Raw genomic sequence first — 230,686 nt, 5'->3', positions numbered from 1 at the left:
TGCTGCTAAAAACGCTGGCATAAAGCACGTGATAAATTTGGTCGAAGGCCTTGGTAGCTTTTATATCGATGATGATATTAAGACAAAGGCCGTGCGTTTTGTCATGGAGAGCCTTTATAAGCTCTCTTTTGCAAAAGTTGATGCTTGCATCTTCGTAAATGACGCAGACCCAGACTATCTGATCTCTAAAAATTTGATAGATAAAAGCAAGGTGTATCGCATAAAAAGTGTCGGCGTCGATACTGCTAAATTTGACCCAGCTATCACGCAGGCAGCTGACTTTGGTGAAAAAAAGGTGGTTCTCATGATCGCCAGAGCCATGTGGCACAAGGGCGTTCGTGAATTTTACGAGGCAGCAGAAATTTTAAATGGCTATAAAAACTGCGAATTTGTCTTTGTGGGCGAGGGCTTTGCTGGTAATAAATCAACCGCCGACGAGAGCTTTTTAAAAGGTGGCAAGGTGCGATATCTTGGCGCTAGAAACGACATACCACAGCTTTTAAAAGCTTCTTACTTACTGGCTTTGCCAAGCTATAAAGAGGGCTTTCCAAGAACGGTTTTAGAGGCGATGAGCATGGCTAAAGCAGTCGTTGCAAGTGACGTGACAGGCTGCAATGAGGCTGTAAGAGAGGGCTACAACGGACTTTTATGTAAGGTAAAAGACGCAAGTGATCTTGCTAGTAAGATAAAAATTTTGCTTGATGATGAAGCACTTTGCACTAAGCTTGGGCAAAATGGCAGGGACTGGGCAGTTAGTGAGTTTGACGAGAAGCAAATCGCGAAAAGATATATAGAAATTTATAGGAAATTTATAGATGTATAGAAATTTTTTAAAGAGGGTGATTGATATTTTGGGAGCTTTGTTTTTGCTCATTTTAACATCACCTATCATCATAGCAACGGCTATTTTTATCTATTTTAAGGTAAGCCGTGACGTCATTTTTACGCAGGCAAGACCAGGGCTTAATGAGAAAATTTTTAAAATTTATAAATTTAAGACGATGAGTGACGAGCGTGACGCAAATGGCGAGCTCTTGCCAGATGACCAGCGTCTTGGTAAATTTGGCAAACTGATCCGCTCACTTAGTCTTGATGAGCTGCCACAGCTATTTAACGTGCTAAAGGGCGATATGAGCTTCATTGGACCAAGGCCGCTTCTAGTCGAGTATCTACCCATCTATAACGAAACGCAAAAGCACCGCCACGACGTGCGCCCTGGTATCACGGGTCTAGCGCAGGTAAATGGCAGAAACGCCATAAGCTGGGAGAAAAAATTTGAATACGACGTCTATTACGCTAAAAATTTAAGCTTTATGCTTGATGTAAAGATCGCCTTGCAGACCATCGAAAAGGTGCTAAAACGAAGTGGTGTCAGCAAAGAGGGACAGGCGACGACGGAGAAATTTAATGGCAAAAACTAAGAAAATTTACATCTACGGAGCGAGTGGGCATGGGCTTGTGATCGCTGACATCGCTAGAGATAATGGCTATGATGAGATAGTTTTTTTAGATGATGCTAGTGAGCATAAATTTAGCCCAGAGCTTGAAAAAGCTGACATCATAATAGCCATAGGTGATAATAAAACAAGGCAAAAGATCAGCCAAAAGGTCGAGGATGTTGGCTTTGAGATAGTAAATTTGATCCATAAAAGTGCGGTTGTGAGCGAAAGTGCTGTGATAGAAAAAGGTGTGGTCGTCATGCCAAATGCCGTGATAAACGCAAAAGCTTGCATAAAAGAGGGCGCTATCATAAACTCTGGCGCAGTGATAGAGCATGAGTGCGTGATAGGTAAATTTGCTCACATCAGCCCAAATGCAGCCCTTGCTGGAAATGTGAGTGTGGGCGAATTTACGCACATTGGCATTGGCTCAAGCGTCATTCAAGGCATAAGCATCGGTAAAAACTGCATCATCGGCGCTGGAAGCGTGGTCGTTAGAGATATAAAGGACGGCATAAAGGCGTATGGCGTGCCTGCATGCGAGCGCGCTAAGATATAAATTTAAAAATAAGTGCTAAAATCGCTAAAAAATCACGAAAGGTATGAAAATGGATAGGGTTTTTTTATCTCCACCAAATATGAGTGGAAAAGAGCAAGAATATATAAAAAAAGTTTTTGAAAGCAACTACATAGCGCCACTTGGCGAATATGTCAATAAATTTGAAGATAGCATAAAAAGCTACACTGGCGCCAAAGATGCGCTTGCACTATGCGCTGGAACTGCGGCACTTCACCTAGCACTTCGCGTCCTTGGCGTAAAAGAGGGCGATCTTGTGCTAGCTTCTAGCTTTACTTTCATGGCTTCAGTCTCGCCGATACTTTATGAAAAGGCAACTCCAGTCTTTATAGATAGCGACGAGAGCTGGAATTTAAGCCCAGAGCTACTTAAAAAAGCGATCTCAAATTTACCTAAAAAGCCAAAAGCGCTAGTCGTCACTCATCTTTACGGACAAGCTTCAAAGATGAAAGAAATTTGCGAAATTTGCCAAAATGAAGGCATCGCTTTGGTTGAAGATGCAGCTGAAGCACTTGGTGGATTTTACGGTGGCAAGGCACTTGGCACATTTGGCGTGATGGGCGGATATAGCTTTAATGGCAACAAGATCATCACTACTTCAGGTGGCGGCATGCTAGTTGGAGATAGCGAATTTGTAGAAAAAGCTAGATTTTACAGCACGCAAGCAAGAGAACCGCTACTTCATTACGAGCATAAAGATTATGGCTACAACTACCGCTTAAGTAACGTCCTAGGTGCTATTGGCGTGGCTCAGATGGAAGTTTTAGAAAAGAGAGTCGAGCAAAAGAGAAAAGTCTTTGATATCTATGAAAAAGAGCTTGGAGATATTTTAGAATTTATGCCAGAGCTACCAAATTCTCGTGGAAACAGATGGCTCACGACTGGCGTTTTTGCTAAAAAAGATGCACATTTAAAGGTTATAAAAGCACTAGCTGATGAAAACATCGAGAGCCGCCCACTTTGGAAGCCTATGCACTTGCAGCCTGTCTTTAAAGGTGCGTTAAGCTTTGTCGATGGATATAGCGAAGATCTATTTTCAAGAGGAATTTGCTTGCCAAGCGGCAGCGATATGAGCGAGCAGACACAAGAAAGAGTGATAAAAATAGTCAAGGATAATGCGTAAATGTTTCATGCAACGAAGTTAAAAAGGCTCGTATTTTTCCTTCTTGGCGATGTTTTTATATTTGTTTTTTCGATATATGCGGCTTATCTTTTAAGATTTAACGCCGACATCCCAGACATCTACGTGCAAGGGCTTTTTGTAACGGCTGGATTTTTGATCGTATTTAAGCTCTTTTTTATGTGGATGTTTAAAATTTACAAGGTGCCGTGGAGATTTTTTGGCTTAAATGAGGCTCGTAAAATTTTCCTAGCTCACGTTTGCGCGGCGATCTTATTTACGATCGTATTTTTCATCATACAAGATTTTTTAAATCCTTACCCAAGAAGCGTCATTTTTATCGACCTTCTCATCTCGTGCCTACTCATCGGGCTTTTGAGAATTTCAAAGCGTATGGTGCTTGACTTTTCAAACAGACCTCACAAAGGCGAGCCTTGTATCGTTATAGGTGCAACCTCAAAGGCGCTTCACGTCTTGCGCGGCTTAAAACAGGGCTATCTTGACTACTATGCAGTTGGTGTGGTAGATGGCAGAAGCGATCTTGTTGGCACATATTGTGATGGATTTTTAGTTCAAGATAAAAAAGATATACCAAGCCTTATAAAAGACTACGACGCAAAGACTGCTATCATCGCACTAGCACTTGATCAAGACGAGCTTCAGGCCTTAGTTGATGAGCTAACTGGATATGGCATAAGAGATATGAAGCTCTTTTCGCTTATCGAAAATGAGCCGATCAAAGATATCTCGATCGAAGATTTGCTCGCTAGAAAGCCAAAAGACCTTAATCCAGAAGCTATTTCAAATTTCTTAAAAGATAAAAAAGTGCTTGTCACTGGAGCTGGCGGAAGTATAGGAAGCGAAATTTGTAAGCAGTGCTTGAAATATGGCGTAAGCGAGCTTATAATGGTCGAGCACAGCGAGTTTAACCTTTATAAAATAGGCGAAGATACAAGAGATAAAAGAACTGTTAGCAAGCTTGTAAATATCACAAATTTAAAAGACTTTGAAGAGGTTTTTGAAGAATTTAGACCAGAGATCGTCATCCACGCTGCAGCCTACAAACACGTGCCACTTTGCGAGCTAAATCCTCGCTCAGCAGTTGAAAACAACATCCTTGGCACAAAAAATGCAGTCGATCTTTCTAAAAAATATGGTGCTAAGAAATTTGTCATGATCTCTTCAGACAAGGCAGTGCGTCCAACAAACATAATGGGTACAACTAAGCGTGTTTGCGAGCTTTACGCACTAAATTCAAACGAAGCAGGTGTCTGCGAGATAGTTTGCGTGCGCTTTGGTAATGTCCTTGGCTCAAGTGGCTCAGTCATACCTAAATTTAAAGCGCAGATCGCTGCAAATAAGCCACTAAGCGTCACTCACCCAGAGATCACAAGATACTTTATGCTTACGTCTGAAGCGTGCCAGCTAGTCCTTCAAGCAGCCTCTATCGCAAAAGGTGGAGAGCTTTTCGTGCTTGATATGGGCGAGCCTGTTAAGATCGTCGATCTTGCTAAAAAGATGCTTCTGCTTTCAAATAAAGAGCATCTGGGCATCGAATTTGTAGGGCTTAGACCTGGCGAGAAGCTTTATGAGGAGCTGCTTATCAACAAAGATGACGTTCAAACTAAGTATGAGTCGATCTTTGTGACACACTCGCAGCCTTATGATCTGACCCTTTTAAATTCACAGATAAATGGGCTTTTGCAGCTTGAAGATGACGAGGTAGCACCTGCTCTTAAGGTGATCGTGCCAGAGTTTAACCATGCATTAAATTTAAAAGGCTAGTTTTGGTTATAAAAGATATTAAGAGATTTAGTGACACGAGATACAAGGCAAGGGCGTATATCTGCTATTTATTTAGTAGAAATTTGCCAAACAGACTGCCTGGAGTGTGCTTAGAAAACATAAAAGCTGGCTTTGATAAGATCAGCCACGAGATAGAAAATTTTGATGCACTATACATTTTGGATGAAAATGGCATACAGATCGAAGACTCGATCAGTCTAAATGAAAAGTATAAAATTCCAAAAGGTGAAAACCGCGCAAACAAGGCATACTACTACACCGCTGTGCGCGAGAAAAGGTGCGTTTTAAGCGATCCATATCCATCAAGTCTAAATGGAGGTTTGTGCGTCACAGCAAGCGTGCCTATCTATAATGAAAAAAATGAGCTTAAATTTATCGCTTGCATCGACATAAGCCTAGAAAATATCCTAAATATGGTCGATAGCGGCTTTGTCGAGGAGCATTTTGGTAGATTTCTAAAGACAGTCTATGCGCTCTTTTGTGCATCGCTTTTTATGATCTGCGCATTTTTATTTTGGCACGGCGTAAAGAGCTTTATCTCAAAGAGTATCGAGCATATAAATGTCGAAGAAATTTTTGAATCAACCATCATTTTAACGCTGGCTCTTGCCATTTTTGACCTTGTTAAGACGATATTTGAAGAAGAGGTTTTAGGCAAAAATCACGAAGAAAATAGCGTGATATATAAGACTATGGTTAGATTTATCGGCTCTATCATCATCGCACTTGCAATCGAGGCTCTCATGTTAGTCTTTAAATTTGCTATCACTGCACCTGAAAATATCATAAACGCTATCTATCTAATAGGCGGTGTGGCGATGCTGATGGCGGCACTTAGCTTTTATCTCTTTAGCGTAAAAAGGCAAGAGAACAGATGATTGCTATTATTGATTATGGCGCTGGAAACATCAAAAGCGTGATAAATGCTTTTAAATTTCTTGGACATGAGTGCGTTTTACTAAGTGAGCCCAAGAGTTTAAAAGAGCACTCTCACATCGTTTTACCAGGTGTTGGGGCATTTGGCGAGGCGATGAAGAAACTTAAATTTAACGGCATGGATGAAGCGATAAAAGAGGCTGTAAAAAATGGCAAAGCCTTTATAGGAATTTGCCTTGGTATGCAGCTTTTGTTTGAAAAAAGCTTTGAATTTGGCGAGCATGAGGGGCTTTCTCTTTTGCCAGGAGAGGTTGTTAAATTTGATGAAACTAAATTTGATAAGCCACTAAAGATCCCACATGTTGGCTGGAACACACTCGAGTTTAAACAAAATAGCCCTTTAAGATTAGGATTAAAAGAGCTTGAGTATTTATACTTTGTGCATAGCTACCACGTGGTTTGTGATGATAAATTTGCACTTGCAAAGACAACTTATGGATATGAATTTACAAGTGTGGTGCAGCATGAAAATCTCTTTGGTTTTCAGCCTCATCCAGAAAAAAGTCATGAGGTTGGGCTTAAAATTTTAGAAAATTTTGCGAGGTTATGATGGAAATTTTCCCAGCGATAGATCTAAAAGAGGGGCAGGCAGTTAGGCTTAGTAAAGGGCTCATGCAAAGCGCTAAAATTTATAGCAGTGAGCCAAGTGAGCTTGCTAAGAGGTTTGAAGATTACGGCGCAAAATGGCTGCATGTGGTTGATCTTGACGGAGCATTTGCAGGAGAAGCTATAAATTTTAACACGATCGAAAAGATAGTAAAAGCTACAAATTTAAAGGTGCAAGTGGGTGGCGGCATAAGAGATGAAGAGCGAATAAAGCGCTATTTAGACCTTGGAGTTAGCAGGGTGATCCTTGGCTCAGTTGCTCTTCGTGATCCAGAATTTACAGCAAAAATGGCTGGAATTTACAGGGTCGTAGTTGGCATAGATGCCAAAGATGGCTATGTGGCAGTGCAAGGCTGGGGCGAGGTTTCAAACATAAAAGCAGTCGATCTTGCAAAAAAATTTGCAGATGTGGGTGTAGAAGCTGTGATTTGCACCGATATTAACAAAGACGGAATGCTTGGCGGAGTTAATGTTGATTTTAGCTTGCAAATAGCTAGAAGCAGCAAGCTTGAAACCATAGCAAGTGGCGGTGTGAGCGATATAAACGACATTTTGGCACTTAAAGAGACAAAAGAGATAGCTGGCGTGATCGTTGGTAAAGCTTACTATGAGGGACGACTTGATTTGAAAGATGCTTTCAAACAAGTTGGCTAGCGTTAAAGCTTTTATAAATTTTAATTAGCTAGAATAGGGCAATTTTTACTAAAAGGATATTATGTGAAGATTTTGGTTGTAGATGACAGCTCAACAATGAGAAGGATCATAAAAAATACTTTGCAAAGGTTAGGACATCAAGAAATTCTCGAGGCTGAGCATGGGCTTGAAGCTTGGAATATCTTGACACAAAACGAGGGTATTGAGGTTCTTATTACTGACTGGAACATGCCTGAGATGAATGGTCTTGAGCTTGTTAAAAAGGTAAGGGCTGAGCAAAAATATGTTGATATGCCTATCATAATGGTAACAACAGAGGGCGGAAAAGCCGAGGTTATAACAGCTTTAAAAGCAGGTGTTAATAACTACATCGTTAAACCTTTTACGCCACAAGTTTTAAAAGAGAAGCTTGAAGACGTTCTTGGTTAATGAAAGATAAATTTTACGAATTAAGCATCAAAACATCAAATTTTTATGATGAAATTTTAGAGTTAGTTTTTTCTTTTGGGGTCACCTGTGTAGAAGAGCTAGACCATGAGATCATCATCAGGGAAGAGTATGATCTAAAAGATATAGCTTGGGGTGTCGAAGAGTATGCAAAAGGGCTCTCTAGCGTTCGTAAAATTTCAAATGATTTAAAAATTTCTCTTAATTTAAAAGAAAATAAAGACTGGCTAGGCGAATATAAAAAGGCAGTTAAGCCTATTTTGGTTGATAAAATTTATATTAGACCTAGCTGGGAAGAGCCACTTAATGGCGTAACAAATATAATAATCGACCCAGCTCTAGCCTTTGGCTCAGGGCACCATGAAAGCACAAATTCTTGCTTGCAACTTTTGCAAAAATATGCAAAAAGTGGCGATACCGCTTTAGATGTGGGATGCGGAAGTGGGATATTAAGTATTGCATTAGCAAAGCTTGGCTGCAAGGTCGATGCCTGCGATACGGACGAGCAGGCCACGCAAAGCTCGCTAAGTAACGCTCAGCTAAATGAGGTTAAATTTAATAAAATTTGGACAGGATCTATTGCAAATTTAGAGCAAAAATATGATATCGTCGTAGCAAATATCATTGCTGATGTCATTTTTATGCTCTCAAATGACTTGAAAAAATCGCTTAAAAAGGGCGGCTATTTAGTATTGTCTGGAATTTTGAACAAATACGAAGATAGGATTAAAGATACGTTTAAGGATTTGGAGCTAGTTGAGATAAAACAGGCTAATGATTGGGTTAGCTTTGTTTATAAGGAAATGGATGAATAATCAAAATAATAACCAAAATAATGGCGATAATAACGGGTTTTTCAACAAAAATCCCATCTTTATCTTTGCTATTTTTGCGATAGTTATAGTTCTAGCTTTTAGAAGCTTTAGTGGCGACGGACTAGGCGGTACTTTTGGGCTTGGTAGCAACGCTCAAAGCAAGATGATAGCTTATTCTGAATTTAAGGATATGCTAAAAAATAAGCAGCTAAATGAAGTTGCGATATCTGAAACTACGATAAAAGGCGTTGGTAATGACAAAACCATCTACCTCGCAAAGCGGATAAATGATCCAACGCTCATTGGCATACTTGAGCAAAACGGCATAACTTACAGCGTTTATAGCGAAAATAACTGGTTTGGAGATCTTATATTTTCATGGATCATACCGGTGTTTATATTTTTTGCTATTTGGATGTTTATCGCTAGTCGTATGCAAAAGAATATCGGCGGTGGCATACTAGGCATAGGAAGTGCAAAAAAGCTTATAAATTCTGAAAAACCAAAAGTTAAATTTGACGATGTTGCAGGCGTAGAAGAGGCAAAAGAAGAGGTTCAAGAGATAGTTGATTATCTAAAGAGCCCAGATAAATACCTAAGACTTGGAGCTAAAATTCCAAAAGGCATTTTACTAGTTGGTCCTCCAGGTACTGGTAAAACGCTTCTTGCAAGAGCAGTTGCGGGCGAGGCTAGCGTGCCATTTTTCTCTATGTCGGCATCAAGCTTTATAGAGATGTTTGTTGGCGTTGGCGCAAGTAGGGTTAGAGACCTTTTTGAAAATGCAAAAAAAGAGGCCCCAGCGATTGTATTTATAGATGAGATCGATGCGATCGGTAAGAGCAGAAATTCTGGTCCGATGGGTGGCAATGATGAGAGAGAGCAAACGCTAAATCAGCTTCTTTCTGAGATGGACGGCTTTGATGCAGATAAGTCGCCAGTCATCGTTATAGCTGCTACAAATAGACCTGAAGTTTTAGATGCTGCACTTTTAAGACCGGGTAGATTTGACAGGCAAGTGCTTGTTGATAAGCCTGATTTTAAAGGACGTTGCGACATCTTAAAAGTCCATATGAAAGATGTGAAAATCGGCAAAGATGTAAATATCGAGGATATCGCAAGGCTTACTACTGGTTTAGCAGGTGCTGATCTTGAAAATATCATAAATGAGGCCGCACTTCTTGCAGGACGTAAGTCAAAGACTTTTGTCCAGCAGGCTGATCTGGTAGAGGCTGTCGAGAGATCGATAGCTGGTTTAGAGAAAAAATCACGCCGTGTAAATCCAAAAGAGAAAAAGATAGTCACTTACCATGAAAGCGGCCATGCCTTGATAGCTGAGCTAACAAAAGGTGCAAAAAGAGTGACAAAGGTCTCAGTCGTGCCACGTGGTCTTGCAGCGCTTGGCTATACGCTAAATACACCTGAAGAGAATAAATTTATGATGCAAAAGCATGAACTGCTTGCAGAAGTCGATGTACTTTTGGCTGGTAGGGCTGCTGAAGAGGTCTTTATAAAAGAGATATCAACTGGAGCTAGCAACGACCTAGAGCGTGCAACTGATATCATAAAAGCTATGGTTAGCATGTATGGTATGAGTGATGTTGCCGGTCTTATGGTGCTTGAAAAGCAACGCGCAACATTTTTAAACGGCGGACAAAGCATAAAAGACTATAGCGACAAGATGGCTGAAAAGGTCGATGAGTTTGTAAAAACGCTTCTTCATGAGAGATATACAGCTGTGCTTGGTCTTCTTGAAATTTATAAAGGCGCCATTGAAAACATGGTTTCAGCACTTTATGAAGAGGAGACCATTGAGGGAAAAAGAGTTAGAGAGATCATCAAAAACTACGAAGAAGAAAATGGTCTTGTAAGCAGGCTTGTAGAGCTTGAAGAAGAGGAAAAAGGCAAAAAAGAGGAATAAAAATGAGTGGCTACATCGCAAAAGCAGGGTATAAATTTATATTATTCTTTTTGATTTTATTTGCTATATCTGCATTGTTTGGTATTGTGCCACTATTTTTTCTAGCACTGTTTCTTTTAACTCTATATTTTTTTAGAGACCCTGAAAGAGAGCCTTTTACTGATGATAAACTAGCCTTACTTTCGCCCATAGATGGTAAGATAAAAGAGATTAGCGTTTCAAATTTTGATGATAAAGAGGTGGCTAAGATAGTTATCTCAAAGCCATTTTTTGGAGTAGGCACGCTAAGGGCTATAAGCGATGCTAACGTCACTGAAGTTAAAAGAAGGCATGGACTCTTTTTGTGCCAGGCGATGAAAATTTCAGAGATGCTAAATGAAAGAGCGATAATTCGTTTTGAAAAAGGAAATATCAAATTTGCTATGAAGATCATAGCTGGAGCTTTTAGTAGAAGTTTAGAAATTTATAACATTACCAGTCTAAAAGCCTCTAGAAAATTTGGCTTTTTAGGAAGCGGCGAAGTGATTTTATACTTGCCAAGAGATACTAAAATTTGCGTAAGCGTTGGCGAGAGCGTTAAAGCTGCTTCGCTTCTTGGATACTTTGAAGAGGAAAAATAAAATGAATAGCATACAAAAAATGCAGTTAATGTATATCTTGCCAAATTTATTTACCGCAGCAAGCGCTTTTTTGGGCGTTATAAGCATTATTTCATCTATTCAGGGAAATTATTTTAAAGCTATTATTTACATCATTCTTTCACTGATTTTAGACGGACTTGATGGGCGCGTGGCAAGACTTACAAAGACTACAAGTAAATTTGGTGTGGAGTTTGATAGCCTTGCAGACCTTGTAGCATTTGGTGTGGCTCCAGCGATTTTATTTTATCTAACAGTTGGTGCAAAATTTGGCAGATTTGGTGCGCTAATAGCAGCTATGTTTGTAGTCTTTGGAGCTATTAGATTAGCTCGTTTTAATGTCACTACCGGCACATATGAGCCAAATGTTTTCATCGGACTTCCTATACCATCAGCAGCCATCATCGGAGTGCTTTGGGTTGGTGTTTATCTAAAGCATGAATTTTTATATGGTTTTGAGTGGTGCTTGATATTGCTTGAAGCAGTTTTGGCTATCTTGATGGTTAGCAACATCCGCTATCCAAGCTTTAAAAAGATGAATTTAAAACAAACTCATGTTATGCGAATTTTAGTAGCACTTGTAGTTATATTTTCTATGCTTTATCTATATCCTTACGAGAGTGCGACCTTTTTTATGAGCGTTTATATGCTTTATGGTATTATTAGAGCGGCGATAATGTTTAGTAAAAATCACAAAAAAAAGGAGAGCGAATGAGCGAAAATGGCATAATAAAATCGCGTAAATTTTTACCAAAAATCGAAATCAAAAACTCTCTACTGCTGCTACTTAGGTAGCAAATTCTTCTTTACTTAACTCATTAAATTTAAATATAAAAAATTATAAAAGGACAAAAAATGGATAAAAATAAAATTATAATCTTTGATACGACTTTAAGAGATGGCGAGCAAAGCCCAGGAGCTTCTATGAATACAGCTGAAAAGCTTCAGATCGCACTTCAGCTTGAAAGGCTTGGTGTGGATGTGATGGAGGCTGGATTTGCAGCGGCTAGCCCAGGGGACTTTGACGCGGTAAATCAGATCGCAAAGCAAGCTTCAAACATCACTGTCTGCTCGCTTGCACGTGCGGTTGAGCGTGATATCAAGGCAGCTGGCGAGGCACTAGCTCCAGCAAAAAACAAAAGAATTCACACCTTCATAGCAACAAGCCCGATCCACATGCAGTACAAGCTAAAAATGAGCCCAGACGAGGTGATCAGGCGTGCAGTTGAGGCGGTGCAATACTCAAAAACGTTTTGCGATGACGTAGAGTTTAGCTGCGAGGATGCATGCAGAAGTGAGATGAGCTTTTTAAAAGAAATTTGCGACGCAGCGATAAACGCAGGGGCAAAAACTATAAACATCCCTGATACGGTTGGCTACTTGTATCCAGAGGAGATCACAGCTCGCATTAGCGAAATAGTAAAATTTATAGGTGGTAGAGCGGTAGTTTCGGTGCATAACCACAACGATCTAGGCATGGCTACGGCAAATTCGCTAGCTGCTATAAAGGCTGGAGCAAGGCAGGTTGAAGGCACGATAAATGGCATCGGCGAGCGCGCTGGAAACGCTGCACTTGAAGAGATCGTGATGGCTATCAAAACTCGCCAGGACGTCTTTGCGCCGCTTTACACAGGCATCATCTCAAAAGAAATTTATCCGACTTCAAGACTGATCGCTAGTATCACAGGCATTGAGCCGCAGCCAAACAAAGCTATCGTTGGCAAAAACGCCTTCGCGCACGAGAGTGGCATCCACCAAGACGGCGTACTAAAGCACAAAGAGACTTACGAGATCATCAGTGCTGAGAGCATCGGCTTAGAGAAAAACTCGCTCGTTCTTGGCAAGCACAGCGGTCGCCATGCGTTTAAAGATAAGCTTGCTAGCCTTGGATTTGACCTTGATAGCGATGCGCTTAATAAGGCGTTTGAGAAATTTAAAGACTTGGCAGATAAGAAAAAAGAGATATTTGACGATGATATAAGAGCGCTTGTTGCAGAGGAGATCACCAAGATCCCGCAAGCTTACGAGATCACGGACTTGCTTCAAAGTAGCGGTGGCAGCTTAGCAAGTGCCTCTATGAGTATCAAGCACAACGACGAGGTTATCAGCGACTCAGCCCTTGGCAATGGCACAGCAGATGCGATATTTAAGGTAGTTGATCGCATCAGCGGCATTAATGGCACGCTAAAAGACTACAAGGTCACAGCTGTTTCTCAGGGCAAAGACGCTCTTGCAAAGGTCGATGTAAAAGTCGAGTTTGAGGGCAAGACAGCCGTAATGGGTCACGGACTTGATATCGATACGATGATGGCAAGCGCTAAAGCCTATGTCGGCGCACTAAATAGCTACCTTCGCATCCATAAAAACTAAAATTTTAGCTGGCTGCTAAATTTGCAGCTGGCTAATTTAAATTTAGCTACTCTTTAAATTTGCTGCGTTTTTTTAAAATTTAAACTCTCACTCACCCACAAGAGTTGACTACTAAAATTTGGCTTTGCTTATCGCTTAGCTCAAATTTTAGAGCCGAAATTACTCGTTCATAAAATTTTAAAATTTGCCTGACTTCTTTTAGCGCACTTGTCTATACACTTTACAAGCTTATGCAAATTTCTGTCATTGCGCTAAATTTAAACAAATTTTAATAGATAAATGCCGATAATTAGGGCTTTAAATCACTTTAAAGGATAGACATGAAAAAGATCTTTGCTCTTTTACTGACAGCTTTTGTTGCTCTTTGTGCAAACGAGCTAAAATTTGGTACTGCGGCAAACTACCCGCCATTTGAATACATCGATGAAAACAACAAAATAACAGGCTTTGACATCGATCTGATAGATGAAATTTCAAAGCGTGCCGGCTTTTCATACAAGATCATAAATATGAGCTTTGATGGCCTCATCCCAGCGCTTAAAGCTGGCAAGATAAATGGCATCATAAGTGCGATGAGCGCGACTCCTGATAGACTAAAGTCGATTGACTTTACAAAGCCATACTACCTAACTGAAAACATCTACCTAAAGAAAAAAGGCAACGACGCTTTAAAAGCCAAAGAGGAGCTAGCTGGCAAAAAGGTAGGCGTGCAACAAGGCACCATCCAAGAGCTAGCTGCAAATGCGATAAATGGCGCAAAAGTAGTGCCTTCAGAAGATACTGTGCCGCTTATAATGGGGCTAAAAGTTGGCAAATTTGACGCAGTCATCCTTGATAGCTCGATCGGCTATGGCTTTATCAAGAAAAACCCTGAAATAGAGGCATTTTTCAAAGAGGTTGATGGTAGCGAAGGCTTTTCAATCGCTTTTGACAAAAACAAAGAGAGCGAGCTTATCGCTAAGATAAATCAAATTTTAGATGAGATGAAAAAAGACGGCAGCTACGACGCACTGCTTAAAAAATACGAACTAAAATAACACCTCCCAACTAGCCTGCAAATTTAGCAGGCTAGCTTTATCTTGCGTTTTAAAATTTATACTAAAATCCGCTTTTACATAGAAATTTAAAGGACGGATTATGAGAAAAATTCTGCTACTTTTGTGCCTAGCGCTTAGCCTCTTTGCCTTGCAAAATGACAAAGATATGCTAAGTGGCGAGCTAAAAAACGGGCTTAAATACTACATAAAAGAGAATAAACTCCCGCAAAATACAGCCATCTTTTACCTAGTCGTAAACTCAGGCTCGACCGATGAGAGAGAGGGCGAGCAGGGGCTTGCGCACTTTTTGGAGCACATGGCGTTTAATGGCAGCCGCGACTTTAGCAAAAATGAGCTCATTAAACAGCTTGAGAGCCTTGGGGTTAAATTTGGCGCTGATCTAAACGCGCAAACAAGCTACGATCAGACGAGCTACACGCTAAGCATAAATGTAAATGAGAAAAATTTAAAGGACGTTTTTAAGGTCTTTTCAAACTGGATCGATGGCGTGAAGATCGACGCAGGCGAGCTTGATAAGGAGCGTGGCGTCATAATGGAGGAGGAGCGCCAGCGAAACACGCCAGCATATAGGCTCTATCTTGCCCAAAGTAAGGACATCTTTGCAGGTAGCATCTATCAAAAAAGAGTGCCTATAGGCGATATGAACGTGATAAAAAGCGTGGATGTTAAGCACATGCAAGAGTTTTACGAGAGGCTTTACCAGCCAAGATTTATGAGTTTTGTGGCTGTTGGCGACTTTGATAAAAACGAGATAAAAGCTCTGGTAGAGAAAAACTTTAGCGCAGCAAAAAACAGCAACTCATACGTCCATCCAGACAAAAGCATCGCTTTTAAAGATGGGCTAAACGTCTTTAACTACGACGCAAACGAGACGGCGGCTCAGTTTGTAAGACTTAGCTTTTTTGATAAATTTAAGCCGGTCTCAAACGAGGCTGATGTGAAGCGAAATTTAAAAGATGCGCTAATAGCAAGCCTTATAAATATGCTTTATGAGCAAAAAAATGCAAATAATTCATCAAATTTAAGTGTTGATTTTATGGTGCAAACGCTTCAAGCAAAGCAAAAAATTTATAGCTTTGAGGCAAATGTGATCGGAGATGATTTTAACGCTAGCCTTAAAGATATGTTAAGCGTTTTAAAGGGCATTGAGAAATTTGGCTTTAATAAAGGCGATTTTGCCGATGTGAAAAAGGCGTTTGTGGCAAACGTAGAGGCTAAATTTAAACGCTCAAAAACTAAAAAATCAAGCGTTTATGCAGGTGAAATTTTAAATATGATCGAAAATGGCGGCTTTGTGCTAAGCGATGAAGATAGCAAAAACCTTAGTCTAAAGCTCTTAAACGAGATCACGCTAGAGGATGTTAATGCTAGATTTAAGCAAATTTTAGCCATACCTGATGAGCGCGTGAGGGTCTTTAGCAAAGATGGCTTTAAACTTAGCAAAGATGCCTTTTTGAAGCTAAAAGATGAGGCTAGCCCTTACGATACAAATTTAGTTAGCCAGAGCCTAAATAAGAGCCTTGGCAATGAAAATTTAGAGCCAAAAGATATAGTCTCTAGCGAATTTGACCAAAAGCATGGCATCTATACTTATAAGCTGCCAAATGGCTCGCAAGTCATCTTTAAGCCACTAGCCACCAAAAAAGATAGCATCTTGTTCGCAGCCATTAGCAAGGGTGGCACTTCAGATCTAGCTGATCCTAAGCTTGGTGGCTTTGCAGTTGCGCTCACAAATGAAAGTGGCGTTGGTAAATTTAACAACTACGAGCTTTCAAAGGTGCTAAACGACAAGATAGTAAGCTACGAAAAGAGCATAGAGGCGCTTACACAGGGCATTTACGGCTCTTCAAGCAGTGGCGATCTTAGCTCGCTGCTAGCTGTTATAAATTTAGAGTTTAGCTCGCCAAGAGCCGATGCAAACGTGCTTGAGAGGATAAAGCAAAGAGCAAAAGATGAGCTAGCTAAAGAGCAAAATTTACCTGAATATAAATTTAGCACCGAATTTAGCAAGTTTTTTTACGAAAATAATAAGCGTGTAGCGCCCATCGAGATGGCGCAGATCGACGCGCTAAAGCTAAATGAGCTAAAAGAGATCATCAAAGATAAATTTACAAACGCAGCCTCATACACCTTCGTAATCATCGGCGACACCGACGAGAAGAGGCTTTTGCCACTTGTTAAAAAGTATATCGCTACCTTGCCAAAGCTTGGCGAGGCTGAAAATTTTAAAGATGACGGCGTGCGAAGCATCAAGGGAGAGCACACCTTTAAAAGGGAGTATCAAAGCACAAAAAGAAGCGATGTGAGCGTGGATATAATAAATTTAGATACAAAATACAGCTTCAAAGAGGTGATCAAGCTAAGAGCGCTAAGCTCGGTCTTAAAAACAGCGCTTCGTGAAAAGATCAGAGAAGACAAAGGCCAAACATACGGCTTTAGCCTAAACGCCAAGCTCTCACGCTATCCGTATGAGCACTCAAAGGCGGTGATCGGCTTTACTTGCGACCCTGCAAACACGGATAAGATCATCGCCGAGATAAAGGAGATAATAGCTAACATCAAGCGTGATGGCGCACTCTTGCCAAAACATTTGGAGGATTTTAAGGCGCAGAGTGAAATTTCTATAAAGAAAGACTATGAAAAGCCTGAGTTTTGGCAAAATCTCATCATCTCAAATAAAATTTTTAACACGCCACTTTACACGGCTGATGAGTATATAGATGCGGTCAAAGCGGTCACAAATGACGATATCAAAGAGGCTGCTAGGCTATATCTTGATGAGAAAAATATGGTGATAAGCATAAATAATCCGAAGTAGAAATTTTTTTGGAGGGCTAGGCTGGCTGGCTTTTTAAATTTAATCCTGAATATAAATTTATGGAGCCAAGCTGGCTTCAAGAAATTTAAATATAAATAGAATTTTAAAGAGCAAAGCTGGCTCTTTAAATTTAAGCCCGAGTTGAAATTTAGCGCGCTAAGCCAGTCCCAAAATTTAAACTTAAAGCTAAGCCAGTATATCCTTTGGCTTTAGCTCGTTTAGCTTTTGCACCAGATCATCAAAGCTCGCGCCATTTTCGACCTCACGCCTGATAAATTCCTCAAAAAACTCGCGTTTTATATCCTTATCCGTGTAGGTCACGCTCTTTTTGGTAACTTGCATAGGCTTAAATTTCTCTTCTTCTATATCTTCATCGCCATCTTCCCTAACTGGTACAAGAGCGATATTTTGCAGCACATCAGCGATATTTTCGCCCTTTTCATAACTTGTTTTTAGAAATTTCAAAAACTCATCTTTGCTGTTTTTATCAGCGTAGCTTACACGCTGTAGCATCGCTTGACCTAAGATCTCTATGCGCTTCTTAGCCGATGTTTGCTCATAAGAGAGAGCGCCATCTTTAAAAGAAATTTTTACATTTGCATGCTCGCCAAGTATCCTTTCGGCGGTAAATTCCAGCCATTTGTCTTTAAAATCGTCGATACTTAGATCAGAATCTAGCAAATTTGTAGCTTCACGGCTTAGATGAAGCGCGCCATTATTGTGATTGATCATGATGCCAATAGTGTCGGTGGCACTAGCGGATATATTGTAAGTTTTGTTAAATTCATCTACGCTAAAGCCGTTTTTCTCGCTAGTTAGGATGGAATTTAACCTCCAAAGCTTCGTGCTATCAACGAAATTTTTAAGGCTAGCAACTTCATCTTTACCCATCTTGCTATCAAGGCCATTTATCTTGCCCCAGATAGAAATTTTATCATTTGACGAGTAGCCAGAGAGCGATAGATGCTTGATGTCTAGGGCATTGGGAGAAATTTTTACTTTGCCTAAATTTGCGATAGTCGTTGGCTGCTTATTAAAAGCGTCTTGATAGTTAAAGCTTTGATTAAGTCCATTTAGTGCGTTTATCATGTCAAATCCTTTAACACAATATCGGCAAATGGATTTAAATTTTAAGTTGGATTATTTTTTATTGCGGTATTTTTCGAAAATGGCGATCATCTGGTGCGAGTCTTGCGCGACTTTGAGCTTGTTTGGGTTTTTGCTAAGTAGCTCTTCTCTTAGAGCGTCGATGAACTCCTTATCCTTTTTACAGGCTTCAAGGCTCACACGCCCTCTAAGTATAGCCATAAACATAATATCGGCAGTCGCGTTTATCATCTCAAGCATTTTTTCTTCGCTCATTTTTCTAAATTTTGCCCCTTTTTAAGCAAATATTATTCCTTTGTGCTTACAAAATTTATTATTTTTACCTCTTGGCTCTCTTTGCAAGCCTCAAGTGTAGCTGCGTTTTTCACCATGTGAGCGCTCTTCATGTGCTCTTTTTGGCTCTCTAAATTTTCCCAGCTCTCCATAAAGCAGTATTCGCTTTTAGTGCCCGCAACTACGCCGCACTCATAGCTTATGCAGCCTTTGTCTTTTCTTGAAGCTGGCACGATCTCTTTTAAAATTTCTTCAAATTTCGCCTCACATCCAGCTTTTAACTTTACATTTACATAAAATCCTACCATTTGTCTATCCTTTAATATTTTTTGGCTAAAATAACGCAATTTAGACGCAAGTTTGCGTATTACATTACAAGGCCTTTTCATGACAAGATGATACAAAATAGTAAATTTATAACTCATAAAACCAAACAAATTTAACCAAATATCGGAGAAAAAATGAAAAGACGAGACTTTTTAAAGCTTGGTGCCTTAAGCGCAGCAAGCCTTCAAGCAAAAGAACTTGACGGAGCAGCTCAGGCGCTTTTTGACAAGCAAAGCGGGCTAAGTGCAAACAAATTTGGCCCATTTTATGTAAGAACTATCGCAGGCCGCGTTGTAGAGACTGAGCCATTTGAGGGTGATGCGTGCCCAAATGAGCTAAACAACGCACTTCTTGATCATATCCAAAATGAAAGCCGTGTAAAATATCCATTTGTTAGAAAGAGCTTTCTGGCTGACCCAAACAACCCAAAGCCAGAGCTTCGTGGCAAAGAGGAGTTTGTGCGCGTGAGCTGGGATGAGGCGATAAAACTAAGTGCGAAAATTTTAAAAGAAAATTTTGATAAATACGGCGCTGAGGCGATATACGGACAGGTTTATCAGTGGGGTAGCCTTGGTAAAGTCGGCCACAGCCAAAAGACCGCAAAGAGGCTACTTAACGTGCTTGGCGGCTATGTAAATGAGCTTGGTGGCTACTCATACGGCGCAGCAACTGTCATTTTGCCTCACGTCACTGGCTCGATCGATCCAACACTCGCGCCAACAAAGTGGGAGGCTATCTTAAAAAATGCCAAAACGATCGTATTTTGGGGCACAAACCCAGTCGTTTCAAACAAGATCGCCATTGGCGTGCCGCTTCACAACTCATACAAATACTACGATGAGATCAGAAAAAAGGGCGAGAGCGGCGAGATGAAAATTTATAGCGTCGATGTTTATCACAACGAAAGCGCAAGATATTTTGGCGCAAAGTACCTTGAAGTCGTGCCTTGCACCGATACGGCGATGATGATAGGCATGTGCAACTACCTTTTTGAAAAGGGGCTTTATAGCAAAGAATTTATAGAAAAATACACCGTTGGCTTTGATAAATTTAAAGAGTACATGCTTGGCACAAAAGACGGGGTCAATAAAAACCTAGCTTGGGCAAGCAAAATTTGTGGCGTGAGTGAGCAAGAGCTGGCGAAATTTAGCGAGGACCTAGCTAAAAACGACTCGGTCATAGTTAGTGGCTACGCCATCCAAAGGCAAGATCACGGCGAGATGGCCTACTGGGCACTTGTGACGCTAAATGCGATGCTTAGACACATCGGCAAAGAGGGTTGTGGCTTTGTCACAAATGACGGCATGCACAAAAATGCTGACGAGAGCTTCATAGCGCCTAAACTAGCGGCTTTTGAGACGAAGGTGCCACAAAAATTCATTGATAGTGGCCTTGTGCCAAAGACTAAGGGCTATGAGCTACCAAACTCAAGGCTCATAGACGCGCTTTTAAGCCCTGGCAAAGAGATAACTAGAAATGGCAAGAGCTACAAGCTACCAAAGATCAGAGTGATGTTTAATGCCAACGGCTCGACATTTACAAGGCATCCAGAGACCAACAGAGTGATAAAAGCTATGCAAAAAGTGCAAGCGATCATCACTTGCGAGCCATTTTGGACGAGCACGGCAAAACTAAGCGACATCGTCCTGCCAGCTGCGCTTGAGTGCGAGCGAACGGACATCGAGATGGCAAACTCGACTAACGAGTATCTCTTTGCCATTAAGCCACTCGTCGCACCATTTGGCGAGAGCAAGAGCGACTTCGAGATCGCAAGGCTCATCGCAAAAGAGTGGGGCAGAGAAGAGGCATTTAGCGAGGGCAAAAGCGAGCTAGAGTGGGTCAAAGAAATTTACGAAGATGCCGTTAAAAAGGCTGCTGGGCTTGGGTATGAGAGCATGCCAAGCTTTGATGAGTTTTGGCAGAAGGGATACTTTAGATTTGACAAGGTCGATGAGAAAAAACGCTACTTTACAAACTATAAGAAATTCCGCGACGACCCAGTGGCAAATCCGCTAAAAACGCCATCTGGCAAGATAGAAATTTACTCTGAAACGGTCGCTGGCTTTGGCTACGATGACTGCCCACCGCATGCGACGTGGCTTGAGCCCTTTGAGTGGCTGGGCGCAAAAAATAAAAAATACCCTATCGCCATCAGCGGCGCGCACTCTAAATTTAGACTTCACTCGCAGCTAAATAACTCTGTTCTTCGCCATTTTAACGAGATCGCAGAGCGCGAGCCAGTGCTCATAAACCCAAAAACAGCCGAGGCTAGAGGGATAAAAATGGGCGACGTGGTGAAAATTTACAACGACAGGGGCGAAATTTTGTGCGGTGCATTTGTGACCGAGGACGTGCCGCAAAACGTCGTCATCGTGAGCGAGGGCGCTTGGTACGACCCAGATGTGCCAGGCGAGAAGAGCCTTTGCTTGCATGGAAATTTAAACGTGCTCACAAAAGACGTGCCATCAAGCAAGATGAGCCAGAGCAACACCGCTCACACGAGCCTTGTCGAGATCGAGAAATTTAAGGGCACGCCAAAACGTGTCAGGGCGTTTGACGCACCAAAGATCGCCGCAAGAAAGGCCTAAAAGTAACACTTTAAAAATTTAAAGTGCTAAAAGCTATCCTTTTTTAAATAATTAGAGTTAAAATCTAAGAAAAAAGAAAGGATAGCTCATGAAAATAGCCGAAATAGACACCCCAGCACTGCTCATAGACAGGGAAATAGTGCTAAAAAACTTATACAAAATGCAAAAATATGCTGATAAATTTAACGTAAGCTTAAGACCACATACCAAAACGCACAAGATGCCATACTTTGCAAAACTGCAAGTAGAGCGCGGCGCAAAGGGCATCACGGTGGCAAAGGTGGGCGAGGCTGAAGTGATGGCAAAAGAGGGGCTAAATGACATCTTCATCGCAAATGAGATCGTCACAAGGCAGAAATTTGCTCGCATCATAGCTCTTTTAATATCTGGCATTAAAGTGAGCTTTGGCGTCGATAACGTGGGCGTTTTAAGGCTTATTGATGAGGTCTTTGGCGAGGCTGGCGAGATAGCTAGGCTGCTTGTCGAGATAGAAGTTGGCGAAAACCGCTCAGGCGTCATAGAAGAGGGCGATTTTAGAGCTTTGATGAGCGCTTTTAAAGAGTGTAAAAACGTGGAATTTTGTGGTGTTTTCTCGCATGATGGCCACTCATACAAGGCAAAAGATAAGCGTGGGTGCGAGCAAATTTTTAGGGTGGCAACCAAGAGGACGCTAAAATTTGCTGAAATCGCGCGTGAGTTTGGGTATGAAAATTTTACTGTTAGCATTGGCTCGACGCCCTCACTGATAAATGATTTTGAGATACCAAAAGGCGTTACGGAGCTTCGCCCTGGCACATATATATTTATGGATGCGTCGCAGGCAAATGCTTATGGTAGCTTTGATATGAACGCTGCTAGTGTGCTTGCCACGGTGATCTCAAGACCGACTGCGACCCGCACGATCCTTGATGCTGGGGCAAAGGCGCTAACCAAAGAGAGGCGCAGCGAGGGCTTTTGCACGACGCCTGGCATGGGACTCATCGCGGAGCATGAAGTGTGGATAGATAGCCTATTTGACGAGCATGCGATCATCTTAAACGAGAAATTTGCAAAAAGCGTGCGCGTGGGCGATCTCGTGCGCATCTATCCAAATCACATCTGTCCGGTGGTAAATTTGTATGACTACGCCTATCTCGTAAGCGGCGATGAGGTCTGCGAAAAGGTGCCAGTTTTGGCAAGAGGCAGGATAGAGTAGGGATTTGCTTGGGCTTTATGTAAAAATTTAAATTTTAAAATTCAATAAAGCTTTTTTGTAAATTTTAAAATTCCATTCACTCACAAGAATTGACTACTAAAATTTGGCTTCGCTTATCGCTTAGTTCAAATTTTAGAGCCGAAATTACTCGCTCATGAAATTTTAAAATTTACTTAACACCTTACTTGATTTAATAAAGCAAATTTGCAAATTGTAAAACCTTACTCACTCGCCTTAGCAGACTACTAAATTTAGGCTGCACTTCATTTATCACTAAATTTAGAGCCGTGATATGCCAACTCTAATTTTAAAATTTGCTCAAATTTGACAAAACCGCATGCAGTGCGCCAGCACCATTGCATGCCACTTCTAACGTGCGAGGGGATTGGGGGATTTAAAAAGGGGGATAAGGGGACGGCTTCGTGCCTGCCTTGCAGTTGCGAGCCTGCAAAGCAAAATTCAAGTCATCTTGCCTCCATATTGAATAAAAAGATTTTTATAAATTTAATAAAGCTATTTTCAAATTTTAAAATTCCATTCACTCTAAAGAGTTGGCTACTAAAATTTGGCTTCACTTACAGCTTAGCTCAAATTTTAGAGCCGAAATTACTCGCTCATAAAATTTAAAATTTAATAAACCACATGAAAATATAAAGCTCTATCAAACATCTTTCTGCACTCGTATCAAATTTTCAAACACATTTTAAACCAAATTTCACTCTTATAAACGCCGTCTAACTTTTAAGTGTTATAATTACGGCAAAATAACGATTTTAAGGAGAAAGTATGCGATCACGCATAATCACTGGCGTTTTGTTGTTTGCCTTATTTTTAATTATTGTATATACAAACAATCCTTATTTAAATTACACATTACTTGGCGTCGTTTATTGTTTCGCATTTAAAGAATCATTAGATCTTTATGGCATAAAAAATAAAAAATTAACCTATGCAGCGCTTATTATTTATGGATTTTTACCTTTTACTGATCCGATCTTTTTATCAATAGTAGCAGTTATGTTTGTTGCTTCTGTTTTAGCTTATCAAAAAAATGAAAACTTAAAGATAGTGGCACCGTTCATCTATCCTACTATACCTATTCTTATGATGTGGATGCTTTTATTACAATATGGGATTGAGTACCTTGTATGGCTTATCTTAAGCGTAGTTGCGAGCGATAGTGGCGCATTTTTTATTGGCAAAGCCTTTGGTAAGCACCCATTTAGCCCAAGCTCACCAAACAAGACCATCGAAGGTGCAGTTGGCGGCGTGATACTAGGCACGGTAGTTGGCTGCATAGGCTGCATAGTTGGAGATTTCGTATCAAAAGGCTTTTTTCAAATTTTATTTTCAAGCTTCTTAGTCTGCGTCTTTGCGGTCTGGGGAGATCTCTTTGAGAGCTATCTAAAAAGACTTTGCGGCGTCAAAGACAGCGGTTCGCTTTTTCCAGGTCACGGCGGCATGCTTGATAGGATAGATGGCTATTTATTTGGCGTTGTTGCGCTACTTTGGTCGCTATCGTGGTAATACTTGGCTCAACTGGCTCGATCGGTAAAAATGCTCTTAATCTTTGCGAAAAATTTAATGTAGAGGTTGAGGCGCTAAGCTGCGCTAAAAACGTAGCTTTGCTAAATGAGCAAATTTTAAAATTTAAGCCAAAATTTGTTTGTGTGGGCGACGAAAAGCTAGCTAAAAATGTAAAAAACATTGAAGCTAAAAACATCTTTTTTGGCGAGGCTGGACTGCTAGAAATGCTTGAAATTTCAAGCTCAAAAAAGGTGATAAACGCCCTTGTGGGCTTTGCTGGCCTTGCTCCTAGCCTAAAGATACAAGCACTTGGTAAAAAGCTAGCACTTGCAAACAAAGAGAGCCTTGTAGTTGGTGGCAAGTTTTTAAAAACAAGAGAAATTTTACCCATTGATAGCGAGCATTTTGGGCTTAAATTTCTATTAGAAAATAAAACAACTCCAAGCAAGCTCATCATCACAGCAAGCGGTGGGGCATTTTATAAAAAACCGATCAAATTTCTAAAAGATGCTACGCCAAGCGACGCTCTAAAACATCCAAACTGGGATATGGGCGCAAAGATAACGATTGATAGCGCGACGATGACAAACAAGCTTTTTGAGGTGATGGAGGCCTACTGGCTTTATGGCATAAAAGATATCGAGGCCGTGATAGAGCCAACCTCAGCCATCCACGCCATAGTCGAATTTATCGATGGCTCAAGCACGATGCATCTCTCGCGAGCAGATATGAAGCTAGCTATCGCGCACGCTATGCTTGAAAAAGTTGAGCAAAATATCGTCTCGCACGCAAATTTACTCGATCTAAAAAGTATCAAATTTCATAAAATAAGCCCTAAAAAATATCCAGTCTTTTCGCTAAAAGATGAAGTCTTAGCTAGTCCTGATCTAGGTGTCGTCATAAACGCTGCAAACGAGGTTGGAGTATTTAGCTTTTTAGAGAAAAAGTGCTCATTTTTAGATATATCAAGGCTTATTTTAGGCTCAGCAAAAAAATTTAAGAGTCTTAAAATTTCAAGCGTAGATGAAATTTATGAAGTTGATAAAGAGGTTCGAGAATACGCAAAAAGGATGCTAAATGCAAAGATATGAGGGGTATAAATTTGATCTTAAGCAAAGCTTGATCGGTGTGCAGTTTTTATTTGTCGCCTTTGGCGCGCTCGTGCTCGTGCCTATCCTTACGGGGCTTGATGCAAATGTAGCGCTTTTTACCGCTGGCCTTGGCACGCTACTTTTTCAGCTAATAACTAGAAAAAACGTCCCGCCGATCTTTCTAGCAAGCTCGTTTGCCTTCATCGCTCCGCTTCAGTACGGCATCGAAAAATGGGGCATACCAGTGACTATGGGTGGCGTTATATTTGCTGGATTTTTCTACGTCGCGCTAAGTCTTGTGGTTCGCTTTGGCGGCGAGAAAATTTTGCATAAAATTTTGCCTCCAGTTGTCGTTGGTCCTGTCATCATGACCATAGGTCTGATACTAGCTCCAAATGCCGTTAAGATGGCTACTTCAGCTACCCAGACCTACACCCAAAACGTAGCTATGATGGTAGCAGCCACCTCGCTTATCGCCACTATCGTTGTCATGATGCTAGGACGGGGGATGTTTAGGCTCATACCGATCCTGCTTGGCATCATCGCTGGCTACATCGTGGCTTACTGCTTTGGCATGGTTGATTTTAGCGCCATCGCAAACGCCCCTTGGTTTAGAGTGCCAAGCTTTAGCGCACCAAAATTTGAACTTGAAGCGATCATCTACATGATACCTATCGCCATCGCCCCAGCGATCGAGCACATCGGCGATATGCTCGCTATCTCAAACGTCACAAAAGAGGATTTTTTGAAAAATCCAGGGCTTAAAAACACCCTTTTAGGCGACGGCCTAGCCACCTCGCTAGCTGCTGCCTTTGGTGGTCCGCCAAACACCACCTACTCAGAGGTCACAGGCGCAGTTAGCCTTACAAAAGCGTATAATCCAGCGATCATGACCTTTGCAGCGATCACTGCTATCGTGCTAGCCTTTGTTGGCAAGCTTGGCGCAGTGCTCTCAACCATCCCAGCTCCAGTCATTGGCGGCATCATGCTGCTACTTTTTGGTATCATCGCAAGCGTTGGCATGGAGACACTTATAAAAAACAGAGTCGATCTTGCCGATCCTAGAAATATGATAATCGTAGCCCTCATCTTCATCTTTGCCATCGGCGGCATGGTGCTTGACCTTGGAGCGGTTAAATTTTCAGGTATCGGACTTGGCGCGGTTACTGGTATAGTTTTAAATTTGCTTTTGCCAAAAACAAAGCATTACGAAGGATATTAATGCGTAAATTTAGACTTTTTTTAGCAGCTCTTGCGGCTGCAAGCCTTGCAAATGCAAGCGCACTGGACTATGCACTTATCAAAAAAGGTGAGCCAAGTAGTAATACTATGCTCTTAATCGGTGGCATACAAGGCGACGAGCCAGGCGGTTTTTTGGCGGCCTCTATCGTGGCGACTGACTACAACATCACAAAAGGCTCGCTTTGGGTCGTGCCAAATTTAAATTTCCCAAGTATCATCGAGCGAAGTCGCGGCACAAAGGGTGATATGAATAGAAAATTCGCCCATGTCGAAAAGGACGATCCAGACTACAACTCAGTGATGAAGATAAAAGACGTCATCACCGACAAAAACGTCACTCTCATCTTAAATTTACACGATGGCAGCGGATATTATAGAGATAAATTTATAAGCAAGGACGAAAATCCAGACAAATGGGGCAATACCTGCATCATAGACCAAAGCACACTGCCAGGCTCAAAGTACCCAGAGCTTGAAAGTATCGCATCAAGCGTAAAAGATGTGCTAAATAAGCACCTCATAGACCCAAAACATCAGTATCACGTCAAAAACACGCACACAGCGTTGGGCGACAAAGAGATGCTAAAAAGCCTTACCTACTACGCTATCACGCAAAACAAGTCCGCCTTTGCAAACGAAGCTAGTAAAAATTTAAACGCCGAGCAAAGGACATATTATCACCTAGTAGCGATTGAGGAGTATATGAAAAAGACTGGCATTAGCTTTACTAGGCCCTTTGAGCTCGATGTCAAAAGCGTGAAAAAGGCGATCGAAAAAGAGATCAGACTTGAGCTGTTTGACAGCTACGCTCTTAGCCTTAAAAATTTAAAGCCTGTGATAAGCTTCGTGCCATTTAAAAAGGGCGAGCTAAGCTACCATTCGCCAAATCCACTAATCGCCGTTATAAAAGATAAAGATAGCTTCAAAGTGCAGTATGGCAACCGCTCTGTCACAAGGCTAAAGCCGCAATACTTCGAGTTTGCAAAGCCGCTTGATAAAATTTCTCTCTTGGGCGATGGCAACGAGCTTGTGCTAAAAAGTGGCGATAAATTTAGCGTTAAAAAGAACTTTAAGGTAAAATCGCTCAAAAACGTGCGCGTAAATGTCATAGGGTACGGCACAAAAAGTGTTGATGAAAGCGAGCAAGATATCGATAAAAACAGCCTAAACAAAAGCTATAGCATAGATAAAGATGGCAAAATTTACCGAGTTGAGTTTTATAAAAGCGAAAATGGCAAAGAGAAATTTGCCGGCATGATACTAGCGGAGTTTAGATGATACTTGGCATAGAAAGCAGCTGCGATGACAGCTCTGTTGCGCTCATAGATGAAAGCACGCTAGAGCAAATTTATTATAAAAAGATCTCGCAAGAAGAGGAGCACGCTATCTTTGGTGGCGTGGTCCCAGAGCTTGCAGCGAGGCTTCACACAAAGGCGCTACCAGCACTTTTAAACGATATCTTGCCAAATTTAAAAGATATAAACGCGATCGCCGTGACAAACGAGCCAGGGCTAAGCGTGAGCCTGATAGGAGGTGTGAGCATGGCAAAATCGCTAAGCATCGCCCTAAATATCCCACTAATCGCCGTAAATCACCTAGTTGGCCACATCTACTCGCTATTTTTAGACCATGAAGCCACCTTTCCGCTTGGCGTTTTGCTAGTTAGTGGCGGACATACGATGATACTTGAGATTAACGAAAATGGCGAGATTACAGAGCTTGCAAGCACAAGCGATGATAGCTTTGGTGAGAGCTTTGACAAGGTGGCAAAGATGCTCGATCTTGGCTATCCAGGAGGTGCTGTGGTGCAGCAAAACGCACTTTTGTGTGAGGATAAAGAGAGATTTAAATTTACCGTCCCACTTCTTCACGACAAACGCCTTGAATACAGCTTTTCAGGGCTTAAAAACCAAGTAAGAGTTGAAATTTCAAAGCTTGAAACTATCACACAAAAAGATATCTCAGATATTTGCTACGCCTTTGAAAATACGGCTTGTGAGCACATCTTAAATAAGCTTGAAAGGGTTTTTACGCTAAGAAATTTCAAGCGCTTTGGCGTTGTTGGTGGAGCGAGCGCAAATTTAAATTTACGCAAAAGGCTTGAAACTCTTTGTCAAAAAAATGAGTGCGAGCTTTTGCTAGCACCAATTGCGTTTTGCTCTGATAATGCGCTGATGATAGCAAGAGCTGGTCGCGAAAAATACCTAAAAAAAGAGTTTATCTCACATGATAAGCTAACTATAAATCCAAGGGTTAGTTTTAAGAAATTTGAGCTAGATCTATAATTTTCTTCAAAACCTTTTATTTAAAATTTCCTATTTTTAAATTTTTAAAACAATACAAATTTGCGCTATTTCAAGCTTAAATTTTCAATAATTATTTTAATAAATTATATTTATGTAATTTATTTTAATAAAATCATAATAATTTAAACTTTAGTTTGGTACTATTTTGTCAAATTTACAAAAAGGTAAAATGATGAAAAAGGCTCTATTTCTAGGATTTAGCGCACTTTTATTATTAGTGGGCTGCAAGGAAAGCAACATAGGCATTGTAAAAAACTACATTTTAAAAGGTAACAAATCAATAACAATAGGCTCAGCGATAGATAGCTTTAAAGGCTGTACAAGCACCCAGTGGCAAGACATCAGTAGCGACGATAAAAAAGTGGTTAAAGTAAGCTGCGTGGTAGGAAAAAATGTACTTGAAGATGAGTTTGAAAGAAAAAATAGCGGCTACATAAAAGCTCTAAATAATGCAAAAGCTGCTCAGCAAAAAAGAGTTGATAACAGCCTGGAGCTAGCACTTGATAGCGCAAATAGCATATTAAAAAGTGGTAAAAGCATAGACAAAGAGACTATTTTATCAATCGTAAACAAGCACTGTAAATTTGATCCGACAAAAGAAAATGCTGGCTACCTAGCCTCTGTTAGCTGCGACCTTGAGTTTAAAAATGAGCTTGCTCAAAATTTAGATATCAAACAAAAATGGGTCTTTGACAACGTCGTAGCCCAAAGCAAATATGCCGCCTACTACTCGCAAAAAGAGCCAGAAGTGATCTATTTTGGTGGAAATGCTAGAAAGGTAAATGAGAGAGTTATTGAACTCACTTTCACGATAAATAGCGATAAAAGTGTGGGCATCTCAAAGGTTACAAAGATAGATGATGGTGATACTAAAGATATAAACCGCGGTTTGGTTGCGATGTTTTACGCAAGATAAATTTTGCTACTAAAATAAATATCTTTAAGTTTAAAAGTATTACATTTTAAAAGCATGCTATAGCTCATTCGAATAAGAGCAAATTCGATATTTTGGAAGCTAAAGCTGTATTTTACTTGTAACAAAAACTCAGTGCTTTTTTGATACTATTTTTTGTAACTGTGCGAAGTTCTCTTATATCTTTTTGCTTGAGCGCCATCCTCATTTTTTGATAGCTTCATAAGTAAAAATTTAATAAAATCCCAAAATATTAACAAAAAGAGTCTTTATGGATGAGTTTTTAAAACAGGCTTGGCGTGCAAATAAAATTTATACAAATGCTGCTGCTAGCGTGCCATTTTACCCAGATCTGCTAGCTCTTCTTTTGGTTTGCGACGAGAGAAATTTAGATCAGTTTATGGCGCTTGATGAGTTTAGAGCGGTGCTAAAAAGGCTTAAGGTTGAGCTTGATATATTTAGCATACAAAGTGCACAGCTTGCAACTCTTAAAGCGTTAAATAAGGCTAAAATTTCAATCGATGAGATAGTAAAATACCTAGAAATATTGCGTGATGAAAAGATCATAGATGATGAGAAATTTGCCTTTTTAGAAAAGATCATAAGCAAAAACAAAGGCGCCAATGAGGCTAAAATTTCTCATACCAAGCCAAAAGATCACTTCCATAAAAACCTAGACTTTTTAAATGAGATAAACGAAAAAGCAAGCTTGCTTGATAATGAAAAAACTTTTTTAGAGGCACTTGCGGCAGCCAAAAAAAGATCAAACGAAACACTTTTTAACATAGCAGCAAGCGGCGTCATAAACTCTGGCAAATCAACCCTTTTAAACGCCCTTTTAAACAAACCCGTCCTTGGCGCTTCAAACGTGCCAGAAACGATAAATTTAACCATTTTAAAATACTCCAAAGATAGCTTTGCAAGGGTAAATTTTTACACCTTAGATGAGCTTTTAGCACTTGGCATACCAAGTGAAAATTTACCAAGCAAAAGCGTAGATATCGGCATAGATGAGATAAAAAACTACACATCATCAAGCTCAAAAACAGCAAATCTCGTAAAAAGCGTAGAGCTTTATGACGACTTGGAGCTTTTAAAAGACAACGTCTGCATCATAGACACGCCAGGCATCGATGATGCGGTGGTTTTAAGAGAGCAGATCACTACAAATTTTATGAGGGAGTGCGACCTTTTGGCTCACCTCATGAACGCCTCACAAAGTGCCACGCAAAAAGACGCTCTATTTTTAAAAAAATGCCTCGAAAACTCGCATATCGTAAGGCTTGCTGTGGTGCTAACTCACGCTGATGAGCTAAGCGCTAAAGAGCTAAACGAGACGCTAAACTACACAAAAAAAGCGATCGGTGAGCAGATAAATGGCGTTGAGATTGATTATTTTGCGCTTAGTGCAAAAAGCTACTTAGAAGGCGCTGCAAATAGCGGTGTAGAGGAGTTTAAGGACTACCTTTACGAGGTGCTCTTTGGCAAAAACTCTAAAAAATCAGCCCTTATCTTAAGCTCGTATCAAAAGGAGCTAAAAAATATCCTAAATAGCAAGCTTGAGGCCACTAAGGCTGAAATTTTGTCGCTCAAAGCTTATGAAGTGGAGCTTAAAAAGCTTCAAAATGAGCAGGCAAGCGTCAAAAACGCACTTAGTGAAAATTTCTCTAAACTTGAAAGCCTAACCAAAAACGAGCTTGCAAAGCTTGAAAGTAGCAATACCAAAAACATCTATAAAATGGGGCTTGAGACGCTTTTACAAAACCTAAACGATAAGGTAAAAAGCGAGATAGCCTACTGCAAAAGCAAAAAGCAAAGCTTAAATTTTGAGCGCCTAGAACAAATCGCAAAAACAACGCTTCGCGACGGTGTGATGGCACTTATGAGAGAGGCTAGAAACGAAACTTTAGTGCAAACAAGATCATGCGAGCAAAATATCGCTTTAAATTTTGATGATTATGTGATGAGCAAAGATGAGATTTTTAGCATCAATGACTTTTTAGAGCAAATGGGCGTAAAGCTTGAATTTAAGGAGCTTTTAGCTGCATTTAGAGCGAAAATTTCAAATGACGCAAGTGAAGCACTTTTAAGCTTAAAAGAGGGCTTGCTAAAATATAAAAACATCTCTCAATTTTGTGAAATTTTAACTGATCATGAAAAAAATCGCCTTTTAAATCTCATAAAAACCTATGAAAGCGCTCAAAAAGCCACGCTTGATAAGAGGCTAAAAGAGCTAGATCGTGAGCTAGAAAAGCTTAGCTCGCAAAATCAAAACTCACTTTTAAAACTAAAAGAGCAAAACGCCTTGCAAGATGAAATTTGCTCGCTTTTAGGGGAGCTAGAAAATTTTTAACGAGTTTATAAATGCCTATAAGGCGAGATATTTTAAGGTTTTTACAAGCGACTTTAAGGGCGAGCTAGCAAGGCTAGTAAATGAGCTAAATGATCCAAGCCTGCACGCAAGCGATGAGATAAAAGAGAGCCTAAATTTACTAATCGACACTCTAAATGAGCCGCCTCTAATCGCTGTTATAGGGCAGTTTTCAAGTGGCAAATCAACATTTTTAAACGCTCTGCTTGGACAAAACATCTTGCCATCAGGTCTAACGCCTGTCACGGCAAAGGCTGTGCGGCTAAAATTTGCAAAGATGCCGCTTCTTAGCGTGAAATTTACAAATGGTAGCGAGAGCTTGCTAGCTAGCAGCGAGCTTACAGAGCTAAACGCCATGAGCGAGCAGATAAAAAGCATGACACTTTATGCGCCAAGCGAAATTTTAAAAGAGGTAAATTTCATCGACACGCCCGGGCTAAACTCGCTACGAGATGCCGACACGAAAGAGACCAAAAACACGCTAAAAAAGGTTTGCGGCGCGATCTGGCTAAGCCTCGCAAACAACGCAGCAAAGGCTAGCGAGCTTGAAAGCGTAGAAGAAATTTTAAAGACAAACGATCTAAAGGCACTTTGCTTCATCAACCAAAAGGATAAGCTAAGTAAGTACGAGCTTGAAAGCTTGCTAAAGCACGCTAGACAAACTTACGGCGAGCTGTTTGAAGATATCATCGCTATCTCGTCAAAGCAGGCGCTCAATGGCATCACAAATGAAAACAAGAGCGAGCTAGAAAGCTCAAATTTCGCTAAAGCACTAAGTGCGATAAAAGAGACGTTTTTAAACGCGAGCTTTAAAGAAAATTTCATAAAAGCAAGGGCGAAAAAGATAGTAAATTTTTTGATTAGCGAGCAAGAAAACCGCCTAAAAGTTTATAGCGCAGCTGATGAAATTTTGGATAAATTTAATGCCACGCTTGAAGAAAAACTAGAAGCTATAAAAGAGGAGTTTAAGCCTAAAATAGCCCTGCGATACAGCGATATGAGCGAGGCTATCAAGCTTGCAAGCGATGAAGTTTTTAAGCTGCTTAAGCCATTTTCTAGGACAAAATTTAACCCATCAAAGACGCTTTTAAACAAAGAAATTTATAAGCGAGAAAATTTTGAGATGATAAGCCTTGACACGGACGAGGTCTTTTCAAAGCTCATCTATGAAGACGTCGTATTTTCTAAATTTTTTAAACGCTACAAAAGAGATCTAAAAGGGCTTGAAAATGAGATCATATCGGCTTTTGATGAGCTTTATAAAAGCTTAGAAGATGAGCTTTTCGTTTACAAATCTCGCTATGAGAGCTTTAATCCATTTGATGAGTTTGCCTCAAACTACGAGACAAAATCGATAAATACCTACGCTGGCAGGACCTATGAGAATTTCTTAAGAGAGTATGAAAATGCCAAATTTAAGGCGACGCAAAAGATATCGCTCTTTTTTGAAAAGCTTGACGTAAAGGTTGCGTCAAACTACGAAAATGCACTTAAACTTGCGGTTTATTTTTTAAAGCAAAAGATCGAAAACTCGCTAAATTCGCACCTGCAAATGGGCACGCCACTCTACATCCCAAGCGCAAAAGAGGTTTATGAGCGCATGCTAAATGCCTTTAGCCTTTATGAATTTGACGATCTTATGTGCTCAAATAACTCTTTTTTAAATAAAACTTTGCTTGATATAAAGACCGAATTTAATGAAATTTACGCCCAAAAAATAGCGATGCTTGAGCGCCTAAAGGCAAAGCCAAATGAGCAAATTTTAAAGCTAGAAAAACTGCAAGAGAGTTCGGTGATATTAAAGTAAAATTTGACTTCAAACTGCGCGTGCAAGTGTCTTGCAAATTTTAAATTCGCTAGCATCTTTAAAAATTATTTTCCTCAAAAAAGTCGGTGTCGATCTTGTAAATTTCATATATCTGGCTTGTTTGAACGCCTACTTTATACTTTATCATTAGCTCAGTTAGTTTGTCGCCATCTATCAAGACTACGCTAAAGTTTTGACTATCTTTGGCAAACGTTTGGGCCTCTTTTGTAAATTTTGCCGTTGTAATAAAGACGCCTTTTTTGGTATTTTTATTTGAGATAGCACCGATGAATTGCTAAATTTCTTGGCTACCTATGCTGCTGCTATCCTTATATCTTTTGTAAATTTTGGGAAGTCTAGGCTCATCCATGATGTCGTCTAATCCTTTGTTTGTAAGACTTCCAGTTTCATAGTTCATTTTTTCTAAAATGCTAGATAAATTTTCATCAATTTTGTAATCTTAAAAGCTATAATCACCGCATGAAATATATAAGCCTAACAGAGTTTTTCTCTGATAATATCAATTTATTTATGAACGTGATTGCTTCATTGTTCGCGCTATTTTTTTGCTTTAGCACCGGATTTGATCTTTTATTTTTTATTACCTTGCCACTTGGCTATATAATGGGCATAGTCTTATCGTTTCCGATTTTAATATTTGTATTTTTCTTATTTGCAGCGCTAGATATTTGTATCTGTATCTTGGTCTCTGTTTGCAGAGTTTTTAAATAAATTTGGGGCTTTTTACAGCCCCTTTGCTACTTTATAGCAGCCATTTTTCTACGCATATAAGCTATGCGGCTTTGAAGTGGTAGGTGTTTTGGGCAGTTGTCTTCACAACCAAGCAAAGTCATACAACCAAATACACCATCATCATCGCCGATTAGCTCGTAAAAGTCCTCGTCAGTTCTCTTATCAAGCGCGTCTATCTTAAATCTAGCAACCCTGTTTAGACCAACAGCGCCGATGAAATCAGGTCTCATGATAGCTGTTCCGCAAGATGCGACGCAAATTCCGCACTCTATACAGCGATCAAGCTCGAAAACTTCTTGAGCGACTTCTGGTTCAACTTTCTCTTCAAGCTTAGAGATATCTGTCTCGTGATCTGTGTGTATCCAGCTCTCGACACGCTTGCTCATAGCGTTCATCCAGTTGCCAGTATCTACGCTTAGATCTTTTAGTAGTTTAAAGACTGGCAAAGGCATAAGCTCGATGACACCGCTTTCAAAGTCTTTTGTTAGAGTTCTGCAAGCTAGGCTTGGTTTGCCATTTACTAGCATGCCACAACTTCCGCAAATTCCCGCACGACAAACAAAGTCAAAGCTAAGATCTGGATCAAATTTCTCACGAATTTGATTTAACGCGATAAATAGCGTCATACCATCGGTCTCTTCAAGCTCATAAGTCGCAAAATGAGGCTTTGAAACTTTGCTTAAAGGATTGTATTTAAAAGCTTTTATGGTTATTTTTCTACTCATTTCCTATACCTGCTCTTTCATTTGGTGCTTTATATTTTGGTTGAAGGTCATAGTGCATCAAAGCCTCTTGAATTTCTTGTCTGCTCTTGCCTTCTGCTTGCATTTTCTCGCGAATTTCATCGACCTCTTTTTGGCGGATAGCGCTGTTTGGATGCTCGATGATATTTCCTTTTGCACCATAACCTCTAAATGCTGGCGGCATTTCCATCTTCATGATATCAAGTGGCTCATAAGTGATAGTTGGCATAGTGTCGCCTTCTTTCCAGCTTGTAAGCGTTCTGTTTAGCCAGTTAAGGTCATCTCTCTTTGGATAGTCTTCACGGCAGTGAGCACCACGGCTCTCTGTTCTATCAAGCGCACCTTTTGCGATACAAAGTGCTAGTTTTAGCATCTTTGGCACGCGGTAAGCCTCTTCAAGCTCTGGGTTGCCAAATAGTGCTTTGTTGCTTACTTTTACATCAAGTGACTCTTTGTAGAGTGCTTCAAGCTCTTTAACAGCAAGCTCTAGACCTTTGCCTGTTCTAAATATCGCAACGTGCTCCCACATTACCTCTTTCATCTTGTTTTTGATATCAAAGACGTTAAATTTACCCTCTTTTGTGACGAGGCTATTTAGATAGTCTTCTTGTTTTTTAACAAATTTCTCGATATCAGCTGTGTTTATCTCGATCTCGTGGCTAGCGCAATAATCTGCAAAATAATCACCAACGATCATACCAGCGACGACTGTCTCAGAAACTGAGTTACCACCAAGGCGGTTAAAGCCGTGCATATCCCAGCAAGCAGCCTCACCAGCGCTAAATAGACCAGCTAAAGTTGGGCTCTCGCCAGTTGGTTTTGTCTTGATGCCGCCCATTGAGTAGTGCTGCATAGGTAGGATCGGCGCCCAGCCTTTGCCACGCTGATGTCCTGTCTCATCAGTATATACTTCAGTGTCAGCAGGATCGATGCCGTTAAAAATTTCGCAAATTTCTTGAACGTCACGTAAATTTTTCTCGATGTGCTCGCGTCCAAGGATAGAGATATCAAGCCAAACGTGATAGCCATAAGGGCTAGGCACACCTTTGCCTGCACGGATGTGCTCCATGATACGGCGGCTAACGACGTCACGGCTAGCTAGCTCTTTTTTCTCTGGTTCATAATCAGGCATAAAGCGGTATCCATCAACGTCACGTAAAATTCCGCCATCGCCGCGGCAACCTTCTGTTAAAAGAATGCCAGATGGGACGATCGGAGTTGGGTGAAACTGAACAGCTTCCATATTGCCAAGCTGAGCTACGCCAGTCTCAAGTGCGATCGCAGCGCCGATACCTTCGCAAACAACAGCGTTTGTAGTGTGTTTATAAACTCTACCATAACCGCCAGTTGCTATAAGTGTGCCTTTTGAAACATAAGCTGTGATCTCGCCATTTACTAGGTCACGAACGATCGCGCCGTAACAGCGGTTATTTTGGTGTATCAAAGCGATCGCCTCTTTGCGGTCATGAATTTCTACATTGTGCTTAAGCGCTTCGTTTGCAACAGCAAAAAGCATGGTGTGACCAGTTGCGTCAGCTGTGTAGCATGTTCTCCACTTTTTTGTACCACCAAAGTCACGTGAGTGGATAAGGCCATGAACCTCTTCTTTTTCAACGATAGTTGTCTTTTGAGCGTTGATGATAGCGCTTCTTTCGCCTTTTGTGATCCTAGTCCAAGGCACACCCCAAGCTGCAAGCTCTCTAATAGCTTTTGGTGCAGTTTGACAAAACATACGTGCAACTTGTTGATCGCAGCCCCAGTCGCTACCTTTTACTGTGTCAGCAAAGTGTACATCTTCGTTATCGCCTTCACTCATTTTAGAGTTACCAAGGCTTGCTTGCATGCCGCCTTGTGCAGCAGCAGAGTGAGAGCGTTTTACAGGGATGAGGCTCAAAACTACGGTGCTTAAACCCTTTTCTCCAGCAGCCACAGCAGCTCTAAGACCAGCTAGACCGCCACCAATTACCAATGCGTCATAATATTTTACATTCATCTTCTAGCTCCTTTTTAATGGCTGATCCACACGAAGTCAGCGATCAAAGCGATCACAGCAAGTATGCCATAAATGACAAATACAACTGTCTTTGCCTTATTTCTTTTGGCAAACATTTCGTGTTTATTTACGCCATCAATGCTTACCCATTTGACATATAAGCGGTACATGCCAACGCTAGCGTGAACGACCATGAAAACAAGTAGTGCGAAGTAGAAAATTTCTAGTTTGTGAAAAGCAGCAGCTGATTTGTCAGCAGTGATGTGTCCGCCAAAGATGATGTCGATGAGGTGGGCGCTTGCTGCAAAAAATAGAGCAAAGCCTGTTAAAAACTGGAACCACCAAAGTGTGGTATCAAGGTGCTTCATGCGGTCTTTGTGGCCTCTAAACATTAAATATTGTCTGTAATTCGCAGGAAATTTTCTCATTGCCAAGAAGGCGTGAGTTACAAAAACTACAAAGATAACAGCAGCTATAACATTTGTGATCCACCAAGTAGCCTCGCCAAATAAAAATTTAGCCTCTGCAAATCCTACAACAGCGTTAAATGCGTCTTTGCCAAGTAGTATAGTAGAAGTAAAAACCATATGGCACAATATGAAACAGGCTAGAATAAATCCTGTAATACTTTGCCATCTATCCCAAGCGGCTGGAGTGCGGCTTTTTTTGCCGTCCGACCGTTTCCCCAAAAAACCTTCTATAAGCCCGGTCATGAGCCCTCCTAAGAAATTTGAAATAAGTTATCATTTCTTAATACTAATTTAAACATTAGCATTAATTGATAAAGCTAATGTTATCAGAACTTTACTTTAATAAATTTTAAATATTGACATTAAATTTTCGTAAATCTCTTATAGAGTTTAATATAGACAAAAATTCCAAACCCGCACATAATAAGTGACAAAATTTGCCCCATTGATAGACCATAAATAATAAATCCAAGTCCAGAATCAGGCTCTCTGTAAAATTCACAAACAAATCTTGCAAATGTGTATAAAATGGCGTAAAGTGCTATGAGCTCGCCATTAAATTTCTTATATTTTCTATATAAAAATAAAATGACAAAAATAACTAAACCTTCTAAGAATGCCTCATAAAGCTGACTTGGATGTCTTGGCTGACCAAAGACATTTATCGCCCAAGGCACGTCTGTAACCCTGCCAAAAAGCTCTTGATTTAAGAAATTTCCTATCCTGCCAAAGGTGTAGCCAAAAGGTATGCAAATGGCGCAAAGATCAAGCAACTGCCATGCGTTTTGCTTATATCTTTTACAAAATAAAATTGTCACTAGCAAAAAGCCAACCACAGCGCCGTGGTAACTCATACCGCGAATTCCTATAAACTCGCCGTTGTGGATTGGATTAAAAATTTGCCAAGGCTGCGTTAGATAATATCCCGTTTCGCCAGAATAAACTAAAACCCAGCCAAGTCTAGCGCCTAAAATAACGCCTATTTCTACCCAAAAAAAGTAGTTATCTAAAAGTTGGTTTGAGATAGGGATATCATCTTTTTTAACGAGATACTTTGCCATGGCGAGCGCCAAAACAAGGGCCAAAATATACATAAGCCCATACCAGTGCACGCTAAAGCCAAAGAGGCTAAAGGCGACTGGGTTGAAGTGGTTATAAATGTCGTTCCAAATTTCCATTTTTTACTTTCTTTTTAAATTTATGCGATTTTACAATTAATAAATAAACAGCGCTTTGCTACCAAGTGGCAAGGCTAAAAATTTAAACTCGCTTGCTTCAAATTCTTTACAAAATTTAAATAGCTCAGCAAACTCGGCCTCGTTTAAATTTACGCTCCAGATCGCTCCGGAGTCATTAAATTCTCTTTCAAACTCGCTTAAATTTTTAGTAGCAAAATAGTGCTCAAAGCGGCTCATCAGCGAAAATGGCGTAAAAAATTTAACCTCATCTTTTAACTCAAATTTCATCACGCCACCATCTTTTATGGCTTCATTTATCGCTTCATTCACAGCCCCAGAGTAGGCTCTAACTAGCCCTCCAGTGCCAAGCTTTATCCCGCCAAAGTAGCGAACTATCAAGACCCCAACGTTTATAAGCTGTGCTCCTCTTAGCGCGTTTAGACTTGGCTGGCCGCTAGTGCCCTTTGGCTCGCCATCATCACTTTGATTTTCAACGATTTGTCCATATTTGTTTAGCTCCCTTGTCGCCCAAACTACGTGAACGGCCTTAAAATGCTCCTCTTTTAGGTGTTCGTGCAAGCTTTTAAACGAGCTTATAGGGCACAAAAATGCTAAGAAATTTGACTTTTTTATATCAAGCTGGGCTTTGAAAATCCTATCAATCGTCTGCAAATTTGCTCTTTTTTAAAAATTTTAAAAATCTTATCAATTTGCTAATTAAAGCCTTGTAAATTCAGACAAATTTATATTATTAAGGAAAAGATAGTAGAATTTTGCAATTTTTCACGAAGGACTAAAATGATACAAACTTGCCTATTTCCAGCGGCTGGATATGGAACGAGGTTTTTACCAGCTACAAAATCGCTCCCAAAAGAGATGTTGCCGATCCTTACAAAACCGCTCATTCACTACGGCGTTGATGAGGCGCTTGAGGCTGGCATGGACAATATGGCCTTTGTCACAGGACGCGGAAAAAGGGCGCTTGAGGACTATTTTGACATCAGCTACGAGTTAGAAAAAGAGATCGCAGGCAGCTCAAAAGAGTCACTACTAAGCGAAGTTAGAAATTTAATGAGCTCATGCACATTTTCATTTACTAGGCAAAATGCCATGAAAGGGCTTGGACACGCCATTTATACGGGCAAAACTCTAGTTCGAGATGAGGCTTTCGGGGTCATTTTGGCAGATGATCTATGTATAAATGAAAATGGCGAGGGCGTGCTTTCGCAAATGGTTAAAATTTATGAGAAATACCGCTGCAGCGTCGTTGCAGTGATGGAGGTGCCAAAAGAGCAGACTAAGTCTTATGGCGTCGTAAGCGGTAGGTTTATAGAAGATGATCTCATAATGGTCGATGATATGGTTGAAAAACCTGATCCTGCTGAGGCTCCGACAAATTTAGCGATAATCGGACGCTACATTTTAACGCCAGATATTTTTAACATTTTAGAGCGAACAAAGCCAGGCAAAAACGGCGAAATCCAGATCACAGACGCACTAAAAACACAGGCAAAAGATGGCATGGTGCTAGCTTATAAATTTAAGGGCAAGAGGTTTGATTGTGGTAGCATAGATGGCTTTGTTGAGGCTACAAATTTCTTTTACGAGCGAAATAAATGATAGAGACTTGCTTTAAATTTAACTTTGCAAGCAGCGAGGTCATCGACTCCTACGCCAAACGCATAAACGACGAGTACGAAAGCGGCGAGATAGGCTACTACCATCTGCCAGTGCTTGGGCAAAATTTACTTGGCGAGATCGAGGAGTATGAAAAGGGGCTGGCTCATATCAAAAATGTAGTACTTGTTGGCATAGGCGGCAGCAGTCTTGGCGTAAAGGCGCTAAAATCAATGCTTGATGGCACACAGGGGATAAAAAGAGAGCTTTTATTTTTAGATAACGTCGATCCTTGCAGCTACAAAAGCACGCTTAGTGGGCTAAATTTTGACGAGACGCTTTTTATAATAAGCTCAAAATCAGGCAACACGATCGAGACGATTACTATTTTTAAATGTTTGCTTGATGACTTTAAACCTCAAAATTTAGGCAAAAATTTTCTCATCATAACTGATCCTGGGACAAATTTAGAAAATTTCGCCAAAGAAAATGGCATCAAATTTTTTAACATCCCAAAAAACGTGGGCGGGAGATTTAGCGTGCTAAGTGCGATCGGCCTTGTGCCTCTTGGTATCTGCGGCTACGATATAAAGGCACTTTTAGAGGGCGCGCTTGCTTGCAAGAAGCAATACATCGAGCAAAAAGATAGCTCCATAGTCGCAAAAGCCTACCACTACGCTACTAGCAGAAATGCCAGCATAAATGTCATATTTAGCTATTGCGATAGATTTTTTGAATTTAACGACTGGTACGTGCAGCTTTGGGCGGAGAGCCTTGGCAAAAAACGAGGCTATAAAAGGGTCGGCCTTACGCCAGTTGGACTTGTTGGCAGCCGTGATCAGCACAGCTTTTTACAGCTTATCATGGATGGCGTAAAAGATAAGAGCGTGACTTTTATAAAGATAAAAGATCACGCTAGCGACAAGACTATCTCAAATCTAAGCCTAAAAGGGCTTGAAGAGTGCGATTTTGTGGCGGGTCTAAGCCTAAATGAGCTTATAAATTTACAGTGCGATGCGACGGCTATGGCGCTAGTGCAAGAGGGTATAAGTGTCGATGCGATCACGCTTGAGAGGCTTGATGAGTTTCATGCTGGCTGGCTTATTTTTTACTACGAGCTACTAACCTCGGCTACTGGTATCATGCTAGGCATCAACACCTACGATCAGCCAGGCGTTGAGATAGGAAAACGTATCTTAAAAACCATGCTTTTAAAGTAGAAAATGAAGAAATTTCTACTTTTGGCTCTTTTTGCCACGCAAATTTTTGCCTTTTTGGCGAGTAAATTTGTAAATGACGCTAGGTCGCAGATCGGCGTAACGCTAAATTACGATCCAAGCTACGAAAGACTCGCCTATCCTATGGGCGACGTGGATATCAAAAAGGGCGTTTGCACCGACGTTATTGGAAGGGCGCTTCGGTATCAGGATATGGATCTACAAAGGCTCATTTTAAAAGATTTGAGTAGAAATTTCGCAAGCTATCCTAAAAATGGGGCTTAAAAACATCTATCGCAGGTGCGTTTAATACCGCTTGCATAAGATCACGGGGCATTTTAGGCTAAAGTAGCAAAATGGCTTTTTAATCAAATTTAAGGCAAAATCGCAAAAAAATAAATTCAAGGAAAAATAATGTTAGAAGTTAGGGGACTTACTCAAAGATTTGCAAGCAGTTTGCTATTTGAGGATGTAAATTTAAAGCTAAATCGCCACAACAGATACGGACTAATCGGTGCAAATGGCGCTGGTAAATCGACATTTTTAAAAATTTTAAGCGGAGCCATCGAGCCAACTAGCGGAGAGATCATCATAGAAAATGGACTAAAGGTTGGCGTGCTTGGGCAAGATCAGTTTGCGTTTGAAAATTTCACTCTAAAAGATGCGGTGCTTTATGGCAACAAGCGCCTATATGACGCTGTCAAAGAGAAAGAGAAGCTCTATATGAGCGAGGAATTTACAGATGAGATAAATGAGCGCTTAAGCGAGCTTGAGATGATAAGTGCTGAGGAAGACCCAAGCTACGAGTATGAGACTAGGATAGAGAAAATCCTAAGCTCGCTTGGACTAAATGAATTTGACAAGTTCATGAGCGAGGTTGAAAACTCAGATAAAGTTAAAGTTTTGCTGGCTCAAGTGCTTTTTCCAAAGCCAGACATCTTGTTTTTAGACGAGCCAACAAACAACCTTGACATAGACGCGATCGCATGGCTAGAAAACGAGCTAAACCGCCACGAGGGCACGCTTGTCGTTATTAGCCACGATAGGCACTTTTTAAATAGAGTTTGCACAAACATTTTGGATGTGGATTTTAAGAAAATTCGCGAGTTTTCAGGCAACTACGACGACTGGTATATGGCTGCAAATTTGATCGCAAAACAGCATGAGATGGAGCGCGATAAGAAGCTAAAAGAAAAAGAGGAGCTGGAGAAATTTATCGCGAGATTTTCAGCAAATGCGAGCAAGGCAAAGCAGGCGACCTCACGTGCAAAACAGCTTGAAAAATTAGATATCGCAGAGATCGCAGTCTCAAGCAGGCGTGATCCTAGCATTTTATTTCGTGCAAACCGCGAGATAGGCAATGAGCTAATTGAGCTAAAGAACATAAGTAAGAAATTTGATGATAAAGTGATATTTGAAAACTTTAACTTTAAGCTCGAAAAGGGTGACAAGCTAGCCGTCATCGGTCACAACGGCGTTGGTAAAAGCACACTTTGTAAGATCATAATGGGCGAGCTAAAGCCTGACGCGGGCGAGGTGCATATAGGCGCGACCATCGAGCTTGGATATTTTGCGCAAGATACGGTAAATAAGATAGATGGCGAGCTAAAGCTTTATGAATACTTGCAAGATGCCAAAAACAAGGACATCGACGAGATCAGAAAGTGCCTTGGCAGGATGCTCTTTAGCGGTGCCGAGCAAGAAAAGGCAGTCGGAGCGCTAAGCGGTGGCGAAAAACACCGAGTAAGACTAGCTCAGCTCATGCTTCATAGACCAAATTTACTTGTCATGGACGAGCCAAACAACCACCTCGACCTTGAGGCTATCATCGCGCTTGGCGAGGCGTTTTATAACTTTAATGGCTCAGTCATCTGCGTAAGCCACGACAGGGAGCTGATAGATGCCTTTGCAAATAGAATTTTGCACCTAAAAGGTAGTGGCGAAGTCGTTGATTTTAAAGGCACATACGAAGAGTATAGGGCAAATTTAGGCCTTGAAGCTTAAATGCTCACTTTGCCTCTAGGAAATTTCTAGAGGCAGTTTAAATTTATCCCCTTAAATTTACCATTCATAGCGAGTTTGTAAATTTAGATAGAACCGTAAATTTTAAATTTTCATCATATAAATGTGTCACGAAGTAATATTATAAAGAAAATTTAACTTAGAATTTTTATTTTACTATTTTGATAACTTTGAATTTATATTAATATTTTGTTAAATTTTCTCAAAAATGGCTTTTAAACTTAAAGTGTAGGACAAATCTGAGTTAATTTGACCCTTTTTATATAATAAAAAAGTGATATTATTAGTAATATAACAATTTAGACAAGCAAATTCCTAAAAATTAGCTTAAATATGAAATATAATTTTCTTTCAAAGAGCGCCATATCAAGTCAAAAGCTTAAAACTTAAAAAAAATAAGTAGTCATTAATATTTAAAATCTCAAATACCTATATAATTTCACTCGGTAACAAATTTTTACTAAGGAGAAGCTGTTATGGCAACCAGAAGAGAACATGATTTTATTGGCGAGTTGGAAATTTCTGACAATTTTTACTATGGCATCCAAACATTTAGGGCTACTGAAAACTTCCACATGAGTGGTAGAACATTAAAAGAGTATCCATACTTTGTAAAGGCATTTGCGCAGATCAAAAAAGCTGCTGCGCTTGCAAATAAAGAGGTTGGCGTTTTAGATCCAAAGATAGCTGATGCTTTGGCAAAAGCTGCTGATAGAGTAATAGCTGGCGAGTTTTTAGATCAATTTGTTGTTGATATGGTTCAAGGTGGCGCAGGAACAAGTACAAATATGAACTCAAACGAGGTTATCACAAATATCGCGCTTGAGAGCCTTGGTCACAAAAAAGGTGAGTATCAATACATCCATCCAAATGATCACACAAACCTTGGACAAAGCACAAATGACACTTATCCAAGCTCTATTAAAGTAGCAACTTATGCAAAACTTACTGACTTGCTTGCTGCTATGAATTTACTAAAAGATGAGCTTGAGAAAAAAGCAAAAGAATTTAAAGATATCATCAAAATGGGTAGAACAGAGCTTGAAGATGCCGTCCCTACAACACTTGGCAACACTTTTAACGCATTTGCAAGCTACATCAAAAGTGACATCGAAAAGATCACAGCAGCTCGTGAGTCAATGACACATCTAAACATGGGCGCAACTGCGATAGGCACAGGCATCAACTGCCACCCAGAGTATAAAAATGTAGTTGTTAAAAAGCTAAAAGAGATCACTGGAGTTGATTTTAAAAAGGCTGATGATTTTATCGCTGCTACGCAAGATACTGCAGACTTCGTCCACGTAAGTGGTGCGCTTAAAACCGCAGCTGTTAGACTTTCAAAAATCGCAAATGACTTAAGACTAATGAACTCAGGCCCAAGATGCGGTCTTGGTGAGATAAATTTACCTCAAATGCAACCAGGCAGCTCAATCATGCCAGGTAAGGTAAATCCAGTTATCGCCGAGGTTGTTGGAGAAGCTTGCTATGAGGTTATCGGCAACGACGTAACTATCATGCTTTGCTCTGAAAGAGGCGAATTTGAGCTAAATGCATTTGAGCCAGGTATCGCTTATGCGCTATTTAACTCTATATTCATCCTTGAAAATGCTATGAAAACACTAGCTGAAAAAGCTATCAAAAAACTTACTGCAAACCCTGAGGCTTGCTTAAAATCAGTTCTTGGCTCAGTTGGTATCGTAACAGCATTTAACCCATATATCGGCTATGAAAAATCAGCAAGCATCGCTAAAGAAGCTCTTCAAACAGGTAAAGCAGTTGGCGATATCTGCCTAGAGAGAGGCTATCTAAGCAAAGATGAGATCGATAAGATTTTAGAGCCTAAAAATATGCTAAATCCGAGCATGGTTAAGTAAAAATTTAAGCAAAGTATTATTAAAAGCGTGCCAGAATTCTGACACGCTTAAGTGGTGATTTTAGTAATAAAATTTAATAAAGGAGTTTTCGATGGATATAATGCTGATCTTACAGATTATAGTCCTATTTGGCGGCATCTATCTTGGTGTCAAACTAGGTGGTATGGGCGTTGGCTACGCAGGTGGTCTTGGCGTTGTGATACTCGCTTTACTTGGTATGAAAGTCGATATGAAAGATATCCCTATGGATGTTATCTTGATCATCGCTTCAGTTATCTCAGCGATCACAGCTTTGCAAGTTGCGGGCGGACTTGATTATTTAGTTCAAGTAGCAACAAAAATTTTACGCAAGAATCCAAAACAGATCAACTTTCTTGCTCCGATAGTTACTTACTTTTTAACTATCCTTGCAGGTACTGGACACACTGCGTTCTCTATGATCCCTGTTATCGTTGAGGTTGCAAAAACTCAAAACATCAAACCTTCAGCTCCACTTGCGCTTTCAGTTGTCTCTTCTCAAGTAGCGATCACTGCAAGCCCGATCTCAGCTGCGTTTGTTGCTATGAGTGGTCTATGCGAGAAGCTGGGTGTTAGCTATCCAGTGTTGCTATTTATTTGTATATCAACTACATTTGTAGCGATGGTTATCACTGCATTTATCATCAATAAATTTTACGATCTTGACCTTTCAAAAGATCCTATCTATCAAGAAAGACTTGCAAAAGGTTTGGTTGCAGAGGTTAAGGATGTCGAGTATCACGAGCCAAAACCATACGCAAAAAGATCAGTTGCGATCTTTGCAGTTGGCGTTTTGATCGTAGTTTGCTATGCGCTATGTATCTCAAAGAGCTTAAATTTAGTAGAAAAACCTATCCTTTCAAGAGATGCAGCTATCATTAGCTTTATGCTAACTATCGGCTTTACAATAGCAGTAGCTTGCAAAGTTGAGACAGGCAAACTTCTATCAACTAGCACTTTCCAAAGCGGTATGAATGCGTGCATCTGCGTTGTTGGTATCGCATGGCTTGGTACAACATTTGTTAATGGACACCTTGACGCTATCAAAGAGGTTGCAAAAGACTTCGTTACTCAGTATCCATTTATCCTAGCTGTTGCGCTTTATTTCTTAAGCTGCTTGCTATACTCACAAGCTGCTACAACAAAGGTTATGATGCCTGCTGTTGCTGCTGCTCTTGGTATGACTAGCCCTGAAAATTCAGGTCAAATTTGGATCCTTGTAGCTTCATTTGCTGCAGTTTCTGGTCTATTTGTATTGCCAACATATCCTACAACACTAGGTGCGATAGCGATGGACGATACAGGAACTACAAGAGTTGGTAAATTTGTATTTAACCACTCATTCTTCATCCCAGGAACTATAATGGTTGCATTATCAGTTATCCTTGGATTTATAGTAGCTCCAGTTCTTATATAAAACTTAAGCCGAGATTTCTCTCGGCTTTTTATTCTTCTCTAAATTTTCAATTTTTTATATCAAATTCTTAAATAACATCTCTTTTTAAATTTAATTTTTTCATTTTTATAAATCACGCAAAAATCGCGCTAAAATTTAATCCATCTTAATTTATCATTTTTAAAATTTGCTCTATTTTGATAGTTAATCTCACATATCATAAAAAATAAAAACTAAAAAAAATTATTAAATAAAATTTAATTTTACTTTCAACTTTAAATAATAAAATAACAAAAAGTAAAATTTCTTTTAAAGGGAGAAAGATGAGCTTAAATAGACGAGAATTTTTAAAATTCAGTGCAGGAGTTAGTGCAGCTGCATCATCTCTGTCAGGTGGTGCTTTGCAAGGTGCTGCAAATGGAGGCGAAAAGCACGTTCATAGCTTTTGTGAGATGTGCTCTTCAAGGTGTCCTATCGAAGCAAAAGTCGTTGATGGCAAAGTTCGCTTTTTAAGTGGCAATCCAAAAGCTGGCGGCACAGCAACCTCTCTTTGTGCAAGGGGTGGCTCAGGATTAAGTCAGCTCTATGATGAAAATAGGATCAAAAAGCCATTAATCAGAGCTGGCGAGAGAGGCGAAAATAAATGGCGCGAGGTTAGCTGGGACGAGGCGCTTGACTATGTTGCTTCAAAGATGCTTGAGATCAAGCAAAAGTATGGCCCTGAAAGCTTTGTATTTACCTGTAAAAGCTCGCAAACGCATAAGCTGATGGTAAATTTTGCCTCAGCTTATGGCTCGCCAAACTGCTTTTCACACTTTTCATGCTGTCCGATCACCTACCAAATGGTCTGCGAGCAGATGTATGGCATCGCTAAGCTAAAAAGAGACTTTGCAAATGCAAAATACGTTGTAAATTTTGGTCACAACCTCTTTGAGGGCATCGTCATAGCTGATGCTAAAAAGCTTGCTAAATTTGCAGCTAGCAAGGATACAAAGCTACTTGTGCTTGAGCCAAGATTTAGCGTTGTAGCTTCAAAGGCTGATGAGTGGCTACCAGTTAAACCAGGCACTGACCTTGCCTTTGTGCTAGCACTTATCAACACTTGGATACAAAATGGCACTTACGATAAAGAATTTATAGAAAAATTTACAACTGGCTTTGATGAGATCGTTAAAAGCGTAGAGGGCAAAACGCCTGAATGGCAAGAGACAATCACTGGCATAAAAGCAAGTGATGTTAGACGCATCGCTGATGAAATTTATAAAGCTGCTCCAAGAGTTATTTTTGATTTTGGGCATAAGACAACCACCACAAGAGCTGAGTATATGAGAACAAAAGCTATAATGGTGGCAAATGCGATGATGGGCAACTGGGAGGTTAAGGGCGGTCTTTTTGGTGGCAAAAATGCAAAGACCTTTAACAAACTAGTTGGTGAGGATAAATTTCCAGTTCTTAAAAACCCAGATGAGAAATTTAAAGTGCCAAAAGTCACTAGACTAGACTTCGCTGGCGAGGCTGGAGCGCATAAATTTGTAAGCAGAAAACATGGCGTTTTGATGGATATAGATAACGCTATCTTAAACGAGAAGCCTTACGCCATAAAAGGGTGGTTTAACATCCGCTTTAACCACCTCATAAACGTGGCTGAGACGATGAAGAGCATAGAGGCGATGAAGAAGCTTGAGCTCATCGTAGTGAGCGATGTCTATCTAAACGATATGGCGACCTTTGCTGATGTCATCTTGCCTGAGAGCAGCTACCTAGAGCGCGACGAGGGCATAGAGGATAAGTCGGGTCTAAAACCAGCTTATATGATAAGAAATAAAGTCGTTGATCCAGTTGGCGATACGAAAGATGGGGCGTTTATCTTTAGAGAGCTAGCACGCCGCATGAAGATAGATGAGCTTTACACTTGGAACGACATACGCGAGTTTAGGATGCAACAAGCTGGTGGAGATGTAAATTTACTTGCCGCACTAGAAAAAGATGGCTTTATCACGTGGGACGAGCCGGGAATTTTGTTTAGAGAAAAAGGCATGATCGATAAATTTATCGCTAAATATCCAGTCGCATCTAAATTTGTAGGTGAAAATGGTTTGATGGACGATATGGCTAAGCTTAAAACAAAAAGTGGCAAGATAGAGCTATTTTTGCCTGATGTCGAGGCGCAGTTTGCAGGATATGGCGCGCTAAATGACAAAGATATGGACACATTTGACGGACACGAGCTTTGCTTAACTTGCGGTAAAACGCCTATTCATACCAACGGCCACACTCAGGCAGTGCCATTTTTAAATGACCTTATGAGCGATAGCCCTATCTGGATCAATCCAAACACAGCTAAAAAGCAAAATTTACGTGACGGCGACACGGTCTTAGTCAAAAATAAATTTGGCGAGCAAAAGGGCAAGCTTATGGTGACTGAGGGCATTAGAGAAGATACGCTCTTTATCTATCACGGCTTTGGACACATCACGCCAGGCCTTAAGAGCATAGATCACGTAGGGCTTAACACAAGCGTGCTTCTTGATCCAGCTGAGGGTCCGGTGGCTGCGACTATGGTTACAAATGTTGGCGTTAGCATAAGTAAAGCGTAAGGATAAAAAATGAAAAAATATATGATGATACATGATGAAAATTTATGCATCGGCTGTCAAGGCTGCTCGGTAGCTTGCAGAAGTGCAAACAACGTGCCAAGGGGACTTTACCGCTTTCAGGTGCATGCAAAGATGAGTGGGACATTTCCAAATTTAAAGACTGACTTTTTACGTCAAAGCTGCGTTATGTGCGAAGATGCACCTTGCGTTGAGGTTTGCCCAACTGGCGCTAGCTTTAAAACGGCTGATGGCGTGACACTGCTTGATCATAGAATTTGCGTTAGCTGCAAGTACTGCATCCTAGCCTGTCCATACGATGCTCGCTACGTCTTGCCAGATGGTGAGATAGGCAAATGCACATTTTGCTATGAGAGTAGGCTAGAAGAGGGCAAAGAGCCAGCTTGTGTTAGCGTCTGCCCTACCAATGCCCTAACTTTTGGCGACGTAAATGATGAAAACTCTAAAATTTCAAAGAAACTAAAAGAGAGCAAATACTACTTGCCAAAAGCGGAGTTAAACACAAAACCTTCACTTGCAATGATCGCAAATACAAAAGGAGCACACCATGAATAACATGTCAGGAAGCCTAGCTCAATACACAGAAATTTACTGGGGCTGGCCGATAGCTTTTTATCTATTTTTAGCAGGACTTAGTGCAGGTGCTAGCATCGTTGCTGTGCTCATCTCAAATAAATTTGGCAAAGGCAACTACTACTTTAAAGCAGCCGCTCTTATCGCTCCAGTGGCGATCATCCTTGGACTTGCTCTTTTGGTGCTTGATCTTGGCAAACCGCTTAGCTTTTACTGGATACTCTTGCTCTACAACTTTGACTCAGTTATGTCAATAGGCGTTGCGCTGCTTCTAGTTTATACGCCTCTTAGCGTTATATACGCGGTTGGTGCGTTTAAAAATGAGATAGCAATGCTTAAAATTTCACTTTTTGACGCGCTTACAAATTTAGCTAGCAAGCTTTCAGGTTTGCTTGGAATTTTACTTTTCATCCTTGGCATCGGCGTTGGCGCATATACAGGCTTTTTGCTAAGCGCAGCTCACAAGATCGCACTTTGGAACACGCCAGTTTTGCCACTATTATTCTTAGTTTCTGGCTTAAGCTGTGCTGGTGCTTTTACGCTGCTTCTTGGCGTGCTAAAAGATGAAAAGAGAGCGCAAAACCAAACTGCACACTTTTTATTAAAATTTGACTTTTTAGCGATCGTAGCCGAGTTTTTGCTAATAGTTGCTCTTTTTATGGTTGTAAAAGGTGCAAGTGCAAGTGGTGCGCAGAGCGTAGCAAACGCACTTAGTGCAAATTCTCTTGGGCTGATGTTTTATATCGGCGTCATAGGTCTTGGTATGGCTGTGCCTATCATTTTAGACTTAAGCGTCTTAAAGGTGCATGATTTCAAACGCGAATTTGCCGTGCTAAACGCTATTTTAGTCATTTGTGGCGTCTTTTTGCTAAGATATTACATAGTCTATGCAGGACAAATTTTTATTTAATACTTAAAAAAGAATTTTAATTTGAAATTTACCTATTAAGTATTACAATAGATAAAAATCTTATTAAAGTTTGTTTTTTAGGAGAGCATTTTGAAGATTTTGCTTTTAGAAGATGATTTGGGGTTTCAAGAGAGTGTCTGTGAGTTTTTGCAGACGCTTGGTTATGAAGTTACAGCGGTGAGCGACGGTCAAGAGGCTTGCGACTTGATAGAGAAAAATTTCTATCACCTTTTTATACTTGACATAAAAGTGCCTGGAGTAAATGGTCACGAGGTCATCAAGTATATAAGAAGTCTAAATCCAAACGCTCCTATCATGATAACGACATCTTTAGTTGATATAGATGATATGGCGATTGGCTACGAGCTTGGCTGTAACGAGTATCTAAAAAAGCCATTTGAGCTAGCTGAGCTTAAATTTAGAGTTGCTGAGCTTATGAGAAAGTACTATGGCACTGACGATAAAAACATAGTAAAGATAAATGACGAGTTTAGCTTTAATCTAAATAAACGTGTGCTACTTAAAGATGGCAAGATGGTTGATCTTAGCGCAAAAGAGGTCGCTTTGGTCGAGTGTTTGGTCTCGCATCTAAATTCTTACGTCAGCATGGAGGAGCTTAGAGATCTTGTCTGGAACGACAAAGATATAGAGGGCGCTGATATAAGGATGCACGTTTTAAAGATAAGAAACAAGACAAACAATAACTTTATCATCTCAAAGAGGCGCATAGGCTACAAGATAGATGCACAAGAGCTTTAAGATCCAGATCATAGCGACATTTGTCATAATGTCGCTCTTTTGCTTTCAAAGCTTTGTGATCTTAAATTTAAGTCAGAAAAATAGCAGCTCAAAGGCTCTCTTTGGCGCTATGAAGCATGAAACCATCATCAAAAATTCATTTCTCAAAAACGAAAATATAGCTAGCTCACTAAAATATAAATTTGCGATTTATGACGTAAATTTTAAACCAGTCATCTCAACGCTTAGCAAAGAGCCAAGCAGCTTTAAATTTGTAACCCTAGAAGAGGGCGGGTATCTTTTTTACAAGAGCTTTTTTATAAAAGATAAGACCCCTTACTACATAGTCGTAGAAAAGGAGCTTGATAATAAAAAGAACATCTTTTTAACGGCCATCATGCTGCTTGTCATCCTTGTGGCAGTGCTTTTTATCGTCTATTTTTTATATCTAAGTAGCGTAAAGCCTTACAAAGAGTTTCAAAAGTATATGAATAACTTCTTTAACGACGCCATGCACGAGCTAAAGACTCCACTTGGCGTAGCTGGCATGAACCTTGAGATGCTAGGGCTTGAAAACAAGTATATAACCCGCATCAAAAACGCCCTAAAACAGATGCAAATAACCTACGAAGATGTCGAATACTTCATAAAACGAGGCTACATCAAATTCCCACTTGAGAGGCTAAATTTAGGCGAATACGTTAAAGAGCGAGTGAAATTTCTCTCAAGCGTGGCTGATGTCAAGCATATCGTGGTAAAGACAAATTTAGCAAGCGAGGCATTTACTATGCTAAGCAAGGTCGAAGCTCAGCGCATCATCGATAACACCATCACAAATGCCATAAAATACAGCCCAAAAGAGAGCGAGATAATAGTAAATTTAGAGCTTGAAGCAGATCGCATCAATCTTAGTGTGCAGGACTTTGGCAAGGGGATAAAGGACGTAAAAAGGATCTGGAAGCGCTACGTCAGAGAGGATGAAATCCAAGGCGGCTTTGGACTTGGGCTAAATATCGTCAGTGAAATTTGCCAAAAACATGACATTTTATATGGCGTCGATAGCGTTTATAATGAAGGCAGCACCTTTTACTATAAATTTAAACGAGCTTAGATTAAGCATAAAAGCGTAAAATGAAGCCTTAAATTTAGAAGGAAAAACTTTGGATAGAATCGTTGAAATCGAAAAAGTAAGCTTTGAAAATGACTTTGAAGTCTCGCTTAGACCGACAAAATTTGAAGACTACATCGGCCAAGAAAAGATCAAGCAAAATTTAGACGTCTTTATAAAAGCAGCCAAAAAGCGAAACGAGTGCCTAGATCATGTGCTATTTTACGGACCTCCAGGACTTGGTAAAACCACACTTGCTCACATCATCGCAAACGAAATGGGCGTAAGTATCAAAATGACCGCGGCTCCCATGATAGAAAAGAGTGGCGATCTTGCAGCGATCCTTACAAATTTACAAGAGGGCGACGTGCTTTTTATCGACGAGATCCATCGCCTAAGCCCAGCTATCGAGGAGGTGCTTTACCCTGCGATGGAGGATTTTAGGCTTGATATCATCATAGGCTCAGGGCCAGCTGCCCAAACTATCAAGATAGACCTACCAAAATTTACGCTAATCGGAGCAACGACGCGTGCTGGTATGATCTCAGCGCCTTTAAGGGACCGCTTTGGGATGGACTTTAGGCTGCAGTTTTACACAAGCAGCGAGCTAAGCCGTATCGTGCAGATAGCCTCAGCTAAGCTTGGCAAAGAGTGCGATAAAAATGCCTCACTTGAGATCGCCAAACGCTCACGTGCCACGCCTAGGATCGCGCTTAGACTGCTAAAGCGAATTCGCGACTTTGCCGAGGTAAATGACGAGCAAATCATCAGCCACGAGCGTGCAAAAGAGGGGCTTAACGCACTTGGTGTAAATTCGCTTGGGTTTGACGAGATGGATATTAGGTATTTAGAAATTTTGATGCAAGCAAGGCGCCGTCCTATGGGGCTTAGCACGATCGCTGCGGCACTTAGCGAGGACGAGGGCACGGTGGAGGACGTCATCGAGCCATATCTACTTGCAAATGGCTTTATCGAGCGCACGGCAAAGGGCAGGATCGCTAGCGCGAAGTGCTTTGAGACCTTTAATGTCAAGATCGACATCGAAAAAGGGCTTTTTGAGTAGCGAAATTTAAATTTGGAGCAAAAATGAGCGAGCCACATCTTTGTCCTAAGTGCAAGCAAAGGACGATTTACTTTGACGGGATATGTTATGAGTGTAGGCAAAAAGAGAAGCTGGAGTTTTATGAAAATTTAAGCAAAGATGAGATCAAACAAAGGCTAAAAAATGTCCTAGCGCACATAGATGAGATAGGCAAATATGATGAAATTTACAGCGATCTTGTCTATATTTTCTACCTACACGGCATTTGCGACGAGCAGATCATTAATGAGCTTACAAAAAAAGGCGAGTACTATCCACCTGAAATTTACAAAAAGGCTTCAATAAAGATCAGAGATGAGCTTATAAAGAGGCTTTCAAGCGAAGAAAATATAGTCAAGCTAAATCACATCCTTTGCGCGCTTGCGTGGCAGGGCGATGAGGTGGTAAGAGAGCTATTTTTTAAGCTTTATAATGCGCCAAAGCCTTGGAGGGAAAAGCTTCACGTTGATATGGATGGATACGCGCAGGTTGCAGGCTGGAGCTTTGATAGCAGTGGCAAGAGAAGAAGCCTAGTTTTTGAGAGGTGCTTTACCTGCCAGCCAAGTAAAAACGAGGACGCTAGCGTTAAATTTAAAGCAGCAAATGATGAAAAATGTAAATTTTGTAACGGCGAGATGATAGAACTCACCATTAAAAAAGAGAGCCTAAAGCGACTTGGGCTAGAGCTTAAAAACGATGCTGTGCTTAAATTTTGCCCAACATGCGTGGGTTTGGTGCAGTACTTTTGCCAAAATGACGGCAAAAGCATTCAAACAGAAGTGGTAGGCGAGGGCGAGAGTGAGGACTATGTAAGAGAGGCTGTGGCGGTGCTTGATGGGCAAAATTTCGAGCTCGCCAGCGAGGTTTGCGCTCACTACTCATATATGATAGATAGTGAAATTTTACTTGGCGGATATCCGCAGTGGCAGCAAGACAGCGAGTATCTAGCATGCCCAAAATGTGGTAAAACGATGAAATATCTAGCGCAAATTCCTTTTGGTGCTTTGGCGGATGCCGAGGGCACTATCTATATGCAAATTTGTGACGCGTGTGAGATTGTCGGAGCAAATTTTCAGTGCACGTAAAAGGCTAAATTTATAGGAGCTTTTGAAGAAAATTTACGTAAGGCATAAATTTATCTAAATTTATTAAGCTGTGGCAGGCTAAAAATGCCAAAAGCCTGCTCTTTGCAAATTTGGAGCCAAAGCGTTTTCGCAAATTTATCAAGCAAATGAGTAGCTTTTATAAATTTGCTATAATTACCCCATTTTAAGGGAGCGAGATGAATAATAGGCTATTTTTTGGAATTTTTGCGTTTTGTGCTTTGGCTTTGGTGGTCTATCTTTTTAAACCATTTTTACTTGACATTTTTATCGCAGCGCTGCTCGCAGTGGCTGTTGCAAACGTGCAGATCGCATTTTTAACGCTTACTAAAAACCGCAAAACGCTCTCGTCAGGTCTTACGACATTTGCGCTTCTTTGTTTATTTATCGCGCCGCTTCTTTACGCAGTCGTGGAGATCGCGAAATACGCAGCTGGCTTTGACATAAACAACGTCACAAAGACCATTGAATTTATCAAAAACTACGACTTTAGCCTGCCAGAGTCGATAAATTTCTTAGAGCCAAAGATAAAGGAATTTATAGGCGGGCTTGATATCAAGATGCTATTTTCGCAAGTCGCTGCTAATCTTGCAAATTTAGGCAAACTAAGCCTTAAATTTGGCGTTGATATGATCATCATCCTAGTCTTTTTCTTCTTTTGCAACCTTTACGGCAACGAGCTTATAAACTACCTAAAAGAGGCGCTTCCGCTTAAAAAAGAGGACACTGAGTCGATACTAAGCGAGGTTGGCAACGTGATGGGCGTCGTTTTTTACTCAACCATCGCAAATATGATCATTCAGGGCTTTTTGTTTGCCATTATCACCAGTTTTTACGGCTATGACGGAGTGCTAACTGGCATCTTTTTTAGCTTCGCTTCACTCATTCCAGTCGTTGGCGGCTTTTTGGCGTGGGCGCCTATTAGTATTTATGAGTTTGCAAATGGCAACACAGCAGCCGCTATCACGATCGCACTTTACACTATTATCGTGATCTCATTTGGCGCTGATACGCTGCTAAAGCCGCTTGTCATTAAATTTATAAACTCAAAATTAGTCAAGATACCAACAAAGATAAACGAGCTACTCATCTTTTTTGCGATGATCGCTGGTATCACGACGTTTGGCTTCTGGGGCGTGATCCTCGGACCTGCGATCGTGACATTTTTTATCTCAACGATCAAGCTTTACACGCTTTTGCGAGAGAGAAATTTCGTATAAAATAGGGGCAAAATATGATATATGAAGATAAATTTATAAGAGTTGAGCGCGAAAAGAACGAGCTTCCGTGGGTGAAAATTTTTAGCGCAAAGCCATATAGGGAGCTAAGTGACTGCGACGAAGCGAGTAGGGCTAGGCTTTTTGAGGCTATGTTGGTGGCTGAAAAGGCTATGCTTGAGTTTTATAAACCAACTAAGATAAACATCGCAAGCTTTGGAAACTACGTGCCACACGTGCATATTCATGTTATTGCGAGATTTGAAAACGATGCATTTTTCCCAGATAGCGTTTGGGCTAACCCCAAAAGAAAAAGCGAGCTTGAGCTGCCTAAATTTGACGAATTTGCCAAATTTTTAGAAGAAAAACTAAGGCTTAGTTTTGAGTAAATACAAAAAATATTTTAATATCTATATCGTTTTAGTCGTTTTTGCGCTGCTTGGTAGCCTTTTTTACTTTCTTTATAGCTCATACATGGCTGAAAAAAAGCAAAACAATATGCGTGTCTTTTTTGACTACCATGTAAAGCAGCTAAACAAAAGTATCGATGATGAGAAATTTTCATCAATGGCGATCTCGATCTTGCTTGCTCAAAATGAGTCTATACAGATGTGCTTGCTAGGTCAAAACCGCGACGAATGCGTAAAAAATATCGAAAATTTGACCAAAACTCTTGGCGCAGCATCGATGTATAACAACATCAAGCTTCATCTTTACGACAAAGATATAAAAAGCTACGTAAGAAGCTGGGATTTAAACAGATATGGCGATATGATCGCTAGTGGCAGGTTTTTAGTCCAAGAGTCAAGGCGGCAAAATAAGCCCATGGTTGGCATCGAGGCGTGGTATGCTGGAGTGCATATAAGGGCTGTTTCAAATGTGATGCATGAGGGCAAAAACATCGGTAGCATCGAGGTTTTGCTAAACTACGACTCACTTGGAAATTTTTATAAAACGCAAGGCATAGACCTTTTTGTGCTACTATCAAAAGATAAGATGCCAGCACATAAAAGCGCGCCAAGTGATCAAATTTTAAGTGATTATTACATCGAAAATTTAAGCAGTGCAAATTTAAATATAGTTGGAATTTTGCGTGATATCGACCTTAAAAAGTATGAATTTTACGTATATAAGACGCACTATTTTTGCGTTGTGCCGCTACTTGATGCTAGCAACACGCAGATAGGCTACTACGTCCTTCACGTAAATACCGACGAAAAAGAACGAAACATCTCGCAAAATTATCTTGAATCAGAAGAGCTTTTTTAAATTTAAAAAGTATGCTCTAGAGCTTTGGTGTTGCTAGAGTTTTTTGCAGAATTTTTATAAATTTGGAGTATAAATTTAACCCTTATATGAAAACTCTTCGCTTGGGAAAATTTTGTTTTTTACTTCGTTAGCATAGCTTTGCACGCCTTTTCGCACAAGGGTGGCTCCGTCAAGATAGCGCTTGACAAATTTAGGTTTAAAGTCCTCGAAAAATCCCAACATATCAGACCAGACAAGCACCTGTCCATCGACATCTGCCCCAGAGCCTATGCCCACAACTGGCACACGAACCTGCCTTGTTATCTCGCTTGCTACCTTGCTAAGCGTGCCCTCAAGCAGTATGCTAAACGCGCCAGCTTGCTCAAACGCCAAAGCCTCTTCAACTAGCCTTTTTGCCTCAAGTTCGCTTCTACCTTTTATCTTGTATCCACCCTCAAATTTAAAAAACTGCGGCTTTAGTCCGATGTGAGCCATTACGTTTATGCCCTCTTCACAGAGGCGTTTTACTAAATTTACCTGATGCATGCCAACTTCAAGCTTCACCGCATCGGCATTTGTCTGCTTGAAAAATTTCATCGCATTTTTGATCGCTTGTTTTTCGTTTGTGTAGCTGCCAAATGGCATATCAGCTAGGATAAAAGTCTTTTTAGCCCCGGCGCAAACGGCCTTTGTGTGATAGAGCATGGTTCTCATATCAGCACTTAGCGTGCTCTCTTTCATATTAAAGCTCATGTTTAAGCTATCGCCAACAAGGATAATATCAGCATAATCATCAAAAATCTTCGCAAATAGCGCATCATAGGCAGTTATCATCACGATAGGCTCAACGCCTTTTTTGTTTTTTATATCATTTATAGTGAGTTTTTTCTTTGCGATTGTTTCATCTTTCATGGCTAAGTCCGGTAAATTTTGTGATAATGCTAACAATTTTATCAAAATTTTGCTACAATTACGCCAATTTCTTAAGGATATGAAAATGGGTATATTAAAAAGGCTTGAAGTAGATTATTCTTACGATATAGTTGAGGAGTTTCTCTCTCACTACACTTTGATGTGCGATTTACTAGAGCCTTTGATAATAAATTTAGGAAGAGCTGATAAGTATAAGGAGAGCATTTTAGAGCTTTCTAGGATCTTTCACAATATCAAATCAGCAGCAGGTTTTATGCATCTTGACCCGATCTTAAAGCTGACAACCTTGGCTGAAGAGGTCACTCAAGAGGCTAGAGGCTTAAAAGGTCCAGCAAATGATAAATTTATAGATTGGTTACTGCTTATCAGCGATCAGTTTCATAAATACAAAGGCGACGTCGAGAGAGACCTAGAGTATTTTAGCGTCCTTGAGCCAAAGATCATTGACGTACCTGCAAAGCTTGACTAAACAATCCAACTAAACCATTTCATTTTTATGGGAGCGACTTGGCTTCGACAGGAGCAGAGTGTGTACGGTGGCACGTCGCTTTGAGCAAAGCGTAAAAAGCTCAAATTAAATTTAAACGCAAACAACGTTAATTTCGCTCCTGCTTACGCTAAAGCTGCGTAAGTTCAGTTGAGCCTCGCTTTGTCTCATTCTAGCTAGGATGTAAGCGAGTAATTTAGCTAGAGTAGGCCAGCAAAGTGACTGCTTGCTAGCTGAAATTTAAGTCTTAGTCTAAATTTTGGTTTTGGAAAGTGAGCCTTTTTAGATGAAATTTTCACTTTTGCTAAGCGTGTAGAGGCTGTACGGATTTTGCTTTTGGACAGGGGTTCGATCCCCCTCGCTTCCACCATTTCACTTTAAATTTCTCTCAAATTTACTTACTTTTTAAAATAATATAAACTAAAATAACACAACTCATATAAACAAAGGAGAGGGATATGTTTTGGGAATTTGATGATGTTAATTATTTTGACGAAGGCATTGTTGCTGTTTTTAAAGATGGCAAATGGGGATATATAAACACCAAAGGTGAGCAGATCGTAGAGTGTAAATTTGATTATGCTGGCGATTTTAAAGAAGGCTTTGCTATTGTTGGAAAAGATTACAAATATGGATACATAAACACCAAAGGCGAACAGATCATAGAGCGTAAATTTGATGATGCTGGTTGTTTTCACGAAGGCGTTGCTCTTGTTCTAATAAATGGCAAGTACGGATATATAAACACCAAAGGTGAGCAGATCATAGAGCGTAAATTTGATGATGCTTGTCGATTTAACGAAGGCTTTGCTCCTGTTAAAAAAGATGACAAATGGGGATATATAAACACCAAAGGTGAGCAGATCATAGAGCGTAAATTTGATGATGCTTGTCGATTTAACGAAGGCTTTGCTCCTGTTAAAAAAGATGGCAAATGGGGATATATAAACACCAAAGGTGAGCAGATTGTAGAGTGTAAATTTGATTATGCTGGTTATTTTCACGAAGGCTTTGCTAATGTTAAAAAAGATGGCAAATGGGGATATATAAACACCAAAGGTGAGCAGATTGTAGAGTGTAAATTTGATGATGTTCGTGACTTTAACGAAGGCTTTGCTGCTGTTGAAAAATATGGCAAATGGGGATATATAAACACCAAAGGTGAGCAGATCATAGAGTGTAAATTTGATGATGTTTATGGCTTTTACGAAGGCTTTGGTGCTGTTAAAAAAGATGGCAAGTACGGATATATAAACACCAAATTTGAGCAGATCGTAGAGTGTAAATTTGATGGTGTTTATTATTTTCACGAAGGCTTTGCTGCTGTTTTAAAAGATGGTAAATGGGGATATATAAACACCAAATGTGAGCAGATCGTAGAGTTTAAATTTGATGATGCTCGTACCTTTAGCGAAGGCTTTGCTCCTGTTAAAAAAGATGGTAAATGGGGATATATAAACACCAAAGGTGAGCAGATTGTAGAGTGTAAATTTGATTATGCTCGTACCTTTAGCGAAGGCTTTGCTCCTGTTAAAAAAGATGGTAAATGGGGATATATAAACACCAAAGGTGAGCAGATCATAGAGTGTAAATTTGATGATGTTTATGGCTTTTACGAAGGCTTTGCTGCTGTTCAAAAAGATGGCAAATGGGGATATATAAACACCAAAGGATACCCTGTCATTTTTGACAAAAGCAAAAATGAGATAATGGAGGTGTTTGATAAGGTTATAGACAGGTCAAATAACACTTTCTACTTATCACGGCTAGGTGATAAATTTGGACTTTTGGATGAAAACTTTAATGTCGTTATCAAAAATAGCATTTATGGTAAATTTGAGGTGCTTCAAAGGATAAATGAAACTACTTTTTTGATAAAAATAGCAGAGCGAGATATCTTTGTGGATAGCGAAGGGAATTTCAGATAGGCTAGCTATAAAAAGCTTTGCCAGCCAGTTAAATTTAGCCCTGGCTGGATGCTTTTCTATCTAAGCTTTGTCTCAAAAAATGCGCCAAAAAGCGAGTTTATGCCTTGCTTTGTAAATTTCTCCATTATCTTTTCTAGCTGCGGTTTTTCTTGCCAGATGGGCTCATCTACGAGGCTTATTTTTGCTAGCTCATCTTGAGCGTCTATGTAGCTACCAAGGCTATCAATTAGCCCCATTTTTAGGGCATTGTGTGCCAAAAAGACCCTTGCGTTTGCCCACTCGTCTTTTTTCTTGATATCTAAATTTCTAGCTTCCGCCACGTCGCTTACAAAGAGCATGTAAGCGTCATTTACGAGCCCTTGCAAGCTCTCACGCTCCTGCTTGCTCCAGCTCCTCATAAAGGTGCCAGCCTCTTTAAACTCGCCAGCCTTCACCACCTGCTCGCTCACGCCTAAATTTTTGGCTAAATTTTCGATGTTTGCCCCTTGCATGATGACGCCAATGGAGCCGATGAAAGCGCCCGGGTTTGCTACGATAGTATCAGCATTTACGCCAGCGTAGTAGCTGCCGCTCGCCATGTTGCCAGCTGCGTATGCGAGCACTTTTTTGCTCTCTTTTAGCCTCTTGACCGCCATGGCTAGCTCCACGCTAGGACTTAGCGCGCCGCCTGGGCTGTCGATGTAGAGCAGCACGCCTTTGATGTTGTTATCAAGCCTTGCTTTTTCGAGCGCATCTAAAATTTCGCTTGTGTCCATTATCGTGCCGGTGATGTCTATGCGGGCTAAATTTGACTCTTTCATCTTGCCATCTGGCGCGAATATAAAAAATAAGATGAGTAAAAATATGAGCGCCTTAAAGTAGTTATTTATAAATTTAAAAATTCCCAAAAATCCTCTAAAAATAAGCCTTAAAATTTGCAAATTTTGCCTCCGATATATAGTTTTTTAGCCTCGTTTGTATGAAGTATGAGCTGAAGTATTAGCTCGCTATCATCGCACTCTAGGTCGTTATAGACTGCAAGATCAGCCGCGCGTCCTGCTTTTATCTCGCCGTTATTTGTCCTAAGTGCCTTTGCGCCCCCGTGCGTTGCAGCGACAAAAAGCCTAGTGGCAAGCTCGTTTAGATCAAGGCTAGCATGGGTAAAAAGGGCGGCTCGTAGCTCATGCCAAAAATTTAGGCTGATATTTGAGCTAAGGCCGTCTGTGCCGATGTTTAGACTGACGTTGTTTTTGAAAATTTCTTTTAAATTTAGCGCCTTTTTGCCAAGTAGCCTATTTGAAACGGCGCAGTGTGTCACGCTGTGATGAGGCATAAATTTAGCAAAATCGCTCACATAAATGCAGTGGGTAAATAGCGTATTTATCTCACGAAACATCGCAAAGTAGCCCTGCGCGTCATACATCGGCTTTGGATCTTGGCTAAATCTTAAAAGATGCTTTTTAAAGTCACCGCTGCCGTGCTCTAGCCACTGCTTTTCAGCCTTGCTCTCTAAAAAGTGCGTGCTTACAAGAAGACCATCCTTTTTAGCTATCTCAAGGGCGGCTTTGGCGAGCTTTGGATGCACAGAGTATGGCGAGTGCAGTGAGATGGCTGGGGTGAAATTTTGGCTTTTATAGCCCTTTGTTTTTTCAAATTTAGCTAAGAAATTTTGCAAATTTTGCTGAAGCATCTGCTCATTTGAGCCTAAAATTTCACTAAAAAGCACGACTTTTAGTGGGCTAGCGGCTAAAATTTCAAGCTCCGAGCCAAAGCTAGATATCTCGCCGATGGCACAAACTCCGCTTTTTAACAGCGAATTTATGGCTTCATTCATCGCTTTTTTAGCGTCCATTTTAGCTAGCTCGCCACCTTTATCGACGATAGAGCCAAGCCATTTTATAAAGTCGCCATATTTTAGTGTGCTAACGTTTGAGCTAAATTCCAAATGAACGTGCGTATTTATGAAGGCTGGAGCGATCACGCTGTCACCAAAGTCGCAAATTTTCGCATCTTTAAATTTTTTTTGCGTCTCTTTTTCGCTTGTAATTTCTAAAATTTTACCCTCATCAATGACAAGACAAGAATTTCTTAAAATTTTTGGATTTTCTCCGCCAGTGATGATCTTTTTTGCTTTTAAAATTTCCATTTCTAGCCTTAAATTTTTGTTATTGTAGCGAAAATTTAGGAACGAAAATGTATAATTTGGGCTATTTAATTAAAAAGGAGTGACATGGATAAGAAGCTAAAAATAATGGTTATCCAAGGCCCAAATATCAACATGCTTGGCGCTAGAGAGCCAGGAATTTACGGCGTTATGAAGATGGAGGATATCCACTCTCAAATGAAGATCGTTGCCGATCAAAATGACGTTGAGATCGAGTTTTTTCAAAGCAACCTTGAGGGCGAGCTAGTCGATAAGATCCAAGAGTGCTTGGGTGAGGCTGATGGCATCATCATAAATCCAGCCGCTTACACTCACACATCTATCGCTATCCGTGACGCGCTAAGTGCGGTTTCGCTGCCAGTTATAGAGGTGCATATCAGTAACGTTTATAGAAGAGAAGAGTTCCGCCACAAAAGCCTCATCGCACCAGTTGCAGCAGGCCAGATCGTGGGCTTTGGACCAGTTGGCTACCATTTGGCGATGATAGGCATGCTTCAAATTTTTGAGCAAATCAAAGCAGTAAGAGCAAATCAAAAAGCACAATGAATTTCATCTTAAAGGACGAAAACGCCGTATTTTACGAGTGCGGCTACAGCTGCGACAATGAGTTTTTGCTATGTCTTGATGGCGTGAAATATTTTTTCACGGACGCGAGATATTATTTCGAGGCAAAAAGCTGCGTAAATGCTGGCGTGGTCGTTCTTTTAGCGCAGAGAAATTTAATAAGCGAGGTTAGGGCATTTTTAAGAAAGATGAAGCCAAGCAGCCTCGTTTTTAACCCTGATGAGCTAAGTTTAAGCGAGTATAACGCGCTTAGCAAGGGTTTTAAGATAAATTTCAAGCCAAAGGCAAATTTCTCTAGGCTAAAGAGAATTTGCAAGAGCGAAGATGAGATAAAAATTTTAAAAAAAGCTAGCGAATTTGGAGCAAAATGCTTTGATGAATTTGCTAAATTTGTGCGTGAAAATGGCGAGGGGATGAGCGAAAAAGAGCTTCATTTTAACGCCTCGCTCATCTTTAGGCAAAAAAACGAGCTAGGTCTTAGCTTTGATCCGATCGTAGCGATAAACGAAAATGCCGCAAAGGCGCATGCGTTGCCTGGAGATAAAATTTTAAAAAAGGGCGATTTGCTGCTACTTGACGCCGGGGTGAAATTTAAGCGTTACTGCTCTGATCGCACTAGAACTGCTTGCTTTGATGAAAATTTTAACTTCTCAAAGGAGCAAAAATTTAAAAACGCCAAGATGCAAGAAATTTACGAGATCGTAAAAGAGGCTCAGGCTGCTGCGATAAAGGTCGCTAGAGCTGGCGTTAGGGCGTGCGAGATAGACCTTGCAGCAAGAAGCGTGATAGCAAAGGCTGGATATGAAAAGGCCTTTTTTCACTCGACAGGACACGGCGTGGGTGTCGATATACACGAGCTTCCAGTCATCTCAGCAAGAAGCGAAACGCTCATAAAAGAGGGCATGGTCTTTAGTGTGGAGCCTGGAATTTATCTAGAAAATGAATTTGGCGTGCGTATCGAAGACGTGGTGGTCGCAAGAGAAGGTGGGTGCGAGATTTTATGAGGCTAGCTGGAGCAAGAAAGATCGTAAAAAGCCGTTTTTGCCCTAGTTTTTTTCATAAAAGAGATGAGTTTAAGTATGAGGCGCTAGTTGGCATGGGTGGCAACATCGGCGATAGCGCAAAGAGGTTTGATAAATTTATAAGAGCGATTAGTGAAGATAGGCGTTTTCACGTGGTTGAAGTCTCGCCGATCCTTATAAATGCGGCGTTTGGCTACGAAGCGCAGGATGATTTTAGTAACGCTGTTATAAATTTACAAACATCTGTGAGCCCTAGAAATTTGCTAAAAATTTTGGGGCACTATGAGAGTAAATTTAAGCGCGTGAGGATGTTTAAAAATGCGCCACGCACGCTTGATCTGGATATTTTGTATTTTAGTAAAAAAGTCTATAAGACGCCGCGCCTTATCGTCCCGCACCCAGGGGCTGGTAAGAGGCTTAGCGTGATCGTGCCACTAGGGCTTATGAGAGGTTAAAGGATATAAATGGCTACAAAATTTCATACTTTTACAGGCGAGAGCACCATCGAGGCTTTGAAAAAGGCTCAAGAGGCGTGCGGCGAGAAGGCCATACTCGTCACCACAAAGCAAATTCAAGCCAAAACGATAAACAAAAAGCCGCTTTATGAAATTTTAGTAAGCGTCGAAGAGGACGAGGTAAAACAGCCACCAAAGCCAAATGTAAAAGCAATAAACTATGAAAATGCCTACTCTAAATTTAGTAAAAACTACGAGCCGCCAAAGCCAAAATTTGAGATAAAAGAGGAGCCTGCTAAATTTGAGGCAAAAACGACGTCGCCTGAGCCTTACGACCCAAATGAGAGCGTGCTTTTAAATATCTCAGACGTCGCAAAAGAGATAAGCGCGATCGCAAATGTCGATATGAACGAGATAAAAGAGCCAAGCACAAATGGTATGAATAAAAAAATAGACGACGTGGCAAAGCAAGTAAGCGTGCTAAGCGAGAAAATAGGGCTGATAACTGACATGATCTGGGACGAAAAAGCCCCAAATCGCAACAATCTCTCGATCCCGCCGGAGTTTGCTAGTATCTACAAGCTCGCAAAACAAAGCGGCATGAAAGAGGAGCATTTAGAGGCGATCATGCAAACGACGCTTGAAAATTTGCCAGTCTCTATGAAAAGCAACCCAACCGCGGTAAAAAGATACTTTTACTCACTTTTGCGAAACATGCTGCCTTGCAGAAAAGAGATAAGTGATAAAAAACAGCGCATAATGATGCTAGTTGGCCCAACTGGAGTTGGCAAGACGACGACTCTTGCAAAGCTTGCGGCTCGTTTTGCTTACGGCAACGAAAAGCGTTATAAAACGGGCATCATCACGCTTGATACGTATCGTATCGGAGCGGTCGAACAGCTATTTCAATACGCTAAGATGATGAAGCTGCCGATCCTTGACGTCATAGAGGTCGAGGACTTTCAAAACGCCATAAAGCAGCTTAGTTACTGCGACGTGATACTAATCGACACCACCGGAAATTCGCAGTATGACAAAGAAAAACTTGAAAGACTTGATAAATTTTTAAAGCATAGTGGCGCAAAGATCGATGTAAATTTAGTCCTCTCAGCTGGCTCAAAGGTTGAGGATCTAATAGAAATTTATAATGGATTTTCATTTTTACAGATCGACACTTTAATAATCACAAAATTTGACGAGACCAAAATTTTTGGCAACGTCTTTTCGCTGATATATGAGACAAACACGCCAGTTAGCTACTTTAGCGTGGGTCAAGAGGTGCCTGATGATCTTGTGGAGGCGAAGAGCGAATTTTTAGTAGAGTGCGTGTTTGACGGCTTTACAAAGCAAAAGGCTAGCGATGAATAACCAAGCGCAAAAACTACAAAATTTAGTCCAGTCTCAAAATAAGGCTAAAAATACGCATTTCATAGCGATCACAAGCGGCAAAGGCGGCGTTGGCAAGAGTACGATAAGTGCAAATTTAGCAAATGTCTTGTCGCAAAATGGCTATAAAGTAGGGCTTTTTGACGCTGATATCGGCCTTGCAAACCTTGATGTTATATTAAACGTTAAAATGGGCAAAAACCTGCTTCACGTGCTAAAGGGCGAGTGCAGCTTAAAAGATATCTTGATACCTATAAATAAAAATCTCATCCTTATCCCTGGCGAGAGCGGTGATGAAATTTTAAAATTTAACAATCAATTTTTATTTGAGAGATTTTTAGATGAGGCGAGCGAGCTTGATCAGCTTGACTTTTTGATCATCGACACCGGTGCTGGCATAGGCGGCAGTACGCAGCTCTTTTTAGAGGCGGCTGATGAGGTTGTCGTGGTAACCGTGCCTGACCCTGCGGCGATAACCGATGCGTATGCGGTCATAAAGATCGTTTCAAGATTTAAAAATAATGAGCTTTTACTTTTAAATATGGTAAAAAACGAGGCTGAGGCCACTAGAATTTATGAAAATGTAAAGCGAGTGGCAAATGCAAATATCGGACCAAATTTAAATTTAGAGCTAATTGGCTACGTGACTTCTGATAAGAGCGTGGCAAGGAGCATAAAGCAAAGGACACTCTTTACAGATGACGAAGCTTACGGCTCTGCTAGCGTGCAGATCAAGCAGATAGCTTCGAATTTGCTTTATAGGTTGGAACGAAAAGTGCTTAAGGATGAGCAAAGCAGGAGTTTTGGGGGCTTCTTTAAGCGTTTGATAGAACAATTTTAATGGAGATTGAGCTTTGCGTGCAGAAAATTTTATAGCATTTTTTACGGTTTGTGGATTTTTCATAGGCATAGTTTTTACCTTGCTAAAGGTGAGCGAGCCTATCGAAATGCTCGTTTATACGCTAGTTATTACTTTATTTTTTTACCTTATAATTCACATCGTGATAATGAACTACGTCGATGTAAAAAGGACTTTGAAGAAATTTTTTGACAAGCAAAGACATGAGGAGATCGCGGACTATCTCATCTCTGAGCTAAACGTTAGGGAAAAACGGATGGAAAATATCATGCTAAAAGTAACCACCGAAAATTTAGACTCTGGTAAGCAAAATGTACGAACTAAAGCAAAAGCAGCTTAACGCTTATAAAAGCACCATTAAAAAAGAGCAAGACGAGATCGTCTTAAAATACATGCCAGCTCTGCGCGCGATGGCGTTTAGGCTAAAGGAGCGCTTGCCTTCAAGTATCGACGTAAACGACCTTATAAGCGTTGGCGTTGAAGAGATGATAAAGCTTAGCAGGAAGTATGACAAAGAGCAAAACGACTCATTTTGGGGATATGGCAAAAAGAGAATTTATGGCTCAATGCTTGACTACCTAAGAGCGCTTGATGTCGTTAGTAGAAGCGACAGAAAGCTAGTAAAGAGCATAAATACCGAGATAGATAACTACTTTAACACGCACGAAGAAGAGCCAAGCGACGAGTATCTGGCTGAAAAACTAAATGAAGATATCGAAAAGATAAGAGAGGCAAGGGGGGTTAGTGGCATCATCACCATCTTGCCAATAGACGAGCAAATGGAGCTAATCGGTCAAAGCGATGTTGAAAAAAGCGTAGAAAAAGAGGATCTTATCTTAAAGATCGAAAGTGCGTTAAAGGACTTTGACGAGCGTGATCAGATGATAGTTCAGCTTTACTACTACGAAGAGCTAAATTTAAAAGAGATCAGCGAGATAATGAACATCAGCGAGAGTAGAATTTCACAAATTCATAAACGTTTGCTTGATCGCATCAGACGCAGCTTGGGGGTTTAATGGCTGATATTTTAAGTCAAGAAGAGATAGATGCGCTACTTGAAGTCGTCGATGAAGACGGCGATACGAGCAATATCGAGATAGAAGAGAGCCCACAAGGCGAGCAAAAACAGATCATTATCTATGACTTCAAGCGTCCAAACCGCGTCAGTAAAGAGCAGCTCCGCGCGATAAAAGGTATCCACGACAAGCTTGCTAGAAACCTAGCTAGTCAAATTTCAAGCGTTATGAGAAGTATCGTTGAGCTTAGACTTCACAGCGTCGATCAGATGACATACGGCGAGTTTTTGATGAGTTTGCCAAGCCCAACTAGCTTTAACGTCTTTTCTATCAAGCCACTTGATGGAAACTGCATATTAGAGATAAATCCAAGCATAGCATTTCCTATGATAGACCGCTTGCTTGGCGGAACTGGTGAAAATTTTGAGGCAAACAGGGAGCTAACTGACATCGAGGTAAATTTACTTGATGCGGTGCTTAGGATGATCATGCAGCGCCTAAAAGAGAGCTGGTCGATGATAACTGATATGTATCCAAACGTCGAGGCAAAAGAGAGCAGTCCAAACGTCGTTCAGATCGTATCTCAAAACGAGATCGTCATCATGGTCGTCATGGAGATCATCGTTGGTGGCTCAAGCGGCATGATAAATTTATGCTATCCAGTCATCTACCTAGAGCCGATCCTTTCGCGCCTTGCAAACAGGGACATCATGCTTGGCGAAACTAGCGCTAAAAAGAGTAGAAACAAAGAGCTAAAAACTCTAATAGGTCGTGCCGAGGTGCTTTATGAGGCGATCCTTGGTAAATCAATCGTTAGCGTAAATGAGTTTTTAAATTTAAAAGAGGGCGATATCTTAAGGCTTGATAGAGGCGCTGATGATAAGGCGATCGTTTGCATCGATAAAAAAGAGGTATTTTTGGCTGAAGTTGGGCTTCATAGATTTAGAAAGTCTATCAAGATCGAGCAGCTAATCCGCTCTGACAAAGACGAGATCAAACACATCCTAGAAAAATACGAAGAAGAGCGAAAAGCAAAACTAATGGCATACGACGAGGCCAACGAACACAACAACGAAGAAGAGAGCGAAGATAATGACGAATGAATTTTTTAACATCTTTTCAAATGAACTAAAAGCGACCATCGAAGGGCTAACTGGCAGAGCGCCAGAGATCGGCGAGAGAAACGAATTTGACGCGCCAGCGCAAAATGGCATAAAACCGCCAGTTGTCATGGCTAGCGTGACATTAAGTGGCGACATCAATGCAAAAGCTGAGATCGCTTGCACGCCGGTGCTTATAAGCGCGGTTAGCGAGTGGATGATGGGCGAGGAGGAAATTTCAAAGAATGAAAATCTCGGTAGCGACGAGCTTGACGCTGCAAAAGAGATATTTTCAAACCTTTTTAGCGCCTTTAGCACCTCTCTTGGAGCGCAAAAAGGCATGCCAAAGATCAGCTTTGAGGTGATAAATGTAAATTTCTTAGATGAAAACTCATCGCTTGATTTTAGCGTTTTTGAAAAGCTTTTTTTGTTTAACATAAAGATCGAGGATATAAATGAGCATGTGGCTTTTGTCTGCGATCACACGCTTATGAGATTTTTTGAGCCTGCTAAAAGCGAGCCAGTAGATGCTGCAAAAGCTGCAGCTGCTCCCCATGCACTAAAGGGCGAATTTAGCGCAGAGGAGATGAGAAATATCGGCCTTATCATGGACGTTAGACTACCAATGCGTGTTCGTATCGGCTCAAAAAGGATGCTCTTAAAAGATGTGCTCACTATGGATATAGGCTCAGTCATCGAGCTAAATCAACTCGCAAACGACCCGCTTGAAATTTTGATAGGAGATAAGGTGATAGCCCTTGGCGAAGTGGTCATAATAGACGGCAACTTTGGCATCCAGATCACTCAGATAGGCTCGAAACGCGAGAGGCTTCAGCAGTTAAAATAATGAATGAATTAGTAAATGATCTCTTAAAATTTCCAAGCGTTTTAAAGTATAAAAACAAAAATGTAACCTTCTTTGGCTCGGCTAGATTTGATGAAGAAAATTTCTACTGCAAAAAGGCATACGAGCTAGCTTACAAGCTAAATGAGCTAGGTTTTGCCATTTTAACTGGCGGTGGGGATGGCATAATGAGAGCGGCAAACAAGGGTGCGTTTGATAGCGCAAAGTCCCCTAGCGTCGCACTAAACGTGAGGCTGCCGTTTGAACAACAAACAAATCCATACGTCACCGCAAAATATCTCTTTTCAAATTTAAGCCCAAGAAAATTTGCCCTAACTGACAGCTCTATCGCATTTGTCGTCTTCCCTGGCGGCTTTGGGACGCTTGATGAGCTATTTGAAATTTTAGTGCTAGCTCATGTTGGCAGCAAAAAAGTGAAAATTTTTCTTTATGGATGTGAGTTTTGGCAAGGGCTTGATGAGTTTATACGAAAGACGCTGATCCCTCAAAAAACGATAAACGAAGAAGATCTAAATTTATATAAAATCACCGATGATATAGAGCTTATCGTAAGCGAAATTTTGGCTATTTAAAAATAAGATATAAAATATCGCCTTTAAATTTAAAAAAGGTAAAAATATGAAAATAATGGTTGCAATGAGCGGCGGCGTAGATAGCACGATGACGGCTAAATTTCTGCAAGAGGCTGGACATGAGGTGCAAGGCTGCTACATGATGCTTCATCAAAAGCCAGGATATCACGAAGAAAATATCAGAAAAGTCAAAAAAGTGGGCGAATATCTTGGCATCAAGGTGCATATACTCGATCTGCAGGATAAATTTAACGAATATGTCTATGACCCATTTGTCAGGCTCTACAAAGAGGGTAAAACGCCCAATCCTTGCGCCTTGTGTAATAAATTTATAAAGCTTGGAGCGCTACTTGACTTTGCAAAGGCAAATGGCTGCGAGAAGCTTGCTACCGGGCATTATGTGCAGGTGGTTGATGGTTTTATAACCTGCGCCAAAGATCCTAGCAAGGATCAGAGCTACTTTTTAGCTCAGGTGCCAAAAGAGGTGCTAAAAGATGTCATTTTCCCGCTTGGGGATAAATTTAAAAAAGATATAAAAGAGCTAGCAAGAGGCGTAAAAGTGCTTGAAGAGTTCGCTACTCAGGCAGAAAGTAGTGAAATTTGCTTTGTCGAAAATACCTACATCGAGGTTTTAAACAAGCACTACAACACAAATTTACCAGGCAATGTGGTGGGTAAAGACGGCAATATCATCGGCCGCCACCAAGGCTACATGCACTACACTATCGGCAAACGCCGTGGTTTTGAGGTTTTTGGCGCTCATGAGCCACACTTTGTCATCAAGATAAATGCCGAAAAAAACGAGATCGTTGTCGGCACGAAGGATGACCTTGCTCAAAAGGTGGTCGAGCTTGAAAATGTAAATTTATTTATCGATGAAGATAAATTTGAGTGCGAAACAAAGATAAGATATAGAAGCCCTAAACTTGAGGCTTTTGCTGAGGTTGATAAAGCTAGCAAAACAGCAAAGCTAAGGCTAAATCAAAACGCACTTGGCGTAGCGCAAGGTCAGCTTTGCGTGATGTATGATGGTGATCGCGTCATCGCAAGTGGCTTTATAAAGAACTAAGCGCCTCTTTTATCACCTTGACGTGGCTAAATTCTGGCTCTTTGACAGCAGTTAGAAGCGCCACGTTTTTATACTCTTTTTCTAGCTTTTTAAGCTCTTTTAGCCCCTCTTGCCCCTCTTTACCATTTAGCTCTTGCCTAAATTTTTTGCAAAATTCATCAAACCTAGCCTCTTTATCTTCATGAAACCACGATCTTAGCTCATTTGAGGGAGTGACCGATTTTAGCCAGATAAAGGCTGAAAATATCTCTTTTTTCACCCCTCTTGGATAGAGCCTATCAATAAAGACACCTTTAAAACTATCGTCGTCACTTTTTATAAAGTCGTAAATTCTATAAATTTTAAACATGAGCGTGATTTTAGTCCTGATAAATTTACAAATATAAAATAGTTTAAAAATTTAGTTCAAATTTTGGCTCGCAAGCTAGAAAATTTGACTAAAATTATTGAGGCAAATAAATTTAGATTTAAAGCTCATTTTGATAAAATCGCAATATAAATATTACTAAAAAAGGTTACTATTATGAGAGGCTATAAAATTTTCTCAGGCACCGCAAATATCGAGCTTTCGAAGAAAATTTCGCAATATTTGTCGCTTCCACTCAGTGAAGCTAGCATTAAAAGATTTAGCGATGGTGAGATCAGCGTGCAGATAGGCGAAAGCGTGCGTGGGAAAGATGTTTTTGTCATCCAGCCAACATGTGCCCCAGCAAATATAAATTTAATGGAGCTTCTTATCTTAACTGACGCTTTAAAACGCAGCAGTACAAGCTCTATAACAGCGATCGTGCCGTATTTTGGCTACGCTAGACAAGACAGAAAAGCAGCTCCTAGAGTGCCTATCACTGCAAAACTTGTGGCAAATATGATGCAAACAGCAGGCATCGACAGGGTCGTTACTATGGACCTTCACGCAGGGCAAATTCAAGGATTTTTCGACATTCCAGTAGATAACCTTTATGGTAGCATCATCTTTAACGACTACGTAAAAGCTAAAAATTTACCAAATCCAGTCGTCGCAAGCCCAGATGTAGGCGGCGTGGCTCGTGCTAGAGCCTTGGCAAAAAATCTAAATTTATTAGATATGGTCATCGTTGATAAACGCCGCGAGAAAGCAAACGAGAGCGAAGTGATGAACGTGATCGGCGATGTGAAAGGCAAAGATGTGATCTTGGTCGATGATATGATTGACACTGCTGGCACCATCGTAAAAGCGGCTGAGATTTTCAAAGAGCGTGGCGCAACTAGCGTAATGGCATTTTGCACGCACCCGGTGCTTAGCGGACCAGCCTATGATAGGCTAAAACTTGGCTTTTTAGACGAGTTAGTAGTGACTGATACGATCCCATTAAAAGAAGAACTTCCTTGTATAAAAGTGCTAAGCACAGCTTCACTATTTGGCGAAGTGATACGCCGTGTTTATCACAACGAAAGCGTAAATAGCTTGTTTTAGTAACCATTGCAGGCTAAAGCGTTAGCCTGCTAAATTTATCCGTTTTGGGTGATTGATATTTATCTTTTGGGTTAAATTTCTAACCCAAAAGACCTAAAATCCTGCTTGTAACAAGCCTAAATTTGAAGTCAAATAAATAAAAATCACAATGAAATCTCGCCACTAAATTTCTACATGCTAGCTACTAAAATTTAAATAAGCCGTAATTAAGGTGCAGTGCCGATCAGATCCGTGTGGGAGCTGCGACAAATGCCGTCAGGATCGCACAAAAATGGATCACGATGCAAGAGTAGTTTGTAAATTTATTTTAGGCTAGAAAGGATCAAGCTTCTAGCCTAAATTTATCTTGCAAGCTCGTCTAATAAATCTTGCAAAGTGACGTTTTTTAGCTCGTTTTCTAGAGCAGTTTGCGCTCTTAAAAAGTGCCCGCTTAAAAGCTCTTCTATCCTGCCGCCGACTGGGCAGGCTTTTGGTGAGTCAGAGTGAATTTTAAAGAGTTTTTCTTTCTCATTTACTGCGTTAAAAATTTCAAGTAAATTTATATCTTTTGGCTCTTTTGCAAGGCTCACTCCACCAACTCCAGCTGCGACATTTACGAGCCCTGCAGCCTTTAGAGTACCAAGTAGGCGCCTAACGATAACTGGGTTTGTGTTTATGCTGCCAGCTATAAATTCGCTTGTAACCTTCTCGTTTTCAAAAAATTTAGCACACAAAAGCGCGTGTATCGCAGTTGAAAATTTAATGCCAATTTGCATGATCGTCCTTAAATTTTTCGTGATTATACTTAAATTTTCTGCCAAAGACAGCCAGCTAAATTTGACTTACGAGCCTTTGCTAGCTGTCAAATTTATAAACTCACGCTCTCTCGCCAACCGCCGTGAAGCGCTTTTGGATAAATTTCTTGTTTTTTAGCTCGTCAATGATCGCAAGCGCAAGGTCTGCGTAGCTTATGTAGCTCTCATTTTTTGAGTTTAGTATGAGATCATCCCTGCCAAGCACGTATTTGCCCGTGCGAGCGCCGTTTGCGTCGTAGTCGCCTACTGGACTTACATACGTCCAAAGCACATTTGCGCTACCTTTTAGCTCAAAATATGACTCCGCCGTAGCCTTTGCCACGCCCATATATGCTGCTGGAAAGTCTGGGGTGTCCATGACCATAGTGCCGTTGCCATCAACAAATAACGTGCCAGCGCCAAGAGCTACGACGAGCCTTGTGCTAGTGCCTTTTAGTAAATTTACTAGGTGAGCGGCCACTTTTTTATGAAGTGGGAAATTCTCTTCGCTCCATGCTGCAAATGCGCTTATAACCGCGTCAAAACCTGCTAGATCGTCCTTTGTAAGCTCGAAAATATCTTTGTAAACGACCTTTACGCTTTCGTTTTTTACTCTTTGTTTCTAACGATCGCTGTGACGTCATAACCTTGTTTTAGGGCCTCATTTGCTAAATTTGCACCGCTTTTGCCGTTTGCACCTATGATTGCTATTTAAAATTTTCTTTTTAAATTTAGAGCCAGCTTGGCTTTACGTCATCAACTATCACGCCGTCACTCATTGTGTATTGCTCTAGGCTACCGCGTTTTGTCTGGATGCAGATCATTTTGATGCCATTTTTGCCAGCTTTAAAGCACCTTTTACCATCTGGATCTATGCGCACCGCGTCGCCTTTGCCTACTTTTATCACTTCGCCATCGATGAAGAGCTCGCCATCGCCATCAGTGATGATGTAAAGCTCCTCGTTTTGTTTGTGCGAATGGACAAATGGCACGCTCACATTTGCTGGGAGCTCGTTTATAGATACTTCACAGCCAGTTAAATTTAAAGCCTCTTTTAGCTCGACTCTTGGCTCGTTTGCGATCTTTGCAACTTGATAATTTTTCATTTTGTTCTCCTTGTTTTTTTGTTGTAATCTTTTTATTTACAACCGATGAGCGAAGTATAGTGATTTTTTGTTGTAATGTCAAGAGTTACAACTAAAAATTATCAAAATTTGCAAATTTAGGCTAGAATTTACGAAAAATTTATGATAACTTGGAGTCAAAATTTGCAAAATAACGCCTTTAAAACGCTAAAGAGCATAGCTACCGAGCACAACAAAAAGCTCATTTTGACCTTTGCTTTGGTGCTAGCAGAGAACGGACTTTTTCTTGCTTATCCGATATTTGCGGGCTTTGCGATCAACGCAATCATGCAAGGAAACACGTTAAATGCCCTCATTTATGCACTTTTTGTGCTCATAGCGTGGCTTGTAGGAGCCATTAGGCGCCGCGTGGATACGCAAGTTTTTGCAAATATCTACGCAAAGCTTGCTGTAAATGTCATCATGAATGAAAAACAAAATGCCAAAGACGACTCCGCTATCATCGCCAGAGTAGCGCTCTCGCGAGAGTTTGTAAATTTCTTTGAGACGCATTTTCCTATGTTTTTTACATCGGTCGTTTCGATCATCGGCTCAGCGTTTATGCTCATCTTTGTCGAGCCAAAGGTCGCTGTGGCGTGCTTTGTAGTGATGACCTTTTTTCTTATATTTTTACCAAGATATATCAAGAAAAATGACGACCTTTATCTTCGCTTAAATGACCGCCTAGAAAAAGAGGCAAAGGTGATAGGTGCTTTTAACAAAAGCACGCTAAATAGGCACTACGACGTCGTTTCTAAATTTCGTATAGCGATCTCAAATAGGGAGGCGATGAGCTATTTTATCATCGGTATTAGCGCTTCGTTGCTCTTTTTGGTGGCGATAATAGTGCTAAGCTCGCAGCAGACAAATGCCGGCCACATCTACTCTGTGATGACTTATATATGGAATTTTGTCATCAGCCTTGACGACTCACCAAAACTCATCGAGGAATTTTCAAATTTAAAAGATATCGGCAAGAGGATCGACGCCCAAAAGAAGGACAATGATGCACAATAAGAGCGTTCTTAGAAATTCATTTTTTCTAATTTTCACGTTTATGATAGTTGAGGCCGTTTTTGGCTTCGTTTCAAACTCGCTTGCGCTCATTAGCGACGCATTTCACATGCTCTCAGATTCTGCGGCTCTCTTTTTGTCGCTGGTCGCTTTTAAGATCGCAGAAAAAAGGGCAAATTTACAAAAGACCTTTGGCTACAAAAGGGTCGAGATCATCGCTGCTTTCATAAATGCCATCGCTCTTATCGCGCTGGCTATCTTTGTCGTAGTTGAAGCTATCATCAGGCTTTTTAACGAGCCGCAGATCGAGGCTAAAACGATGCTTTTTGTTAGTATTTTGGGGCTTGTGGTAAATTTAGTCGTAGCCATTTATATGCATAAAAGCGCTGATACAAAAGAAAATTTAAACATGAAAGGTGCTTATTTGCACGTGCTTGGCGACACGCTTGGCTCGGTTGGTGCCATCGTCGCGGCACTTCTTGTGATGAAATTTAACTTCACGCAGGCCGATAGCATCGCAAGTATCTTTGTCTCGCTACTCATCATAAAAAGTGGCGCTAACTTGCTAAAAGATAGCTTTAATATCCTGATCGAAGCAGTGCCGCTTAAGCTTGATACGGATGAAATTTTAGGCGTTATAAAGGGCGTAGATGGCGTTAAAATCGTGCATGACCTGCATATCTGGGCGATAAATGCTGGCACAAATGCGCTCATAGCCCATGTGGTGGTGGATGATGCGCTAAGCGTGGCTGAAATTTCAAAGATGATAAAGCAGATCGAGCACGAGCTTTCTCACGCAGGCATCGGCCATGTCACGCTTCAGTTTGAGAGTGAGAGCCTTGGACATAAAGACGATCTCATCTGCGAGCTAAAAAGCGCGCATAAGGACGAACATTTTGGGCATCATCACTAAAATTTGACGCAAAAGGTTTAAATTTAATGTTTCGCATAAAAAATGAATATCTAATGGTCGTGGCTATGGGTTTGTTTTGCACTTTTATGGGCAGTGTCATAGTTCCTCTTATCGCAGTAAATTTTGTAGTAGCCTTGATCTGCGCTCTATTTTGTATGAAAAAGGGCTATATATTTATTTTGTTGTTAGGGTTAAATTTTGCTCTATATTTTAATGCCATAGATGCTCCGTTTGAACAACCAGAGCTTTGGACTTATCACGTGCCAGCGCTTGCAAATGCGACATACATGCTTAGTGCTTTAGTTTATGCTTCAGGTTTTCTTATTTTTTTGCCGCTTGTGGCTTACGCCTATTTTTTATATTCGCTTTGCGTTGTGCTCTGTGATCTGCGTAAAATTTTAAGAGCTAAATTTGAGCTTTAAATTTAAGCCTTGCTAGCCTAGCAAACTCATTTTTACTCAACTTTAACGATTTTTTTTATAAAATCGCCTAAAATTTAACTAGGGATTTCATGAAAAACATTAGAAACTTTAGCATCATCGCTCACATCGACCACGGCAAAAGCACGCTTGCTGACCGTCTCATTCAGGAGTGCGGCGCCGTAAGTGACCGTGAGATGAGCTCGCAAATCATGGACACGATGGACATCGAAAAAGAGCGTGGCATCACGATCAAAGCCCAGTCTGTCCGCCTAAACTACGCACTAAATGGCGAAAATTTTGTTCTAAATTTGATAGACACCCCAGGACACGTTGATTTTAGCTACGAGGTGAGCCGTAGTCTAGCTAGCTGCGAGGGCGCACTGCTTGTCGTGGATGCTAGCCAGGGCGTAGAGGCGCAAACCATCGCAAACGTCTATATCGCACTTGAAAACAACCTAGAGATCATCCCAGTCATCAACAAGATCGACCTACCAGCGGCTGACCCCGCTAGGGTAAAAGACGAGATCGAGCACATCATCGGACTTGACTGCTCAGGAGCGATCGAAGTGAGCGCAAAAACAGGCGTTGGCATAAAGGAGCTGCTTGAAGCGATCATCATGAGGATCCCTGCGCCAAATGGCGACGTAAGCAAGCCTACAAAGGCGCTAATCTACGATAGTTGGTTTGACAACTACCTTGGCGCGCTTGCTCTTGTGCGTGTTTATGATGGTGAAATTTCAAAAAATGATGAAATTTTGGTCATGGGCACGGGCAAAAAACACATCGTGCTAGACCTCATGTATCCAAATCCTATAGCTCCGATCAAGACCAAAACGCTTAGCGCTGGCGAGGTTGGCATCGTGGTTTTGGGGCTTAAAAACGTTAGCGACGTGCAAGTTGGAGATACGATAACGCAGTCAAGAAATCCTCTAAAAGAGCCAGTTGGCGGCTTTGAGAGGGCTAAGCCGTTTGTTTTTGCGGGACTTTATCCAATAGAAACTGATAAATTTGAAGATCTGCGTGACGCGCTAGATAAGCTAAAGCTAAATGACAGCTCTATTAGCTACGAGCCAGAGACCTCGGTCGCACTTGGATTTGGCTTTAGGGTTGGCTTTTTAGGTCTTCTTCACATGGAGGTCGTCAAAGAGAGGCTGGAGCGCGAATTTGACCTTGATCTCATCGCCACAGCGCCGACTGTGACTTATGAAGTCATCCAAACTGATGGGCTAAATTTAAAGATCCAAAACCCAAGCCAGCTGCCACCAGTCAATAAAATAGACTCAATCCTTGAGCCATACGTGAAAGCGACTATCATCACGCCAAGCGAGTTTTTGGGCAACATCATCACGCTTTTAAACAACCGCCGCGGCATACAAACGAAGATGGACTACATCACGACTGACCGCGTTTTACTCGAGTATGACATACCGATGAACGAGATCGTGATGGACTTTTACGACAAGCTAAAGTCAAGCACCAAAGGCTACGCGAGCTTTGACTACGAGCCAAGCGACTACCGCGTGGGCGATCTAGTGAAGCTTGATGTCAAAGTGGCCGGCGAGACGGTCGATGCGCTCTCTATCATCGTGCCTGAGAGCAAGGCGCAAACAAAGGGCAGGGACTTCGTAAAGGCGATGAAAGAGATCGTCCCGCGTCAGCTCTTTGAGGTGGCGATACAAGCGAGTATCGGCAACAAAATAATCGCCCGAGAAACCGTAAAATCAATGGGCAAAAACGTCACAGCCAAGTGTTACGGCGGCGATATCACGCGTAAGAGGAAGTTGCTAGAAAAGCAAAAAGAGGGTAAAAAACGTATGAAGGCGATAGGAAAGGTGAATTTGCCGCAGGAGGCGTTTTTATCCGTCCTAAAAATAGACTAGCGGCGTGCCGTGAGCGCTTTTGAATGAGCTTTAAATTTTCTCTCTTCGATGGACTATTTGTCCTATCTTGATCGAAAATTTATGCGCAACATCCAAAATCATCTCACGACATTATGACTTGTCTTATGCTGTTTTTATAGGTTTAAATACTAAATTTACAAAAAGGAGTGCTATGCCGTTTGTGAAAATTTGCGTGACAAAAGAGGGTGATAGCCCAAGTGTGGAGCAAAAAGAGAAGATGATAAGCGGAGTTACAAATTTGATCAGCGAAATTTTAGGCAGAAGCGCTAAAAATACCGTTGTCATTATCGATGAGATCGATACGAACAACTACGGCATCGCAGGCGAGAGCGTGAAAAATCTCCGCAAAAAACAAAAAGAGCAAAAGGAAGTGAAATGCTAAGAGCGACATTATTAGCAATTTTTGCAGCCGTCTTTCTAACTGGCTGCGTGGCAAAAGCTAGCCTTTGTCTATCGTGCGAGGGCATAGACGGCGTGCAAAGTGCAAGCATAAGTAGCGAAGATAAGACCTATTTTGAAGAGGTCATGAGGATCCCAGCTGACTGTAGCGCTTGCAGGGGCAGGGGCGATGGCGTCTTTATAAATGGCGTCAAGTATAGAAGCGACGTGGCGATAAACTGCTGCCTAGAAAAAAATATGATCGATATAAATGTCGGGCTAAAGAAGGTATATTTTCATAGGATCGTGGATGCTAGAAGCAGCGCAAGGTCGATTTACTACACAAGAGAAGATGGTAGCGGCGTAGTCTTTAACTCAAATCCACGCCTTGAAGTGCTCTTTTATATGTTTTTAAAACGTGAGCTAAATTCGCGCGGCATCGTTGTCGTGGATACGCAAACATCACCTTATACATATAGGCTTGATTTTAGATTTGACGAGCTTAGAGGCACTTACTCTAGAAGCTCTGAAATTTTAAACGGACATCTATATGGCGAGCTTGTGCTTTCAGATATAAATTTCAAAAAACGAATTCCTGTCTCGACTAGACACCACGTGGAGGAGCTTGAGGCGTCAAGAAGCGGTCAGTTTGACTTCTTTATCGCGCTTTTAGTCAAACAAGCTGCCATAAAAGTGGCTGATGAGATCACTAAACTTTGAAAGGAAAAATTATGAGTAAATTTAAATTTCTAGCTATCTTTGGACTTTTTGTCCTATTCTTGAGCGGTTGTGCGCCTACTCAGACAGTAGTTGCCTTCGATCCTTACAAAACTGCTGCAAGTCAGCAAGCTAACGGCCTTGAAGTCTATATAAGTGCGGTGCATGATAGTCGCAAAAACAAAAGCACTATTGCAACTATAACCGATGGTAGAGGCACTGTAAAAGAGTATGTCGTGCTTCAAAATGATCTTGCGACTTACTTTAGCGACTCCCTTAAAAGAGAGCTTGCGGCACGTGGCGCAAATGTAAATGGCATGGGTGGCGTCGTGGTTGAAGTTTTCATAAACGAATTTGAAGCAAATATGAGCGGATATGGCAGCGACAACACAAAGGGCAAGATAAAGATCACTTTGAAAATCCAAAAAGGCGATCAAAGCATCATCAAAAATATCTCAAACAACCAAACCAAATTTGAGCTAGTTCGCACTGGCGGAGCGTTTAAGCCATTCTTAACAGACATCATCAACGACGCCGTTAAACGCTCTGCGATCGCTATCTTAAATAGCTGATGTTTTGTGCGTTTTGCAAGAGCTTTACGCTAAAGACATTTTGTAAAACCTGCTCGCAAATTTTAAGCGAGCCAAGCCCTTTGGTAAGAGAGCTAGAGGGCTTTAAAATTTATAGCTTCTACGGCTACTCTGAGATCAAAGAGCTCATCCACTCAAAGCACCAAATGCACGGACTTTTTATCTATAAAAATTTAGCCAAATTTGCATTTAAGAAATTTGCTAAAAGCTTTAGCTTCCCAGAGCAAATTTACGCCCTGCCGATAGATGATAGAGTGCATCACGGCTACTCGCACACGGCTATTTTGGCAAATGAACTTCGTGCTAAAAACCTTAAACCTATCTTTCACGCTTTGCATGCGACAAGCAGTGTTAGCTACAGCGGCAAGGATCTTAAATTTAGACAAAACAATCCAAGAAATTTTAAAATTTTAAAAAAGATCACCGCGCCAGTTATCTTAGTCGATGACATCGTAACCACTGGCACAACGATACTAGAAGCTAGAGATACACTTCAAAAAGCAGGCATTGATGTGCTTTTTGCGCTTGTTTTAGCAGATGCTAAAAACTAAGTTTTATATGAAATTTAGCTTGAAATTTCACACCTAAATAATTGTAAATAGCTATTAACCATAAAAAATTTTTGCCGATATAAACATAAAATTTACACAAAGGGATTTTGTTTATGAAAAAAGCAGCAAACAAGATAGCACTCATTATCGTAGTGCTTTTAGTTGTCTCACTTGGCGTGTTTTCAACGGTGAATTACACAAATACCAAGGAGAGGATTTATGATCTAGCAAAGGAGTCTAAGACTTCAGCTTCAAAAATTTTGCAGTTTTATATGAATGCATTTTTTGAAGATAAGCTTGCAGCCGTTCAAAATTTTGCTAGTTACATCGAGGCGCATCCGCAAATTTTAGATGACAAAGAGGCTTTAGAAAAAGTGCTGATGAACGCAGCGCAAGTTACTGATTTTTCTGAGTTTTACTTTGGCTATGCAGCTGATGGTGCTGTTTATAACGCTGTGCTTGATGGTAAAGAGCGTAAATTTATGGTTTTTGATCAGAGAAAAAACTATGATGCGAGGGTTAAAGGCTGGTACAAGGACGCTATTGCAAAAGAGGGCATCATCTTTTCAGCTCCATACACAAGCTCAGCTGGTGGCTTAAATTTAACTATCGCTAAAAAGATAGTTGTTGATGGCAAGGTTGTTGGTGTATTTGGCGTGGATATGGGCATAGATAAGCTTGATAATGAGCTTAATAAGATAAAACCAACTCCAAGTAGCGCAATAGCACTATTTGATCTAGAGCATAAAAAGATAATTCATTTTGTTCATAAGGATCTTGTTTTATCTGATGCTAGCGAAGCTATGAAGATCATTGATGACTACTCAAATGAGTATAAGAAAAATGGCGATAAAACATTTACTTATAATCTTAGAGGCACAGAGAGACTTCTTGCTTGCGAGCTTTACGATCAAGCAAACTGGCTTGTATGCTCTGCAAACTCTTGGAGCGATTATGACGGAAGCCTTAGTAAAACGCTTGTCTCACAAGTCATCTCATCAGTTATATTTATAATAGTTATCGTAGCGCTTCTTATATTTATCGTTAGTAGATCACTTAAGCCACTCTCAAAGATATCTGATTCGCTTATTTCGTTCTTTAAATTCCTAAACTACGAGATCAAAGAGCCAGTTAAGTCAAATATCGTTTCAAAAGATGAATTTGGCGTTATGTCTTCTCTTATAAACGACAACATCCAAAAGATCCAAACATCTAAAGAAAAAGAAAACACCTTCATCCAAAAAGCCAACACCTTTGTAAATGAGATAAAAGATGGCAACTATGAAGCAAGTCTAGAAGCTGATACTAATAACCCAGCACTAAATCAACTAAAAAGCACATTTAAAGATTTGCAGCTTGCTCTTAAAAATGCAATCTCAAGTAATGGTAAAGATGTATTAAATTTACTTAGCACTTATAAAAACCAAGACTTTACAAAAAGACTTGATGATGATGGTAAGATAGCAAGTGGTATAAACTCTCTTGGCATAGAAATATCTAAAATGCTAAATGACAATCTAAACCAAGCTCAAGTACTAGAAGAAAAAGCTAAACTTCTAGCAAGCTCAGTATCTAAAGTAGCAAGCTCAGCAAACACTCAAGCAAATAGCTTACAAGAATCAGCAGCTGCAGTTGAGCAAATGTCTAGCTCAATGAATGCCATCTCTCAAAAGACAGCTGATGTTATAAGACAAAGTGATGAAATTAAAAAAACATCATAACTATTATTAGAGATATAGCAGATCAAACAAATCTACTTGCTCTTAATGCTGCAATTGAAGCTGCACGTGCAGGAGAGCACGGCAGAGGATTTGCCGTCGTTGCTGATGAAGTAAGAAAACTAGCTGAAAGAACTCAAAAATCTCTAGGTGAGATAGAAGCAAATACAAATGTATTAGCTCAATCAATAAATGAGATGAGTGAATCAATCAAAGAGCAAAGCGAAGGTATAAATATGATAAATCAATCAGTTGCTCAAATAGATAATCTAACAAAAGAAAAACGTTGTAATTGCAAACCAAGCAAACGAAGTAACATCAGAAGTAGATGAGATGGCTAAAGCTATAGTTGAAGAGGTTAGGAAGAAGAGGTTTTAAACTACTCTTTCTCTAGAGTTTTAAACAAACTCAAATTTGTTTAAACAAAACTACCAAAATAAAACGATCTTGTTTTGGTAAAACTCTAAACCGCTCAGGCAATTTGCTTGAGTGGTTTTTAAATATATAATTTATTAGAAAAAAATGGCTAAAATTTCTTTAGTTATTTAAGCTATTTTTTTAAATGATTGCTAACTATAATACGACTTCTTTTAAGTGTTCCGGATTAGCTCAGCGGTAGAGTAGGTGACTGTTAATCACTTGGTCGCTGGTTCGAACCCAGCATCCGGAGCCATTTATCTTCAAAAATCCTTTTAAAATCACGATTTTAACTATATTTCAAGAACTTTAAGTTTTCTTATTTTTTTGTATTTTTTTCACTTTTTTTCCCTCAGTTTTATTTAATATTTTTTTAAAAATATCTATGATATTAAGGAAATGCAATATAGAAGTATAATCATAATTCTGGTATAAAAGAAGCTCGGAGTAGGCACACTACTCCTCTTTTCTATTCTCTGGTAAAACTAAATGACCATTTTTTTGTCTATTAGTGAGTATTGGACTAAGACTATATAAATTAGATCATGGATTTTATAATTATCATAATCACCAGTATAGTCATCATATTTTCTTAAAAAAACTCAGCATATGGTTTATCATCTGTATTTTTTTAATACCATTTAGCTCTACTTCTGAATAAAGTATAGGCACATACTTTAAAAGTATCTTCAAATACCTCTTTAAATTTTCTCGTAATCTTCGCCGTAAATTCTTTTTAAATAGCTCTTTATCGCTCTCATAAAGCATGAGTGCAAGCTTTGCCGTATAGCTTCTATAATATGACCTAGAGCAATGAATAGCACCAGATATACTAAATGTTAGTTTGCAATTTTGTTTAAACTCTTTTTGAAAAACTTCTTTATACACTCTTTTTGAGTTTTAGTTATCCTCTCTAGCTATCTTTTTGAGCTTTTTTTCTTTTTAAATTTGGAGCTTCTTTCACGATTAGATTATAAAGATCAGCAAAATAATTATCTCTAAAGGCAGTACTTCTTGACTGACATATAAAAATCTTCTAAAGAGTACTCTTTAAATTTTATACTTATCCTTATCATCATAGCATTTAAAGCTAGGAGTAATTGTGTCAACACCATAATCTGCACTGCACCATACTATGGTATCAACCTGCCCATAGTCGTCGCTAGCTTTCTCATAAGCTCTACCTGGCATCATAGGCTCAAATCCATATAAATTAAGGCTTATTAGAAAGCTTATTAATAGTATGGTTTTAAATTTCATCTTTTATCCTTTATAAATTTATCTTACACGTGATCGATAATGAAAATTCAGCTACAGCAGAAGATTTTTATTGTCTAGTATTAAAATCAAAATCATAGCAGAAATTCTGATTACTCCTTCTTTGTATGTTTGCTTAGTTTGGTGTAACAAGTTGATAAATGCCAAGCTGTAATCTTAGACCAACTTTTTGCTGCCTTATAGTTTCTTTGATTGTTTTTAGGTAAAAACATTTGTTTTGTATAGCTATAAATTTTGTCAGTAGAGTGGTCTTAAAATAAATTTTCCTTCATTCATCCTAGCTTCATTTAAGACTTTTATAATGCGCTCATCCAAACGAAAGTTGGAAATCAAAAATAAAAGGATCAAAAATGAAAAAGGTATTAGGTGCAGCAGTTTTAGCAGTAGTTTTAGGAGCTACAAGTTTGCAAGCAGCCATCACGTCAAAAGAGGCTTTAAACATAGCTGAGAAAAACTTCCCAGGCTCAAGCGTCAAAGATATCGAGATGAACGTCGAAAAGGGCGTGACTTTTTACAAGATAGAGTCATTTAAAGATGGCGTCAAACAAGATATCAAGATCGATGCTAACAGCGGTCAGATCGTTAAAGTAGAGAATAAAAATAAAAAGCATATCTTGCCGATCGAAGCGGTAGATTTTTCAAAATTTGCCCTAAGCATCGATGAGGCTGTGGCCAAAGCTCAAGCGCTTGAAGCTGGCTGGAGCCTTGACGGGGCTGACCTTGAGAACAAAAACGGCCTTTGGGTTTACGAGGTCGAGCTTGATCGCGGCATGAGCGAGAAAAAGGTGATCATAAACGCTCAAACAGGCGAGATAATCGGCAACTATACAAAGTGATCTAGCGCCCTTTTTGGGCGTTAAATTTTATAAAGGTGAAAAAGATGAGTGAAAATTTAGATCAAAATTTAAACGAGAAAGTTAGCAAGCAAGTCTTAGAGAGAAATTTGAATAAAAATTTAAGCGAAAACGAGATAGAAAATATAAGTGAAAATGTTACTAATAAAAATAGTTACGAAAATTTAGGCAAGAGCGAGCAAAGCCCTGAAAATTTGGATAAAAATCCTAGTGAAGAAAGTAGTAGCGCAGAAATTTTAAGTCAAGCTACCTCAAAATGCAAAGTTCAGAATTTATTTAAAAAAACGCTTGAGCTTTCGCTTCAAGGTGCAGCGGATTTGCTCATCTACGCTGGCAAGGCTGGAGTGTGGCTATCAAACGCTTCAAACCACCTAAAAGACGAGGCGCAAAAGGTGGAGCTATCAAAGATAAATGAAGAGCAGGCTAAATTTGAAAGAGTGGCTTGCATCTTGCCAGAAAAAGTTAAAGAGATCGTCACAGAGCGCCTAAAAACCAAGCCAGAAGAGGTGGAATTTGCACCGATCTATCTAGTGAAAAAACAAAGCTTTGGCACATTTTGCACGGAGTATTTTTATGATGCAAGGGCTAAATTTAACGACTTTTTATATGATTTTAAGATAGGCGCAGCAAATGGCGAAATTTTAAATCTAAAAATAAAAAGTCAAATTTGATAAAATAGCTGGCAAAACCAAGTGAGGCAGGTAAGGCAGGGATGAAAATTTTAGTCGTAGAGGACGAAATAGACCTAAATAGCGTCATTACAAGGCACCTAAAGAAAAACGGATATAGCGTCGATAGCGCGTTTAACGGCGAGGAAGCGATGGACTCTACCGCCGTGGCGCACTACGATCTCATCGTGCTTGATCTTATGATGCCGGTGATGGACGGACTTACATTTTTGCAAAGATCGCGCGCCGCAAAGCTAGCGACCCCTGTGTTGATACTGACAGCCAAAGACGATGTGGATGACGTTGTAAAGGGGCTTGACGCGGGTGCGGATGACTACTTGGTCAAGCCATTTGACTTTAAGGAGCTGTTAGCCAGGGTGCGCACGCTCATTCGCCGAAATAGCGGCAACGTGGCTAGTGAAATTTGCGCAGGCGAGCTAAAGATCGACCTTTCTAAAAAGTCAGTCGAATTTAGCGGCGAGCGGGTAGAGCTCACTGGCAAAGAGTATGAAATTTTAGAGTTTTTGATGCTAAATAAGGGCAGAATTTTAACTCGCGACCAGATCAAAGAGCACGTCTGGGACTTTGACTACACGGGCGGCTCAAACGTCATCGACGTGCTTATAAAAAACATAAGAAAAAAGCTTGGCGAGTGCGAGGTGATCCAGACTAAAAGAGGGCTTGGCTATGTTGTTAAGGATTAAACAAGCGCTTGCAAACATCCCAATAACCGCGCGCGTAACGCTTTGGTACTCGTTTTTTATCATCGTTATCGTGGCGGCTCTAGTTGCTATCTCGGCGGTCGTGGCGGATGAGGTTTTTGAGGACGTGAGCCAAAAAAAGCTAGCCAAATCAGTCACCAAAATAGCCAACGATATGGATGAGTTTGAGCCATATGATGATGGGGTATTTTTTGTAAAATATAACGCAAAAGGCGATGTGATCGGTGGTCTAGCGCCAAAACACTTTCAAATTTCACTTAAAATGAATAGCGGTGCAGTGCGCCTTTTTGAAAACGGCGAAAACCGCTTTTACTACTACGATATCGCAGCTAAAGGCAAAGGGGTCTGGGTCAGAGGCGTGATAAATGCGGAGAAATTTTTCAAAAAAGAGGGGCTATTTTTACTAGCGCTTGGCGTTTTTGTGCCGGTTTTGTTTATTTTTGTGCTTTACGGTGGCTATAAAACGATAAAAAACGCGATGAAGCCAGTCGCTATGATGTCTAAAACTGCGCTTGAGATAGGCAGCAGCCGGGACTTTTCAAAGCGCATAGACCTGCCTGCTGGCAAAGACGAGCTGCACGCGCTTGCAAGCGTTTTTAACCAGATGCTAGGCTCCCTCGAAAAGGTCTATCAAAGCGAGAAACAGCTCACTTCAGACGTCTCGCACGAGCTACGAACACCACTTTCTGTCATCATGGCTGAGAGCGACTACGCTGCGAGCTATGCGCAAAATTTGGACGAGGCCAAGGAGTCGCTGGAGGTCATCTCTAGGCAGTCAAGAAAGATCACCTCGCTGATAGATCAAATTTTAGAGCTTTCAAGGCTAGAAGCTGGCAGAAATTTGGAGCTAAAAGATATAAATTTAAGCTCTATCTTGCAAAATTTAGCTAGCGACTATGAGAAGCTAGCAAGCGCAAAGGGGTTAAAATTTAGTTGCGATATAGCGCCAGATGTCCAAATTTTAGGCAATGAGCTGATGATATCAAGGCTGGTGGATAACTTTTTAAGCAATGCACTAAAATTTGCAGAAGCTAAGATCGAGCTAAATTTAAGTGTGTCAAAAACGCACGCACTTTTGTCTGTAAAAGACGATGGCTTAGGCATCTCTAAAAAAGATGTCGAGCTAATCTGGAATAAATTTTATCAAGTTGAAAGCTCAAGAAACAAAAGCCAAAACAGAGGTAGCGGTCTTGGTCTTGCCATCGCTGCAAATATAGCTAAAATTCACGGCGCAAAGCTAGGTGTAAAAAGTGAAGTAGGAGCTGGAAGCGAATTTTGGGCAGAATTTGAACTTATAAATTTAAAACAAGCATAAATTAGACAAAACCAGTTTTTTAGTAAAGCTCTATTTAATGGAAGTAAAAATGATATTTGAGAAAGTTAAAATGGTGGTTAGAGGCAGAATCGAACTGCCGACACGCAGATTTTCAGTCTGCTGCTCTACCGACTGAGCTATCCAACCACCTTGATAAAAGAAATTGGATTATACATTTTAAATATTTAAACTAAGTTTAAAAATCTAGAAGAAGCTTTTGTTTTTAAGAAATTTAAATATAAAACTATAATTTTTAGCCCGACAAAGTTAAATTTAATGCACCAAATTTACTACACTTACATCTTTATCTATCTCGATAAAAAATGTTTGTGCGCTTGCTCCACTGCCATAAGTGCCTTTATAGACTTGATTTACAGCGTGACCACTTGCATCAACTGCTACTTGGTTGTGTGTATCGCCTAAAGCGCTATGTTTTAAATTTAGTGCTGCTACTTCGCCATCTGTAGCTTGCGTGAAGATAGTGCCTTTGCCATCTAGTGCCACTTTGTCATTATTATCGCCTTTGATCTTTAGCACGGTATTTACGCTTTTTAGACCACCATCTGTTACTTGTCGGTCTATGATATCAAGCACGCTTTTGGCGTCTAGTCCTATCGAGACCGCCTGAGTGCTCTTACTACCAAGCTGTAAAGTTTCAAAGCTCTTTAGTTTATCGTTTAGATCAGCCACCCTGCTAAGATCGATATTTTCAGTAAAGATGAGCGTATCAACGCCACCTTTTGCATCTATCTTGTTGCCTTCGTAGGTAAATGTATTGTCTTGATCATCTCCCTCGTGAGTGATCTTGATATTTTTATCTATCTCAACGAAAAATGTCTTTGTGTTAGCTCCATCAGTGTATGTGCCCTTATAGACTTGATTTACTGCATGGTCTATTTTAAGTATCGTAGTATTTCCGCTGGCATCATTTATTACGTTTTTATGATCATGATATGTTTTACTGCCGCTATCAGCTGTGACTTCTACTTTGTTAAATTCATCTCCAATGGCTTGACTATGTTTCCAGTTAAGCATAGTCACTTCTTTATCAGTAGCTAGTTCAAATTTATTATTTCCATCACTTATTAGCTTCACGCCATCTTCATCATCGCCTGAGATTTTTAAGACAGTATTCATACTTTGTGTATCTTGTATCTTTTTTCTGCCACTTCCTGAACCAATGGTTATGGTGGTCTCTTTTGAGTCTATGATATCAAGAACGTTTTTAGTATTGAGTGATATTGAGACAGCTTGGGTTTCAGTACCTAGTTGCAAACGTTCAAAACTTTTTAAAGTATCATTTAAATTACTTACTTTTTCTAGTTTTGTATCTTCAACAAATATCAGCTTATCTACACCACCTTTTGCATCTATGCTCTTGCCATTATAGATAAAGACATCGTTTAGATTACTTCCTTCAAGAGTATTTGTATTGTGCTTTAAGTGCATTACTCTATTAAAATCATCTGGGTCATTTCCATAACCATTTAGTGCTTTTCTATAGCCATTTGCGTCAGCACTACTAACGTATCCTTTATCTTCCAAAGCTTTTATATAGCTATTACTAAAAAGATGCGTGCCACTTCCTTGCGAGCCAATATTTTTAAAGTCAGCATCTGTATATATTGGATTTTTATGTTTTCTTATCTGTATATCAAGATCCACGTCCGTTCTTTGATCTATATAGTCGATATTTAACTTGTAAAAGCCCTTTTTTAAAGTTATTACATTAGGGTACCCCAAACTTGTATTACCGACTTGATTAACTGGCGTTGTAGACCAAGGGTTTGGATTTTGTGGAGGATGTGGTTGTTGGTCGCCATTCCAGTATGACGCAACTATTTTATAATCACCAAGCTCCATATATACATGATCTTGGAAGTGGTCTGCTCGTACGTGATACTCGCCATCTTCTTCTATGTATATCCATCCGCTCATATGCATGATAAGGTCTGTTCCTACCGTCTCAGCTTCTAGCAAGGTGTAGTTACCCGAGTGATTTACATTGTAGTGGGTGCCAGTGTGGTCTGTGTCACTTGCCATAGGGGAGTGTCCTACTCTTGCCATATCATTTGTGTTTAGCTCGCCTGCTGATGGTCTAGTCCAGCTTAATTTATAGTCTTTTCCTCCTCTAAAGGAGACTTCATCAAACGTAGTAGTTGCACTAACACCAGCCCACTCCATCCACTCTTTATAGTGATGTTTTACATAAAATAAATTTGCACTATCTGTTGGCAAAAATGGTCCAGGATACATAAATTTATTTATAAATTCTTTATTTGTACAATCATAAAACCACATATCAACATCAAGCCCTTTGTTTGCCACCATAGTCACGGTTTGAACGGCTAAATTTCCCGCATCATCTAGTCTTTCTACTATGTAGTTTTTGCTACCGGTGTTTTGTGCTACGTTAAAGCTTCCAGAGTAGCTTAAATTTCTATCAAGTGTCAGTGTCGTCTTCTCAGATGTCTCAGCGTCTATGACCTCTACATCTTTTGATTTTTCATCGTGTGGATTGTTTGCAGCTTCGCCTTTACCGCTAAAATTTATAGCGTAGTTGCCAGAGCCGTTTTTTATATTATCAAAGTCAGATTCTATTAGCTTGTCAGGCTTTGAGTCAAGATCGACTGTGATAGTTAGGTTATCATCTCTTTGAGGCACGCCGTCAGTTCCCACGTAGGTGGCGTCTATGATGTGGTGAGTTCTATCTAGCTTTTTGCCAACCTTTTCAAAGTCTGCTATAACGGTGTTGTTTTCGATCTTAGCTATAAAGCTATCACTTACATTTGCGTTTTCATCTTTTATCTCTATTAGCACGTAGCCTTTGCCGTCGCTTGTGGTATCGGGCTTGTTTATGCCAAATTTAATGTATGGCTGTTCGTCATTTGTAAGAGCGATGTTGTAGTTTATCTTTTGGGTCGAATTTGACTCATACTGGCTTGTTGAGATGATATGCTCGTAGTCCTCTTCGTTTAGGTATTTTGCGGAGTGGATGTCGGCATTATCTATCTTTGTAACAAGCTTTACGTCGTCTATGTAGTCCAGCACACCAAAGGCAAATAGCCTGCCACTTGAAGTGCCTGATATTGCACTCCCGTCATCTTTTATAAGGGTCGCATCGACTAAGGTCGGGCGCTTGCTGCTTACCGTCACGTCTGGTATGGTGATAGCGCCGTCACTTATCACTTTTATATCGCTTTGGTCTTTTTTGTTTATCATATGCACGCCATCATCGTCTAGGATGTAGCTCACGGTTGATTGTTTGTTAGTAAGTGGGTTTAGGATGCTTATCTTTAGCTCATCTTTTGGCACCGCGCTACTTGGGAGATAGACCTTTACATCAGAGGTCGTTATGGCTCCAGTGGTGTCATCTATGAGCCCGTCTCCGTCAGCGTCTTTTACAAATTTCGCTACTGGGCTGTCGCTAAATTTTATCTCATTTGTGTCGCTCTCGCCTTTGTTGCCAGCCTTATCCATCATGGTCGTCGTTATGCTTGTGGTTTTGCCATGCTCTATTGGCACTGTGATCTTAAATTTACCATCATTTAGTGGCACTTCATTGTGATCAGGGGCGATTATCTTGCCATTAGTGTATGTATAGACCTTGTGCGTTTTACTGCCGTCTGGGTTAGTGACATCTATGGCTATCTTATCGCCTTCTTTTATCACGCTTGGGATTTTTATAGAGGCCTCGGTCTTTGTTGGGTCGCCGTCATTGTATCTATTTTCTGAGGTATCTATCTTGCCATCTGGTGTTCTATTGCTAGAGCCCAAGTCACTATCAAAGCTTATTTTGGCTGATTTTACAGGTGGAGCTACTACTACGCTTGGAGTGGTTTGGCTGCTTGTGCCATTTGGTTTTGGCGTGCCATGCTCGTCATTAACCGTTGTATTTATAGATACACTTGAGCCAGGTGCTACTGGCACGCTTACGCCTGGCACTTCAAATTTAGCATTAACTATTGGCACTACTACGCTTGGGTTATTTTTATCATAGACGCTTGTGCCATCGTCGCTTACTACAAATTCTTTTGGCGAGCCACCTATGTTTATAGTGACGCTCTCTTTTGGCTTTATAGTGCGAGGTAAATTTATCTCAATCTTTGAAGTGCCGTCACCTATCTCGTCGCTACTTATCAGTCCATCGCCATTTTTATCAGCTGTTAGCGTCACTTTGACTGTGTCGCTTACGCTGCTGCTTGGCGTAGTGCTTGTGGCTGAGACGTTGCCAAATTTATCAACTACGCCAGTTTCTATGCTGCTTCCTGCCGTGATGTTTGCGATATTTGGCACGCTAAAGCTAACTGCGCCATTTTCATCGGTCGTAAATGTATATGTGTTGCCGTCCTCGTCAGTTGCTGTGCCATTTTCTTTATCTAGCGTAAATTTCTTCTCAACTGGTGGTTTGCCCGGTTCATTTAGCTTAAACGTGATCTTATCTCCGGTGCTAAGCTCATCAGGCACTACAAATTTCATACCGCTAGTTTGCGTGCCACTGCCATATCCTAGCTCGGTCGCATCTATCACGCCGTCGCCATTTTTATCAAGATCAAGCGTGGCTGTCACTTTTGAGATGGCTGGCGTGTCATTTAACTCATAAGTAGTTGGTGGCGCGGTAAATGTCTTGCCACCAGTGGTGTATGAGCTTGTCACGGTTGTTTTGCCATGGTTTAAAATTTCAACCCCAGTGATCTCTGCTTTGCCATTTACGATAGGTATAGGAGCCGCTCCAGTGGGCGTGCCGGTGCTATCAACTGGGATTAGCTCGTTTGTGATAGTATTTACTTTGTAGTTGCTAGTTTTGCCACCACCTTTCATATTTGTTTTTATCGTGATGATGTCGCCATTTTTAGCAACGTCTGGGATATGGGCGTCTATGCTTGTGATGATCTTTTTGCCATCAGGAGTTTTTGGTAGCGAGTTTAGCTGTGCTCCTCCTAGAAAGCCCTTTTTATCGCCAGTGTCGCTTGTGAGGTTGAAATTTAGCACGATGTTTGGCTCTGGTTGCGTAAAATTTAGGTTTTGAGTGCCAAATCCATCGTATGAGACCCCACCGATCTTAGCCTCGCCAACTGGCCATTTGATCTCGTCATGCCTAGCTTCAAGAGCGCGCAAACCAGTATAGAAGTCGTAGATATTTGAGTAGTGGCCGCCTAGTTCAAATTTGATGCCACCACTGCTGCCCATAGAGGCAGAGTATTGCGATGATGAGCCGTGAGGAGATAGCTCTTGATGGGAGATTTGATCATCGTCATTTGCGTGTTCTTTGTGGTTTTCAAGGATGTTTGCATTTTTTGGGATGACTAGCTCGCCTTTATGCTCGGCAAAGACATTTATAGTGTGAAATACCGAGCTAAAGCCGACATAAGCCTTTTCGCCGTCATCAAAAACAATGGTAAGGTTCGAGTTTTCGCTCGTTTTTATATCATCACCAAGGTAAATTTCATCGCCTTTGTGCAGCACCCTCATAGTGCCGTCCCTGCTTATGGCGATGGCTTCACCCTTGATCTTTTTGATAACGCCGATCCTTATGGCGTCAAAATTTGGCATTTTTTCATCCCTGCAAAATGTGTGTATTGTAGTATCGGAAAATCTCTTAAAATTTATATAGTTTGTACTACATCACCTCGACATGTACGTTTTTATCTATCTCGACAAAAAATGTCTGCCCAGCGTCGTTTTTGCCTCTATAGACTTGATTGACCGCGTCGCCACTTGGCTCTATTGTGAGCTTGTTATAATCAGCTCCGATGACGCTATGCTTTGTATTTAGGGCGGCTACTTCGCCATTTGTGGCCTTTACGAAATTTCCAACTAGCTGCACCACGTCGTCACTATCTCCTGAAATTTTAAGGATGGTATTTAGGCTTACTTTACCATCAGGCCCTTTGGTAGGGTTGGAGTCTATCATGTCGCTTATGTTTTGCCCATTTAGCTTTAGTTTCACGGCCTTTGTGCTGTCAAGCTCGATGCGCTCAAAGCTCTCAAGGCGCTTATCTAGCTCCTCTATCTTTGTTAGATCCACGTTTTGGGTAAAAAGTAGCGTGTCTATACCGCCTTTTGCGTCGATATCGTGTGAGTTAAAGATAAATTCGTCATCATCGTTACTACCAACGTCTTTTGTACCTTTAAATTCTAGGCTATAAGGCTCATTAAAGTCGCTTGCATTGCTACCAAATATAGTGCCATCAGGCTTTTTGGCTGCTTTATAAAATGTATCGCTCTCTTTTGTCACAAGATGATTGTGTTCAAGAGCCTCCATGTAGGCATTGCTGACTAGTTTTATATTAGGGTCTTCTGAAATAATTTTATTATTAGGGCTGATGCCAGAGAATGTTATAAAACTATAACTATATCTATCATCAGATACTTCTATATGTACTTTATAAAAGCCGTAGTCTTCTGTTAAATTTAGGCTACTTGTGCTTACGTTTTGTGAGATATTGCCTTCGTCTAAGCCACCATTTCCGCTTGCCGATCCAAATGGCTGCCATGAAATTTCTCTACCATCAAATTCAAACTTCATACTTTGCCTTTCATTCTTTTCATTATAATAAAAATTATTAATATCACTACGATTTTTTATAAATATCCAGCCATCCATGCTGACCATTACTCCATCTGCTGTGATCTTGGACTCATATAGTTTATAGTATCCGTTTAGATTTTTTGGCTTGAAGGGGCTAGTCATATTTTCGCTTAGTCTATCATTGGCATAGTCTGCATTTGGAGCTCTGCCTATCTTAGCAAGCTCCATAGCTGTCGGAGTACGGTCGCGTAGTCTGCTAGCTTTAGCTGGATCTGATGTGTCGAAAGATCCAGGATCAATCTGTTGTCCGCTATAGTAATATAGGTCATTAAATGTACTTGTCGCACTTACGTGATGGCTTGCACTCCACTCTTTTAGTATGCTTTTGTTATTATGCTCTATATCATAATAATCAAGCCCTCGCCCATGGTTTCTAGCTGAGTCATAAAGCCATATATCTGCGTCTAGTCCTCTGTTTGTGACCTTTAACACATTTATGGTATCTATAAATGGCTCTTCTTTCGGCTCTGCAGCGCCGCCGCTTTTTTCTATAAGCGTGCTTGAAGCGCCTGAGACGCTTTTTAGCTGGGCTAACTGGGTGCTACTTACGTTTGGCTCTAAAGATCTGTGTTGGTTGTAAATTTGATGGATATTTGCGCTATGTCCGCTTGTGACAAAGCTCGCCGCGCTTAAAGATATGCCCTCGCTCGCCGATGATCCGTATCCGCGCTCGCTCTCGCCTTTTTCTTCTGCTGGTTTTGTTGAAATTTTTAAAATTTCATCTAAATTTATGCTTTGATGAGCACTTAAATTTATCTCCTCGCCACCTTCTAAAGTGATCTTAGCGTCTAAATTTTTAGTAAAAATTTTCTCACCAGCGTAAATTTCATCGCCATCTTTTAGCATTTTTATACTTCCATCTTGGCTTATGACGTAAATTTCACCCTGAATGTCTTTTATGATTAGTTTTTTATCTTTCATCTTTTCCTCGTTGTATTCTAAGCCATATCGGACAAATTTATAAAACATATATAGCTAAAGTATTATTTTTTTGGGATTTTAGTGAAAGATACTAGGTGATATCGTTGCTTCAGATCAAAAAAGCCTATAAATTTATGAAAGAAACAGAGCGCTAAATATTTATAAATTTAAATTTCTCTCAAAACGGCGTTATGGCTTTAAAACAAAGTTAAATTTAGCTACAAACTACAAACCAAAAAAGACACCAAATTTAGTGTCTTTTATCGCTATCTTTCGCCAAGCTTCCCGCATGCATCAGCGCGGCACCTACTGCAATGCGTCATTTGATTTATATCACTGTCTATTGATCTGCGGATGCGGTGAATTTCATCACTTGAAGGGGACTTTAAATTTTCAAAAGGTGTGTCATGCACCGGTATCATCGCCATGCAGTTCATTATGTCAGCTCCCCACTGCTTTGCCTTTGCCGAGATGCGTTGGACGTGGTCTATATTGACCCCGGGGATGACTACGGTGTTTATCTTTACTAGCATGCCAGCCTCTTTTAGCTTGCGGATGCCCTCGTCTTGGCGCACTAGCAGTATCCTAGCAGCCTCCTCGCCGTAGTAGTTTTTATCCTCATACCTCACCCACGAATAGACCTTCGAGCCAACATCTGGTGTCACGGCATTAACAGTCACTGTCACGTGGCTCACGCCAAGACGTACGATCTCATCAACGTGCTCAGGCAGCGCTAAGCCATTAGTTGAGAGGCAGAGCAGGGCGTTTGGGAAGTGGGACTTGCACTTTTCAAAGGTCGCTAGTGTCTTGTCAGCGTCGCACATCGGATCACCAGGTCCAGCGATGCCGATGACTGAGATGTCTTGTCTAAATTTAAAGAGCTTTTCTAAAAATTTCACCGATTCATCTGGCGTTTGCACCTTTGCTGTTACGCCAGGGCGATTTTCATTAGCGCAGTCATATATGCGGTTGCAGAAGTTGCACTGGATGTTGCAGTGAGGGGCAACTGGTAGATGCACGCGTCCGTAGCTAGCGGAGGCCTTTTTGTTAAAGCATGGGTGGTTATCTAGATCAGCTTTAGTGCGAAAGATCATTAGCTCTTTTTCCTTCCAAATTTAATGGCATTTGCATGGCAGACATTTAGGCAGTCTCCGCAGTTTGTGCAGTTTATCTCATCAGGTCTTGTCCCCATTTCGCACTTGCGCAAGCATGCGTCGCAGTCGTCACAGGCACTTGTTTTATAGACGCGAAATATCGAAAATTTACGCAAAATTTCAAGCACACCACCTGATGGGCAGACGAAACGGCACCAAAGGTTGGCTATGATTAGCGAGGCTAGCATGACTGAGATGATGATCACCGTGCGAGTGACCCACTCCCATTCGCCAAAGCGAAGTGATAAAGTAACGGCAGTTAGGTACTCGTCGCTCGTTCTTATAGGTATCATCATGCGAGGATTGCCCCAGACGAAATAGACCCAAAGACTGATTGCTATGGCAACTAGCATGCCTATTTGAGCGAATATTAGCTTTTTGCTGCGGATTTTTAGCTTGAAAAAGGCAAATTTACCAAGCATTTGATTGACAAAGCCAGCTGGACAGACCCAGCCACAAAATGCCCTGCCAAAGAGGATGACAAGCGCTGGGATAAATAGCCAAAATCCAAAAAATAGCGATGTGATCCGCCCCCAACAGGTGATGATAGGGCAGTTTTGGCAATTTACAAATGGCACTACAAAAGGGCATCTAAAAATGCCATAATACGCCCATTGTCCGATGCCAGCTATAAAGATGAGCTGCACTAGGCGTCTTATCTTTGTTGTGGGAGAGTTTTTGCTTTTCTTTTTTAAATTTACATTGCCACATGCACTGCTATTAGAGCATGCGCTATTACAGCTACTACACATCTTTTACACCAAACCTTTCTATAAGCTCTAGCCCACGCGCTGAATAAATGGAGGTAAAGCCATGTTTTTCAAAAATTTCTTGCCCCTCAGTGCCGCAAACAAAGTCTGCAAAGTCATTTGCTAGCCTTTCATCTTTTACATATTTCATTATGTTTAGCGTAAAAGTGAGCGGTCCAGGTGGGATGAGCTTTTCGTCGATGGACATATACTCGATCTTGTCTTTAAATCTATCGTGCGTTGTTAGGCGCTTTTCGATGATCGAAGCATCGCCCTTGCCATCAACTAGCTCGCACATCATATTTATGACGCATGATCCGTTTGCGACCATGTTTTTCATCACCGCATCAGTTAGGTTTGAGTTTTTTAAGATCCCTTTGACTGGGCCACTTCCAGGGGGCGATGATCTAAGAGGCAGCATCACTCTAACTCCTGGCTCAGCAAGGTCTTTTAAGTCGCGAATGCCAGCAGGGTTTCCTTTTGGCACGACTAGGACGTAGTCAGTAAAGCATAGCGGTCTAAAATGAAGGCTAAGACCAGCTTTGCGAAGCTTTTTAGAAAGCTCTAAAACCCTTGCTCCAAAGAGCTCGGTCGTGCTTTGAAGTGCTAAAAGCGACTTGCCAAGAGCGCCAGCAAAGGCGCCAGTGTATTGGATGTTGTGCCCTGTTCTTGACTCGTAAATGGCATTTAGCTCGTTAAAAGCTTCAGATAGGCCTCCACACGACCAAACTTGAAGCGAGTCAGACTTAAATGGCGTAAAGCCAGCCAGCATCGTTTGTGGCGTGGCAATAGCCGCTGTGGCTAAAGCACCTTTTAAAAAGCCACGGCGTGATATACCGGTTTGTTTTAATTCCACGAAATCTCCTTTTGGGATTTAAGAAATGTAAATTTGATATTTTCGGCACGCGAAACTTGTGAAATTTGACTTTTGAAATTTGCAAAAATGGTAGTTGAAGGTAAATTTATGCAAATGTAAATTGCGACCGCAATCTAAATTTGAGTGATTATAGCCAAATGCTAGCTTAAAAATCGAGATAAATTTAAAAGATGCAGGGGTAAATTTTCTAAAGTAAATTTATCGTTTAAAAAATAATTAAGATTTTAATCATCAAAAGACTTAAAAAGGTATATAATGCCTTTTTGCGATTTAAATGGAATTTATCTTAAAAATGGAGGTTTATCTTGAAAAATAATCTTAGCATTTCTCTTGTTTTATCTAGCATTTTATGTAGCTGCTTAGACGCTCAGGTTATGGATATAGGGACAAATTTTTATAGAGATTACCTTGATCTTGCGCAAAATAAAGGCATCTTTAAAGCTGCAGATGCACCGCTGGAATTTACGCAAAGAAACGGCACTAAATTTACGTTTAATAAGATCCCAAACAACAACGCAAGAAACAATAAAGGCAACTTTACCTCACTTGGGCGAAATTTTGTAGTGACGGCAAATCACACACTTCTTGCTTCAGCTGCTACAAATTTTAATGAAAACAGAGGCTGGTTTGGCAACACACTTTATGAGTACGCGACAAATTCTACGCAAAAGCTTTATGGTGCAGACACAACATATCTGCGAACTTCAAAATACATAGTCGAAGGGCAGATCGATCCTTTGGATGTGCCAAATTTGGAGATCTCTAGCCAAGATCAAACAAAAGATGAGGCTAATGCAAACAAGATAGAAGATCGTTTTAGAGATATAAAAAATAGCGGCGGAGCTAGTGGCGAGAACATCCTTGCATACGAGGCTGGCACAGGCTCACTTGCTCTTGAAAAGCCAAAGAGCGATTCAGATGGCTTTGCTGAGGTGATGAGCGCTACTGAGTTTGAGCACCAAAATATAGTAAATAACGCACTTGGTGCAAGCGTAAATGAGATAGGAGTGGCGTACTCGGCAGTTTATAAGAGCCATTACTCAAGTGTAAGCAAACCTGGGGTCTATCTATTTATGACTTCAAACAGAGGCTTTAGAAATAGACTTTTGCCAGGAGATAGTGGCTCTGGGTTTTTTGTCTATGACACGGTAGCTCAAAAATGGGTCTTAGTAGGCGTTTTAACCGGAGTTGAAGACAATAAAAACTACGCATCTATCGTCACTGCAAGAGATTTTAACGACTATAAAAAAGAGTATGAAAATTTAGTAAGTGGCGTAAATGTCCTAGGTAGCGCGCTAGTGCAAAATAAAGATAATATATTTAGCAGCGCAAATGGCTCAAACATCACGCTAAACTCTAATCTAGACTTAGGACATGGCGGTATCGTCGTAAATAGCGGAGATCTTACACTAAATAGCACAAATGGTAGCAAGATAGCAAAATTTGCAGGTTTTGACATAGCTGGGGGTGCAAGTTTAAATTTAAACGTCGTTTCAGACACAAGCGTGCATAAGCTAGGCAAAGGCAGCTTGATAGTAAGCTCAAGTGGCAACAAGCCACTAAGGCTAGGTGAGGGCGTGGTTGAGCTAAGGGCTTTAAATGCCTTTGATAAAATTTATCTAACAAGTGGCAGGGGGCTCTTAAGGCTTGGCGTGAATGAAAATTTAAATGATAAAATTTTCTTTGGTAATGGCGGTGGAGCGCTTGATCTAAATGGCTTTGATCAGACTTTTGACAACATATCAGCCAACTCAAGCGACGCGAAGATAACAAATGAAAACTCACAAAGAGCGACGCTTGCTATAAACGGCGAGAGTGGCAAAGATACGATATTTCACGCAAGCATCGATAAAAATATAGAGCTAAAACATAGCGGGCAGGGCAAGGAGCTTGTTTTTGACGGAGGATTTGACATTGATGGTGCTTTGAGCCTAGAAAACGCCAAGGTTACGCTCCAAGGACATCCAAAGACGCACGCCATTGGCGATGCTAGCGTTTTAACTCCCCTAGCAAAAAGCAAGATAGCCGCAGCTGGTCTAAGCGAGCCAGCCTATATGGATCTAACTCGCCCATCCACACTCTTTCAGCCTGACTGGGATGAGAGAAAATTTAGTGCAAAAGATGGCATAAATCTTAAATCATCAGAGCTTACCATAGGCAAAGATGCTAAGCTAAATGGCGACATCACGGCCAAAAACTCGGTCATAAATTTAAGTGGCGAGCTAACTCACTATATCGATAAATTTGATGGCTCAAATACCTATGATAACGGTTTAAAGTATCGCCAGGATATTGAGAGTAAAAATTTACTTGTTAAAGACGTTAAATTTGACAATAAAATCGTTATGGATAGCGATAGTCTGCTAAGAGTAGGAGGCGGCACAACTAAGCTAAAAGAGCTAGTTATAAACGGTAAAGATACGCCTTTAGCTAAAGATGTGCTCTTAGGAGATGGTAAATTTGAGGTAGAAAATTTAGAGGTTAGTGGTGCGCAAAAGCTTGGCTTTGAGCCTGATAGCCTCATAAAAAAGAGCCTAAAGATCAAGAGCTTTGGCAGTGAAAATGAGCCAGTGCTTGACTTTAAAAAGGTCTTAACCCTTGGTGCTGGGATGAAATTTGATGTTGATTTTACAGCAGCACTTAAAGGTGGCATGGCGCTTGATAAAACATATACTTTAGTAAGCGCGCAAAATATCATAAATGAGGGCGCTATCTTTAACAACGAGCAAAAACTTGGGGATTTGTTTATGGCCTACACCATAAGTAACGGAAAGATCGTGATGAAGCTAAGTGACAAAAAGGGAGAAAATCCAGCCGTTTCGTCCAATGTAGTGCAAGAGAGGGTTTCTAAATTTAGCCAAAGAGAAAATAAAATCCTAAGCATGCTAGAAGGCACGCCTGAATTTGTGCAAGCAATCTCAAGCGGTGACGATGAGGCGCTAAGAAAACTAGCGCAAAAAGCAGATAAAGATATGAAAGAAATTTCTACTTCTTCGCTCAAAATGAGCATAAAAGCCTTGCAAAACAGCAATGAGCTGATGAACTCTAGGATATTTCAGGTCACGCAGCTAAGGGTAAAGGCTGATATCTCGCAGTTTAAGCTAGCTGGACTTGAAAGTGACATCATGCCAAGCGCAAAGATGGCTTACGAAGCAGCAGAAGCTAACAGGGAGAGAAACAACTTTTGGGCAAATGTAAATGGTGCTTATTTTAAGGATAGACAAAGCGATGGCGACCTTAAATTTTATGGTACAAATATCGGCTATGACAGAGGTTATGACGAATTTATCTTAGGCGTGAGCGCTGGAGTAAGCAAGGCTAAATTTAGCTCAAATGTATTAAAAGACGATGCTAAAATTTATAGTTTTGGTGCGTATGGGCTTTTTGAAAGAGGAGCTCACGAGATACAAAGCAACTTAAATTTTGCCTTTATAAACTCAAAACGCAGCCTAGATGAGGCGCAAAAAGCTAGCGCAAAAGGCAGAGGCATCCTCTCGAGCAACTACTATAAATATAAAATTTCACTCTCTAAAAGTGGCGAGTATGAGCAAAGCATAAAGCCACTACTAGCACTAGAGCTTGGCGCTAATGGCATTGATGGATTTAAAAATGACCGATATGATCAAAAGAGTATAAATGACTTTAATGTGGCTGTAGCAGCGGGAGTAGAATACGCTTTAAACAGCGAGAAAAACGCATTTAGTGTGCAATTTTTAGTAAAACAAAGTGTATATAACTCAGAAGATAAGTCTTATGTTTCGCTTAATAATTCAAGTGAGTATGTTGATTACAAGCTTGATAACAATAAGCTAAGCTACAAGCTTACTTTAAACTCAGACACCAAGCTTAGCGAAAATTTAGTTCTCTCTTCTCAGCTAAGCGGGATGCTTGATAATGATAAAAACTACGGCATAAGTGGTGGTTTGAAGATCGAGTATAAATTTTAAATTTATGTCAAAGTGGATTTAAATTTCACTTTGACGTTGGTAAAAACAGTTAAATTTAACTAAGTTTGAAATATAGTAAAAATGATGAAATTTAAAGTTTGAAAGTAGGTGGTGGGTTCACCAGGACTCGAACCTGGGACCATCCGGTTATGAGCCGGATGCTCTAACCAACTGAGCTATGAACCCACAGTTGAAAGAAAATTGTATTATACAAGAAAAAGCTTATCTAAATATAAAAATAGCCTTTTTAATATGGCGTATAAAAACGAACAAATTTAAAAAGAATAAGCCCTAAAATAGGGCTTATAAATTATTTATAATTTTTTATCGCAGCGTCTAAAATCTCTTTTGCAGCGTTTGCGTCTTTAAATTCTTTAACCTTTACCCATTTGTTTGGTTCGAGAATTTTATAAGTTTCAAAGAAATTTTTGATCTTATTTAGTGTCGCAGTTGGCAGGTCTTCGTAGCTTTTTATCGCCTCATATCTTGGATCGATCTTTGTAACTGGCACAGCCAAAAGCTTCTCATCCATGCCTGCTTCATCCTCCATCACCAAAACGCCTATCAAACGGCAAGGGATGACGCTACCAGCTTGGAGTGGATACTCGTTTAGCACCAAAATATCAGCCGGATCGCCGTCAGCTGCAAGAGTGTTTGGCACAAAGCCGTAGTTTGCTGGGTAGAACATCGCTGAGTAAAGCACGCGATCAACTACGACTGCACCGCTATCTTTGTCGATCTCGTATTTGATATTTGAGCCATAAGGTATTTCGATTACGGCATTGATTTTGTCTGGGTTTGAGCCAAATTTGATCTTTGAAACGTCCATATATTCGTCCTTTGTTTTAGAAATTTTCGTGATTTTAGTATTTTTTGCATTAAATACTCGTAAATTTAACTACTTTACAACCTCTATGCTATCAACATCGATCTTCGTTTTTGTGAAGTCTTTATCCACCTCGCCTCTTATCCTTAAAGGCGTATCTTCGTTAGCTGTTACATTGCCCCATTTTTTGTTGTCGATCTCAACAACGATAGTGTCGCCATTTTTATCAACAAATTCATATTTGTCTGATTTGATGTGTGACTTTATCTTGCCCTCAAGCACGACTTTGGCATCGTCATTTAGTTTTAAAGCTTCTTTTACGCTTATAACATTTTCGCTTTTATGCTTTGAGACAAAGCCTCCAGCCATTGCGATGCTAGCAGCCAGTGAAGCGATGATGATTTTTTTCATTTTTATCCTTTTTTGGTTGGTTGTTAAATTTAAAGGATATTATATTTTTGGTGTTAATAAATGGTAAGTTTTAAAACCTTGCACCTTTTGATGCAAGGTCTGTAAATTTATATAAGTTTAGCTAGTAAATTTTTGATATCAGCTACGATCTCGTCGATGCCACGCTCGCCATTTACCACGTGAAGTAGCTCTTTTTCGCTGTAAAATTTGCGGATAGGCTTGATCGGATCAAGATATACTTTCATACGGTTGTTAAAGACTTCGTTATTGTCGTCAGCGCCTCTTGCACGGCCAAGCACTCTAGCCCTTGCCACATCTTCGCTAACATCTACTTCGATGACGCCTTTTAGAGAAATTTCATCTTGCTCGCTTAAGACTTTGTCAAGCTCTGTCATTTGCTCAACGCTTCTTGGATAGCCGTCGATTATGATGTTTGATTTATTTGAGCTTTTGATAGCTGAGACGATCGCATTTACGACAACATCAAGTGGGACCAAATTTCCTTTTGAGATAAAGCCGTCTATTAGTTTGCCAAGCTCGCTACCGCTAGCTACTTCAGCTCTTAAAAGATCGCCAGTTGAAAAGTGTGCAAATTTCTCATCATGCTGTGCGATGATTGATGCGTCTGTTGTTTTGCCGCTGCCTGGAGCGCCGATGATTAAAAATAAATTCTTCATTTTTTCCCTTTTATTGCCTTTGTCTTTTGAGTGCTTTTTGCGGAGCTAGCAAAATTTAGCTTGATGAACTAAGTGTTCTATCTGCGCAAAATTTTACGTCGCAACCACAAAAATCATCTCAAAATACTTAGACAAGTTTTAATTTAATTAGCCGCCAAGTTGGAGACATCTTTTTATAAATTTAAATTTAGGATGGAATTTTGCCTAAGAACAATATTTAAAGAAAATCCCATCTCTTTTAAAGGCAAATTTTAAGCCTTTTGCTCTTTTTCTCTTATCCTTAGTCCTAGCTCCCTAAGCTGTTCGTTGCTAGCGTAGCTTGGCGCCTTTGTGAGTGGGCACTGAGCGCGCTGTGTTTTAGGGAAGGCTATGACATCGCGGATCGAGCTTGCTTTATTTACAAGCATATTTAGCCTGTCAAAGCCGATCGCGATACCACCATGTGGAGGCGCACCAAATGTCAAGGCATCAAGCAAGAAGCCAAATTTCTCACGCTGCTCGGCTTCATCTATGCCAAGAAGCTTAAAGACTTTTTGTTGGATGTCGTTTTTGTGAATTCTTATACTTCCGCCGCCAAGCTCAAAGCCGTTTAGCACGACATCGTGAGCGATAGAGAGGATATCTTCAAGATCAGGCTCGTCTATATTTTTTGGCATTGTAAATGGATGGTGCATCGCAGAGTAGCTGCCGTCGTCATTTTGCTCAAACATCGGGAAGTCAAGCACCCATAAAAACTCAAGCTTCTCTTGATCGATTATGCCCATTTGCTCAGCCAAGAAAATTCTAAATCGTCCCATATAATCAAGCACGATTTTTTTCTTGCCAGCACCAAAAAATACTACGTCGCCAACTTTTAGCTCACATCTTGAGACGATCTCATCAAGATCGCTTTGCTCGAAAAATTTACAAAGCGGACCTTTTAAACCATCTTCTTTCATCTGGAAGTAGCCAAGGCCTTGTGCGCCAAATTTACGTACAAATTCCTCAAATCTATTCATCTCGCGCTTACTAAAGATATTGTCGCCATTTGGCACTTTTAGCGCTTTTATGCGGTTTTTCTTCTTATCTTTTGCGATAGAGCTAAAAATTTCATTGCTTGAGCGCTCGAAAATATCGATAACATCAATCATTTTTAAATCATATCTAAGATCAGGCTTGTCTGAGCCGTAAGTCTCAGTCGCCTCTTTGTAGCTCATACGCCTAAATGGCGTTTTGATGTCGTGCCCGCAGGCTTTAAAGATATCTTTTAGCATCGTCTCAGCCATATTTATGATATCTTCTTGCTCGACAAAGCTCATTTCGATATCTATTTGAGTAAATTCTGGTTGGCGATCAGCCCTTAAGTCCTCGTCGCGGAAGCATTTTGCTATCTGAAAATACTTATCAAAGCCAGAACACATTAAAAGTTGTTTAAATAGCTGCGGGCTTTGTGGGAGTGCGTAAAATTGGCCTGGATACACGCGGCTTGGCACTAGGTAGTCTCTCGCACCTTCTGGAGTTGCGCGTGTTAAAACTGGAGTTTCAAACTCGATAAAGCCCATTTTATCTAGGCTATTTCTAGCTGCGATCGCCGCACGAGAACGCATTTTAAAGATATTTTGCAAACGCTCGCTTCTAAGGTCTAAAAAGCGGTATTTTAGCCTGATGTCCTCATTTACGCTCTCATCACCTATCATAAATGGTAGTGGCTCGCTTGGATTTTCGATGATGAGCTCACTTACTATCACCTCTATCTCGCCAGTTTTTAGCTTTGGATTGGTTAGTCCTTCGCCCCTAGCCCTTACTTTTCCTTTTGCTTTTAAGACATATTCATCTCTTACTTTTGCAGCCACGTCGTGTGCTTCTTTGCTGTCGGCAGGGTCGCAAACTAATTGTATAAGCCCGCTAACGTCTCTTAAGTCGATGAAAACAACGCCACCGTGGTCTCTATATGTGTTTGCCCAGCCACAAAGTATTACTTCTTTGCCGATATCAGCTTTGCTAAGATCGGTGCAATAATGACTTCGCATAAAATGCTCCTTTGCAATGTTTTTTAGGCAATTATAATCGCTTTTTTCTTTTGAAAAGCTTTGTTAAAATAAAATATGTTACAATCATTTCTATGAAAAATGAACAAAAATTTAATACCACAAACGCCAAAAAAGTGGGACTTATCGCGAAAGATTATCCATTATTTAAGCAGGATTTAGCAAAGCTAGAAAAAATTTTAAAAAAGTATAACGCAGAAATTTTGCTTGAAAAAAGCTGTGCAAAGCAGGTAGAAAAAAATGGCTTTGAGCTGATAAAACTAGCCAAAGAGTGCGAATTTCTTATCACGCTTGGCGGTGATGGCACGATCATCTCAACTTGTAGAAAGCTAGCTCACATCTCGCCACTAATCCTTGGCATACACGCTGGCAGGCTCGGCTTTTTGACAGATATCACGATAAATGAGAGTGAGAAGTTTTTTAAAGACTTTTTTGATGATAAATTTGAGGTAGAAACGCCTTTTATGCTTGATGTTACGCTTCACAAAAATGATGGTAAAACTGAGAAAAAGATAGCATTTAACGACGCAGTCATCGTTAGTAAAAATGGCGGTTCGATGACGCATATCGAGGCACTTTTAAATGAAAAGTATTTTAACTCATATTTTGGAGACGGCGTCATAGTGGCGACACCTGCTGGCACAACGGCATATAATATGAGTGCAAATGGCCCTATCATCTATCCACTAAGCGAGGTCTTTGCGCTAACTCCCATCTGCTCGCACTCACTTACACAGCGTCCAGTCGTGCTTACGAAAAATCACACAGTCAAATTTAGAACAAATAGCGACGCCATTTTAGTCATAGACGGACAAGACCGCTTTGATATGAGTAAAATTTCAGCTGTTAGCATGAGTCTAAGTGACAAAAAAGCGAGGCTGATACGCCATATCGGCAGGGATTATTTTCAAATTTTAAAAGAGAAACTTCACTGGGGTTATAATGATTGATCGAATTTTGATTAAGGATTATCTAAATTTTAAAAATGTCGAGCTAAATTTCAAAGAGGGTCTTAGCGTATTTACGGGCGTTAGCGGTGCTGGTAAGTCGGTGCTGATGAGTGCCATAATGGCTGTTTTTGGGCTAAAAGATAGCGAAGCAAGGCTGATAGAAGCTGATGTGGAGCATAAATTTGAGCTTGATGAGTTTGGCATAGAAAACGAAGAGGTCAATATTTTTAAGCTTTTAAAAGATAAGAGCACGAGGTATTTTATAAACCAACAAGCCATCTCAAAGAAAAATTTAGCCCAAGTGGCGCGCGAGCACATCAAATATCTCTCGGCAAAAGAGGCAAATGAATTTGAAAATGAGAAATTTCTAAATTTGCTTGACAGGCTTGAAATTTCAAAAAATGAGAAATTTAAAGAGATAAAACAAGAATTTGAAGAGGCGTTTTTGGAATTTTCTAAAATTTCAAAAGAGCTAGCCACTATAAAAGAGGAAGAGAAAAAGGTCGAGGAGCTAAAGGAGCTTGCTAGCTTTGAGATCGAGAAGATAAGAAGTGTCGGGCCTAAAAAAGGCGAGTTTGAAGAGCTTATGGAGACTAAAAAGAGGCTTAGTAAAAAGGATAAGATAAATGAGGCGTGGGCTAGAGCTGAGCGGATATTTGAGCTAGAGCACAGCGTAAATGAGGCGTTAAGTATCAGTGACCTTGATAGTGGCTTTTTTGAAGATGCGATGAATGAGCTAAGGGTGGCAAGAGATAGCCTAAATATGGAGGAGCTTGACGATATCGACGTGGAGAGCGTGCTTGATAGGATAGAAGCTCTTAATGCTATCATCAGGCGCTATGGCAGCGAAGAAGAGGCGTTAGAAGCGCTTGATAAAAAAGAAAAAGAGCTTGCTAGATATGAAAATTTAAGCTTTGAAAAGAGCGAGCTTGAGAAGAAATTTGAAATTTTAAGCAAAAAGGCAAATGAGCTAGCCAGCACTTTAAGCAAAGCAAGGTGCGTAAATTTAAAAGAGCTTGAGGCGATGATAAATTTATACCTAAAAGAGCTTTATATGCCAGATATCACGCTAAGGATCGAGGGCAAAAAGCTTGATATTTTAGGCGCTGATGAAATTTGTCTAAATTTAAATGAGACCTCACTTAAAAATTTAAGCTCAGGCGAGCTAAACCGCTTAAGGCTGGCCTTCATAGCTGCCTCTAGCGAGATAACAAAAACGGGCGGTGATGTCATCATTTTAGACGAAATAGATGCAAATTTAAGTGGAAAAGAGGCGATGAGTATCGCAAATGTCTTGCTTAAGCTTGCAAATTTCTATCAAATTTTTGCTATTTCGCACCAGCCACAGCTTAGCTCAAAGGCAAATTCGCATTTTTTAGTAGAGCGTCACGGCGAGAGCTCAGTCGTAAGAGAGCTTGACAAAGAGGAGCGTGTAAATGAGCTTGCGCGTATGATAAGCGGTGAGCATATCAGCGAAGAGGCGATAAATTTCGCAAAAGGACTTTTAAAATAGCTTGAAATTTAAGTTTTAAATTTAAGCTTTGTGATTAGGTTTATTTGTTAAAATCCGAGCTAATTTAATAAAAAATCGCAGGAATAATATGGAAAGAATTCTAGTAGTTGATGATAATAAGGCACTTGCGAAGCTAATCGTCATGCAGATGGAAAAGAGCATTGAGGATATGGCGATCGACGTTGCTTATGATTTTGCCGAAGCCCAGATGCTAATTAGCGAGCACGGCAAAGATTATTTTATGACTATCTTGGATCTAAATTTACCTGACGCACCAAATGGCGAGATCGTTGATTATGTCCTTGCTCAAGGGCTCTGTGCTATCGTTTTAACTGGTAGTATCGATGATAAGACGAAAGAATTTTTTATAAACAAAGATATAGTTGATTACGTCTATAAGGGCAACATGGATGATATCAACTACATCTTTCAAATGATAAACAGACTAAGCAAAAATAGACAATACAAAGTTCTAGTCGTTGAGGATTCACTGCCTTTTAGAAATATGATAAAAAAAATCTTAACTAGCCTTCAGTTTAAGGTTTTAGCAGCAGCTCACGGGGAAGAGGCGATGAGCTATTTTGCTGATAATCCTGATATAAATTTAATCATAACTGACTATAGAATGCCTGTCAAAGATGGTTTAGAAGTCTTAAAAGAGGTGAGAAAAGAGAAAGATAAAAACCACCTTGGCGTGATCGTGATGACATCTCCTAGCGAAAAGACTGATGCTTCGATATTTTTAAAAAATGGAGCTAGCGACTTTATAGCAAAGCCATTTTCAAAAGAAGAGCTCATTTGCCGTGTAAATAACACCATTGAGGCGATGGAAAATATAAATAAGATAGCAAATTTTGCTAACCGCGACTTTTTGACTGGCGCTTACAATAGAAGATTCTTTTACCAAGATATAGAAGAGTATGTCCAAGCAGCTGAAGAGCTTGATGAGCCTTATGCATTTGCTATGCTTGATATAGATCACTTTAAAAAGATAAATGATACATACGGACATGATGGTGGCGACAAGATACTAAAATCACTCGCAAAGATACTAACTGACAACACAAAAGGAAGAGATGTGGTCGCTAGGTTTGGTGGCGAGGAGTTTTGTGTCGTTCTTAAAAAGATAGCAAAAGAAGAGGCGATTAAATTTTTTGTAAATTTAAGAGCAAAAGTGGCTGAAAATGAGGTAATCATAAAAGATAAGATCGTAAGAGTGACCGTCTCTATCGGCATATCTTTTGGAAAAGGTCACTGTGAGATAGATGATATGCTTGAAGCTTGCGACTCAGCGCTTTATGTCGCAAAAGAAAATGGTAGAAATAGGGTAGAAATAGCTTTATGATTATAGATACGCATTGTCATTTGGATAGCAAAGTTTATGATTTTGACCTAGAGCAAATTTTATCTGAAGCCAGAAATTTGGGGCTAAAAGGCTTTGTTATCCCTGGAGCTGATATTAATGATTTACCAAAAGCGGCTAAAATAGCGCACGAAAAAAATGATATTTTCTTTGCCGTTGGGGTTCATCCATATGATAAAGAGAATTTTAATGTTGAAACTTTAAGAGAATTTGCCAAAGACAAAAAGTGCGTGGCTATCGGCGAATGTGGGCTTGACTACTACCGCTTGCCAAAAGATGAAGAAGAAAAGCTAAGAGAAAAAGAAGATCAAAAACGTGTTTTTCTAGCTCAACTAGATTTGGCAGTTGAGTTAAAAAAACCCGTTATCCTCCACATCAGAGAGGCTAATGAGGACTCTTTTAACATCTTAAAAGAGTATGCGCCAAAGCTTGAAGCTGGAGCGGTTTTGCATTGTTATAATGCTTCGCCGCTTCTTTTGGAGCTTTGCAAATTTGGGAATTTTTACTTTGGCATAGGTGGCGTTTTGACATTTAAAAACGCTAAGAATTTAGTTGAAATTCTGCCAAAAATTCCTTTTGATAGGGTATTGATAGAGACTGACGCCCCTTATCTCACGCCAGAACCAAATCGTGGCAAGAGAAATGAGCCGGCGTTTACGACATTTGTTGCTAAAAAGATAGCTGAAATTTTAAACCTTGAAATTGAAGTAGTTTGTAAAACGACTTCAGATAATGCCAAAAGGTTATTTAAGTGCTTTGCCTAAATTTTGGGCATTGTGCTTGCTTAAGATGCTAGCATCATTAAGCTTTGACACGAAAAAGGATAGAAATGAAAGCAATGCTTAAGATATTTTTATTATTTGCATGTAGCACCTTGCTACTAGCAAACGCCCCTGAGAAGAGCTCTTATGACACTCAGGTTAAAATTTTAAAGGAGCTAGACATCGATGCTAGCTTTATGAAAACTTCTCACTATGCAAAGATGAGACAAGGCATACAAAACTCACAGGTAAGAACATTTACAGATGCCTTGAAAAATGGCTATATGTATATACCAATGATAAAAGAACAGATCAAAAAATCAGGCGTACCTGAGTCGTTTTTCTATCTAGCGATGATAGAGTCAGGCTTTTCTAATCATACTGTCTCAAATGCTAAAGCTACTGGTATGTGGCAGTTTATGGAGCAAACAGCAAAAATTCATGGTCTAAAAGTAGGACAATACACCGACGAGAGAAAAGATCCGGTCGAATCAACTGTCGCAGCTACAAACTATCTAAGATCACTTAAAAATCAATTTGGCAAATGGTACTTGGCAGCAATGGCATATAACTGCGGCGATGGTGCATTAAAAAAAGCTATACAAAAAGCTGGTACGGACGATCTTGTAACACTTCTTGATGCTGAGAAAAAATACCTTCCAGCTGAGACTAGAAATTTCATCATTAAAATTTTAAGAGCGGCATATATAGCAAAAGATGCGGACTTTTTGATATCTAAAGAGTCATCTTTGCTAAACATAAATGGCGGATTAAGACTTACGAAAGTAAAAGTGCCAGGCGGTACAAATTTAGCTCAGATAGGCGACAGCATCGGTCTTAGCACAAAAAAAATGAAAAGTAATAACCCGCATTTAAAATTTGTATTTACTCCTCCAACTTTAAAAGATTATTACGTTTATATCCCTGAAAATAAAAAGCAACTTTTCTCAGATAATTTCAAACCATTTAATGGCAAAAATAACTTCTACGCATACACTGTAAAAAAAGGCGAGACCTTGCTTTCTATCTCTAAAAAGACAGGTGTTAGCCACAGAGCGATCAAGGACTACAACGAGCTTAGCACAAACGCAGTAAGCTATAATCAAAAACTAATAATCCCTTTTTCTACTCAAAACAAATCTCACAACTACGTAGTTCAAACAGGCGATACGATCGCATCTTTATCAAAGAAATTTAATGTAAGTGAAAAAGATATAAAAGATGCAAATTCTTTGGCTAGTTCAAATTTAAATGTCGGAGCAAATATTGTCATACCGTAAGAGCCTAAATTTCTACTTAGGACTAAGTTTTACACTTCTAATCACTGGTTGTTCTTGGAGCGGGGCTCCATTTACTCCAAGTGGCCCAACTAATGTAAGAGGCAACAACTCCGCCTCAGTTCAAAAAGCAACAATGAGACCATACACGATAAATGGCAAAACATACTATCCGACCGTCGTAAGTGTCGGCGATAAAGCCAGCGGAACGGCAAGCTGGTATGGTCCAAATTTTCACGGCAAAACGACCTCAAATGGCGAAGTTTATAATATGTACAATATGACTGCGGCGCATAAGACTTTGCCGATGAATACAATACTTAAAGTAACAAATTTAAGAAATCAAAAAAGTGTTATCGTGCGTGTAAATGACAGAGGACCTTTTGTGGCTGACAGGGTGCTTGACCTTTCAAAAGCAGCTGCGATGAAGCTCGATGTCATCGGCACTGGTACAGCCCCAGTTAGTATGGAGGTTATCGGCTTTAATGAAGACATTAACGCTGTTACAACCGCTAGCGCGCAACCAACAAAACCAACAAGCACTGGCATAAAAGTGCCAAATCCAGTCTCTCCAACGGCCCCAGTTGGTGGCATCGTGATCTCATCAGAGCAACGCGTTGTGGGTGGAGATTTTATGGTACAAATTGGCTCGTTTAAAAACCTTGAAGGTGCAAACAGATACCAAAGAGAGCATAAAAGTATAGATGGCTATAGATCAGTCGTTAAGACATTTACGATAGATGGCTCAACCATTTATAGGGTATTTTTAAATGGCTTTAGAAGCGAGGACGAGGCTAGGGATTACGCAAGAAGCGGTAAATTCCAAGGCGCATTTATAGTAAGAGGCTAGGGCGTGAGAGAGGAAATTTTAGAACTAACTAGAAACACAAAAGAGACGCAAATCTCAATGAAACTCAAAATTTACGGCTCTGGGGTTGCAAAGATAAGCACAGGCATTGGCTTTTTTGACCATATGCTTGAAGCTTTTACCAAGCACTCTTTGCTCGATCTTGAAATTTCATGTAAGGGCGACACGCATGTGGATTTTCACCACAGCGTCGAGGATGTTGGCATAGTTTTGGGACAGCTTTTAAAAGAGGCTTTGTATCCATTAAGCGGTGTTGAGAGGTTTGGCGAGGCTAGCGTTGTTATGGATGAGGCGGCTGTTTTTTGCGCACTAGATCTTAGCAACAGAGCTTACCTCGTATATGAAAATTTTAATGAAAATGCCAAAGTTGGTGAGTTTGACACTGAGCTTGTGGAGGAGTTTTTTAGAGCAGTTGCTATAAATTCAGCCATCACTCTTCATCTAAATCAAATTCGTGGCAAAAACACTCATCACATCATCGAAGCAACATTTAAATCATTTGCTGTAGCACTCCGTAGAGCGCTTGCTAAAAACGCAAGGATCGGCACTCCAAGCACTAAGGGCGTTTTATGATAGAAATTATATTTTTAGACGTTGATGGGTGCCTCACTGATGGCAAGATCATCTACAATGCAAATGGCGAAGAGCTTAAATTTTTTGATGTAAAAGATGGCTACGCGATAGAGAGCTGGCTAAAGCTTGGCAAGAAAGTGGCTATCATCACTGGCAGAAAGTCGGCTATCGTTGAACGAAGGGCTGAGGATCTAAAGATAAATCACGTCTATCAAGGCGTTGGCGATAAATTTGAAGTAGCAAGCGAGATATTAAAATTTGAAGGGCTTAGCTTTAAAAACGCAGCAGCTATCGGTGATGACTATAATGACTATAAAATTTTAGACGCAGTTGCATGGAGCTTTAAGCCAAAAGATGCCATTAAAGAGCTTGATGTAAAGACAAAGCTAAAGCACAAAGGCGGCAATGGCGCTGTTAGAGAGATGATCGAGATGATCATAAGATCAGAAAATTTATATGACGAGTGGTCTAAGCGTTGGTTGTAAAAATTTTCTACTTCGTCGTGGCCATTTTTAGTGCTGTGATGATATTTTTAGCGGCTCAAGACCCGTACCTAGCAAACGTGCTAAAGGTTGATACAAAGATATCAAATATGCAGGTAAATGACGTGGTTGATTATGAGATAAACTCAACTAAGATAAGCGGAGTTTATGAGAGTGATGAGCTAAACAGATATAGCGACAGGGATGAATTTTTAGACTTTAAAGCGAGAATTTTAAGGGGAAATTTAAGACATTTTCTAAGCTCAGACAAGGCTATCTCGCAAAATGATGAGATAATCTTTCAAAAAAATGCAAACTATGAAAATAATGATAGTTTGAAATTTAAAAGCGATGAAGTTATATACAACACAAAGACAAAAATAGTAAGATCAGAAGCAAATTTCACCATCACTAGAAATGGCGACAAAGCATTAGGTGATAGTGGTAGCTACGATCTTGGTAAAAAACAAACGCAGATAAAAGGGTTAAGGGCATGGGTAGAAGAAAAGCAGCGATTTTAGCGATGATTTTGGGCTTTACATTTTTAAATGCAGAGCAGGTTGAGATCACATCAAATGATTTTTTCGCAGATGAAAATAAGCAGATCAGCGAGTTTGTAGGCAATGTAAATATCAAAAAAGGCTCATACGATGAGCTAAAGGCAAACAAAGTCGTTGTGCATTTTGATAAAAAGCGCCAGCCAGTAAAATATGTAGCCACAGGCAACGCTAGAGCTAAAATTTTCATGAAAGATAAGCACTATGAGGGTAAGGGCGACACGCTCACATACGAGCCAGCAAAGCAGACATACACAGTAACTGGCAACGGCTACTTGCACGAGGTAGAGACTGATAAAAATGTCTATGGTGAAAAGATCGTTGTCAATCAAAAAGATGGCACATATAGCGTAAATAGCGACGAGAAAAAGCCGGTTAAATTTATCTTTCAGATCGAGGATAAAACCAAGTGATAAGAGCCTTGAGCGCTAAATTTATCACTTCAAGCCCAAGCATAAAGGAGGCTCCAAGCTTTGTGACAAGCGAGGTGGTCTTTTTGGGTAGGTCAAATGTTGGTAAAAGCAGCCTCATAAACGCACTTGTAAATCAAAAAAATTTAGCCAAAAGCTCATCAACTCCTGGCAAAACGCAGCTTATAAATTTCTTTGAGGCTGAGTTTTGTGAGGAAAAAGAAGAGAGTGAAAAAGAGAAATTTAAACTCATCTTGGTTGATCTACCAGGTTTTGGCTACGCAAAAGTTGCAAAGTCAAAACACGACGAGTGGCGTAAAAATTTAGATGAGTTTTTGAAATTTAGAAGCGACATCAGACTTTTTATACATCTAATCGACGCTAGACATTTTGACTTAGACATCGACGTAAACGTGGATTCTTACCTAAAAAGCTTTTTAAGAGCTGATCAGAAAATCTTAAATTTATACACAAAAAGCGACAAGCTAAATCAAAGCCAAAAGAGTGCGATAATGAAATTTGACCCAAGTGGTATTTTGGTCTCGACACTCAGCAAAAGCGGCATCGACAAGGCACGGGAAGCTATCATAAACCACGCTCTTGGTAGGTAAAATGCAAACCATAAGCAGCTTAGACATTAAAATTTTCAAAGGCTTTTGGTGGGCTATTTTTTTGCTCTCTTACGAGATCGCAACTACGCAGTTTGGCTTCTTGCCGCCACTTATTGGCATTTTTTTTACATATATGATTTTAGAGTATTCAAGAAAGCAAAAGCAGTATGATGAGTTTAAGCCTTCGTGGTATTTTTCACTCGTTTTCTTGGTCTTTGCTGAGCAAATTCATGGCTTTTATCTCTTTTCAACTATCATTGCATTTTTGCTATTTTACAACTTCGTGCTAGACTGGCTATATACGACGATGAAGTGGCGAAACTGCCTGCTTGTAATCTTTGTCGCCTCTGGCTATGTGCTAACCTTTCTTGTAAATAACCTTTTTGCCTACGTCTTAAACGAACCAAATTTGACTTTTAGCGCAGAGTATCTATTTTTCATAGCGCTTGAAAGTGTGCTTGCTATCGTGCTTTTTAGGGACAAAGTGCTATGAGGATGCGTATCGTTTTTGGCGTGATTGCTCTTTTTTGGATCATGCTTTTGGGGCGGATTTACCACCTAAGTGTCAATTCAAACACCTACTACAACGAGATCGCTGAGCAAAATGCGATAAAAACTATCTACATCCCACCAGTTAGAGGTATCATCTTTGATGCGCACGACAAGCCTATGGCGGTCAATCGCCTAGGATTTTCTATCTATGTAAGGCCGCACCTTAGCGCAAACAAAAAGGTGAAAATTTTAGACGATGAGCTAGCCTATATCGGCTCGCTATTTGGCGATCTAAACGTCACCAAACTTAAAAATGAATACATAAAAAACGACTCAGCTTACAACCAAGACTTCATAAACGTGGTCGAATTTGTTGATTATGATAAATTTTTGCCATTTTTTGCGCCACTTTCTCTGCGTGAAAATTTAGAGATAAGACCCGCTTCAAAGCGCCACTATCCATACAACGACCTAGCTTCTCACATCATCGGCTACGTCGGTAGGGCAAATCAAAAAGATATGGAAAACGACCCTTTGACAAAGCTTACAAACTATATCGGTAGAAGCGGCGTAGAGCGCTTTTATAACCCTATCTTGCAAGGAATTCAAGGCTTTAAAAAGATCAAGGTAAATGCGCTAAATGAAGAGATCGAGCAGGTGAGCTATCAAGCGCCACAAAGTCAAAACATAAAGCTCGCCGTCGATCTTGAGCTTCAGCAGTTTGTCGCTGACGTCTTTGGTAAGGATGCAGGAAGCGTCATAGTTATGAGCCTAAAAGATGGCGCTATAATCGCAGCAGGAAGCTTTCCTGAATATGATCTAAATCCTTTTGTGCTTGGAATTTCTCAGGCTGAGTGGGAAGAGCTTGTAAAAAATGTCGATCACCCATTTACAAATAAGCTAATAAACGGCCTCTACCCGCCAGGATCTGTCGTAAAAATGGGTATGGCTCTTGCCTTTTTAGACAATGGTATGAGCAAATATGATAGCTTTTTTTGTAGTGGCTCGTATGAGCTTGGAGGGCGTAAATTTCGCTGCTGGAACTCGCATGGTCATGGCACGGTTAATATGAACACAGCCATTAGAGAGAGCTGCGATGACTATTTTTACAAGGGTAGTCAAAAGATAGGTATAGATGCCATTGTGCCGATACTTGAGCGTATGGGTTTTGGTAGAAAAACAGAGGTTGATTTGCCAAACGAGTTTGTGGGGACGCTGCCAAGCAGGGAGTGGAAGATGAGGAAGTATGGCAAGGCGTGGTTTCAAGGCGAGACGCTCATCACCTCTATCGGACAGGGAAATTTTCTAGTCACGCCTATGCAGGTGGCTAAATACACAGCAGGCCTTGCAACTGGGCTAAATGTGACGCCACATTTTTTAAAGAGCATAGATGGCAAGGATGTTGATTTTACGCCAACAGATGATGCTTTTACGCCGTTTGAGAAGTCACAGCTACCTGCCATTAGACATGCGATGTATGAGGTGGCAAATCACCCAAGAGGCACGGCAAATAGGCACTTTGTGGGAAGTCTTGTAAAGGTTGCTGCAAAGACTGGAACAGCTCAGGTCGTTGGCATCTCACAAACCGAAAAGAAGCGTATGAAAGAGGAGGATATGGCGTATCTGCAAAGATCTCACGCGTGGATGACGACCTATGCGCCTTTTGAGGATCCACAGTACGTCATCACGATGGTTGTCGAACACGGCGGCCACGGTGGTAGCGCTGCTGGACCAAAAATCTCTCAAATTTATAACAAGCTAGTTGAAATGGGATATATAAAACTTGATAAAGTCCAGACTGAGAAAGAGAAGAAATAGAATTTTTTGAGTATATAGAGGCAAGCCCTAGGATTTTGAAGCTTATATGTAAATAGGAGGAAGTTTTTGAGTATATTCTTTTTTAAATTTTGATTTTCAAGCTACAAGCAGAATGTAATTCAAGTTTTTTATCCTTTTTTAACAAAAAATATAAAGTTTGCAAATTTTAAATTTTCATTCTCTCGCAAGAATTGACTACTGATTTTAGGTCTCGCATAGCCTGCCACTAAAATCAGAGCTAAAATTACTCGTTCATGAAAATTTAAAATTTGCTAGACTTTTTAGCCGCATGTGGCACGATAGTGCTATCGCATGCACTTTGAACGTGCGGGGGATTTAGGGGATTTAAAGGGGGATAAGGGGACGGCTTCGTAATTCAAGTCCCCTTGTCTCCCTTTTGGATAAAAGAGTTTATAAATTTAAAGTTGAGATTTCAAAAATAGAAATTTGCTATTTTACAAATTTTAAAATTACATTCACTCGCAAGAATTGACTATTAAAATTTGGCTTCGCTTGCCGCTTAGCTCAAATTTTAGAGCCGAAATTGCTCGTTCCTGAAATTTTAAAATTTGTTAGAAATTTTCGCGTTATATTGTTTAATTTATTAATTACTTCTATGTGCCATATGGCGTTTTTTTGGATTTTAGGATCGTCAAAATTTATAAATTTTCCTAGCCCCAAGTGAGACAAAATGGGGCTAGAGTAGGGATTATTTTTTAGCTACAAGAGCGTTTTTTAGCACATCATCGATCGTATCTACGGCGATGATCTTCATGTCGCCTTTTACTTCAGCTGGGATATCGACAAGGTCGCGGTCATAGTTTTTGCGAGGTATCAGAGCTGTTTTGATGCCAGCTTTGTGAGCGGCGATGAGCTTCTCTTTTAGCCCACCGATAGGTAAAACTCTGCCAGTTAGCGTGATCTCGCCAGTCATTGCGATGTCGTGCTTGACCTTTGTGTCAGTCAGTATCGACGCAATCGCTGTCGCCATCGTGATACCAGCGCTTGGGCCATCTTTTGGCACAGCACCTTCTGGCACGTGCAAGTGAAGGTCGTAGCGTCTATAAACATCGCTGGCTTCTAGCTTGTGCTTGTCATCATCTAGTTTTGGCACGATAGCCATCGGCACTTTTAGCTTTTTGTTATCTATCAGCACTTTTACGACGCTAAATGCGATCTGAGCGCTCTCTTTCATCACGTCGCCTAGTTGGCCGGTGATCTGCATGTTGCCTTTGCCTTGGATCCTGATAGCCTCGATCCTTAGCACATCGCCACCGACACTCGTCCACGCGAGACCATTTACCAAGCCGATCTGATCTTTTTTATCCGCTGGCTCGATCTCATAAACCTTTTTCTCTAAAAACTCTTTTAAATTTTTAGCCGTGACGCTGATCTTGCCTTCATTCTTTTTGGTGAGGATATTTTTGGCGACTTTTCTTAGTATATCAGCGATCCTGCGGCGTAGATTTCGCACGCCACTCTCTCTTGTGTAGTCGCTAATTATTAGCTCAAGCGCCTCTTTACTGATGCTCACATCGCTTGGTTTTAGGCCGTGCTTTTTAAGCTCTTGAGGTAAGAGATATTTTTTAGCGATCTCAAATTTTTCTTGTGGAGTGTATGAGCTAAGCTCGATAAACTCCATCCTGTCGCGGAGTGCAGCTGGTATCATGCTCACGTCATTTGCTGTGGCGATGAAGATGATCTTGCTAAGATCGATGTTGAAATTTAAGTAGTAGTCTCTAAATTTATTATTTTGCTCTGGGTCTAAAATTTCAAGTAAAACAGCGGTCGGATCGCCTCTGTAGCTTCTGCCAACCTTGTCGATCTCGTCTAAAACAACCACTGGATTCATCTGCTTGGCTTCTATGAGCCCTTGCACGATGCGGCCTGGCATTGCACCTATATAGGTGCGGCGGTGACCTCTTAGCTCATTTACGTCCTCAAGTCCGCCAAGTGCGATCCTAACTAGCTCACGCTTTAGCGCCTTTGCGATCGAGTTTGCAAGGCTTGTTTTACCCACACCTGGAGGGCCTGCAAAGCATAAAATGGCGCCGTTATTTACCTTTTCGCCAACACCCCTAAGCTCCAAAAGCTCGCGCAAGGCAAAATACTCCTCTATGCGCTCTTTTGGCTTTTCTAAGCTGTAATGGTCGGCATTTAGGTGCTTGCTCACTTCAGTGATAGAGGACTTTTTCTTAGCTACATTCTCAAATGGAATTTCAAGTACCCAGTCGAGGTAGCTTTGCAAGGTGTTTGCATCTGCTGAGTCTGGGTGCATGCGGGAGAGCTTGTCTATTTGTTTTTTGATCTCTTTATAGGCATCCTCAGCCATAAATTTCTTCTTCGCATCAAGCTTTTTGCGGTACTCCTCAAGCTCCTCTTCACGGCTCGTGTCTGCTCCAAGCTCAGCTTGAATTTGCTTTAGCTGCTCTTTTAAAAAGTACTCTTTGTTCGTCTTGTCGATCTTTGAATGAACCTTGTTTTTGATCTCTTTTTGGAGCTTGTTTGCCTCGATCTCTTCAATGACGTAGTCGATGAGCTTTAGTAGGCGCTGCTCTAAATTTTCTTCAACAAAAAAGCTATAAGCAATCTGTTTTTTTAGACGAAGCGCGCTTGAAACTAGGTCGCAAACTCTGATCGCTTCAGCGCTCTCTTCGATCGTTTTTAAAAGATCAGGTGGAAAAAAGTGGCTAAACTGCGAAAGCTCTCTTACTTTTTCTCTTAAAACTACGATGAGAGCGTCAGTTTTGACCTGTGATGGGCGCTTGACGTGGAGCATATCGACGATGCCACGGAGTGGATTTATGCCTGATTGTTTTAAAATTTTACCTTTGTCGATGCCCTGAAATAGCACTTTTACGCGTCCGTCAGGTAGCGGCACACGGCGCATTATCGTGCCGATCACGCCTGCGTCATAGATGCCGTCAAAGTCTCTAGCGCCGTCTTGCTGTGGCTTTGTAGGCACGACAAGGATCGGCGTTTCTCCTTGTATGGCAAGCTCAAGCGCTTTTAAATTTTCTTCGTCGCTTAAAAAAAGCGGCGTTATCATAAATGGATATAAAAATAGCTCGTCCTCAACGATGATAGGGATCTCAGTTGGGAAGCTTTTGTTTTCGTTTATTTGCAAAATTTCTCCTATTCAAACAGTTTTCTATACCATGCCACGTCAGGTTTGATAAGGTCTGAGTTTTTAAACGGCGACTCTTCTAGCTTTTGCTCGTAAATTTTAGCCGAAACGTCACGGCCAGTTCTCTTGTAAAGATCTGCTATTTGCATATCTAGGAAGTAAAGCGCTAGTTTAAATTTGATGAGCATAGTCTCGATAAGTGGCTTATACTCGGTATTTGGATACATATAAAGAAATTTCTCGATCTCGGTTACGCTATCTTCCATTAGCTTTTGGTTGCGGTTTGGCTGGGTAAATGAGTCAAAATTTGCCTTTATCTTTAGATACTGAGCAAATTCTGTTTTTGGGCCGTTATCGCCGTATCTTTTGATGTACTCATCAAGATAGTGATTTGCCATGAGATACTCTTCGTCATTTGCATGAGCTTGTGCAAGGATGAGTAAAATTTGCTCTAAAAGCGGGCTTGCAACGTGCTCGCTCGCCATTGAAACGTAGTGTTTGTCAGCAGACTCCAAGTCGCCATCTTTGATGTCAGCGATGACCTGAGCGTACCACTCATCTGGAGTTAGATTGTAAAGTTCGGTGTATTTTTCAGCACAACCACTAAAAAGCCCTAAAAGAGCTACGACTGCTAGAAATTTAGAAAATTTTTTCATGCTTTTCCTTAAAAATTTTAAATTCGCTTATTTTACATTTTTTGGCATTATTTTTGTATAAATTTTTTAAAACTATGCTAAAATAAGGCAATTTTACAAAACAGGAGTTAGTATGATTTTTAGTGTTAAAAGCCCTATTTTAGGCTTCGAGCATATCAAGACGATGGAACTGATTGAGCTTGATAAATTTTTTGTTAAGCTAGCGAGCAAAGATGACGAAACATCTTTTACAATGATAAATCCTTTTGCGTTAAGAAGTTATGAATTTGACATCCCAAGCTACTATGAAGAGCTTATGGATATCAAAGAGAGTTCGCAACTTAGAATTTACAACATCATAGTAGTTGCCCTCCCTCTTGAGAAATCAACCGTGAATTTCGTAGCTCCTATCGTTTGCAATATGGACAATATGACTTTATCTCAAGTAGTGCTTGACGTTACAAAATATCCACAATACGGACAAGCTGAAATGATAGAAAATTTCATACAAAAATAACAAACAAGGACGTTTAGAGCTCTTAGCTCTAATTACATTAAGGAGATTGTAATTTGAAAATTCTTTTTTTTATTCTTTTATCTTTTATCTATGTTTTTGGTGATGCAGTGTATCCAGCAGGTCACCAATTTATCAAAGAAACCAACAGCTCATGTGCTAACAATACTTGTCCAAGTGGAACTAGTTGTCGTATAGATGAAGATGGCTTGCAGCACTGTATAAAGTATTATCCTACAGAGACAAAAATGATGTTTATTATTGCTGAAACAGCAACCACTAGATATACAGAAGGACATATAGCTGGATACACGTCTTCAAATCTTAAAAATAACAACACACTAGAAAAAAGAGAAGAAGCCAGCTTTAAAAGAGTTATCGGAGATATGGATATTATAGGTGCTAGTGTAATAAGACCCATAAATTTATTTGGTGGTTATGGTTTTATACCACAAGCTTCTGTTGCGGATGGAGAAGATGGTAAAACAAGAACTTCTTCAGTCGTAAAAAAGGAATTTGTATATGATGAGCCAAGCATTGCTTCTGCAAAATTTCCAAATTCCTCTCGCGCAACATTTACATTTAGTGGTAAAAGTGAGCATGAAAAAAAATATGTAGATGGTAGTAAGATAAAGTATGCCAGACTATACTGGGGTGGTAGCATTTATAAACCATGGAGCGAACATGCTGACCTTTTTAGTAAATTTGCTAGTGTGATATCTGATTTTTCTAGAGTAAATTTTAAAACACCTAAAGGCTCTTATGTTATTGAAGCAGATAAAGATGATATTAATTGGCTTAGTTCATTCACAGACGGTTATAAAAACAATAGTTATGAAAGTGTTGTAACAAGTGATAGTATAAAGTATTGGTCGCCAGCAAATACTGGTGGAAGAGGTGCAGTTTATATGATGTACCAAGCAAGTGCTAATGTAACTAAACTTGTAAAAGATAGCCTTGGTGATATTAATACCACTGCCTCTGGTGGTAGGACTTTTGCTGTTGGAGGTATAGCTTCTAGTATAGTTGATCTAGAGCAAAAACTTGATTACGAAGTAATATATAATGCTCGCGAATTAGAAACTAATCCTAATTGTCAATTTTGTAAGAGAGACTATAGTATGAGCCGAGGTGCGATAGTTTTTGCTGATGGCGAGTGGATCACATCATATCCACCACCTCAGTTTGGTGGATGGAGTTTAGTTATAGTTTATGACTTTGAAGAAGATGGCGAAAGAGCAGGCGTAGAGCCAAGGGCGGTAAATATATATGATGGTATGGCAAATATTTTTCCTACAAGTGCAGGTGCTACCCCACAAGAATCTTTTAATTTAAAATTTGATGGATTTTATACTCCACCAAGCGGAAATATAAATACAGCATTAGGCTTTCTTGGTTTTGGTGGTAAAGCAGAAATAAAAGGTGAAGATATTGCGGTAAAAAATGAAAATAATGGTAATTTTGAGACTATATTTTCTTCAGAAAATCCAAAAGGCAATCAATTTAACTCTTCAATAGCAAGATTTAATGAAGCTGCTGTATCAGGCAGAATTTACAACAGTCAAATGGATCTAGACTTGATAGATATATCAAACAAGATGGGTCCTAAACAAAAAGAAGTAGAAGTGCAGTTTAAAGCCACTGGATATAGAGAGCCAAGTGGTACATTTCAAGGTGATAGACAAAACATAGGTATGGTAGCCTTTTCAACACTGCTTTATGATCCTAAAGTGTGCTACACAGAAAAGCTTGAGGTCAGTAGAGATAAAGGTGCTAGCTGGATACCTGTAAAGTTAAAAGGCAGTTCTGGTGAAGCAACTATCGTAAAAAAAGGCTCCTTGGTAAGGACTACTGTAACAGTTGAAAATGGAGGTAGTGAGGATGCTTATGGTTCTATCTTAAGAGTAAATTTAAAACCTGAATTTATGAGCTACAAGGACACTTCTACTAATTTAAGAACTAGTAAGGTGATAATATCTGATACGAGCCAAAATTCAGAAAACTGGACTACGCTTACTAGTGATACTAATGAAAATCTAAACAGAATTGATAGCCATACTTTAGAATATAAAATAGGAAAAAACGCAAGTCATGCAGTAGGCGGAGAGCTAACGCATGATCATAGAAACTATGCAAGAGTTCAGTATATAGGAGTGATAGAAAAAGAGTATAAAAAAACAAGATATGAGGCTAAATTTCAAAATAGTGACGCAGGCTTGAAGTTTGATGATAGGATAAGCGAATGCACTCCAACATCGCCTAATCTAAAGATCGTAGAGGAAGAAGAAAATGACTTCTATCCACGAAGTAAAAAAGATGATAATTCAAATGGGGATTATAAAAACAGGCTTTTTACAAAGATAGCGAAAAAACCTTTTAGTATATACATCACAAACTATAGCGAGATAGATGGAAAGGCAAAAGCACCCGACTCACCTACTGATGTAGATCTTAAACTTGTAGAGAACTGCAGCGATGAAAATTCTGTATTAGGTTATCCTGTGACACTTCATTTTGCAAGTAAAGACACTGAAGAAGTAAAAGTAACCGTGCCAAGACCTTATAGAAAACTTCATGTTAAGCTAAAGTATCATAGCAAACCAAAAAATCAAGATGTGGTAAAGTGTGAAGTCTTTGATGCATTTGCTGTAAGACCAGCTATGTTTCAGCTCTATGATAAGTCAGGCAGTGGTGGTGTATATAATGGTAGTAGCGTACTTGTGGGAGGTAAAGACTATAAGGACATAACTTTAGCTGCTTATAATATGGACAAGACAACTCTTGCAAATGGATATACAAATACCTTAATCGCAGGTAGCTCCGTAACAGGTGTAAATCGTTATACAGAAAATAATGTATCAATCTTGCCTGTGGATAAGGCAGGATGCATAATCACCGAAGATACAAAAAAGAGACTAAGTGAAGACAATAAACTAAAGATAGCCTTTGACAATCCAGCAAAAGCAGTGGGCACTATAACTAATTTAAAAACAAATAAAGAGGGATTTTCTTTCTCTGATATCGGAAATGCTAAATTTTATGTGGTGGATAAAAGCTATACAAGCATAGATAAAAAAACTCCACCACAAGATAGTGACTGTGTGCTTGATAAGAGTGATAATAATGAAAATACCGAAGGCAAGGTCGGTTGCGATATAGAATTTGGCGAGAAAAAATTTGGTTTTGAGCCAAATGATCTTGAAGTAAGCGAGTTTAAAATTTTGCCAAGAGGCATTAGCTACATCGCAAATGAAAGCAGTGCGAGCTTTACTCCTATCTTGAGTTTTAGAGTAAAAGCTAGACTTTTTGATGATAATCCCGCGCTTTTATATAAAGACGGTTGTTACTCAAACAATACACGCTTTAAGATAAAAGTAGGAGAAATGATAGATGGCTATACTGATAACAATGGCACTTTACTAAAAAATGATACAGATGGGCTAGCCAAGCTAAATAGTGAAATTTTGTTTTTTGGCAATCTTGATGCTAGTAAAGTCGAAAAAGTAAATCCATCTTCTTTACACGAAGGGCTCTTTGAAGTTAAAAAAGAAGCGTTTAAAGGTGGCTACGCTGATGTAAATCTCAAATTTAACTTCAAGCGCGAGAAAAATATGGTTAAAAATCCTTTTGAGGTAACAAGTGATACTTTCACGTTTGAGAGTTTAGTCGATGCAAATAAAACAAAAAATAATGGCAATTACAAAAAGCCAACCACAAAAACATCTGCGAAATTTTACTACGCTAGGACATACGCACCTTACTATGAGGGGCCAAACACTGGCTTTAAGGCAAAAATTTACTACGGAGTGTATTGCAATGGTTGCGACGAGAGTAAATTTATGTTGCAAAAGCCTGGATCAAGCGCTCGCTGGGAGGAGTTTGCAGGTACGCACTCATGGTATGTAAATCCTCTGCACGATGCTAGTTATGGCAATGTCGATAGTTACGAATTTTCAAATCACACTACACGAGATACAGCCAAAGAGACAGCACTTAGTGACGGCGTCAGCTACATTTATGTAAAAAATGACCGAGCGGTTACAGATATAGCTAAGATGCATACAGAAAACTGGCTCATATATAATGAATTTGATAAAGATGCAGCGACAAATGATTTTACAGTGAGATTTCTCGTGCCAAATGGCGACTGGGCTGGCAAGACCCTAAAAAGTGGCTCTAGTAAAGGTGACGTGGGAAATGTTATAGGCGGCGAAAATAACTTTAACGATCTAAGCGATAAGACAAATAGGAGAATTTCTTGGTAAAAAGAGGCTTTTCTCTTATAGAGCTTATCCTCTCGATAGTCGTTGTAGCGATCATCAGCACGTCGATACCGCTTGTGCTAAAGACCACATCTGAGCTAAATCAAAAGGCGGTTACACAAGAGAGCTTGATGAATGCTAAGACCTACATGGGGCTTATCTTAAAAGCTCCTTTTAGCGACAAGGTCATCAAGGTCTCGACAAATATCGGCGGCAGTAGCGCTGAGACAGCCTACTTTTTTCCTATCATCTTAAAGCCAGGTGATCATAGAAACGAATTTTATAAGATAAATAAAATAACAGGCGATGGACATAGAGTTTTTGCCTATGAAAATTCACCAGATCTAGCACCTGATGCGGCAGTGAGGTCTGTGGATTATTACAAAACAAAAAATAAAAATTTAAACACAGCAAATCAAAGCAGAGACTATATAGTTGGCTCAGAATATAACGTCAGAATAAAAAATGGTAATGGGGATTTTAAGCCAAATTTAGGGCTAGACAACAGCGACGTAAAAGAGATAATTGTAACTGCTACTTCGTATAAAAACAACACAAAACAAGAGACTACATCAGTGCTAAGAGCTTACGCTTTTAATCTAGGTGAGGGCGGCTCGCTAAATACGAAAGTGTGGAAATGAAAAGAGCCTTTACTCTTCTTGAGCTTGTAGTCGTTATCGTCGTGCTTGGTATCATTGCTATGATGAGCTTTAACGCCATAATGAACATCTACTCAAACTACTTTCAAACAAAGACAGTAAATGAGCTCGAGACGCAAACGGAGATCGCACTGGAGCAAATTTCAAAGAGGCTAGAGCACCGCATAAAGCCAAGCGTGATCGCTAGAAAAACTGATGGAGCTTTTTTGGCGCTAAACGATAGCGGGGTAAATTTAAATGCCGAGTATGAAATTTTAGAATTTATCCCCTATGCGTATGAAATTTTTAACGATGTGCCTTCTGGTAATAAAGCAGGCAGATATAGTGGCTATGCGGATCTTGCTAAGAGCTCGCCAGCAACTGGTCTGATAAGTCCTGGAAGTAATTTTTCTACCGAAGTTGTTGAAACCATAAAAGATCTAACTTGCAGGGAAGATACAAATGCCACTTGTGTTGATTTTAAAGATAAAGATGGTGGCGTTGTAGCGATATTTTCTGATGTTTATTACAATGTGCAAAACTCTTTTGGGTATAAAGATATTTCAAATTTAGACATAGCAAAAGTTGGTGTAAAAAGCACTGATGGCGATACTCTAGAAATTTCTGGTTTTGCAAACAAGCAAATTTCAGAACAGTATCATCTAGCCTACACAGCAAATGCCATAGTGCCAGAGCAAAGCGCTGATCCAAAAGATGCGGCAAATGGCGTCTTTGATCTAAATTTATACTACGACTATCGTCCATGGATGGGAGAAAAATATAAACAAAATGGCGAAAAAGCAACCCTCGCCAAAAACGTTACGAGGTTTGTCTTTACTGAAAAAAATGGCGTCATCGTGCTAAAACTTTGCATGAGGGCAAAAAACTCAGAGATAACCATCTGTAAGTCAAAGGCGGTTTATTGATGAGGCGAGGATTTACGCTCATTGCAGCGATATTTTTTGTGGTGATCGCAAGCTCTATTTGTATGCTAGCTCTTTCGATCGCTAGTACTTCAGTTAAGCAAAATAGCGAAATTTACCTAAGAGAGCAAAGTGAGCTAGTAGCTCGCGCAGCGACAGAATATGCGATACTAGCCGTTCTCAGTAATGATTTTTATAAAGCTGGGGCAGTTTGTATTGGCGATAAGAATAATCCAATAAAAGGCGAATTTGGGGAGCTATTTACTTTCGAGGTATTTATAAAATACTTTGGCGATATGGGCATTTGTTCTGGTGATGCAGTGGCTGCTACTGGAGTAAATCAAGGCACGATAATGCTCGATGTCTTTGTCAGCTCAAAACCAGGAAAAGCCTCAAATCCTATAAATTTTCACAAACGAACTCTTCAGAAACTTTAAAATTTTATAAAGATTTTACTTTAATTTGCTTTTAGTTTCGTCGTGTTATAATCATCTTACTTTCTATAAAGGAGATTGCGATGAACATAAGCATTGTAGGAAAACAATTTGAGCTAACAGAGCCCATCAAAAACTACATCCAAGACGCTTTTGACACCCTTGGCAAGTACAACCTTGACATCATCTCAGCAAGATGCGTAGTAGGAGCGGATGAAAAGCAAGGTAAAAAGGGCTTTAATGCAGAATTTTCTCTAAATATGGCTCACAAAGACACGATAGTCGTTCGCCAAAAAGATAAAGATCTCTATGCAGCGATCGATCTTGCTATCGAAAAGGCTTCAAAAGTTTTAAGAAGAGAGCACGATAAGAAATTTACAGTAAAAGGCAAGGCTGATGATAAAGAATTTCGCTCGAGAATAGGCGAAGAAAAGATCGAAGGTGTTGAGGAGATCGTGCCTATGGAGCTTGAAATTTACAAACCTCTTGAGGTAGAAGAAGCACTTGATAAACTAAAATCAAGCGATAAACAATTTTACGTATTTAACGACGTCGATGCCAAAATGCGCGTCATCTACAAAAGAACAGACGGAACTTTCGGTCTATACTAAAACCAGGGGCGCTTTGCCCCTAAATTTATTATTCGCTTTTAACTCTTGTTTTAAATTTTATTTTGTGTTTTTTGGTGTTTTGTGTCATTGGCAGAATTTTCATGGACAAGCTCTAAGTTTAACTTGCAAATAATATAAAACTGCGTAATAAATTTAAAAAGCATTCGTTGAATATTTTGTTGTTTAAAAATGGTGCATAAATTTAAGAACATAACGAGTGAAATTTATAAAAGACTTTCAAAAAAACTTGATGAAATTTAATATGTAAATTTAAAAAATAGATAATGTCTAGAGAAATCTGGCTACTTTGGAGGCTTTAAAATGCTTATAAAATTTAAAAAATTGGCTAGTAAATTTATAAAAAAGTTTTTTAGAAAAGCATGATAGATTTAAGAGGTAAATTTAAAAAGCAGATAACATTTAAACAAATTTGGCTATGTTGGTGATTTTGAAATGCTTATAAATTTAAGAATTTGATGAGAAAATTTTATAAAAGATTAGAAATAGTAAAGATTAAGAGTTGAATTTAAAAGATTTTAGCCCAAAATAGGGCTAAAATTTATGGATTATAGACCTTCAAAAGGGTTTGTAGCTACGTCTTTGCGATCAACTATGTAAGGTATGATAGCTGCGTGGCGAGCTCTCTTGATCGCTTTTTCTACCATCTCTTGGTATCTTTTTGATGTGCCAGTTAGGCGTCTTGGCATGATTTTAAATCTCTCTGACAAGCAATACTTCAAAAGTGAAGTGTCTTTGTAGTCTATAAAATCAATTTTTGCTTCTGTAAATTTGCAATATTTGCGTGAATATTTTCTTTTTTCTGCCATTTTTTATCCTTTAAAATTAAAACGGTATTTCTTCATTGTTGAAGCTATCAGCATCAACGTCTATATCAGGAACTTCTGAATAACTCTCTTGCTTTCTTTGCGGCGCAGCTTGCGGTCTAGCTTCTTGTTGGCGGTTATATTGGTTATTTTGATATCCGCCTTGCTGTCCGTAGCCACCGCTATTTTGGCTATTCATAGAGTATCCGCCTTGTTGCGTTTGGTTATTTGAGCCAAGCATTTCCATGCTCTCAACGGCGATAGAGTGTTTTGAGCGGTTTTGTCCGTTATTGTCGGTCCATTGGTCAAATTTAAGTCTTCCTTCGATAAGCAGCTTCGATCCCTTGTTGAGATATTGGTTTGCTATCTCTGCACTCTTGCCAAAAAATGATATATCAATAAAGCAAGTCTCATCTCTTCTTTCCCCATTTGAGGTGATTTTGCGTGTCACAGCTATACTAGAATTTCCTATGGCAACGCCGCTAGTAGTATATCTAAGCTCTATATCTCTGGTTAAATTTCCAACTAATACTACTTTATTGAACATTTTTTATCCTTGATTATTCTTCTGTAAATGTTTGCTCGTCTACTTTTTCAGCTCTTGGCTCACGTGGTGCTCTTGGCTCGCGAGTCTCTTTTTTTATAGTTTGCTTGATACCTTTGCAAAGTCTTTCCCAAGCTGCGATTTCGCGTTTGTTTTCATATTTAACGCTTAAAAATCTTATGATATCTTCAGTGATCCTTACGTTTCTTGTAAGCTCTGCAAGAAGTGCTGGTGGAGCTTTGTAGTAGATAACAAAATATGTTCCACGCTCATATTTTTTGATGGCATAAGCTAGTTTTCTAGTGCCCATCTCAACGACAGTAGCGATCTCGCCGCCGTTTTTTGTTATGACTTCTTTTACGAAATCAACCTTAGCTTTAACTTCCTCTTCCGTCAATGTCGGCTTAAGAATAAATAAAAGCTCGTAATGTTTCATTTTTTCTCCTTATGGATATTTAGCTCACTTTGTGAGCAAGGATTTTGCATTAAGCAAGGGTGGATTTTAGCTTAAATTTACTTAATATTTGCTGTTGATATGAGGTGTTGCAGATTTAAAATGATCGATAAGACGAAAATTTCTTTATCCATTTTCGTATTTGTTTTTAACTCTAGCTCGGCTAAATTTAGCGTTTTAAATATCTCCAAATAGGCATTTAAACTTAGCTTTAAGCTATTTGCTTTTAGTAAATTTGCCACATTTACTGGTGGCTGATAACCGATCGCTTCATCTAAATTTAAGCGGCCATTTATCTTGATGTAAGAGTAAATTTTAAATAGCCTAAAAAATGCTTTGTAAAGTGAGTTTAGAAGTAAAATTTCATTAAAATTTGGATCTTCTAAGTAGGTAAAAAAGTCGTTTTTTATATCTTTTAGAGCCATAAATTTATTGAAAAAATCATCAAAATTTATCCCGCCAAGCCCAAAAACCAGCCTTTTTACATCGTCTTGTTCGATATGAGCGTTTAGGCTCTTTAGCTTCGTTAGCTCACTTGCTGCAAGGTATAAATTTTCATTATGAGTAAAATAAAGCTCATAAAGTGCGTTTTTGGTTATGTTTAGGCCTATTTTGGCCGAGTTTTTGGCTAGTAAATTTATCGCCTCATCTGGAGTTGTGGGCTTGAAAAATCTCGCAAAATTTGCCCCAAAAGCCTTTTGCGTATCAAAAACTAGCTTCATATCGGCCTCATAAAGCTCAAACAAAAAGTAATTGTCCTGGCTTTTTGCGCAAAGCGAGATGAGCTCTTTTAGTTCTTTTGCCGGGATCTTTTTGTCGCTTTTTACATAGAGGATATTTTTGCCACCAAAAAGCGACTGCTCGCTTAGGTGAGAGCTTGCTTGCACGTAGTTGTACTCGTCAAAATAAAGGCTTAATAAATTTGCATCTTCGCTTGTATAAAAGCTCAAAATTTCCTTGCCAAAAAGCTCGATCTGAAACTCGTCCGCCCCAAAAAGCAAGAAGTAGTTGCTTAAATTTGCATTTGCTAAATTTAGCTCCAGATCTTTCCTATACATCGATCTTTCTTACCACTTTTGCAAAAATTTTAGCACTCGCGATGTCGGCCTCTGTGATCTTTACGACAAGCTTTTGAAGTAAATTTGCACTGTATCCAGTGATGAAAATCCTAGCGCCAACAAAATGATCATCAAGCTTGGCAACCAAAACATTTTGGTTTTCGCTAACGTAGCAACGCACCTCTTTGCCGATATTTGCGGCCGCCCAGCGTGCAAATTTCCTATCCATAAAGTCGTAGGCTACCTTGTCGGCCTCTCTTTCAAGCTCGCTTAAGTTTGCGCAGGTGCTTTGGATGTTTAAAAGTAAGAAGTTGTAAAGCTTTTCATCTTTTGAAATTTTAGCCTTTAAAAGCCTGTGTAAAATAAGGTCAGAATAGCGTCTAATAGGGCTTGTAAAGTGTGTATATCTGTCAAATCCAAGTCCAAAGTGGCCTAAATTTTCACTTGAATATTCAGCCTTTTTTTGTGACTTGATGATGAGCTTGTCTATCTCTTCGCGGTTGCCTAGTTCATCGGCCTTTGCTTGGATCTTTCTTATCAAATTTGCAAGGTCGCTCTCGTAGGTAAAGTCAAGCCCTAAAAGTTGCAGGTCCTCAAGCAAGGTATCTATCTTTTTAAAATCAGGCGAAGCGTGGTTTCTAAAAACGCCCTTTGTGATGAGCTTTGCAGCAGCCTTGTTTGCTAAAAGCATGCAGTCCTCTACTAGTCTATGCGAGTCAGAGTCGCTTTCAAACCTAGTTTGCGAAATTTGACCCTCATTATCAAGGCTCATTCTAAGCTCTTTTGTCCTAAAATCAAACGCGTGCAAAAGCCTTTTTTTGCGAAGCTTCGTGGTGAGTTTAAAAAGTGGCTTGATCCATGAAATTTCACACTCTCTTTTGCCTTCTAAAATTTCATCGATCTCATCGTAGTTAAAGCGCCTTTTTGAAAGGATGATCGCCTCAAAAAGCTCCTCTTTTTTTACCTCGTTGTTTGCATCAAGTGAAATTTTAAAACAAAATGCAAGGCGCGGCACGTCTGGCTTTAGTGAGCAGATATTTTCACTAAGCGCGCGCGGCAACATCGGCACTGAGATGTGCGGAAAGTAGATAGAAAAGCCTCTTTTTTTAGCCTCGCTATCAATGGCGCTATATGCGGTTACATACTCGCTTACATCGGCGATAGCAACGTAAATTTCGCGCTTTTTTTCATCAAAAAATATGGCATCGTCAAAGTCTTTGGCATCGACTGGATCGATCGTGCAAAACTCTAAATTTCTTAGATCAACCCTGTTTGGATACATGCTAGCATCGACTTCGTCGCCAAATGCCTTTGCTTCAAGCTCGCAAGCCTCGCTAAATTTATCATTTTTATTATAAATAGCAAGCGAAATTTTCTCATCGCTTAGTGGATCTTCTAAATTTCCTAAAACCTCGACTATTTCGTTGTTTAGGTTGTTTATCTTTAGTAGCGTCCCAAGCGGGAGCATCTTTAGGCTTTTTTGAGTCGCCTTTAGGGTTGTACTTAGCCCAGTTTTTAAATTTACCCCTAAAATGGCCGCTCCAAAGCGTTTTGTATAGACCACGCTTGTCTCATTTGCAAGCTTTAGGCTCATCACTATCTTAGCGCTTTGGCGTTTTTTCTTAAGCGGCAAAAGCTTTGCTAGCACGATATCGCCAAGGTGAGAGTTGTTTAAATTTTTATTTTCGACGATGATATCTTGTTTGAAGCGCTTGTCAAATGGCATGATAAAGCCAGTTGCGTTTTGGCTGATGTCTAGCTTACCGCAGACATAGCCGTTGTTTAGGTAAAATTTATCTTTATGTAAGCTTACGGCACCAAGGTTTAGGAGATTGCGTAAGACCTCTTTATCTTCGTTTGATATCTCTTTTTCTTTGATGCCAACGAGTAGTGATGTTAAAAATTCTTTCACAAATTATCTTTGACTTTGCTAACAGCCATTAAAAATGTATCTCTCTCAAAGCCATATTCGTTTATAAGAAGTGTTGCGTTATTTACGCTCACATCATCAAGCTGGTTAAAGATATTAACCGCTGTTTTTACTACTTTTAACGCTCTTGCGTACTCTTTTATATGGTCAGGTGCCTCTTCTGGAGTGTTTGAGTAGAGGATGGAATTTCCAAGCTCGATCTCTAAATTCCACTGCTCAAAAATTTTAGCCGTGACCTCTTCATTTGTGATGTCTAAAATTTCTGACTCTAAAAGCGCAAGATCATAGGTAGATGAAATTTGTTTTAGCTTTGTTTTGAACTCAGCAACTTGGTTATTTTCTGTGAGCTCATGTGCTAAAACGATCTTGCCAACTTCAAGCATAAATGAAGCAGGAGAGAGAATTTCTAGATTTTTAGGTTTTATCTTTGAGTACCAGTGGTACATCAAAGCATTTTGCATGATTGAGATATTTAAAAAATCTTGTGCGGTAATGTCATATGGCTCTAAATTTATAGAAAAGGTCTTTTTAATGGCACTTGATAGCGCAAAACCACGGATAGTAGCCATGCCAAAAAGTGAAATGGCTCTTGCGATAGTTGTGATCTCTTGAGAAAATCCGTAAAGTGGTGAGTTTGCTGAACGCAAGATATTTGCTGTTAGCATAGGGTCTTTTTCGACCACTTTTGTGAGGTCATTTATCGAGCTATTTTCGTCAGCATGTAGGCGCTGGATCTGTATGACAGTGTCGTCTAGTGGCGGAAGCGCTTTGATTTTTTTAAAAATTGATTCATTCATGTAAAGTGACTCTTTTGGTTAAAAATTTTGTCACATTATAGCAAAAAGCTGCAGTATAAAACTTAAAGATACTTTTTGCTCTTTTTCAGCAACGTTTTTGTTGCTAAAATGTATAATTTCGCCAAATTTTAACAATAGGAGAAACAATGGCTATAAATGTTTATTATGATAAAGACTGCGATTTAAGCCTTATTCAGAGTAGAAAAGTAGCAATCATCGGCTTTGGCTCGCAAGGTCACGCACACGCTGAAAATTTAAGAGACAATGGCGTAAGTGTCGTAATCGGTCTTGCAAAAGGTGGCAAAAGCTGGGCAAAAGCTGAGGCTAAGGGCTTTGAAGTAAAAACTGTAAGCGAAGCTACAAAAGGCGCTGATGTAGTTATGATCCTAACACCAGATGAGCTTCAAGCTGAAATTTATAAAAATGAGATCGAGCCAAATTTAAAAGATCACGCTGCTATCGCATTTGGACATGGTTTTAATGTTCATTTTGGACAGATCAAAGCTCCAACAAACATAGACGTCATCATGATCGCTCCAAAAGCTCCAGGACACACAGTTAGAAGCGAATTTTTAAGAGGTGGCGGCATACCTGATCTTATCGCTGTTGAGCAAAATGCAAGTGGAAAGGCTAAAGAGATCGCTCTAAGCTATGCTTGCGGTATAGGTGGTGGTAGAACTGGCATCATTGAGACAACATTTAAAGATGAAACTGAAACAGATTTATTTGGCGAGCAAGCTGTGCTTTGCGGTGGTCTTTGCGCACTTGTAAATGCTGGATTTGATACGCTTGTAGAGGCTGGATATGAGCCTGAGATGGCGTATTTTGAGTGCTTGCACGAGCTAAAACTAATCGTTGATCTAATGTATCAAGGCGGCATGGCTGATATGCGCTACTCTATCTCAAACACAGCTGAATATGGCGATTATGTAAGCGGCGTAAGAGTAGTTGGCGAAGAGAGCAGAAAAGCTATGAAAGAAGTTTTAAGAGAAATTCAAAATGGTAAATTTGCAAAAGACTTCATCCTAGAGAGAAAAGCAGGATATGTTAGAATGAACGCTGAGCGCGGTATAGCTGAGAGAAGCTTGCTAAATAAAACTGGCAAAAAACTTCGCGCAATGATGCCTTGGATAACTAACGGCAAACTTATAGATCAAAGCAAAAACTAAGCCTTGAGCGAAAAAAAGACTACAAAGAAGCGTCCTGCAAAAAAGAGTGCGGGTCGCTCTCATAATAAAATTTTCCTTGGTATCGGCGTCATCGCTGCCATTTTGATAGTGGCACTTATCGCAGCTCTTAGCATCAAAAACAAAGATGTTGAGCAGATAAGCAAAGTAAATGAGCCAAAGAGCGAGAAGCAAATTTCAAAAAAAGCTGAGCAAAAAGTTGCCAGCAAAGATAAAAAACAAGAGTACGAGAAGAGAAAATACCCTCTAAAATTTGATGAAGATGAAAATTTAAGTAAAATTTTTACCGATCCTAAACATAAAAGCGAACTTGCTCTAAAGCCAAAAACTGAGCCAAAAGAGCAAAAAAAGATAACTCCTGAGACAAAATCTGAAGTAAAAGTAGAAACTAAAAAAGAAGAGCCAAAAAAAGAGCAAAACGATACGAAAAATCTACTTGCAAATTTATATAAAAATATGCAAAGCAGCGTAGATGCAAGCCATGAAGCAAAGAGCGAAGAAAAGCCAGAATTAAAGGTTGAGCAAGTAATCGAGCCATTTTACGCAGGCAAAAATGAGATAAAAACAGAGATAAAAACAGAGCAAAACAAAAGCGCTGAAGCAAATTTAAGCATAAAAGAAAATTTAAAGCATAGTGAAATTTTAAAACCTGAGCCTACTAAAAAAAGTGAGGTTGGGCCTAGCAACAAAGCCAAGAAGCAAATTTATAGCGAAAAACCGCAAAAAGAGAGTGCGAAAAAAGATGACTTTGCGGTTGTGCCTTTTACTCCAAATAGCAGCGTAAAAGGGCGTGCAAAGCTGGTGCTAATAATCGATGATGTGGCGACATTTGAGCACGCTAGCATGGTAAAATCAATCGGCCTAAAGATAACGCCGTCCATTTTCCCAGCGACAAAAACCCATCCAGATACGCCAAATATCGCTAGAACGTTTGAGTTTTATATGATACATCTACCGATGCAAGCAAAGCACTTTGATAGCCCAGAGATAGGCACGCTCACGATAAACGAGAGCTTTGAGAGCATGCATGAAAAGATAAAAAAGATACGCAAAGACTTCCCGCGTGCAAAATATACAAACAACCACACAGGATCACGATTTACCAGTGATTATGATGCGATGGACAAGGCATATAGAGCGCTGATAGAGCAGGGCTTTATCTTTGTTGATAGCAAAACTATCGCTCAAACCGCGGTGGCAAGGGCTGCTAAAAAGTATAATCAACCTTACATTTCAAGAGATATATTTTTAGATGATGATCCATCGGCTAGTGCGGTTAGGCGTGAGCTTATAGCTGCTGTAAATTTAGCCAAAAAAAGGGGCTACGCGATCGCCATCGGACATCCAAAGAAAAACACGATCGCAGTGATAAAAGCTAGCAAAAACAATATCTTAAAAGATGTAGAAGTTGTTTATCTAAAAGATATTTTATGAAGCTTGAAATCATCCCAGAGGCGCTAAATAGGCTAAAAAATCCCCCAAAAGAGCTAAATTTCATAGGTGACACCTCGCTTCTTAGCATGCCAAAAGTTGCAGTCGTTGGCTCAAGAAAGGCAAGTGTTTATACAAAAGAGTGTGTCACGGCACTTTGCACAGCGCTAAAAAGTGCAAATGTCTGCGTGGTGAGCGGTGGGGCTATCGGCGTGGATATCACGGCGCACAAGGCTGCCATGCCACGAACTATCGGCGTTTTTGCAAATGGACTTGATATCATCTATCCAGCTCAAAACAAAGTAGCGATAAGAGAAATTTATGAAAAAGGCTTGGCTCTAAGCGAGTATGACGAGGGCGAGCCACCGATCGCTTATAGGTTTTTAGAGCGAAACCGCATAGTTGTGGGGCTCGCGCAAGCTCTTGTGGTGGCACAAGCTGATCTAAGAAGTGGCTCGATGCAAAGTGCGAGGCTTGCAAATGAGCTTAAAATCCCTCTCTTTGTCCTGCCTCAGCGCATAAATGAGAGTAGTGGAACAAATGCTTTGCTGGCTAGCAAAAAGGCCGAGCTTATCGATGATTACGTTAAATTTGCCTCACTTTTTGGTGAGGTAAAAGAGCAAGAAAAAGCTGATGATGAGATATTGAAATTTTGTAAAAATGGCGTTAGCCTTGATGAAGCATTGGCTAAATTTGGCGAGATCATTTACGAGTACGAGCTTGACGGGCTAGTTGAAATTTCAAATTTAAGAGTAAAAAGCGCGCTATGAGAGAGAAATTTATGGCGATCGATGTTGGACTAAAGCGCATAGGGCTTGCTTTTGGCTTTGGCGAGGTCGTGACGCCACTTGAGCCAGTTCTTAGAAAAAATAGAAATCAAGCCGCAAGAGATGTAAGCCAAAAAGTAAATGAATACGCTCCAAACACGCTAGTAGTGGGCGTGCCAATCGGTGGCAGTAGCGAGGATGAGATGAGAAGGCGCATAGAGCACTTTGTCTCGCTTCTTGACGTACAGGCTAATATCGTCTATCAAGATGAAGCCTTTAGCAGCAGCGAGGCAAGTGAAATTTACACAAATACAAAGCGAGATGGCAGGCTCGATAGCGTCTCAGCCACTATCATCTTGAAGAGATATCTAAAAATTTTATAAATTTCTAGCCACCACTCCTAAAGTTTCATGCAAGCTATCGCTAGTAAATGGCTGTCTAAGCGTAGTCATCTTCTCGCTTTTGATGCTTTTGGCTTCATCCTTGCTGATGATGACGATGTAGAAATTCTTAAGCTTTTGATAAGTTAGCATCTCATCAAGCCTTATTTTGTCGCTTAGATACTCCTTTTGCACGAAGATGATGTCTGGCTTAAAAATGGCATCTTTTATGTGTAAATTTAAACTCTCAAAGCTCTTTTGTTTGCTAAGCTTCAGCCCTGTAAAGCTTAACTCATGACTTAACGTTAAAAATAAATTTTCATCATCACAAGCTATTATCGCATTTTTGCCTAGAAGGCTTGCTATCTCTACGCTTTGCCTATTAAATGTCCCGCTTTTTGGCAGTGGCACGCTTATGCTTATATTAAAGCCGTCCTCTGTTTTACTCATCTTGGCATTTAGCTCTTTTAGTAGCTCGCCAGCTTCTTTTACTAGTCTCTCATTTGGCTTTTGCGGGCATGAAGTGCATCTTATATGTATATCAAAATGCACCAAACTTAGGCTATAGCTTACTAGAGTAAAGGAGATCAGCAGTTTTGAGTTGCTTATGTCATTTAGGTAAAATTTGCTTAAATTTTTGATCGCGCCTATTAGCTTGTGTGCTTCAAAGCTTAGATAGCGTGGGTAGTTTGGGTTGTAGTTAAAGACGATGGCGTTGTTTCTAGCTGTTGCGTCCTTAAAAAGTGCCTCTAAAAAAAGCTCCATTTGTGCGACAAAATCGACATTTTTCATATCACAAGCATCCCATCGCCATAAGAGTAAAATCTATACTTTTCGCTAACTGCCGTTTCGTAAATCCTCATCGTCTCTTCAAGCCCTATGAAGCTAGTAACTAGCATGATTAGAGTTGATTTTGGCAGGTGAAAATTTGTTAAAAGGTAGTTTTGCCTGATCGGTCTATTATTTAAATTTAAAAATAGCTTGCAAAAGCCGCTTGGCTGCTTGCTCCTTGCAAATTCTTCAACGCATCTAGTAACCGTCGTGCCAACGCCAAGGATGGGCTTATCAGAGTTTATGATCTCTTGAGCTTTTTCACTTAGTTCGTAAAACTCAGAGTGCATTTTATGGTTATTTATGTTTTGGCACTCCACGCCTTTAAATGTCCCAGCGCCCACGTGAAGCGTGATGTAGGCGACCTCGTGCTTTGCCTTTATCTGCTCTAGCATCTGCTCGCTAAAGTGCAGGCTAGCCGTCGGAGCTGCGACAGCGCCGCTATTTTTGGCAAATATGCTTTGATACCAGCTCTCATCGTCCTTTGTATCAGCCCTTTTTATATATGGCGGAAGTGGGACGTGGCCGATCTTTTCAAGCTCGCTAAAAAGTTGCGCCGTATCTAAAATAACGCCATCTTTGGTGAAATTTACCACTCTTGAGCCATCATCATTTAGCTCAAGCACATTTACCTTTATATCATCAGTGAAATTTAAAACGCTACCGACACTTACTCTGCCCCTTATATAGACACTAAATTTATTATCATTAAGCGGTTGATTTAGCATCACTTCGCAGGCGCCGCCACTTTGTTTGTGTCCTAAAATGCGGGCTTTAACTACCTTTGTATTGTTAAAAATGACCGCCGCATCATCTGGGATGAGGCTGGCTAGATCTTTAAATTTATAGTGCTTTATCTCTTTGGTTTTTTTAAGATAAACAAGCAGTCTTGCCTCTTCTTTGGGCAAAACTGGCTCTTTTGCGATGAGCTCGTTAGGCAAAAAGTAGTCGTAGCTTGAGATATCGTTTATATCACTCATCGCCTGCGTCGCTGTTTGTGTCGCTATCTTCTTCATCATCGTCGCTTTTGCCAGCTCTTTTGGCTACGATGATAGAAATTCCATAAAGTCCGATGAGTGGCAGTGCCATTAAAATTTGACTTATAACATCTGGCGGTGTGACGATGGCTGCAAAGATAAAGATGACGACTACTGCGTATCTGAAGTAGTCTTTTAACATCTTGTCATCGACTAGGCCTATCTTTGCTAAGAAAAATGTAATGACTGGCAGCTCAAATGAAATTCCAAAGCCGATCAGCAGCTTTGTAAAAAAGCCCACGTACTCGCCTATGCTTGGCAGCGCCGTAAAGAGCTGACCGCCAAAATTTACCAAAAATGTAAAGCCAAGCGGGATGACCACATAGTAGCAAAATGCCGCCCCGCACGCAAACATAAATGAAGCAGAGAGGACAAATGGGATCACATATTTTTTTTCATTATCGTAAAGTCCAGGTGCGACAAATAGCCAAAACTGCCAAAAAATGATAGGCAAAGCAAGCACCAAGCCAGCAAAAAAGGCGACCTTCATCGCAGTGAAAAATGGCTCTTGAATTTGCGTAAAGATGATGTTTGAGCCAGCTGGCAAGACCTGTTTTAGAGGCTCGCTCATCCATGCAAGCAGTGGATTCCAAAATGTAAAACAGATGCCAAAACAGACAAAAACGCTTACTATGCTTATAAAAAGCCTCTTTCTAAGTTCGATCAAATGGGGTCTTAGCTCTTCAAACATCACGCCTCTTTTTTATCGTTTAAGATCGCATCTTTAACTAAATTTGTTGGATTTTGTATATTTTCTACCGTTTTTTTCGTGTCGCTTACGACGTTTTGTATGCTCTCAGTGACGTCGCTTGCGCTTTTTTTGATCTCGTCAAGCTCTTCAAAAGTGAGTTTTTTACGCACGCTTTGAGCGCTTTGGGTTATGCTCTCTTTATATTTTTGAGCGTCCTCTTTTAGCTCGGCTATCTTCATCTCTTGATCAAATGTTGATTTTGCGTCATTTATGCCTTTTTTAAACATCTTTAGAAATTTGGCGATCTGCACCATAGCGCTTGGCAGCTTGTCAGGGCCCAAAACTAGCACGGCGATCACGGCGATGACCAAGATCTCAGAAAAACTCATTCCAAACATTTTTGCCTCTGTTAAATTTTATTTAAGCTTTGTATTTTATCTTGACTTTGCTCAAATTTTTATAAATTTAGCCCTCGATAAAGAGTGCGATTTCGTCGCTGAGTAAGAAATTTGGGTTGAAAAATTTGTCATTTTTAAAGAGCAGTTTTTCATTTTCTACAAGTAAATTTGCTCTTTTTTTCTGAGCCTCATTTAAGCGCCCAGCATCCACGCCTACGATGCTTCTAAGCCCTAAAAATATATGCTCTCTTACTAGCTCGCTTGGGCTTAAAATTTCTCTTTCTCTATGTGTTGGCTGTGTGATGTAGGCGTCTATGCTACTTTTTGCGTAGTATCTGGTGCCACCCACAAAGCCCACGCTAAAAGCTCCCACGCCAAGGTAGTTTTTGCCTTGCCAGTAGCCAAGATTGTGCTTGCAAATTTCTCCGAAATTTGAAATTTCATACTGCCTAAAGCCAGCCCTCTGGATCTGCTCTATCATAAATTTAGCCAAAGTGTCGCTATCCTTTTTATAGCTTTTTTTGCCGGCAAATGGGGTGTTTTCTTCAAGCGTGAGCGAGTAGGCGCTTAGATGCGTGATAGCAAGACTTTTTAAGCTTTCAACCTCCGCCAAAAGGCGCTTTTTGGTATCAAATTTAGTGTCATAGATGAGGTCTAAATTTATACTCTTAAAGCCAGCTGCATGGGCATTTTCAACCGCTTTAAAAATTTGCTCCTTGCTGTGGATGCGTCCTAGAAATTTAAGCTTATCTTCAAAAAAGCTTTGAGCGCCAAAGCTTATGCGGTTTGCGCCTAAATTTTTTACATGCTTTAGCCAAGCTAAATTTGCAGAATTTGGATTTGCTTCAAAGGTGATCTCAGTTTTAGGCGTGCAAAGTGGAGCTAAAATGCTAAAAATTTCATCATAAAATTTGGCATTTACCGCGCTTGGTGTGCCGCCACCAAAAAAAATGGTTGAAATTTCTTTTACATTTTGGCTTTTTAGCTGAAAATTTAGATCAAGGCAAAGCGCTTTAAAATATGCGCTAACCTTCTTAAATTCGTCATCGCTTGAGCCAAAGGCGCAGTAAGGACACTTGCTTTCGCAAAATGGCACGTGGATATAAACTTGCAAATTTCTCTCTTTTTTAAATTTTGGCGATTATAAGAAATTTGGCATTTAGAGCAGTTTAAAAGTAGCTTTTATTTATCTATCTCTTAACTCTTTTTCGTTATCATCTCAAATAAAATTTTTTTGGAAAAAACATGCAAAAAAAATATAGACCAAATGTAGCAGCTGTCATTTTGTCTAGCTCTTACCCTTTTAAATGCGAAATTTTAGTCGCAAAAAGGGTTGATATGGACGATATCTGGCAGTTTCCTCAAGGTGGCATAGATGAAGGCGAAAGTCCAAAACAAGCGCTAAAAAGGGAGCTTAAAGAGGAGATCGGAACTGATAAATTTGACTTCTTAGAAGAGTATCCTGAGTGGCTTAGCTACGACTTTCCAGCAAATGCGTCAAAGAGATTTTATCCATTTGATGGGCAGACGCAAAAGTACTTTTTAGTTAGGCTTAAAAATGGTGCGAGCATAAATTTAAAGACTGAGCATCCAGAGTTTAGCGAGTATAAATTTGTAGATATTAACAAGGCTTTAGAGGGGATAAATCACTTCAAAAAGCCTATTTATGACAAAGTTTTGAGTTATTTTAAAGAGAAAGGATATTTTTGATGTTAATCGTTCAAAAATTTGGCGGAACTAGCGTAGGCACGCTTGAGCGCATCGAAGCTGTGGCAAATAGGGTCATAGAGACTAAAAACAGCGGCGCTGACGTGGTTGTGGTAGTTTCTGCGATGAGTGGAGTTACAAATCAATTGGTTGAATATAGTGAGTATTTCTCAAAGCACCCAGACGGCGTTGCTACTGATATGCTTTTAAGCTCTGGGGAGCAAGTAACCACCGCACTTTTGACGATTGCACTTAATGCAAAAGGCTATGCGTGCGTAGGGCTAACAGGTGCTATGGCTGGGATAATGACTGATGAAATTCACACAAAAGCTAGGATAGAAAAGATAGACACCACTAGGCTAAAAGCTGAGCTAAAAGCCGGCAGGATCGTCGTCGTAGCAGGCTTTCAAGGCATAGACGACAAAGGTGATATCACTACTCTTGGTAGAGGCGGAAGCGACCTTAGTGCGGTTGCATTAGCAGGTGCTCTTGAAGCTGATCTGTGTGAAATTTTTACCGACGTTGATGGCGTTTATACGACTGATCCAAGGATAGAAAAAAAGGCAAAAAAACTAGAAAAGATAAGCTATGACGAGATGCTTGAGCTTGCTTCTGCTGGGGCGAAAGTGCTTCAAAATCGCTCAGTCGAGCTAGCAAAAAAACTAAATGTCAAACTAATCACAAGAAGCAGTTTTAACCACAACGAAGGTACATTAATAGCAAAGGAAGATAATATGGAAGCGGTTTTAGTAAGCGGTATAGCACTAGATAAAAATCAAGCAAGAGTAACTTTAAGAGGCGTAGTCGATAAGCCTGGCATTGCAGCTGAAATTTTCACAGCTCTAGCTCATCAAAATATAAATGTAGATATGATCATCCAAAACGTAGGACACGACGGCACGACAAATTTAGGCTTTACAGTGCCACAAAACGAGCTTGACCTAGCAAAAGAGACCATGCAAAAGCTCTCAGCTGCAAAACATGTCGAGTATGACGATGCGATCGTGAAAGTCTCAGTCATCGGCGTAGGCATGAAGAGCCACAGCGGCGTAGCATGTCTAGCATTTGAGACGCTTGCAAAAGAGGGGATAAATATCCAGATGATCTCAACAAGCGAGATAAAAATTTCAATGATCGTCGATCAAAAATATGGTGAGCTCGCAGTTCGCGTACTTCACGATGCGTATAAGTTAGATAAATAATGCAAGATTTTATCCAATGGACGCTTGAGACTATAAGAAGCGAAAGATATATGAGCTGGATGGAGGAGAAGCGCGTCGAATGGACGCCTTTGCTCGCATCTAGGCTTAAATTTTTGCTTGATAGCAAGGCTTTTATAGTCATCTGCGACGATGAGCGAGAGTGGTTTGAAAACTATCTTTTAAGAAATATCAACCGCACAAAAAGCGAGCGTCCGTTTTTGCCATTTTTTAGCCTAAGATCGCTCTATCCAGCCTTTGACAGCATCGAGACAAACGAGCAAAAACAGCTTTTAAAAGATATGCTAAGCCTTGCCTTTCCAAATGGCTACATCTTTTTTTACATCGGCAAGAGCATAGATAAGCGCGCAAATTTAGCCAAAACTGATGAAAACAGCTATATGTGGCTCTTTGACGAGCAGGCGCAAAACAGCTTCACGCTAAGCTCTAGCGATGAAAACTTAGACATCAAACTTCTAAATTTATATAAACTTTTCGACAAGAGCATAGACGCCGTGCTCTTTGCAAAGGTGATGCTCTAAATGCTTAATAAAATCGTCATAACAAGCGATTTTGAAAATTTAAAAGTCAAGCTTGAAGCCGAGTTTGGCGTAAATAATCTAAGATTTTTTATAAGCGATGATTTTTTGCTAGAAAATGCAAAAGAGGTCATCGCCGAAGCCTACATCGCTGAAAAAGATGAGAAAATTTTAGTCATAGAGGCAAAGTCTTTTCGCACTGAGGCTCAAAACGCACTTTTAAAGATCATCGAAGAGCCCCCAAGAAACATCAAATTTATAATAGTAACGCAGAGTAAAAATTTGCTTCTACCAACGATAAGATCGAGAATGCTCATAGAAAATAAGCTCACAAAAAAGCCAAAAATGAGTGTGGAACTAAATTTAAAATCGCTTGGCCTAAAAGAGCTAACAAGCTTTATCGATCAAAAGATAGCAGAGGAGCAGGCGCAAAAATTTGGCAAAAACGAGCTAAAAGAGCTTGTTGGAGCCATCGTGACAAAGGCGGTTGATAGCGGGTATAAATTTAGTGGCGAGGAGATGGAGTATTTTTTCTCGCTCATCAAGCTTGCCGATCTAAACGCCAAGTCTCACGCCATTTTAACGCCGCTACTGCTTACTATCTTTGAGAAAGGACGACGTTGAAATTTTATAAGATAAATAACAAAAGCGACTTTGATCAAATTTGCAAGGTCGTCTCGCCAAGCCCAGCTGGCGCGAAGCTTATGCATGAAAAGAGCGAGATAAATTTTATCTTTATCGATGATATAAAGACACCAGCGGCAAATATCCTAAAGCAAGACGCCCTAAGTGTCGGCGCCGAGCTGGTGACACATAATGATACGATTTTAGGTCGCGAGAGTCTAAACAAATCCTTGCTAATGGCGACAAATGCGCAGCTTAGGCAGTTAGCTAAAAAAGAGAAGCTACAAGACTTTGGGCTTAAAAAGCTTGCCACCTTTTTAGAAACTAAATTTGCAAAGCCTGCTAAGCCTCTTATAATGGGCGTGGCAAATATAAATTCGGATAGTTTTAACGAGCAAAGCCGCATAAATACGCAAAATGGCATAGCAAAAATAGAAGCCATGATCGAAGCAGGTGCTGACTACATCGACCTTGGCGGCGTTAGCTCAAGGCCAGGGAGCGAGTATTGCGGACGCGAGGAGGAGTTTAGGCGCATAAAAGATATCGTGGAGGAAATTTACAAGCTAAATTTACATGAAAAGGCGAAATTTAGCCTTGATAGCTTTGATCCTTATTGCTTAGAATTTGCGTTAAATCATGGCTTTAAGATGATAAACGATATCACGGCAAACGCAAATTTAGCTACGCTTGCTGCAAGATATGACGCCCAGTTTTGCATGATGCACATGCAAGGTGATCCTGCCACCATGCAGATCGCGCCAAAATACAACGACCTTATCGGCGAAATAACGGACTTTTTCGAGCAAAAGATAGCCCTTGCAAGGGAGCTTGGCGCTAAAAAGCTCGTGCTTGATGTGGGCATTGGCTTTGGCAAGACGGCTGAGCAAAATTTGCTGCTTATTAAGCATTTGGAGCATTTTTTGAAATTTGAGTGCCCGCTACTTGTTGGTGCTAGCCGCAAATCAGTGATAAATCACTACTATAAAAGCGAGGTCAAGGACCGCTTGCCAGGCTCGCTCTATCTGCACCTAAAAGCTTACGAAAACGGTGCGCAGATCATTAGAACGCACGATGTGGCAGAGCACAAGCAGCTTTTTGATATGCACGAGGCGATGAACCAAGCTACGCTTTGGTAGGACGCTTGGCTAAAAAGAGGCTAGATGAAAAATTTACTTCCACCGCCTTGGATCAAATTTCCCCAGATTAGCCCCTTTTCTATCGGTTGGAGAATGGGTGCTGGCGAGGGTTATAAGTTTAAATTTAATGACTGGCTAAAATCGCTAAGCCAAGATGAACGTAGTGAGTATCAGCAGCTCTTTGCTGAGCCTGCGACCTGGCGTGGGTACTGGGATGAGAGGCTTAGTGATGATGAGAGCACACTTTTTACTTATAATGATTTCATGCTAGATCTTTGGGAGCGTGAGCCAAGATATGATCTAGTGTGGCTAAAAAAACGCTACAACGCTGGCAAGACGGATAAATTTTTACTATTTTGGGGTCATCAAAAAAGCGCAAATTTAAGTGCAAGCTGCCTTAGTCAGTGGTATAGCTCTAGCTTTTGGGAAGATGAAACTAAATACATTTGCGCTGAGCAATATATGATGGCGAAAAAGGCTCAGTGTTTTGGCGATAAAGAGGCTTTGAAACAAATTTTATCCGCCAAAGATCCAGCGCAGATGAAGGCGTTTGGCAGGCAGGTGCGAGGCTTTGACGCTAAGGTCTGGGACGAGGTCAAATTTGGCGTCGTGCTAAATGCTAGCTATCTAAAATTTAGCCAAAATGCCCCTTTGCGTGACTTTTTACTCCAAACTGGGAGCAAAGTTTTGGTTGAGGCAAGCCCAGTTGATAAAATTTGGGGCATAGGCATGAGTGCAAGCGATGAAAATGCGCAAAATCCTATGAAGTGGCGCGGGCAAAATTTACTTGGCTTTGCGCTGATGATGGCGAGGGACGAGATAGTAAAGGTCTATAAAAATGTCCATTTATGTGACGCCAGAGAGCTAAATTTGGATCATTTATAAAGTATGTTTAAGATAAAATGCGGTGTAAATTTGGAGCAAAAATGACAAAACAAGAGTACGAAAAAGCGGTAGATACGCTAAATGTGTGGGCTAAGGCCTACTACGACGAGGACGAGCCACTTGCAAGCGACGAGGAGTATGACGCGCTATATCATGCGGTTTTAGCCTTCGAGCAGGCAAATCCTAGTGAAATTTCGCTATTTTCGCCGACCAAGCGAGTGGGTGGGGGCGTAAAAGAGGGCTTTAGTAAGGCAAGCCACATAAAGCGTATGTGGAGCATGGAGGATATCTTTAGTCTTGGCGAGCTTGATGCGTGGCTAAAGCGCGGTGATAAAGAGAACTTAACCTTTGTCGCTGAGCCAAAATTTGACGGAGCGAGCCTAAATTTACTATATGAAAATGGCGTTTTAGTTAGGGCGATAACTAGAGGCGACGGCGTTACAGGCGAGGACGTGACGCAAAATGCAAGGACGATAAATTCTGTTTTAAAGAGTATTGATTACAAGGGGCTCATTGAAATCAGGGGCGAAGTCGTCATAAGAAAAGATGACTTTGAGCTTCTAAACGCAGAGCGCGCAAAAGAGGGCGAGGCGCCACTTTCAAACCCTAGAAACGCAGCCGCTGGAAGTCTCAGACAGCTTGATAGCGCAGTCACTGCAAAAAGAAAGCTACTTTTCATACCTTGGGGCGTGGGCGAGCAGAGCCTTGGGCTAAAAGATCACAGCGAGGTGATGAAATTTGTGCGAGATCTTGGCTTTGAGAGAGATGATTTTTTCAAAATTTTAAAAAAAGATGAGCTTGAGACTGCCTATAACGAGCTACTAGCCAGCCGCGAGGCAAAGAGCGTGATGATGGATGGCATGGTGATACGCGTAAATGACCTTGCGCGCTGTGAGCAGCTGGGCTACACAGTCAAATTTCCAAAATTTATGGTGGCGTTTAAATTTCCAGCCATTGAAAAGGTGACTAGGCTAAAAGACGTAGCACTTCAGGTTGGCAGAAGCGGCGTAGTAACGCCTGTTGGCGTGCTTGATGAGGTAAATATAGATGGTGCTAATGTAAAATCCGCCACCCTTCATAACTTTGACGAGATAGAGCGCCTTGGCGTCATGAAAAACGACTATATCGGCATCATCCGCTCAGGAGATGTGATACCAAAGATCACAAAGGTTTTTAAAGATAGGCGAGACGGCAGCGAGCAAGCGATTGAGAGGCCTAAATTTTGCCCAGTTTGCGGCTCGCACCTGCTTGATGAAGGGGTCTTTGTAAAGTGCCAAAATTTAAGCTGCAGGGCAAGAGTGGTGGGCTCAATAATCCACTACGCATCGAAAAAATGCCTAAATATAGACGGCCTTGGCGACGCGATCGTAAATTTGCTATTTGACAAGGGGCTGATTGCTTGCATAAAAGACATATACAGCCTTAAATTTGATGATCTCATGGCGCTTGAGGGCTTTAAAGAGAGAAAGGTAAATAACCTTTTAAATGCGATCGAAGCTAGCAAAGGAGCGGAGCTATCGCGCTTTATCACGGGTCTTGGCTGCGAGCACATCGGCGAGGTGGCGGCTAAAAAGCTGGCAAGTAGCTTTGGGCTAGGCTGGCTTGATGCTAGCTTTGATGAGCTAACCTCGCTTGAGGGCTTTGGCGCGGAGATGGCAAATAGTTTAACCGATTTTGCTGAGGTAAATAGAGATGAAATTTTAGCACTTAGCCAGATCGTGCAACCAAGCGTGACGCAGGTGCAGAGCATCTCAAACGCACTAAGCGGCAAGACGGTCGTTATAACTGGCACGCTAAGTCGCCCAAGAGATGAGATAAAAGCCGAGCTCGAGAGCTTTGGCGCAAAGGTTTCTGGCTCAGTTTCTAAAAAAACGGACTTCGTGCTAGCTGGCGAGGAGGCTGGCAGCAAGCTAGAAAAGGCAAATGAGCTAGGCGTGCTGGTGATCGACGAGAGCGAATATGAGAGGCTAAAACTTGAGGTTTGATAACTATGTCGCAAGCGTTTTAAACATAAGTAGAAACAAGGCGAGCGAGCTAATAAAATCTGGCAAGGTGTTAGCAAATGGCGAAATTTGCACCAAGGTTTCAAGCGAGGTTAGTGAGGCTAAAATTTCACTGCTTGATGAAATTTACGTTGGACGAGGCGCGCTTAAGCTAAAAAGCTTTTTGGAGGCGATGAAATTTGACCTAGCTGGCAAAAATGCACTTGATATCGGCAGCTCAACTGGCGGCTTTATGCAAATTTTGCTTGAGCGTGGTGTAAAGGGCGTGACTGGCGTTGATGTGGGCACCGATCAGCTGGACGCTAGCCTAAGAGGCGATGAGCGAGTGAAAATTTATGAAAAAACTGACGTCAGGGAGTTTGCTAAAACGCATAAAAATGAATTTAACCTCATAACCTGCGACGTGAGCTTTATCTCTTTGGCTGAAATTTTGCCAGCCATTTGTGAGCTTGCAAGCGAGAATTCGCTCATCATCACGCTTTTTAAACCGCAGTTTGAGGTGGGTGTTGGTGTAAAACGCAATAAAAAAGGCGTTGTCACCGACGCTAAGGCTGTAAATTTAGCTATGAAGCGCTTTGAAGTGCTAGCAAATAGCTTGAAATTTGAACTGATAGCTTGCAAAGAGTGCGAGGTCAAGGGAAAGGAAGGAAATGCCGAATTTTTCTACGCTTTTAACAAAAGATAACATCACTGCCGTTGCGATCGGGCACTTTGACGGCGTGCACAGGGGGCACAAGCAGCTTTTAAAACAGCTTGGCGAGTTTGGCGGACTTGTCGTAATTGACAAAAATAAGGCAAACATAACGCCAAAGCTAAAGCGAGCTGAGTACTCAAACTATCCTTGTTTTTTATATGATTTTGAGAGTATAAAAGGGCTTAGCGGCGAGGAATTTATCGCACTTTTGAAGAGGGATTTTAAAAATTTAAAAAAGATCGTTGTTGGATTTGATTTTAGATTTGGCAGAAACAGAGCGTGGGACAAGCACGATTTGAAGAGGATTTTTGATGGCGAGGTAGTCGTCGTTGATGAGGTTTGTTATGACGGTATGGGCGTGCATAGCTCCTCCATCAGAGAGCTGATACGCCAAGGCAACATCGATGAGGCAAACAGGCTAATAGGCAGGGAGTACTCGATCGAAGGCAACGTGATAAAAGGGCAGGGCATCGGCGCAAAAGAGCTGGTTGCTACGCTAAATTTAGATATAAAAAGCTATCTTTTGCCGCGCGAGGGCGTCTATGCGACAAGAACGAGAATGGGCTCATACACCTATGGCTCGGTCACTTTTATAGGCAACAGGCTTAGCACGGATGGAAATTTTAGCGTTGAGACGCACATCTTAGACGAGGTCGCGCCAAAGGTGACGAAGCACGTTGCCGTTTGCTTCATAAAACGTTTGCGCGATAATAAGAAATTTAATAATCTTAGCGAGCTAAAAGAGCAGATAAAACGCGATATAAACGAGGCTAGGCAGTGTGTAGGCGTGTGCGATCTCTTTTTTGGAGAGACTATGAGATACTTTGACGGATATGGAGCTGGTATATGAGAGATGAAATTTTTAAAGAGCCTATAAACAAGCAGTTTGAATTTGATGACTTTGTGGCGAGCGTTTTTGATGATATGATCTCGCGCTCAGTGCCATTTTACGACGTTAGCTCAAATTTAAACGCAAAGTTGCTGGCTAAAATTTTGCCAAAATCAGCAAAAGTGTGCGACCTTGGCTGCTCTACGGCAAATAGCCTGCTTTTGCTAAACAACCTTAGAAATGACCTCGTGCTAAGTGGCGTGGATAACTCTGAGGCGATGCTTGCAAATGCAAAAAACAAGGCAAAAGCTTATGGAGCTGATATTGAATTTATCTTAGATGACATTTTAGAGTGCGAGCTAGAGGGCTTTGACGCTGTTTTGGCAAACTACACTTTGCAGTTTATCAGACCGCCAAAAAGGGCTGATCTGGTGCAAAAAATTTATAACGGACTAAATGAAAATAGCGTCTTTTTGTTTAGCGAAAAGATCATCTTTGAAGATAAAAAGCTCACCAAAAGCGTCATAGAAATTTACGAGGATTACAAGCAAGCGCAAGGCTACTCACGCTACGAGATCGCCCAAAAAAGAGAGGCACTTGAAAATGTGCTAGTGCCATACACTGAAGAAGAAAATAGAAACTTAGCCCTAAATGCTGGCTTTAAGCGTGTCGAGAGCACATTTAAATGGGGAAATTTCATGAGCTTTTTGGCGTTTAAGTAAATTTAAAAATATCTGCTTTTGTATTTAAATATAAAATTTAATCATAAACATTGAATTTAAAATTTAGATTTTGCTTTGCAATGTCAGCATTTTTGGATAATGAAATTTAATAGTAAAGAAATTTAGCGGGAGTTACCCGCTAAATTTACTCATTTATCGCTGCGTTTCCGTGGTGGTGGAAGTCATCGTAGATGATCTTTGAAGTTTGGAATTTCTCGCGTTTTAGCTCGCGAACTCGTAAAAATTCCTCTTCATCGATCTTTTTGATCTGGATAGCTGCTTTAAATGTCGGAGTCTTACTGATGTAGTCCCAACCGCTGCTTGTTAGCTCGTTGCAAGAGCTCTCCCAGTAGTGGAAAGTCATCTGGATGATGCCATCAGGCACGATGTCAGTCACTTCAGCTTTTACGACGATGTAGCCGTATCTACTCCAAGCTTTGATAAAGTCGCCTTGTTTTAGTCCGTATCTTTCTGCAAGCGCTGGGCTCATCTCAGCGATAGGTCCGATGCTATCTCCGCCTTCTTCGATGGCACGTGAGCGTCTTGTCATGGTGCCAACTGTGTATTGATAAACTTTTCTTGTAGTTAAAAGCTGTATCGGATACTCAGCGTCAGTCTTCTCATCGACCGAACCAGCCATGATAGGATACTCAGGCGACATATTCATCTTCTTAGCAAACTCAAGTTTTGCGCTCTCGATCTCATCAGCCTTATCCACAAATAAGCAAGGTACAAAGCGACCTTTGCCATCAGGTGTAAAGAATTTCTTATCAAGATAGAGGCTCTGACCGCCCATATCATCTTCAGTTGGGCATGGCCAGTGAAGTCCGTGATATTTTTTAAGCCTATAGTAGCTCATACCGCCGTAGCGTCTAGGGTCGCATTTTCTAACTTCTTCCCAAATTTCTTCTGGTGAGTTAAAGTTAAAGCCTTCTGTTGCGCCCAAACGACGTGCGATCTCACAAACGATCCACCAGTCTTGTCTAGCATCGCCTGGAGGTGTGATGACTGCTTCGTTGTGCTGGACACGGCGTTCTGCGTTTGTGTAAAGACCCTCTTTTTCACTACTTGCAACGCCAGGGAGAACGACGTCAGCTTTTAGTGAAGTCTCAGTTAAAAATAGATCTTGAACCACGTAGAAATCGACATTTGCAATGCCCTTTAAGAAGTGGTTTGTATTTGGCTCAGAGATGACTGGGTTTTCGCCGATAGTCCAGAAGAAATGCACTCTGCCATCAAGGATCGCATCAGGCACTTCAGTTTTATGGATACCTATCTTTGAGTTTAAAAATCCAGGTTCTAGGTGCCACATTTTCTCAAACCAAGCTCTTTGCTCTGGGTCAGTTACTGAGCCAAGATTTGGGAAGATATTTGGTAAAACGCCCATGTCGCAGCAGCCTTGAACGTTCTCTTGACCTCTAAGCGGCAAGTCGCCTGTGCCAAGCTCGCAGATATTGCCAGTGATCAAGAATAAATTTGATACATCACAAACTCCGCCAACGCCGTGGTTGAAGTGAGTTACGCCCATGCCGTGAGTGATGACGGCTGGTTTTGTGGTGGCATACATTCTAGCAGCTGCTCTGATATCCTCTGGATTTAGCCTTGTGTATTTAGCTACAACCTCTGGAGCATAGTCTTTTACAGCTTCTTTAACGTACTCGATGCCTATTGTGTGGTCTCTTACAAATTCCTCATTTACAAGGCCTTCTTCGATGATAGTATAAAGAAGTGCGTTGATAACTGGGATGTTGTGCTCTGGCTCTAGTTGTAAGTGGATGTCTGCTCTACTTGCAAACTCAGTCTTGATAGGGTCGATAACGATCAGTTTTGCACCGCGGTTTAGCGCTCTTTGGATGTGCATAGCTGCGATTGGGTGACCATTTTCTGGGTTTGAGCCTATCATTAATATACAGTTACTATAAGTGCCAATCTCTGTAAAGCTATTTGTGGCAGCTCCGTTTCCGATTGTTTTAGCAAGTCCTGCTACTGTCGGAGCGTGTCAAATTCTAGCGCAGTGATCGACGTTGTTTGTACCAATTACAGCACGCATTAGCTTTTGAGCGACGTAGTTGTCCTCTAATGTACAGCGTGCTGAGAAGTTTCCTGCTAGTGAGTCAGGGCCGTATTTCTCTTTGGCTTCTTTCATCTTTTCTACGACAAGATCAAGCGCCTCGTCCCAGCTAGCCTCTTCAAATTCGCCATCTTTTGAAAAAACCCCGTTTTTCTTTCTAATAAGCGGCTTTGTAAGTCTGTCTGGACTTGCAACGTAGTCCCAGCCATAAAAGCCCTTTAAACATAAATTTCCTTGATTGACTGGATTGTCTTCGACGCCAGTAGCGGCACGAACGACGTTGTTTTCCACGTGCAAGGTTACTTGACAGCCTGTCCCGCAATAAGGACAGATGACTTTGCCTTCTTTCATCACTTTCTCCTTCTAATTATGCATTTTCTGCATATTTATTTTGAGTAATATTACTAGCGTAAAACTTAATCTTTTATGAAAAATTCTTTATTTAAAAAATAAATTTTAATTTTAAGTTATATTTTATATAAAATTTAAAAAGCCGAATATATAGGAATTTAAAAAATATGCTAAATTTGCATGAATTTCTAAAATTTATCAAATAAGAAATAAATTGTGTAAATTTGACACAGAAGCTGAAAGATGAAAAATTAAATTTAAATTTAGTTTTAGGCAAGCTGTTTAAACTATAAAAATAAAGAGAAATTTTGAAAGTAAAAGTGAAATTTAAAAGGAGAGCAGGTCGCTCTCCGTGGGATTATTTATCTCTTAAGCCAAGCTCAGAGATTAGTTTTGAATATGTAGTGTAGTCTTTGTTTTTAAGATACTTTAAAAGTCTTTTTCTTTGACCAACTAGTTTCAAAAGACCTAAACGTGATGAAAAGTCTTTTTTGAAAATTTTAAGGTGTTCTGTAAGTTCAGTTATTCTAGCTGTTAAAAGAGCTATTTGAACTTCTGGAGAGCCTGTATCTCCCTCTTTTCTAGCGAATTTCGCAACTATTTGAGCTTTTTTAGCCGAATCCAAAGCCATGATGACCTCCTGATTGGTGAATTTTGGAAGAGCGATTATAGCATTTAAAACATAAAGTTAGATAAAATTACGCTTTTTAAAAATTAATGAAAAATGCAGTAAAAATTTAATAAAATTAGGGCTATTTAAAGAGTTAAGGAAGATAAATGCTTTTTACAAAGGCAAGCGAATACGCTCTACTTTCGCTTATTTTAATATCTCAAAAATCATCGCCAGTTGATGTTGATACGATCTCAAATGAGCTTAAAATTTCAAAAAGCTTTCTGGCAAAAATTTTACAAAATTTAGCAAAAGATGGAGTTTTGAAGTCATTTAAAGGAGCAAATGGCGGTTTTGCACTAAACGGCGAACCTGAAAATCTAAGTATAAAAAAGATAATCGAATGCGCCGAAAAGCGCGAACTAAGCGTCTTTGAGTGCTCATCTTCAGCACTTGGCTGCCCGTCAAACAAAGCCTCAAGCTGTCAAATTTGGTCGATGTTTAGCGGCCTTCAAGGCAAGATCGACGAGATGCTTGACGCGATAAAACTAAGTGACATCGTTAAGAAGTAAAGTTGGCAAAGCAAAAAAATAATATCTTGACTCTTGTCGCACCGTTTCTTGCGCCAATTGTCAAATTTAAAAGTCTTAGCATCGTTGGCATCATCGTTGCCATCCTTGCTATCATCATCGTGCCGCTTCCAAGCGCGGTGCTTGACTTTTTCTTGGCACTTTCGATCTCGATTTCGGTGCTTATTATTTTGATATCTATTTACGTGCCAAAACCAACCGATCTTAGCACGTTTCCAACACTCATTCTCATCATCACGCTTTTTCGCCTCTCGCTAAACATCGCAACCACGCGTATGATCCTAAGCGAGGGTCACAACGGCCCAGAAGCGGTCAGTGAGATCATCTCAAGCTTTGGAAATTTCGTCGTTGGTGGCAACTTCGTCATCGGCACCATCGTCTTTTGTATCTTGGTACTCATAAATTTCATGGTCGTAACAAAGGGCTCAACCCGCGTGAGCGAGGTGCAAGCGCGTTTTACACTTGATGCGATGCCAGGTAAGCAAATGGCGATAGATGCGGATCTAAACGCAGGTTTAATAGACGAAAAAACGGCGCGCGAAAGACGTCAAGCCATCATCGGCGAGGCAAATTTCTACGGCGCGATGGATGGTTCTTCTAAATTTATAAAAGGTGACGCCGTTGCTGGTATCATCATCACTATCATCAACATCATCGGCGGCTTTGCTATCGGCTCGTTTCAGCACGGCCTTGATATGGCGACATCGGCTCAGTACTATACGATCCTAACTATCGGTGATGGCCTAGTTAGCCAGATACCTGGACTTATCACTTCAACAGCGACCGCCATCATCATCACAAGGGCTAGCAAAGATGACGAGGACTTTGCAGAAGGTACGCTAAATCAGCTATTAGGCGATTATAAAACCTTGCTGATAGTAGGCTTCATACTATTTATGTTTGCCCTTGTGCCAGGTCTGCCAACCCTATCTCTTGGCTTTATAGCGCTGCTATTTTTGGGGCTTGGCTACATCATCAAGCAGACTAAAGATGGCGGGCTAAATTTAAGCCTTGCGCCAAAAGAGAAAACTGCTTCTAAAAAGGCTGGAGCCGCTGCGCCAAGTGGGGCAGGGGCGGCAGCTGCGAGTGGTGGGGCTACTAAGGCGCCAAAGAAGAGCGACGAAGAGATCGCAAGAGAAGAAGAGACAAAGATAAATGACATCTTAAAGCTTGAAATTTTAGAGCTTGACCTAGGATATGGCCTATTAAAGCTAGCTGATGTGGATCTAATCGAGAGAATTCGCGCTATGAGGCGAAATATCGCTTCAAGCCTTGGCTTTTTGATGCCAAAGATAAGGATCCGCGACAACCTCCAGCTACCGCCAAACGAGTACCGCTTTAAGCTAAAAGGTATCATCATCGGTCAGGGTGAAATTTACGCGGATAAATTTCTAGCGATGGATAGCGGACTAGTGAGCGAAGATATAGAAGGAATTCCGACAAAAGAGCCAGCTTTTGGGCTGGATGCTCTTTGGATCGATGCTAGCGTCAAAGAGGACGCCATACTTAGCGGATATACGATAGTTGATCCTGCAAGTGTCATCTCAACGCACATGAGCGAGCTTATCAAGCAAAACGCAGCAGAGCTTTTAACTCGCCAAGAGACGCAAAATTTACTAGATAAACTAAAGATCGACTACCCAGTCGTGGTCGAGGATACGTTAAGGATCGCACCTATAAATTTGATCCAAAAGGTCTTAAAAACGCTGCTTAAAGACAATATCCCGATCAAAGACCTGCTTAGCATACTTGAAGCCATCAGCGACATCGCCGAGGTTAGTAAAAATTTAGACATGATCATTGAGCACGTGCGTGCAGCACTTTCGCGTGTCATTACTTCGCTTTATGTAGATGAAAAGGGACAGCTAAATTTCTACATCCTAGACACTGCCGCGCAGCAAAAGCTCATGGACGCGGTGCAGTATAAAGACGGCGCATATCACTTGATGATAAACGTAGCGCAGACATCATCTATCGTGCAAGCACTTAGGCGTGAAAAAGAGAAGCGACCGATGAGCCAGCACGGAGAGATGGTGCTTTGCGTGGAGCCAAGCTTGCGCAAATTTATAGCAAATATCTGCGCAAATTTCGCCATCGACATAGTGGTGCTAAGCTTTGCTGAGATCTCGGCAAATACGCCATTTGAAACAGTTGGCGTCATAGAAATAGAAAATTTATAAAGGAAAAAGATGAAAATTTATCACCTCTCACACACCGATCTTGACGGATACGGCGCGCAATACATAACAAATTTTTACTTCAAAGATGTGAAATTTCTAAACTCAAACTACGGCAGAGAGATAGATGATAAATTTGCTCAAATTCTATCTGAGATAGATGCCTCAAACGATGATAAAAACGTCATTTTAATCACTGATCTAAATTTAACTCCGGCTCAGTGTGAGAGCTTTGAGGAGATGATAGATGGTAAAAATATAAAGCTATTTTTGCTAGATCATCACCAAAGTGGTGCCGAGTGCGCGAGCGCTTACTCATGGTATTTTTTAGATAGTTCAAGGTGCGCTACAAAGATCACTTACGACTTTTTTGCTGGCATTTTTGGCAAAAACAAAGAACTTGAAATTTTTAGTGACGTCGTAAATGCCGTGGATATCTGGCTAAAAGATGATAAAAATTTCGAGATGGGCAAGGTTTGTTTGGGGCTTGTGGCAAATGCTAAAGAGATAAATAAGGTGATGTTTGAAGCTGAAAACAACCTCTATATGGATCACATCTTAAAAGAAGCGAGCAAATTTTTTAACGAGAAAAACGACTACATAGGCCTTGATATGCAGGTGCATGCTATTAAAAAGTCATTTTTCAAAGAGGATAAAGACGATACGCTAAGCAATCTAATCTCAAACTACGTCGTAAAAAAACTTAGTGAAAATAAAGAGAAATTTAGCATAAGCTATAAAGATCATAAAGGAATTTTAACCTACAATGTCGGCAATGTTTCTGTTATCGGCAACGATTTTTTGGTGGCAAATCCTGAATTTGACTTCTTTATCGACGTGACAAATAAAAAAACGCTAAGCTTTCGTGCAAATGGCAAGCTAGACGTTAGCGCCATGGCAAAACACCTAGTTGGCGGCGGCGGACACGTGAACGCTAGCGGCGGGCTGTTTGCAAATTTCAAAGATGGCTTTAGCTATGAGCCGATCAAGGCACAGATAGTTGATCTAATAACTAAAAAAACACAGGAGGAGATATGAAAGAAGAAGAGGTAAGCGTAGAGGAGCTTAGCTACGAGCTTAGCATGGTGCTTGAAGCGATGTTTTACTATGCTGGAGTGAAAAAAGAGAAGCTTGAAGAGGCGGCAAATCTCTATGTCGAGTGCATCGACGATGCGCTAGAAAACTCTGATGCTAGCGGTAGCGACGAGGTCATAGAGATAGTTGAATATATGAAAAAACACCATCCAAAGTTATTTAAATAAGGAGAAAATATGAAGAAAATTTTAGTTTTAGCGGCGGCACTTTTTGCGTTAAATGCTATGGCAAATGAAAATTTAGACAAGGCAAATGAGCTTTATGCAAAGAAAAATTTTAACGAGGCCTATCTTGCTTTTAACAAAGCTTGCGGCGAGGGCGAGAAAAAAGCCTGCACGATGAATGCGATCATGCTATTTAACGGCGATGGCGTGGCGAAAGATAAAGCTCAGGCTGAGAAAATTTTTACAAAAATGTGTGATGAAAATGAGGGCATGGCCTGCGAAAAACTAGGCGAAATGACAGCTTATGGCCTTATAAAAGACAAAGACGATAATGAAGCAAAAAGCGAAGAGAAGGCAAAAGCTTTGTTTAAAAAAGCTTGCGATAACGGCTATAAACCAGCTTGCGACTTTGTAACAAAATAGATCAAAAAGGGCTTAAAATGGGCTACAAACATAAAGATTTGATAGGAACTAGAGAGCTTAGCAAGGAAGAAATTTTATATTTTCTAGAGGCGGCGAAAGAGTTTAAGGAGCTAAATTTAAGCCAAGTGAAAAAAAATGACTACCTTCGTGGAAAGACCACGATCAACGCATTTTATGAAAACTCGACAAGAACTAGGACATCCTTTGAGATCGCAGCAAAGAGGCTTGGAGCTGATACAATAAATTTCAGCTCGTCAAGCTCTAGCGTGACAAAGGGCGAGAGCCTAAATGACACGATGAATAACATGGCTGCTATGAGAACTGACATCATCGTGCTTCGTCACCCAAGCTCTGGAGCGGCGAAATTTGCAGCTGATAGGACAGAGGCTAGTGTTGTAAATGCAGGGGACGGCACAAATGAACACCCAAGCCAAGCTCTGCTTGATCTTTTCACACTAAGAGAGCACGGCAAAATTTTGGATAAAAATTTAAACGTGGCGATCATCGGTGACATCGCTAGAAGCCGCGTGGCAAGGTCTGACATCTGGGCGATGAAGAAATTTGGCATAAATTTAAAGCTCTTTGCGCCAAGGATGATGATGCCAAAAGACGCTGAGGTTTTTGAGTCTCAAATTTGCAAAAATATGGAGGAGGCTTGCGAGGGTAGCGACGTCATCATCATGCTTCGCATCCAGCTAGAGCGTGGCGGTGCGGACGTGGCGTTTCCAAGCTCGAGAGAGTACTCGAAATTTTTTGGACTAAATAAAAATAGGATAAAGCTAGCAAAGCCTGACGCGATCGTGCTGCACCCAGGACCGATAAATAGGGGCGTGGAGTTAAATTCGGACGTGGCTGATGGCACGCACTCAGTCATACTAAATCAAGTTGAAAACGGCGTTGCTATAAGAATGGCGATACTAAATACGCTTGCAAAAAATAGGGGCTAACGATGAAAATAGCAATAATTAACGGCACTATCGTAAATAGCGACGAGAAATTTAAGGCAAATATCCTAATAGAAAACGGCAAAATAGCCAAAATCGGAAGTGAGAAATTTGAGGCTGATAAGGTCATAGACGCTACAAATAAGCTCGTCATGCCAGGACTTATCGACATGCACGTGCATTTTCGCGATCCTGGTCAAGAGTATAAAGACGACATCATCTCAGGCTCGCAGGCGGCTGTGGCTGGAGGAGTGACCACATGCCTTTGCATGGCTAACACAAACCCAGTAAATGACAATGCCTCGATCACAAGAGCGATGATAGAAAAGGCTAAAAACTGCGGACTGATCGATCTTTTACCAATCGCAGCCATTAGCAAAGGGCTTGGTGGCAACGAGATCGTTGAAATGGGTGATCTTATAGAAGCTGGCGCAGTTGCATTTAGTGATGACGGCTTGCCAGTGACTAGCTCAAGCGTGATGAGAGCGGCACTTGAGTACTCAAGCATGTTTGGTAGCTTTTGCATAAGCCACTCAGAGGATTGCTCACTTTGCAGGCAGGGCGTCATGCACGAGGGCAAGGTCTCAGCCATACTTGGACTTCGCGGCATGGCAAGGGAGAAAGAGGAGATCGCAGTGAGCCGTGATATGCTACTTGCAAAGCTCACCAAAGCGCACATCCACATCGCTCACGTAAGCTCGGAGTACTCGCTAAAGATCATCGAAATGGGTAAAAAAGAGGGCATAAACATCACTTGCGAGGCGACACCTCACCACTTTAGCTTTAGCGACGATGAAATTTTGAAAAATGCCTACGATACAAATTTCAAAATGTCGCCGCCACTTCGTGAGATAAGCGACGTAAAAGCAGTAAGAGAGGCACTAAAAAGCGGCCTTATAGACGTTATCGCCACCGATCATGCCCCACATCACACGGACGAAAAGATAGTGGAATTTGACAAGGCACCATTTGGTATCATCGGACTTCAAACCCTTGTGCCGCTCACTCTTAAGCTCGTAAATGAAGGCGTTATAAGCTTAGAGCGCATGGTGGAGCTAACATCTGCAAATGCAGCTAAGATACTAAATTTAAAAGATAAAGGCAGGCTTGCTGATGGCATGCTAGCTGACATCGCAGTGATAGACCCTGAGATCGAGTATGTTTATGATGAAAAGATAAACCGCTCAAAATCGGTAAATTCTCCACTATTTGGCAAAAAGCTAAAAGGCGCAGCGACTACCACGATAAAAAGTGGCAAGATCGTTTATGAGTTTGGGAAATAGTCTAAATTTACTCGCACTTGCAGGCAAATTTGCTTTAGATGCTTTGAGATATAAAATTTGCTAGAAATTTCTAGCAAATTTTACTTTTTTTATGAGTTATATTTTTTAACGATACCGCGAACTACTTTTTCGATAAAAAGCGCAGAAGCTACTTCGCAGTGTTCTCTTGTAGAGTGAGGTGAGTAGATATTTGGTCCAATAGAACATGCACTAAGACCTGCTTTTTTCTCCAAAAGCACTCCACACTCAAGCCCAGCATGCACAGCTGTTATCCTTGCATTTGGCTTATAAATTTTAAGCTCTTCTAAGATATCGTTTGCAAATTTATCATTTATAGGTTTCCAAGCTGGATTTCTATCTTTTGAAATGACGCTAAAACCAACCGCTTTTGCAAGCTCTGAAATTTCAAATTCCATTCTATTTAGGCCGTCTTTACTCATTGATCTTGCAAAAAACTTCTAAAATTTTATAGATAAGAAATGTAAAAAGAATACGCAATAAAGAAGTGGATAGAAAAAGCATGATGGCATTAAATTTGATAAATTTAGGCTCAGCTACTAGAGCTATCTTTTAGTAGCTAATATAGATGCTTGTTAAGATAAGCGGAGCAAAACCCTATATAAATAGGTAGGATGAAATTTATTTGACGGTCTTTTTGGCTACGAAATTTATGAAATAACTAAATTTCAAGCCAAAAATACTAAATTTTGGCTCTTTTTTCTCTTGCTTTTTTGATCTTATTTTTAACTACATGAAATTTTGAAGCTGCAGCCGAGCATAGATCTTTATAAGTGACTAAAATTTTTGACTCTTTTTTAGTGCAAATGACTGCAAAAACGCTCTCAAGGTCGATTCTCTCTTTTTGTGTTAAATTTTCCATCTATTTTCCTAGCAATTTTCTCATCTTATTGACAACAAATAATATTTCATCATCGTCAAGCTCACATAGCAGTTTGCAAACAGCAGCAGCAGCTTGTGGCTTTGAGTTTCCAAGTCTCCAGTCCTGATATGTTCTCATAGGCACGCCAAGATCTTCTGCCATTTTTGCTTGTGAAATTTTCTTACCGATATTTTTTGCCTCAACTGCATTGTGAAGCAAATTAAATATATCACTTGTATCAATCATTGAAGAATTATACGTTATTTATCATTAAATATACCTAAAATTTTATATAAATAATGTAAAATAGTATATAAATATCAAGGTTGAGTATTAAACATACTAAAAATTATTTATAATATACGTTAAAACGTATAAAAATCTTTTAAATTCTTGAATATAATTAGAAATTTTGGGTTTTATGTTGAAGTTAAATTTTTTATTTTGCTTTAAATTTTTATTTGTTTTTACGCAAAGCTTATAATATAGGCATTAGAAAAGTTTAGTTATATAGGCTAAATATATATAAATAAATTTTTTTAACTTATATACTTGACATTGATAAACTAAAGTTGTATAATCCGCTTAGCAATTAAAAAGAAAGAGTGCTAAAAGTGAGTAAAACAAATAAACGCGATTTGATACTAAATTCTATCATTGAAGCCTATTTGCAGGACAATGCGCCTATTGGCTCAAACGAGCTTGGCTCTCGTATGAGCATGGCGATACCAGCATCGACGATACGTGTTTATTTTAAAAAGCTTTCAGATGAGGGCGAGATCACAAAGCTTCACATAAGTGGCGGCAGGATCCCAACTATCGCTGCGATGAGAAGATATTGGAGTGAAATTTTTACTGAGAGCGACATAAATTTAGAGATAAATGACCCAAGAAGCCTAAAGATGCTCTGTGATGAGTTTGAGCTTTATTGTATGATTTTTGGCACGATCGATAAGGAGTTGCTAGAAATTTTAAATTTAAATGATAGATATCTGGTTTTAAATTTTAGTGGCGATGAGATCGCCATTAAATTTGACGCTAGGATGTATAAATTTTTAAACAACCTTATCGGAGTTAGCTTAGACAAGCTTGAGCTTATCTGTTCTCAAGTTGGCTTAAGCGAACTAAAAAACAAGATAAGAGAGCTTAAAAGGACTAAAATTTACTTCCAAGAAAATGAAATTTTAGCCTTTGATATGTTTAAGGATAGACGCTTTAAGATGGTTTTTGACCCAAGTTTTAGCTTGCAGATGGACGAAAAGCTTACATTTTCTCCTATGTTTGATGAAAATTACATGGGGCTTAAATTTAAAGCAAACTACCTTGGTAGCGAGGCGCAGATGATCTGTGCTGGCAGTGTTTATACTGATTATGTGAAATTTATAAATCTAATAAAGGAGGCCGCGTGAGCGAAGAGGTAAAAGAGCAAAATCTACCTGAGGTCGAGCCTGTGCAAGAGGCAGCTAGCGATAGCGTAAATTTAGATGCACTTGGCGATATCTCAAAAGTGGAGAAGCTCGAAAAAGAGCTTGGCGAGATCACTGATAAATATTACAGAGCAAATGCTGAGTTTGAAAATATCAAAAAGCGTTATGAAAAAGAGAAAGCAGACGTTGCAAGCTATGCAAATGAGAAATTTGCAAGGGACTTGCTACCTGTCATCGATGCGCTCGAGATCGCTGCAAATTTTGACCCAGAAGATGATGAATTTGCTAAAAAGATCAAAGAGGGCATTTTGATAACGATAAATCAGTTCAAGAAATGTTTTGAAAAGCATGGCGTGAGCGAGATCGCAACTGATGCCGAGTTTGATCCAAATGTGCATAATGCCGTTTTAAGGGTCGATAGCGAGGAGAAACAAAGCGGTCAGATCGTGCAAGCTTTACAAAAAGGCTATATGATAAATGGTAGGGTTTTGCGCCCAGCTATGGTCAGTGTGGCAAACTAAATTTAAAAAATAAATCTAATAAAGGAAAAATATGTCAAAAGTTATAGGTATAGACTTAGGTACAACAAACTCTTGTGTGAGCGTTTTTGAGCGCGGCGAGAGCAAGGTTATCCCAAATAAAGAGGGCAAAAACACAACTCCATCTGTTGTTGCTTTTACAGATAAAGGTGAAATTCTAGTAGGTGACGTCGCAAAACGTCAAGCAGTTACAAACCCTGAAAAAACGATATATTCTATCAAACGTATCATGGGTTTGATGAGCAATGAAAAAAATGCTGAAGAGGCAAAGGCTCGCTTACCATATCACGTTGTAGATAGAAATGGCGCTTGCGCGGTTGAGATCGCTGGTAAGGTCTATACTCCGCAAGAAATTTCAGCAAAAATTCTTATCAAACTAAAAGAAGATGCTGAAGCATACCTTGGTGAAAAGGTAACAGATGCGGTTATCACAGTGCCAGCTTACTTTAACGATAGCCAAAGAAAGGCTACAAAAGAGGCTGGAACGATTGCAGGACTAAATGTGCTTCGTATCATCAACGAGCCAACAGCTGCGGCACTTGCTTATGGTCTTGATAAAAAAGAGGCTGAGAAAATTTTAGTTTATGACCTAGGTGGTGGTACATTCGACGTTACAGTGCTTGAAACTGGCGATAATATCGTTGAAGTTTTGGCAACTGGCGGTAACGCATTCTTAGGTGGTGATGACTTTGATAACAAGATCATCGACTGGTTGGTAAGTGAGTTTAAAAACGAAACTGGTATCGATCTAAAAGGCGATATCATGGCACTTCAACGCTTGAAAGAAGCAGCTGAAAATGCTAAAAAAGAGCTAAGCTCAGCTCAAGAGACTGAGATAAATTTACCATTTATCACAGCTGACGCGACTGGTCCAAAACACCTTGTCAAAAAGCTAACTCGCGCTAAATTTGAAGGTATGATCGACTCACTTGTGGGCGAGACTATCACTAAGATAAATGAAGTCATCAAAGATGCAGGTCTAAGCAAGAGCGACATCAAAGAGGTCGTAATGGTCGGTGGTTCAACTCGTGTGCCACTTGTTCAAGAAGAGGTTAAAAAAGCATTTGGCAAAGAGCTAAATAAGAGCGTGAACCCAGATGAAGTCGTGGCTATCGGTGCTGCGATCCAAGGTGCGGTTATAAAAGGCGACGTTAAAGATGTTCTACTTCTTGACGTTACTCCACTTAGCCTTGGTATCGAGACACTTGGCGGCGTTATGACTAAGATCATCGAAAAAGGTACAACCATACCAACTAAGAAAAGCCAAGTCTTCTCAACTGCTGAAGATAACCAAAGTGCCGTTACTATCATGGTTTTACAAGGTGAGCGTGAGTTTGCAAGGGATAATAAATCACTTGGTAACTTCAACTTAGAGGGCATCCCAGCAGCTCCAAGAGGCGTGCCTCAAATCGAAGTTGAATTTGACATCGACGCAAACGGAATTTTAACCGTTTCAGCAAAAGATAAAGCGACTGGCAAAGCCCAAAACATCACTATCTCAGGATCAAGCGGTCTTAGCGAAGATGAGATAAATAGCATGGTAAAAGATGCTGAGCTTCACAAAGAAGAGGATAAAAAACGCAAAGACGCAGTCGAAGCTAGAAACCAAGCAGACGCGCTTGTTCATCAAACTGAAAAGAGCATGAGCGAGCTTGGCGAGAAAGTCCCAGCTGAAGATAGAAGCAACATCGAAGCTGCGCTAAATGATCTAAAAGAGGTTCTAAAAGATGAAAACTCTTCAAAAGAGCAAATCGACGCAAAGGTAGAAGCTCTAAGCAAAGCTAGCCACAAACTAGCAGAAGCTATGTATAAAAAAGATGAAAACGCTGGTGCAAACGGCGGCAACAAAAAAGACGACGACGTCATAGACGCTGAAGTCGAGTAAAACTCCTAGAGCAGGGCGCTTGCCTTGCTCTTTTAAATTTAATCTATAAATTTAAACTTCTAAACACTTCTTAGCACACGCTCACGACATCATCTTATAAGATAAAAAGTATAAATTTCTAAAATGCAAAAATTTAGCCGCACTCAAAAATCAAGACCTTTTAACGATCTCCACCCATCTATCAAGCTCTTGTTGCTCGGCTTTTAGCGTGCTACTTTCGCCGTGTCCTGGGTAAAGTGCGAAGTCACCCTTTAGATTTTTACATTTTTCTAAGCTTTTTAGCATCTCATTTTTATCCGAATATGGAAAGTCCCAGCGTCCGATGCTACCTTTAAATAAAAAATCTCCACTAAACATCGCGTCATTTATCTCTATCATCGAGCAGCCCGGTGTGTGCCCTGGGAAGTGACGAAATTTAAAAGAAAAGTCACCCATTACAAAGCTCTCATCGCCTTTAACCAAAACATCTGGCACAAAGGTGTTTTTCATATAGCCAAAAATGTCACTCTCACACATAAAAGCATCAAATTTATTGATATAAACTGGGATTTTTAGCTCATTTTTTAGCTCGCTCACGTCGTAAATATGATCAAAATGTCCATGAGTGCAAAGTATCGCCTTTAAATTTTGTGCATTTTGCAAGACCCACTCTTTTGCCCCATCTCCTGGATCTATCACCAAACTTGAGCCATTTTTGGTAACGATGTAGCAATTTGTCCCAAAATCGCCAAAACTTTTATGCATTACTCTCATTTCTTACCTTAAATTTATCATTTCTTAAATATTTACATCTTTTTACTTAAACTTAAAGAAAAATTTTAAATTTAATTAGTATAATTTTTGCAAAAGGAAGCAATTTTAGGCAAAGGGACAATGAAGGGGTATCAAAAAATAGAAGAAACCTTAGTTTTTAGCTTAAAAGATAAAACTAAAGGTAAAAAACTACTATTAGGTGTAAGTGGCGGTATTGATTCTGCTGTGGTTGCGACACTTTGTGCGAGAGCAAAGCCAGATGAAACTCACGCACTCATCATGCCAACGGCATCATCAAACAGACAAAATATGGACGATGCCTTAAATTTATGTGAAAAACTAAACATAAAATACAAGGTTTTATCCATTGAGGGCATTTTAAATGCCTTTTACGAAACGATAGATGTAAATTTAAGCAATTTAAGAAAAGGGAATTTGGCAGCTAGAGTTAGAATGAGCTTGCTTTATGATTATTCATCTAGTATAAACGCTCTGGTCATCGGCACAAGCAACAAAAGTGAGCTTATGCTTGGTTATGGCACGATATTTGGGGATTTGGCGTGCGCGATAAATCCTATCGGGGAGCTTTATAAGAGTGAAATTTTTGAATTTGCAAAACATCTTGGTGTTGATGAAAATTTTATCAAAAAAGCACCTTCGGCTGATCTTTGGGATGGGCAAAGTGACGAGGGCGACATAGGTTACAGCTATGCTGTCATTGATGAAATTTTACAAAATTTAGAAAATAACAAGGAGCAAGCCATCAAAAAGTTTGGATTAAAAGCGGTCTTGGATATAGAAAATAGAGTTGTTTCAAACAGGTTTAAACGACAAATGCCGTTGATAGTGAAAATTTAAAGGATTAAAGATGAGAGAAATTCCGTTTTACAAACCAACTATCACTGAGCGTGAGAGTGAGCTTATCGAAGAGGCTTTGCATTCTGAAAATGCTACTGATACGGTTGCTAAATTTGAAGAAAAGCTAAAAGAGTACTTTGGTGCTAAATTTGTTGTCACTACAAACAACATCGCAGCAGCGCACCATCTAGCACTAAGCGCGATGGATACAAAGCGCGGTGACAAGGTCATCTGCTCAGTAAATGCCTTCCCTAGCGTGGCTCAGGCTGTTAGACATTTTGATGCCGAGCCTATCTTTGTTGATATCGATGAAGAGGACTTTAATATCAGCCCAGAAGCCCTTGAAAAGGTGCTAAAAGAGCAAAATCACAAAAAACTAAAATGTGCTTTTATCTCACACATCGCTGGACAAAGCGCTAGGCTTGATGAGATAAAGGCTATCTGCGAAAAATATGGCATCGTCGTTTTAGATGATGCAAACCGAGGCATAGGACTAACATACAATGGCAAAAAGGTTGGTTCAGACTCGTTTTTATCATGCTTTCAGACAAACTCACGTGTGCAAAATCCTATCTCAACAGTTGGATTTTTCACGACAAATGACGAAGAGGTCTATAAAAAAGCAAAACTACTTCGTAACTATGCTCTTGTAAATGGTATAGATAAATTTGGTAGTTTAAGCTACATCTACGACGTCGTTGATATCGGTTTAAAATACGACATAAACTCGATAAATGCGGCGTTTTCTATCGCTCAGCTTGAAAAGACAGACGAGCTTATAAAACGTAGAAAAAAGATCGCTGAAATTTACGATAAAGAGCTTAAAGAGTGTCACAACATCACAACTCCAGTCAAAAAACGCGAGCACATCTACACTCAGTACATCATCAAGATAAATAAAAACCGCGACAGCTTTGCTAGAGAGCTTTTGGAGCGTGGAATTCACACTTCGCTGCACTACATACCGATACATTTGCTAAGCTATTATAAAAATAAATATTCGCTTAAAGTAAATGACTTCCCAAATGCTCTAAAGACATATCAACAAGTCTTGTCGCTACCTATATATCATAGTTTGAGCGACGAAGAGGTGCAATATATCTGCAACACGGTAAAAGAAATTTCTAAATCTCGTGTTTAAGAAATTTAACATCCTTTTACACTCTTGGGCGAATGACTACTTTTTTCGCCCAAATTTCTTTCAAATTTTACTAGCATTTTTACTTATGCCACTAAGTTTTATCTACGCTTTAGTCGTTGTTTGCAAGAAATTTAGCGCGCAAAAAAAAGATCTAGGCATAAAGATAATAAGCGTTGGAAATTTAACCCTTGGAGGAAGCGGCAAGACCCCACTTTGCGTGGCTATCGCTAAGAATTTCGAGGGCGCTTTTATCATTCTTAGAGGCTATAAAAGAAAGAGCAAAGGCATGCAAGTTGTCGCTAGGGATGGCGAAATTTTACTTGACGTAGCGGCAAGTGGCGATGAGGCGATGATATATGCCACAAGCCTTAAAAACGCAAATGTGATTGTAAGCGAAGATAGAAAAATAGCCATAAACTACGCCAAAAAGCATGGCGCGAAGTATATCTTGCTTGATGATGGATTTTCTAAATTTGATATAGCTAAATTTGACATCTTGGTGCGTCCAAACCCAGAGCCAAAGCTAAAGCTTTGCCTGCCAAGCGGGGCTTATAGATATCCATTTAGCTTTTATAAATTTGGTGATTTTATAGCGTGCGAGGGGCAAACTCACTTTAGAAAGAGTGAAATTTTAAATAAAAGCGAAAAAATGGTGCTAGTTACCGCCATAGCAAACCCAGCCCGCCTTGAGGCATTTTTTAGCGAGTGCGTGGGACAGGTCTTTTTCCCTGATCACTACGACTTTTCAAAAGAAGAGCTAAGCGAAATTTTACAAACCTACGGCGCCACCTCACTTTTGATGACACAAAAGGACTATGTAAAGGTAAAGGATTTTGGGCTAAGAGTTTCGCTTATCACGCTTGAAGTTACGCTAAGTGAGGAGTTTAAAAAGGTTTTGGCGAAGCAAATTTAAGCCCATTTTGTTATAATGAACCACTTTTTAAAAGGAAAATTTAGATCAAAATGAGAATCTTAATCACCTCAGTCGCAAAGAAAAAAGAGGCAAAAAAACTAAGCAAAAAGCTCGTAAAAAAGGGCCTTGCAGCTTGCGTGAGTAGCTTTAGCGCAAAGAGCATTTATCTTTGGCAAGAGAAGCTTTGTGATGAAAAAGAGCAAATTTTACTCATAAAAACGGACGTGAAATTTAAAAAAGTAGCTAAATTTATAAGAAAGTACCACAGCTACGAAACCCCAGAAATTTTGGCACTTAAGCCAAAAGAGATATTTAAAAAATATGAAAATTGGATAAAAAAATCAACTAAAAAAGGCAAAAAATGAGACTAACACCAACTAGAAGCGTGAAAGATGAAAAGGTAAAAAATGTAAATTTAAGCACAGCCATGCTTAGCCCAAGCTCCGCTCACGGCGGACTTTACGCGCCAAAGAAGCTACCAAAGATCACAAAAGCAAAGTGGCAAGAGCTCTCAAGCCTAAGCTACGAAAAGCTCGCACTTCACATAATTTCGCTATTTAAATTTGACGTGCCAGAGGCGTTTTTCAAAAAGGCTCTTAAGAGATATGCAAGCTTTGATGATCCAAAGCACCCAGTCATTTTTAAAAAAATAGATAAAAATTTATACGTAAATGAGCTCTATCACGGCCCAACAAGGGCATTTAAGGATATGGCGCTTCAGCCCTTTGGCTCGCTGCTTAGCCAGCTAGCAAAAGAGAGAGGCGAAAGATACCTTATCATGTGCGCAACTAGCGGTGACACGGGCCCTGCGACACTTCAAACCTTCGCAAACGATGAAAATATCAAGGTTGTCTGCCTCTATCCAGATGGCGGCACGAGCGAGGTTCAAAAGCTTCAGATGCAGACCATGCAAGGTGAAAATTTAAAGGTTTTTGGCATAAAAGGCGACTTTGACGACGCCCAAAGAGCGCTAAAAACGCTGCTTGCAAATGATAAATTTAAATCTGAGCTTAAGAAAAAGCGCCTTAAACTAAGCGCGGCAAACTCGGTAAATTTTGGCAGAATTCTCTTTCAGATCATCTACCACGCCTACGCCTACGCAAATTTACTAAAACAAAAGGCGCTTAAGGCAAACGAGAGCTTTGACATCATCGTGCCAAGTGGAAATTTCGGCAACGCTCTTGGGGCGTATTACGCTAAAAAAATGGGCGCAAAGATCGGTAAGATCAAGATCGCCTCAAACGCAAACAACATCTTGACGCAGTTTTTCACCACCGGAGTTTACGACCTCAGGGACAAAAAGCTGGTTAAGACGATAAGCCCAGCCATGGATATTTTAATAAGCTCAAACGTCGAGCGCTTGCTATTTGATAAATTTGGCAGCGTTAGAACTAATGAGCTCATGCAAAGCTTAGCCAAAAATAAATTTTATAAGCTTAGCAAGCAAGAGCTTGAAGTGCTACAAGAGGACTTTGAGGCTAGCTGGTGCGAAGATAAAGAGTGCGAGGCATATATCGCAAAGCTCGCAAAGGACGGCTACGCGATCGATCCGCATACGGCTACTTGCTTTAAAATGGTGGATGCTAGCCGCATAAATGTCATCACATCGACCGCGCACTGGGTGAAATTTACGCCAAGCATGATCAAAGCGTGCCAGATCAAAGATACAAAAGATGAAAAAGATGCGCTCGCAAAGACTGCTAAAATCTTAAATGACAGCGTGCCAAACTCGATAAACTCGCTATTTAGTGCGAAAATTTTGCATAAAAATATCATAAAAGAGGACGAGATCAAAAAGTGCGTCCTAGAATGGATCGAGCGATGATAATCATCCCAGCCCGCCTTGCCTCAACAAGGTTTAGTAATAAAATTTTAAAAGAGATAAACGGCGTGCCGATGTTTGTGGCGACGGCTCTTAGAGTAAGCGGCGTGGATGATGTGGCGGTTGCTGTGGATGAGCCAAGCGTGCTTGATATCGCCAAGACTCACGGCATAAAAGCGGTGCTAACTAGCAAAGATCATCAAAGTGGCACTGACAGGATAAACGAAGCGGCGCAAATTTTGGGGCTAAGCGAGAGTGAGATCATCATAAATGTTCAGGCTGATGAGCCATTTATCGAGCCTGAAAATATTGCTAAATTTAGGGCATTTTGCGAGCAAAACAGGCAAAAAGCCTTTATGTTTTCTTGCTATAAAAAGATGGACGATGAGTTTGCGGATGATAAAAATTTAGTCAAAGTGGTGACTGATTTTGAGGGCTACGCGCTTTATTTTTCAAGGTCTAGGATACCATTTAACAGAAGCGAGTGTAAAAGCTATAAAGCGCACCTTGGCATCTACGGATACAGCGTAAAGAGCCTAAAAGAGTTTTGCGGTCTCTTGCCTTCAAGCCTTGAAAACACAGAAAAACTCGAGCAGCTGCGTGCCCTAGAAAATGGCAAAAGGATAGCGATGCTAGAGGTTGAAAGTCAAAGTATCGGCATAGATAGCGAAGAGGACTACCAAAGAGCGCTAGCTAAATTTGGTAAATGAGCCTAAATTTGCTCTGCTTTGGCGTTTTTGCTGCGGCAGAGTAAAAACCGAGTTTTTATAAATTTGGCTAATGGTTGGCTGATTTTTTGACTTTGATTTTGTGGTCTTGCTCGCTTGCACATGGTTTTAATTAATTTTTAGCCGTGCTATTGTTTAAATTTACTGCGAACTTCATATTTTAAATTTATTTGCATAATTTTGCCTATTTGCTGAGATGTTCTAAATTGCAAACTTGACTGAAGTTTTTTGACTTCGCGGTTTAGGTTGTTTTAGCAAATTTTATATTTGCTGAGGTGTTTTAAAATTTCATAAATTTAAGATAATCGTAGGCTTTACTTAGTTTTGTTTTTGCATTACGGTCTTGTAGCACGCGATTTGGTGCAAAATTTGATTAAATTTTAGTTGCGTTGCTGCCTTGGTGCTAAACTAAATTTGTTTATATTTTTATTTATTGGCATATTTTAAAATTTGATAAATTTAAGATGATTGCAAGTTTTGGCTTTGCGATTTTACTCGCGTCTCTACACGATATAAATTTGATAGTCTAAATTTACTTATTTGCTATATTTCTAGCTAGTAGCAAGGTCTACAAAGCCTAGAGAAATTTGGCTGATAAATTTACAAATTCCAGCCAAATTTGCCTTTGTAATCTAAATTTTCTCAAGCTTTGCTATGAAATTTTTAGCATTTATAAAGCCGATCGTTCTAAGTGATTTTTGCTCTTCGCCGTCTTTAAAAAGTAGAAGCGCAGGCGGATCGATGAGCCCAAAATTTCTTAACATCTCATCATTTTGCGCCCCGCCACTTGTCACGTCGATGCGAATAAGCGTAAATTTTGCCAAAGCATTTTTCACGCCGGCATCTTTAAAAGTGATGTGCTCTATCTCTTTGCAGCTCGCGCACCAGTCGGCATAAAAATCCACAAGTACTGGCTTGCTTGAGCTTTTTATCATCTCATTTAGCTCGTTTAAATTTCTAGCTTGTTTGAAATTTAGCTCGCTCTCGTTTTTGGCTAAATTTAGCCCAGAAAGCGGCGAAAACGCGTCTTTTGAGCCCAAAAATGCGCCGATTATTAGCATGAGCGAGTAGATAAAAACTAGCACACAAAGTGCTTTTTTAAATTTAGTCCAGCCGCTATTTGCTGCCTCAAGCGCCCCAAGATAAATGGCTGCAAAGACGCCTATGACGCCGTAACCAAGTAGTTCAAAAAACGCTCCAAGCACGCGTGCAAGGATCCAAACAGCCATGATGAGCATCAAAAAGCCAAAGAGTTTTTTAACTTCATCCATCCAGCCGCCAGGTCTTGGCAGGAGCTTGCCAGAGCTTAGCCCTATCACAAGAAGCGGCGCGCCCATGCCTAGCCCCATGACAAAGAGCATGATGCCCCCATAAATGGCGTCTCCGCTTTGTGCGATGTATAGAAGTGCGCCTGCTAGCGGTGCTGCCACGCAAGGCGAGACGATGAGCGCTGAGGCAAAGCCCATGATGAAAACACCGACGAGGCCTGAGCTGTTTTGTGACTTTTTGCTGATTAAGTTTTCAAATTTTGACGGCAGTTTGATGTCGTAAAAGCCAAACATACTAAAGCTTAAGATGATAAAAATGGCCGCAAACGCGCCGAGTACGTAGATGTTTTGCAGAGCCCCTGCGATGCCAAAGCCAAGCAGGCTTGCCCCAACGCCAGCAAGAGCGTAGGCAAGGCTCATCGCAACGACATAGACTAGCGAGAGCAAGAAACCTTTTTTGGCATTTAGGCTGCCACCCTTTGAGACGATGATGCTTGATAAGATCGGTATCATCGGAAATACGCAAGGTGTGAGCGAGAGTAGTAGGCCGTAGCCAAAAAATGTCGCAAGCGAGATGAAAAAGTTTTTGCTGCTTAGTTCATTTGCGATGCTTTGATCTTCTGAAAGCTCGGTAAATTCAGGATTTGTTTCATCTTTTTGCTCTTTTTCAAAGGCTATGATGCTAAATTTGCCAAATTTCTCAAAGATGTCATAAATTTTAGTTTGCGGGCGGTAACAGATGCCATTTTTAGCACAGCCTTGATAGCTTAAATTTAGCCTAGCACTACCATTTTTAAGATGCTCTTTTACTAAATTTAATGGGATAAACAGTGAAAAATCTTTTGGATAAATTTCATATTCGCCGGTGTTTTCGCTTTTTGGCATGTTTAACAAAGAATTTATCTTCTCTTCGCCTAGCTTAACCTCAAAGCTATCTTTGTAAAGATAGATATTTTCGCCAAATTTAAACTTGATCTCCACGCCTTGTTCATCGATACTTGGGCTTAAAACAAACGCCTTACTAACGTCTAAAACCTCGGCAAAAAGCGAGCTTGCAAACAAAATGAGAGAGAAAATAAATTTAAAAAACATGCTAATCCTTGCTAAATTAAAAGAGATGATTTTAGTCTAAATTCTTAAATTTATTCTATTTTATAGTAAAATCGTGAAAAAGCGTGAAATTTTTAAAAGGAGCGATGATGTCAAAAGATAAAAAGCACCAAAAGAACGATAAACTTGGCTATGAAGAAGAGCTAAGGCTGCTTCAGATAGAACTTTTAAAATTCCAAAATCATGTCAAAGACAAGGGGCTTAGGGTGCTCATGCTAATGGAGGGTCGAGATGCAGCTGGTAAGGGTGGCACGATAAAGCGCTTAACTGAGCATCTAAATCCGCGCGGTTGCCGTATTGTGGCGCTTACAAAGCCAAGTGACGTCGAGAAGACGCAGTGGTACTTTCAAAGATACGTGACACATCTGCCAAGTGCTGGTGAGATCGTCATCTTTGATAGGAGCTGGTACAACAGGGCTGGGGTTGAGCCAGTGATGGGCTTTTGCACGCAGGCTGAGCATAAAGAGTTTTTGCGTGAGGTGCCAAAATTTGAAGAGATGATCATAAACTCAGGCATCATTTTTTTTAAAATTTACCTCTCGATCACAAAAGAGGAGCAAAAAAAGCGCTTTAAAGAGCGCCTAAACGACCCGCTAAAGCAGTTTAAGATCTCTCCAGTAGATCAAAAAGCGCAAGAACTTTGGGATCAGTACTCCATCGCCAAATACTCGATGCTGCTAGCCTCTCACAATAGCATCTCGCCGTGGGTCATCGTCTCAAGTGACAATAAAAAAGAGGCAAGGCTAAATGTCTTTAAATTTATCCTAACTCACGTCGAATATCCAAAAAAGATAGATGAGTATCTAAAATACGACAAAAGCGTCGTAAGAGATGGAAGCGAGGAGATCAAGCGCATAGAAGAGGGGCTTAATAAAGATAAGCTAAAAAGTATCGACTGAAAATTAGACTTGGCTGCAAATTTGGGCTTAAATTTACAGCCAAATTTTACTGCTAAACCCACCACATAAATTTAGCCAGAATGACCATTATCAGACAAAGCACAAGAGCTATAAGATGTGAAAATTTACCAAATGGATCTGGCTTTTTTAAGATAGTGACGTTAAAAACAGAGATGAAAGTGATAAGACACATAAGAAGCAAAACTGCGATCTTTGCTAGCAAGAGCTTTTGAAAGTCGCTTTGCCACCAACCATGCTCGCCTCCAAGATAGTCCTTTGCCATAAAAGCTCCACTTATCAAAAGCAGCAAAAACGCTGTGCCAAAAACCTTTGCACTACCTTTTGTATAGGCTTTCTTGACAGCTTCAAGGGTTTGAGGACTTATCGTTTTTTTGGCAAATGGATATATGCAAACATCAAAAAATACATAACCTATAAAGATAATGGCGCAAACTAAATGCGTAATGAGAGAGAAAAGATACATTTTTTGCCTTTTTTGTTTGGCATTATATAAATTTTATTAGTTATATTTGCTGATTTTGATTAAGTATTGAGAAGTTGAAAAGATCCGAGCGAAAGCTCGCTCGGATAAATGTTTTTAGAAGCTATATTTTGCTTCAAATCTGATACGATCTTGTTTAAAGCTTGCGCCGTCTTTTTTATCTTTAGCAGCTGCATACCAAGAAAGGAATGTAAGTTTTTTGCTGTATTTGTAGTTAGCGCCTGTATACCATTCACTTCTTTTTGCTCTCTCTTTATTAAGTGCGTAGCTGTAGCCTTTACCTTGAGTATATCCAGCATCAAAGCCAAATTTATCTATGTCATATCCAGCATTAACAAACCAGTAATCGTTATTGCCTTTAATATTGTTGTAATATTGTTGTCCGCTAGTTGCAGCACCCATTACACCATTTAATATTTTGGTTGGGTTAATTAGCTGACCATTTGATTCAATTGAAACAAATGAATATTTATTGTTGTCTTTGTTTTTAGCATCGAAGTCTAAATAACCAGCATTAAGTTTAGCACCAAATAGTTTTGTGCCAGCTTGAACTGCCCAGAAATTTGCATCAGCTACTTTTTTATGGTCTGAATCGTTATGAACAAATTGACCTTTTAAGTTTAGGTTAATATCGTCAGTTACATCAAAGCTAACACCAGCCTCAGTGCCATAAAGCGTTGCTATCTCTTGAAGATTAGCAATAGCTACTTTAAATGATACTGGATTATAACTACCAGCTGCACCTAAATAGTAAAGGTTGCCTAGGGCATCATTAAATTTATCTCCATCATTACCTTCTACTATTCTGCCAACCAATTGACTATTATTGTCTAGATCAATTATTAAAGTGTCATAAGCAGCAGTTAAAGTAAGAGTCGGTACGTCAGTATTTACTACCTTTTAGACCTATGCCTGTCAAATCTTTATTATCATAGAAAATTAATTTTATAGCTTAAATTTTGTTAAAAAAATCAAAAATTATTACCGATCGTTTACCAAAATAAGATAATGAGATAAGATTTGTCTTTAAAAATTTGAGTTTATTTGAAGTTAAAAGATGAGAAATTTATATCTCATCAGTTAAATTTAGCCGTTGTTTTTGGCCTGCGCCTCGTCGCGCTCTTTCTTTTGTCTTATAGCGGCTTCTTTTTGGATATTTTTTTGCTGAGTGACAAAGATATGCTCTTCAAGTGTGACTAGCTGAAAGACGCCCTCAAATATCTTGATCTCTTTTACGTAGCCTATCACTTTTACCTCTCTTTTTCTGCTCTCTTCAAACCTTGCTTGTGCGTCAAATTCGACCACATCGCCAAGCTTTAGCGGTCCAAAGAAATTTATCCTAGCTCCGATGCTGACACAAAATTCTTCATTTATAGCTAAAAGTGCTGCGTAGTTTGCCCCCATGAAGACAAAACCGCTATGTATGAGCCCCTCAGCGTCGCTTACCATATCAGCCGTGGTAAAAAATCTAGTTTTTGCGTGATTTTTCTCAAGCAAAAATGCCGTTCCGCTAAAATTTAGTTTCGTCAAAGGTGCTGTTTTTATCTCGTTTCTTAGCGGGTTTTCGTCCTCTGGGAGGATTATTTGCGATTCGTCTTTTGCTTCAAAAATATTTTCATCTGCCATATTTATCCTTAAATTTTAACTCTCACATAGGCTCTTTTTGGAGCTGGGTAGCCCTCGATAGTCTTTGTTTTATCGTCTGGGTCTAAGAAGTTTCCAAGACTTTCGCCATCTATCCACTGCGTTTTTCGCTGTTCGTTTAGATCAGTCGCCTTTGTATCAAGCAGGGTAAAATCCTTAAATTTAGCCCTCTCACACCAGTTACAAAGCGCGCTAAGCGTTGGCACAAAGTAGATATTTGGGATTTTTGAGTACCTATCTTTTGGACTAAGTGCAAAGTCGCCATCCATATCTATATACATCGTATCTAAAAATAGCTCGCCGCCAGGATTTAGCGCGGTTTTTAGCTCTTTTAGCATCTTTATAGGATCGCTTCTGTGATATATCACGCCAAGGCAAAAAATAGTGTCAAATTTCGCTGCGTATTCAGGCAAGCTCTCTACACCAAGAAGCTCATAGTTGATATTTGAGCGGATAAATTTATTTAAAAACTTAAACTGCAAATATGTATGCACGCTAGGATCAAAGCCAGTTATGCTTTTTGGGCCATACTCAAGCATCTTAAACATATAATATCCATTGTTACAACCCACATCAGCCACGCACTTGCCAGCTAAATTTAGGTGTGGGGCAAGGATGTTAAATTTAATAAAACTTTGCCACTCGCTATCTATATATATATCATCAAGTAAAAATGGCCCTTTTCGCCAAGGCTTTAGGCTAAGGGCGAGGTTGTAAATTTCATCTTTTTTGGCTTGATCTAAATTTTTAAATTTGACATTTACGCTATCAGAGAGGCTAAATTCGCAATCAAAATTTGCTAAATTTTCTATCCTATTTAAAATTTGCTTTTGCTGCTCGTTAAATTTGCTAAGATCCACGCTATTTCCAGTCGACGATGTTGTGCGGACACTCTTTTTGGTAGGTGCCAGTCGCGTCATAATACTCTTTACAATCATTATAATATTGAGTCGAAACTCCACGCTCGTTCATATAAAGACAACCGTTGCAAAATAGCGCTATAAAGCCTAAAAATATAATCTTTTTCATGTGGCGGATTTTATCATAAATAAAAATTTTATGCTAGAATAGCAGGCAGTTTTAGAGCCAAGTTTGGCTAAGATTAAGCAAAAAGGCATTTTATGCAAAGAAGAGATTTTTTTAAATTCAGTGGTTTTTTAGGTGCAGCAAGTCTGCTTCCAAGTGTCACTCTAGCTAGCGACGAGCCAGCAAGCCCAGTAGTTAGAAATTTTGACGTAAATTTCAAGCACCAGCTGCTTGAAAAGGGCAAAAGCTCGAGAATTTGGCTACCACTCCCACTAAGCACTACTTATCAGCAACTAACTCAAGACTACGTCATAAACACAACCGCTAAAAACGTCTATATCTCAGACACGCTAATACCAACAATGTATGGCGAATTTGAAGAAAATGAGCAAAGACCTATTTTAAATATCCAGTTTAAGATCCAAACAACAGAGCGCAATACCGACTTTAGTAAGGTAAATTTCGATCCAAATGAGAAGGTCGATCCTGCTGTTTTGGAGTTTTTAAAACCAACTTCACACATCCCAACAGATGGCGTCGTAAGAGCAAAAGCGCTTGAGATTATCGGCAATACTAAAGGCGACTTGGAGCGTGCAAAAGCGATATATACGTGGGTTGCAAACACTATGCAGCGTGATAACAGCATCCTTGGATGTGGCACGGGCGACGTTAAAGCGATACTTGAAAGTGGCAAACTAGTTGGCAAATGCACCGACATAAACTCAGTTTTCGTGGGACTTTGCAGATCAGTTGGCATCCCAGCAAGAGAAATTTTTGGTATCAGGGTTGGTCAGTCTAGATTTTCAGATCAGATGGGTAGCGCAAAAGACGGCGTGGCTAAAATTTCAGGCGGACAGCACTGCAGGGCTGAGTTTTACCTAAAAGGCTATGGTTGGATACCGGTTGATCCAGCTGACGTTACGAAGGTAAGACTGGGCGAGAAATTAACAAACGACGACGCTAAGATCAAAGCTGTTAGGGACTATTGCTTTGGCAACTGGGAGATGTGCTGGATAGGCTTTAACTACGGACGCGACTTTATCTTAAAGCCAACTCCAGAGCAAACTCCGCTAAACAACTTTGGCTATCCATACGCTGAGGTTGATGGCAACACACAAAACTACTATTCGCCAAAAGAATTTAGCTACGACTACGTCTCAACAGAGCTAAAATGAGAGCCTTTTGGCTGATACTAACATCCATAGGTAGTGCTATCGGCGCTACCTTGTGCTGCTTACCGGCACTTCTTTTCTTGCTTTTTGGCACATCTTTTTCTTTTCTATCTTGGACACAAAATTTATACGAGTACCGCGTCCCTTTGAGCGTCGTGGCAGTCATTTGCTTTGTGATCTCAGGAATTAGTCTATTTTACAAGCCAAAAAGCTGCAACCTAAGCTATAAAAAGAAAAAATGGATACTTATATATATACTTTTTGGAGTGATACTACTTTTACTCCTTACATATCCGGAGCTTTTAGGAGAAATTTATGCGTAAAATTTTAGTTTTAGCCCTTTTGGTGGCTGCAAGCTACGCTGATAAAAAGATAGAAATTTCAGTGCCTAGCATGCACTGTCCGCTTTGCACAGCGATAGTAAGAAAGGCTGCACTTAGCGTTGAGGGCGTAAAAAAGGCAGACGTATCGCTAAAAGAGCGAAAAGCTGTCGTCATAGCAGATGATAAGGTCGATGAAAAAGAGCTTTTAAAGGCGGTCGATGCGACTGGCTATAAGGGCGAGATAAAATAAATTTAAAGGAGGCAAATATGTCAAAGAGCGAAGTTTTAGCGAAATTTGAGACACTTGCGGCGATACCGCATTGCAGTTATGAGACTGACAAGATGCGTGATTTTTTAGCTGATTTTGCAAAAGATAAGGGCTGTGAAGTCGTGGTTGATAGCTTTGGCAACGTTCATGCATTTAAAGGCAAGCCAAAAATTTGCTTGCAAAGCCACTACGATATGGTCTGCATGGGTGACGCGCCAAAGATCGAGATAGTTTATGGCGATGATGGCTACATGAGGGCTAAAAACTCATCTTTAGGTGCCGATAACGGCATAGGCGTGGCTATCATGATGCAGATGATAAGCGAATTTGACGACATAGAGTGCCTTTTTACAAACAACGAAGAGGTCGGCATGGTTGGAGCTGCTGGCTTTAGCGGCGATCTAAAAGCCGATAAGCTTTTAAATTTAGATAGCGAAGAGGATGACCGCGTCACTATCGGCTGCGCTGGCGGTGTAAATTTATTTGCTACTATTGCGCTTAATAGCAAAAAGACAAAGGAGAGCACGCTTTACGAAGTAAAAGTAAGCGGCCTACCTGGCGGACACTCTGGCAATGAGATACATAAAAATATCCCAAATGCGATCAAGGTTTTGGCGGCATTTGTGACTAAAAATGACTGCAAGCTTGTTAAATTTGAAGGTGGGGAGCGAAGCAACTCTATTCCAAGTAGCGCAACTGCGCTTGTGTTAAGCGATAAAGAGCTAAAGAGCGAGTGTGAAAATTTAAGCGTGAAAAAGCTTGGCACAGGAGATGAAATTTTAGAAAACGGCGAGAAAATTTTAGCTCTTATCAACTCATTTTCACAAGGCGTAAGAGCCTATAACTGCGAGCTAGGCATACCGCAAGATAGCGTCAATCTCTCACTTGCAAAGATTAAAGATGATGGCACACTTGAAGTGGAGTTTTTTGCAAGATCAATGAGTAAAGATGGACTAAATAGGATGGAATTTGAAATTTCAGAGCTTGCAAAAGCGGTTGGTTTTAATGTCATTTCAAAAGATAGAAACCCAGCTTGGAAACCTATAAATGATAAATTTGCAAACGATATCTTAGAAGAGCTTAAAATTTATAAGCCAAATGCAAGGATAACAGCTGTGCATGCTGGACTTGAATGTGGAGTGCTTTTGGAGAAAAAAGCAGGTCTTAGTGCATGTTCAATCGGGCCAAATATCTACTCACCTCACTCTACAAGAGAACATTGTGAAGTAGCTTCTGCACTTTTTATCGAAAAAGTCGTTCGCGGTATCGTTAAAAAATATAACTCATAAAAAGTAAAATTTGCTAGAAATTTCTAGCAAATTTTATCTATATCTATATCTATATCACCTTATCCTTGCTCTTACAAAGATCGCTTAAAATGCACTCAAAACAAAGCGGTTTTTTAGCCTTGCAAGTGTAGCGCCCAAAAAGAACCATCGCTTGATGAAGCTTGCCAAGATCAGTTTTAAAGGCAAGAGTTAGATCCTCTTCAGTCGCTTCTGGCGTCTTTGCGCTGCTTAAGCCAAGTCTATGCGATACTCTAAAAACATGCGTATCAACTGCCATTACGTTTGCATTTGTCGCCTCTAAAAGCACGACGTGAGCGGTCTTTTGCCCAACTCCAGCAAGGGCTTTTAGCTTCTCTTCATCAAGCGGAATTTCTCCGTTATAAAGCTCAACCACGCTGTTTGCCATCTTGATCAAATTTACGGCCTTATTGTTAAAAAAGCTGCATGAGTTTATCATGAGTTTTAGACTGGCTAAATTTGCACTAGCTAGCTCAAAAACATCTTTATAAGCCTCAAATAGGGCAGGTGTGATCAAATTTACCCTTTTGTCTGTGCACTGAGCTGAGAGCATGACGCAGACAAGAAGTTCATATAAATTTCTAAATTTAAGCTCGCTTTTGGCGTCTTTAAACTCTTCTAAAAGCCTCTTTTTTATCTCTAAAATATCTTTTTTTGTTCTCATTTGGCTATTTTACCTAAAATTGCAAGTTAAACGAAAAGTTACCGCATTATTTGATATAATCTTGCCCATAAAATCAATTTTTTAAAGGATTTATATGAAAAAATTTTTGTTTCCAGCAGTTTTAAGTTTAGCTGCAGCTGTCACTCTAAACGCAGCAGTAGTTGCAACAGTTGATGGCGATGCTATAAACGATAGCGATATCTCAGCACTTTTATCAGCAGCTATGCCAGGTTTTGACGCTAGCAAGCTTCAACCAAATGAGAAAAAACGTATAATCGACGATCTAATCAATAGAAAACTTCTTTTAAAAGACGCAAAAGCGACAGGCATTGAAAAAGATGTTGATTACATCAAGGCTGTAAAAGCTGCACAAGAAGGTATCGCAGTTGAGCTTTATATGAGAAAACTATTTGACGGTATAAAAGTAAGCGATAGCGATTTAAGAGATTTTTACAACAAAAACAAAGCTAGCATGAACCAACCAGCTCAGGCAAGAGCAAGACATATCTTAGTTGAAGATGAAAAAACAGCAAACGACATAATCGCTCAACTTAAAAATTTAAAAGGCGAGGCTCTAACTAAGAAATTTGCAGAGCTAGCAAGCCAAAAATCAATCGACAAAGGCTCAGCATCACATGGTGGCGAGCTTGGCTGGTTTGGTCAAAGCCAAATGGTAAAACCTTTTGCAGACGCTGCATTTTCAATGGCTAATGGCACAGTTTCAACAAAACCAGTTAAAACTCAGTTTGGCTACCATGTTATCTTAAAAGAAGATGGTAAAGCTGCTGGCACTGTAAGCTTTGAACAAGCAAAACCAGAGATCGAGCAAGCTGTAAAAATGGAGAAATTCCAAGCTGCTGTTAGACAAAAAAGTGAAGCTCTACGCCAAAAAGCAAAGATAGAATACAAATAAAATTTGGAGGATAAAATGGGCGTTTTAGATATCGTAAAACCTGGTGTTTTAAGCGGAGATGATGTAACAAAACTTTATGCTTATGCCAAAGAGCAAGGTTTTGCAATACCTGCTGTAAATGTCGTAGGCAGCGACTCGGTAAATGCTGTTTTAGAGGCAGCAAAGGTTGCTAACTCGCCTGTTATCGTTCAGTTTAGTAATGGCGGTGCAGGTTTTTACGCTGGTAAAGCCTGCGAAAACGCTGCCGTTCTTGGTGCGATCGCTGGAGCAAAGCATGTTCATCTGCTTGCTAAGGCTTATGGCGTGCCAGTCATTTTACACACTGACCACGCCGCTAGAAAGCTTTTGCCTTGGATAGATGAGCTAGTAAAAGCAAGTCATGAGTATAAAAAAACTCACGGCGTGCCACTTTTTAGCTCTCACATGCTTGATCTTAGCGAAGAGAATATCAACGAAAATTTAAGCACGTGCGAGAAGTATCTAAAAGAGCTTAGCGAGCTTGGCATCAGCCTAGAGATCGAGCTAGGCGTCACTGGTGGCGAAGAAGATGGCGTAGATAACACAAGCGTTGATAACGCACTTCTTTACACCCAGCCAGAGGATGTCGCGCTTGCTTATGAAAGACTAAGCAAGATAAGCGATAAATTTAGCATCGCGGCTAGTTTTGGCAACGTCCATGGTGTCTATAAACCAGGCAATGTCGTGCTAAGACCAGAAATTCTTAAAAACTCACAAGCCTATGTCGCTAAGAAATTTAACACAAAAAGCGACAAGCCAGTAAATTTTGTATTTCACGGCGGAAGTGGCAGCGAGCTAAAAGATATCAAAAATGCTGTAAGTTACGGCGTTATCAAGATGAACATTGACACCGATACACAGTGGGCTTTCTGGGACGGCGTGCGTGAGTATGAGGCTAAAAATAGAGCATACTTGCAAGGGCAGATCGGCAACCCAGAAGGCGATGACAAGCCAAATAAAAAATACTACGACCCAAGGAAATGGCTAAGAAGTGGCGAGGAGAGCATGGTTAAGCGTCTTCAGACTGCTTTTAGCGACTTAAACTGCCTAAATAGGAACTAATCCTATGCAAAATCAAAATGATTTTAGTGAGCTAAGCGTGCCAAAAGAGCGCCAAGCTCACTCTTTCTTTGTCTTTTTTAAAGTTATCTTTATCCCTTTAGCCATCTATGTCTTGGCAATACTAGCGTATCTTGGCGTTATAAATTTTCAGATGAAGCTTCACACCATCGTGATGATGGGCGTTATACTCTTTGTGGCTTTTATATTTTCACGCCATAGCGCCTTAGTGGCTTACTCAAATTTCTTAGCAAATGCCAAAGACTACAAGGTAAGGCTAAAAGAATTTATCATCGCTCATCTCTTTGAAATTTCAAGTGTCAAAAAGGCAAACGCTAAATTTGAAGATTTTTTCGAGAGCTATACAAAAAATTTTAGAAATGACAACCTAGCAAACATCGGCCAAGCAGTCTTTCCTATGCTTGGAATTTTGGGCACATTTATCAGTATCGCTATCTCTATGCCAAGCTTTAGCTCAAGCACCGCAAACGGCCTAGAAAAAGAGATCGCTATACTGCTAAATGGCGTGGCTACGGCGTTTTATGTATCGATATACGGCATATTTTTAGCACTTTGGTGGATGTTTTTTGAAAAGATCGGCATTAGTAAATTTGAGAGATTTTACAGCGAGCAAAAAGAGTTAAGCCGTGAGTTTTTCTGGCAGGAAAATGAGCTAAATGCAAATTTCATGAAAGCAAGTGTAGGCTACTTTAAAGATAGTCACGATGCTTTTAAAATGGTGCTTGATGATAAATTTGTAAAAGAGCTAAGCGAGCAGACAAATGAGAAATTTAACAGTCTAAAAGAGCTTTGCGAGGTTGAGAAAAATATCATCAATCAAAGCAAGGCAGAACTTAGTGCAAGTTTAAAAATGCTAAATGAATCTGGGTTAAAACAAGATGAATTTGTAAAAATCCACTCCGATATATTAAAGGCAGTTGGCGCGTTTTCTAATGCCTTTAAAGATATGGAGGTTAAAATTTTAACCGAGCATGCAAAGCTTGGCGAAATTTTTAGTAGAAATTTAAACGCTACAAAAGAGAGCCAGCTTAAATTCGAGCAGACTATCAAGAGTTTTGACGCCATTTTAAAAGAATTTTCTCTCTCTTTGATGAAAGAGCAAAACGAGGCACTAAAGGCATTTAGAACCTCGCTAGTGGAGAGTGCGACGATATTTAAGGCAGCGTATGAGCAAGAGGGCAGGAGCTTGGAGCGTGAAAAAGAGCGCGAGAGCCTCATTGCTGAGCTTAAGAAGAACATAGACGAGATCGATAAAGAAGCAAATTCTGTAATAGAAAAAATCGAAAATCTAGTGCAATGAAAATAGACAAAAATAACGAAGATCAATCGAGCTTTTGGGTTTCGTACGCAGACTTGATGGCGGGTCTGCTCTTTGTTTTTATGTTGCTAATCGGCGCTGTCGTCGTAAAATACGTCCTAACTCAAAACACTCTTGAAAATAAAGAGCAAGCTATCATCACAGCACTGGCAAATTTAAAAGACGCCCAGGGTAAGAATTTCACCCTCGAAGAGCTAAATGATGCCCTAAAAAGCGAGCTTTCAAAGATAAGCGACGAAAACATAAATTTAAAAAAATCAAATGAAATTTTTGTCATCCAAATAGACGCCCTAAAAGAAAAACTAGCCCAGCTCATAGATGAAAACAAGGACGCAAATGCGAGCATAAAAGAGCTAAATGCTAGCATTTTTGATCTAAATCAAAAGATGATCGTGCTAAATGATGAAATTTCATCAAAAGATAGAGCGCTAAGCGACGCAAACGAGAGCAGCGAGAAAAATTTAGCCAAGATCGCCTTCTTGCTCGAGCAAGTGAGCAAAAAAGAGGCTAGATATGACGAGCTTTTAAGGGACTTAAACGTCACTCGTGATAGGGTCAAAAACCTAACTGGCATAAGGGTAAAAGTGATCTCCGCCTTAAAAAATAGGCTAGGATCTAGCATCGAGATCGATCCAAACTCAGGCGCGCTAAAGCTTAGCTCCTCAGTGCTTTTTGATAAAGGCAGTGCCATCTTAAAAGAAGAGGTCAAAGAAGAGTTAAAAGCCACACTTAGTAAGTATTTTGACGTGCTTTTAAATGATAAAGAGATCGCCTCAAACATCGATCAGATCGTGATCGAGGGCTTTACGGATAGTGACGGAAGCTACATTTACAACCTAGAGCTTTCGCAAAAAAGAGCCTACGCGGTGATGGAGTTTATAAACTCATTTAGCGATGACGCGCGCCTTAGAAAGTTGCTTGTCGCAAGTGGCCGAAGCTACAACGAGCTAGTTTTTAAAGATGGAGCCGAGGATAAGGACGCTTCAAGGCGCATAGAGATCAAATTTTCACTCTCAAACAAAGAGGCTATCAATGAGATAGAGAAATTTTTGGAGTTTAAGGGTGATTGATAAAATTCGCTTAAGAGGGCGAGAATTTTGGCTTTTAAGAGATGACCTGCTAGGCGAGTTTAACGGCAACAAAGCAAGAAAGCTGGAGTATTTTTTAAAGGCCGATCTTAGCGGCATCAAAGCCATCGTATCTCACGGCTCAAGTCAGTCAAATGCCATGTATAGCCTAAGTCTTTTTGCCAAGCTAAAAGGGCTTAAATTTTACTACGTCGTCTCTCATCTAAGCTCAAATTTAGAGCAAAATCCAGTTGGAAATTTCAAATTTGCACTTGAAAATGGTATGGAAATTTTTGTAAAAGAAGAGCGTGAGAAATTTGCTAAAGAGCTAGCAAAGAGCCAAAATGCGCTCTTTATAAACGAGGGCGTAGCGCAGAGTGAGGCTGAACTTGGCTTTATCACGCAAGCAAATGAGATAAATGAGTGGAGCAAAAAAAGTGGCATAAGGCCTGATATCTTTTTGCCCTCAGGCACTGGCACAAGCGCATGCTATCTGGCAAAGCACACCGATCTTAGGGTTTTTACGGCCCCTTGCGTAGGGGATAGCGACTATCTAAAAAAGCAAATTTACGAGCTAGATAAAGATAGCAAAGTGCAAATTTTAAATCCCCCAAAGAAGTATCATTTTGGAAATTTATACCCTGAGCTTTATGAAATTTGGCTTGAAGTGTGCAAAAGTGGCGTAGAATTTGACCTAGTCTACGACCCAGTGGGCTTTATGACGCTTTTTGCAAATTTAGACAAGCTTGGGAGCGAAATTTTATATATCCACCAGGGCGGAATTTTAGGTAACATTACACAAAAGCAAAGATATGAGAGAAAACTAAAAATAAAGGATCATAAATGAAGTTTTTACACAGCAGCGACGCTGACTTTGAGAGTAAATTTTCACAGCTTGTTAGGCGAAGTGACAATGATATGAGTGCCGTGATGCCAGTGGTTACAGGCATCATAGACGAGATAAGAAAAGATGGTGATAGCGCGCTTTTTGCACAGATAAGCAAATTTGATAAATTTAATGTCACAGGCAAAAACGACATAATAATCGACGTAAAAGAGATGGAGGCTGCCTACAATTCGCTAGATAATGCCCTAAGAGTGGCTCTAAATTTAGCCAATGATAGGATAAAAAGCTATCACGAGCGCACAAAACCAAGCGACTGGACCTATAAAGACGAGCACGACATCTTGCTTGGTGCTAAATACACTCCGGTTGATCGCGCTGGTCTTTATATCCCAGGCGGTAAGGCTGCATATCCTAGCTCACTTCTTATGAATGCCATCCCAGCAATCGTAGCTGGCGTAAAAGAGATCGTTGTCTGCACCCCAGCGCCAAATGGCAAGGTAAATCCTCTACTTCTTGCTGCGATGCATCTATGTGGTATCAAAACAGCCTTTAAAATAGGCGGTGCAAGCGCGATCGCAGCGATGGCTTACGGCACAGCAACCGTGCCAAAGGTCGATGTCATCACAGGACCTGGCAACATCTACGTAGCGACTGCTAAAAAGCTAGTTTATGGCGACGTAAATATCGATATGATCGCAGGTCCAAGCGAGATAGGCGTGATCGCTGATGATAGTGCTGACCCTCGCCACATAGCGATCGATCTACTCTCACAAGCCGAGCACGACGAGATCGCAAGTGCCTTTTTGATAACGCCAGTGGAGGCCTTTGCAAGGGCAGTGCAAAGACATATAGAGGACGAGCTAAAAACTCTAAAACGAGAACCAATCGCTAGTGCTAGTATGAGAAACAAAGCCGCTATCATCGTCGCAAAAGACCTAGAGGAGTGCTTTAAGCTGATGAACGAGCTTGCTGTGGAGCACCTAGAGATCGCTACAAACGACGCTTTGAGCTATATGGACGAGGTAAAACACGCTGGAGCGATATTTTTTGGACACTTCACACCTGAAGCGATGGGCGACTACATCGCAGGACCAAACCACACCTTGCCAACTGGCGGAAGTGCGAGATTTTACTCACCGCTTGGAGTTGAAAATTTCATGAAGCGAAGCTCTATCATCTCAGTTAGCAGAAAAGGCATCATGCATCTTGGCAAACCATGCATGCAGCTAGCCGAAGCCGAAGGACTAACAGCCCATAAAAGATCAATCGCCGTGAGGTTAGAGGATTAAAAAATGAAATTTGATTTTAGAAAATTTAAAATTTTCTAAAATCTTTTTAAAAATATTTTTTGCTTTAAGAAATATTTTTGCAACTTTTTATGAAATTTATAGTAAAATCCGTCTCAAAACTATTAAAAAGGAGTTGATATGAAGTTAGGAACTTATACTGCAAACCAGGCTTCAGGAAACTATTATTTAGATCAAGCTAAAAATAGCGAGAAAAAGGCGCTAAACGCCATCTCTGCAAATAGCGAGATCAAAGCATCAGGTGCAAATTTGCAAATCGCAGAGAGCTTACTTTCGCAAACAAATGTCCTAAATGAGGGCATGGCAAATGCAAACGATATGATCGGTATGCTTCAGATCGCCGACTCAACGCTTTTAAATTTAAGCGAGAGTGCGGATAAGATCGGCGAGCTATCAAGCAAGCTTTCAAACCCAGCTCTTTCAGCGAACGAGCAAAAGGGCATAAAAGGCGAGATAAATGCGCTTAAAAATGCGATGAGCGACAGTGTAAAAGAGGCTAAATTTAATGGCAAAAACGTTTTTGACGCCGAACTTGGCTTTTTCACAGGTGATGGCACAAAAAATATAAATTTAAGCACAAATGCTCTTTTAAATGTTAAAGAGGATGGCTCAAATTCTGGCGATATCTTGAAAAACATAAATTCACTTCGCTCAGAGATCGGCTCGACACAAAATGCTGTATTTAAGGGCATGAACGCTCTAGCTGCTAGAAGTGTAGCAAATGCTAATAGCGTAGAGAGCCTTGATAGCAGCGATATAGCAAAGAGCTTGGAAGAAAATTTACAAGCAAATTTAAAACTACATGCTGCCTCTTTGGCTAAAGCTCACGACACTACGAGCTTGGCTGCAAAACTAGATAAACTTCTAGGCGAATAAATTTTTACCGGTCTTGGGGCCGGTAAAACTCTCTTTTTTTATTTCTACTTTTTTAACTTATACAACATATTTGTAAATTAAATTTTTATGCTTTTTAGTTATTGTTTTTGGAATTTAGTTTAAATTTTGTAGCTAATGTGTTCTTAAAGAAATAATTTTTATAGCAAGTGTGCCCTCAAAACGAAGGTTATATTAATTATGCTTAAGATAAGAGCTATATGCAATGTTTAAAACAATTTTTGAATATGGATGCTATAAATTTTTCAAAGAGAAAGCCCTTTAAAGGGTATAGACGCTAATACTTTACCAAAAGAAAAGCTGTCTAAATAAGAGTATATACACCAAAGTAGGGCAAATATACAAAAATATTAAATTTTTACTTGTATCTTTTGGTGCTTTGGTCGCAAGGATAACTTAATTATAGACTAGAGAGTAATTTCAGAAATTTATAGAGTTTAGGCGCAGATGCCCAAAAGGTTAGGGCTTGTTAGCCCTCGATGTAGTTTTTGAGTTTTCTACCAACTTTTGGGTGTTTTAGTTTCTTGATGGCTGAGCTTTCTATCTGGCGGACGCGTTCACGAGTGACGTTTAGCGCCTTGCCGATCTCTTCAAGTGTGCGGTCACTCTCATCTTCAAGCAAGCCAAATCTCATCGAAATAACCGCTTTTTCGCGCTCATTTAGCTGCGAAAGCACATCATCGATCTGCTCTCTAAGGTCACTTTTTAAAATTTGATCTATCGGTGATAGTGAAGTTTTGTCCTCGACAAAATCTCCAAATTTACCGTCTTCTTCGTTTGCGATCGGAGCTTCAAGGCTGATAGGCTCTTTTGTGATCTTGATTACCTGTTTTACCTTATCGACGCTTAGTCCGACCTCTTTTGCGATGACGCTTACATCAGGCTCTTTTCCCTCTTCTTGGAGGTATTTGCGGTTGATTTTGTTGATGCGGTTTATCGTCTCTATCATGTGGATAGGTATCCTAATCGTCCTTGCCTGATCAGCGATCGCGCGCGAGATAGCCTGGCGGATCCACCATGTGGCGTAGGTTGAAAATTTATAGCCTTTTCTATACTCAAATTTATCAACCGCCTTCATAAGGCCGATGTTGCCCTCTTGGATGAGATCTAAAAACGGCAAGCCCCTGTTCGTATAGCGTTTTGCGATACTTACGACTAGACGGAGGTTTGACTTAGCCATTCTAGCTTTTGCTTCATCTGAAATTTTCTTTCCACGCTTGATCTGCTCTAAAATCTCTTTTAGTCTTGCTGGCTCAAGGTCAAAGCCCTGTTTGCTAGCCTCTTTTGTCGTAAAAAGCTTTTTGATCTCGACATAGGTTGAGACCATCGTAGCCTCTGGCACGCGAGCCGCGATCTCTTCTTTACTAAGTTTGATTATATCTTTTAATATGCTTTTGTGATTTTTCTTTAGCTCGTCACTAAACATCGGCAAGCGATACTCCAAGCGTTTTAGCTCTCTGTCAAATTCGTCGTCGCTTTTAAGAGCCGTTTCCATTGATTTTACGATCTCGCTGATTAGCTTACTTGTTGGACCAAGATCCATCAGCTTCTCTTTTAAAATTTTCTTTTTAAACGCAAGCGTCATCTTTGAAGCTGTGTCGTCGCTTTCAACTTTATCTTGCTTATTTGCGGTCTTTAGCCACTCTTTTTTAGCCTTTTCAAGGGCTTTAAAGCTCTCTATAACTTTTTCTGCACGCTTGTCGTTTTTGGCTGATTTTTTAGGAGTTTCGTTCTCTTCGTTCTCCTCATCCTCTTCGTCTATGTCCTCTTCGCCATCTTCATTTTCATTTTCGCTTTCATCCTCAAAGCTTTTAAAAAGCTCTTTTACACGGCGCTCTCTGTTGATAAGTGGCTCTTTGTAATCAAGTATGAAATCTATCAAAAATGGCACCGAGCAAAATGCATCGATGATGATATCTTCGCCAAGCTCGATCCTCTTGCTGATCTCGACCTCTTCTTCTTTTGTAAGAAGCGCGATCTGACCCATTTCTCTTAGATACATCCTTACTGGACTATCTGATCTTGACCACTCTAAAAGATCGCTCTCTCCTGAAAGATCGAGGTCTTCGTCGATATCTTGGTCACTTTTTTGAGCATTTTCTTGACGTTTTTTAGCATCGGCTAAATTTCTAAGTTTTGCAGCCTCAGCAGATGTGATGAGCTGGACTTTGTTTGTTTTTGCTAGTTGTTCTATCTTTTTTACTACCGTAGCCGTTGGAGCTTTGTCTAATAATTTTACTAATTTTTCGTATGTCAAAAAGCCTTTTGCATTTTCAACAAAAAGCTCTTCTACCTGAGAAAAAGAGTCTTTTGCGGCGCTCATAAATTTCCTTTCAAATCGTATCATTGTGATTTAAGTGTTGGTTAAAAGAAAGTGGATTATACCCAAAATTTTTTAAAAGTGTATAAAAAGAAAGTTGGAACGATGATTGCTTAGTGATTCTAAAAAATCAAATTTTGATTAGGAAAATTTATGCAAAATGGTTATTATCAAGCCACTGCTGGCATGATAACGCAGTTTAACAGACTAAATGTCATCTCAAACAACCTTGCAAATGTAAATACGATCGGCTACAAGCGAAACGACGTAGTTATCGGCGACTTTGCGAGAATTTTTAAAGAGACGCAAGATGAGCTTCCGCTTAAAAATCACACAAAAGACGGAGCTAAATTTCTAAATAGAACGCTTGATCGTGTGCCACAAGTGAGCGAAGAATACACCGACTTTAGCGCTGGCGGCTTTAAATACAGCTCAAACACGCTTGACTTTGCGATAAAAAGAGACGATGCCTTTTTCTTAGTCGATACTCCAAATGGCGTAAAACTAAGCAAAAATGGCTCTTTTAGCCTTGACGCAGACGGCTACATCGTCACAAAAGAGGGTTACAGGGTGCTACCAAGTGGCTATGAAGCGCAAAATCCAGGTCAAAGAGGCATCCAAGTGCCACAAGGCGAGGTGCTAACTGCTGATAAAAATGGAAATTTATACTCAAACAACAATCAATTTTCTAAATTTTACATCGCTCAGCCAAGAGAGATAAGGGATCTAAAAAAGGTCGGCGATAATCTCTTTGAGAGTAGAAATTTTGACGATATAACCGAGCTTGACGAGGCTGACAGCGTGATGCAAGGCTACGCTCAGATGTCAAACGTAAATCCAGTCTTAGAAATGGTGGGTCTAATAGAAACCCAGCGCTTAGTTGATATGTATCAAAAGGTTATGACAAGCCACATGACTGACCTTAACCAAGATGCTGTTCAAAAACTAGCCCTAAAAGCTTAATAAAAGGATAAAACTATGATGAGATCACTTTACACTGCGGCCACTGGCATGATTGCCGAGCAGACGCAGATAGACGTAACCTCACACAACATCGCAAACGTAAATACCTATGGATATAAGAAAAATAGAGCTGAATTTGCTGATCTTATGTATCAAGTCATGGAGTACGCAGGCACGGCTACTAGCCAAACTACTACAAGCCCGACAGGCATCGAAGTAGGCCTTGGCGTGCGCCCAACAGCGATAAATAAAATTTTCTCTCAGGGCTATTTTAAAGAGACTAGCAACAACCTAGATATGGTAATAGCTGGCAACGGTTTTTTTCAAATTCAACTCCCTGATGGCACGACGGCTTACACTAGAAACGGCGCATTTAAGCTTGACGCAAACGGCACGATCGTAAATAGTGACGGCTATCAGCTCATCCCGCAGATCACTGTCCCTGCAAATGCGACGCAAATTTCAATAGGCACAGATGGCACCGTCTCAGTGCTTCAAGCTGGCGAAACCGACATGGCTCAGATAGGTCAGATCGAGCTAGCAAATTTCATAAACCCAGCCGGTCTTCACTCGATGGGTGATAATAACTACCTTCAAACAAGCGCTAGCGGCGATGTGGTGGTAGGTGTAGCAGGCCTTGACGGACTTGGCACCATTAGACAAGGCTTTGTCGAGATGAGTAACGTGCAGCTAGTTGAAGAGATGACTGATCTTATCACTGGTCAGCGCGCATACGAGGCGAACTCAAAGGCGATAACTACGAGTGATTCGATGTTAGAGATAGTAAATGGACTTAAAAGGTAGGTAATATGGACGCGACTTTGGCTATTGTTGGACTTATACTCGTTGCTTTTACGCTTGATGTTTTTTACTTTTCACATAAGACCCCAAAGGGCAAGGGTCCCAAAAGTCAGGTGCATTAAATTTATAGAGCATTGTAAATTTGGCAGTCTTCGTCGTTGCCTAGCTCGCAGGACTTGCCAAAGTATTTTTTGGCTAAATTTTTATCGCCTTTTGCTTCAAAATAGATAACCCCAAGGTTGTGACAACCATCGCCAAAGTCCATTTCGCAAGCTTTTGTGAAGAGTTTGCTAGCTCTTTTTTGATCTTTTTCTACGTATTTTCCGCTATAAAGCATCATACCAAGGCTATTGCAGCCAGCAGCATGACCCAGATCGCAGCTTTTTTCAAAGAGCTCTTTTGCCTTTTTGGCATCTTGCTCTACGCCATTTCCGTCATAGTATAAAAGCCCAAGTCCGTAGTATCCGTCGCCATCTTTTAGCTCGCAAGCTCTTAAAAATAGCTCTTTTGACTTTTGATAGTTTTTATCTAGCGTATAGACAAAGCCAAGTCTAGCGCATCCAAAGCCGTCGTTTAGCTCGCAGCCCTTTTGGTAAAATTTGGCTGTATTTTTGTTATTTACATCTTTTATGTAATCCATGTCGTAGAGCATGCCCACGCTACTGCAAGCGCCTGCGTGTTTTAGCTCGCAAGCTTTTTTGTAAAACTCGCCCGCTTTTTGGTAGTTTTTGCTCTCCTCAAATTTATTACCAAGTTCAAAGCAGCTTTTAGCCTCTTTGTTTTCGCACCTAGACTCAAGCTCTTTATGTTCTAAATTTGCGCCCCACAAAAGCACCGCAGAGGTTAATAATAAAACGATCTTTTTCATTGCCTGCCTTTTTAAAAAATTAAATAAGTTTAGATAAAAAGCTTTAAATTTATAGTAAATATCAAATTTAATACCCAAGCTTCTCTAATAAATTTCTCATATCGCAGCCCTTTCTAAAGCCTAGCTCGCATGATCTTTGAAAGTAGCTTTTGGCAGTCGTTTTGTCCTCTTTTTTGCCGTTATCTAAAAGTGCGTAGTTTAAAAATCTTGCGTATCTATTTACTATGATAGTTTGATTAAGCTCGCTACTCACGTCGTTGTAGCCATTTATATAGATGAGCGCAGCGCTGTAACAACCCTCTTTCATATCACTTTCGCAAGCTAGTAAAAATATCTCTTTTAGCTTTTTAAAATCTTTATCATCGCTTGATGAGTTATAAAATTTTACAGCAGCCTTGTAACAGCTCGTTAAATTTGCTCTTATATCGCCCTCGCTTTGGCACATCTCGTTTAAATTTTTTGCATTTAAAAGCATAATGAGGGATAAAAACAAAATCAAATTTTTCATAAACGCTCTTTAGTGAAAATCTCTAACTATCTCGCAAGCCTCTTTAAGGCCTAGCTTGCAAGCTTTTTTAAGCCCTTTTTCTGCCAGCTTTTTATCCTTTTTTGTGCCTATGCCATGATAGTAAAAGTATGCAAGATGTTTGCACCCACTTGCGCTATCTAGCCTGCACGCTTTGTTGTAGTATCTAAATGCCACTTCATCGTCTTTTTCTACGCCAAGTGCGTCGTCATAAAGGCTGGCTAGGTTATTACAAGCATCGGCAAAGTCAAGCTTGCAAGCTTTAAAATAGAGCTTGCTAGCCTTTTCATACTCTTTTTGCTCTTGATATAAGCTCGCTAGGTTGTAGCAAGAGATGCTAAAGTCGCTATCACAAGCCTTTTTGTAAAGCTTTATCGCTTCTTTGTAGTTGCGCTTTACGCCAGTGGTGTTGTGGTATAAAACGGCTAGATTGTAGCATCCTTCATAGAAATTTTGCTCGCAAACTTTTTTGTAAATTTTAGCAGCCTTTTTATAGTCTCTTTTTACGCCGCCGCCGTTATTATATAAAACTGCGATGTTAAAACAGCTTTGTATAAAAGCTAGATCGCAGCCTTTTTTAAAAGCTTCTAAAGCCTTTTTGTGATCTTTCATCTCTTGATACTCAACACCAAGGTTGTGGCAGGCAAATTTATTGCTCTCATCGCAAGTTTTGTTAAGAATTTCTAGTGATTTTGTCGCGTCTTTTTTTACGCCAAGTCCGCTTTTGTAAAACTCAGCCAGATAGATGCATGCGTCTAAATTTTTAAGCTCGCACTCACTTTTGTAAATTCCAAATAGCCTTTTATACTCATCGTCGCTGTATCTGCGGCTAAAATCAATGCAGTTATCCTCGATATTACAGCTATTTGCTTGAGGGATTTTTATCTTTGGATTTGTTGTTAAGGCTATTAAATTTAGTGTTAAAAATATTAGTAAAATTATATTTTTCATAGAAATTTTCTTTATAAATTTTGTTGTTATTTTATAAAATTTAGTTTTAAAATGCGAGTAAGCAGTTAAATTTATAAAAGCAAAAACGTCTCTTTAAATTTAAATTTTTAAATTTTTGCTAATATTTTGGCTTTTTATGAAGGTAAAATTTGACATTTAACTACGTTTTTAAACTATCCATTCCTATCTTTATGGGCTTTTTCCCCTTGGCATCGCCTTTGGCATTTTGGCTAAAAGCATGGGAGTTAGTGCATTTATCGCTGTGGCACTTAGCATGCTTGGATATGGCGGAGCAGCGCAGTTTATGATGCTTTCGCTCTTTAGTGTTGGCACGAGCTACGTTGAGGTCTTTATTGTGAGCTACCTAGTAAATTTGCGTCACACTTTTTATGGAATTTCACTTTTAAAAGAGTATAGCGGGATCAAATTTAGGCTCTTAAACATCGCTTTGCTAACAGATGAGACCTTTGCAATATTTAAAAATTTGGGGCTAAAAGAGGCTAGTGATCGAAGCTTTGTCTTTACCTGGCTAAATTTGCTTTCTTGGTCTTACTGGGCGGCCGGGACGCTTCTTGGAGCGATACTTGGTGACTTCATCAAGGCTGATACAAGGGGACTTGAGTTTAGCTTAACAGCGCTTTTTACAGTAGTCGTCATCGAGATGTTTAAAAATGATAAAAACTACCGCGTGCTCTTTGCGGCGGTCTTTTTTGGAGTGCTTGGAGTGAGCCTCTTTCCAGCTAAATTTGTGCTTGTTGGCTCGATGGCGCTTTGTTTTGTATTTTTACTGTTGTTTAAGGATAAAATTTGATAAGTGTAAGCTCAAGTGAGATGGTGCTTTTTGTGGCTGTGCTTTTAAGTGCCTTAGCTACTTTTATAACGAGGGCGACGCCGTTTTATGCGTTAAGAAACTATAAGCCAAACCCTTATTTAGACGCCATTGAAAAGCATATGGGCATGATGATAATGGTCGTTTTGGTCTGCTACGGGCTAAAAGATACGAAATTTAGCGAGTTTCCATACGGCTTAAGCGAGATAGTGGCGGTTTTTACGGCTATTTTGGTGCATTTGAAATTTAAAAATGCCCTTTTTAGCATAGTCGTTTCAACTGGAATTTATATGCTTTTGATAAGAATTTTTTAAATAAATATAAATTTTAAAAATTAATAAATTTTTTAAATATATGACGTTATAATGCTCTAGCAAATTTTAATGCAAAGGAGCTAAAATGCGTTTAATCTTTAAGGCGGTGTTACTCATGATTTTAGGTGCTACTTTAGCGGTTGCTAAGCCAACCATCTACATCCTAGCTACTGGTGGAACGATAGCAGGAAGCGGCTCAGGTTCGCTTGATTCAAGCTATACTTCTGGAACTGTTACGGTCGATAAACTAATCGCAGCCGTGCCAGATATCAACAAGATCGCTACCATAAAAGGCGAGCAAATTTCAAATATCGGCTCACAAGATATGAATAACGAAGTTTGGCTTAAGCTTGCAAATAGAATAAACGAACTTCTAAACAGCGGCAAAGCTGATGGTATCGTCGTTACTCACGGCACAGACACTATGGAGGAGACAGCTTACTTTCTAAATTTAGTCGTTAAAAGCGACAAGCCAGTCGTGCTTGTAGGTGCGATGAGAAATAGCGGCTCACTAAGTGCTGATGGCCCACTAAATTTATTTAACGCTGTAAATGTAGCTATCAGCAAAGATAGCGTAGGCAAGGGCGTTGTAGTTGTTATGAATGATGAAATTCACGCGGCTCGTGAGGTGACAAAAACTAACACAACAGGCGTTGATACATTTAAATCACCAAACAGCGGCAAGATCGGCACAGTCTTTTACGGTAACGTAAAATACTATATGAATCCGCTCAGAAAACACACAGCAAGTTCAGCATTTGACCTAACTGGCGTAAAAGAGCTTCCAAGGGTTGATATCATCTACTCTCACGCAAATGACAACCCTGACTTTGTAAATGTGGCTGTTAAAAACGGCGCAAAAGGTATCGTTAGCGCTGGTCTTGGCAACGGCAACCCTTACTTTAGCGTGCTAGAGGCTCTTGGCGAGGCTTCAAAAGCTGGCGTAGTGGTAGTTCGTGACTCACGTGTGGGAAGCGGCGAGACAACTATGAATGGCGAAGTTGATGACGCAAAATACGGCTTTTTAACAAGCGACAACCTAAACGCTCAAAAAGCTAGAGTGCTTTTGATGCTTGCTCTTACAAAAACAAGCGATAAAGCTAAAATTCAAGAGTTTTTCTTAACTCACTAAGCTTAATCTTAGCGGAGATATCGCGAGTGCTTTTAAGTGAGCTTTGATTTTTCTCATTTGGTAGAAAAATTATGTGCAACATTTAAAATCATCTCACGATATCCGCTCGTGGCGGAACTATTAAATTTATAGCTCCGCCCTCTCTTTTTTAAAATTCACATTAAATTTAAGGCTCTAAAATGGGGATTAGCGCGCACTACTACGCTTACTCGCAAGATGATATAGAAAAGATCAAAAATGGCGGTGGCGGTGAACTTTTGGACGAATACGATATGGACAAGATGTGGGACGCGATGTGTAAGATGCTAACTGGTAGAAATTTCTCTGAGAGCCTTAAGACTGGCGACATTTTTAACTCAAATGAGCCTTTTAGCTGGGCTATTTTTGGACGAAGTGCCTTAAACGAAGAGCTAAGCGAGATGATCTCTTACACAAATGCCACGGATGTAAAAGAGGTGGCTGAGACGTTGAAAAATGTTGATATCGACGCGCTTTTAGCAAAGATAAATTTAAAAGAATTTGCTAGCTCAAAGACATATCCTGATATCTTTGGGAGCGTGAGCGAATTTGAAGATATAAGGGCGAGTTTAAAAGAGCACTTTGCTGGGCTTTTAAATTTTTATCAAAATGCCGCTAGCAATGGGCTTGGCGTGATAACAGTAATAGCCTAAATTTTAAAATTTACAGATAAAGCGTGAGCTATTTTGCTCTAAATTTAGCTAGTTTTAAAGGCAATTAAATTTATATAAAAACATACTTGGCAAATTTGCTATCTAGGCTGCGAAACAGATATAAAATTGCCATTGTTTTTGCGCTAAATTCATTAAATTTATATCCCTAGCGCCAAAAGTCAAATTTCTCACGTCCAAAAGCAGGTTAAATTTACTAATAAAGCCTTCTTTTATCATAAATTTATAGATTTTGATTTAGCATTTCATTAAAATTTCAAGGCATCTCATGAATTTCTTGCTATTTTTTATCACCCTTGCGCCTATCTCTCTGATGCCAGGCATCAATATGACCTACGCGATGAGCGTTGGTATGAGCTTTGGCTACAAGCACTCGTTTTTCGTGATGGCTGGGCAGCTTTTAGCGATTGCTTTTGTCTCGTTTAGCTGCATGCTTGGCGTGGGCGCGGTGCTGCATCATTTTGAATACGCATTTAAGGCGCTAAATATCATCGCAGGCCTTTATATGCTCTATCTTGGCGTGATGCTCTTTTTTGGCAAGGGCGAGCTTAGCATCACAAAGGTCTCAAATTTGCCAAGCAAAAAGCAGATGTTTATAAATGGCCTCATCGTTAGCGTCTCAAACCCAAAGGCGTGGATATTTTTCTCAGCCTTGCTGCCTACATTTTTGGATAAAGACGATCCATTTAGCCTCACTCGCATGTGTGTTATCACCGTAACGCTCGTTTTCATCGAGTTTTGCGCGCTAAATATCTACGCACTTGGCGGAGCTATGCTAAAGAAATTTTTACAAACGCACCTAAGACTACTTGAAATTTGCACCGCCATTATCGTCTGCACGATCGGTGTGCTCTTACTTTTTAGATAAATTTATCCCCTTTTTACCTAGCTTGGCTAAAATTTGCCCAGTTTGCACTACATTTTTAGCAAAAGGATAAGAGATGAAAAAATTTCTATTTATACTTACAAATCAGCCATATAACGGCACGGACAACGCTTACAACGCACTAAGGCTGGCTAGAGCGCTAAAAGAAAAGGGCGAAGATGTTAGGATCTTTCTCATGAACGACGCAGTCGATCTTGCTCGAAATAGCACCAAAAAGCCAGAAAACTACGACATTGATCTAGTGGAGATGCTAAAAGAGCTATACGCTGGTGGCGCGATGCTTAAGGTTTGTGGTAGCTGCCAAACAAGGTGTGGTTTGCATGTGGGAGAGCCTTATTTTGAGGCTGAGGTGAAAGGCAGCATGGATATCTTGTCCGAGTGGGTGAGAGAGTGCGATCAGGTGATGACATTTTAGAGCAAAAAGGAGAATTTATGAGTTTGACATTTAGTGTAAAAAATAAAAAGAAGCTGCTTGGCGGATATGCAAAGGCGCTAAGCGAGCGTGAAATTTCAGCTCTTGTTGAGGGGCTTTTCTTTTTTAACAGCGAGCAAGAGGAGCCAAGCGCAAATGAGCTGGGCGCTGACGTGATGATAGCAGGCGTGTGGCAAAAGAGCGCTCGTGGCTTTGAGCTAAACTACGAAGATGGCAAGTATATCGTGCGCGTTTATACTCCAAGTGGCGTCGGAGACTGGCAGATCGCACTTGAGCTACTCTCAAAGCTCTCAGCCCAAACAGGCTCAAAAATAGAGTGCGACAACGAAAAAATTTATGATAGTGAGCAAATTTTAAAATTTGACTACGAGACTGACATCATGTGGGGGCTTGAGGCGTTAAAAGATGCAAAAGAGAAAAATCAAACGCTTTATATCTCTGGCGTGGAGCGAGACGTGGCGTTTGACGCGGTTATGGTAGATGAAATTTTTGCAAGCGCCAGCCCTGCGGCTAAATTTGATGAGATGATGAGGCAGGTGCAGTATCTTGACGCATACAGCGCAAGAGAGCACCTCTATCAAGACAAAGACGGCAACGAAATTTTTGGCACATATACACTTAGTGAAAATTTACCGACTATCTTGCCTTATGCTCCATCTCCGTCGTGGCAGGCACAAGAGGCGCTTGGGGATCGCAAGGTCTCGCGCTGGGTGCTTACGCTAGTTGTGGGCGTGGATGATAGTGACGCTCATGTGCTTGATGAGTGTGAATATGGAGCTTTCATGGCAAATTTACCAAAAGAAAAATACCGCTTCATTGACGCTACAAACGTGCTTGTTGAGCCACTTAGCGAGGATGAGATGAAAGAAATTTTGCAAAAGGCAAAGGCATAAATTTAGAGTTTTAAAGGCTAGTATTAAAATTTGCTTTATAAATATTTTTAGTCAAATTTTCATAATTAAGTTTTATTTTATGCGTAATTGACGTATAATTTACGCCAAGAAATTTAAAAAAAGGAGCAAACAATGAAAGAAATTTCAAGGCGAAATTTTATGAAAATGGGTGCTACTGGCGCATTAGCACTTGCTGCTAGCAGTGCAAATGCTGGAGTTTTAGAGGCAAAAGATATTAAATTTGACGAAGAGTATGACGTCATCGTCATAGGCACAGGCTTTGCAGGCTCGATGGCTACTTTGCAAGCGCTAAAACGCGGTAAAAAAGTGCTAATGATCGAGAAAATGGGACGAAGTGGTGGCAACTCAGTCATAAATGCTGGCAATATGGCTGTCCCAAATAATGAATTTCAAAAAGCAGCAGGCATAAAAGATAGCAAAGAGGCTTTTATCGCTGACTGCCTAAAAGATGGTCAAAATTTAAACCATGTCGATCTGCTTGAAGTCATCTATGACCGCGCAAATGACGCTTTTGAATACCTAAAAACGCTTGGCGTTGAATTTACTGGCAAGGTTATCTCAGCGAGCGGTCACTCTATAAAACGTGCTGTTCAGTCTAAAAACACAAGTGGCGCAGGATACGTTTTGCCTATGCACGATGCGATCGATAAAAATCCAAATGCCGTGACAAAAAGAAGGACTAAATTTGATGATTTTATCATCGATGAAAATGGCAGGGTTGTTGGCATAAAATGCAGGGAGGATTATAGATTTGATCATCAGCTTGCAAACGATGATAAAGAGAATAAAACTGGCACGCCAAAATGCTTTAAAGCAAAAGATGGCGTCATTCTAGCCGCAGGAGGTTTTAGCTCTGATAAGTGGTTTAGGATGCAGCAAGTGCCGTATCTAAAAGACAATATCGAGACAGTTAGCCAGCCAGGCGCAACCTCTGGAGCACTAGTAGCTGCGATGAAGCTTGGAGCAAACCCTATCCAACTTAGCTGGATCCAGCTAAATCCATACACAAACCCAACTGAAAGAGGCTTTGGCACATCTGCACTTTTTACAAATCACTGCGCAAATGACTACGGCCTAAGCGTCAATCCAAAAACTGGCAAACGCTTTATGAACGAGCATGCAGGCCGTAAGGTAAAGAGCGATGCGATCTTTGCTTGTATGGCTCAAAGCGATAAAAACGATAACTATCCAGTAAATATCTGCGATCAAGCAGCCGTTGATGCAAACAATATCGCTTATACTAAAAAGGGCGTTGAAGAGGGCTCTATAAAGAAATTTAACACACTTGAAGAGCTTGCAAAAGCTTATAATATCCCGCTTGAGCCATTTTTGGAGACTATTAAAAATTTCAACGAATATGTCAAAAATGAAAAAGACCCTGAATTTGGCAAACCTTTGACAAAAGCTGATGTAAATGGCATTGGCATTACAAAAGCACCATTTTACGCGAGTGAGACTACGCCAAAGATCCTTTACTGCATGGGTGGCATCGAGATAAATACAAAAGCGCAAGTCATAAGCGCAACTACTCACGAGCCTATCGCAGGTCTTTACGCAGCTGGCGAGATCACTGGTGGCGTGCATGGAGCAAGCCGTCTTGGCACGATGAGCATGGCTGATTGTATGGTATTTGGCATGGTTGCTGGAGAGAATATCTAATTTATTTTTACTTAAATTTAGCGGTTTAAATGCCGCTAAATTTAGCTTGCAAGAGCGCTTTTGATTATTTATTTAGCTTCTTTTGGTTAAAATCAGCCCAAATTTACAAAACTAAAGGTTAAAAATGAAACAAGGCAAAGTTTGGAAATTTGGCGATAACATCGACACCGACATCATCATCGCCGCAAGATATTTAAACACTTCAGACGAAAAAGAGCTAGCAAAACACATCATGGAAGACGCTGATCCTAAATTTAGCTCAAAAATAGCAAAAGGCGACATCATCGTAGCTGGTGAAAATTTTGGCTGCGGAAGCTCAAGAGAGCACGCCCCATTAGCGCTAAAAGAGGCTGGCATAGCAGCTGTTGTGGCTAAGAGCTTTGCTAGGATTTTTTATAGAAATAGCTTTAATACAGGGCTTTTGATACTTGAGATCAAAGAAATCGACGAGATAAACGAGGGCGACACGCTAAAGATCGACGTAGATAACGGCGTCATCGTAGATGAAAGCACAAAAAAAGAGTATAAATTTAACGCTATCCCGCCATTTATGCAAGAGCTTTTAAATGCTGGTGGCCTTATCGAGTACGCAAAAGCAAAGATGAACTAAGGAGCGGCGATGAAAAACTATAAAATTTGCGTTATAAAAGGCGATGGCATCGGCCCTGAGATCATCGACGAGGCGATAAAGGTTTTAGACGTTGTAAGCGCTGAGTTTGGTATCAAATTTGAGTACGACTACAAGCTTATGGGCGGTGCAGCTTACGATGTTTTTGGTGAGCCACTGCCAGATGAGACGCTAAGCTCAGCGCTTAGTAGCGACGCTGTGCTTTTTGGAGCGATAGGTGGCGAGAAATGGGACAGCCTACCAAGACACCTAAGACCAGAGAGCGGGCTTTTAAAGATCAGAAAAGAGCTAGAAGCTTATGCAAATTTACGCCCAGCCATCATCTTTGACGAGCTAGTGGATGCTAGCACGCTAAAGCCAGAGGTTTTAAAGGGCGTTGATTTTGTCGTGGTTCGTGAGCTAACTGGTGGGCTTTATTTTGGGCAGCCACGTGAAAAAGGCGAAGATAGAGCGTTTAATACGATGCTTTATACTAAATTTGAGATCGAGCGCATCGCAAAGATCGCCTTTGAGACGGCTATGCTTCGCAAGAAAAAGGTCTGCATGGTCGATAAGGCAAATGTCCTTGAGACTAGTCAGCTTTGGCGCGAGGTGACAAGCGAGGTGGCAAAGGGCTATCCTGAAGTAGAGCTTAGCTTCATGTATGTCGATAACGCAGCGATGCAGCTAGTAAGAGCTCCTGCAAATTTTGACGTCATACTTACTGAAAATTTATTTGGCGACATTTTAAGTGACGAAGCGAGCATGGTTTGTGGCTCGATAGGACTTTTGCCAAGTGCTAGCATGGGCGGCAAAGTGGGAATTTATGAGCCTATCCACGGCTCAGCGCCAGACATCGCAGGGCAGGGCATAGCAAATCCGATCGCGACCATTTTAAGTGCAGCGATGATGCTAAGATATGCTTTTGGCGAGAGCGAGGCTGCAAATGCGATAGAAAGTGCCGTAAAAACAGCCCTTGCAAAGGGATATAGAACAAAAGATATCGCCGCTTTTAACGCAGTTGAAATTTGCTCAACAAGCGAGATAGGCGACGTGATAGCAGGATTTATCAAAAAATGAAAAACACGATCACTGAAGCACTGATCTACGAGGCGCAGGGGCTAAAAGATGATGCGCTTGAAATTTACAAGAACATCTTAAAACAAGACCCATCAAACAAGGACGCCCTTAGCGCGATAAACCGCCTGAGCGGACTTCGCAAGGAGCGCGTGATAAAAAACGAGCAGATGAAAGAGTTTTTTATCAGGATGAAAAGTGACGAAGAGATAAATGAATTTAAAAGGTGGTTGATAAGATTATGAAGCTTGATGATATCGCTAGGATGGCCATTAGTGAGGTTAGCGCCGAGCTTGAGAAGATAGAGGCACTGCAAAACAAAAAGCAAGAAGAGCTTGAAAGGGAGAATTTAAAAAAAGAGCTTTTGGCAATAGAATCTGCCAAAGAGCAAGTGCTTGAAGAGCCAAAAGTAGAGGCAAGCGTGCCAAGTGTGTCAAGTGCGCAAAGCGAGCCAGAGCCAAAGGTAGCGCAAATTTTGCCAAAGAGCAGGGAGATAAGTGATGAAGAAATTTTCTTAGCAAATCTTGCTGAGCGCATCGAGGTGCTTTTTGAGGGTCTTAAGCAAACTAGCGAGCAAGACCTTGGCCAAAGGCTCGAGCTAACGACTAAATTTTTAGAATTTACCCTTGCAAACATCGAAAATAGACTACAAAATCTCTCAAAATAATAAATTTGAGGCAAAAACTGGTACAAGCATTTACAAAAATAGCGAGCTAGACTTCTTTAGGTCGCTATTTGCTCCTTTTAGCAAGCGTGTCTATCTAGTCGGTGGCTGCGTGAGAGATGCGCTTTTGGGACGAGAAATTTATGACTTCGACATCGAGGTTTATGACATAGAGCCTCTTAAATTTGATGAGCTAATGGCTAGCATAAGAGCTAGTGGTGTTGGCAAAAGCTACTTCATCTACAAATACAAAAACTACGATCTTGGTCTGCCACGAAGCGAGAGTAAGACGGGAAATTCGCACAAAGACTTTGCCGTAAGCTACATAAATGATCCAAGCCTTGCAAGCCTTAGGCGTGATTTTACGGTAAATGCCATGATGATGAACATCTTTAACGGCGAAATTTTAGACTTTCATGGCGGCAAAAAGGACCTTGAGTGCAAGACACTAAGGCACATCGATAGTGAGAAATTTAAAGAAGATCCGCTAAGGGTGCTACGTGGCGTGCAGTTTAGCGCGAGACTTGATTTTAGCATAGATGATGATACGCTAGAGCTTATGAAAACGCTTGATCTAACGCATCTAAGTAAGGATAGGATAAATACCGAGCTTACTAAATTTTTTCGCTCAGAGCACCTTGAAAAAGGGGCGTTTTATCTTTTTGCACTCTCTCTTTTTAAAGAAATTTTTGGCGTGCAAATTCACAAGAGTGATGAGTTTTTGGCTGAACTTAAAAGTGCTAGAAATTTCGTGAATGACGAGAGGCTATTTTTGTATATGCTTTTTGGAAAATTTGAGCTTGACGCAAAGGAAATTTTAGAGAAAATGCGCCTGCCAAAGAGCTACTTTTCTATCTTAAAAGAGCCATTTTTTAAAGACATGCCAAGTGACAATGAGCTACTGCAAATTGCTCTAAATATGCCACTAAAATCATGGCTGGGAGCTTATAATAAAGAGCGCATAGAGCGTGCAAAAGAGCTTGGGGTCTATGAGAGTAAATTTGACGCAAAGGTCGATGTGAGCGAGATCTTGGCGGCTGGCTTTAAAAATGAGATGATCGCAGCTGAGATAAAACGCAAGCAGGAGCTTGAAATTTCAAGCTATCTAGCCAAGCGCAAATTTAGAAAATCTTAATCTTTAAAACTCTTAAAAGCCCATTTTGGCTAAAATAAGGCTGTTTATAACACTTTTTAAGGCAAAAATAAATTTATGTTTAACATAGTCCTAGTCCATCCTCAGATACCGCAAAACACCGGAGCTATCGGCAGAATGTGTGTAAATGCAAATTTAAAGCTACACATCGTTAAGCCAATCGTGTTTGACCTGAGCGAAAAGGCTGTTAGACGTGCTGGGCTTGATTATTGGAAAATTTTAGATCCAAAAATTTGGGAAAGCCTAGATGAGTTTTTGGAAGCAAATTTAAGTCACAAAGAGCGATTTTTCTTTGCTACGACAAAGACAAATAAGCTTTATTACGACGCTAAATTTGAGCCAGGGGATTTTATATTTTTTGGCGGAGAGAGCACGGGTTTGCCAAGAGAATTTATGGATATAAATTTTAAAAATGCCATAACGATCCCGATGGGAAAAGAGGGCAGGAGCTTAAATTTAGCCATGAGTGCTGGTATCATCGCATATGAGGCGATCAGGCAAAATATAGCTAAATTCGACTTTAGGAGGGAGATTTGAGAGTAGTTTTTGCTTTATTTTTGGTGTTTTGGGCGGCGTTTGCGAGCGAGATAAGCATCGCAACTTATAATGTGCAAAATTTATTTGACTGCAAAAATGACGGCAGCGAATATCTTGATTTCCAAGTCGGCGTTTCTAAGTGGGACTGCGAGGCAGCTGGCGGCAAGCTACAAAGAACTAGGCAGATCATAAGCGCCATAGATACCGACATCATCGCACTTCAAGAGGTGGAAAACGAGCAGATTTTAAAAAGCCTTGTTGAAGGCAGCGACTATAAATTTATAATTTTCACAAAAGAGAAAAACTCGCCAGTTGGCCTTGGTATCGTCTCAAAGATACAGCCAAGCAGCAGTGAAATTTTTAAAGTGCCAAATGTAAAAACTAGAAATATTTTAAAGGTCGTTTTTGAGGTTGATAAAAAGAATTTTAGCGTCTTTGTAAACCACTTCCCAGCCTTTAAAAACGGACTAAATACCCAAAAAAAGGCTGAAAGAACGCTAAGAGCGGCTCTTACAAAAGAGCAAAATGCCATTATCTTGGGTGATTTTAACTCACCTTATGGCGAAAAGTCGATATTAAATGATATCATCGCAACAAGAGGCTTTTACGACCTTTACAAAGAGCTAGCGCCTGAGGATAGGTACTCTCACACGGCAAATGGCAAAAAGCGAGCGATAGACCACGTTTTGCTCTCGCCTAGCTTTATCAAAAATGGCGATCTAAGCTACGTTACAGGCAGCTTTGAGGTCTTTAAACCAAGCTTTGCAGTCGATGAGCGTGGCTTTGCAAAGAGCGATCTTTACTCAGACCACTTTGCGCTGAGATTTAAGATCTCAACTAGGCCAAGCCCTGTTAAAACCGGCCTTGTTGGTAAATTTTTTAGTGCAGAGAAAAACGCTACGGCAAAAGTAAGCGAGCCAATATATAAAAAAGCCGACGTGGACGCACTTTTTGCAAATCCTGAGGATGTGCCAGTGCTAGTTGAAAGGGCGGTTGTCATCTTAAAAGATAAAAAAGGCTTTATCATCTCGAAAAATCACCGCGGAATTTACGTCTACGACCCTAAAAATAGCGTGGCTGTGGGCGATGAGCTTGACATTTTGGTTAGGCGAGTGAAATTTTACAAAGAGGCGCTTGAGGTGAGCTCTTATGAGATCATAAATGAGCATGGCACAAAAGATGTGAGCGAAAATTTACTTGATAGCTCAAAGCTAAGCATTGCAAGAAGCGGCGATGTGATCGCTAAAATTTCAGGTAGGCTAGAGGGTGGCTACTTGTATACGCCACATGGCAAGATCAGAGTTTATAGCAAAAAAAGGCTAAAAGATGGTGAGTATAGCTTTGAGCAGGCGAGGGTGAAAATTTATAAAAACGAAAAAGAGATCGTTGTGGAGTAGATGGTGCAAATTTTAGATATTTTTATGATCGCAGCGTTTGTTTTGTTTGTTATATTTATGATAAGAGGCGTCATTTTGCAGGCGCAAGAGAAGGAGAGAGCAAGAGAGATGATAAGAGAAAAAAGAGAAAATTTTAATAAAAAGAGTGAGATATGAAAGAGTTGTTACTAGAGATCGGAGTCGAGGAGCTCCCAGCGATACCATTTTTAAGGGAGCTGCCAAACATCAACGCTAAATGGCAGGCTGTGCTTGAAAAATATAACATCAAAAGCGAGTTTAAATTTTACTACACGCCGCGTCGTTTGGTATTTTTCCATGAGAAATTCCCATTAGCTCAGCCAGATAGCGTGGCTAGCTTCGTTGGCGCGCCAAAGCAAGTAGCGCTAAAAGACGGAGCTTTTACAAAGGCTGCGCTTAGCTTTGCAAATAAATGTGGCATAAGTGAGAGTGAGCTTAAATTTAAAGAGATAGACGGCAAAGAGGTGCTTTACTACGAAAAAGAGGTGAAGGGCGAGCCGGTTGCTAAGATAATGGGCGACATGGTCGAGGAGTTTTTAAAGAGCCTTAGCTTTGGCAAGTCTATGCGCTGGGGCAACGGCGAATTTGAGTTTATCCGCCCGATAAGATCGTTTTTGTGCTTGCTTGGTGATGAGGTCATTAAATTTAACAAATTTGGCGTAGAGAGCAGTAACTCTACCTATCCTCACAGAAGCATCAGCTACGATAAGATAAAAATTTCAAATATAAAAGAGTATTTTGATGGCTCAAAGAGCCGTGGGATCGTGCTTAAAGCGGACGAGAGAGAGAAGATAATCCTTAATGAGTTTGAAAAGATCAGCCAAAAAAGTGGGCTAAAGATCGAGATAGATAAAGACTTGCTAGCTGAAGTAGTGGCGATCACAGAGTATCCAACAGCGCTTCTTGGCTCGTTTGAAGAGGAGTTTTTGGAGGTGCCAAGCGAGGTCATCATCACATCGATGAAAGAAAATCAGCGCTACTTCCCAGTCTTTAAAGATGGCAAGCTAGCAAATGGCTTCGTTGTTGTTAGCAACGCCATCACGCAGGACTACTCGCTCATCATCAAAGGTAACGAAAAGGTGCTAAGAGCAAGGCTAAGTGACGCGATGTTCTTTTGGCAAAGCGACCTTAAGGCCGAATTTAGCCCAGAAAAACTAAAAAATATAACCTACCTAAAAGAGCTTGGAAGCATCTATGAAAAAGAGCTTAGAGAGCTAAAAGTGGCTAAAAAACTAGCTAACAACTATGATGAGCTACTTAAAAAAGAAGCTGGTGAGTACGGGGCTAAGCTAGAGCGAGCTGTGATGCTAAGCAAGGCTGATCTTACAACGCAGATGGTTTATGAATTTACCGAGCTTCAAGGGATTATGGGCGCTTACTACGCAAAGGCTAAAAAAGAGGATGAAAATGTCATTCTAGCCATAAAAGAGCAGTATCTGCCAGACGGCGAGGAGGCGCAGTGCCCAAGCAAGGTCTTTAGCTCGGTTGTTGCGCTTTCAAATAAGCTTGATACGCTAATGGGGCTCTTCAGCATCGGCAAAATCCCAAGTGGCACGAAAGACCCATACGCTCTAAGGCGCGCAGCAAATGGCGTGATAAAGATCGTTTTGGCGCATAATCTGAAATTTAACGTAAAAGAAATTTTAGAAGATATCGCAAAAGAGTATAAGAAATTTGATGTTGAAGTGCTTATAAATTTCATCCTTGATAGGCTCTACATCTTCTTTGACGCAAACGCTTCTATCGTAAAAGCATGCATAAAAAGCGGCGAAAAGGATATCTTGGAGCTAACTAAGATGATAGAGGCGCTTGCTAAAATTTCAAGTGAGCCAAATTTTAGAGAGAATTTCTCGACATTTAAGCGCCTTGCAAACATCATAAAAGATGATAAATTTAGCAAGGTCGATGAGAGCCTCTTTGAGATAGATGCAGAAAAGGCCTTAAATGACGCGTTTAAAGCAGTTGATAAGAGCCTAGCATACGAGCCAAGGCTAAAAGCGCTATTTGCTCTAAAACCGCAGATAGATGAGTTTTTTGACAAAGTTATGATAAACGTTGAAAACGAGAAAGTGCGAAATAACCGCGTCGCGATCATCGGTCAAATTTATAGCGAGATACTAAAAGTAGCTGATATAAAAGAGATCAGCTTTTAAATTTGCGCCAGCTTCGGGCTTTGCCTAGGCTGGCTTTTAAATTTACTCCCTAAAAATATCAAATTCTGGCTCGTAAGCCTTAGTTTTTACCCCAAAATATCCAAGAACTGAGCTAAAGATAAAATCATGCGAAAGACTTTCGTCTTTTCTAGTTTTTAGCCTTTTTAAAAGCTCACTATCGCTTGAAAAGATGATGGCTGGGATGTGCTTTTGCTCATCTGGAGCGATAGAGTAAGGCAGGCCGTGTAAATATATGCCATTTTCACCTAGGCTCTCTCCGTGATCTGAGAAAAAGAACATGGCAACCTCAAATTTATCTTTTCTTGCTTCAAGGGCATTTATCAGCTCGCTTTGTAGATAGTCCTCATATAAAATGGTGTTGTCATAGGTGTTTGCTATCTCATCTGGCGTGCATTTGTTTAGCTCGGCAGTGTCGCATGTTGGGGTAAATTCTTTAAATTTGCTTGGGTAGCCTTTGTAGTAGATAGGGCCATGTGAGCCTTGCAAATGTAGCACGATAAAGCTAGTGGAATTTGCATCTTTTATGACCTTTTTTGCCTCATCAAATATCACTTCATCAAAGCCAGCTGCTCTGTGCTCTGAGGTGTGGTTTTGATCAAGATTGTCGCAAACGCCCTTGCAACCGCCACTATTGTTGCCAAAAAAGTATGTTTTTATGCCAAGTTTGTTGATGATATCAACTAAATTTTCACGAGCTTTGGCTTTGCGGTTGCTAAAATTTTCTCGCTTTAAGTCTGAAAATAGGCAAGGCACGCTAGTTTCTGTCGCGGTTCCGCATGAGTAGAAATTTGTAAAACTTACCACATCTTTTTGTTTGGTAAATTTGTTTGTATCGTTTTTAGTGTAGCCATTTAGCGAGTAGTTTTTGCTCCTTTGTGTCTCGCCAACTATCAAAACTAAAATTTTCTTTTTATCGTTAGTAAGCGTTGCGTCATCTGCCACGTAGGTAAAAGGGAGCGGTTTTTGAAGCAAAATTTGAGCTAATTTTATGGCAGAATATACTGGATAAGACGGAAGTAAGACTGTTTTTAAGTAAATGTGTTCTCTAAAAAATGGTATGAAAATTTTTGAAGTTAGTGAAAAAATAATAGCGATAGTAACGATCGAAAAAGCGATAATCTTTAATCTAATTTTTAGACTATTTTTAAAGCTACTATAATTGATTTTTACGAAAACAACATAAATGCATGGCAAAATAGTTGCAAATACAAACCACAATACTAAATTTATGCTTAAATAGCTAAAAGCTTCTTTATTATCAGTATGAAGGACGTTTAGTAGCATCTCTTTGTTTATGATAACGCCGTAATTTGACATAAAATAAGAACAAATCGAGCTAACAATAATTATAAAAATAGCAAAGGGTTTTAATAAATAAGGCAGAAATACAATGCAAAATACGCTTGCAAAAAGTGATGCAAGAAATATGCACATAATTGTGAAAAATAAGGTAGAAAAAGAAAGCGAGTTTGTTTCTAAAAATCCTAAAAAAACGCCTTTATATAAAAATATATGATTTACAAAAAGCATATATATTATAAATAAAGTTAAAAATTTAAAAAAACTTACTTCTCTAAATTTATTGATATTAATCATTTAAAGATTCCTTTCACTTAAAGCATTTTTTAAAAATTTAAATTTTTAAACTAAAGCTATTTTTTCTTTTTCTTGCTTTTTAGCTTCTTGCTTTTTGACTTCTTTTCAGGCTCAGCCTTTTTTGCCTTTTGGCTATCTTTTACACTAAGTTTTTCTTTGACCTTTTGCATGTCGTTAAAGCCGATGCCTTGAACCTTCTCAAGCTCCTCGACACTTGTAAATTTATGAGCTTTTCTATACTTTATGACGTTTAGTGCCTGGCTTTTGTTTAGCCCAAGGCTCATTAGCTCGCTCTTGCTAGCTGTGTTTAGATCAGCGCCATACGCAAGGCTTGCAAGCGCTAGACAAAGTAAAATTTTTAATCTTTTCATCTTATCTCCTAAAATAATAATCCATCGTTTTCTTGATCTTGAATGATGTCGTTTGTTGGCGTATTTTGCGGCAACGGCGAGTCGTTTGTGTAGTACTCATCAGCGCCGTTGTAGTATCCTTTATAGACGCCATCAGGCTGCTCAAACGCACGTCTTAGGGTAGGGTAGAGCTTGATGTAGCCCTCCATAAATTTCTTAAAGACAGGCGCAGCTGTCCTGCTGCCGCCCTCGACCTTTTTCATAGGGCTGTTATCGTCGTTTCCGTACCAGATGATGGCCTCGATATCAGGCGAGTAGCCGCAAAACCAAGCATCGATGCTGTTGTTTGATGTGCCAGTTTTGCCAGCGATCTGGATGCCATTTACCTTTGCGTTGCGTCCGGTGCCGTTATTTACGACATTTTGAAGCAAGGTTGTCATCAAAAATGCCTGCTCAGGTTTTAGCACCTGCTTCTTTTGTGGCTCATAGTCCATAGACGCGCCAAAGCTATTTTCTATATGCTTAATGAGCGTAGGCTCGACCACTTCGCCATCGTTTGGAAACATCGAGTAAAATTTTGCAAAGTCAAGTGGTGAAATTCCAAAGCTTCCAAGTGCGATTGATAAATTTTCAGGGATATCGTTAAAGCCCATATCCGTAAGCTGTTTGCGAACTGAGCTAAGACCAAGATCGTTTAGTAAATTTATGGTTGCGAGGTTGCGAGACTGGGTTAAGGCTGATTTTATCGTGATGTAGCCCTGAAAGCCGCCGCTATAGTTTTTTGGCGTCCATTCTTTGCCATTACCCATGTCAAATGTCCTAGCGATGTCAGCTACTTGAGAGACGACTGAGTAGCCACTATCAAGGGCTATTTGATAGATAAATGGCTTAATGCTTGATCCTGGCTGACGCTTACTCTGGGTGGCGCGGTTGTAGCTACTTTTTGCGTAGTCGATGCCGCCAATTAGAGCTAAAATTTGTCCGCTTTGTGGATGAGTGACGACGATAGCGCCATTTAGCATCTCTGGATTTGCCTTTTTATCTCTTTTTAAAATTTCATTGTAGCCATAGACTAAAGCGTCTTGAGCGATCTTTTGCACGTTTAGATCGACTGTGCTTTGTATCTTGTAGCCGCCAGTTTTTATATCGTCAAATTTCTTTGAAGCCTCTTTTATGATCTCATCGACCACGTAAGGGGCTTTGTTGCGTGTGAGCGTATCGTCAAAGACTGCTGGCTCTTCAAGTACGCCCTTGCGGTACTCATCCTCATTTATCCAGCCGATGCTATACATCCTTTCAAGCACCCTGTTTGCGCGGCTAAGTGAGAGGTCAAGGTGCTTTGTAGGGTCATAGGTGCTTGGCGCTTTTGGCATGCCAACTAGCATCGCTATCTCTTTTATACTTAGCTCATTTAGCTCTTTTCTAAAGTACCCCTCTGCAGCTGTTTTGATGCCGTAGTAGCCATGCCCGAAATATACGTGATTTAGGTATCTTTCGATGATGTCCTCTTTGCTAAGCTCGCTTTCAAGCTTCATGGCAAGCACAACCTCTTTTATCTTTCTTGTAAATTTCTTCTCGCGGCTTAGGGCTAGGTTTTTTATGAGCTGCTGAGTTAGCGTAGATGCGCCCTCGACTAGTTTTCTAGCTTTGATATCCTTTATCGCTGCTCTTGCCATGGCTTCTACGTTGATACCGCCGTGCTCAAAGTAGCTCGTATCCTCGATAGCTACGAGCGCTTCGATGACACGTGGCGGGATGTCGTTATATTTTACATAAATTCTATTTTCTTCAAAGATATTTGCGATAAGCTCGTTGTTTCTATCAAAAATTTGTGTCGCAAGCTTTGGCTTGTAGTCGATGATGGTATAAGCGTCAAATCTCACCTGCGAATAAAAGTATAAAAATGCTCCGCCAAGTGCGATGGCAACTACAAAGATAAATGCCAAGATATATTTCATAAAAATGCCTTTAATATTTTTAAATTTAGCCCCATTGCCGTGCTTGTCTCGCCGTGCTGGGAGATGATGTATTTTTTATTAAAATTTTCTATCGTCATGGCTCCAGCTTTGCCTCGCCACTCGCCACTTTCTAGGTAGCTTTTTAGATCTTGCTCGCTAAATTTAGCAAATTTATATGTGGTCTTGCTTACATTTATAAGCTCAAATTCGCCTAAAAATATCATCGCCGTATAGACGCTACACTTATTGTCACTTTGTAAATTTAACATAGCAAGTGCTTCGTTTTCATCCTTTGCCTTGCCTAAAATTTTATCCCCACAAGCCACGCAGCTATCTGCAAAGAGTAAATTTGTAAGCTTGCCATTTGCCTTTAAAAACTGCTCTTTTTTGGCTTTTACGACGTTTTGGACGTAAATTTCAGGTTTTAGCTCTTTTGCTATCATGCTCTCATCAAAGCTGCAAGAAATTTGTTTAAATTCTATCCCAGCATTTTTTAGTAAATTTGCCCTTGTTGGCGAGCTAGAAGCAAGAGTGATCATCAAAAGCCCCTATAGCTCACGCCAAGATAGACAGCCGCAAGCGAAGCTAGTAAATTTAGTGGCGTGAAGTAGTAGATGATGACGATTAGGCTCTCGTTTAGCTCGATCATCTCGTGCGATCTTAGAGTTTTTAAAGCCTTTTTGTATCTATAAAAGATGTAGCTTAAATTCAAGAGTAAAAATAGCTCTATCGCCCATTTTGTCGCTATTATTGCACTTGCCATCGGATTTTGCATTTTGCCATCATCAAAGTAAAAGATTATTATTAAGCTAGTTAGTGCGATGCCAAGAACTAGCGCAAAGATGGCTAGTCCAAAGCGTCTTATGATGTGAAGCAAGATGTGATAGCGCTCTTTATCTTCAAATTTATTTTTTATAAAATAGCTTCCAGCAAGCACCAAACCAGCTTGTAGCCCTATAAAAAGAGCTACGAAGCTAATGTGCAAGAAGATGATTAGTTGATCAAATTTAAAAAAAGCGATCTCTTGATGAATCATTTTTCTAAAGCTTGCCTTGCATACTCAAGTGAGCTTTTTATGGCGTCTTCGATAGCTAGAGCATTTTTGCCACCAGCTGTTGCAAAGTCGTCTTTGCCGCCACCATTGCCGCCAAGAATTTGCGCTGCAAATTTAACCCAAGCGCCAGCTTTTAGTGGAGCATTTTTTACGCCAGCTGCAAGAGAAATTTTACCCTCTTCATCTGTTTGGATTAGCAAGATAGCAGCCTTTTCATGCCCATTTTTAAACTCATCTATCAAAGTTTTTATATCGCCACCATCGATGTGTGCCACACAAAGTTTAGTTTCATTTACATTTATAAAGGCTAGCTCCCCAGAGCTTTTAGCGTTTTTTAGCTTATCTTTTAAGCCCTTTATCTCGCCTTTTAGTTTCTTAACGGCATTTAGTGGCTCTGTGCTTTTTAGCTCATCTTTTAGCTCTTCAAGCTCAGCTCTAAACGACCTTGCTAAATTTAGCGCAGCCCTTGAGCAAACAGCCTCTATACGCCTAACGCCAGCGCTTACGCCACTCTCTTTTGTGATGAAAAACGATCCGATCTCATCTATATTTTTCACGTGTGTGCCACCGCAAAGCTCTTTGCTGACATCGCCAAAGCTCACAACTCTTACTTTGTCGGCATATTTTTCGTTAAATAGTGCAATCGCTCCGCTTTTTTTAGCCTCTTCAAGCTCCATAACCTGTGTTTTTGCATTTGCGCCGTTTAAGATCCACTCATTTACAAGGTTTTCGACCTTTGAAATTTCTTCGCTAGTAAGCGCCTTTGGATGAGAGAAGTCAAATCTTAGCCTATCTGCTTCGACATTTGAGCCAGCTTGAGCGATATGTGTGCCAAGCACGCTTCTAAGGGCTGCGTGAAGCAAGTGTGTGGCGCTGTGATGTCGCGCAGTCTGGGCTCTATCACTGCCCACTTCAAGCTCAACTTCGTCGCCAACTTTTAGCGCCGCGCTAGTTTTTACTAAAGATAAATTTAGCCCATGAAATTTCTCAGTATCAAGCACATTTGCTTTGCCTACTATCTTACCGCTGTCGCCGCACTGACCGCCGCTTTGAGCGTAAAATGGAGTGACGTCAAACATCACCCAGCCCTCTTTGCCAGCATCTAAGCTATCAACGTTTTTAAATTCTTCATCAAGCAGGGCTAGAATTTTACTTTTACTCTTAAGCTCTTCGTAGCCTACAAATTTATTCTCGCCAAATTTCTCAAGTAGCTCTTTAAAATCGCCCTTCGCACTCTTGTCGCCACTGCCTTTCCAAGCAGCTTTCGCGCGTGCTTTTTGCTCGCTCATAAGCTCATCAAACCTTGCCTCATCGACTTTTAAGCCCTTTTCTCTAAGCATATCAGCTGTTAGATCAAGCGGGAAGCCAAATGTGTCATAGAGCTTAAACGCAGCCTCTCCGCTAAAAATCTCTTTTGTATTTTTAAGCTCACTCTCAAATAGTTCCAAGCCACTAGCGATTGTCGCTAAAAATCTCTCTTCTTCAAGCTTGATCTGCTCTTTTACAGCCGCTTTTTTATCGTTTAGATAGGTGTAGTGCTCTCCCATGAGCTCGCAAACTTTATCGACAAGCTTATACATAAATGGCTTTTTTATGCCTAGTAAATATCCATGGCGGATCGCACGGCGTAAGATGCGGCGAAGCACGTAGCCACGGCCTTCTTTATCAAATGTCGTGCCTTGAGCTAGCAAAAATGTGACTGAGCGGATGTGATCGCTTATGACGCGGTAGCTAGCGCCACTTTCATAGACGTATGGCTTGCCACAAAGCTTTGCTACTTCATTGATGAGTGGCATAAAAAGTGTGCTGTCGTAGTTGCTAAATTTGCCTTGCAAGATAGCAGTAACGCGCTCAAGTCCCATACCTGTATCGATGCTTGGCTTTGGTAGTGGGCTTAGCTTGCCGTCTGCACTTCTTTCATACTGCATGAAAACAAGGTTCCAGATCTCTAAAAATCTATCGCCATCGCCGCCCATGTAATCTTCAGGTGTGTTAAAGTGCTCAGCGCCTTGATCGTAAAAAATTTCACTGCAAGGGCCGCATGGTCCAGTATCGCCCATCTGCCAGAAGTTATCGTGGTCGCCAAAGCGGTAAATTCTCTCTTTTGCGATGTGAGTACTCCAAATTTCAAACGCCTCATCGTCGCTTTCATGAACGGTTACATAAAGCTTATCTTTTGGTAGTTTTAGCACCTCTGTGACAAATTCCCAAGCGTAAGAGATCGCCTCTTTTTTGAAATATTCGCCAAAGCTAAAGTTGCCTAGCATCTCAAAAAATGTGTGGTGACGCGCTGTGTAGCCGACGTTATCAAGGTCGTTGTGCTTACCTCCAGCTCTTATGCAGGTTTGACAGCTAGTGCGGATAGGTGGCGTTGGGCGTGGCACTTCGCCTGTGAAGATGCTCTTAAATGGCACCATGCCTGCGTTTGTAAAAAGTAGTGTTGCATCGTTTGGCACGAGTGGTGCAGAAGCTACGACTTCGTGACCTTTTGATTTAAAAAAATCAAGATATGCCTTTCTTATATCTAAATTTTGCATTTTTATCCTCGTTAGTTTTAAAATTTTGCTTGATTTTAGCCAAAATTCGTTTGCGAAATTCTAAAAAGAGAAAAAATAGTGATATTTTGAAAACTATCTCTTGTTTTATCTATTTAAAAGCGATTTGTAAATAAAATAATTAAAAATTTCTAAAGTTTTAAAGGGTGAATGTGAAGCTAAAAATCGGCATTATCGGCTATTGCAGCACAGGTAAAAAACATTATTTAGAGCTTAGACGCTCAAACGAGTTTGAAATTTGTGGCATTTTTGACAAAGACAATGTTGATGAGTTTTGCAGAGCTGATTTTTATACTGATTTTAAAGAATTTATAGAGGTTGCCCAGCCTCAAGCAGTCGTGCTTTGCTCGCCAAGAGAGGAGATGGTTGAGGCATTTTGCCAGTGTGCAAAATACTGCCAAAACATCCTCATCTCACGTCCAGTTTTTAAAAGTATCGCAGATCTTAAAGAGATAAAATATGCCGCTAAAACAAATAAAACTAGGGTTTGCACGGGAATTTCTGAGCGTTTTAATCCAACTATCTTGTCACTTAAAAAGGCACTTTTAAAAGAAGAGGAAATTTATAGCATTTCAATCGCTCATTTTAAGCCACTTTGCGATGGAAACATCATAAATGAGCTCTCAGTTTCAGACATCGACCTAGCAAAAAATATCATAAATTCAGAAGTTAGCGACTTTTACTACACTCAAACAAACAAGACAAATGCCAAAAGTGCCGACAACGTGGCGATCAGCTTTAAGAGTAAAAATCAAATTCTAGTGCATATCACTGACTCATTTTGTGGCTCATTAGAGCGCTTTAAGATAGAGGTAAATGCCAAAAATGGCGTCTATTTTGGCGATCTCATCGATCATAAGCTTCATCAAGTGAGCGAAAATGGACAGATGAATTTAAAGATAGATACTAATAATAGCGAGCTAAAAGCGCAATACGAGGCCTTTTACGATCTTTGCCAAAGTGGCGAAAGCAGCGAGCTTTCAAACATCGATGATGCGATAAAGATAAGAGAACTATTTTGATGAAAAAAGCTCTTTTGCTTTTAAATATGGGCGGCGCAAACAGCCTTGATGATGTCGAAATTTTTTTAACAAATATGTTTAATGACCCATATATCTTGGGTATAAAAAATAAATTTTTAAGAAAATTTGTAGCTTTCATGATCACAAAAGGTAGGCTAAAAACTGCGAAACACAACTACGAGCAAATAGGCGGAAAGTCGCCACTTTGCGAGCTCACTGCTAAGCTTTGTGAGAAAATTTCAAGCTTGCAAAGTGAATTTGACGCGGTTGATTTTGCGATGAACTACACTTCGCCATTCGTAAAAGATGTGCTTAAAAAGTATGAAAAATTTGATGAGATAGTGCTTTTGCCACTCTATCCTCATCACTCGCAAACTACGATAACTTCGAGTTTAGCTGATTTTAAAAAGGCAAAAGAGGAGCTTAATTTTAAAGCTAAAATTTTACTTTGTGAGCCATTTTATGATGATGACGCTTACAATAAGATCATTATCTTTCACATCCGCGAAGCGGTAAAAGATACCGATATAAGCGATATTAGCCTCATCTTTTCAGCGCACTCTTTGCCTCGCAAGATCATAGAAAAGGGCGATATCTACGAAAAACACATAAACGAACATGTGCAAATTTTAGGCAAAATGCTAAAAGAGCATGGGCTAAATTTTAAAGATGTGAGCCTTGCTTATCAGTCACGTCTTGGCCCAGTTAAATGGCTAGAACCATCACTAAACGAGGCTTTGGCAAAGTACGAAAATAAAAAAGCGCTTATCTATCCGCTCTCTTTTTGTATAGACAACTCTGAGACCATTTTTGAGCTAGTTATCGAGTATGCTAAGCTTGCTAAAGAGCTAAATTTCAGCTTTTACAAAGTCGTTTCTTGTCCAAATTTTAGCGATGAATTTGCTAGTTTTATCCTAGAAAAGTCAAAAAACGCTAGAGAATTTAGCCTTTAGGAATAAATCTTGCTTATAAAAAGCATCTCAAATTTAAAAGGAGATGTATGAAGGTTCAAAATAACGATATTATCGATTATTTGTTGCAGTCAGGCTCAGGCAAAGCCAAAGATAAAAAAAATAGTTTTGATGAAATTTTAAGTCTAACGCTTGATAAGATCACAAGCGAGGCAAAGGTTTCAGACAAGCTTGAGCAGTTTAAGAAAAGGCTTACAGAAATTGGCGCTGCTGGCTTTATAAATGAGCTAAATTCAAACAAGATAGAAGAGAAAATAGCTCAGAAAAAAGAGGAGCTAACTGAGCTTTTAAGCATAAATGATCCGACCAAAACGCAGGATCAAAAAAATGAGTTGCTTAAAATAATGGATAAAATTTTAAGTGACTACCGCAAAGAGCTAAATATGGCACTTACTAGCCAAACACTGCTTGAGAAGCAAAATAGCCTTGGCAAAAATACAAATAATTCTGTAAATTTAAGCTCTGTCTTAAATGAACTTGGACTTGCATAAATTCTGGATTTAGGCCACTTGCCTAGATCCAAATTTCTTCTTTAAACTCTAAATTTGAAATTTAATATTTATATCTTAGAAGTTAAATTTAATCTAACGCTGGTTTTTGCTTTACTTTATCATTTTTAAGCTTATCTTTTTTAGCTTCAAACTCAGCTATGACATTAGGATCTGGAAACAAATAACCATCTTCAACCATTAGATCAACGGCCTTTTTAAATGTCGGCAACGCACTTTGCGCACCAAAGTAGTAGTAAGGCTTTTTAGGATCTCTAGCCAAAACGCCTATGGTGTAGCTGTTGCCCCTCGTGTCATTTACGAAGCCAAAAAACGAGCCGTTATAGGTGTTGCTATATCCGCCTTTGCCAGAAGCGATGTGTGCGGTGCCAGTTTTACCGCCTATCTCAAGACCTGGCGTAAATGCCTTTAAGCCAGTACCTTTTTCAACTGTTTTTATCAAAATTCTCTTCATTATCTTTGCGGTCTCTTGCGAAATGACCTGAGCTGGCTCTGCTTTTGGCAGATCGTAGCGCTTGCCGTTTCGCTCAAGATATGCCACCATGTGCGGCGTCACCTCGATGCCTTTGTTGTTAAAGGTGTTATAAGCTTTTAAAAGCTGCATAAATGTCGCTTGAAGACCGTATCCGTAGCTAACTGTAGCTTTATAGGTCGATGAGTTTAGCTTTGTAACCGTTGGCATCATACCCACTTGCTCGTATGGCAGGTCGATGCCAGTCTTTCTTGAAAAGCCAAAATTTAAAAGCCCTTGATAAATTTGTGGGCCATTTAGTCTATCTACTAGCTGGATCATACCGATGTTTGAGCTGTGCACGATGATGTCTTCAGCACTCATAAAAGGCTCTGGGTGGGTGTCCTTGATGATCCTTTTGCCTAGCTGATAGCGGCCGTTGTAGGTATTTACAAGCTCAAAAGGATTTACCTTTTTTTCTTGAAGTAGTATGGAGAAGATAAATGGCTTAAAAACCGATCCAACCTCGTATGCATACTCGCTTGCGCTTGAATTTAGCGCGCTGTAATCTTGTTTTCTTATGTTTGAAGGATCATACCTTGAGCTAGAAGCTAGGGCTAGAATTTCGCCATTTTTGCTATTCATTATGCAGATGATTAGCTCTTTTGCGTCTAAAAATTCACGTTTTTCATCTAAAATTTGCTCTAGCTTGGTTTGAAATTTAAGCGGTATAGAGAGCACTGCGTTGTAGCCATCGACTCTTGTTGCTAAATTTGAATCACTTGTTAAAATTATATTGTTGCCGATATCGCGTGGGCCAAGGATTTTGGCGTTTTGTATCGGAGCTAGGTAGTCCTCGTAGTATCTCTCAAGTCCTTTTACGCCTTTGCTTTTAGTAAGTGCGTCGCTCTCTGTTTTGCTCACGTAGCCAATAGCTGGCGTTAAAGCATCCTTTGACATAAATTTACGGTTTTGACCGCTCTCCATCACGCGCATACCTTGAAATGAGGCAAGCCCAGTTTTTGGATCAAGGTATGAGATCAAAATGCCCTTACGGTTTAGCTTTCTAGAGAGCTCTTGAAGGTAGGTAGCGCCCTTTGCGTCGATGCTGTAAGAGAGCGTGACAAGGCCTTTTGTGCCGTTTATGATCTTTCTTACTTTGTTTGGATCGTCGCCGCTGTAAAGCGAGTAGAGCTTGATAAACATCTCTTTTTTGTTTGGATCGATGTTTCTGGTGTCAAGCATCACTTTGTAGAGTTTTTGGCTTGATGAGATGCTAAAGCCGTCTTTTGTGACGATATTACCTCGGATTGCGGTATTTACGTCGCTTGTTTGAAGCTTAGGAAGCTTTCGCTCGATGCTTGCTCTATAAAATATAACGAGCACAAAGATTGAAATTCCAAAAGTAATTAATAAAAAAAGTATGGTTATTTTTGATTTTCTGGAATTCATTCAATGGCTTAAATTTGCGTTCTTGAAATTTCTTTGTATGCGCTTAGCGCTTTGTTGCGAATTTCTAGCATAAGCTTCATGCTAGTCTCTGCTTTGCCTATGGCGATAGCTGCTTGGTGCAAGTCTTTTACCTCGCCAGTTGCGAGATCAGCTATGGCTTTATCGGCGTTTATTTGAACTTTGTTTAGCTCTTTTAAAGAGTCGTTTAGTGCGTTTTCAAAGCCGCCTTCTTCGCCCGCTTTTGCTATTTTGCTTGAATTTTCGTTTTTGTTTAACTTATCTAAATTTATACTATTGATCATTATGCTTGTCCTGAAATGAGTGATATCGCACTTTGTGCTATTGTCTTTGCGTTTTGAAATGACGCTACATTTGCTTGATAGGCTCTTGTCGCCTCAAGCAAGTCAGCCATCTCGATGACTGGGTTTATATTTGGAAATGCGACGTAGCCATTTGCATTTGCGTCTGGGTGGCTTGGGTCGTATTTTAGCTGAAAGTCCTTATCATCGCGCACCACCTTATCTACGATCACGCTAGTTAGGGTAGGGTGAGCGTTTTTAGGTGAGCTTGGATCATCGAGCGGATTTTCGTAATCAAGCAAACTTTGTGAGTTTTTAAGCTGATCGTTTAAAATTTTATCAAAGTTCATCTCTTTAAAGATGACCTCTTGTCTTCTGTAAGGGCCGCCCTCAGCCGTTCTTGTGGTTTGAGCGTTTGCTATGTTTGAGCTGATGACGTTCATCCTGAAGCGTTGCGCACTTAGTCCGTATCCGCTAATATCAAAATCATTTAAGTATGACATCATCTCTCCTAGTTCTTAGCACTTGCGTCTATTACGCTTTTAAAGATATTTCCCTGAGCTTTGTAGGCACTATCAAGGGCGTTTATCATAACTGTATTTTTGCCCATTTCTGTTGTCTCAACATCAAGATCGACTGTGTTTGCATCGTTTCTAGCCATGTGACCATCGCGCAAGAAAAATTGAGCTGTATCGCTTTTTGGAAAATCAACCGCAGCCATGTGCGCTTCGTTTGTCTTAGCTAAATTTAGTTTTTTGCTCTCTGAAACGTTGTAAATTTCATTTGCTTTTTCTCTTAAAACATCTTCAAATCTTACATCTCTAGCCTTGTAAAATGGCGTATCAACATTTGCAAGGTTGCCAGAGATGAGCTTTTGGCGTAGCTCTCTGCCTGCAAGGGCTGATTCGACGAGTGGGCTAGATTTTGATCTATCTAAAACAAACATTTAAAGTCCTTCTAAAATTTCACACATTTATAAGCAAATGATGTTCCAAATGTAAGGCAAATTTATTTTGTTTCATAGATTTTTGCCAAATCTTCTTTCATTTTTGTGACTTTTATGCCGCCAAGATAGTATTTAACTCCGTATTGTCCGCTATCTACGTCTGTTAAAATTTGATATTCGCCGTTTTTTATCACCACTTTAAAAGGTAGTGCGATTTCGTGTTTGTATTCGATGTCTCTTACGATCTGCTCGGCAAGCCTGTCATTTATCTTTTGATCGTTTGTTATGAAGTAGTAGGCGTTAAATTTTTGCATAAATTCATGCAAAACATACTCATTTGTGACATTTTCAAAGTGAGTTAGCCCAATTAGCGTAAATTTATCTTTGTTTTCAAGCTGATATTTTGTAAGCTCGGCTGCCTCTTTTTGACAAGGTGGGCAAAATGTGCCAAAAATGTCGATCATCAAAACTTTATTTTCATCATTTTTGATAGCAAAGCCGTGATCTTTTCTAACTAAAGTAAGCTCCTTGCCGCTCACATCTACAAGTTTGACCTCTTCATTTGGGCTAAATTCTTTAAAATTTGCACTGCTGCTTTCTTCTTCACCACAACCAAAAAAAGCAAATAAAGCGATTATTAAAACAAGTAAATTCTTCATCTTATCCCTTAAACATATCTTTTAATGGCAGCTCTTGCCTCTTTGTCTGCCTCGCGTCTTTTTAAAGTCTCGCGCTTGTCGTGTAAATTTTTACCTTTTGCAAGGGCTAGCCTTGCTTTTACGATGTTTTTATCACTTAGATAAAGTGCCAAAACAACCAAAGTAAGCCCATCTTGTGAGACTTGACCGAAAATTTTATCGATCTGCTTTCTGTGCATCAAAAGTTTTCTGGCTGCTCGCTCGTTTGGACGAAATGCGCTGTGTGTAGTCTCAAGATAGCTGATATGGGCGTTTAGTAAGAAAAGCTCGCCCTTTATAACGCGCACAAAGCTATCTTTTAAATTTGCTCTGCCAGCCCTTAGAGCCTTGACCTCGCTGCCTTTTAAAACGATGCCAGCTTCAAAGGTCTCAAGTATGCTAAAGTCGTGCAAAGCTTTTTTGTTTTTTGCTAGATCTTTTATCAAAATTTTACCTTTTATTTTACGCTAAATACGCTACTGCCGCTGCCGCTTAGAAATTTATCCCTAAACTCATTCATCTTCGGATAGAGCTTAAAGCATGGGGCAAAAAGATCGTTTAGCTCCTCGTTTTTATAAATTTCAAGTAGCTCTTTGCTCTTTAAATTTTGCATCTTTTTTGCAGCATTAACGTCTATGTATTGTAAGAAATTGCTTCTAAATTCTTGATAAACCATCGGTGTGGAGCAAAAAACATTTGGCGTGAAGATACTTAAATTTGGCACTTCATCGTCAAATTCTTTTATCATCTCGCCTATGCCGCTTACATTTGCTGCCTTGTAGCCACTTACAAAAAAGGCCACATCTGCGCCGATTTTAGAGGCTATTTGCATCAAATTTTCGCGTTTTATATTTAAATTTAGCTCGTCATTTACCATTAGTAAAAAGGTGGCGGCGTTTGAACTGCCTCCTCCTAGACCAGCACCTATTGGGATTTGTTTGTTGATGATGATTTTATGAGAGCTAAAAAACTCATCTAGCTCGTTTGAAAAGCCAGCTTTTTTTAGCTCGTCTATCGCTTTTTGGATGATGTTTTCTTTTATCTCTTTGTTGTCGCATTCGATAGCAAAAGAATTTGACCTTTTAAAATAAATTTCATCAAAAAGCTGCTCGCAAAGAACAAAACGTGACAAAATTTCGTGGTAGTTGCCTCTGGTGCCAACTACCTTCAAAAATACGTTGATCTTTGCAAAGCTTTTCATTTCTCGATTTTTTTCGCAAGCTCGTGGATATCGGCTTCGCTTGCTTTTTTGGTGGCGTGGATATTTTCGTTTTTTATATCGTTTGCCAGCTCGCTTCTTAGTATCATTGTATTGCGCGGGGCCTCGATACCAAGCTTAACGGTGCTTTTTGAGATACTTACTACGACGACTTTTATGTCGTTACCTAGTAAAATTTCTTCGTTTTCTTTTCTTGCTAAGATTAACATTTTTCTACCTTGTTTAAAGTGTAATTTATAGTATCATCCATGATTTGGATTACGCTCATAAATTTATCATAATTTAGCAAATAAATTCCTTGTGTTTGTGTTTCAAAATCGTTAATTTTTAATTTCTTGCCGTCAAGTATGTTGTTAATATCCCCAAAATACGTGTTTTGCTCAATATTTAAAAAATTGCAAATATTTAAAAATTTTTCATTTTCATAGCGAAATTTACCCTCACTTATCCTCTTTAATGAGCTTAAAGTTACATTATAACCAACTTTTTGCCCAAAAATTTCTGCATAAGAGCGGATGTAACTCCCTTCACTTACACTTAAACGAAGTGTCAAAAAGGGGTGTGAATAATTCAAAATTTCACTCTCGTAAATTTCCATTGTCTCTGGCTTTAGCTCAAATTCTTCGCCGCTTCTTGCTAGTTTGTAAGCTCTTGTGCCATTTACGTGCTTGGCGCTAAATTTTGGCGGGATATAGCTTATCTTACCAGTTAGCTCGCTTCTAATGGCTTCAAGTTTTTCTAAATTTAACTCTTTTACATTTGAAATTTCAGTGATATTTTCATTATCCATGCTAGGACTGCTAGCTCCAAGCCAGATCGTTGCCTCATAAACCTTTGGGCTTTTGTCTAAAAATCTAAAAAATTTCGTATACGAGCCAAAAGCGACTATCAAACAGCCACTCGCAAATGGATCAAGCGTACCTGAAAATCCAGCCTTTTTAACGCCATATTTTCTTTTTAGTCGTCCTAAAAAGTGGTTTGAGCTCATGCCAGCAGGCTTGTTTGCCACGAAAATGGCGTTCATACGGCCTTTTCCACGAAGCTTGACATTATCTCTCTTACATTGCCACCAAAATTTATAGTCAGTTTAAACTCTTTTTTGATCTTGCTAACCGCACTCACCCTGCCGATACCAAAAATTTTATGTTTAACAAGGTCGCCTTTTTTAAATTCATTACTCTGTTCGATAACTAGCGAGCCATGCGTTATGCCGCTCTCGCTTAAAAATCTACTCTTATTTAACCTCGTGCGCTGACCTTTGTAAAAGCGCGAATTTGCAAAGCTTAGGCTAAGTGTCCTTTTGGCCCTTGTTATCGCCACGTAAGCTAGCCTACGCTCCTCTTCGATGTCGCTACCATCGCCAATGAGCGGGAAAAATCCCTCTTCTAGGCCGATTACAAAAAGGTGCTCAAACTCAAGCCCCTTGCTCGCATGCACGCTCATGATGCTAATAGCCTCGTCGCTAATGCCATCTTGCTCGCTTGTTAGCGTGATCTCGTTTAAAAACTCCTCCAGATCAAAGCTTGGATTTTGCTTGATCTGATCTTTTAAAACAGCGTAAAACTCGTCGATGTTTGCCGCTCTTTCAGCACCATCTGGCAAGCTCTCGTAGTATTTTTTCACGCCAAATTTAGCTTCAAATTTATCTATGAGGTCAAAAACCGAGCTGCTTTCTTGAAGCTCTTTTAGGTTGTTTGCAAACTCAAGAAGGGCTGATTTTACCTTTTTACTAAAGGCTTCGTCGTTATCAGAGATGTTTGAGATCGCTTCAAAAATTGAAATTTTACCTTCAAAGGCCATTTTTTCGAGCTTATCAAGGCTCACTTTACCAAGTCCTCGCTTTGGACGATTTATAATGCGTCTTATTGAGAAGTCATCATTTGGATTATTTATCAGTCTTAGATAACTTATGATATCTTTGATCTCGGCTCTTTCGTAAAATTTAACGCCGCCTACCATTTTATAAGCGATCTGCTCTTTGTTTAGCCCATCTTCAAGCGAGCGAGAGAGTGCGTTTATGCGGTATAAGATAGCGATATCTTTTGCCTGCACGCCTTTGCTTAAAAGCTCTTTTATATTTTTTGCGATCTTGCCAGCCTCGACGCTCTCATCAAAACTCTCTATCAAATTTACAGCTTCGCCTTCGCCTTTTGTGCCCACAAGCTTCTTGCCAAGGCGGTTGCGGTTATGATCTATCAGTTCGTTTGCAGCCTTTAGTATCGCCTCGCTCGAGCGGTAGTTTTTCTCAAGTCTGATGATCTTTACGTTGCTAAACTGATCTTTGAAATTTAAGATATTATCTATCTTTGCACCGCGCCAGCCGTAGATGCTTTGGTCATCATCGCCAACCACACAGATGTTTTCGTGGCATAGACAGAGTTTTTTTAGCAGTTTATACTGAAGGTCATTTGTGTCTTGATACTCATCGACCATTATGTATTTGTAGCGGTTTGAAATTTCTCTAGCAAGATCTTCGTTTTCGTCTAAAATTTTATATGTAAGCCCTAGCAGATCGTCAAAATCAACGAGGTTGTTTGTCTTTAAATAGTCCTCGTACTTTTCATAAATTTGCGCTGCTTGCTTATAAAAGTTGTCCTTGCTTTTGTCAAATGAAGAGAAATTTGCATTTTTATAGACCTCTTCGACGCTTAAAAGCGAGTTTTTATAGTTTGAAATTTCACTTGACAAAATAGCCGTAGCGACTGGACTTTCAAAACTTTTGATGATGCGTTTTTTATCGTCTGTATCGATTATGACGAAGTTATTTTTTCTACCAAGCTTTTCTATATAGAGCTTTAAAAATAAAAGTCCAAATTTGTGAAATGTGCAAAGCAGCGGCGAGTAGTTTTTGCCACTTTGGCTTAGCATCGCCATGGCTCTGCTGCGCATCTCGTTGGCGGCTTTGTTTGTAAAAGTAAGAGTTAGCGTGTTTGCCGCGTCTATGCCGACCTCGCCGATGAGATAGGCAAGCCTAGTCGTGATCGTCTTTGTCTTGCCACTGCCAGCACCTGCTAGTATGAGCATCGCACCATCTATGTGGGTGGCTGCTTCGCGCTGGGCTTCGTTTAAATTTGATAGTAAATTTTCCATTTTTCGCTTTTTAAATTTTCTTTTGATTTTAGCCAAAAATGCTTAAAATTACTATCTTTTCTTAAATATATCTTTATTTTTTGGGTTTTGCAAAAAGACTGAGGCTGATTTTTTAGCGTGATCGACTTGCTTCTCTTTTGGCTTATAAATGGAGAAATTTACAAGGATCGGGCTATTTTCAACCAAAATTTGAACCACCGCACCAAGCGGAAAAGAGACCACTGAGGCAAAATTCTCACTACCAAAGCCAGCCTCAAAGCTAAGCTCATCTTGCGTTAGCCTAGCACTTTCAAGCGTGTAGCCACCAAGTGAGAACATAATGACTGGCATGCTAAAGCTGCCACTTATCTCATCTGGCAAGCTAGGCTCAAAGCTAACTAGCGGTAAATTTGCCATAACTGAGAAATTTAACCCCTTTTCAAGCAAAAAATCAATGCACTCATAGACGTGCATCTTCATCAAAAGCGCAAATTTCTCATCGTCTAAAATTTCGTCTAACATCTTAATCCTTTGAAATTTCTAAAAACTCATCTACTAGCTTTTTAACCTCGTTTATGCCGATCTGCCAGAAATTTTTATCATCTATGTCAAAGCCAAATTTACCCACAAGCTCCCTTGGGCTAAGGCTCCCACCAAGGCTTAAG

The 230,686-nt window shown here is 40.2% G+C and carries 229 protein-coding genes, 3 tRNA genes, 1 other RNA gene and 2 pseudogenes (2 of these 235 running past the window's edge); 158 read left to right on the top strand and 77 right to left on the bottom strand.

Annotated elements, in window-relative coordinates; all coding sequences use genetic code 11:
• The 16 genes from pglA to CVT07_RS06835 all read left to right on the top strand — a co-directional run.
• Positions 1-823: the 3' portion of a N,N'-diacetylbacillosaminyl-diphospho-undecaprenol alpha-1,3-N-acetylgalactosaminyltransferase gene (gene pglA, locus CVT07_RS06910; RefSeq protein ID WP_107936321.1), read on the top strand. It extends 293 nt beyond the left edge of the window; the window shows 823 of its 1,116 coding nt (coding positions 294-1,116); its start codon lies off the left edge, out of view; it ends in the stop codon at positions 821-823.
• Positions 816-1,421: an undecaprenyl phosphate N,N'-diacetylbacillosamine 1-phosphate transferase gene (gene pglC / locus CVT07_RS06905; protein ID WP_012140183.1), complete on the top strand. Its 606-nt coding sequence runs from the start codon at positions 816-818 to the stop codon at positions 1,419-1,421. Before pglA ends, pglC begins: the two co-directional genes overlap by 8 nt.
• On the top strand, positions 1,408-1,998 hold the full coding sequence (pglD, locus tag CVT07_RS06900; protein WP_107936319.1) for a UDP-N-acetylbacillosamine N-acetyltransferase: 591 nt from the start codon (positions 1,408-1,410) through the stop codon (positions 1,996-1,998). The genes pglC and pglD overlap by 14 nt, the downstream gene beginning before the upstream one ends.
• 49 nt (positions 1,999-2,047) lie before the next feature.
• Complete coding sequence (gene pglE, locus CVT07_RS06895; protein WP_107936317.1) at positions 2,048-3,139, top strand: UDP-N-acetylbacillosamine transaminase; 1,092 nt, start codon at positions 2,048-2,050, stop codon at positions 3,137-3,139.
• Positions 3,140-4,921 (top strand): UDP-N-acetylglucosamine 4,6-dehydratase (configuration-retaining), encoded by a 1,782-nt coding sequence (gene pglF, locus CVT07_RS06890; RefSeq protein ID WP_012140180.1) that lies wholly within the window; start codon positions 3,140-3,142, stop codon positions 4,919-4,921. It begins immediately after the preceding gene.
• A gap of 2 nt (positions 4,922-4,923) precedes the next feature.
• Positions 4,924-5,820 (top strand): PDC sensor domain-containing protein, encoded by an 897-nt coding sequence (locus CVT07_RS06885; RefSeq protein WP_009294679.1) that lies wholly within the window; start codon positions 4,924-4,926, stop codon positions 5,818-5,820.
• Complete coding sequence (hisH, locus tag CVT07_RS06880; protein ID WP_107936315.1) at positions 5,817-6,428, top strand: imidazole glycerol phosphate synthase subunit HisH; 612 nt, start codon at positions 5,817-5,819, stop codon at positions 6,426-6,428. Before CVT07_RS06885 ends, hisH begins: the two co-directional genes overlap by 4 nt.
• A complete protein-coding gene (hisA, locus tag CVT07_RS06875; protein WP_021083681.1) occupies positions 6,428-7,138 on the top strand; it encodes a 1-(5-phosphoribosyl)-5-[(5-phosphoribosylamino)methylideneamino]imidazole-4-carboxamide isomerase in 711 nt (236 codons plus the stop codon). The genes hisH and hisA overlap by 1 nt, the downstream gene beginning before the upstream one ends.
• A gap of 63 nt (positions 7,139-7,201) precedes the next feature.
• On the top strand, positions 7,202-7,567 hold the full coding sequence (locus CVT07_RS06870) for a chemotaxis response regulator CheY (RefSeq protein WP_002939933.1): 366 nt from the start codon (positions 7,202-7,204) through the stop codon (positions 7,565-7,567).
• Complete coding sequence (locus CVT07_RS06865; RefSeq protein WP_087581519.1) at positions 7,567-8,400, top strand: 50S ribosomal protein L11 methyltransferase; 834 nt, start codon at positions 7,567-7,569, stop codon at positions 8,398-8,400. Before CVT07_RS06870 ends, CVT07_RS06865 begins: the two co-directional genes overlap by 1 nt.
• Positions 8,393-10,318, top strand: coding sequence for an ATP-dependent zinc metalloprotease FtsH (gene ftsH, locus CVT07_RS06860; protein ID WP_107936313.1), 1,926 nt, complete (start codon positions 8,393-8,395; stop codon positions 10,316-10,318). Before CVT07_RS06865 ends, ftsH begins: the two co-directional genes overlap by 8 nt.
• Before the next feature lie 2 nt (positions 10,319-10,320).
• Positions 10,321-10,938 carry a phosphatidylserine decarboxylase gene (locus CVT07_RS06855; protein WP_107936311.1) on the top strand — a complete coding sequence of 206 codons (618 nt, stop codon included), beginning with the start codon at positions 10,321-10,323 and terminating at the stop codon, positions 10,936-10,938.
• Position 10,939: 1 nt separating this feature from the next.
• Positions 10,940-11,671: a CDP-diacylglycerol--serine O-phosphatidyltransferase gene (pssA, locus tag CVT07_RS06850; protein ID WP_107936309.1), complete on the top strand. Its 732-nt coding sequence runs from the start codon at positions 10,940-10,942 to the stop codon at positions 11,669-11,671.
• Between the two features lie 140 nt (positions 11,672-11,811).
• Positions 11,812-13,326 (top strand): 2-isopropylmalate synthase, encoded by a 1,515-nt coding sequence (locus CVT07_RS06845; protein ID WP_107936307.1) that lies wholly within the window; start codon positions 11,812-11,814, stop codon positions 13,324-13,326.
• A gap of 320 nt (positions 13,327-13,646) precedes the next feature.
• Positions 13,647-14,363, top strand: coding sequence for a basic amino acid ABC transporter substrate-binding protein (locus CVT07_RS06840; protein WP_087583725.1), 717 nt, complete (start codon positions 13,647-13,649; stop codon positions 14,361-14,363).
• A gap of 100 nt (positions 14,364-14,463) precedes the next feature.
• Positions 14,464-17,202: a M16 family metallopeptidase gene (locus tag CVT07_RS06835; protein WP_107936305.1), complete on the top strand. Its 2,739-nt coding sequence runs from the start codon at positions 14,464-14,466 to the stop codon at positions 17,200-17,202.
• Between the two features lie 186 nt (positions 17,203-17,388).
• Here CVT07_RS06835 and CVT07_RS06830 read toward each other — a convergent pair whose 3' ends face one another.
• From CVT07_RS06830 to CVT07_RS06820, 3 genes are read right to left on the bottom strand one after another with little or no spacing between them, the layout of a single operon-like run.
• Positions 17,389-18,291 (bottom strand): hypothetical protein, encoded by a 903-nt coding sequence (locus CVT07_RS06830; RefSeq protein WP_107936303.1) that lies wholly within the window; start codon positions 18,289-18,291, stop codon positions 17,389-17,391.
• A gap of 51 nt (positions 18,292-18,342) precedes the next feature.
• Positions 18,343-18,564, bottom strand: a complete 222-nt coding sequence (locus CVT07_RS06825; RefSeq protein ID WP_002941152.1) for a hypothetical protein — start codon at positions 18,562-18,564, stop codon at positions 18,343-18,345.
• 32 nt (positions 18,565-18,596) lie between these two features.
• Positions 18,597-18,890: a putative quinol monooxygenase gene (locus CVT07_RS06820; RefSeq protein ID WP_107936301.1), complete on the bottom strand. Its 294-nt coding sequence runs from the start codon at positions 18,888-18,890 to the stop codon at positions 18,597-18,599.
• A 153-nt stretch (positions 18,891-19,043) separates the two neighbouring features.
• On the opposite strand from CVT07_RS06820, the gene CVT07_RS06815 reads away from it, so the two are divergent.
• The 10 genes from CVT07_RS06815 (at position 19,044) to CVT07_RS06770 (ending at position 33,949) form a co-directional block, all read left to right on the top strand.
• Positions 19,044-21,497 (top strand): molybdopterin-dependent oxidoreductase, encoded by a 2,454-nt coding sequence (locus CVT07_RS06815; RefSeq protein WP_107936299.1) that lies wholly within the window; start codon positions 19,044-19,046, stop codon positions 21,495-21,497.
• Between the two features lie 88 nt (positions 21,498-21,585).
• On the top strand, positions 21,586-22,692 hold the full coding sequence (locus tag CVT07_RS06810) for a D-TA family PLP-dependent enzyme (protein ID WP_107936297.1): 1,107 nt from the start codon (positions 21,586-21,588) through the stop codon (positions 22,690-22,692).
• Positions 22,693-23,478: 786 nt separating this feature from the next.
• A complete protein-coding gene (locus CVT07_RS06805; protein ID WP_107936295.1) occupies positions 23,479-24,219 on the top strand; it encodes a phosphatidate cytidylyltransferase in 741 nt (246 codons plus the stop codon).
• Positions 24,201-25,310 (top strand): 1-deoxy-D-xylulose-5-phosphate reductoisomerase, encoded by a 1,110-nt coding sequence (dxr, locus tag CVT07_RS06800; protein ID WP_107936293.1) that lies wholly within the window; start codon positions 24,201-24,203, stop codon positions 25,308-25,310. The genes CVT07_RS06805 and dxr overlap by 19 nt, the downstream gene beginning before the upstream one ends.
• Complete coding sequence (locus tag CVT07_RS06795) at positions 25,297-26,532, top strand: uracil-xanthine permease family protein (RefSeq protein WP_107936291.1); 1,236 nt, start codon at positions 25,297-25,299, stop codon at positions 26,530-26,532. Before dxr ends, CVT07_RS06795 begins: the two co-directional genes overlap by 14 nt.
• Positions 26,532-27,830, top strand: coding sequence for a M99 family carboxypeptidase catalytic domain-containing protein (locus CVT07_RS06790; protein ID WP_107936289.1), 1,299 nt, complete (start codon positions 26,532-26,534; stop codon positions 27,828-27,830). Before CVT07_RS06795 ends, CVT07_RS06790 begins: the two co-directional genes overlap by 1 nt.
• Positions 27,827-28,837 (top strand): tRNA (adenosine(37)-N6)-threonylcarbamoyltransferase complex transferase subunit TsaD, encoded by a 1,011-nt coding sequence (gene tsaD, locus CVT07_RS06785; RefSeq protein ID WP_107936287.1) that lies wholly within the window; start codon positions 27,827-27,829, stop codon positions 28,835-28,837. The genes CVT07_RS06790 and tsaD overlap by 4 nt, the downstream gene beginning before the upstream one ends.
• Before the next feature lie 193 nt (positions 28,838-29,030).
• A complete protein-coding gene (locus tag CVT07_RS06780) occupies positions 29,031-29,774 on the top strand; it encodes a hypothetical protein (protein ID WP_107936285.1) in 744 nt (247 codons plus the stop codon).
• Positions 29,775-30,042: 268 nt separating this feature from the next.
• Entirely contained in the window at positions 30,043-32,124 is a 2,082-nt protein-coding gene (locus CVT07_RS06775; RefSeq protein WP_107936283.1) for a dynamin family protein, read from the top strand.
• A complete protein-coding gene (locus CVT07_RS06770) occupies positions 32,117-33,949 on the top strand; it encodes a dynamin family protein (RefSeq protein ID WP_107936281.1) in 1,833 nt (610 codons plus the stop codon). Before CVT07_RS06775 ends, CVT07_RS06770 begins: the two co-directional genes overlap by 8 nt.
• A 295-nt stretch (positions 33,950-34,244) precedes the next feature.
• Here CVT07_RS06770 and CVT07_RS10265 read toward each other — a convergent pair whose 3' ends face one another.
• The 6 genes from CVT07_RS10265 to CVT07_RS06740 form a co-directional block, all read right to left on the bottom strand.
• Positions 34,245-34,367 (bottom strand): hypothetical protein, encoded by a 123-nt coding sequence (locus tag CVT07_RS10265; RefSeq protein ID WP_269059561.1) that lies wholly within the window; start codon positions 34,365-34,367, stop codon positions 34,245-34,247.
• A gap of 340 nt (positions 34,368-34,707) precedes the next feature.
• Positions 34,708-35,427 carry a fumarate reductase iron-sulfur subunit gene (locus tag CVT07_RS06760; RefSeq protein ID WP_004317555.1) on the bottom strand — a complete coding sequence of 240 codons (720 nt, stop codon included), beginning with the start codon at positions 35,425-35,427 and terminating at the stop codon, positions 34,708-34,710.
• Complete coding sequence (locus CVT07_RS06755; protein WP_004317497.1) at positions 35,420-37,438, bottom strand: fumarate reductase flavoprotein subunit; 2,019 nt, start codon at positions 37,436-37,438, stop codon at positions 35,420-35,422. Before CVT07_RS06755 ends, CVT07_RS06760 begins: the two co-directional genes overlap by 8 nt.
• A gap of 14 nt (positions 37,439-37,452) precedes the next feature.
• Positions 37,453-38,151 (bottom strand): fumarate reductase cytochrome b subunit, encoded by a 699-nt coding sequence (locus CVT07_RS06750; RefSeq protein WP_035160410.1) that lies wholly within the window; start codon positions 38,149-38,151, stop codon positions 37,453-37,455.
• 119 nt (positions 38,152-38,270) lie between these two features.
• Positions 38,271-39,086: a prolipoprotein diacylglyceryl transferase gene (gene lgt, locus CVT07_RS06745; protein ID WP_107936277.1), complete on the bottom strand. Its 816-nt coding sequence runs from the start codon at positions 39,084-39,086 to the stop codon at positions 38,271-38,273.
• 36 nt (positions 39,087-39,122) lie between these two features.
• On the bottom strand, positions 39,123-39,758 hold the full coding sequence (locus CVT07_RS06740) for an IMPACT family protein (protein ID WP_107936275.1): 636 nt from the start codon (positions 39,756-39,758) through the stop codon (positions 39,123-39,125).
• A 126-nt stretch (positions 39,759-39,884) separates the two neighbouring features.
• Between CVT07_RS06740 and galU the strand changes: the two genes are divergently transcribed.
• The 16 genes from galU (at position 39,885) to CVT07_RS06660 (ending at position 57,847) form a co-directional block, all read left to right on the top strand.
• Positions 39,885-40,706 (top strand): UTP--glucose-1-phosphate uridylyltransferase GalU, encoded by an 822-nt coding sequence (gene galU / locus CVT07_RS06735; RefSeq protein WP_087586283.1) that lies wholly within the window; start codon positions 39,885-39,887, stop codon positions 40,704-40,706.
• On the top strand, positions 40,703-41,923 hold the full coding sequence (locus CVT07_RS06730; RefSeq protein ID WP_107936273.1) for a glucose-6-phosphate isomerase: 1,221 nt from the start codon (positions 40,703-40,705) through the stop codon (positions 41,921-41,923). Before galU ends, CVT07_RS06730 begins: the two co-directional genes overlap by 4 nt.
• 3 nt (positions 41,924-41,926) lie before the next feature.
• Positions 41,927-42,205, top strand: coding sequence for a DUF1287 domain-containing protein (locus CVT07_RS06725; protein WP_230855693.1), 279 nt, complete (start codon positions 41,927-41,929; stop codon positions 42,203-42,205).
• 129 nt (positions 42,206-42,334) lie between these two features.
• Positions 42,335-43,924 carry an ABC-F family ATP-binding cassette domain-containing protein gene (locus CVT07_RS06720; RefSeq protein ID WP_107936271.1) on the top strand — a complete coding sequence of 530 codons (1,590 nt, stop codon included), beginning with the start codon at positions 42,335-42,337 and terminating at the stop codon, positions 43,922-43,924.
• A 494-nt stretch (positions 43,925-44,418) separates the two neighbouring features.
• A complete protein-coding gene (locus CVT07_RS06715; protein ID WP_107936269.1) occupies positions 44,419-45,819 on the top strand; it encodes an aspartate ammonia-lyase in 1,401 nt (466 codons plus the stop codon).
• 91 nt (positions 45,820-45,910) lie between these two features.
• The gene (locus CVT07_RS06710) at positions 45,911-47,254 is read left to right on the top strand and encodes an anaerobic C4-dicarboxylate transporter (RefSeq protein ID WP_103569419.1); all 1,344 of its coding nucleotides are present in this window, start codon (positions 45,911-45,913) and stop codon (positions 47,252-47,254) included.
• A 302-nt stretch (positions 47,255-47,556) separates the two neighbouring features.
• A complete protein-coding gene (phsA, locus tag CVT07_RS06705; RefSeq protein WP_107936267.1) occupies positions 47,557-49,830 on the top strand; it encodes a thiosulfate reductase PhsA in 2,274 nt (757 codons plus the stop codon).
• 9 nt (positions 49,831-49,839) lie between these two features.
• Positions 49,840-50,403 carry a 4Fe-4S dicluster domain-containing protein gene (locus CVT07_RS06700; protein WP_107936265.1) on the top strand — a complete coding sequence of 188 codons (564 nt, stop codon included), beginning with the start codon at positions 49,840-49,842 and terminating at the stop codon, positions 50,401-50,403.
• Entirely contained in the window at positions 50,396-51,331 is a 936-nt protein-coding gene (nrfD, locus tag CVT07_RS06695) for an NrfD/PsrC family molybdoenzyme membrane anchor subunit (RefSeq protein WP_107936263.1), read from the top strand. The genes CVT07_RS06700 and nrfD overlap by 8 nt, the downstream gene beginning before the upstream one ends.
• 90 nt (positions 51,332-51,421) lie before the next feature.
• Positions 51,422-52,090 carry a response regulator transcription factor gene (locus CVT07_RS06690; RefSeq protein ID WP_107936261.1) on the top strand — a complete coding sequence of 223 codons (669 nt, stop codon included), beginning with the start codon at positions 51,422-51,424 and terminating at the stop codon, positions 52,088-52,090.
• Positions 52,074-53,180 (top strand): sensor histidine kinase, encoded by a 1,107-nt coding sequence (locus CVT07_RS06685; RefSeq protein WP_107936259.1) that lies wholly within the window; start codon positions 52,074-52,076, stop codon positions 53,178-53,180. The genes CVT07_RS06690 and CVT07_RS06685 overlap by 17 nt, the downstream gene beginning before the upstream one ends.
• A 49-nt stretch (positions 53,181-53,229) precedes the next feature.
• A complete protein-coding gene (ruvB, locus tag CVT07_RS06680; RefSeq protein ID WP_021090089.1) occupies positions 53,230-54,240 on the top strand; it encodes a Holliday junction branch migration DNA helicase RuvB in 1,011 nt (336 codons plus the stop codon).
• A gap of 23 nt (positions 54,241-54,263) precedes the next feature.
• On the top strand, positions 54,264-55,343 hold the full coding sequence (locus tag CVT07_RS06675; protein ID WP_107936257.1) for a cytochrome C: 1,080 nt from the start codon (positions 54,264-54,266) through the stop codon (positions 55,341-55,343).
• 197 nt (positions 55,344-55,540) lie between these two features.
• The gene (locus CVT07_RS06670; protein WP_087583746.1) at positions 55,541-56,581 is read left to right on the top strand and encodes an AI-2E family transporter; all 1,041 of its coding nucleotides are present in this window, start codon (positions 55,541-55,543) and stop codon (positions 56,579-56,581) included.
• Positions 56,582-56,595: 14 nt separating this feature from the next.
• Positions 56,596-56,967, top strand: a complete 372-nt coding sequence (locus CVT07_RS06665; protein WP_107936255.1) for an HIT family protein — start codon at positions 56,596-56,598, stop codon at positions 56,965-56,967.
• Positions 56,960-57,847 carry a cache domain-containing protein gene (locus CVT07_RS06660; protein WP_107936253.1) on the top strand — a complete coding sequence of 296 codons (888 nt, stop codon included), beginning with the start codon at positions 56,960-56,962 and terminating at the stop codon, positions 57,845-57,847. The genes CVT07_RS06665 and CVT07_RS06660 overlap by 8 nt, the downstream gene beginning before the upstream one ends.
• A 75-nt stretch (positions 57,848-57,922) precedes the next feature.
• Here the strand turns inward: CVT07_RS06660 and panB are convergent, their stop codons facing one another.
• Positions 57,923-58,738, bottom strand: coding sequence for a 3-methyl-2-oxobutanoate hydroxymethyltransferase (gene panB, locus CVT07_RS06655; protein WP_107936250.1), 816 nt, complete (start codon positions 58,736-58,738; stop codon positions 57,923-57,925).
• Positions 58,739-58,823: 85 nt separating this feature from the next.
• Here panB and CVT07_RS06650 point away from each other — a divergent pair, with 85 nt between their 5' ends.
• The 3 genes from CVT07_RS06650 to CVT07_RS06640 all read left to right on the top strand — a co-directional run bounded on the left by CVT07_RS06650 (position 58,824) and on the right by CVT07_RS06640 (position 61,174).
• A complete protein-coding gene (locus tag CVT07_RS06650; RefSeq protein WP_107936248.1) occupies positions 58,824-59,228 on the top strand; it encodes a phosphorelay protein in 405 nt (134 codons plus the stop codon).
• A gap of 29 nt (positions 59,229-59,257) precedes the next feature.
• Positions 59,258-59,616, top strand: a transfer-messenger RNA (tmRNA) gene (gene ssrA, locus CVT07_RS06645).
• Between the two features lie 88 nt (positions 59,617-59,704).
• Positions 59,705-61,174: a WG repeat-containing protein gene (locus CVT07_RS06640; protein WP_196375712.1), complete on the top strand. Its 1,470-nt coding sequence runs from the start codon at positions 59,705-59,707 to the stop codon at positions 61,172-61,174.
• 56 nt (positions 61,175-61,230) lie between these two features.
• Here CVT07_RS06640 and sppA read toward each other — a convergent pair whose 3' ends face one another.
• Together sppA and mqnF are read right to left on the bottom strand one after the other, a co-directional pair.
• A complete protein-coding gene (gene sppA, locus CVT07_RS06635; RefSeq protein WP_107936244.1) occupies positions 61,231-62,094 on the bottom strand; it encodes a signal peptide peptidase SppA in 864 nt (287 codons plus the stop codon).
• Complete coding sequence (gene mqnF, locus CVT07_RS06630) at positions 62,082-63,299, bottom strand: aminofutalosine deaminase family hydrolase (RefSeq protein ID WP_107936242.1); 1,218 nt, start codon at positions 63,297-63,299, stop codon at positions 62,082-62,084. The genes sppA and mqnF overlap by 13 nt, the downstream gene beginning before the upstream one ends.
• Before the next feature lie 84 nt (positions 63,300-63,383).
• Between mqnF and aroQ the strand changes: the two genes are divergently transcribed.
• The 11 genes from aroQ to mnmA are packed head-to-tail and all read left to right on the top strand — an operon-like array spanning position 63,384 to position 72,225.
• Entirely contained in the window at positions 63,384-63,863 is a 480-nt protein-coding gene (gene aroQ, locus CVT07_RS06625; protein ID WP_107936240.1) for a type II 3-dehydroquinate dehydratase, read from the top strand.
• A complete protein-coding gene (locus CVT07_RS06620; RefSeq protein ID WP_107936238.1) occupies positions 63,860-64,885 on the top strand; it encodes a M24 family metallopeptidase in 1,026 nt (341 codons plus the stop codon). Before aroQ ends, CVT07_RS06620 begins: the two co-directional genes overlap by 4 nt.
• Positions 64,882-65,358 carry a 2-amino-4-hydroxy-6-hydroxymethyldihydropteridine diphosphokinase gene (folK, locus tag CVT07_RS06615; protein WP_107936236.1) on the top strand — a complete coding sequence of 159 codons (477 nt, stop codon included), beginning with the start codon at positions 64,882-64,884 and terminating at the stop codon, positions 65,356-65,358. The genes CVT07_RS06620 and folK overlap by 4 nt, the downstream gene beginning before the upstream one ends.
• A 9-nt stretch (positions 65,359-65,367) precedes the next feature.
• A complete protein-coding gene (gene flhF / locus CVT07_RS06610) occupies positions 65,368-66,726 on the top strand; it encodes a flagellar biosynthesis protein FlhF (protein WP_107936234.1) in 1,359 nt (452 codons plus the stop codon).
• On the top strand, positions 66,719-67,585 hold the full coding sequence (locus CVT07_RS06605) for a P-loop NTPase (protein ID WP_107936232.1): 867 nt from the start codon (positions 66,719-66,721) through the stop codon (positions 67,583-67,585). Before flhF ends, CVT07_RS06605 begins: the two co-directional genes overlap by 8 nt.
• 13 nt (positions 67,586-67,598) lie before the next feature.
• On the top strand, positions 67,599-67,943 hold the full coding sequence (locus CVT07_RS06600; protein ID WP_012140116.1) for a hypothetical protein: 345 nt from the start codon (positions 67,599-67,601) through the stop codon (positions 67,941-67,943).
• On the top strand, positions 67,915-68,619 hold the full coding sequence (locus CVT07_RS06595; RefSeq protein ID WP_004317527.1) for an RNA polymerase sigma factor FliA: 705 nt from the start codon (positions 67,915-67,917) through the stop codon (positions 68,617-68,619). Before CVT07_RS06600 ends, CVT07_RS06595 begins: the two co-directional genes overlap by 29 nt.
• On the top strand, positions 68,619-69,722 hold the full coding sequence (gene fliM / locus CVT07_RS06590) for a flagellar motor switch protein FliM (protein WP_012140115.1): 1,104 nt from the start codon (positions 68,619-68,621) through the stop codon (positions 69,720-69,722). Before CVT07_RS06595 ends, fliM begins: the two co-directional genes overlap by 1 nt.
• On the top strand, positions 69,712-70,566 hold the full coding sequence (gene fliY, locus CVT07_RS06585) for a flagellar motor switch protein FliY (RefSeq protein ID WP_107936230.1): 855 nt from the start codon (positions 69,712-69,714) through the stop codon (positions 70,564-70,566). The genes fliM and fliY overlap by 11 nt, the downstream gene beginning before the upstream one ends.
• A complete protein-coding gene (locus tag CVT07_RS06580) occupies positions 70,566-71,156 on the top strand; it encodes a TIGR00730 family Rossman fold protein (RefSeq protein ID WP_087583760.1) in 591 nt (196 codons plus the stop codon). Before fliY ends, CVT07_RS06580 begins: the two co-directional genes overlap by 1 nt.
• A gap of 16 nt (positions 71,157-71,172) precedes the next feature.
• Positions 71,173-72,225 carry a tRNA 2-thiouridine(34) synthase MnmA gene (gene mnmA / locus CVT07_RS06575; RefSeq protein WP_430748117.1) on the top strand — a complete coding sequence of 351 codons (1,053 nt, stop codon included), beginning with the start codon at positions 71,173-71,175 and terminating at the stop codon, positions 72,223-72,225.
• Here mnmA and CVT07_RS06570 read toward each other — a convergent pair.
• Positions 72,212-72,574, bottom strand: a complete 363-nt coding sequence (locus tag CVT07_RS06570) for a DUF488 domain-containing protein (RefSeq protein ID WP_107936226.1) — start codon at positions 72,572-72,574, stop codon at positions 72,212-72,214. The genes mnmA and CVT07_RS06570 overlap by 14 nt on opposite strands.
• A gap of 174 nt (positions 72,575-72,748) precedes the next feature.
• Here CVT07_RS06570 and CVT07_RS06565 point away from each other — a divergent pair, with 174 nt between their 5' ends.
• The gene (locus CVT07_RS06565; protein ID WP_021090085.1) at positions 72,749-73,678 is read left to right on the top strand and encodes a ribose-phosphate pyrophosphokinase; all 930 of its coding nucleotides are present in this window, start codon (positions 72,749-72,751) and stop codon (positions 73,676-73,678) included.
• Between the two features lie 206 nt (positions 73,679-73,884).
• Positions 73,885-73,971: pseudogene (locus tag CVT07_RS10390) on the top strand (hypothetical protein); the annotation flags it as partial.
• 48 nt (positions 73,972-74,019) lie between these two features.
• Here CVT07_RS10390 and CVT07_RS06560 read toward each other — a convergent pair.
• From CVT07_RS06560 to CVT07_RS06550, 4 genes are all read right to left on the bottom strand, one after another.
• The gene (locus tag CVT07_RS06560) at positions 74,020-74,433 is read right to left on the bottom strand and encodes an Rrf2 family transcriptional regulator (RefSeq protein ID WP_107936224.1); all 414 of its coding nucleotides are present in this window, start codon (positions 74,431-74,433) and stop codon (positions 74,020-74,022) included.
• A 100-nt stretch (positions 74,434-74,533) separates the two neighbouring features.
• Positions 74,534-75,028: an NAD(P)-dependent oxidoreductase gene (locus CVT07_RS06555; protein ID WP_269059567.1), complete on the bottom strand. Its 495-nt coding sequence runs from the start codon at positions 75,026-75,028 to the stop codon at positions 74,534-74,536.
• 32 nt (positions 75,029-75,060) lie between these two features.
• Complete coding sequence (locus tag CVT07_RS10260) at positions 75,061-75,153, bottom strand: NAD(P)H-binding protein (protein WP_269059566.1); 93 nt, start codon at positions 75,151-75,153, stop codon at positions 75,061-75,063.
• 29 nt (positions 75,154-75,182) lie between these two features.
• Complete coding sequence (locus CVT07_RS06550; RefSeq protein ID WP_107936222.1) at positions 75,183-75,557, bottom strand: cupin domain-containing protein; 375 nt, start codon at positions 75,555-75,557, stop codon at positions 75,183-75,185.
• A 141-nt stretch (positions 75,558-75,698) separates the two neighbouring features.
• On the opposite strand from CVT07_RS06550, the gene CVT07_RS06545 reads away from it, so the two are divergent.
• The 12 genes and pseudogenes from CVT07_RS06545 (at position 75,699) to CVT07_RS06500 (ending at position 84,452) form a co-directional block, all read left to right on the top strand.
• Positions 75,699-76,592, top strand: a complete 894-nt coding sequence (locus tag CVT07_RS06545) for an ABC transporter six-transmembrane domain-containing protein (protein ID WP_430748107.1) — start codon at positions 75,699-75,701, stop codon at positions 76,590-76,592.
• Positions 76,582-77,502, top strand: coding sequence for a cation diffusion facilitator family transporter (locus CVT07_RS06540; protein WP_107936217.1), 921 nt, complete (start codon positions 76,582-76,584; stop codon positions 77,500-77,502). Before CVT07_RS06545 ends, CVT07_RS06540 begins: the two co-directional genes overlap by 11 nt.
• 26 nt (positions 77,503-77,528) lie before the next feature.
• Positions 77,529-77,924: a transporter gene (locus CVT07_RS06535; protein ID WP_107936215.1), complete on the top strand. Its 396-nt coding sequence runs from the start codon at positions 77,529-77,531 to the stop codon at positions 77,922-77,924.
• An 89-nt stretch (positions 77,925-78,013) separates the two neighbouring features.
• Positions 78,014-79,804, top strand: coding sequence for a translation elongation factor 4 (gene lepA / locus CVT07_RS06530; protein WP_107792911.1), 1,791 nt, complete (start codon positions 78,014-78,016; stop codon positions 79,802-79,804).
• Positions 79,805-79,976: 172 nt separating this feature from the next.
• Entirely contained in the window at positions 79,977-80,207 is a 231-nt protein-coding gene (locus tag CVT07_RS06525) for a 2-hydroxymuconate tautomerase family protein (RefSeq protein ID WP_107936213.1), read from the top strand.
• Positions 80,201-80,923 (top strand): hypothetical protein, encoded by a 723-nt coding sequence (locus CVT07_RS06520; protein ID WP_107936211.1) that lies wholly within the window; start codon positions 80,201-80,203, stop codon positions 80,921-80,923. Before CVT07_RS06525 ends, CVT07_RS06520 begins: the two co-directional genes overlap by 7 nt.
• Positions 80,924-80,934: 11 nt before the next feature.
• Complete coding sequence (locus CVT07_RS06515) at positions 80,935-81,492, top strand: YajG family lipoprotein (protein ID WP_012001474.1); 558 nt, start codon at positions 80,935-80,937, stop codon at positions 81,490-81,492.
• Positions 81,492-82,061: a ComF family protein gene (locus CVT07_RS06510; protein ID WP_107936209.1), complete on the top strand. Its 570-nt coding sequence runs from the start codon at positions 81,492-81,494 to the stop codon at positions 82,059-82,061. The genes CVT07_RS06515 and CVT07_RS06510 overlap by 1 nt, the downstream gene beginning before the upstream one ends.
• A gap of 113 nt (positions 82,062-82,174) precedes the next feature.
• Entirely contained in the window at positions 82,175-83,782 is a 1,608-nt protein-coding gene (locus CVT07_RS06505; RefSeq protein ID WP_275944729.1) for a methyl-accepting chemotaxis protein, read from the top strand.
• Positions 83,783-83,784: 2 nt separating this feature from the next.
• A pseudogene (locus tag CVT07_RS10145) lies at positions 83,785-83,929 on the top strand (methyl-accepting chemotaxis protein); the annotation flags it as partial.
• 47 nt (positions 83,930-83,976) lie between these two features.
• The gene (locus tag CVT07_RS10255) at positions 83,977-84,111 is read left to right on the top strand and encodes a hypothetical protein (RefSeq protein WP_269059560.1); all 135 of its coding nucleotides are present in this window, start codon (positions 83,977-83,979) and stop codon (positions 84,109-84,111) included.
• Between the two features lie 266 nt (positions 84,112-84,377).
• Positions 84,378-84,452, top strand: a tRNA-Asn gene (locus CVT07_RS06500).
• 794 nt (positions 84,453-85,246) lie between these two features.
• Here the strand turns inward: CVT07_RS06500 and CVT07_RS10140 are convergent.
• Positions 85,247-85,456: a hypothetical protein gene (locus CVT07_RS10140; protein WP_230855692.1), complete on the bottom strand. Its 210-nt coding sequence runs from the start codon at positions 85,454-85,456 to the stop codon at positions 85,247-85,249.
• A gap of 368 nt (positions 85,457-85,824) precedes the next feature.
• On the opposite strand from CVT07_RS10140, the gene CVT07_RS06490 reads away from it, so the two are divergent.
• From CVT07_RS06490 to CVT07_RS06475, 4 genes are read left to right on the top strand one after another with little or no spacing between them, the layout of a single operon-like run.
• Complete coding sequence (locus CVT07_RS06490) at positions 85,825-86,310, top strand: PepSY domain-containing protein (RefSeq protein ID WP_107935708.1); 486 nt, start codon at positions 85,825-85,827, stop codon at positions 86,308-86,310.
• 44 nt (positions 86,311-86,354) lie between these two features.
• Positions 86,355-86,999, top strand: a complete 645-nt coding sequence (locus CVT07_RS06485; RefSeq protein WP_107935711.1) for a hypothetical protein — start codon at positions 86,355-86,357, stop codon at positions 86,997-86,999.
• A 41-nt stretch (positions 87,000-87,040) separates the two neighbouring features.
• A complete protein-coding gene (locus tag CVT07_RS06480; RefSeq protein WP_107935713.1) occupies positions 87,041-87,700 on the top strand; it encodes a response regulator transcription factor in 660 nt (219 codons plus the stop codon).
• Complete coding sequence (locus tag CVT07_RS06475) at positions 87,684-89,033, top strand: sensor histidine kinase (protein ID WP_107935715.1); 1,350 nt, start codon at positions 87,684-87,686, stop codon at positions 89,031-89,033. Before CVT07_RS06480 ends, CVT07_RS06475 begins: the two co-directional genes overlap by 17 nt.
• 71 nt (positions 89,034-89,104) lie before the next feature.
• Here the strand turns inward: CVT07_RS06475 and CVT07_RS06470 are convergent.
• The 6 genes from CVT07_RS06470 to CVT07_RS06445 form a co-directional block, all read right to left on the bottom strand.
• Positions 89,105-89,180: transfer RNA gene (locus tag CVT07_RS06470), tRNA-Phe, on the bottom strand.
• 126 nt (positions 89,181-89,306) lie between these two features.
• A complete protein-coding gene (locus CVT07_RS06465) occupies positions 89,307-94,586 on the bottom strand; it encodes a hypothetical protein (RefSeq protein ID WP_107935716.1) in 5,280 nt (1,759 codons plus the stop codon).
• A gap of 67 nt (positions 94,587-94,653) precedes the next feature.
• Entirely contained in the window at positions 94,654-96,546 is a 1,893-nt protein-coding gene (locus CVT07_RS06460; protein ID WP_107935718.1) for a hypothetical protein, read from the bottom strand.
• Positions 96,547-96,812: 266 nt separating this feature from the next.
• The gene (gene nifB, locus CVT07_RS06455) at positions 96,813-97,640 is read right to left on the bottom strand and encodes a nitrogenase cofactor biosynthesis protein NifB (RefSeq protein ID WP_107935720.1); all 828 of its coding nucleotides are present in this window, start codon (positions 97,638-97,640) and stop codon (positions 96,813-96,815) included.
• Positions 97,640-98,452: a 4Fe-4S binding protein gene (locus tag CVT07_RS06450; protein WP_107935722.1), complete on the bottom strand. Its 813-nt coding sequence runs from the start codon at positions 98,450-98,452 to the stop codon at positions 97,640-97,642. Before CVT07_RS06450 ends, nifB begins: the two co-directional genes overlap by 1 nt.
• A complete protein-coding gene (locus CVT07_RS06445; protein ID WP_107935724.1) occupies positions 98,445-99,305 on the bottom strand; it encodes a substrate-binding domain-containing protein in 861 nt (286 codons plus the stop codon). The genes CVT07_RS06450 and CVT07_RS06445 overlap by 8 nt, the downstream gene beginning before the upstream one ends.
• A 326-nt stretch (positions 99,306-99,631) precedes the next feature.
• Between CVT07_RS06445 and CVT07_RS06440 the strand changes: the two genes are divergently transcribed.
• Positions 99,632-103,273 carry a S6 family peptidase gene (locus CVT07_RS06440; protein WP_107935726.1) on the top strand — a complete coding sequence of 1,214 codons (3,642 nt, stop codon included), beginning with the start codon at positions 99,632-99,634 and terminating at the stop codon, positions 103,271-103,273.
• Positions 103,274-103,382: 109 nt separating this feature from the next.
• Here CVT07_RS06440 and CVT07_RS06435 read toward each other — a convergent pair.
• From CVT07_RS06435 to aspS, 5 genes are all read right to left on the bottom strand, one after another.
• Positions 103,383-103,459, bottom strand: a tRNA-Ile gene (locus CVT07_RS06435).
• A 124-nt stretch (positions 103,460-103,583) separates the two neighbouring features.
• Positions 103,584-104,102 (bottom strand): inorganic diphosphatase, encoded by a 519-nt coding sequence (gene ppa, locus CVT07_RS06430; RefSeq protein WP_009294194.1) that lies wholly within the window; start codon positions 104,100-104,102, stop codon positions 103,584-103,586.
• Between the two features lie 69 nt (positions 104,103-104,171).
• Entirely contained in the window at positions 104,172-104,510 is a 339-nt protein-coding gene (locus CVT07_RS06425) for a NirD/YgiW/YdeI family stress tolerance protein (protein WP_107935728.1), read from the bottom strand.
• Positions 104,511-104,617: 107 nt separating this feature from the next.
• On the bottom strand, positions 104,618-105,187 hold the full coding sequence (locus CVT07_RS06420; protein ID WP_004317610.1) for an adenylate kinase: 570 nt from the start codon (positions 105,185-105,187) through the stop codon (positions 104,618-104,620).
• Positions 105,188-105,438: 251 nt separating this feature from the next.
• Positions 105,439-107,196 carry an aspartate--tRNA ligase gene (aspS, locus tag CVT07_RS06415; protein ID WP_107935730.1) on the bottom strand — a complete coding sequence of 586 codons (1,758 nt, stop codon included), beginning with the start codon at positions 107,194-107,196 and terminating at the stop codon, positions 105,439-105,441.
• A 92-nt stretch (positions 107,197-107,288) separates the two neighbouring features.
• Between aspS and CVT07_RS06410 the strand changes: the two genes are divergently transcribed.
• From CVT07_RS06410 to mrdA, 13 genes are all read left to right on the top strand, one after another.
• Positions 107,289-108,164: an NAD(+) kinase gene (locus CVT07_RS06410; RefSeq protein WP_107935732.1), complete on the top strand. Its 876-nt coding sequence runs from the start codon at positions 107,289-107,291 to the stop codon at positions 108,162-108,164.
• A complete protein-coding gene (locus CVT07_RS06405) occupies positions 108,157-109,677 on the top strand; it encodes an AAA family ATPase (RefSeq protein WP_196375711.1) in 1,521 nt (506 codons plus the stop codon). Before CVT07_RS06410 ends, CVT07_RS06405 begins: the two co-directional genes overlap by 8 nt.
• An 88-nt stretch (positions 109,678-109,765) precedes the next feature.
• Positions 109,766-111,022, top strand: a complete 1,257-nt coding sequence (locus CVT07_RS06400) for a diguanylate cyclase (RefSeq protein ID WP_103568011.1) — start codon at positions 109,766-109,768, stop codon at positions 111,020-111,022.
• Positions 111,019-111,804, top strand: a complete 786-nt coding sequence (locus CVT07_RS06395) for a TatD family hydrolase (RefSeq protein ID WP_107935734.1) — start codon at positions 111,019-111,021, stop codon at positions 111,802-111,804. The genes CVT07_RS06400 and CVT07_RS06395 overlap by 4 nt, the downstream gene beginning before the upstream one ends.
• A gap of 65 nt (positions 111,805-111,869) precedes the next feature.
• Positions 111,870-113,081 (top strand): lytic transglycosylase domain-containing protein, encoded by a 1,212-nt coding sequence (locus tag CVT07_RS06390; protein WP_012140081.1) that lies wholly within the window; start codon positions 111,870-111,872, stop codon positions 113,079-113,081.
• Positions 113,068-113,928, top strand: coding sequence for a septal ring lytic transglycosylase RlpA family protein (locus CVT07_RS06385; RefSeq protein WP_009294185.1), 861 nt, complete (start codon positions 113,068-113,070; stop codon positions 113,926-113,928). The genes CVT07_RS06390 and CVT07_RS06385 overlap by 14 nt, the downstream gene beginning before the upstream one ends.
• A 15-nt stretch (positions 113,929-113,943) precedes the next feature.
• Positions 113,944-114,519, top strand: a complete 576-nt coding sequence (gene hisB, locus CVT07_RS06380; RefSeq protein ID WP_035142991.1) for an imidazoleglycerol-phosphate dehydratase HisB — start codon at positions 113,944-113,946, stop codon at positions 114,517-114,519.
• Complete coding sequence (locus tag CVT07_RS06375) at positions 114,516-115,004, top strand: KdsC family phosphatase (RefSeq protein ID WP_107935736.1); 489 nt, start codon at positions 114,516-114,518, stop codon at positions 115,002-115,004. The genes hisB and CVT07_RS06375 overlap by 4 nt, the downstream gene beginning before the upstream one ends.
• Entirely contained in the window at positions 114,995-115,522 is a 528-nt protein-coding gene (lptC, locus tag CVT07_RS06370; RefSeq protein WP_021086384.1) for an LPS export ABC transporter periplasmic protein LptC, read from the top strand. The genes CVT07_RS06375 and lptC overlap by 10 nt, the downstream gene beginning before the upstream one ends.
• Positions 115,495-115,971, top strand: a complete 477-nt coding sequence (gene lptA / locus CVT07_RS06365) for a lipopolysaccharide transport periplasmic protein LptA (RefSeq protein ID WP_103571386.1) — start codon at positions 115,495-115,497, stop codon at positions 115,969-115,971. Before lptC ends, lptA begins: the two co-directional genes overlap by 28 nt.
• Complete coding sequence (gene yihA, locus CVT07_RS06360; protein WP_004317590.1) at positions 115,968-116,579, top strand: ribosome biogenesis GTP-binding protein YihA/YsxC; 612 nt, start codon at positions 115,968-115,970, stop codon at positions 116,577-116,579. Before lptA ends, yihA begins: the two co-directional genes overlap by 4 nt.
• Position 116,580: 1 nt before the next feature.
• Positions 116,581-117,072 (top strand): hypothetical protein, encoded by a 492-nt coding sequence (locus tag CVT07_RS06355; RefSeq protein WP_103621256.1) that lies wholly within the window; start codon positions 116,581-116,583, stop codon positions 117,070-117,072.
• Complete coding sequence (gene mrdA, locus CVT07_RS06350) at positions 117,069-118,889, top strand: penicillin-binding protein 2 (protein WP_107935738.1); 1,821 nt, start codon at positions 117,069-117,071, stop codon at positions 118,887-118,889. Before CVT07_RS06355 ends, mrdA begins: the two co-directional genes overlap by 4 nt.
• A gap of 709 nt (positions 118,890-119,598) precedes the next feature.
• Here mrdA and lon read toward each other — a convergent pair.
• Positions 119,599-122,016, bottom strand: coding sequence for an endopeptidase La (gene lon, locus CVT07_RS06345; RefSeq protein WP_107935740.1), 2,418 nt, complete (start codon positions 122,014-122,016; stop codon positions 119,599-119,601).
• Between the two features lie 8 nt (positions 122,017-122,024).
• The gene (locus tag CVT07_RS06340; RefSeq protein ID WP_021084369.1) at positions 122,025-122,672 is read right to left on the bottom strand and encodes an outer membrane protein assembly factor BamD; all 648 of its coding nucleotides are present in this window, start codon (positions 122,670-122,672) and stop codon (positions 122,025-122,027) included.
• A 112-nt stretch (positions 122,673-122,784) separates the two neighbouring features.
• On the opposite strand from CVT07_RS06340, the gene fliW reads away from it, so the two are divergent.
• The 6 genes from fliW to hpf all read left to right on the top strand — a co-directional run bounded on the left by fliW (position 122,785) and on the right by hpf (position 130,033).
• The gene (fliW, locus tag CVT07_RS06335; protein ID WP_012140104.1) at positions 122,785-123,168 is read left to right on the top strand and encodes a flagellar assembly protein FliW; all 384 of its coding nucleotides are present in this window, start codon (positions 122,785-122,787) and stop codon (positions 123,166-123,168) included.
• Between the two features lie 245 nt (positions 123,169-123,413).
• Positions 123,414-127,430 (top strand): hypothetical protein, encoded by a 4,017-nt coding sequence (locus tag CVT07_RS06330; RefSeq protein WP_230855691.1) that lies wholly within the window; start codon positions 123,414-123,416, stop codon positions 127,428-127,430.
• A complete protein-coding gene (locus tag CVT07_RS06325; protein ID WP_107935744.1) occupies positions 127,424-128,068 on the top strand; it encodes a type II secretion system protein in 645 nt (214 codons plus the stop codon). The genes CVT07_RS06330 and CVT07_RS06325 overlap by 7 nt, the downstream gene beginning before the upstream one ends.
• Complete coding sequence (locus CVT07_RS06320; RefSeq protein WP_107935746.1) at positions 128,065-128,991, top strand: prepilin-type N-terminal cleavage/methylation domain-containing protein; 927 nt, start codon at positions 128,065-128,067, stop codon at positions 128,989-128,991. The genes CVT07_RS06325 and CVT07_RS06320 overlap by 4 nt, the downstream gene beginning before the upstream one ends.
• Positions 128,991-129,425, top strand: coding sequence for a hypothetical protein (locus tag CVT07_RS06315; RefSeq protein ID WP_103615380.1), 435 nt, complete (start codon positions 128,991-128,993; stop codon positions 129,423-129,425). Before CVT07_RS06320 ends, CVT07_RS06315 begins: the two co-directional genes overlap by 1 nt.
• A gap of 80 nt (positions 129,426-129,505) precedes the next feature.
• Positions 129,506-130,033: a ribosome hibernation-promoting factor, HPF/YfiA family gene (gene hpf, locus CVT07_RS06310; protein ID WP_004317788.1), complete on the top strand. Its 528-nt coding sequence runs from the start codon at positions 129,506-129,508 to the stop codon at positions 130,031-130,033.
• Between the two features lie 566 nt (positions 130,034-130,599).
• On the opposite strand, the gene rpsR is transcribed toward hpf, so the two are convergent.
• The 6 genes from rpsR to CVT07_RS06280 form a co-directional block, all read right to left on the bottom strand.
• On the bottom strand, positions 130,600-130,860 hold the full coding sequence (gene rpsR, locus CVT07_RS06305; RefSeq protein WP_021089765.1) for a 30S ribosomal protein S18: 261 nt from the start codon (positions 130,858-130,860) through the stop codon (positions 130,600-130,602).
• Between the two features lie 16 nt (positions 130,861-130,876).
• Positions 130,877-131,404, bottom strand: a complete 528-nt coding sequence (locus tag CVT07_RS06300; RefSeq protein ID WP_021087759.1) for a single-stranded DNA-binding protein — start codon at positions 131,402-131,404, stop codon at positions 130,877-130,879.
• Between the two features lie 13 nt (positions 131,405-131,417).
• The gene (rpsF, locus tag CVT07_RS06295) at positions 131,418-131,837 is read right to left on the bottom strand and encodes a 30S ribosomal protein S6 (protein WP_103573239.1); all 420 of its coding nucleotides are present in this window, start codon (positions 131,835-131,837) and stop codon (positions 131,418-131,420) included.
• A 77-nt stretch (positions 131,838-131,914) separates the two neighbouring features.
• Positions 131,915-132,913 (bottom strand): DNA polymerase III subunit delta, encoded by a 999-nt coding sequence (holA, locus tag CVT07_RS06290; protein WP_103573238.1) that lies wholly within the window; start codon positions 132,911-132,913, stop codon positions 131,915-131,917.
• Positions 132,906-134,825 carry an RNB domain-containing ribonuclease gene (locus tag CVT07_RS06285; protein ID WP_107935748.1) on the bottom strand — a complete coding sequence of 640 codons (1,920 nt, stop codon included), beginning with the start codon at positions 134,823-134,825 and terminating at the stop codon, positions 132,906-132,908. The genes holA and CVT07_RS06285 overlap by 8 nt, the downstream gene beginning before the upstream one ends.
• Positions 134,822-135,640 carry an HDOD domain-containing protein gene (locus CVT07_RS06280; protein WP_012140069.1) on the bottom strand — a complete coding sequence of 273 codons (819 nt, stop codon included), beginning with the start codon at positions 135,638-135,640 and terminating at the stop codon, positions 134,822-134,824. Before CVT07_RS06280 ends, CVT07_RS06285 begins: the two co-directional genes overlap by 4 nt.
• 146 nt (positions 135,641-135,786) lie before the next feature.
• Between CVT07_RS06280 and ilvC the strand changes: the two genes are divergently transcribed.
• The 4 genes from ilvC to ruvX are packed head-to-tail and all read left to right on the top strand — an operon-like array spanning position 135,787 to position 139,408.
• Positions 135,787-136,809: a ketol-acid reductoisomerase gene (gene ilvC / locus CVT07_RS06275; protein WP_107935755.1), complete on the top strand. Its 1,023-nt coding sequence runs from the start codon at positions 135,787-135,789 to the stop codon at positions 136,807-136,809.
• Positions 136,810-136,812: 3 nt separating this feature from the next.
• Positions 136,813-138,261, top strand: coding sequence for a divergent polysaccharide deacetylase family protein (locus tag CVT07_RS06270; RefSeq protein ID WP_107935757.1), 1,449 nt, complete (start codon positions 136,813-136,815; stop codon positions 138,259-138,261).
• Complete coding sequence (locus CVT07_RS06265; RefSeq protein ID WP_107935758.1) at positions 138,258-139,028, top strand: DNA-processing protein DprA; 771 nt, start codon at positions 138,258-138,260, stop codon at positions 139,026-139,028. The genes CVT07_RS06270 and CVT07_RS06265 overlap by 4 nt, the downstream gene beginning before the upstream one ends.
• The gene (ruvX, locus tag CVT07_RS06260; RefSeq protein ID WP_004317765.1) at positions 139,025-139,408 is read left to right on the top strand and encodes a Holliday junction resolvase RuvX; all 384 of its coding nucleotides are present in this window, start codon (positions 139,025-139,027) and stop codon (positions 139,406-139,408) included. The genes CVT07_RS06265 and ruvX overlap by 4 nt, the downstream gene beginning before the upstream one ends.
• Here ruvX and CVT07_RS06255 read toward each other — a convergent pair.
• The 5 genes from CVT07_RS06255 to hemW form a co-directional block, all read right to left on the bottom strand.
• The gene (locus CVT07_RS06255; protein WP_107935760.1) at positions 139,403-140,197 is read right to left on the bottom strand and encodes a hypothetical protein; all 795 of its coding nucleotides are present in this window, start codon (positions 140,195-140,197) and stop codon (positions 139,403-139,405) included. The two genes, ruvX and CVT07_RS06255, sit on opposite strands and share 6 nt — an antisense overlap.
• A complete protein-coding gene (queA, locus tag CVT07_RS06250) occupies positions 140,194-141,216 on the bottom strand; it encodes a tRNA preQ1(34) S-adenosylmethionine ribosyltransferase-isomerase QueA (RefSeq protein ID WP_107935957.1) in 1,023 nt (340 codons plus the stop codon). The genes CVT07_RS06255 and queA overlap by 4 nt, the downstream gene beginning before the upstream one ends.
• Complete coding sequence (gene tatC / locus CVT07_RS06245) at positions 141,209-141,964, bottom strand: twin-arginine translocase subunit TatC (protein ID WP_103570348.1); 756 nt, start codon at positions 141,962-141,964, stop codon at positions 141,209-141,211. Before tatC ends, queA begins: the two co-directional genes overlap by 8 nt.
• Positions 141,964-142,362 (bottom strand): Sec-independent protein translocase protein TatB, encoded by a 399-nt coding sequence (tatB, locus tag CVT07_RS06240; RefSeq protein WP_012140063.1) that lies wholly within the window; start codon positions 142,360-142,362, stop codon positions 141,964-141,966. The genes tatC and tatB overlap by 1 nt, the downstream gene beginning before the upstream one ends.
• Positions 142,363-142,429: 67 nt before the next feature.
• Positions 142,430-143,476: a radical SAM family heme chaperone HemW gene (gene hemW / locus CVT07_RS06235; protein WP_107935764.1), complete on the bottom strand. Its 1,047-nt coding sequence runs from the start codon at positions 143,474-143,476 to the stop codon at positions 142,430-142,432.
• 131 nt (positions 143,477-143,607) lie between these two features.
• Between hemW and CVT07_RS06230 the strand changes: the two genes are divergently transcribed.
• The 10 genes from CVT07_RS06230 to cmoA are packed head-to-tail and all read left to right on the top strand — an operon-like array spanning position 143,608 to position 152,700.
• Positions 143,608-144,072, top strand: coding sequence for an RNA pyrophosphohydrolase (locus CVT07_RS06230; RefSeq protein WP_009294160.1), 465 nt, complete (start codon positions 143,608-143,610; stop codon positions 144,070-144,072).
• Positions 144,072-145,271, top strand: a complete 1,200-nt coding sequence (locus CVT07_RS06225) for an aspartate kinase (protein WP_012140060.1) — start codon at positions 144,072-144,074, stop codon at positions 145,269-145,271. Before CVT07_RS06230 ends, CVT07_RS06225 begins: the two co-directional genes overlap by 1 nt.
• Positions 145,271-145,810, top strand: a complete 540-nt coding sequence (locus CVT07_RS06220) for a HobA family DNA replication regulator (RefSeq protein ID WP_009294158.1) — start codon at positions 145,271-145,273, stop codon at positions 145,808-145,810. Before CVT07_RS06225 ends, CVT07_RS06220 begins: the two co-directional genes overlap by 1 nt.
• Positions 145,811-146,431, top strand: coding sequence for a DNA polymerase III subunit delta' (locus CVT07_RS06215; protein WP_107935766.1), 621 nt, complete (start codon positions 145,811-145,813; stop codon positions 146,429-146,431).
• Complete coding sequence (gene folP, locus CVT07_RS06210; protein WP_107935768.1) at positions 146,428-147,567, top strand: dihydropteroate synthase; 1,140 nt, start codon at positions 146,428-146,430, stop codon at positions 147,565-147,567. Before CVT07_RS06215 ends, folP begins: the two co-directional genes overlap by 4 nt.
• 24 nt (positions 147,568-147,591) lie before the next feature.
• On the top strand, positions 147,592-148,452 hold the full coding sequence (locus CVT07_RS06205; protein ID WP_107935770.1) for an NADAR family protein: 861 nt from the start codon (positions 147,592-147,594) through the stop codon (positions 148,450-148,452).
• A 41-nt stretch (positions 148,453-148,493) separates the two neighbouring features.
• A complete protein-coding gene (ligA, locus tag CVT07_RS06200) occupies positions 148,494-150,437 on the top strand; it encodes an NAD-dependent DNA ligase LigA (RefSeq protein WP_107935772.1) in 1,944 nt (647 codons plus the stop codon).
• Positions 150,427-151,140 carry a 23S rRNA (cytidine-2'-O)-methyltransferase TlyA gene (gene tlyA / locus CVT07_RS06195; protein ID WP_107935774.1) on the top strand — a complete coding sequence of 238 codons (714 nt, stop codon included), beginning with the start codon at positions 150,427-150,429 and terminating at the stop codon, positions 151,138-151,140. Before ligA ends, tlyA begins: the two co-directional genes overlap by 11 nt.
• A complete protein-coding gene (locus CVT07_RS06190) occupies positions 151,106-151,999 on the top strand; it encodes a bifunctional riboflavin kinase/FAD synthetase (protein ID WP_002939474.1) in 894 nt (297 codons plus the stop codon). The genes tlyA and CVT07_RS06190 overlap by 35 nt, the downstream gene beginning before the upstream one ends.
• Positions 151,996-152,700: a carboxy-S-adenosyl-L-methionine synthase CmoA gene (cmoA, locus tag CVT07_RS06185; RefSeq protein ID WP_107935776.1), complete on the top strand. Its 705-nt coding sequence runs from the start codon at positions 151,996-151,998 to the stop codon at positions 152,698-152,700. The genes CVT07_RS06190 and cmoA overlap by 4 nt, the downstream gene beginning before the upstream one ends.
• Positions 152,701-152,845: 145 nt before the next feature.
• Here the strand turns inward: cmoA and fdhF are convergent, their stop codons facing one another.
• Positions 152,846-155,122 carry a formate dehydrogenase subunit alpha gene (gene fdhF / locus CVT07_RS10290; protein WP_080655749.1) on the bottom strand — a complete coding sequence of 759 codons (2,277 nt, stop codon included), beginning with the start codon at positions 155,120-155,122 and terminating at the stop codon, positions 152,846-152,848.
• 358 nt (positions 155,123-155,480) lie between these two features.
• A complete protein-coding gene (rpsO, locus tag CVT07_RS06170) occupies positions 155,481-155,753 on the bottom strand; it encodes a 30S ribosomal protein S15 (protein WP_004317763.1) in 273 nt (90 codons plus the stop codon).
• Between the two features lie 146 nt (positions 155,754-155,899).
• On the opposite strand from rpsO, the gene CVT07_RS06165 reads away from it, so the two are divergent.
• From CVT07_RS06165 to CVT07_RS06135, 7 genes are read left to right on the top strand one after another with little or no spacing between them, the layout of a single operon-like run.
• Positions 155,900-156,304, top strand: coding sequence for an Rrf2 family transcriptional regulator (locus CVT07_RS06165; protein WP_004317794.1), 405 nt, complete (start codon positions 155,900-155,902; stop codon positions 156,302-156,304).
• Between the two features lie 2 nt (positions 156,305-156,306).
• The gene (gene flhA / locus CVT07_RS06160) at positions 156,307-158,502 is read left to right on the top strand and encodes a flagellar biosynthesis protein FlhA (protein ID WP_087580939.1); all 2,196 of its coding nucleotides are present in this window, start codon (positions 156,307-156,309) and stop codon (positions 158,500-158,502) included.
• 9 nt (positions 158,503-158,511) lie between these two features.
• Positions 158,512-159,537 (top strand): DHH family phosphoesterase, encoded by a 1,026-nt coding sequence (locus CVT07_RS06155; protein WP_107935778.1) that lies wholly within the window; start codon positions 158,512-158,514, stop codon positions 159,535-159,537.
• On the top strand, positions 159,534-159,761 hold the full coding sequence (locus CVT07_RS06150; protein ID WP_012140046.1) for a hypothetical protein: 228 nt from the start codon (positions 159,534-159,536) through the stop codon (positions 159,759-159,761). Before CVT07_RS06155 ends, CVT07_RS06150 begins: the two co-directional genes overlap by 4 nt.
• Before the next feature lie 9 nt (positions 159,762-159,770).
• Positions 159,771-160,181, top strand: a complete 411-nt coding sequence (locus CVT07_RS06145) for a tetratricopeptide repeat protein (protein WP_002942627.1) — start codon at positions 159,771-159,773, stop codon at positions 160,179-160,181.
• Between the two features lie 17 nt (positions 160,182-160,198).
• Positions 160,199-161,128 carry an aspartate carbamoyltransferase catalytic subunit gene (locus tag CVT07_RS06140; protein WP_002942659.1) on the top strand — a complete coding sequence of 310 codons (930 nt, stop codon included), beginning with the start codon at positions 160,199-160,201 and terminating at the stop codon, positions 161,126-161,128.
• A 2-nt stretch (positions 161,129-161,130) separates the two neighbouring features.
• Complete coding sequence (locus CVT07_RS06135; RefSeq protein ID WP_107935780.1) at positions 161,131-162,408, top strand: dihydroorotase; 1,278 nt, start codon at positions 161,131-161,133, stop codon at positions 162,406-162,408.
• An 89-nt stretch (positions 162,409-162,497) separates the two neighbouring features.
• Here CVT07_RS06135 and CVT07_RS06130 read toward each other — a convergent pair whose 3' ends face one another.
• The 3 genes from CVT07_RS06130 to CVT07_RS06120 form a co-directional block, all read right to left on the bottom strand.
• On the bottom strand, positions 162,498-162,848 hold the full coding sequence (locus tag CVT07_RS06130; protein ID WP_230855690.1) for a hypothetical protein: 351 nt from the start codon (positions 162,846-162,848) through the stop codon (positions 162,498-162,500).
• Positions 162,849-163,108: 260 nt separating this feature from the next.
• Positions 163,109-163,288, bottom strand: a complete 180-nt coding sequence (locus CVT07_RS06125; RefSeq protein ID WP_087580935.1) for a hypothetical protein — start codon at positions 163,286-163,288, stop codon at positions 163,109-163,111.
• The gene (locus CVT07_RS06120; RefSeq protein ID WP_107935782.1) at positions 163,289-163,534 is read right to left on the bottom strand and encodes a DNA-binding protein; all 246 of its coding nucleotides are present in this window, start codon (positions 163,532-163,534) and stop codon (positions 163,289-163,291) included.
• Positions 163,535-163,902: 368 nt separating this feature from the next.
• On the opposite strand from CVT07_RS06120, the gene CVT07_RS06115 reads away from it, so the two are divergent.
• Genes CVT07_RS06115 through dnaK form a run of 3 tightly spaced genes read left to right on the top strand, consistent with a single transcriptional unit; the run spans position 163,903 to position 167,139 of the window.
• Positions 163,903-164,697, top strand: coding sequence for an HrcA family transcriptional regulator (locus CVT07_RS06115; RefSeq protein WP_107935959.1), 795 nt, complete (start codon positions 163,903-163,905; stop codon positions 164,695-164,697).
• The gene (grpE, locus tag CVT07_RS06110; protein ID WP_009294121.1) at positions 164,694-165,236 is read left to right on the top strand and encodes a nucleotide exchange factor GrpE; all 543 of its coding nucleotides are present in this window, start codon (positions 164,694-164,696) and stop codon (positions 165,234-165,236) included. Before CVT07_RS06115 ends, grpE begins: the two co-directional genes overlap by 4 nt.
• A 31-nt stretch (positions 165,237-165,267) precedes the next feature.
• Entirely contained in the window at positions 165,268-167,139 is a 1,872-nt protein-coding gene (gene dnaK, locus CVT07_RS06105) for a molecular chaperone DnaK (protein WP_021088537.1), read from the top strand.
• Positions 167,140-167,289: 150 nt separating this feature from the next.
• On the opposite strand, the gene CVT07_RS06100 is transcribed toward dnaK, so the two are convergent.
• Entirely contained in the window at positions 167,290-167,892 is a 603-nt protein-coding gene (locus CVT07_RS06100) for an MBL fold metallo-hydrolase (RefSeq protein WP_107935784.1), read from the bottom strand.
• 120 nt (positions 167,893-168,012) lie between these two features.
• Here CVT07_RS06100 and CVT07_RS06095 point away from each other — a divergent pair, with 120 nt between their 5' ends.
• The 6 genes from CVT07_RS06095 to kdsB are packed head-to-tail and all read left to right on the top strand — an operon-like array spanning position 168,013 to position 173,336.
• Positions 168,013-168,750 (top strand): NAD+ synthase, encoded by a 738-nt coding sequence (locus CVT07_RS06095; RefSeq protein WP_103557929.1) that lies wholly within the window; start codon positions 168,013-168,015, stop codon positions 168,748-168,750.
• 10 nt (positions 168,751-168,760) lie between these two features.
• A complete protein-coding gene (locus CVT07_RS06090; protein WP_103606940.1) occupies positions 168,761-169,891 on the top strand; it encodes a DegT/DnrJ/EryC1/StrS family aminotransferase in 1,131 nt (376 codons plus the stop codon).
• Positions 169,884-170,804, top strand: a complete 921-nt coding sequence (locus CVT07_RS06085; RefSeq protein WP_107935786.1) for a tetraacyldisaccharide 4'-kinase — start codon at positions 169,884-169,886, stop codon at positions 170,802-170,804. Before CVT07_RS06090 ends, CVT07_RS06085 begins: the two co-directional genes overlap by 8 nt.
• A gap of 50 nt (positions 170,805-170,854) precedes the next feature.
• Positions 170,855-171,169: a divalent-cation tolerance protein CutA gene (cutA, locus tag CVT07_RS10385; RefSeq protein ID WP_196375710.1), complete on the top strand. Its 315-nt coding sequence runs from the start codon at positions 170,855-170,857 to the stop codon at positions 171,167-171,169.
• The gene (gene thrC / locus CVT07_RS06075) at positions 171,166-172,629 is read left to right on the top strand and encodes a threonine synthase (protein WP_107935787.1); all 1,464 of its coding nucleotides are present in this window, start codon (positions 171,166-171,168) and stop codon (positions 172,627-172,629) included. Before cutA ends, thrC begins: the two co-directional genes overlap by 4 nt.
• Positions 172,626-173,336 (top strand): 3-deoxy-manno-octulosonate cytidylyltransferase, encoded by a 711-nt coding sequence (gene kdsB / locus CVT07_RS06070; protein WP_107935789.1) that lies wholly within the window; start codon positions 172,626-172,628, stop codon positions 173,334-173,336. Before thrC ends, kdsB begins: the two co-directional genes overlap by 4 nt.
• 650 nt (positions 173,337-173,986) lie before the next feature.
• Here the strand turns inward: kdsB and dsbD are convergent.
• Positions 173,987-175,714 carry a protein-disulfide reductase DsbD gene (dsbD, locus tag CVT07_RS06065; RefSeq protein WP_107935791.1) on the bottom strand — a complete coding sequence of 576 codons (1,728 nt, stop codon included), beginning with the start codon at positions 175,712-175,714 and terminating at the stop codon, positions 173,987-173,989.
• 107 nt (positions 175,715-175,821) lie between these two features.
• Between dsbD and ppk2 the strand changes: the two genes are divergently transcribed.
• Entirely contained in the window at positions 175,822-176,631 is an 810-nt protein-coding gene (gene ppk2, locus CVT07_RS06060; RefSeq protein WP_107935793.1) for a polyphosphate kinase 2, read from the top strand.
• A 52-nt stretch (positions 176,632-176,683) separates the two neighbouring features.
• Here ppk2 and CVT07_RS06055 read toward each other — a convergent pair whose 3' ends face one another.
• The 5 genes from CVT07_RS06055 to CVT07_RS06035 form a co-directional block, all read right to left on the bottom strand.
• A complete protein-coding gene (locus CVT07_RS06055) occupies positions 176,684-177,115 on the bottom strand; it encodes a trehalose-6-phosphate synthase (protein WP_107935795.1) in 432 nt (143 codons plus the stop codon).
• Positions 177,116-177,229: 114 nt separating this feature from the next.
• Positions 177,230-177,973 (bottom strand): major outer membrane protein, encoded by a 744-nt coding sequence (locus tag CVT07_RS06050; RefSeq protein ID WP_230855752.1) that lies wholly within the window; start codon positions 177,971-177,973, stop codon positions 177,230-177,232.
• 246 nt (positions 177,974-178,219) lie between these two features.
• A complete protein-coding gene (locus tag CVT07_RS06045) occupies positions 178,220-178,759 on the bottom strand; it encodes a thioesterase (RefSeq protein ID WP_103634250.1) in 540 nt (179 codons plus the stop codon).
• A gap of 8 nt (positions 178,760-178,767) precedes the next feature.
• Positions 178,768-179,637 carry a tRNA 5-methoxyuridine(34)/uridine 5-oxyacetic acid(34) synthase CmoB gene (cmoB, locus tag CVT07_RS06040; RefSeq protein WP_230855689.1) on the bottom strand — a complete coding sequence of 290 codons (870 nt, stop codon included), beginning with the start codon at positions 179,635-179,637 and terminating at the stop codon, positions 178,768-178,770.
• A 1-nt stretch (position 179,638) separates the two neighbouring features.
• Positions 179,639-179,806 carry a hypothetical protein gene (locus tag CVT07_RS06035; protein ID WP_002942642.1) on the bottom strand — a complete coding sequence of 56 codons (168 nt, stop codon included), beginning with the start codon at positions 179,804-179,806 and terminating at the stop codon, positions 179,639-179,641.
• Positions 179,807-179,898: 92 nt separating this feature from the next.
• On the opposite strand from CVT07_RS06035, the gene CVT07_RS06030 reads away from it, so the two are divergent.
• Genes CVT07_RS06030 through CVT07_RS06015 form a run of 4 tightly spaced genes read left to right on the top strand, consistent with a single transcriptional unit; the run spans position 179,899 to position 182,855 of the window.
• Entirely contained in the window at positions 179,899-180,978 is a 1,080-nt protein-coding gene (locus tag CVT07_RS06030) for a transglutaminase-like domain-containing protein (protein WP_107935800.1), read from the top strand.
• Positions 180,975-181,298 carry a hypothetical protein gene (locus CVT07_RS06025; protein ID WP_021085941.1) on the top strand — a complete coding sequence of 108 codons (324 nt, stop codon included), beginning with the start codon at positions 180,975-180,977 and terminating at the stop codon, positions 181,296-181,298. Before CVT07_RS06030 ends, CVT07_RS06025 begins: the two co-directional genes overlap by 4 nt.
• Positions 181,291-181,548 (top strand): heavy-metal-associated domain-containing protein, encoded by a 258-nt coding sequence (locus CVT07_RS06020; RefSeq protein ID WP_009294141.1) that lies wholly within the window; start codon positions 181,291-181,293, stop codon positions 181,546-181,548. Before CVT07_RS06025 ends, CVT07_RS06020 begins: the two co-directional genes overlap by 8 nt.
• 17 nt (positions 181,549-181,565) lie before the next feature.
• Positions 181,566-182,855, top strand: coding sequence for a M28 family peptidase (locus CVT07_RS06015; protein WP_107935802.1), 1,290 nt, complete (start codon positions 181,566-181,568; stop codon positions 182,853-182,855).
• A 49-nt stretch (positions 182,856-182,904) separates the two neighbouring features.
• On the opposite strand, the gene nth is transcribed toward CVT07_RS06015, so the two are convergent.
• Positions 182,905-183,537, bottom strand: a complete 633-nt coding sequence (nth, locus tag CVT07_RS06010; RefSeq protein WP_103594072.1) for an endonuclease III — start codon at positions 183,535-183,537, stop codon at positions 182,905-182,907.
• A gap of 94 nt (positions 183,538-183,631) precedes the next feature.
• On the opposite strand from nth, the gene CVT07_RS06005 reads away from it, so the two are divergent.
• From CVT07_RS06005 to CVT07_RS05975, 7 genes are all read left to right on the top strand, one after another.
• Entirely contained in the window at positions 183,632-184,450 is an 819-nt protein-coding gene (locus CVT07_RS06005) for a peptidylprolyl isomerase (RefSeq protein ID WP_107935805.1), read from the top strand.
• 15 nt (positions 184,451-184,465) lie between these two features.
• Positions 184,466-185,530: a class II fructose-bisphosphate aldolase gene (gene fbaA, locus CVT07_RS06000; RefSeq protein ID WP_009294115.1), complete on the top strand. Its 1,065-nt coding sequence runs from the start codon at positions 184,466-184,468 to the stop codon at positions 185,528-185,530.
• Between the two features lie 4 nt (positions 185,531-185,534).
• Positions 185,535-186,848, top strand: coding sequence for a MotA/TolQ/ExbB proton channel family protein (locus tag CVT07_RS05995; protein WP_107935807.1), 1,314 nt, complete (start codon positions 185,535-185,537; stop codon positions 186,846-186,848).
• Positions 186,845-187,936: an OmpA family protein gene (locus CVT07_RS05990; RefSeq protein WP_107935809.1), complete on the top strand. Its 1,092-nt coding sequence runs from the start codon at positions 186,845-186,847 to the stop codon at positions 187,934-187,936. The genes CVT07_RS05995 and CVT07_RS05990 overlap by 4 nt, the downstream gene beginning before the upstream one ends.
• Positions 187,929-188,780 (top strand): pyridoxal-phosphate dependent enzyme, encoded by an 852-nt coding sequence (locus CVT07_RS05985; protein WP_107935811.1) that lies wholly within the window; start codon positions 187,929-187,931, stop codon positions 188,778-188,780. Before CVT07_RS05990 ends, CVT07_RS05985 begins: the two co-directional genes overlap by 8 nt.
• Positions 188,777-190,069 carry a histidinol dehydrogenase gene (hisD, locus tag CVT07_RS05980; protein WP_107935813.1) on the top strand — a complete coding sequence of 431 codons (1,293 nt, stop codon included), beginning with the start codon at positions 188,777-188,779 and terminating at the stop codon, positions 190,067-190,069. The genes CVT07_RS05985 and hisD overlap by 4 nt, the downstream gene beginning before the upstream one ends.
• A gap of 138 nt (positions 190,070-190,207) precedes the next feature.
• The gene (locus CVT07_RS05975; RefSeq protein ID WP_196375709.1) at positions 190,208-190,963 is read left to right on the top strand and encodes a flagellin; all 756 of its coding nucleotides are present in this window, start codon (positions 190,208-190,210) and stop codon (positions 190,961-190,963) included.
• 487 nt (positions 190,964-191,450) lie between these two features.
• On the opposite strand, the gene rpoD is transcribed toward CVT07_RS05975, so the two are convergent.
• Entirely contained in the window at positions 191,451-193,304 is a 1,854-nt protein-coding gene (rpoD, locus tag CVT07_RS05970; protein WP_107935815.1) for an RNA polymerase sigma factor RpoD, read from the bottom strand.
• A gap of 150 nt (positions 193,305-193,454) precedes the next feature.
• Here rpoD and CVT07_RS05965 point away from each other — a divergent pair, with 150 nt between their 5' ends.
• Positions 193,455-194,264 carry a flagellar hook-basal body protein gene (locus CVT07_RS05965; protein ID WP_107935817.1) on the top strand — a complete coding sequence of 270 codons (810 nt, stop codon included), beginning with the start codon at positions 193,455-193,457 and terminating at the stop codon, positions 194,262-194,264.
• Positions 194,265-194,279: 15 nt separating this feature from the next.
• The gene (flgG, locus tag CVT07_RS05960) at positions 194,280-195,068 is read left to right on the top strand and encodes a flagellar basal-body rod protein FlgG (protein ID WP_002942100.1); all 789 of its coding nucleotides are present in this window, start codon (positions 194,280-194,282) and stop codon (positions 195,066-195,068) included.
• Positions 195,069-195,189: 121 nt separating this feature from the next.
• On the opposite strand, the gene CVT07_RS05955 is transcribed toward flgG, so the two are convergent.
• From CVT07_RS05955 to CVT07_RS05945, 3 genes are all read right to left on the bottom strand, one after another.
• A complete protein-coding gene (locus CVT07_RS05955; protein ID WP_159071293.1) occupies positions 195,190-195,933 on the bottom strand; it encodes a tetratricopeptide repeat protein in 744 nt (247 codons plus the stop codon).
• A gap of 67 nt (positions 195,934-196,000) precedes the next feature.
• Positions 196,001-196,441 (bottom strand): sel1 repeat family protein, encoded by a 441-nt coding sequence (locus CVT07_RS05950; protein ID WP_107935820.1) that lies wholly within the window; start codon positions 196,439-196,441, stop codon positions 196,001-196,003.
• Positions 196,442-196,450: 9 nt separating this feature from the next.
• The gene (locus CVT07_RS05945) at positions 196,451-197,410 is read right to left on the bottom strand and encodes a tetratricopeptide repeat protein (RefSeq protein WP_107935822.1); all 960 of its coding nucleotides are present in this window, start codon (positions 197,408-197,410) and stop codon (positions 196,451-196,453) included.
• A 238-nt stretch (positions 197,411-197,648) separates the two neighbouring features.
• Between CVT07_RS05945 and CVT07_RS05940 the strand changes: the two genes are divergently transcribed.
• The 17 genes from CVT07_RS05940 to glyS all read left to right on the top strand — a co-directional run bounded on the left by CVT07_RS05940 (position 197,649) and on the right by glyS (position 211,872).
• The gene (locus CVT07_RS05940; RefSeq protein WP_230855688.1) at positions 197,649-198,221 is read left to right on the top strand and encodes an AzlC family ABC transporter permease; all 573 of its coding nucleotides are present in this window, start codon (positions 197,649-197,651) and stop codon (positions 198,219-198,221) included.
• Positions 198,218-198,553 (top strand): branched-chain amino acid transporter permease, encoded by a 336-nt coding sequence (locus CVT07_RS05935; protein WP_107892332.1) that lies wholly within the window; start codon positions 198,218-198,220, stop codon positions 198,551-198,553. The genes CVT07_RS05940 and CVT07_RS05935 overlap by 4 nt, the downstream gene beginning before the upstream one ends.
• Positions 198,554-198,638: 85 nt before the next feature.
• A complete protein-coding gene (locus CVT07_RS05930) occupies positions 198,639-199,685 on the top strand; it encodes a type II asparaginase (protein ID WP_103651495.1) in 1,047 nt (348 codons plus the stop codon).
• Positions 199,686-199,864: 179 nt separating this feature from the next.
• Complete coding sequence (locus tag CVT07_RS05925) at positions 199,865-200,356, top strand: DUF1877 family protein (RefSeq protein WP_107935824.1); 492 nt, start codon at positions 199,865-199,867, stop codon at positions 200,354-200,356.
• A gap of 286 nt (positions 200,357-200,642) precedes the next feature.
• A complete protein-coding gene (locus CVT07_RS05920; RefSeq protein ID WP_107935826.1) occupies positions 200,643-201,242 on the top strand; it encodes a LysE family translocator in 600 nt (199 codons plus the stop codon).
• 73 nt (positions 201,243-201,315) lie between these two features.
• Entirely contained in the window at positions 201,316-201,675 is a 360-nt protein-coding gene (locus tag CVT07_RS05915) for a DsrE/DsrF/TusD sulfur relay family protein (protein ID WP_107935828.1), read from the top strand.
• Between the two features lie 17 nt (positions 201,676-201,692).
• Complete coding sequence (locus CVT07_RS05910) at positions 201,693-202,586, top strand: DUF4299 family protein (protein WP_107935830.1); 894 nt, start codon at positions 201,693-201,695, stop codon at positions 202,584-202,586.
• 132 nt (positions 202,587-202,718) lie between these two features.
• Entirely contained in the window at positions 202,719-204,266 is a 1,548-nt protein-coding gene (locus CVT07_RS05905; protein ID WP_103617171.1) for a flavocytochrome c, read from the top strand.
• Between the two features lie 124 nt (positions 204,267-204,390).
• Positions 204,391-204,876 (top strand): 3-isopropylmalate dehydratase small subunit, encoded by a 486-nt coding sequence (locus CVT07_RS05900; protein ID WP_107935832.1) that lies wholly within the window; start codon positions 204,391-204,393, stop codon positions 204,874-204,876.
• Positions 204,877-204,885: 9 nt separating this feature from the next.
• Positions 204,886-205,953 carry a 3-isopropylmalate dehydrogenase gene (gene leuB, locus CVT07_RS05895; RefSeq protein WP_107935834.1) on the top strand — a complete coding sequence of 356 codons (1,068 nt, stop codon included), beginning with the start codon at positions 204,886-204,888 and terminating at the stop codon, positions 205,951-205,953.
• On the top strand, positions 205,950-206,195 hold the full coding sequence (locus CVT07_RS05890) for a hypothetical protein (RefSeq protein WP_002941772.1): 246 nt from the start codon (positions 205,950-205,952) through the stop codon (positions 206,193-206,195). The genes leuB and CVT07_RS05890 overlap by 4 nt, the downstream gene beginning before the upstream one ends.
• Positions 206,192-206,617 carry a CiaD-like domain-containing protein gene (locus CVT07_RS05885; protein ID WP_107935836.1) on the top strand — a complete coding sequence of 142 codons (426 nt, stop codon included), beginning with the start codon at positions 206,192-206,194 and terminating at the stop codon, positions 206,615-206,617. The genes CVT07_RS05890 and CVT07_RS05885 overlap by 4 nt, the downstream gene beginning before the upstream one ends.
• On the top strand, positions 206,577-207,749 hold the full coding sequence (locus tag CVT07_RS05880) for a CCA tRNA nucleotidyltransferase (RefSeq protein WP_107935838.1): 1,173 nt from the start codon (positions 206,577-206,579) through the stop codon (positions 207,747-207,749). The genes CVT07_RS05885 and CVT07_RS05880 overlap by 41 nt, the downstream gene beginning before the upstream one ends.
• Before the next feature lie 75 nt (positions 207,750-207,824).
• Complete coding sequence (locus CVT07_RS05875; RefSeq protein ID WP_107935840.1) at positions 207,825-208,304, top strand: tRNA (cytidine(34)-2'-O)-methyltransferase; 480 nt, start codon at positions 207,825-207,827, stop codon at positions 208,302-208,304.
• Positions 208,301-209,701, top strand: coding sequence for an endonuclease/exonuclease/phosphatase family protein (locus tag CVT07_RS05870; RefSeq protein ID WP_107935842.1), 1,401 nt, complete (start codon positions 208,301-208,303; stop codon positions 209,699-209,701). Before CVT07_RS05875 ends, CVT07_RS05870 begins: the two co-directional genes overlap by 4 nt.
• Before the next feature lie 3 nt (positions 209,702-209,704).
• Complete coding sequence (locus CVT07_RS05865; RefSeq protein ID WP_162141601.1) at positions 209,705-209,857, top strand: hypothetical protein; 153 nt, start codon at positions 209,705-209,707, stop codon at positions 209,855-209,857.
• Positions 209,854-211,872: a glycine--tRNA ligase subunit beta gene (gene glyS / locus CVT07_RS05860; RefSeq protein WP_107935844.1), complete on the top strand. Its 2,019-nt coding sequence runs from the start codon at positions 209,854-209,856 to the stop codon at positions 211,870-211,872. Before CVT07_RS05865 ends, glyS begins: the two co-directional genes overlap by 4 nt.
• A gap of 42 nt (positions 211,873-211,914) precedes the next feature.
• Here glyS and CVT07_RS05855 read toward each other — a convergent pair whose 3' ends face one another.
• Genes CVT07_RS05855 through alaS form a run of 6 tightly spaced genes read right to left on the bottom strand, consistent with a single transcriptional unit; the run spans position 211,915 to position 219,388 of the window.
• Positions 211,915-213,489: a phosphoethanolamine transferase gene (locus CVT07_RS05855; protein WP_107935846.1), complete on the bottom strand. Its 1,575-nt coding sequence runs from the start codon at positions 213,487-213,489 to the stop codon at positions 211,915-211,917.
• 56 nt (positions 213,490-213,545) lie between these two features.
• Positions 213,546-213,860 carry a helix-hairpin-helix domain-containing protein gene (locus tag CVT07_RS05850; protein WP_103590580.1) on the bottom strand — a complete coding sequence of 105 codons (315 nt, stop codon included), beginning with the start codon at positions 213,858-213,860 and terminating at the stop codon, positions 213,546-213,548.
• Between the two features lie 8 nt (positions 213,861-213,868).
• On the bottom strand, positions 213,869-215,797 hold the full coding sequence (locus CVT07_RS05845) for a transglycosylase domain-containing protein (protein WP_107797266.1): 1,929 nt from the start codon (positions 215,795-215,797) through the stop codon (positions 213,869-213,871).
• Complete coding sequence (maf, locus tag CVT07_RS05840; RefSeq protein WP_107935848.1) at positions 215,794-216,336, bottom strand: septum formation inhibitor Maf; 543 nt, start codon at positions 216,334-216,336, stop codon at positions 215,794-215,796. Before maf ends, CVT07_RS05845 begins: the two co-directional genes overlap by 4 nt.
• Positions 216,336-216,833, bottom strand: coding sequence for a 3-isopropylmalate dehydratase (locus CVT07_RS05835; protein WP_103573022.1), 498 nt, complete (start codon positions 216,831-216,833; stop codon positions 216,336-216,338). The genes maf and CVT07_RS05835 overlap by 1 nt, the downstream gene beginning before the upstream one ends.
• A complete protein-coding gene (gene alaS / locus CVT07_RS05830) occupies positions 216,830-219,388 on the bottom strand; it encodes an alanine--tRNA ligase (protein WP_107935850.1) in 2,559 nt (852 codons plus the stop codon). The genes CVT07_RS05835 and alaS overlap by 4 nt, the downstream gene beginning before the upstream one ends.
• 170 nt (positions 219,389-219,558) lie before the next feature.
• Between alaS and CVT07_RS05825 the strand changes: the two genes are divergently transcribed.
• Genes CVT07_RS05825 through CVT07_RS05815 form a run of 3 tightly spaced genes read left to right on the top strand, consistent with a single transcriptional unit; the run spans position 219,559 to position 221,890 of the window.
• A complete protein-coding gene (locus CVT07_RS05825) occupies positions 219,559-220,428 on the top strand; it encodes a Gfo/Idh/MocA family protein (RefSeq protein WP_009294081.1) in 870 nt (289 codons plus the stop codon).
• Positions 220,428-221,381 carry a ferrochelatase gene (gene hemH / locus CVT07_RS05820; protein WP_107935852.1) on the top strand — a complete coding sequence of 318 codons (954 nt, stop codon included), beginning with the start codon at positions 220,428-220,430 and terminating at the stop codon, positions 221,379-221,381. Before CVT07_RS05825 ends, hemH begins: the two co-directional genes overlap by 1 nt.
• 47 nt (positions 221,382-221,428) lie before the next feature.
• Positions 221,429-221,890 (top strand): response regulator, encoded by a 462-nt coding sequence (locus CVT07_RS05815; RefSeq protein ID WP_103558542.1) that lies wholly within the window; start codon positions 221,429-221,431, stop codon positions 221,888-221,890.
• A gap of 88 nt (positions 221,891-221,978) precedes the next feature.
• Here the strand turns inward: CVT07_RS05815 and CVT07_RS05810 are convergent, their stop codons facing one another.
• The 12 genes from CVT07_RS05810 to CVT07_RS05755 form a co-directional block, all read right to left on the bottom strand.
• Positions 221,979-223,811 (bottom strand): peptidoglycan D,D-transpeptidase FtsI family protein, encoded by a 1,833-nt coding sequence (locus tag CVT07_RS05810; protein WP_107914966.1) that lies wholly within the window; start codon positions 223,809-223,811, stop codon positions 221,979-221,981.
• Between the two features lie 8 nt (positions 223,812-223,819).
• Entirely contained in the window at positions 223,820-224,113 is a 294-nt protein-coding gene (gene fliE, locus CVT07_RS05805; RefSeq protein WP_021089607.1) for a flagellar hook-basal body complex protein FliE, read from the bottom strand.
• Positions 224,113-224,613, bottom strand: a complete 501-nt coding sequence (gene flgC, locus CVT07_RS05800) for a flagellar basal body rod protein FlgC (RefSeq protein WP_103607663.1) — start codon at positions 224,611-224,613, stop codon at positions 224,113-224,115. Before flgC ends, fliE begins: the two co-directional genes overlap by 1 nt.
• 8 nt (positions 224,614-224,621) lie before the next feature.
• Positions 224,622-225,056 carry a flagellar basal body rod protein FlgB gene (gene flgB, locus CVT07_RS05795; protein WP_107935854.1) on the bottom strand — a complete coding sequence of 145 codons (435 nt, stop codon included), beginning with the start codon at positions 225,054-225,056 and terminating at the stop codon, positions 224,622-224,624.
• A gap of 62 nt (positions 225,057-225,118) precedes the next feature.
• Entirely contained in the window at positions 225,119-225,715 is a 597-nt protein-coding gene (locus CVT07_RS05790) for a thioredoxin (protein WP_103607748.1), read from the bottom strand.
• An 8-nt stretch (positions 225,716-225,723) separates the two neighbouring features.
• Entirely contained in the window at positions 225,724-226,176 is a 453-nt protein-coding gene (gene smpB / locus CVT07_RS05785) for an SsrA-binding protein SmpB (protein ID WP_035142320.1), read from the bottom strand.
• A gap of 14 nt (positions 226,177-226,190) precedes the next feature.
• The gene (locus CVT07_RS05780; RefSeq protein WP_107935856.1) at positions 226,191-226,934 is read right to left on the bottom strand and encodes a 4-(cytidine 5'-diphospho)-2-C-methyl-D-erythritol kinase; all 744 of its coding nucleotides are present in this window, start codon (positions 226,932-226,934) and stop codon (positions 226,191-226,193) included.
• Positions 226,931-227,161, bottom strand: a complete 231-nt coding sequence (csrA, locus tag CVT07_RS05775) for a carbon storage regulator CsrA (protein WP_002941828.1) — start codon at positions 227,159-227,161, stop codon at positions 226,931-226,933. The genes CVT07_RS05780 and csrA overlap by 4 nt, the downstream gene beginning before the upstream one ends.
• On the bottom strand, positions 227,155-227,976 hold the full coding sequence (truB, locus tag CVT07_RS05770; protein WP_107935858.1) for a tRNA pseudouridine(55) synthase TruB: 822 nt from the start codon (positions 227,974-227,976) through the stop codon (positions 227,155-227,157). Before truB ends, csrA begins: the two co-directional genes overlap by 7 nt.
• A complete protein-coding gene (locus tag CVT07_RS05765) occupies positions 227,973-230,042 on the bottom strand; it encodes an ATP-dependent helicase (protein WP_107935860.1) in 2,070 nt (689 codons plus the stop codon). The genes truB and CVT07_RS05765 overlap by 4 nt, the downstream gene beginning before the upstream one ends.
• 51 nt (positions 230,043-230,093) lie before the next feature.
• The gene (locus CVT07_RS05760) at positions 230,094-230,543 is read right to left on the bottom strand and encodes a hypothetical protein (RefSeq protein WP_009294069.1); all 450 of its coding nucleotides are present in this window, start codon (positions 230,541-230,543) and stop codon (positions 230,094-230,096) included.
• A 1-nt stretch (position 230,544) separates the two neighbouring features.
• On the bottom strand, positions 230,545-230,686 hold the 3' portion of the coding sequence (locus tag CVT07_RS05755; protein WP_107935861.1) for a M3 family oligoendopeptidase. 1,580 nt of this gene lie beyond the right edge of the window; only the last 142 of its 1,722 coding nucleotides appear in the window; the start codon falls outside the window, past its right edge — the gene reads right to left on this strand; the stop codon is at positions 230,545-230,547.

This window comes from Campylobacter concisus, from assembly GCF_003048875.2.
In the GTDB taxonomy this organism is placed as follows: Bacteria; Campylobacterota; Campylobacteria; order Campylobacterales; family Campylobacteraceae; genus Campylobacter_A; species Campylobacter_A concisus_AU.
The sequence above is the reverse complement of the archived record's forward strand: the minus strand, read 5'-3'. Positions and strand labels throughout refer to the sequence as shown.

Bases quoted from the DNA above. Each gene is read 5' to 3' on its own strand.
- CVT07_RS06340 (WP_021084369.1), bottom strand. From the start codon at position 122,672: ATGAAAAAATTTTCTAAATTTCTAGCAGTCGTAGCTCTTTTAGGGCTT.
- CVT07_RS06835 (WP_107936305.1), top strand. From the start codon at position 14,464: ATGAGAAAAATTCTGCTACTTTTGTGCCTAGCGCTTAGCCTCTTTGCC.
- CVT07_RS05890 (WP_002941772.1), top strand. From the start codon at position 205,950: ATGAAAAACACGATCACTGAAGCACTGATCTACGAGGCGCAGGGGCTA.
- hisD (WP_107935813.1), top strand. From the start codon at position 188,777: ATGAAGTTTTTACACAGCAGCGACGCTGACTTTGAGAGTAAATTTTCA.
- hisH (WP_107936315.1), top strand. From the start codon at position 5,817: ATGATTGCTATTATTGATTATGGCGCTGGAAACATCAAAAGCGTGATA.
- CVT07_RS05995 (WP_107935807.1), top strand. From the start codon at position 185,535: ATGCAAAATCAAAATGATTTTAGTGAGCTAAGCGTGCCAAAAGAGCGC.
- fbaA (WP_009294115.1), top strand. From the start codon at position 184,466: ATGGGCGTTTTAGATATCGTAAAACCTGGTGTTTTAAGCGGAGATGAT.
- CVT07_RS06490 (WP_107935708.1), top strand. From the start codon at position 85,825: ATGAAAAAGGTATTAGGTGCAGCAGTTTTAGCAGTAGTTTTAGGAGCT.
- CVT07_RS05910 (WP_107935830.1), top strand. From the start codon at position 201,693: ATGAGTTTGACATTTAGTGTAAAAAATAAAAAGAAGCTGCTTGGCGGA.
- CVT07_RS06155 (WP_107935778.1), top strand. From the start codon at position 158,512: ATGAAAATTTATCACCTCTCACACACCGATCTTGACGGATACGGCGCG.
- rpsR (WP_021089765.1), bottom strand. From the start codon at position 130,860: ATGGCAGAAAAAAGAAAATATTCACGCAAATATTGCAAATTTACAGAA.
- CVT07_RS06410 (WP_107935732.1), top strand. From the start codon at position 107,289: ATGAAAAATGAACAAAAATTTAATACCACAAACGCCAAAAAAGTGGGA.
- CVT07_RS06280 (WP_012140069.1), bottom strand. From the start codon at position 135,640: ATGAATGAATCAATTTTTAAAAAAATCAAAGCGCTTCCGCCACTAGAC.
- CVT07_RS06095 (WP_103557929.1), top strand. From the start codon at position 168,013: ATGAAGGGGTATCAAAAAATAGAAGAAACCTTAGTTTTTAGCTTAAAA.
- dsbD (WP_107935791.1), bottom strand. From the start codon at position 175,714: ATGTTTTTTAAATTTATTTTCTCTCTCATTTTGTTTGCAAGCTCGCTT.
- CVT07_RS10255 (WP_269059560.1), top strand. From the start codon at position 83,977: ATGAGTGAATCAATCAAAGAGCAAAGCGAAGGTATAAATATGATAAAT.
- CVT07_RS06005 (WP_107935805.1), top strand. From the start codon at position 183,632: ATGAAAAAATTTTTGTTTCCAGCAGTTTTAAGTTTAGCTGCAGCTGTC.
- phsA (WP_107936267.1), top strand. From the start codon at position 47,557: ATGAGCTTAAATAGACGAGAATTTTTAAAATTCAGTGCAGGAGTTAGT.
- fliE (WP_021089607.1), bottom strand. From the start codon at position 224,113: ATGATCAATAGTATAAATTTAGATAAGTTAAACAAAAACGAAAATTCA.
- CVT07_RS06525 (WP_107936213.1), top strand. From the start codon at position 79,977: ATGCCGTTTGTGAAAATTTGCGTGACAAAAGAGGGTGATAGCCCAAGT.
- CVT07_RS05940 (WP_230855688.1), top strand. From the start codon at position 197,649: ATGGGAGTTAGTGCATTTATCGCTGTGGCACTTAGCATGCTTGGATAT.
- CVT07_RS05850 (WP_103590580.1), bottom strand. From the start codon at position 213,860: ATGAAAAGATTAAAAATTTTACTTTGTCTAGCGCTTGCAAGCCTTGCG.
- CVT07_RS05900 (WP_107935832.1), top strand. From the start codon at position 204,391: ATGAAACAAGGCAAAGTTTGGAAATTTGGCGATAACATCGACACCGAC.
- rpoD (WP_107935815.1), bottom strand. From the start codon at position 193,304: ATGAGCGCCGCAAAAGACTCTTTTTCTCAGGTAGAAGAGCTTTTTGTT.
- CVT07_RS06830 (WP_107936303.1), bottom strand. From the start codon at position 18,291: ATGATAAACGCACTAAATGGACTTAATCAAAGCTTTAACTATCAAGAC.
- CVT07_RS06400 (WP_103568011.1), top strand. From the start codon at position 109,766: ATGGAAAGAATTCTAGTAGTTGATGATAATAAGGCACTTGCGAAGCTA.
- CVT07_RS06030 (WP_107935800.1), top strand. From the start codon at position 179,899: ATGCAAAGAAGAGATTTTTTTAAATTCAGTGGTTTTTTAGGTGCAGCA.
- CVT07_RS06055 (WP_107935795.1), bottom strand. From the start codon at position 177,115: ATGTATCTTTTCTCTCTCATTACGCATTTAGTTTGCGCCATTATCTTT.
- tatB (WP_012140063.1), bottom strand. From the start codon at position 142,362: ATGTTTGGAATGAGTTTTTCTGAGATCTTGGTCATCGCCGTGATCGCC.
- kdsB (WP_107935789.1), top strand. From the start codon at position 172,626: ATGATAATCATCCCAGCCCGCCTTGCCTCAACAAGGTTTAGTAATAAA.
- CVT07_RS06640 (WP_196375712.1), top strand. From the start codon at position 59,705: ATGTTTTGGGAATTTGATGATGTTAATTATTTTGACGAAGGCATTGTT.
- CVT07_RS06025 (WP_021085941.1), top strand. From the start codon at position 180,975: ATGAGAGCCTTTTGGCTGATACTAACATCCATAGGTAGTGCTATCGGC.
- CVT07_RS06220 (WP_009294158.1), top strand. From the start codon at position 145,271: ATGCAAGATTTTATCCAATGGACGCTTGAGACTATAAGAAGCGAAAGA.
- CVT07_RS06420 (WP_004317610.1), bottom strand. From the start codon at position 105,187: ATGAAGAATTTATTTTTAATCATCGGCGCTCCAGGCAGCGGCAAAACA.
- CVT07_RS06120 (WP_107935782.1), bottom strand. From the start codon at position 163,534: ATGATTGATACAAGTGATATATTTAATTTGCTTCACAATGCAGTTGAG.
- cutA (WP_196375710.1), top strand. From the start codon at position 170,855: ATGAGAATCTTAATCACCTCAGTCGCAAAGAAAAAAGAGGCAAAAAAA.
- CVT07_RS05945 (WP_107935822.1), bottom strand. From the start codon at position 197,410: ATGAAAAATATAATTTTACTAATATTTTTAACACTAAATTTAATAGCC.
- CVT07_RS06560 (WP_107936224.1), bottom strand. From the start codon at position 74,433: ATGCAAATTGGCATTAAATTTTCAACTGCGATACACGCGCTTTTGTGT.
- CVT07_RS06265 (WP_107935758.1), top strand. From the start codon at position 138,258: ATGAAGCTTGAAATCATCCCAGAGGCGCTAAATAGGCTAAAAAATCCC.
- CVT07_RS06395 (WP_107935734.1), top strand. From the start codon at position 111,019: ATGATTATAGATACGCATTGTCATTTGGATAGCAAAGTTTATGATTTT.
- CVT07_RS06775 (WP_107936283.1), top strand. From the start codon at position 30,043: ATGGATGAGTTTTTAAAACAGGCTTGGCGTGCAAATAAAATTTATACA.
- CVT07_RS06190 (WP_002939474.1), top strand. From the start codon at position 151,106: ATGCCGAATTTTTCTACGCTTTTAACAAAAGATAACATCACTGCCGTT.
- nrfD (WP_107936263.1), top strand. From the start codon at position 50,396: ATGAATAACATGTCAGGAAGCCTAGCTCAATACACAGAAATTTACTGG.
- CVT07_RS06520 (WP_107936211.1), top strand. From the start codon at position 80,201: ATGCTAAGAGCGACATTATTAGCAATTTTTGCAGCCGTCTTTCTAACT.
- CVT07_RS06515 (WP_012001474.1), top strand. From the start codon at position 80,935: ATGAGTAAATTTAAATTTCTAGCTATCTTTGGACTTTTTGTCCTATTC.
- CVT07_RS06845 (WP_107936307.1), top strand. From the start codon at position 11,812: ATGGATAAAAATAAAATTATAATCTTTGATACGACTTTAAGAGATGGC.
- ppa (WP_009294194.1), bottom strand. From the start codon at position 104,102: ATGGACGTTTCAAAGATCAAATTTGGCTCAAACCCAGACAAAATCAAT.
- CVT07_RS06570 (WP_107936226.1), bottom strand. From the start codon at position 72,574: ATGTTTAAAATTTATAGAATTTACGACTTTATAAAAAGTGACGACGAT.
- CVT07_RS05765 (WP_107935860.1), bottom strand. From the start codon at position 230,042: ATGGAAAATTTACTATCAAATTTAAACGAAGCCCAGCGCGAAGCAGCC.
- CVT07_RS06620 (WP_107936238.1), top strand. From the start codon at position 63,860: ATGAATTTCATCTTAAAGGACGAAAACGCCGTATTTTACGAGTGCGGC.
- CVT07_RS06425 (WP_107935728.1), bottom strand. From the start codon at position 104,510: ATGAAAAAAATCATCATCGCTTCACTGGCTGCTAGCATCGCAATGGCT.
- fliM (WP_012140115.1), top strand. From the start codon at position 68,619: ATGGCTGATATTTTAAGTCAAGAAGAGATAGATGCGCTACTTGAAGTC.
- CVT07_RS06020 (WP_009294141.1), top strand. From the start codon at position 181,291: ATGCGTAAAATTTTAGTTTTAGCCCTTTTGGTGGCTGCAAGCTACGCT.
- CVT07_RS10265 (WP_269059561.1), bottom strand. From the start codon at position 34,367: ATGAACTATGAAACTGGAAGTCTTACAAACAAAGGATTAGACGACATC.
- ruvX (WP_004317765.1), top strand. From the start codon at position 139,025: ATGAGAGAGAAATTTATGGCGATCGATGTTGGACTAAAGCGCATAGGG.
- CVT07_RS06375 (WP_107935736.1), top strand. From the start codon at position 114,516: ATGATAGAAATTATATTTTTAGACGTTGATGGGTGCCTCACTGATGGC.
- CVT07_RS06315 (WP_103615380.1), top strand. From the start codon at position 128,991: ATGAGGCGAGGATTTACGCTCATTGCAGCGATATTTTTTGTGGTGATC.
- CVT07_RS05855 (WP_107935846.1), bottom strand. From the start codon at position 213,489: ATGATTAATATCAATAAATTTAGAGAAGTAAGTTTTTTTAAATTTTTA.
- CVT07_RS06865 (WP_087581519.1), top strand. From the start codon at position 7,567: ATGAAAGATAAATTTTACGAATTAAGCATCAAAACATCAAATTTTTAT.
- CVT07_RS06790 (WP_107936289.1), top strand. From the start codon at position 26,532: ATGCGTAAATTTAGACTTTTTTTAGCAGCTCTTGCGGCTGCAAGCCTT.
- CVT07_RS06090 (WP_103606940.1), top strand. From the start codon at position 168,761: ATGAGAGAAATTCCGTTTTACAAACCAACTATCACTGAGCGTGAGAGT.
- CVT07_RS05920 (WP_107935826.1), top strand. From the start codon at position 200,643: ATGAATTTCTTGCTATTTTTTATCACCCTTGCGCCTATCTCTCTGATG.
- CVT07_RS06465 (WP_107935716.1), bottom strand. From the start codon at position 94,586: ATGCCAAATTTTGACGCCATAAGGATCGGCGTTATCAAAAAGATCAAG.
- holA (WP_103573238.1), bottom strand. From the start codon at position 132,913: ATGTATAGGAAAGATCTGGAGCTAAATTTAGCAAATGCAAATTTAAGC.
- leuB (WP_107935834.1), top strand. From the start codon at position 204,886: ATGAAAAACTATAAAATTTGCGTTATAAAAGGCGATGGCATCGGCCCT.
- CVT07_RS05905 (WP_103617171.1), top strand. From the start codon at position 202,719: ATGAAAGAAATTTCAAGGCGAAATTTTATGAAAATGGGTGCTACTGGC.
- CVT07_RS06545 (WP_430748107.1), top strand. From the start codon at position 75,699: ATGATAACTTGGAGTCAAAATTTGCAAAATAACGCCTTTAAAACGCTA.
- nifB (WP_107935720.1), bottom strand. From the start codon at position 97,640: ATGATCTTTCGCACTAAAGCTGATCTAGATAACCACCCATGCTTTAAC.
- CVT07_RS06540 (WP_107936217.1), top strand. From the start codon at position 76,582: ATGCACAATAAGAGCGTTCTTAGAAATTCATTTTTTCTAATTTTCACG.
- CVT07_RS05835 (WP_103573022.1), bottom strand. From the start codon at position 216,833: ATGATTCATCAAGAGATCGCTTTTTTTAAATTTGATCAACTAATCATC.
- CVT07_RS06815 (WP_107936299.1), top strand. From the start codon at position 19,044: ATGAAAAGACGAGACTTTTTAAAGCTTGGTGCCTTAAGCGCAGCAAGC.
- CVT07_RS06810 (WP_107936297.1), top strand. From the start codon at position 21,586: ATGAAAATAGCCGAAATAGACACCCCAGCACTGCTCATAGACAGGGAA.
- CVT07_RS06140 (WP_002942659.1), top strand. From the start codon at position 160,199: ATGGGCTACAAACATAAAGATTTGATAGGAACTAGAGAGCTTAGCAAG.
- CVT07_RS06665 (WP_107936255.1), top strand. From the start codon at position 56,596: ATGATATATGAAGATAAATTTATAAGAGTTGAGCGCGAAAAGAACGAG.
- CVT07_RS06825 (WP_002941152.1), bottom strand. From the start codon at position 18,564: ATGAGCGAAGAAAAAATGCTTGAGATGATAAACGCGACTGCCGATATT.
- ligA (WP_107935772.1), top strand. From the start codon at position 148,494: ATGACAAAACAAGAGTACGAAAAAGCGGTAGATACGCTAAATGTGTGG.
- CVT07_RS06450 (WP_107935722.1), bottom strand. From the start codon at position 98,452: ATGTGTAGTAGCTGTAATAGCGCATGCTCTAATAGCAGTGCATGTGGC.
- CVT07_RS06320 (WP_107935746.1), top strand. From the start codon at position 128,065: ATGAAAAGAGCCTTTACTCTTCTTGAGCTTGTAGTCGTTATCGTCGTG.
- CVT07_RS06750 (WP_035160410.1), bottom strand. From the start codon at position 38,151: ATGACCGGGCTTATAGAAGGTTTTTTGGGGAAACGGTCGGACGGCAAA.
- CVT07_RS06805 (WP_107936295.1), top strand. From the start codon at position 23,479: ATGCGATCACGCATAATCACTGGCGTTTTGTTGTTTGCCTTATTTTTA.
- CVT07_RS05915 (WP_107935828.1), top strand. From the start codon at position 201,316: ATGAAAAAATTTCTATTTATACTTACAAATCAGCCATATAACGGCACG.
- ilvC (WP_107935755.1), top strand. From the start codon at position 135,787: ATGGCTATAAATGTTTATTATGATAAAGACTGCGATTTAAGCCTTATT.
- CVT07_RS06755 (WP_004317497.1), bottom strand. From the start codon at position 37,438: ATGAATGTAAAATATTATGACGCATTGGTAATTGGTGGCGGTCTAGCT.
- CVT07_RS06730 (WP_107936273.1), top strand. From the start codon at position 40,703: ATGATAGAGACTTGCTTTAAATTTAACTTTGCAAGCAGCGAGGTCATC.
- CVT07_RS05925 (WP_107935824.1), top strand. From the start codon at position 199,865: ATGGGGATTAGCGCGCACTACTACGCTTACTCGCAAGATGATATAGAA.
- CVT07_RS06165 (WP_004317794.1), top strand. From the start codon at position 155,900: ATGCTTTTTACAAAGGCAAGCGAATACGCTCTACTTTCGCTTATTTTA.
- CVT07_RS06125 (WP_087580935.1), bottom strand. From the start codon at position 163,288: ATGGAAAATTTAACACAAAAAGAGAGAATCGACCTTGAGAGCGTTTTT.
- fliY (WP_107936230.1), top strand. From the start codon at position 69,712: ATGACGAATGAATTTTTTAACATCTTTTCAAATGAACTAAAAGCGACC.
- CVT07_RS05810 (WP_107914966.1), bottom strand. From the start codon at position 223,811: ATGAATTCCAGAAAATCAAAAATAACCATACTTTTTTTATTAATTACT.
- pglE (WP_107936317.1), top strand. From the start codon at position 2,048: ATGGATAGGGTTTTTTTATCTCCACCAAATATGAGTGGAAAAGAGCAA.
- CVT07_RS05990 (WP_107935809.1), top strand. From the start codon at position 186,845: ATGAAAATAGACAAAAATAACGAAGATCAATCGAGCTTTTGGGTTTCG.
- lgt (WP_107936277.1), bottom strand. From the start codon at position 39,086: ATGGAAATTTGGAACGACATTTATAACCACTTCAACCCAGTCGCCTTT.
- CVT07_RS06255 (WP_107935760.1), bottom strand. From the start codon at position 140,197: ATGAAAAATGTCGATTTTGTCGCACAAATGGAGCTTTTTTTAGAGGCA.
- CVT07_RS06685 (WP_107936259.1), top strand. From the start codon at position 52,074: ATGCACAAGAGCTTTAAGATCCAGATCATAGCGACATTTGTCATAATG.
- CVT07_RS06675 (WP_107936257.1), top strand. From the start codon at position 54,264: ATGAGCGAGCCACATCTTTGTCCTAAGTGCAAGCAAAGGACGATTTAC.
- CVT07_RS10140 (WP_230855692.1), bottom strand. From the start codon at position 85,456: ATGAAATTTAAAACCATACTATTAATAAGCTTTCTAATAAGCCTTAAT.
- panB (WP_107936250.1), bottom strand. From the start codon at position 58,738: ATGAAAGATGAAACAATCGCAAAGAAAAAACTCACTATAAATGATATA.
- hemH (WP_107935852.1), top strand. From the start codon at position 220,428: ATGAAAAAAGCTCTTTTGCTTTTAAATATGGGCGGCGCAAACAGCCTT.
- CVT07_RS06605 (WP_107936232.1), top strand. From the start codon at position 66,719: ATGAATAACCAAGCGCAAAAACTACAAAATTTAGTCCAGTCTCAAAAT.
- CVT07_RS06405 (WP_196375711.1), top strand. From the start codon at position 108,157: ATGATTGATCGAATTTTGATTAAGGATTATCTAAATTTTAAAAATGTC.
- CVT07_RS06145 (WP_002942627.1), top strand. From the start codon at position 159,771: ATGAAGAAAATTTTAGTTTTAGCGGCGGCACTTTTTGCGTTAAATGCT.
- CVT07_RS05965 (WP_107935817.1), top strand. From the start codon at position 193,455: ATGCAAAATGGTTATTATCAAGCCACTGCTGGCATGATAACGCAGTTT.
- CVT07_RS06300 (WP_021087759.1), bottom strand. From the start codon at position 131,404: ATGTTCAATAAAGTAGTATTAGTTGGAAATTTAACCAGAGATATAGAG.
- truB (WP_107935858.1), bottom strand. From the start codon at position 227,976: ATGAACGCCATTTTCGTGGCAAACAAGCCTGCTGGCATGAGCTCAAAC.
- flgB (WP_107935854.1), bottom strand. From the start codon at position 225,056: ATGTTTGTTTTAGATAGATCAAAATCTAGCCCACTCGTCGAATCAGCC.
- CVT07_RS05790 (WP_103607748.1), bottom strand. From the start codon at position 225,715: ATGAAGAATTTACTTGTTTTAATAATCGCTTTATTTGCTTTTTTTGGT.
- CVT07_RS06460 (WP_107935718.1), bottom strand. From the start codon at position 96,546: ATGAAAGATAAAAAACTAATCATAAAAGACATTCAGGGTGAAATTTAC.
- maf (WP_107935848.1), bottom strand. From the start codon at position 216,336: ATGATCACTCTTGCTTCTAGCTCGCCAACAAGGGCAAATTTACTAAAA.
- alaS (WP_107935850.1), bottom strand. From the start codon at position 219,388: ATGCAAAATTTAGATATAAGAAAGGCATATCTTGATTTTTTTAAATCA.
- CVT07_RS06475 (WP_107935715.1), top strand. From the start codon at position 87,684: ATGTTGTTAAGGATTAAACAAGCGCTTGCAAACATCCCAATAACCGCG.
- pssA (WP_107936309.1), top strand. From the start codon at position 10,940: ATGAATAGCATACAAAAAATGCAGTTAATGTATATCTTGCCAAATTTA.
- galU (WP_087586283.1), top strand. From the start codon at position 39,885: ATGATACAAACTTGCCTATTTCCAGCGGCTGGATATGGAACGAGGTTT.
- CVT07_RS06670 (WP_087583746.1), top strand. From the start codon at position 55,541: ATGAATAATAGGCTATTTTTTGGAATTTTTGCGTTTTGTGCTTTGGCT.
- tsaD (WP_107936287.1), top strand. From the start codon at position 27,827: ATGATACTTGGCATAGAAAGCAGCTGCGATGACAGCTCTGTTGCGCTC.
- thrC (WP_107935787.1), top strand. From the start codon at position 171,166: ATGAGACTAACACCAACTAGAAGCGTGAAAGATGAAAAGGTAAAAAAT.
- csrA (WP_002941828.1), bottom strand. From the start codon at position 227,161: ATGTTAATCTTAGCAAGAAAAGAAAACGAAGAAATTTTACTAGGTAAC.
- CVT07_RS06595 (WP_004317527.1), top strand. From the start codon at position 67,915: ATGTACGAACTAAAGCAAAAGCAGCTTAACGCTTATAAAAGCACCATT.
- ftsH (WP_107936313.1), top strand. From the start codon at position 8,393: ATGAATAATCAAAATAATAACCAAAATAATGGCGATAATAACGGGTTT.
- flgG (WP_002942100.1), top strand. From the start codon at position 194,280: ATGATGAGATCACTTTACACTGCGGCCACTGGCATGATTGCCGAGCAG.
- CVT07_RS06480 (WP_107935713.1), top strand. From the start codon at position 87,041: ATGAAAATTTTAGTCGTAGAGGACGAAATAGACCTAAATAGCGTCATT.
- flhF (WP_107936234.1), top strand. From the start codon at position 65,368: ATGGCTACAAAATTTCATACTTTTACAGGCGAGAGCACCATCGAGGCT.
- dnaK (WP_021088537.1), top strand. From the start codon at position 165,268: ATGTCAAAAGTTATAGGTATAGACTTAGGTACAACAAACTCTTGTGTG.
- pglC (WP_012140183.1), top strand. From the start codon at position 816: ATGTATAGAAATTTTTTAAAGAGGGTGATTGATATTTTGGGAGCTTTG.
- CVT07_RS06205 (WP_107935770.1), top strand. From the start codon at position 147,592: ATGAAAAATTTACTTCCACCGCCTTGGATCAAATTTCCCCAGATTAGC.
- CVT07_RS05845 (WP_107797266.1), bottom strand. From the start codon at position 215,797: ATGAAATATATCTTGGCATTTATCTTTGTAGTTGCCATCGCACTTGGC.
- mqnF (WP_107936242.1), bottom strand. From the start codon at position 63,299: ATGGAAATTTTAAAAGCAAAAAAGATCATCACTGGCGGAGAAAATCCA.
- CVT07_RS06330 (WP_230855691.1), top strand. From the start codon at position 123,414: ATGATGTTTATTATTGCTGAAACAGCAACCACTAGATATACAGAAGGA.
- CVT07_RS06710 (WP_103569419.1), top strand. From the start codon at position 45,911: ATGGATATAATGCTGATCTTACAGATTATAGTCCTATTTGGCGGCATC.
- flgC (WP_103607663.1), bottom strand. From the start codon at position 224,613: ATGTCATACTTAAATGATTTTGATATTAGCGGATACGGACTAAGTGCG.
- glyS (WP_107935844.1), top strand. From the start codon at position 209,854: ATGAAAGAGTTGTTACTAGAGATCGGAGTCGAGGAGCTCCCAGCGATA.
- CVT07_RS06725 (WP_230855693.1), top strand. From the start codon at position 41,927: ATGAAGAAATTTCTACTTTTGGCTCTTTTTGCCACGCAAATTTTTGCC.
- CVT07_RS05975 (WP_196375709.1), top strand. From the start codon at position 190,208: ATGAAGTTAGGAACTTATACTGCAAACCAGGCTTCAGGAAACTATTAT.
- lepA (WP_107792911.1), top strand. From the start codon at position 78,014: ATGAAAAACATTAGAAACTTTAGCATCATCGCTCACATCGACCACGGC.
- CVT07_RS06035 (WP_002942642.1), bottom strand. From the start codon at position 179,806: ATGAAAAAGATTATATTTTTAGGCTTTATAGCGCTATTTTGCAACGGT.
- CVT07_RS06355 (WP_103621256.1), top strand. From the start codon at position 116,581: ATGCAAACCATAAGCAGCTTAGACATTAAAATTTTCAAAGGCTTTTGG.
- CVT07_RS06795 (WP_107936291.1), top strand. From the start codon at position 25,297: ATGCAAAGATATGAGGGGTATAAATTTGATCTTAAGCAAAGCTTGATC.
- fliW (WP_012140104.1), top strand. From the start codon at position 122,785: ATGATTTTTAGTGTTAAAAGCCCTATTTTAGGCTTCGAGCATATCAAG.
- CVT07_RS06150 (WP_012140046.1), top strand. From the start codon at position 159,534: ATGAAAGAAGAAGAGGTAAGCGTAGAGGAGCTTAGCTACGAGCTTAGC.
- CVT07_RS06780 (WP_107936285.1), top strand. From the start codon at position 29,031: ATGAAAAAGGCTCTATTTCTAGGATTTAGCGCACTTTTATTATTAGTG.
- CVT07_RS05885 (WP_107935836.1), top strand. From the start codon at position 206,192: ATGAAGCTTGATGATATCGCTAGGATGGCCATTAGTGAGGTTAGCGCC.
- CVT07_RS06715 (WP_107936269.1), top strand. From the start codon at position 44,419: ATGGCAACCAGAAGAGAACATGATTTTATTGGCGAGTTGGAAATTTCT.
- CVT07_RS06550 (WP_107936222.1), bottom strand. From the start codon at position 75,557: ATGAAAAATTATCAAGTTGCAAAGATCGCAAACGAGCCAAGAGTCGAG.
- CVT07_RS06390 (WP_012140081.1), top strand. From the start codon at position 111,870: ATGAAAGCAATGCTTAAGATATTTTTATTATTTGCATGTAGCACCTTG.
- CVT07_RS06760 (WP_004317555.1), bottom strand. From the start codon at position 35,427: ATGAGTAGAAAAATAACCATAAAAGCTTTTAAATACAATCCTTTAAGC.
- aspS (WP_107935730.1), bottom strand. From the start codon at position 107,196: ATGCGAAGTCATTATTGCACCGATCTTAGCAAAGCTGATATCGGCAAA.
- CVT07_RS06135 (WP_107935780.1), top strand. From the start codon at position 161,131: ATGAAAATAGCAATAATTAACGGCACTATCGTAAATAGCGACGAGAAA.
- CVT07_RS06225 (WP_012140060.1), top strand. From the start codon at position 144,072: ATGTTAATCGTTCAAAAATTTGGCGGAACTAGCGTAGGCACGCTTGAG.
- CVT07_RS06045 (WP_103634250.1), bottom strand. From the start codon at position 178,759: ATGGCAGATGAAAATATTTTTGAAGCAAAAGACGAATCGCAAATAATC.
- lptA (WP_103571386.1), top strand. From the start codon at position 115,495: ATGGGTAGAAGAAAAGCAGCGATTTTAGCGATGATTTTGGGCTTTACA.
- CVT07_RS06485 (WP_107935711.1), top strand. From the start codon at position 86,355: ATGAGTGAAAATTTAGATCAAAATTTAAACGAGAAAGTTAGCAAGCAA.
- folK (WP_107936236.1), top strand. From the start codon at position 64,882: ATGAGGCTAGCTGGAGCAAGAAAGATCGTAAAAAGCCGTTTTTGCCCT.
- CVT07_RS06565 (WP_021090085.1), top strand. From the start codon at position 72,749: ATGAGAGGCTATAAAATTTTCTCAGGCACCGCAAATATCGAGCTTTCG.
- hpf (WP_004317788.1), top strand. From the start codon at position 129,506: ATGAACATAAGCATTGTAGGAAAACAATTTGAGCTAACAGAGCCCATC.
- CVT07_RS06535 (WP_107936215.1), top strand. From the start codon at position 77,529: ATGTTTCGCATAAAAAATGAATATCTAATGGTCGTGGCTATGGGTTTG.
- rpsO (WP_004317763.1), bottom strand. From the start codon at position 155,753: ATGGCTTTGGATTCGGCTAAAAAAGCTCAAATAGTTGCGAAATTCGCT.
- pglD (WP_107936319.1), top strand. From the start codon at position 1,408: ATGGCAAAAACTAAGAAAATTTACATCTACGGAGCGAGTGGGCATGGG.
- pglF (WP_012140180.1), top strand. From the start codon at position 3,140: ATGTTTCATGCAACGAAGTTAAAAAGGCTCGTATTTTTCCTTCTTGGC.
- CVT07_RS05955 (WP_159071293.1), bottom strand. From the start codon at position 195,933: ATGAAAAAGATCGTTTTATTATTAACCTCTGCGGTGCTTTTGTGGGGC.
- CVT07_RS06510 (WP_107936209.1), top strand. From the start codon at position 81,492: ATGTTTTGTGCGTTTTGCAAGAGCTTTACGCTAAAGACATTTTGTAAA.
- CVT07_RS06720 (WP_107936271.1), top strand. From the start codon at position 42,335: ATGTTAGAAGTTAGGGGACTTACTCAAAGATTTGCAAGCAGTTTGCTA.
- nth (WP_103594072.1), bottom strand. From the start codon at position 183,537: ATGAGAACAAAAAAAGATATTTTAGAGATAAAAAAGAGGCTTTTAGAA.
- CVT07_RS06130 (WP_230855690.1), bottom strand. From the start codon at position 162,848: ATGAGTAAAGACGGCCTAAATAGAATGGAATTTGAAATTTCAGAGCTT.
- ppk2 (WP_107935793.1), top strand. From the start codon at position 175,822: ATGTCAAAAGATAAAAAGCACCAAAAGAACGATAAACTTGGCTATGAA.
- CVT07_RS05930 (WP_103651495.1), top strand. From the start codon at position 198,639: ATGCGTTTAATCTTTAAGGCGGTGTTACTCATGATTTTAGGTGCTACT.
- mrdA (WP_107935738.1), top strand. From the start codon at position 117,069: ATGAGGATGCGTATCGTTTTTGGCGTGATTGCTCTTTTTTGGATCATG.
- CVT07_RS06215 (WP_107935766.1), top strand. From the start codon at position 145,811: ATGCTTAATAAAATCGTCATAACAAGCGATTTTGAAAATTTAAAAGTC.
- CVT07_RS06855 (WP_107936311.1), top strand. From the start codon at position 10,321: ATGAGTGGCTACATCGCAAAAGCAGGGTATAAATTTATATTATTCTTT.
- CVT07_RS06505 (WP_275944729.1), top strand. From the start codon at position 82,175: ATGAAAAAAGCAGCAAACAAGATAGCACTCATTATCGTAGTGCTTTTA.
- hisA (WP_021083681.1), top strand. From the start codon at position 6,428: ATGGAAATTTTCCCAGCGATAGATCTAAAAGAGGGGCAGGCAGTTAGG.
- CVT07_RS05815 (WP_103558542.1), top strand. From the start codon at position 221,429: ATGAAGGTTCAAAATAACGATATTATCGATTATTTGTTGCAGTCAGGC.
- CVT07_RS06650 (WP_107936248.1), top strand. From the start codon at position 58,824: ATGGGTATATTAAAAAGGCTTGAAGTAGATTATTCTTACGATATAGTT.
- aroQ (WP_107936240.1), top strand. From the start codon at position 63,384: ATGGATAAGAAGCTAAAAATAATGGTTATCCAAGGCCCAAATATCAAC.
- CVT07_RS05875 (WP_107935840.1), top strand. From the start codon at position 207,825: ATGTTTAACATAGTCCTAGTCCATCCTCAGATACCGCAAAACACCGGA.
- CVT07_RS06015 (WP_107935802.1), top strand. From the start codon at position 181,566: ATGTCAAAGAGCGAAGTTTTAGCGAAATTTGAGACACTTGCGGCGATA.
- queA (WP_107935957.1), bottom strand. From the start codon at position 141,216: ATGAGTGATATAAACGATATCTCAAGCTACGACTACTTTTTGCCTAAC.
- CVT07_RS06230 (WP_009294160.1), top strand. From the start codon at position 143,608: ATGCAAAAAAAATATAGACCAAATGTAGCAGCTGTCATTTTGTCTAGC.
- CVT07_RS05780 (WP_107935856.1), bottom strand. From the start codon at position 226,934: ATGAAAAGCTTTGCAAAGATCAACGTATTTTTGAAGGTAGTTGGCACC.
- rpsF (WP_103573239.1), bottom strand. From the start codon at position 131,837: ATGAAACATTACGAGCTTTTATTTATTCTTAAGCCGACATTGACGGAA.
- CVT07_RS06100 (WP_107935784.1), bottom strand. From the start codon at position 167,892: ATGAGAGTAATGCATAAAAGTTTTGGCGATTTTGGGACAAATTGCTAC.
- CVT07_RS05950 (WP_107935820.1), bottom strand. From the start codon at position 196,441: ATGAAAAATTTGATTTTGTTTTTATCCCTCATTATGCTTTTAAATGCA.
- CVT07_RS06700 (WP_107936265.1), top strand. From the start codon at position 49,840: ATGAAAAAATATATGATGATACATGATGAAAATTTATGCATCGGCTGT.
- CVT07_RS06820 (WP_107936301.1), bottom strand. From the start codon at position 18,890: ATGGTAGGATTTTATGTAAATGTAAAGTTAAAAGCTGGATGTGAGGCG.
- CVT07_RS06840 (WP_087583725.1), top strand. From the start codon at position 13,647: ATGAAAAAGATCTTTGCTCTTTTACTGACAGCTTTTGTTGCTCTTTGT.
- CVT07_RS05760 (WP_009294069.1), bottom strand. From the start codon at position 230,543: ATGTTAGACGAAATTTTAGACGATGAGAAATTTGCGCTTTTGATGAAG.
- CVT07_RS06580 (WP_087583760.1), top strand. From the start codon at position 70,566: ATGAATGAATTAGTAAATGATCTCTTAAAATTTCCAAGCGTTTTAAAG.
- cmoA (WP_107935776.1), top strand. From the start codon at position 151,996: ATGAGAGATGAAATTTTTAAAGAGCCTATAAACAAGCAGTTTGAATTT.
- tatC (WP_103570348.1), bottom strand. From the start codon at position 141,964: ATGTTTGAAGAGCTAAGACCCCATTTGATCGAACTTAGAAAGAGGCTT.